Genomic DNA, 229,186 nt, shown 5'->3' on the forward strand with positions numbered 1-229,186 from the left:
TCGCCGATGGTTGCCATTTTTCTTTCCTTTTGCTTGTCTCTAAGCCTATTCACAGCCTAGATGAATTCTGCACGAACTCTATCTGTCCCGAAAATGCTGACAAGACATAGGCGGGATTTTTTGTGCCCTTTCCGGTTTTCAGAGCGGGCGGGCATTTTTTGGGGTGTGCCTGCGGGCCTTTCGGGGCGCGCAAGAGAACTTGGGGCCGGCTCGGCAGAGCCATTGCGTGAGAATTGGGCTATGGGCGCAAACGGGACGGCAGCGTGACAGACGACACGACCGATTTTTCCAAGCCGGAAGACGAGACAGAGCCGAAGCGTGCCCCAACGCAGCCTGTCGGCCGCCCTCCCATGCAGGAGCCGCCCGCAAGATCGCGCTCTATTTATAAGATTTTGCTTGTTTTTCTGGCGGTGCTGACCGTGCCTGTCGTCAGTCTTGTGGCGGTGCTGGCTTGGGCCGCCGTGACCCATCATCCGATGCGGGTGCCGATGGCGATTACCACCAAGGTGGAGGCGCGTGTCAATCAGGCGCTTGGCGGCACGTTACAGGCGCGGTTCTCGGGCGGGGCGGATCTGGTGATTGCCAGCGGCCTGCGCCCGCAGGTGCGGCTGAATTCGGTGCAGCTTCTGGCGCCGTCCGGACGCCCGATTGCGGTTCTGCCGCAGGTGCAGGCCGCCGTTCTGCCGATGCCGCTTCTGCAACGCCGGATTGCCCTGTCGAGCATCGAACTGAAGGGGGCCGCCGTTGCGATGCGCCGCCTTTCCGACGGGTCGCTGGATATCAATTTCGGCGGTCAGGGCGAGATGCAGCATCTGGCCATCGACAGTCTTTCGGATGTGACCGATGCCGTCGAAGCGGCCTTTGCCACCCCTGTGTTGCAAGATCTCAGCGAGATCCGCGCCGACACGATCGATATCCGCCTTGATGACGAACGGCTCGGGCGGGTCTGGCGGGTGTCGAAAGGGCAGTTCCGCCTGACGCAGGAGGCCGACCGTATCTCGGCCAGCCTGTCGCTGAATGTGGGCGAGCAGAACGATATGCCCGCCCAGCTTGCCTTGGGCGTGACCACTTACAAGAATTCGCCGCGGGCGCAGTTCGGGGCGGCGGTCACGGGGGTGCCTGCCCGTGATCTGGCCGTGCAATCGCCCGCGCTTGCAGGGCTTTCGGTGCTGGACGCGCCGATCTCGGGGTCGTTGCAGACCGCGATTGATGATCAGGGCGTCGTGTCGGGGATGGTGGCCAAGCTGAATATCGGGGCAGGGGCGTTGAGCCCTGTCGAAGGGTCGCGCCCGATTCCGTTTGAAAGCGCGGCGCTGGAATTGAGCTACAACCAGAAACAACAGCGGATCGAGATGAGCCGCCTCGAGGTGCATAGCACCGCCGCTGCCTTCAAGGCGACCGGCTCGGTGATGCTGCGTGATTTTGCCAATGGCCTGCCGCGCCAGCTTGTCACCCAAGTGGCGCTGAACGATCTGCAGCTTGATCCGGAAGGGGTGCTGGAGCAGCCTGCCCATTTCTCCGACGGGATGGTCGATCTGCGCATCGGGCTTGATCCGTTCCGTGTGGATATCGGTCAGGCGCAACTGATGGAGGACCAGACACGGCTTTCGGCCAAAGGCTCTCTGGCGGCCAGTTCCAAAGGCTGGCAGGTGTCGCTTGATAGCGGGATCAGCCGGATTTCCTCGAAAGGGTTGCTGGCGCTCTGGCCGCCGAAGCTTGTCGAGCATACGCGCAAATGGGCTGACGAGAATATTGCCGATGGCACGCTTTACAATGTGCGGGCGGCCATCCGCATTGCCCCCAATCATGACCCGCGCATAGATCTGGGATATGAATTCAGCGGTGCCGATGTGCGCGCGGTCAAGACGCTGCCCAATATCGAGGACGGGCGCGGTTTTGCCACGCTGGATGGCACAACCTATGCGATGATGGTGGAAGAAGGGCAGGTCACGGCCCCCGATGGCGGGGCAATCGAGGTGGCCGATTCCACGCTGAAAGTTCCCAATATCAAGCTTAAGCCTGCGCCGATGCAGGTCGATCTGGTGACCCGTTCGCAGATTCCGGCGGCACTTTCCCTGCTGGACGAGCCGCCCTTCAGCTTTATGAGCAAGGCCGGCAAGGGAACGGATATCGCCAAGGGCTGGGCCGTCGCGCGGACGCATCTTGAATTTCCGTTACAGCCGCATCTGAAACCGACGGATTTCAAATATGATGTCTCGGCCACGCTGACCGATGTCTATAGCGACCAGATCGTTCCGGGGAAGGTGCTGCGTTCGCGGCAGATGCGACTGCTGGCCGATCCGGAAAAAGGGCTGCGCATCGGCGGGCGGGGCCTGTTTCAGGACCAGAAATTCGATGCGTGGTGGATCAAGAAATTCACCCCCGAAGAGGCCCAGCATTCCCAGGTGCAGGGCTATCTGAATATCACCCCCGAAGGGCTGACCAAGCTGGGCGTGGCGCTGCCCGACAATATTCTGTCCGGCGAGGGCTGGGCCGCGCTGGATCTGGATATGGTGACGGGAGAGCCGGTCAGATATGTGATCCGCAGCGATATGAAGGGGATCGGCCTGTCGATCCCGCAGATCAGCTGGCGCAAGGGGCAGGCCTCTTCGGGCAAGCTGTCGATTGCGGGCGAGTTGAGCCAGCCCGTGAAGGTCGACCGGATCTCGCTGGATGTGCCGGGGTTGAAGGCGGAAGGCTCGGTCGCGTTGCGGGCCGATGGCGAGGGGCTGGAGCGCGCAAGCTTCGACCGTCTGTCGATTGGCGGCTGGTTCAACGGCGCCGCCGATCTGATTGGCAAAGGGCGCAACCGCCCGCCGGGCGTGGCCATTCGTGGCGGGCGCCTGACGCTGTCGGACCTTCCGTCGGGAACCAAGGGCGCGGGCGGCGGTAGCACGGGCAGCGGTAGCACGGGGGGCGGCGCGTCGGCCTCGACCCCGTTATCGGTGCGGCTGGACCGGCTGCTGGTGACGGACGGGATCGAGCTGACCGACCTTGTGGGCCAGTTCAACACCCGTGCGGGCTTCAACGGCACCTTTGACGCCCGCCTCAATGGCGGGGCGGTGGTCAGCGGTGCGGTGGGGCCTTCGGCCTCCGGGCGGCCTGCGGTGCGGGTGGAAACCCGCGATGCGGGCGGTGTGCTGGCCTCGGCCAAGCTGTTTGACAATGCGCGCGGCGGGCAGATGGTTCTGAACCTGTCGCCTACGGGGGATCGCAGCTATGTGGGGCAGCTTCGGGCTAGCAATCTGAAAATCACCAATGCGCCTATTCTGGCCTCGATGCTGTCGGCGGCCTCTATCGTGGGGCTGCTGGAGCAACTGACCGGCGACGGCATTGTGTTCAATAACGCCTCGGCCGATTTCAAACTGACGCCGCAGGGCGTATCCGTGACCGAAGGCCGTGCCACAGGCGCGTCGATGGGGATCACGCTGAATGGCAATTATCACATCGGATCGGGGGCATTTGATATGGAGGGGGTGATCTCTCCGCTTTACATCGTCAACGGGATAGGCCAGATCCTGAGCCGACGCGGCGAGGGCCTGTTTGGCTTCACCTATACCCTGCGGGGGTCGAAGACCGCGCCCAAAGTGTCGATCAACCCGCTTTCCATCTTCACGCCGGGGATGTTCCGCAACCTGTTCCGGACCGATCCGCCCGCGCTGAGCACAGAATAAGACGATGATGCAACTTTCGGATTTCGACTTTGACCTGCCCGAAGGGCTGATTGCCACAAGGCCCGCCCGCCCGCGCGATGCGGCGAAACTTCTGCTGGCGCAAGGCGGGGGCATTACGGATCTGCATGTGCGCGATCTGGTGGATGTGTTCCGCAAGGGCGACCGGTTGGTGCTGAACAACACCAAGGTGATCCCCGCGCGGCTGTCGGGCACGCGCACCCGCCAAGCGGCGCAGGGCGAGGTGACGGCCAATGTCGAGGTGACGCTTCTGGAGCCGCGCGCCGATGGCTGCTGGACGGCGCTGGCCAAGCCCCTGCGCAAGGTCAAAGAGGGCGAGGTGATCCGCTTTTCTGCCGATCTGTCGGCAGAGGTGGCAGAGATTGCCGAGGGCCAGCTGGCGATCCGCTTCAACCTGACGGGCGAGGATTTCGACGCGGCGCTGGCAGAGGCGGGGGCAATGCCGCTGCCGCCCTATATCGCAGCTCTGCGCAAACCCGATGCGCAGGATAAATCCGACTATCAGACCGTGTTCGCTCGCCATTCCGGCGCGGTGGCGGCCCCCACCGCCAGCCTGCATTTCACCCGCGAGCTTCTGGAGGCGATCCATGCCAAAGGGGTGGAGTTCACCGAAGTCACCCTGCATGTCGGGGCGGGGACGTTCCTGCCGGTGAAGGTCGATGATGTCACCACCCATAAGATGCACAGCGAATGGGGCGAGATCACGCCCGAAGCTGCGGCCGAGATTGCCGCCACCAAAGCCGCAGGCGGGCGCGTCATTCCGGTGGGCACCACGGCGCTGCGGCTGATTGAATCGGCGGCGCGCGGGACAGGGGCGATTGCGCCGTTCCGTGGCACCACCGATATCTTCATCTATCCGGGCTTCGAATTTGCCGTCACCGATGCGCTGATGACCAATTTCCACCTGCCGAAATCGACGCTGATGATGCTGGTTTCGGCGCTGATGGGCCCCGAGCGTATCCGCGAGATCTATGCTCATGCGGTGGCGCAGGAATACCGGTTCTTCTCGTATGGCGACAGTTCTCTATTGATCCCGTAAGCTTGCTGATAATCCCTGCTTGAAAAGCTTAAAACGAAACTGGACACTGGCCCCTACGGGGACTAGCTCAGCGCGGGGCGCTGAGGGAGATTCTCGCCGCGGATGTCGGTTTTGGCACATTCAGATAGTATTCGATTAGGGGGCTTTGATGTTCGCCGCGATAAAGGATAGCTGGGCGCTGCTTTTGGGCGTGATGTTGCTGATGGTCGGCAACGGGATGCAGGGGACGCTTTTGGGGATCCGGGGCCAGCTCGAGGGCATCGGCACCTACGAGATGTCCTTTGTCATGACAGGCTATTTCGCAGGCTTCCTGATCGGGTCGCGCTCGATCCCCGGGCTGATCGGTCGCGTGGGCCATGTGCGGGTCTTTGCCGCACTCGGGTCGCTGATTTCGGCCGTGCTGATCGCCTATGCCGCCGCTCCCAACTGGATCGCATGGTCCCTCATGCGGGTGCTGATCGGGTTTTGCTTCTGTGGCGTGTATATCTCGGCGGAGAGCTGGCTGAATTCCAGCGTCGAGAAGGAAAACCGTGGCCAGCTTCTGGCGGCCTATATGGTCGTGCAATCGATCGGTATCGTCAGCGCGCAGCTGATGCTGAATGTCGGCGATCCGGCAGGCTATTTCCTCTTTGTCATCCCCTCGATCCTCGTGTCGCTGGCCTTCACCCCGATTTTGCTCTCTGCCGTGCATGCGCCGGATTTCTCCTCTGGCAAACGCATGAGCTTCCGTAGGCTGTGGACGGTTTCGCCCTTCGGCTGCGTGGGAATTTTCCTGATGGGGGGCGTGTTTTCCGCGCTCTTCGGGATGGTATCTGTCTGGGGGACGCAGGCGGGGCTGAACGTCAAGCAGATCTCGCTTTTCGTCTCGGCGATCTATGTCGGCGGGCTGATCGCGCAATTCCCGCTGGGCTACCTGTCCGACCGTGTGGACCGGCGGATGATGGTTACCGTGTTGACGGTGATCGCGACCCTTTCCATGCTCTATCTCTTTTTTGCCACGCCGCCTTTCTGGGTGCTGCTGCCGATGGCGGCGGTTCTGGGCGGGATTTCCAACCCCGTCTATTCGATCCTTGTGGCCTATACCAATGACTTCCTCGACCGCTCTGAGATGCCTGCCGCATCGGCGGGGCTGATGTTTCTTTACGGGATCGGCTCGGTTGCAGGGCCGGTGGTCACGGGCTGGATGATGGAAACGCTTGGTCCGCAGGCCTTCTTCCTGTTCATCGGTGTGCTCTATGCCCTGCTGGCGGGCTACGGGATCTACCGGATGACACAACGTCCGGCACCGGCATCCGAAGATACGGGCACCTTCGCGGTGCTGTCTCCGGCCGTGACCGCCTATGCGGTGAACTACGCGCTTGATGCCGTGACCGAGGACCCCGACGCGGAAGCGCGCGCCGAGCAGGAAGCCCATGACAACCTGCGCGCCGCAGAGGCCGCTTCGGGGGTCGCGTTGCCGCTGCCCGTCGACCCCGAGGACGAGACCGCTCCGATGCCCGAAGATTCGGCGGACCCGGCCTATGGCACCAAGCCGGACGAGCCGTGATCGGCGTAAAACCTCTGAAATTACCGCCCCGAAGGTCGAATCTTCGTGATTTTGTCTTTGGGGCTTGCGTCGTGAAGGAAACGTGACAGGCTCGGGCCAAAGGCACTGTCTGGGGACGCGGGTCATGGAACAGGTTGCGAATGTTATCGGCTTCTGGTGCGAGATTATGGGGCCGGATCGCTGGTTTGGCGCGGATGTCGCGCTGGATGAGGAAATGCAGCGCCGCTTCGCGCAGCTCTGGCGCAAGGCGCGGGTGGGGACTTTGGACGAATGGCGGGATACACCGCAAAGCGCGCTGGCGCTGATTGTGCTGCTGGACCAGATGCCACGCCATATGTTCCGCGGTACGGTGGATGCCTGGGTGGCGGATGCACAAGCGCTGGAAGTGGCGCGCCATGCGGTGGTTCAGGGATATGATCTCGAGATGACTGGTGCCTTGCGCCAGTTTTTTTATTTTCCCTTCATCCATGCCGAAGATCCCGATGCGCAAAGCTACGGGGTGGCCTTGTTCGAGACGCGGATGCCGGAAGGTGCGGTGCTGGATGCGCGTTTGCGTCAGGCGGTCATTGCGCAATTCGGGCGCTTCCCGTGGCGCAACGAGATCGTCGGTCGCCGTTCCACAGAAGCCGAGGCGCGTTTTTTGTGGAATGGCGGGCTGGATCTGCTGCGCCGGTCCGAGGAAATTACCGACCGGCCCTTGCAGGAAGCGATTTTGCTTGGCGATCGCCTCTGAGATTGATCCCCCGGCAGAACTAGTTTAATACCAAACTAGTTTTCAGATGGAGGAATCCGCATGGCCGCCAAAAGCTTCGACATGATCGTGATCGGTGCAGGCCCGGGGGGGTATGTTGCTGCGATCCGCGGGGCACAGCTCGGGCTGAAAGTCGCCGTCGTCGAGCGTGAGCATCTCGGGGGCATCTGCCTCAACTGGGGCTGTATCCCGACCAAGGCGCTTCTGCGCTCTGCCGAAGTGTTCCACCTGATGGAGCGCGCGGCTGATTTCGGGCTGAGCGCCGAGAAGATCGGTTATGACCTTGATAAGGTCGTGGCTCGCTCGCGTGGTGTGGCCAAGCAGCTTTCGGGCGGCATCGGGCACCTGCTCAAGAAGAATAAGGTCACCGTCTTCATGGGCGAGGCAACCGTGGCCAAAAAAGGCACCGTCACGGTCAAGACCGATAAGGGTGTCGAGGAACTGACCTCGAAGAATATCGTGCTGGCCACTGGCGCACGGGCGCGTAACCTGCCGGGGCTTGAGGCCGATGGCAAACGCGTCTGGTCCTATAAGCACGCGCTGAACCCGCCGCATCAGCCGAAGAAACTGCTGGTGATCGGCTCGGGTGCGATCGGGATCGAATTTGCGTCCTTCTTCAATACGCTGGGCGCCGAGACCACTGTGGTCGAGGTGATGGAGCGCGTGCTGCCGGTCGAAGACGAGGAAATCTCGAAATTCGCCAAGAAGCAGTTTGAAAAGCTCGGCATGAAGATCCGCGAGAAGACCAATGTCAAATCGCTGGACCGCAAGGCCGATAAGGTTATCGCAACGCTGGAGAAAGACGGCAAGACCGAGACGCTTGAGGTCGATACCGTGATCTCCGCTGTGGGCATTGTGGGCAATGTCGAAAACCTCGGGCTGGAAGCTTTGGGCGTGAAGATCGACCGCACCCATGTGGTGGTGGATGAATTCTGCCGCACGGGCGTGGACGGCCTCTATGCGATTGGCGATATCGCGGGCGCACCGTGGCTTGCGCATAAGGCCAGCCATGAAGGCGTCATGGTGGCGGAACTGATCGCGGGCAAACATGCGCATCCGATCAAGGAAGGCACCATCGCGGGTTGTACCTATTGCACGCCGCAGGTGGCAAGCGTGGGCATGACCGAGGCCAAGGCGAAGGCTGCGGGCCATGAGGTCAAGGTCGGCCGCTTCCCCTTCATCGGCAACGGCAAGGCGATTGCGCTTGGCGAGCCCGAAGGCATGGTCAAGACCGTGTTCGACGCGAAGACGGGCGAGCTTCTGGGCGCGCATATGGTGGGCGCGGAAGTGACCGAGATGATCCAGGGCTTCGTGATCGGGCGCACGCTTGAGACCACCGAAGAAGACCTGATGCATACCGTCTTCCCGCATCCGACCATCTCGGAATCGATGCATGAGGCGGTGCTTGATGCCTATGGCATCGCGATCCACTTCTGAGTTCCCCAGCCTTGATCCGACACGCCCGCCTTTTCAGGCGGGCGTTGCATTTCAGGGCGCGGTCGGCGGGCGATATGCGGGCCTGCTGCGGGTGTCAGACCTCGATCTCGCCGCCTGCGGCCTGCCAGTAGCGGAGGCTGACCATGTTGAAGACCTCCTGATAGCCCATCTGCTGCAACATCTTGGCGGCGTTTTCCGAGCGCGAGCCGGACACGCAATACAGCGCCACAGGCGGGCAGGTGGCAAGTTGCGGCAGACACTCGGCGCTATCGGGATGGGCCTTTTTCAGCAGCGATCCGACAGGGATATGCAGGGCTCCCTTGGCGCGACCGGTCTGACGCACCTCGCCATCCTCGCGCACATCAATCAGAACCAGCGTTCCGGCGCGGACCCGCTCTATTGCGTCGCGGGCCTCGATTTTGGGGATAGCGCTGCCGCGGCGACGCAGAAAACCGAACATGTCATGCTCCTTGGGTGAGGCCCGCACGCGTTCCGGTGGGGCACAGTGATGCCAGTGATGCCGCCAAGCCGCTGGGCCTTGCAAGGGGCAGGATCAGGCATAGGCGGAAAATTGATCGCCTCGCGCAGCGCCTTTCCTGTAGGGCCGCCCAATTCGCAGGCGATGTGTCCTATCTTCCCGAAATTGCACAGGAGGGCAGGTGATTGTTCGTATTTTGTTCACGAATTGCCATTGGCAGTTTCCGAAGTTGCGCCTATCTATGGGACCAAGGCTAGCGGAGGTCCAAATGCCCGAGTTGAAAACCATCGAAATCCGTGGCGCACGGGAACATAACCTGAAGAATGTCGATCTGGATATTCCGCGGGACCAGTTCGTGGTGATCACCGGTCTTTCGGGCTCGGGGAAGTCCTCTCTGGCGTTCGACACGATCTATGCCGAAGGGCAGCGGCGCTATGTCGAAAGCCTCTCGGCCTATGCGCGGCAATTCCTTGATATGATGGGAAAACCCGATGTGGATCATATCTCGGGCCTCAGCCCCGCGATCTCGATCGAACAAAAGACCACCTCGAAGAACCCGCGCTCGACCGTCGGCACGGTGACCGAGATCTACGACTATATGCGGCTGCTTTTCGCCCGTGCCGGCACCCCCTATAGCCCTGCCACCGGCCAACCCATCGAGGCGCAGCAGGTGCAGGATATGGTGGACCGCACCATGGCGATGGAAGAGGGCACGCGCGGCTATCTTCTGGCGCCCATCGTGCGCGACCGGAAGGGCGAATATAAGAAAGAATTCCTTGAGTTGCGCAAACAGGGTTTCCAGCGCGTGAAGGTCAATGGCGAGTTCTACGAGCTGGAAGAGCCGCCCGTGCTGGACAAGAAATTCCGCCATAATATCGATGTGGTGGTGGACCGGATCGTGGTGCGTGAAGGCATGGAGACCCGTCTGGCCGATAGTTTCCGCACCGCGCTTGATCTGGCCGATGGTATCGCCATTCTGGAAACCGCCCCGCGTGAGGGCGAGGGCGAGCGCATCACATTCTCCGAGAAATTCGCCTGTCCGGTGTCGGGTTTCACCATCCCCGAGATCGAGCCGCGTCTGTTTTCCTTCAACGCGCCGTTCGGGGCCTGTCCGGTCTGTGACGGCTTGGGCGTCGAGATGTTCTTTGACGACCGTCTGGTGGTGCCGGATCAGTCGCTGTCGATTGCAAACGGCGCGCTTGCGCCTTGGGCCAAGACCAAAAGCCCCTATGTGACCCAGACCATCAACGCGCTGTCGAAACATTATGGCTTCGACAAGAAGACCCCGTGGAAGGATCTGCCCGAGAAGATCCAAGAGCTGTTCCTGCGTGGGTCTGGCAAGGAAGAGATCCCCTTCCGTTTCGATGAGGGCGGGCGCGTCTATCAGGTCGAGCGTACCTTCGAGGGCATCATCCCCAATCTTGAACGCCGCTGGCGCGAGACTGAAAGCGCATGGTCGCGCGAAGAGATGGAGCGCTACCAGAACACCCGTCCCTGCGGGGCCTGCCATGGCTACCGTCTGAAGCCCGAGGCCTTGGCCGTGAAGATCGCGGGGCTGCATGTGGGGCAGGTGGTCGAGATGTCGATCAAGGATGCCTTTGCATGGGTCGATACCGTGCCCAGCCAGTTGAGCCATCAGAAGAATGAGATCGCCAAGGCGATCCTGAAGGAGATCCGCGAGCGTCTGGGATTCTTGGTCAATGTGGGTCTGGATTACCTGACGCTTTCCCGCGCGGCAGGGACGCTGTCGGGCGGGGAAAGCCAGCGCATCCGGCTGGCCAGCCAGATCGGCTCGGGGTTGACGGGGGTGCTTTATGTGCTGGACGAACCCTCGATCGGGTTGCACCAGCGCGATAATGATCGCCTGCTGACCACGCTCAAGAACCTGCGCGATCAGGGGAATTCGGTGCTGGTGGTGGAACATGACGAGGATGCCATCCGCCACGCCGATTACGTCTTCGATATCGGCCCCGGAGCCGGTGTGCATGGTGGCCGCGTGGTGGCGCATGGCACGCCCGAGGAACTGGCGGCTGATCCGGCCTCGATCACGGGGCAATATCTGTCGGGCAAGCGCGAGATTTCCGTGCCCGAGACCCGCCGCAAGGGTAATGGCAAGAAGGTCACTGTGGTCAAGGCCACGGGTAACAATCTCAAGAATGTCACCGCCGAGTTTCCCTTGGGCAAGTTCGTCTGTGTGACGGGCGTGTCGGGGGGCGGGAAATCGACCCTGACGCTAGAGACACTGTTCAAGACCGCCTCCATGCGGCTCAATGGCGCGAAACAGACGCCCGCGCCCTGCGAGACGATCAAGGGGCTTGAGCATCTGGATAAGGTCATCGATATCGATCAGCGTCCCATCGGGCGCACGCCACGCTCGAACCCCGCCACCTATACCGGCGCGTTCACCCCGATCCGCGACTGGTTTGCCGGTCTGCCGGAGGCGCAGGCGCGTGGCTATAAACCGGGGCGGTTCTCCTTCAACGTGAAGGGCGGGCGCTGCGAGGCCTGTCAGGGCGATGGTGTCATCAAGATCGAGATGCACTTCCTGCCGGATGTCTATGTCGAATGCGAGACCTGCCACGGCAAGCGTTACAACCGCGAGACGCTGGAGGTTCTCTACAAGGGCAAGTCGATCGCCGATGTGCTGGATATGACGGTGGAGGACGCGCAGGAGTTCTTCAAGGCGGTGCCCTCGATCCGCGAGAAGATGGATGCGCTGATGGAGGTCGGCCTTGGCTATATCAAGGTGGGCCAACAGGCGACCACGCTTTCGGGCGGCGAGGCGCAGCGGGTGAAACTGTCGAAGGAACTCTCGCGGCGGTCGACGGGCCGCACGTTGTATATCCTTGATGAGCCGACCACGGGTCTGCATTTCGAGGATGTGCGCAAGCTGTTGGAAGTGCTGCACGAATTGGTGAACCAAGGCAATACGGTGGTGGTGATCGAGCATAACCTTGATGTCATCAAAACCGCCGACTGGCTGATCGATATCGGCCCCGAGGGTGGCGATGGCGGTGGCGAGATCGTGGCCGTGGGCACGCCCGAAGACGTGGCCGCCGAGCCGCGCAGCCATACGGGGCGCTATCTCGCGCCGATGCTGGGGCTGAAAGTGGCTGCCGAATGAGTGCGGATCAGGCACAGGACCGCATGTGGCGTCGCCTTGAAGGGCTGACGGTTGCGATCGCGGGGATCTATCTGGCCTATGTGCTGGACCCCGGCTGGCCGTGGTGGGTATGGGTCGTGTTGTTTCTTGCGCCCGATCTGTCCTTTGCGGGCTATCTGTTCGGACCGGCCACGGGGGCGATCACTTATAATCTGTGCCATATCTACGGTTTCGGGCTTGGGATTGCCGCTCTTGGCGCAATGGGTTGGGGCAGTGATATCGCGACGCCTTGGATGGTGGCGGCGGGGTTTGTGGTTATGGCGCATGCCGGTATCGACCGCGCCTTGGGGTTTGGTCTGAAGCGGCGGGCAGGGTTCCATGATACCGATCTCGGACCGATAGGGCGGAAGACGCAGGGATAGTCGGCGGGCGGTTCGGGCCGCCGCGCCCCTAACGGAAGCTGCCTTCCACCACTGAAAGCACTTTCTTTGTGCGGGCATCGACGCGGTAGATATGCCGGCCCACCTTATAATAGCGCCAATCGCCATCCACATTGGGAAGGTCATACCGGCGCAGATCCATCAGCATGGAATGTTGATAGATCGGAAAATCGTCCCCGACCGCAAATTCCGGAGCCTTTTGCGCCTGTAACACCCAGCGCCCGCGCACGCCCTGCGTGCCAGGTACGCGGCAGAATGTCGAGCCGGTGGAGAGCGTTTTGCAATCGCGTTCGCTTTCGGGTTGCTGCGCCACAAGGGCGGCACCCTCGCGATTGCTGGGCGCGTTGATGGCATTGCCGCCGCGCAGGACCGTTTGTGCGGTCGCGGGGGCCGAGAGGCCGAGCGATATCAACAAAACACCCCCGGCGGTGACGCCGAGGGTGCGGATCAGAGAAGGTGTAAAACCGGACATTCGGTCTCCGATTAGTTCAGGATGGCATTTACCGCACCGATCAGTGCCAGCATCTGACCGGTCTTATCGACGCGATAGACGTGATCATAGCTGCGATAATAGGTATAGTGCGGGTCGAGACCATAACGACCCGGATCGCGGATCACAACATAGTCACGGTCGATCCGCTCGCCACGGCGCCACTCATGGCTGGGGAAGCGATGATCATCGACCCTGCGCTCTTCGACACGGCGGTCGTCGCGGTGGTCATCACGGCGGTCGATGACGATGACCTTCTCGTTATCACCGCGATGATGGTCATCCACCTTTTTCGCAATGCCCGGCGGCATGCCTTTATGGTCGCCTTTCTGCCACGGCGGATCGGCCAGTGCGACCAGAGGGGCGAGCGACAGGGTCGTTGCGAGAATGAGCGAATTTTTCATGGTCTTATTCATGACTTACTCCTTCGATTTGAGTAAGAAATGCGCATGGCGGGGAAGAAGTTCCAGAAGCGGAATTTAGCCTGCGCGGTTTATTGCCAAAGGCCCGAGCGCCTTGGCGGAAAAAGGCCGGACATTGGAAAATGTCCGGCCTTCAACGGGATATGCGAGCGATTACTTGTTGCTCAGCAGGGCGCTGACGAGGCCGATCACGGCCACGGTTTTCAGCGTATCGGTATCGACGCGCACGACGCGCTCGTTCACGATGCGGTATTCCTGACCTTTCGGCGGTGCGGGCAGGCGTTTGAGCTGGGCGGCGCTCGGCGCACGGCCCGGGGCGCTATGTTTTGCGCTGACCTGCTGTTGCGGGGCCGCTTTTTTCGAGCTGGCCTGAGCCGAGACGGCCTTGCCATGATTGTCCGACTTCTGGCGCTGCGAGGCCTGACATTTCTGGCCCGGCGCGCAGCCGTTTGTATTGTGACCTTGATCGGCGAATGCAGCTCCCGAAAGGGTAACCAAGGCAATCGATGCGGACATAAGTAGGCGTTTCATGAACTGCTCCTTTGTAGTCATATGTCCTTTAAACGAACTGCTAACCGCTTTTGATCGCTGTTTTTAAAAGAAAAACTTTTTTGTGTAGACGGAACTTTTCAGCTTTGCTTAAGCTGGGCAGGCCTGTGCGCCGAAATTGATAGCCAGATCTTCTGGCAGGGGGGCAAGAAGGGCATCCACCCGCGCCTGCATATCCGCGCCGGATGCGAACCGCCAGACCGGTTTGCGGTCCTTGTCGATGATCTGGGCGCGCACCCCTTCCAGAAACTCGGCGGATTCGCAGGCACGGGCGGTGAAGCGGAACTCGTTCGACAGCGCCTCGCGGATGTCGCGGGCCTCGCGGCCCATACGCACAAGCCGCAGGGTCGCCGCCATCGACAGGGCCGAGTTCCGCTCTAGCGTCTGTCGCGTTTCAAGGGCGAAACTGTTGCCCGCCGTTTCCAGATTCACAAGGATGGCGGCCAGATCATCCGCCCCGAAACAGCGGTCGATCACGGTGCGGGCCGCGGAAAGAGGCCCCTCGGGCAGGAGCTCGCCCGCAGGCAGGGCATCCACCGTGCCGGACTGACAGAGTGCGGCAATCAGGTGCGGCCAGTTCTCTTCGGCGATTACCCTGTCGGCAAAACCTGCATAAAGCGCATCCGCAGGGCCCATACGCGCACCGGTCAGGCCCAGATATTCGCCCAGATATCCGGGGGCCTGCGCAAGGCGCCATGTGCCGCCGACATCGGGAATAAGGCCGATGCCGCATTCGGGCATGGCAACTTGTGTCGTCTTGCCGATGATCCGGTGGCGGACATGGCCGCCCAGCCCGACGCCGCCGCCCATCACGAAGCCCTGCATGAAGGACAGGATCGGCTTGGGATAATGGGCAAGCTTGTCATTCATCCGGTATTCGTCGCGCCAGAAGGCCTGCCCCAGAGCGTAATCGCCCGCGCGCCCTGCATGATAGACAGCCGCGATATCGCCACCGGCGCAAAAGGCCCGCTCGCCCTCGGCATCAAGGATCACCAGATCCACCGCGCTGTCCTCACGCCAGTCGTCCAAAGCGCGCTCGATGGCCAGACACATCGGGTGGCTCAGCGCGTTCAGCGCCTTGGGGCGGGTCAGCGTGATCCGGCCTGCGCGGCCTTGGATGCGGATATGCACGTCGTCCATTCTGGGTCCTCCTCGGTTGCGGCGATGGTGGGGCAGGCGGCAAGGCGCCGCAAGCCTATTGTGCCTGAAGTTGCGCAACGGCCTCGTCCCACCAGAGGTCGTACTCCATGAAATCCATATGGGTCTTGCCCGCGAGATAGGTGATCGTGATGCTGCCCAGCCCGTAACGCTCGATCAGATCGGTGCGGAAACGCTCGGCCCCGTTGCGGGGTACATGCTCATCCTCGCCCCCCAGAATGAAGGCGATGCGCGGACCGTGGGCATAGCGTTCGGGATGGGTCATCGGGTCCAGCGCATCATGGAAAAACCGTGCATGCCAGTCAGCCTGACCAAGGTCCATGAAGTGGGTCTGGGTCTCCAGATCGCGGGCGGCGGGGCGGGTCCAGTCGGGGGTGCCGACCACGGCCGCCAGTTTGGTGATGCGCTTGTCGAGGCCCATAGCCACCACGCCGATATCGCCGCCCATCGAATGGCCCGACATGGTGACGGGGGTATGGATGTCGAATTCCGCCTCGGCCCAATCTAGCACGCGGGGCACCTCTATCGCGGTCTGCCCGAGGATCGGCCAGAAGTTGCGCCGGAAATTGGCGAAAATGCGGGCGCGGCGGGTAGCGTTATCGGTATCTTCGGGGATAGTGCGCGCGCCCATCATCCACGGGTCGAAGCTGACGCCCAGATAGCCCAGACGGGCCGCGCGCTGCAAAACAGGCAGAGCCTCTTCCTTAGAGAGCTCATAGGCAGGCACATGCAGCCAGATCCCGCGGAGTTCGCCCGCAGGGGGCTGGGCCAGAACGGGAATGCCATCCACATCCTGCCGGATCGGCTCGGGGAAGGTGGCGGTGGGGCGGGAGGTATCGAACATCTGAAAGCTCCTTTTACCGTCCCAACCACCTCATGACCCAAGCTGTTCCGCAAAGAGAAAAAGCCGCCCCCGAGGGAGCGGCTTTCGTATCGGGGAGGAAGGCCCCGACAGGGAGCGTTAGTCCATCGCCTTGAAGTTCAGCGACGCACCGTCCTTGATGCCGGAGAACCAGCGGGCGGTGACGGTTTTGGTTTTGGTGTAGAAGCGGAAGGCATCCGGACCATATTGGTTCAGGTCGCCAAAGGCCGATTTCTTCCAGCCGCCGAAGGTGTAATAGGACAGCGGAACGGGGATCGGGAAGTTGATGCCGACCATGCCCACATTCACACGGCTTGCGAAATCGCGCGCCACATCGCCATCGGCTGTGTAGATCGCGGTGCCGTTGCCATATTCGTTTTCGATGACCAGTGCCAGCGCGTCCTCATAGGACGATGCGCGCACCATCGACAGAACCGGCCCGAAGATCTCCTGCTTGTAGATCTCCATGTTCGGCTCGACATTGTCGAAAAGGGTCGGGCCGACATAGAAGCCGTTCTCATAGCCTTGCAGCTTGAACCCGCGACCATCGGTCACCAGCGTCGCGCCTTCTTCCACGCCCTTGTCGATCAGGCCAAGGATACGCTCTTGCGCGGCTTTGGTGATGACCGGACCATAGTCGATATCCTCGCCTGCGGTATACGGCCCGATTTTCAGCTTTTCGATCTTCGGCACGAGGCGCTCGATCAGCTTCTCGGCAGTGCCTTCGCCCACCGGAACCGCGACAGAAATCGCCATGCAGCGTTCGCCTGCCGCACCGTAGCCTGCGCCGATCAGCGCGTCTGCGGCCTTGTCCATATCGGCATCGGGCATGATGATCATATGGTTTTTCGCACCGCCGAAGCATTGCGCGCGTTTGCCGTTGGTGGTGGCGCGGCCATAGATATATTGCGCGATCGGGGTCGAGCCGACAAAGCCCACAGCCTGGATCACTTCGTCATCCAGGATCGCATCCACGGCCACCTTGTCGCCATTGACGATCTGCAGCACGCCATCGGGCAGGCCCGCTTCTTTCAGGAGTTCCGCCAGACGGAACGAGGTCGAGGGGCAGCGCTCGGACGGCTTGAGGATCATCGCGTTACCGCAGGTCAGTGCGGGCGCCATTTTCCACAGCGGGATCATCGCGGGGAAGTTGAAGGGCGTGATGCCTGCCACAACACCCAGCGCCTGACGCATGGAGTAAAGATCGATACCCGGACCGGCGTTATCGGTATATTCGCCTTTCAGAAGCGACGGGCCGCCCTGGCAGACCTCGACCACTTCCAGACCACGCTGGACGTCGCCACGCGCATCGGGGATGGTCTTGCCGTGCTCGCGCGAGACCAGCTCTGCCAGCTCTTCCATATGCTCGTTGATGAGCGCGGCGAATTTCATCATGACGCGGGCGCGGCGCTGGGGGTTGGTGGCCGCCCATTTCACCTGTGCTTCGGCTGCTTTGGCGATGGCCGACTGCACTTCTTCAACCGTTGCCAGCGCGACTTTCGCCTGAATCTCGCCCGTTGCCGGATTGTAGATATCGGCAAAACGGCCCGATTTACCGGCGACATATTCGCCGTTGATCCAATGACCCAGCTCTTTCACGCCTTGGCCTCCAAAATCTTTCATGATGTCCTCCTCTGTCGCTGTCTTGCGACGTTCCGCTGTAGGCTAGTATTGCGAGATTGCGCAGAAAAGGGGATAAGTCTCAAAGGAAGTTTTGCAAAATCGCAAAGCCTTGAGGGGTGGTGATCCATGGATTGGGATGATCTTCGCGTGTTTCTTGCGGTGGCGCGTGCCGAAAGCCTGTCCGGTGCCGGACGGAGCCTGAAATGCGACGCGGCAACGGTCGGTCGGCGTGTGGGGCGCTTGGAGGAGGGGCTCTCGACCAAGCTGTTTCTGAAATCACCGCAGGGCTACACGCTGACCGATCCCGGAATCCGGCTTCTGCCGCATGCCGAGGCGATGGAACAGGCGATGGGGCTGGCCGAAGAAGAGATCAGCGGGCAGGCCGGAAAGCTGACGGGCCAGTTGCGCATCGGGGCGCCGGATGGCATTGCCAATTATCTTCTGCCGCAGATCTGCAAGCGGATCGCCGAAGAAAATCCCGAACTGGATCTGCAGATCGTCGCGTTGCCGCGGGTGTTCAACCTCTCGAAGCGCGAGGCGGATATGGCGATCACCGTGTCGCGGCCCACGGCGGGGCGGCTGACGGTGCAGAAGCTGGCCGATTACCAGCTGCATCTGGCAGCGCATCATTCTTATCTGGCGGCACATCCCGAAATCCGCTCGCGGGCGGATCTGAAAGACCACCGGATTGTCGGCTATATTTCCGATATGATTTTCGACAAGGGGCTGGATTACCAGTCCGAGACGGGGGCCGAACGCGTGGCGCTGGCGTCGAATTCGGTTTCGGTGCAGATGCAGATGCTGCGCGCGGGGGCGGGGTTGGGGATCGTGCATGATTTCGCGCTGCCCTTCGCGCCGGGGGTGGTGACGGTGCTGACGGAGGAGGTGTCTTTATGCCGGACCTTCTGGCTGCTGCGCCATGCCGATGACCGCCGGTCTGAACGGCTGACGCGGGTGGCCGAGATGCTGGGGCAGGGGCTTCGCGCAGAGGTTGCGCGACTGGAAGCCTTGGCCGCACAGGGGTTAACTATTTCTGAATAGCGATCAGGCTTATAAAAGTTTTATAAACCAATGAGCTAGCTCATGCTTATTAATCAGGCATGCCCCTGCGTCACGGTGTCGCAATTTCGCGGAAACCCGCTGAAATAGGACCTTTCTCTAGGGGCGTCTTTACTCCTCGGGCTTGACAGAATGGGGGTGCGACCCCGACCCTTGGTATCGGGGAAAGGACCACATTTGCCTGAGGAGGATGCCATGCAGGTTCTACAAATTCTGAAGTCGAAGAAAGATGACGGCGTTGTGACGGTTATGCCCGAGGACTCGATTGCCGACGTTGCCCGTCTACTCTCCGCGCGCAAGATCGGGGCGGTCGTCGTGTCGCGCGATGGCAAACATATCGACGGGATCGTTTCCGAGCGGGATCTGATCCGCGAAATCGGACGTCATGGCGGCACTTGCCTGTCGCATCCGGTGTCGACGGTCATGTCCACCAAGATCACCAGCTGCTGCCGGACCACAACCACGACGGAAGTGCTGGAGATGATGAGCGCGGGCGGTTTCCGCCATATGCCGGTGCTGTCGGGCGACGAAATGATCGGTCTGATTTCCATTCGTGACGTGGCGGCCGCGCGTGTGGATGAACTCCATATGGAAAAAGAAGCCCTGACCGGCATGATCATGGGCAACTGAGAAAAACGGGTGGGCCGCTGGCCCGCCCTGCGTGCACTCGGGGGCGACCGGCAGTCGGTGCGGGTTGGCTCTGATCGGAAAATTTGCCCTATTCCAATCCGATTTACGCGTTAACCCTTGCATCTGGGATGACAATCTTGTTGCCTGTCGCGGAAGAACCGCGCGAGCGAGGACGCGCGGGAGCAGAGGTAGGAGCCCCCCATGCGTATCGGTTTGTATCCCGGAACTTTCGATCCGGTCACTTTGGGGCATCTGGATATCATCGAGCGCGGACTGTCTTTGGTGGACCGTCTGGTGATTGGTGTCGCGATCAACCGTGACAAGGGGCCATTATTTTCGCTGGAAGAGCGTGTCGAGATGCTGGAGGCGGAATGCGCTTCCATCACGGCCCGCCGGGGCGGCGAGATTAGGGTGCATCCTTTCGAAAATCTGTTGATTGATTGTGCCGCCGATGTGGGGGCCAATATCATCATCCGCGGCCTACGGGCCGTCGCCGATTTTGAATATGAATTCCAGATGGTTGGCATGAACCGTGCGCTTAACAGCGAGATCGAGACCGTGTTCCTGATGGCGGATGCCCGTCGTCAGGCGATTGCGTCAAAACTGGTCAAGGAGATCGCGCGGCTGGACGGTGATGTCTCGCATTTTGTTACCCCTGCCGTGCATCAACGCTTGGGGGCAAAACTGAAAACTGCCTGACGCAGGTCAGGCAGTTTTGCATGTCGTACTGGCTTAACTTTCGCCGGGGACAAGCTTGGCGGCGCTGTTTGCGCTCATCCGGGGCGACGGGTCAGGGATGCGCTGGTAATCCACGCTTTGGAAAACCACCGATTCCTCGACATCTTTCAACGCCATATTTGCGGCTTGCAGGTCGCCTTTAGCATAGGCGGCTTTGGCCTGTTTCAGTTGGTCTGTCGCCAGATCTGCCGGAATCAGCGCCGAAGAAAGGTCCACCGAAACATCCGATGCTTTCAGGAGTTTCGCCGCGCCGAGCGCATTGCCGTTGGCTGCCATCGTCTGCGCCGCTTCGACCTGATGCTCGTTTTGCTTGGTCACGGTAAAATCAGCACCGACATTCATCGACAGATCGAAGGGCACATAGGCGCCCGGCTGGGTGGTGTTCATTGGGGCGATCCCCTTGGACCCTTGCGCCTCAGCGTGCTGCATATGGGTCAGGGCTCCGTCGATCATCTTTCCCGCTGCATCATCCTGCCCGTCGAAAATTGCCAGACGCGCCCCGCGCACGGCATGCATGGACAAAGCCGCCTCCTTAGAAAGCTTGACGAGATCCGCGTCGCTGGCAGCCTTCTGTTCGACCTTGTCAAGATTAGGGGCCTGTGCGTCTTCAGCGAAAGCCGGAAAAATGGCGGCGCTGCTGGCAAGACCGCCAATAAGGGCGAGCGAGAAGATACGAGTTTTACAGTCCATCATGTGACTCCTTCCGAGGAGTGGGTTTGCTTTTATCGGGGCGGGGTCGTTCCGCGCCAGTGTGTGGATAACTCGGCCCGTCGTAAAAAGGTTCCCAGATTTCAGTCACATACCCTTGAAGCCTTGGTGAGCAAGCATGAAAAAGGGGGCACGACGGCCCCCTTTTTGACACATTTTTGCCAATATTCAGATAAGCTTACCGATCGCGACCGCCGTGTCGCCCATGCGGTTGGAGAAGCCCCATTCATTGTCATACCACGTCAGAATGCGCACCATCGTGCCCTCCATAACCTTGGTCTGATCGAGTGCGAAGGTCGAGCTATGGGGGTCATGGTTGAAATCGATCGAGACATTCGGGCGGGCGGTATAGCCCAGAATGCCCTTGAGCGGACCTTCTGCGGCGGCTTTGATGGCGGCGTTGATTTCCTCCACCGTAGTGGCGCGCGCGGCTTCAAACGTCAGATCGACGACCGACACATTCGGGGTGGGGACGCGGATTGCCACGCCATCCAGCTTGCCGTTGAGTTCCGGCAGAACCAGACCGACCGCCTTGGCCGCGCCGGTCGAGGTCGGGATCATCGACATGGCCGCTGCGCGACCGCGATACAGATCCTTATGCATTGTATCCAGCGTCGGCTGGTCGCCGGTATAGCTGTGCACCGTGGTCATGAACCCTTTGACGATTCCGACGGTGTCATTGAGCACTTTGGCCACCGGCGACAGGCAGTTTGTGGTGCAGGAGGCGTTCGACACGACCAGATCTTCGGTGGTCAGCGTGCTGTCATTAACGCCAAAGACGATGGTTTTGTCGGCACCTTTCGAAGGGGCAGAGACCAACACGCGTTTGGAGCCGTTTTGCAGGTGGATCGCGGCTTTCTCGCGGTCGGTGAAAATACCGGTGCATTCCAGCGCCACATCGACATCCCCCCAAGGGAGATCTTTCGGATCGCGCAATGCGGTCACGCGGATCGGGCCGCGTCCGACATCAATCCAGTCCTCGCCCGTGGTGACTTCGCCCGGAAAGCGGCCATGCACCGAATCAAACCGGATCAGATGCGCATTGGTTTCAACAGGACCGAGGTCGTTGATCGCCACAACTTCGATATCGGTACGACCGGATTCCACGATAGCACGCAATACATTGCGCCCGATCCGCCCGAAGCCGTTGATCGCTACTTTGACCGTCATCTTTGTCTCCTCTCGCTTTCTGCGGCGCCAAGGGCACCGTTTGCGCTAACATGAACATTCGACGTAAAAGGTCAACGCGAATGTAGGTCTTCAGCGCCAGAATTGAAGATAATAGACGAGGTCGGTTATTTTTCTGGAAAGAAAGAACAGCGTGTGGCCGCCGGTCAGAAGAAGATCGGCCAGCATTGCCAGCACGATAAGGGCGGCCAGCCCAAGAGCGATACGGTTGGTCATAGACCCTCTTTTTCCGCTCCCGGACTGGCCGAAAGCTTTAGTGCAACAGGCGACCCATCGTGCCGGCCACATCGGCCATACGGCAGGAGAAGCCCCATTCGTTATCGTACCATGCCAGAACGCGCACAAGCTTGCCGCCGGTCACTTTAGTCTGGTCGGGGGCGAAGATAGACGAGTAGGGCGTGTGGTTGAAGTCGATCGAGACCTTCGGCTCGGGATCATAGGCCAGAACCTTGCCCATATGCCCCATTGCCGCCTCGCGCACGACTTCGTTCACGTCATCGACCGTCACGTTTTTCTTGGCGATAAAGGTCAGATCCACCGCCGAGACATTGGGGGTCGGCACACGGATCGAGGACCCGTCCAGACGGCCCGCCAGCTCGGGAAGGACTTCACCGATGGCTTTGGCTGCACCGGTGGAGGTCGGGATCATGGCCATTGCAGCGGCGCGCGCACGGTAGAGGTCTTTGTGGCGACGGTCGAGCGTCGGCTGGTCACCGGTATAGGAGTGAATGGTGGTCATCACGCCTGAATCGATGCCGATCGCTTCGTTCAAAACTTTTGCCAACGGTGCCAGACAGTTGGTGGTGCAGGAACCGTTCGAGACAACCTCGTCGGCCAGCGTCAGGTCGCGATGGTTGACACCGTAAACCACGGTGCGGTCGACATTGGTCGCCGGTGCCGACACCAGAACGCGCTTCGCGCCGCGACCAAGATGGACCGCCGCTTTGTCACGGGCATTGAATTTACCGGTGCATTCAAGGACGACGTCAACGCCATCCCAGTCCAGATCTTGCGGGTTATAGGTCGACATCACCTCGATCGGGCCCTGACCCAGATCCAGCGTTTTGCCTTCGACCTTGACCTGACCGCCGAAGCGCCCGTGGACGGAGTCATATTTCAGCAGGTGAGCATTGGTTGCGATCGGCCCCGTGGCGTTGATCTTCACAACCTGCACGTCATTGCGCGCGGCTTCTGCGATATGCGCCAGCGTGCAGCGCCCGATGCGGCCGAAGCCATTAATCCCGATGGTTACGGTCATGATGCTCTCCCAAACGAAGCGATCAGATTCATGAATTGCCTCATGAATACCACTGCATGCACCGCGAGAAAACACGCGCAAACAGCGTGTTAGCGTAAACATTACGGGGTTGCGCTAACGTTGGCGATAACTTCGGCAGCATGCCGCCACAGAGTTCAGGACAAAGATTGCAATCCGCGAGTCACGGAGAATCAATGCTGAAGAATATGGCTCTTAGTCTTCATCTTCGGCAACAAGGAAAATCTCTCCGGCAGCTTCCATCTCGCGAATGACATTCACAACAGCGCCCATCGCCTCTTCGGCATCCTTCTCCTTGATCTTGCCCAGCGTCTCCATTTCCTCGCGCAGCCCGTCAGCCATGCGCTTGGACATGTTTTCAAGGATGAACTCTGCCGCCTTTGCATTTTCGCCCGTGACCGAGGCAGCCAGCGCGGTCAGCAGGCTTTCCTGCGGCACATTGCGCAGGATCTTCGGCAAGTCTTTCGGCGCGATCCGCACCGGAATATTGGCGAAGGTGAAGATCGCCTTGCGCACCTGATCAGCAAAATCCTTATCGGCCTCGTCAAGGCCTGTCAGAACATCATCGCGGGTGGTCGCTTTGGTATAGTTGAGGATCGCCCCGACCCGTTCGACCGGCCCCGAGGTAAAGGCCCGCACCGGCACCGCATCGACCTGAGCGATAATCGCCTGACCGATTTTCCAAACCGTCTCGGGGGCGATATTGCCGGTCAGCGACACAGCATAGGCCACGCGCCGCGCTTTCTCGCCGGGCATTTTCGACAGAAGCTCTGCCGATTTCGCCACCGTCAGCTTGGACAGCAGTACAGCGCAAATCTCGATGCTCTCCTCCTCGGCAATCGGGGCCAGCGCGTCGGTTTCCAGCGCGGCAATCCGTTCCCACGGGTCAGAGCGGGAATTGCCCGCCGCCAGTTTGCGCAGGCGGCTTTCGGCAGAGGGCGTCAACTGGCCCTGCAACAGCTTCAACGCCGAATCCAGACCACCGGCAAAAGTGATGCCAATCGCCTCCAGCTCGTTGCAGAATTCTTCGATCACGGTGTTCATGGTGTCTTTGTCGACCATACTCAGCCGCGAGATTTCCTCGGCCAGTTCGGTTTGCTGGTCATCGCTGAGCTGCATCAGGGGCAGTTTCTCGCCTTCGGAAGACAGCAGACGGACAATAATCGCCGCCTTCTGTTTTTTGGTCAGACCCGGACTGCTGCTCCCCATATCGAAGCTTGCTGCATCAAAATTTCCCAAAGTGGCAAGTTGGTTCACCCGAGACTCCATGACTTTCTGCCTTGTATGGCGCCACATTCGCAGTTCAGCGTTAAAGGCGGGTTACTAGGTCTTTGGAAATATCGGATTTTCCCTAAAAGTTAACCATCGCCGGATGGGCCTATGGAAAAGGGCGCCCGATGGGCGCCCCGAAATGTCATGCAGTCCGGCAGGACAGGCGTTACGCGCCAAAAACCCGACGGAAGATCGTGTCGACATGTTTCGTGTGATACTCCATGTCGAATTTCGCATTGATGCCATCCACGCCAAGCGCGGCGACCACATCCTTGTCGGCCAGCAGCAGCTCGCGGAAGTCCAGACGCTCTTCCCAGACTTTCAGCGCGTTACGCTGCACCATGGAATAGGCGTCCTCGCGCGAGACACCCGCCTGCGTCAGCGCCAGAAGCACGCGCTGGCTCATCACCAGACCGGGGAATTTGTTCATATTGTCGAGCATGTTCTGCGGGAAGATCAGCATCTTCTCGACCACGCCCGCCAGACGGTTCAGCGCGAAATCCAGCGTGATGGTCGCATCGGGGCCGATACCGCGCTCGACCGAGCTATGCGAGATGTCACGCTCGTGCCAGAGCGCCACGTTCTCCATCGCCGGCACCACCGTCATGCGCACCAGACGTGCCAGACCGGTCAGGTTCTCGGTCAGAACGGGGTTCTTCTTATGCGGCATGGCCGACGAGCCCTTCTGGCCCATCGAGAAGAATTCCGCGCCTTCCAGCACTTCGGTGCGCTGCATGTGACGGATTTCAATCGCGATATTTTCCATCGAGGAGGCAATCACGCCCAGCGTCGCAAAGAACATCGCATGACGGTCGCGCGGGATGACCTGCGTGGAGATCGGCTCGGGCTTGAGGCCGAGCTGCGCACACACATGCTCTTCCACGGCCGGATCGATATTGGCGAAAGTGCCGACCGCGCCCGAAATCGCACCGGTGGCAACCTCTTCACGCGCGGCCTGCAGACGGGCCTTGTTGCGGTCCATCTCGGCGTAGAAACGGGCAAATGTCAGGCCCATCGTGGTGGGTTCGGCATGGATACCATGCGAGCGGCCCACGCGAACGGTGTTCTTATGCTCGTAGGCGCGTTTTTTCAGCGCGGCCAGAACCTTGTCCAGATCGGCCAGCAGAATGTCGGCGGCGCGCACCAGTTGCACGTTGAGGCAGGTGTCGAGCACATCCGAAGAGGTCATGCCCTGATGCACGAAACGCGCCTCGTCCGAGCCGACATGCTCGGCCAGATGGGTCAGGAAGGCGATGACGTCATGCTTGGTGACCGCTTCGATCTCGTCGATCCGCGCGACATCGAACTCGACATCCTTGGCTTTCCAGACGGCTTCGGCGTTTTCTTTCGGGATCACACCGAGAGCGGCCTGTGCGTCGCAGGCATGGGCCTCGATCTCGTACCAGATCTTGAATTTGGTGGCGGGTTCCCAGATGTCGACCATCTCTTTGCGGGCATAACGCGGGATCATGCTTGAGACCTTTCGATTGCGCTAGATGTAAGCTGTTGGCAGGCTTCTAGACTGCGCGCCCCCGTCGGGCAAGGTAGAGGGAGGGTCTGACGGGGCGAAACTGGGCTATTTCCTGCCTCGGGACCGTTCGGGCGGCGCAAAAACGGAGGGCAGACACTCTGCGCGGGCGAATCTCCCACATATTGTCCGGCGCTGGTTCCGGTGGGGGCGCAAAATGCCTGACCGGTTTTTGGGCGGTTTTGCTGCGGCACGGGCAAAACGCGAGCAAAACACGGGCCAGGCACGGGCCGGGCACGGGCCGCATATGGGGCAAACGCCACCATCGCGACCGGCGGGGCGGGCTTTGCTGCAATCCCTCTTGTGGCGGAAGGCAAGGGGTCGCAGGTTTGCGGCATGGAAACCGTTCTGCAATCCCGTCTGTCCTTCGCCCCTTGGGCCGACCCGCGCACGCACCGCCTGCCGGGGATCGTGCCTCTGGCAATCGAGGACTGGCTGGAGGTCGATGATGCCTATGCGGCACAGATGGCGCTGCGCGAGGATCTGATCGCCCACCATGAGGATCAGGTGCACGCGCTTCTGCCTCAGGCCGGTCTGGCGGCGCAGGAACTCCTTGCGATGGTGCTGCGGCTTTTGCCCGCCAAAGGATACAGGGTCGAGGCAGGGCATGTCATCTGCCCCGACGGGCGTCTCGTCACGCCGGACCCTGACGCCCCCTTGCTGACATTGGGGCGACTGACGCAGAATGATTTCTGCCTGATGCAGGACGGGATGCAGGACGGGCCGGAGGGCGAGCATATCCTGACCGGTGCCATCCTGTGCTTTCCGGCGGGATGGTCGCTGGCCGAGAAGATCGGGCACCCGATGCGGCGCATCCACAGGCCCGTCGCGATTTACACCGAGGATCTGGCAAAACGTGTCCAGCGGCTTCTGGACGGTGTGCAGCCGGGCAGGGCGTTGATGCGTGGCACCGCCTCGCGCACGGGCCAGCCGCTATTTGACAGCCGCCCCGAGGCGCTGCGCGGGCAGGTCAATCCCCAACGTCCGTTGATCCGTGTCGAACGTCAGGGGCTTGTCCGGCTTCCCCAAAGCCGTGCGGTGGTGTTTTCGATCCATACGCAGATGGTCCATCCGGTGTGTCTGGATGCCGCGCAGCGTGCTGCGCTTGAGGCCAGCGATTTACGGCTGGGGATCTAGTTACCGGCTTTCCCACATGTAGCGGGCGCGCATCTCGTCCATATCGCGGCGGATCATGCCGGGGATCAGCAGCGCATCGATCACCCACCAAAGCGCCACAAAAGCCAGCGGGATATACCCGATAAGGATTACCGCGAGCGCCGTGCCGATGCCGAACAGGGCCAGCATGATCAGCCCCGACATCCAGCGCCCCAGATAGAACCGGTGCACCCCCAGCATGGGCAGGAAGAACCACAGAAGATAGGCGATCAGCGCCGACTTCTTCTCGTTGGCGACGCGCTGCTCGACATAAAGCTGACGGGTCTCGTTCATTGTGATGTAAATCCCTATTACATGTGGTGAAAGAGATATGGGAAGGACAGCCCGCATTTCAAGCCCGTCCTCTGTACGCCCGTCCTCTTGCCTCTGTCGCGCCCCGTTATTCCGAAGGGAAAAAGCGCCCGCCAAACATGAACAGCGTCAAGCCCCCGAGCATGATTGCCAGTCCGGCGAATTTCCACCACTCGGTCGGGCGCACCGGCATCTGGATCAGGCCGAAGCTGTCAATCACCATACCCGCCGCCAGCTGCCCGATGATGAACAGGAACATGACATTGGTGACGCCGATTTTCGGGGCCAGAAAAATCGAGGTGAACACGAAGCCTGCGCCAATCACGCCCCCCAGCCAGCGCCACCACGGTTGCTGTGCAAGGGTGGTGGTGACCGCGTTCCAATCGGCAAGAACCAGTGCCGCCGCCCCCAGACACAGCGCCCCGATAAAAAACGAGATGAAAGAGGCGACGAGGGGTTGCCCGCCGATCCCCGCGCTGAGGCGGCTGTTGATGGCGGCCTGACAGGACAGGCCGATCCCGCCTGCCAGTGCCATCAGGGCGTAAAGGATGCTGTTCATGAAAATGTCCCTTCAGGGCTGGGGGGGGGATGCAGGGCATGGCCCCGTGCTGTGGGCAAAGGCAAGACGCGCAGTAGGGGCCGGATGCCGGTCTCCTATCGCTCCTCAAGCCCCGCAAGATCCGCCTGACGAGCCTTGTCGGGCATGGGCACGCGCCCAGCTCTCCGAACCTAGGACGCAACTGGCGTAACCCGAGCAGCTCCGCCTCCGTCGGACAATGCGGCAATGGCCAGCGGTCGCTTGCTGGCCACCCGTTTGCAGCCCGTTCGCAGATACCAAAAGGCCCTGCGCAATGCACAGGGCCTTTCAGAACGTTTGGCCCGATCAGGCTTTGGCGAGGTTGCGCAGCACGTAATGCAGCACACCGCCGTTTTTGAGATATTCGATCTCGACCGCCGTATCGATGCGGGCTTTGAGCTTGATCTCTTTCTTGCTGCCATCCTTGAACTCGATGGTGCAGGGCACAAGGCTCAGCGGTTTGATATCGCCTTCAAGCCCCTTGATCGTCACCACCTCATCGCCGGTCAGCCCCAGCGTTTTGCGGGTGTCGCCATTGGTGAACTCGAAGGGGATGACTCCCATGCCGATCAGGTTCGAGCGGTGGATCCGTTCGAAGCTTTCGGCAATCACGCCCTTGACGCCCAGCAGGTTGGTGCCTTTGGCCGCCCAATCGCGCGAAGACCCCGCGCCGTATTGCTCGCCCCCGAAAATCACCAGCGGCGTGCCTGCCTCCTGATACTCCATCGAGGCATCGAAGATGGTGGTCTGCTCGCCATTCGGGCCTTTGGTAAAGCCGCCCTCGACGCCGTCCAGCATCTCGTTCTTGATGCGGATATTGGCAAAGGTGCCGCGCATCATGACTTCGTGGTTGCCACGACGCGAGCCGTAGCTGTTGAAGTCTCTCGGCTCCACGCCATGCTCGGTCAGGTATTTACCGGCAGGGGTCGAGGGTTTGAACGAACCGGCAGGCGAGATATGGTCGGTGGTGATCATATCACCCAACAGGGCCAGAACGCGCGCGCTCTTGATATTGGTGATCTCGCCTGCATCCGGAGACATGCCCTGGAAATAGGGCGGGTTCTGGATATAGGTCGATTCCGGCGGCCAGTCATAGGTTTCGCCCCCGTTGACTTCCACCGCCTGCCATTTCTCGTCGCCCTTGAAGACATCGGCATATTTGGCCTGGAAGGCTTCGCGGGTGACGACCTTCTCGACCAGTTCGGCCACTTCCTTATCCGACGGCCAGATGTCTTTCAGATAGACGTCCTTGCCCTCGGGGGTCTGGGCAATCGGACCACCGGCCAGATCGACATCCATATCGCCTGCAAGCGCATAGGCCACAACAAGCGGCGGCGAAGCCAGATAGTTGGCGCGTACATCGGGGCTGATCCGCCCTTCAAAGTTGCGGTTGCCCGACAGGACCGAGGTCGCGATCAGGTCGTTCTCATTGATCGCTTTGGACAGCGCCGGATGGATCGGGCCGGAATTCCCGATACAGGTGGTGCAGCCATAGCCCACAAGGTTGAAGCCGATTGCGTCCAGATCCTCCTGCAGCCCTGCCGCATTCAGATATTCGGTCACAACCTGAGACCCGGGGGCCAGCGAGGTTTTCACCCAAGGCTTGCGGTTCAGGCCCAAGGCACGGGCCTTGCGCGCCACAAGCCCCGCCGCGATCAGCACATAGGGGTTCGAGGTGTTGGTGCAGGAGGTGATCGAGGCAATCACCACCGAGCCGTCCTTGAGCGTGATCTCCTGACCGTCCAGATCCACCTTCACCGCTTTTTCGGTCACGGTTTTGGTTGCGGCAGGCCCTTCGGCCGCCATATCGGCGGCTGCGTCGGACGCATCCTTGCCGCGGAAATCCGAAACGACCTTCCCGAAAGCCGTGGCCGCATCGGTCAGCGCGACGTAATCCTGCGGGCGTTTCGGGCCGGAGATCGCGGGCACGATGGTGCCCATATCCAGCTCCAAGGTCGAGGAATAGATCGGCGCGTAATCCGCCCCGCGCCAGAAGCCGTTCTCTTTGGCATAGGCTTCGACCAGCGCGATCCGGTCTTTCTCGCGGCCCGTCTGTTCCAGATAGCGCAGGGTTTCCGCGTCAATCGGGAAGAAGCCACAAGTTGCGCCATATTCGGGTGCCATATTGGCGATGGTGGCGCGTTGGGCCAGCGGCAGATTGTCCAGACCGTCGCCATAGAATTCGACGAATTTGCCCACCACGCCGTGCTTGCGCAGCATCTCGACGACCTTCAGCACAAGGTCGGTGCCGGTGGTGCCTTCGACCATAGCACCCGTCAGCTTGAAGCCCACGACCTCGGGGATCAGCATGGAGATCGGCTGACCCAGCATCGCGGCCTCGGCCTCGATCCCGCCCACACCCCAACCAAGAACGGCGGCGCCATTCACCATCGTGGTGTGGCTGTCGGTGCCCACAAGCGTATCGGGATAGGCGACCTCGCGGCCCTCCTGATCGGTGTCGGTCCAGACCGTCTGCGCCAGATATTCGAGGTTCACCTGGTGGCAGATGCCGGTGCCCGGCGGCACGACGCGGAAATTCTTGAACGCGGTCTGGCCCCATTTCAGGAACTCGTAGCGCTCCATATTGCGTTCATACTCGCGGTCCACATTCATCTGGAAGGCGCGCGGATTGCCGAATTCATCGATCATCACCGAGTGGTCGATCACCAGGTCAACGGGGACCAGCGGGTTGATCTTTTGCGCATCGCCGCCCAAGCCCTTGATCCCGTCGCGCATCGCGGCCAGGTCCACCACGGCGGGCACGCCGGTGAAATCCTGCATCAGCACGCGGGCAGGGCGATAGGCGATCTCGCGGGGGTTGTTGCCCCCCTTTTCGGCCCATTCGCCGAACGCCTTGATGTCCTCGACGGAGACCGAGAAACCGGCATCTTCAAAGCGCAGCAGGTTCTCGAGCACAACCTTCAGCGAGGCTGGCAGCTTCGAGAAATCGCCAAGCCCGGCATCGGAGGCCGCTTGAATGGAATAATAGGAAAATGTCTTGTCACCAACCGTCAGTTCCCGACGGGTTTTGGCGGTATCATTACCGGTCACGATGGTCATGAGTTTGGCCTCCCTCTAGGTCAATAGGGTGTCGCTACGCTTTAATTGGCGCAACAACAGGGAGAGGACAAGGGGGTGTGGAAAATTTTTGTATGCATTTGTATACAATCTTGCGCACAAAGAACTCCATCGACGCATGCGCCGCGGAGGAAGGGGAACTGCCCCTGCAGGGGCCGCCCGATGATGTGCCACCCGCCTATTCGGTGACGCGCAGATAGAGCGCCTTGGCCAAAGGTCCACTGTTCGGGCGCGGCTGTCACGCATTATTTTGTGGCCCAAGCCGTTGCGGCGCTGCGTCAGTTGCGGATTAACCTTCTGCACGTCTTGTTGTGCTATCGAACCCTATGGCAAAGACGCTATCGCAGGAAGACGCTGTGTCGGGGAGGCTGTGTGTCAGGGAGGCGGGCGAATGCAACACAGTCGGGCTATCTCGCAAAACCTTGATTGGCATTAGCTGGAATCGCTGATTAAGTCTTCTTTGAAAAGTAAAGGATTTGGACGCTTCCATGACGACTGCGCAGGTGGATCATCTGGCGACGAAACGTAAGTTAACAGCTTCGCCTCTGCGTCTTGCAATGGTCGTAACCGTCAGCGTGATGCTGGGGTCGGCGATGATGTCCCCTGCGGTCTGGGCACAGGATATGTCCGGTGCGGGTCAGGCTGGCGCGGCCAATAGGGACACCGATCCCCAATCGGGAGAGACGACCTTTTCCGATACAGCCGGACCGGATGAAAGCGGCTTTTCCGAAAACGACGAATTCGGTGCAACGGCGGGGGCAACTGCGGAAGAGACCGCAGGGCAGACCCCGTCTTCCTCTGACGCGCCGCTGACCGACCCCGCGACCGCAGTGGCGGCGGCCACGGCTCCTGCCGGTGTGGATGTGTCCAAAGGCACCTCGCCCGTTGTGGTCGAACTGTTCACCTCGCAGGGCTGCGCGGCCTGCCCGCCCGCTGATAAGCTGCTGGAGGGGCTGGCCGAGCGTGACGATGTGATCGCCCTCGCACTGCATGTCGATTACTGGGATTATCTCGGCTGGCGCGATCCCTTCGGTCAGCCCGCCTTTACCTCGCGCCAGAAAGGCTATGCGCGCGCGGTAAAAGAGCGGATGATCTATACGCCGCAGATGATCGTGAACGGACAGCAGCGCCTGCTCGGGGCGGACCGTGTCGCAATCAAATCGGCGCTGGATACGGCCACGGCCAGCACTGCGCCTGTCGATATCGCGATCTCGCAAGAGGGTGATCAATACCGCATCTCGCTTTCGGCCAATCCGCCGTTGGGGCATGACGCGATGGTGCAGGTGGTGCGTTACCTGCCGCATGCCTCGGTCGATATCCTGCGGGGCGAGAATGCCGGTCTGAGCATGGATTACACCAATATCGTCACCCAATGGCACATCGTTGCCGATTGGGATGGCCAGACCCCGATGACCTTCGATACGCAGGTCGAGGGCAGCAATCCTGCGGTGGTGATCGTGCAGACCTCGCAGCCCGGACGGTCTGTACCTTTGCCCGGTGCCATTGTTGGCGCGGCGCGTATCAAGTAAGGCCACGCGGTTTCGGGCGGCAAGAGCGGGGGGGAAGCTTCGGCCGGGCCATCACGCGCCAGTCCAGAGCCAGCCTAGGGACGGCTTACAGGCCGCCAATCCACAGGGAATTCAGCCGGTCTATGCGGCGCTGTCACGGTTGCGGCTGACCCGCCCAAGCGCGTGGGATTGTCCGGACATGCATCATGAAGGATGCGCAGCACTTTCGGGGTATCCTGTTCTGTTTCAGGTCCCGTTCCGCTTCAGGTTTTGTTCCAGCGGCGGTGGATCCACAGCCATTGTTCCATATGGGCGCGGACCTGAGCTTCAAGGGAATCGAGCGTAACCTGCGTCATCTCTTCCGGCGTCGTATGCGGAACCGGCTCCCCGACATAGAAACGGAAGCTCAGCCCGTCGGGTTGGCGGATGGCATAGATCGGGATCAGATCGATATCCAGACGCAGGGCCATTTCCGCAGCAGAGAGAGGCGAGGGGGCAGGCTTTCCGAAGAATTGCAGCACGGCCCCTGTGCGGAAATACTGGTCAGTCGCAAGGGCGACCATGCCCCCGTTCTTGAGATGGCGCAGCATATTGGTCATGCCACGGCGGTCGCGCGGGTAAAGCGGTGTGCCAACGGTTTCGATGGCGGCAAGATAATCGCGGTTGAAAAGCGCGTTATTCATCGGGCGATACAGGCCCGCAATGGGAAAGCCGCGCGCGATCAGCACGCCACGGGCCGCGTCGTAATTGCCGAAATGCCCCGATACGAGCACGCAGGCCTTGCCGGTTTCCTTGAGCTCGGTCAGCCGCGCTGCGCCCGGCCCCTCAAGCGGGATGTCACGCATACGGGTGATGAACTCGGTGCCGGAAAACATCTCGGCCAAAGTGCGCCCGATATTATCGGGGACGGCCTTGCACAGGCGCGCGACCTCGGCGGGGGGCAGGTCGGGGCAGGTCAGAGCCAGATTGGCGCGGATCCGGCGGCGGAACCCCAGAAGCGGTGCCACCCCTGACAGAAGCCGGCCCGCCAGAGGGATGCGTCTTTCATAGGGCAACCGCTGCAGCAGGCCCATTCCCGCCTTGAAGACAAGGGCCGACACGCGGTCGGTCAGGCTTGGGGTGGCGCGTTTGGGCATCGGGATTCTCCGTTCGGTACCGGTGCGGCGGGCCGCTCAGATCCGGTTTTCACGCCACCAGACATAAAGTCCGGCGCCGACGATCACAAGCGCACCTACCACTGTCCAGCCGTCAGGATACTGGCCAAAGAACAGGATTCCCCACAGCGTGGCAAAGATCAGCCCCGTATAGCCGAAGGGCGCCAGCGAAGAGGCCTCGGCGATGCTGTATCCCTTGACCAGAAATCCCTGACCGATGGCCCCGCTCAGCCCGAGACCGAGAATGGGCCAGAGCGTTTCTGCTGCGATCGGACGCCAGACAAAGGGCAGCGCGAGACTGGACCCGATCAGCCCCACAAGCGCGCCCCAGATCAGCGAGGTGATCAGCCCGTCGCGCTGGATCATGCGGGTGATCAGCATGCCGCCGGCAAAGCAGATTGCTGTGCCAAGCGCGTAAAGCGCCGCCCAGTCGAGGACGCCCGGACCGGGGCGGATAATGATCATCGCGCCACAGAAGGCGAAGCCGATGCCCATCAGGCGGCGCGGACCGAGGCGTTCGCGCAGGAACAGCGCCGCCCCCAGCGTGACCAGAACCGGATTGAGATCGGCAAGAGCCGTGGCCTCGGCAAGGCCGATAGACTGGATCGCGGTAAAGAACAGCAGCACGGTGGTCAGCTGCATCGCCCCACGCAGCACCTGCAGGCGCGGCTGGCGGGCGGGCAGGAGGCGGCCCAATCTGGGAGCGAAGACCAGAAGCAGCAATGCGGTATTGGTGAGATAGCGCAGCCAGACGATCTGCACAGGATCATAGTGCTGCGAGAGCCCCTTTGCGCAGGCATCCATCAATGTGAAACAGGCAAACGCACAGAGCACGCATATCATGCCGAACCCGTTTCTGGGGCGGCCAGTCTCGCCATCGGCTGTGTAGGTCTTGGGGGTGTGGGGGGCTGTCTGGGGGAGCCCGTCGCGCGGTGCGACGCGGCCTGCTCTTGCAGAGCCGGCCCCGCCACCCGCCGCAACGGAAGAGGGGGCCGGTGCGGCCCCCTCTTGGTTCTGATCCCTGAGCGTGGTCACAGAAGGGATTTGACCTTTTCGGCGATCGCTTCGGGGGTGATCCCGTATTTGGCATAAAGCTCGGGCGCGGGGGCCGAGGAGCCGAAGCCGTCCATACCGACAAAGCCCGCCTTGGTTTCGCGGCCACGCTCGCCCAAGAGGTATTTGTCCCACGGTTGACGGATCGCGGCTTCGACGGCCACGCGCACGGCCCCTGCGGGCAGGATGCGGCGGCGATAGGCTTCGTCCTGCGCGTCAAACAGTTCCATACAGGGCACCGACACAACGCGGGTGCCGATGGCTTGGGCCTGCAGGATCTCGCGGGCTTTCAGCGCGATCTCGACTTCCGAGCCGGTCGCCATCAGGATCGCCTGACGCTTGCCTTCGGCTTCCTCGATCACATAGGCCCCTTTGGCGACCATGTTCTGCGTGCTGTGCTTGGTGCGCAGCGTGGGCAGGTTCTGACGCGAGAGCGCGATCACCGAAGGCGTTTCCTCGGTGGTCAGCGCCAGCTCCCAGGCTTCTGCCGTCTCGATCACATCCGCCGGACGGAACGTCCAGGTGTTGGGGGTCGCGCGGCAGATCGCCAGATGCTCCACCGGCTGGTGGGTCGGACCGTCTTCGCCCAGACCGATCGAGTCATGGGTCATGACATAGACCGCCGGAACCTTCATCAGCGCCGACAGACGCATCGCGCCACGGGCGTAATCGGTGAAGCAGAAGAAGGTGCCGCCATAGGGGCGCACGCCGCCATGCAGCCACAACCCGTTCATCGCTGCCGCCATCCCGTGTTCACGGATGCCGTAATGCACGTAACGGCCCTTGCGGTTCTCGGGCTCGAAAACGCCCAGATCCGCGGTTTTGGTCAGGTTCGACCCGGTGAGGTCTGCCGAGCCGCCGATGGTTTCCGGCACCGCGGGGTTGATCGCGCCCAGCACCATTTCCGACGCCTTGCGGGTGGCCACTTTCGGCGCCGCTTCGGATTGCTCTTTCTTGAACTTGCGGACGGCTGCGGCAAGCTTCTTGGAGACCTCGCCCGTCATCATGCGGGTGATTTCCGCCTGTTTGGAGGCCGAAAGACCGCCGAAACGTTCTTCCCACTCGCCGCGCGCTGCCGCGCCACGTGCCCCGATCTCTTCCCAGGTCGCCTTGATATCCGCCGGAATATCGAAGGGGCCGTGATCCCAGCCATAGATCTTCTTGGTGGCCTCGATCTCGGCATCGCCCAGCGGCGAGCCGTGCACGGAGTAGCTGTCAGCCTTGTTGGGCGAGCCGAAACCGATGATGGTCTTGCAGTCGATGAAGACCGGCGCGTTGGATTTCTGGGCTTCGGTCAGGGCGCGGTCGATATCGGCCGGATCATGACCGTCGCAATGCAGGACTTTCCAGCCCGCCGCCTTGAAGCGCATGCGCTGGTCGGTGATGCAGGCCTTGTCGACGCGGCCATCAATGGTGATGTTGTTATTGTCCCACAGAACAACAAGGTTCTTCAGCTTCTGCATACCGGCCAAGCCGATGGCTTCATGGCTGATGCCTTCCATCAGGCAGCCGTCGCCGGCGATCACATAGGTCTTGTGGTCAAAGACCTTCTTGCCGAAACGCGCGCGCAGGCTTTCTTCGGCAATCGCCATGCCGACAGCGGTGGAGATCCCCTGACCCAGCGGGCCGGTGGTGGTTTCAACCGCATCCAGCAGGAAGTTCTCGGGGTGACCTGCTGTCAATGCGCCTTTCTGGCGGAAATTCTTGATCTGGTCCAGGGTCACCTGCGCATCGCCGCAAAGATAGAGTAGCGAGTAGATCAGCATCGAGCCATGACCTGCCGACAGGATGAACCGGTCGCGGTCAAACCATTTCGGGGCTTTGGCGTCGAATTTCAGGTGCTTCTGAAACAGCACGGTCGCCACATCGGCCATGCCCATCGGCATGCCGGGGTGACCGGAATTGGCTTTTTGCACGGCATCCATCGTAAGCGCGCGGATGGCCGAGGCCAGTTTCCAGTGATCGGGGTGCTGTTCACGAAGCGTGGCGATATCCATGGGCGGGATCCTCATACGGCAACTTTTGGGCATTCGTTCGGCCCCTGATAGCAGGGATGGGCCGAATATCAAGTCTGCGGAATGGCCGTTTTAGTCTTTGTGCAAAGAACGGGCGCCAAGTTGCTGATCGCGCTAGCATGCGGGAACTGGCATGGGTTTGGTGCGGGCTCTGGGAAAGTCTTGACCTGATGGGCTAAACTGTCACTTAACACCGGGCGGCACGATTCGTTGTCGCGCGGGATTTGATATGTCTGCCGATTTATGCCCAGATAGCGGGATGACGACAGGCGCGCTACAGCGGGGATGTGACACGATGACGGATGAGGCGGCCGATTTTTCGCAATATGAACGCAGGCTTGCCTTTGCTTTGGCCCGTGTGGCCAAGAGTGTCGAGACACTGGTTAACGGGCGTGATGCCGCACGGGCCGATCTGGCGAGCATGCGGTCCGAAGCCGAAGCCGAAGCCGCTTTGCCCTTGGCCCCGGCAGAAGCGGTGACACTTGCCGATATCGATCATTTGAAAAATGAAAACAAATCGTTAACGGATGATCTTAATCTGGCACGTGAAGAGGTGGCCGATCTGCAGACGCAGGTTGAAATGGCCGCCGCTGAACGCGAAGCCGCGCTTTCCGCATTGGAGAAGCGGCTGGGTCAGCGTGCGCGTGCACTGACACAGGCCCTGTCCGAGATCGAGCGATTGCAGGCGGCCAATACCGACCTGATCGCGGCCAATCGTGGCTTGATCGATGCCGGCGGGCGGATGGCGCAGGTGCAGATCAATGAGGCGCTACGGGCCGAGGTCGAGGCGCTGAGAGCGGCCCGCGCGGCGGAGCGGGCGGCGCTGGACGAGATTATCGGCGGGATCGAGCCGCTTCTGGCCGCGCGTGACAGTGTTCTGCGCGAAGAGGCGGCGGGCGATATGCCCTCCGATAGGCCCTTGGGCGATCACGACGAGGCGAGCGAGGAGAAACAGGATGGCTGAAGTCACGGTCACAATCGGTGGGCGCGATTTTGAAGTCGCCTGCCAGAATGGCGAGGAAGCCTATCTGCGTTCGGCGGCAGGTATGCTTGATCGCGAGGCCAGCGTGCTGATCGGGCAGATCGGGCGCATTCCCGAAGTGAAAATGCTGCTGATGTCGGGGTTGATGCTGGCGGACCGGACGGCGGCTGTCGAGGACGAGATTGCCGCGATGCGTGTCGAGATGACCAAGCTTCAGGCCGAACTGGCCGAGGCGCGCGCCAATGTGACTCAGGTCGAGGTGCCGGTTTTGCCACCGGAGATGTCCGAGGCGCTGGCCGAGATTGCCGCCCGTGCCGAGGCCTTGGCCGATAATATCGAAGACGTTCTGTGACCGTGCAAGCGGCTGTCGTTCGGGGCGGGAAGGGCGTTGCAGCCTGTGCCGCGTTCGGGCTTCTGGCGGTTGCAGCCAAAGCCGAGGATCTGCCGCAGCCTGTGCGCTACCATTGTGACCGGCAGTCCGAAATTTCGGCGGTCTATGTCAATACCGTTGCTCCGCCGCTGGTGGTGCTCTGGGCGGAAGGGCATCAGGTCGTTCTGCCCTCCGGTCCCACCGGCTCTGGTGCACGCTATGCGCTGGAACGTGGTTATGTCTGGCACACCAAAGGGTCCGAGGCCTTTCTGGCGTGGCAGGATGACAGGGGCGAGAGGGTGCTGAGCCAATGCAAGGCCCAGCGAGAGTAGCGCGGAGCTGCCTTCTGCATCGCAAGGCCGCCGGAGGGGCGGCCTGCTTCCTTGGGCCGATGCAGGCGTCTAGCGGGCGAGATCAAGGATGATCTGGTCCCGTTCCCGCGGTTTTTGCGATTGCGTATTGCCGAAGAACCCGCGGCCCCAGTTCTCGATGCCTTTGGTTTTGAGGATCTTCAGCACGCCCTGCAGCCGCTCCACCTCGCGCAGCATCAGATCCTCTGCCGCTTTCTGCACATCGGGCGTGCTGCCGCGCGTCTCGATCTCGACCGGCTTGTCGGAGGCGGTATGCATGGTGCAGCTTGCGCATGGCTCGTTGATTTCGGTGATGATCAGCTTGAGTGCGATGATCTTCAGATCGTCTTCTTTATGCGCCACCAGCCGCAGCCCCAGCGGCGCGGAGGACAGCATCGAGAGTTCCACCTTCGTACGCGGATCGATGATCAGATGTTCGTCGCCATTTTCGATTTCTTTCAGAGCCATAGCGGTTGCATGAAGATCCAGAAAGGTCTTTGCAGGGATTGTCTTATTGGGCATCTCGGCATCCATGATTGCGAAAAAGAGCACTGTCCTATCCAACTTATGCGTGATCTGTGCATAAGCCGTTAATCCTTGCCGCGAATGCAAAAATGGCGCCTGTTTCAAAGGCGCCATTCCCGTGCAATTTTATCGAAGCTTATTCTGCTGCGGTTTTCATCCGGAACCCTTTGGCCAGCTGGTCTGCCGGAGAGATCGGATATTCGCCCGAGAAGCAGGCATCGCAATATTGCGGGTTCTCTTTGTTGCGGCCTTCGGCTTCGCCCGCAGCACGGTAAAGACCGTCGAGCGAGATGAATTTCAGGCTGTCCACACCGATCCAGTCGCGCATCTCGTCTTCCGACATCTTGGCGGCCAGCAGCTTGGAGCGGTCGGGCGTATCCACACCGTAGAAGCACGGCCATGCGGTGGGCGGGGAGGCGATGCGGAAATGCACTTCCTTCGCACCGGCATCAAGGATCATGTCCTTGATTTTGCGCGAGGTGGTGCCGCGCACGACCGAGTCATCAACCAGAATGACGCGCTTGCCCTTGATCAGCGCCTTGTTGACGTTGAGCTTCAGGCGCACACCCATATTGCGGATCTGCTCGGTCGGTTCGATGAAGGTCCGGCCCATATACTGGTTGCGGGTGATGCCCAATGCGAAGGGAATGCCCGATTCCTGACTGAAGCCGATCGCCGCAGGCGTGCCCGAATCCGGCACGGGGCACACAAGATCGGCCTCCACAGGGGCCTCACGCGCCAGTTCGACGCCGATCTGGCGGCGGGTCTCATAGACGGAGCGGCCACCATACTGGCTGTCGGGGCGCGAGAAATAGACATGCTCGAAGATACAGAAGCGCGATTTGGCAGGGGCAAACGGGCGGGAGGATTTCACCAGCCCGTTCTCGATCACCACCATCTCGCCCGGTTCGATCTCGCGCACGAATTCGGCACCGATGATATCAAGACCGCAGGTCTCGGACGACAGCGCAAAGCCGTTATCGCCAAGGCGGCCCAGAACCAGCGGGCGCACGCCCAAGGGATCACGCACACCGATCAGTTTGGTGCGGGTCATGGCGACCACCGAGAAAGCACCCTCGACGCGGCGCAGCGCGTCGGCGATACGGTCGGCATGGCGCTTCTGGATCGACCGCGCCATCAGGTGGATGATGCACTCCGAATCCGAGCTGGACTGGAAGATCGCGCCCATCTCGATCAGCTCGCGGCGCAGCTGGTCGGCATTGGTGAGGTTGCCGTTATGGGCCACCGCCGCACCACCCAGCGAGAATTCCCCGAAGAAGGGCTGGATGTCACGGATGACAGCGCCTTTCTTGCCAGCGGTGGAATAGCGCACATGGCCGATGGCGATCGGGCCGGGCAGCGTTTCCATCAGCGAGGCTTTGGTGAAATTGTCGCGCACATAGCCGAAGCGGTGGGCCGAGTTGAACCCGTGTTCGGGGTCATGGGCGACGATGCCGCCTGCTTCCTGACCGCGGTGCTGAAGCGCATGCAGGCCAAGAGCCACAAAGTTGGCAGCGTCTTTCACGCCGACAACGCCAAAGACGCCGCATTCTTCCTTCAGCTTGTCATCGTCAAAAGGATGGGAAAGGAAATGCTGGGGCAGATCATTCATGGAAACTGGCTCCGGGCTCGGGATCTGGGAGGGTTGAGGGCCATATAATGCGAAACGGGAAGGGTGTTAACCCCTCCCGTTCGATAAAGCTTTACAAGCCTGTCATGATTTTCCTGCCGAACGCGGCTTCAAGCGCCGCATATCGGGGGATTATTGCTCGATCGTGGTCTCGGAAGGGGCCTCGACCGGTGCGGGGCAGGTTGAAACAAGCTGCTCATAGCGTGCGGTGATCCAGCCCGGCGCATCCTGCGGCATCGATTCGTCCATCTGGCCCGACATGCGCGAGAACACTTTCGCCGAACGCGAATCGTCGATCACCGGCATCGCCTCATTGACCATGACGCGATCATAGACCACGAAGGCCACCGCCACGAGCACGATCCCGCGCAGGACGCCGAAGAGGAAACCCAGACCCTGATCCAGCCCGCCAAGCGCCGAGCGCTGTACGGCCGAGGCAAAGAGGGGGGTGATAAAGCTCATCACGATCAGCGCGATGGCAAAGACCGCTGCGAAACCGCCAATGGTCGCCAATTCGCAGCTTCCGGCCAGAAACTTGTCCAGCATGGGGATCTGCGCGATCAGCGGGCGGGCCGCATCGGCAAAGATATAGGCCAGCACGGCGGCAGCAATCCAGCCGAGGATGGCCAGCGCCTCGCGCACGAAGCCACGGCTATAGGCCAGAATGGCCGACAGGATGATGATAACCGCCACGATGGCGTCGACGATGGTAAACCCGTCCATACGTTTTTACGTCCTTCAGTCTCGCCCGGGCGTCAACCGGCGCCGAACATGTCTCCGACAAATGTCACGAGATCGGGGAGTTTCCTCAGGGCGATCCCGTCGCCCCCTTCGGTTTTCGTGCCGGAAGGAGCAATGGCTTGTGAGAAACCAAGTTTTGCCGCCTCTTTCAACCTGTTTTCCGCCTGACCCACCGGACGCAGCGCCGCAGACAGGCTGATTTCGCCAAAAATCACCATATCCGCGGGCAGGGCTGTGTCTTCGCGGGCACTCAGAAGGGCGGCGGCGGCGGCCAGATCGGCGGCAGGTTCGGTGACCTTCATCCCGCCTGCGACATTGAGAAAGACATCAAGGCCCGTGAAGGGGATGCCGCAGCGGCTTTCGAGCACCGCGATAATGGTCGAGATCCGGCCACTATCAAGCCCCACCACCGTGCGGCGCGGGCTGGCCAGAGTGGAGGGGGCGACAAGGGCCTGAATCTCGGTCAAGACGGGCCTTGTGCCTTCTATCCCTGCAAAAACCGCCGATCCGGGGGCGGCTTGGCCCCGTTCGGACAGGAAGAGCGCCGAGGGGTTGGTGACCTCGGCCAGCCCGCCACCGGTCATCTCGAAGACGCCGATTTCGGCGGCAGGGCCAAAGCGGTTTTTCACCGCGCGCAGGATGCGGAACTGATGCCCGCGCTCGCCCTCGAAATAGAGGACCGTATCGACCATATGCTCGACCACGCGCGGTCCTGCGATCTGGCCTTCCTTGGTGACATGGCCCACCAGAATGACCGAACAGGCGCGTTTCTTGGCAAAGCTGACAAGCTCGTGACAGGCGGCACGGACCTGACTGACCGAGCCCGGAGCCGATTCGACATTATCGGCCCACATGGTCTGGATCGAATCGATGATCACCAGATCGGGGGATTCGGTCTCGATCGTGGTGAGGATGTCGCGCAGGTTGGTCTCCGCCCCCAGTCGCACCGGCGCATCGGCCAGCCCCAGACGCTGGGCGCGCATGCGGACCTGGCTCGAGGCTTCCTCGCCCGAGATATAGAGGCATTTGAGGCCGGTCTGGGCAAAGCGCGCCACCGCCTGCAACAGCAGCGTGGATTTCCCGATGCCGGGATCACCGCCCACCAGAATGGCCGAGCCGGGCACGAGGCCGCCGCCCAGCACGCGGTCGAATTCGGCCATGCCGGAACAGGTGCGCGGCGGCGGGGCCTCTTCATCGGCCAGAGTGGTCAACCCGATCACGCGGCCCTTGGAGGAGCCGAGGGTCTTGCCTTTGGGGCCTGCCGAAAGCGGGGCCTCTTCGATGAGGGTGTTCCATTCGCCGCAGGCATCACATTTGCCGTTCCATTTGCGATGGACGGCGCCACAGGCGGTGCAGGTATAGGAGAGGATGTTCTTTGCCATAGGGTAAATATGCGGAACACAGGGCGAACATCAAGGGGAAAGGGGCGCTGCCCCTCTTGGAGCCTGCGGCTCCAATTCACCCCGGGATATTTGGGGCAGCTGGAGGCCTAGCCGCGATCGGGGCGGGGCGAAAGTTCGGCGGGTTTGGGCAGGGCTACGACATTCGAGCTGTCTTTCGTGCTGCTCTGGGGGCGTTTGGGGGCGACGTTGGGCAGTTGTTCTTCCAGTTCGTATCCCAGCGCCGGCAGAATGGCGGCGAGATCGCGTTCGAGGAGTTGGAACTCGCGGGTGACGCGGCGCTCTTCCGCCTCGACCTCGCTCAGCCAGTGGCCGATCTCGTCGCAGGTTTTGCGCGCCAGTCCGATCTGCTGGGCCAGCCTGTCGGTTTCCTGCTGGCGGGCCTTGAGCGTATCGCGGGCGCGGGCGACGTTCGCATCGCTGTAGATGCGCGCAAGATCGCGCGATTGCAGGCTCATCTGGGCGGCAAGTTCCAGCAGTTCCGGTTCGAGGCCGGGCAGGTCGGGGTGCTGGCGCAGCCATGTGATCCGTTCGCGCATGGTGTCGAATTCCCCTGAGAGGGTGAAGGCACCGGCGCGGTCGGCTTCGTGGGCAAGGCGGTAGGCATGGGCCACATCCTGCATGCCGATATGGAAATTGCGATGCGAGCGTTCCAATCGGCTGACGCGGTTATGTGCGGGCAGATAGAGAGCCAGAAGCAGGACCAATGCGGCAAAGCCTGCCTGTAACCACGGGCCGATATCCGTGACTGCGGCCTGCCCGAGTTGGGCCTGCCCGATTTGGGAGTGCCCGATTTGGGATTGCCCGAACTGTGCGGGCACATGCAGCCAAGGCAGAAATCCGAGGGCCGAGCCGAGAAACTGGCCAAGGGCGCAGAAGGCCAGAAGCAGGACCAGCCCCGAGATCGTGGTGTTGACCATATCGGCCAGATCGCTGCGGCTTCTGGCGAGGCGGCGCAGATGGTTTGCTTCCGCCATTTCCGGAACGGTTCCGCGCTGTGCGGATTTCGGATTTTGTGACGCCATCGGATACCCCTGCCACCGCTCTGCGCCACCATAAGCGCGCCTTTTCACCCAAGGGAAACATGGGGTAAATTTTCAGTGAGCGCAAGGGCGGCAAAGCCCAGGGCAAGGGGGCTACGCCTGTAATTAGGCGCAAGATCAGAGCCTTGCGCCTATCGGTTGTGCATTAGCCGAGCGTTTCGCTATAGCGGCGCTGATAGCGGGCCCCGAGCGAGGTGAGGACCTCGTAGCCGATGGTGCCGATCAGGTCGGCCAGCGCATCGACGCCCTGATGGGCATTGAGCAGATCCATCTCCTCGGGGGTGCCATCGAGATCGGTGATATCGACGGTGATCAGGTCCATCGAGACACGCCCGATCAGCGGGCAGGCGGTATCTCCGGCCCACAGGGTGGCGTTATTGGACAGGCGACGGCTGATGCCATCGGCATAGCCTGCCGAGACCGTGGCCACATGGCTGCGGCGTTCGGCCTGCCATGTATTGCCATAGCCCACCGTTTCGCCCGCCTCGACGATCCGCGTCTGGATGACGGGGAGCGAGAGCGTGACCACCGGCGTGGCGTCGATATAGGGCCGTCCGCCGTAAAGACCGATGCCGGGGCGCACGAGGTCGAAATGGTAGTCCTTGCCATAGAGCAGCCCGCCCGTGGCCGAAAGCGAGCGGCGCAGGCCGGTGCCATCGGTCATGCGGGTGAATTCCGCCAGCTGGCGTTCATTCATGCCGGTATGGGGTTCATCCGAGCAGGCGAGGTGGCTCATGATCAGGCTGGGCGATTTTTCCAGAAGGCTCGGCGCCAGGGCCCGCCAGTCGGCATCTTCCAGACCAAGGCGGTTCATGCCGGTGTCGAGCTGGATGCCGAAGGTGGCTTCTGGCAGCACGTCCATATGGCGTTTGACCTGTTCGGGCGAATTTAGCACCGGTGTCAGGTCGAGATCGGCGATCATGTCGCAGTCGCCTGCCATATGGCCGGACAGGATGAAGATTTCCGGCCCGTCGCCAATCGCTTGGCGCAGTTTCGCGCCTTCCTCGGCCAAGGCCACGAAGAAGGTCTTTGCGCCTTGGCGCAACAAGGTGCGGGCCACACGGTCCGCCCCCAATCCGTAGGAATCGGCTTTCACCACGGCGGCAGTCTGCGTCGCGGGGCCGGATTTGGCGTCCAGAGCCTTCCAGTTGGAGGCGATGGCGTCGAGGTCGATGTGAAGAAGTGAGCTTGCCATAGGCGAATGTCTTCGCCTTTCTGCGGGGTTCGTCAAGAACTAACCGCATCCTTGCCTGTTTGCCGAAGGATTTGCGCCCCTTTGCGAGTATTGCGCGAGAAAGTTGAGGGGATCGGATGGTATGGGCGAAGAAAATTCGAGCGATCTTCGCCCTTGCAGGAGGGAGGCGGGGCGGTGCCGAATCAGAACCCGTCCGCGCCGTCGCCCTGCCATGCCTTGGCCAGATCCGAGAAGCGCGTGAAGCGGCCCTCGAAGGCGACCTCGACCGAGCCGATCGGCCCGTGGCGCTGCTTGCCCAAGATAATCTCGGCCTTGCCGTGGACCTGTTCCATAAGCTGTTGCCAAGCGGCCATCTTTTCCAGCTCGTGATCGCCGGGTTTCTCGCGTTCTTTATAATATTCGTCACGATAGACGAACATCACCACATCGGCGTCCTGTTCGATCGAGCCCGATTCCCGCAGATCCGAGAGCTGCGGGCGTTTGTCGTCACGGCTTTCCACCGTCCGGCTGAGCTGCGAGAGCGCGATCACGGGGATGTTGAGCTCTTTGGCAATCGCCTTGAGCCCCATAGAGATCTCGCCGATTTCCTGCACGCGGTTATCGCCACGCCCCGAGCCGCGCAGAAGCTGCAGGTAGTCGACAATCACGACATCAAGCCCATGTGTCCGCTTCAGGCGGCGGCAGCGGGCGGCGACCTGCGCAATGGGCAGGGCGGGGGTGTCATCGATATAAAGCGGGCAGGTCTCCAGCGATTTCGCGGCCTCCACAAAACGGCGGAATTCCTGTTCGGACATATCGCCACGGCGGATCTGCTCGGAGGGCACTTCGGCGGCTTCCGACAGGATACGGGCGGCCAGCTGTTCGGCCGACATCTCGAGGCTGAAGAAGCCCACGCAGCCGCCCTCGATGGCGCCTTCGGTGCCGTCATGTTTCTGCCCGCGCTTATAGGCTTTGGCGATGTTGAAGGCGATATTGGTGGCAAGCGAGGTCTTCCCCATCGAGGGGCGCCCTGCAAGGATGATAAGGTCGGACGGGTGCAACCCGCCCATCTTCTTGTCCAGATCGCGCAGGCCGGTGGAAATCCCCGCAAGGCCGCCCTCGCGCTGATAGGCGGCATTGGCCGATTGCACGGCCTCGGTCACGGCCTTGAGGAAGGAGACAAAGCCCTTCTCGGCGGTGCCCGACTCGGCCAGCTTGTAGAGCGCGCCCTCGGTCTGCACGATCAGCTGTTCGGCCTCTTGCCCTACATCCAGCTTCGAGGCGCTGGCGGACAGTTCGCGCCCGACATTGATCAGCTCGCGCCGTAGCGCCAGATCATGGATCATCTGCGCATAATCGCGCGCCGCATAGGCCGAGATCGCAGCCCCTGCCAGACGCGCCAGATAGGCCGGACCGCCCAGTTCTTTCAGCCCGCTGTCGTCTTCCAGATAGCCCTTCAACGTGACCGGAGAGGCCAGCGCGTTCTTCTGGATCCGCGCCACGGCGGTCTCATAGATGCGGCGGTGGACGGGCTCGTAGAAATGATCGGCCTTCACCACTTGGGCGATACGGTCATAGATATCGTTATTGGTCAGGATTGCGCCCAGAAGCTGTTGTTCCGCCTCGATATTATGCGGAACCGGATCGGCGTCCTGCGCGCCATTCTGGTCGATCTGATCGTTACGGACTGCGCTGATCTCGTTCATCTCAATGCCTCGATACCCGTGAGGGGGTCTCTTACCTTATCTCGCCCGCGTAACTCAATGTGGAAAACACTGGGGGAGCGTGCCCTGCGGGCGTCCCTTGCGGGGGCGGGTTTTGTGGTGGATTGCGGCGTTTCTACCATATCCGGCGTAAAGAGGCTAAGGAAAATGCAAGCGGGCGGGCTTGTGCACATTTTGCGCACCGACCCGCCCACAGGCTTATCCACAGAAATCTTGGCGCGACCCTTGTCGCTGACCAAGGTCAGTCTTTTTTATTGGCATCCTGCCACGCGCGCGGCGCTTTGAGGAAGGCCTCGACCTCATCCAGCGTCTCGGCGTCAAAGGCGCCTTGGGCGCGCGCCTCGGCCAGAACGTCCCACCAGGTGCACAGATAGGAGAGTTCGACGCCATGTTCGCGCAGGTTCGGGATCGTCTCGTCGAAGATGCCGTAATAGAAGATCACCGAGGTGTGGCCGCAGGTCGCGCCCGTCTCGCGGATCGCATCCACGAAGGACAGTTTCGAGCCGCCATCCGTGGTCAGATCCTCGATCAAGAGCACGCGTTCGCCTTCGGACATCGCGCCCTCGATACGGGCATTGCGGCCATAGCCTTTGGGCTTTTTGCGCACATAGGTCATCGGCAGGGCCAGACGTTCCGCCACCATCGCGGCGAAGGGAATGCCTGCGGTCTCGCCACCGGCCACATTGTCGAATGCCTCAAAGCCCGCCTCGCGCATCACGGTCACCGCCATGAAATCCATCAGCGTCGAGCGGATACGCGGGAAGCTGATCAGCTTGCGGCAGTCGATATAGGTGGGGGAGGGCAGGCCCGAGGCCAGCGTGAAGGGTTCGCGGGCATTGAAATGCACGGCCTTGATTTCCAGCAGCATACGCGCGGTCAGGCGGGCGATCTCTTCTTTCGGGGGGAAGCTTGCGGGGATCATGTGGAGTACCTTCCTAGGAAAAACCGCGCCGGAGGACCGGCGCGGGAGATATCAGTCTTGGACGTGCCAGAAGCAGGGGAAGCCCGGATCAAACACAGTGACGGGGCTGTCTTCGACCGCGATCTTGGCGGGCCATTGGGCGGCCTCAGCGGTCTTGGTCAGGGTTAGCGTCGCGGCATTCACCGGCAGGCGGTAGAAGGCGGGGCCATTCTCGCTTGCGAATTTCGCGAGGTTCTCCAGTTTGCCTTCGGCCTCGAAGACATGGGCCAGAAGCGCCATCGTATTGGTCGCGGTAAAGCAGCCCGCGCAGCCACAGGGGTTTTCCTTGGCGTTATCGGTATGCGGGGCCGAGTCGGTGCCGAGGAAGAAATGCGGGTTGCCGGAGGTTGCCGCCTCGACCAGCGCAAGGCGGTGCACCTCGCGTTTGGCCACCGGCAGGCAGTAGTAATGCGGCTTGATCCCGCCCACGAGGATGTGGTTGCGGTTGATGATCAGATGGTGCGTGGTGATCGTGGCACCCATATCGTCGCCCTGCGATTTCACATACTCCACACCGTCCTGGGTGGTGACATGTTCCATCACCACGCGCAGGCCCTTGACCGCGCGCAGCACCGGATCAAGGACACGGTCAATGAACACGGCCTCACGGTCGAAGATGTCAATCTCGGGCGCGGTCACCTCGCCATGCACACAAAGCGGCAGGCCGATCTCGGCCATTTTCTCCAGCACGGGGCGGACCTTGTCGAAGTCCTTCACACCCGAGGCCGAATTGGTGGTGGCGCCTGCGGGGTACAGCTTCACCGCTTTCACCAGACCCGAGGCATGGGCTGCTGCCACATCCTCCGGGTCGGTGTCCTCGGTGAGGTAAAGCACCATCAGCGGCTCGAATTCTGCGCCTTCGGGCAAAGCCTTCAGGATACGGTCGCGGTAAGCAGAGGCCTGAGCGCCGGTCACGACCGGCGGCACCAGATTGGGCATGATGATCGCGCGGCCGAAATGGCGCGCGGTCTCGGGAGCGACTGCCTTCAGCATCGCGCCATCGCGCAGATGCAGGTGCCAGTCATCGGGGCGGGGAATGGTGATCTGGGTCATGGGTGTCGATTACCCCGAGCGGGCGCGCAAATCCAGCGCGAAGCGCGGGCCTGCGTCGAAAACTCTTGTCGAAAACTTTGCCACGCGTCGTATAGGCCGGGGGGCTATGGCCGGGCACAAACACCGCGGGGACCAAATTGACAATACATGCCCGCCTGCCATCACCCGTCCTGAGGGATATTCGGGGAGCGGGGACGATGGTTGCGATTCTGGTGGCGGTGACGATCCTGCTATGGGCCAGTGGCAGGCTGCCCGAATAGCTGACGGCGCTGATCTTCTTTGCTGCGGCAATGATGTTTTCGGTCGCGCCGGCTTCGGTCATCTTTTCGGGCTTTGCCTCGGCGGCATTCTGGCTGGTCCTGAGCGGCTATGTGATCGGTCTGGCCATCGCCAAGACGGGGCTTGCCGCGAGGGCTGCGCGGGTGCTGGCGATGCGGCTGGGGCGGTTCTATCCGCGGCTGGTCTTCGGAACGATCGCGCTCAGCTACGGGCTGGCCTTTGTCATGCCGTCCAATATGGGGCGTATCGCATTGCTGATGCCGATCATTCTGGCACTGGCCACCGCTCTGGGCACTTTTCAGCTATCGGCTTCGGTGCTGCCTGCGAATGTGCCCAATCTGGTGATGCTGGGGGCGGTCGAGACAAGCTATGGCCTGCATCTGTCCTATTTCCCCTATCTTCTGGCCAATCTGCCGGTTCTGGGGCTACTGAAAGGGGCCGTGCTCGGGGTGTGTGTTCTTCTTATGTTCCGTGACCGGTCGATCCAGCGGCCTGCCGAAAGTCCTCGGATACCGATCACGGCGGCAGAGAAGCGGCTGGCGCTGTTGCTGGTGGTGACGCTTGGGCTGTGGTTGACCGATTCCCTGCATAAGATCGCGCCTGCATGGATCGGTCTGGCAGCAGCCTGTCTGTGCCTGCTACCAAAGGTCGGTTTTGTCAGCGGCGAGGAATTCGGCACCAAGGTGAACCATAGAAGCGCGCTTTATGTCGCGGCAATTCTGGGACTTGCGGCGCTGGTGGCGCAAAGCGGGCTGGGCGCGCGGATCGGGGCAGGGCTTCTGGCCTATGCGCCATTGGATGCGCAGGGACGCTATAGCGATGTGGTGACGCTGGCCGGTCTGGCGGGGCTGTTGAATTTTGTGGTAACCGCCAATGGTGTGCCCGCGCTGTTCACTCCGCTGGCACAGGCTCTTGCCGATGGAAGCGGGCTGCCGCTCTCGGGGGTACTGATGCTGCGGTCGTCGGATTTTCGACCCCGCTTCTGCCCTATCAGGCCGCCCCGATCGTTGTGGCAATGGGATTGGCGCGTGTGCCGCTTCGGGCGGGGATCCGCTTGTGCCTGAGCATGGCCTTGCTGACCTATCTCCTTCTGCTACCGCTGCATTATGGCTGGCTGCACCTGCTGGGCTGGATTTAGAACGCAGACGGGACGCCCCGCCTTTGCGCGCGTTGCATGGCGGGGCTGCAGCATTACACATGGTCCCTTGCGACGCTTTGTCATAAACCCGACCATAGGGGGGAAAGTCCTGCAAGCACGCATACAGGAGTTTTCCAAATGACGCATATCGCACAAATGCCGCGTAAACCGGCGGCAACCTCATCGGTTCTGCGGTTTTTCCAAGCGATCGGTCGGGCTTTCGTCGCCTTTGGAGAGGCGCGTTCGCGTCAGTCCGAGATCGTTCGCCTCAACGGGCTTTCGGATGCGGCTCTTGCCGCCAAGGGGATCCGTCGGGACCAGATCGTGACCTATGTCTTCCGCGACAAGTTCTATCTCTGACTTGTGGTTCAGGGCGGGGATGCAGCGCAGCCTTGCCTTGTCCGTCAGGCCAAAGGCGTAAAAAGTTCAGGCGATCCGGTCGGTATGACGGATCGCCCTTTTTGTGCCTGCTTTATCGTATCGGGCCCGTGATCGCCCGCTCAGACAGGCTCGGGTTCCATTTGGATCCCGTTCGGGGCAAGCAGTTCGACCAGTTTGTTATAGCGACGGCGGAAACGCGGTGCATCAAAGCGGCGTGCTCCGTCGCGGCAGATCAGCGCCTCGAGATAAAGCCGTTCCTGCGGACGGATGCTGCGCAGCAGGGTATGCAGATAGGCAATGTTCTGACGGCAGTTGCGATACAGCTTGCGGAACTCTGTCGCCGTCAGCTTGCCCTCGCAGGCACGTGCGATCATCAGCTCCAGCACGTTGCAGCCCGCCAGCATTGCCTCGATATTCTCGCCCGCCAGAATGCAGGGCAGGAGCGTGACATTGGGACGGTGGAAAAGGGCGGCATGCATAGCATCAAGCCGCTGCAAAGGATCGTAGACCACGAAGGCCTGTTTCGCGCCATCCAGCATTTCGGGCGCGAAACCATAGCGGTCGGAGAAACTGATACGCCGCATTTCCGGATAACGGTCATCCCAACCGGCCAGACGCGGGTCGAGCGTGGCCTGCGGCTGTAGCGCGATCACCGTGGCATCGGGGGCCACCACAGAGAAAGCCGCCGCCGCATAGCCGCAAGAGCCCGCCCCGTAAAACACCACGCGGTCATAGTCTTCGAAGACCCCGTCATCGACGAGCCGGTCGAAATAGGCATAGACCTCGGGCGCGCGGAACCATGTCGCATCCTCGGCAATGAGTGTCAGGCTGGACCAGCCACCCTCCTGCGCGATGCGGTAGCCAAGGGGCAAACCGTCCTGATCCGTATCAAGCAGATCATCGCGCAGTTCGAAACTGACCAGAAGGACAGGCCCGTCCTCGCTGAACAGGGCCACATGCGCTGGGCCCAACTGTTCGAAATGGCCGAATTCCTGCCCGAGCGCGCTCATCCGCGTCTGCCAGTTGTTCACGCTCATATCCTGCATGGCGAGGCCCCTTCAAATTCGGTAATGGCCGGACACAGTGCCGGACCGGCGCAGAGAGTATCTGCGATTTTCAGTTAACCTATCACTATTTTAAAATGACAAAATCATGGTGAACGCAAGAAAATGCAATGGCTACAAGGTATTGCGTAAACAATGCTGTGATTGATGCGGTATTGTTTACAAATTCGGCTTGGTCTGGCTGGTCTGTGCCAAATGTGCCAGCCGCAGCATGCGCTGGGCATCGGCCTTTGACAAGGGGCGCGTCGGCGGGGTCAGCAGAAGCCGCCCGAACATGGCGCGCGGGGCCTCTTCGCGCAGCAGGGACCGGATCTTCTCGTGACGCCAGCGCACGGCCTGCGCGTGCAGGGCACCGAGCACGGGATCGTCCAGCAGGCTCTGGTACAGCGGTCCGCGTAGCGGGGCTGTGCGCTGGATGCTCCGGTCCTCGTCCTGGCAGAAATTGCGCTCCACCCAGTAGGACAGGTCGAACCCTCCGACATCGCGATTGGCCCGTCCGCGGTCGCATTTGACAACATAGTTTTCCATTGCCCCAAGCGCATAATGGTTCAGCTGCACCATGCCCCAGCAGTTTCGATCGGGTGGCGTGAAAAGGCGGTTTTTCTGGTAGAGATCGGGGAGCGGAGTGCCCGCGCCGTCAAACCAGCGCGGCGCCGCGCCCTGTGTCAGGCCACGGGGGCGATGCACCCCCAGTTTGCGGTAATCTCCGGTTCTGCGCAGGAGCGTCTTGAACAGCGAGGCCCGCCACGGCCAGAGCATGGCAGGGGGGGCGGCCTTGTCGAAACAGTCCGTTACGGGGGTGTCGGTATAGTCGATCACGCCGTTATTGCCGAAAAGCCGCCATGTCAGGGCGATGGCATCGGCGTCGGGCAGGGCGGCGATCAGGTCCGAAAACCGTCCCGCCCCCAGATGGATATTCACGAATTCATCCACGTCGAAGACCAGCACCCAATCGGCGCGCTGCTGTGCCGGATGCTCGTCGGCGCGCAGCAGGGCTTCCCATTGCGGGCCACGCCGCCACGGGCCGGGATTGCGTTCATGGCTGAGCCAGCCCATCTGTGCCAACCGGTCCAGCATCAGATCGGTGCCATCTTCGCAATCGTTGGAATAGATCAGGAAATGGTCCATGCCGATGGCACGGTGATGGGCGATCCATTCCAGCAGGAAAGCGCCCTCGTTCTTCATGCAGCTGATGCCGAGGATATTCATGGGGCCGCCTCCTGCACTGCCCCTGCGAGGGGGCTCCGGCAGGCGCGGCCTTGGGCGCGGAGGGGGGTGGTCAGCCCGTCTGTCGGGCTGTTGACCGCTTTGCGCGCGTGCCTGCGGATCCTGGCGACCCTATCTGGCGTGTTCTTCCAGCGGTTTGCCATTAGTGCTCCGCCTCGCCCTCATGTTCGACCGTGAAGAAGAAATCGGGGGCCACGTCGCGCAGATGCATATCTTCGGGCAGGCAGTCGGGGCCGGCATTGAACACCGCAGAGCCGAAATGCTGGAGCATGCGCGAGAGCCGTTCGTATTTGGCACTGGTCAGGTCGCCATAGAAATTCTCGTAATTCTCGGTGGCGCGCAGCTCGGCAATCTTGGTGCGATGCGCGGCCACGGCGGCTTCATGGGCGGCACGGATCTCGGGATCAGCCATCAGGCGGTCATATTCGGCCTGTAGCGCGGGGATCATCCGCTGGATCGAGCGTTCCTCCTCGAGGTTATGGTTCATCCGGAACCAGTAGTTGAGCCCCTGATCGCGGTCGACATGGTTCACCCGCCCGCGGTCACGCTTGACCAGAAAGCTCTCGGCAGAGCGCACAGCATAATGGTTGAGCTGCACCCAGTCATAGCCATAGGTTTCCAGCGTCGAGCGCCAGCCATTGCGGAACATCTCGCGCGGCATGGGCTGGCCCGACCCATTGAGCCATTTCACCTGATCCCACAGGTCCGGCACCAGACCTTTGGGGCGGTGCACCCCCATCTTCTTGTAGATATCCATATTGCGGAACAGGGTCTTGAACCCCCAGGCCTGATGCGGCTTGCGCACGACTTCCGGCGCGCAGGTGGTGAACTGGTCCAGAAGAAAGCGGTCCTCATAGTCATGCACATCGCAATTACCGAACAGCCGCCATGTCAGCGAGATCATATTCGCCTCGCCCATCGCCTTATAAAGGTCGGTCAGGGTGCCATCGCCGATCTTGATATTGATGAACTCGTCCACATCCATACAGATCGCCCAGCCGGCCTGCTGGATGACGGGCTCGGATTCGGCGGCCTGAAGGGCGGCATGCTGGGGCTTCAGCTCGCCCCCCGGACGCCACGGGTTCTCGCGGTGCTGGACCAGCCCCTTGGCCATCAGCATGTCCAGCATCGTATCGGTGCCATCGGTGCAGTCATTGGTATAGATCAGGAAATCATCCACCCCGATCGCACGGTGATAGGCCAGCCATTCCAGAATGAACGGGCCTTCGTTTTTCATCGTGGTGACAATCGCGGTGCGACCGGCGCGCAGGGCCGCTTTGGGGGCGGGTTTGACCTTGGAGACCGGAGGCCGCACAGGCTTGTGCCCCCAGACATCCAGCGATAGCGCCAGAAGCTGTTCGTCCTCTACCAGCGAGGTCTTGGGGGCCAGCTCTGCCGCCTTGCGCCCCGGCACGCGCAGCGCCATTGCCCGCCAGAAGGGGAAGATATGCGCAGGATCGGGCTTGGCATAGGCCACACGCACCATGCGCCATGTCGCCTCCAGCCCCGCCTTTGCGGGCGCACATCCCCAGCGTGCGGTGCCGCGCCGCGCATCGAACTGGCGGCAGATATGGTCGGCGAAACATTCCGCGGCACCATTGCGCACCCGCCACGGATAGATCCGCCGCCCGACCAGCATGATCACCCCGGAAGGGGCCTCGAGGCAGGCATCGAAGGCGCCCATCCTGCCATCGGCCACAGGGGCCAGAAGGTCCGTGACATCCAGCGTCAGCACGGCGCGGGCTTCGGCCAGAAACCGCCATTTCGCAATTTCGAAGACCAGACCCTGCCCGAGGGGCGCGCGCCACGGATCGGGGGCGGGAGGCTCCATCCGGTCCTTGCCGGGGGCGTCGGGGGCAAGGAAGGGGTGGCTTTCGGGGCCCATGCCGGGCTTGCCCATCGCGACGGGGCAGTCCAGGACGATCACCACCATCTCCAGATCGCGGTCATCCAGCCCCTTGGCCAGCTGCGCCACGAAAGGCGCATCGGAAAACCGGTTGAGGATCACCGCGCCGGTGGCGGCATGCTGGTCGGCATGCCAGCTGAGCCAGTCCAGCACCGTCTCGGCGCTTTCCTCGAAACGTTGGCCGAATAGGCAGTTGCGATCGCGCAGCAGATCCCATTCCGCCTCGGCCATTGCAAGCGGGCGCATATGGGGCGGGGTGGTCGCATCGGTCTGGGTCGTGATCTGCACCGGCAGGGGGCCGTCGAGCGTGGCGCAGAGCATCGCCCCGCCAGCCACATCGCGCGTTTCGGTGATCGTGCCGCCGTCCAGATGGGTGATCTGCGCGGCCTGTGAGGGGTTGGCAAACATCGCGCGCAGATGGCGGCAGCCCTGTGCCTCCCACGTCACCGCATCCAGAAGGACGGGGCCGGTGCCCGCCTCTTCGCACGGGTCTTCTGCCAGAAGGCTGCGTCTGATCACTGATGCCATGTCGTCGTTATCCTGCGTCTCCGGCGGAGGTTTCCGCGGCCCGCCCTGTCTTCGGGGCAGTCTGTTGTCTTTGTGAAAGCACAAGCCGCAGATTTGGTTAAGGCCATTTCGGTTTTTTTTCGTATTCCGTTGGAAAATGTCACGATTTCGGGCAAGTTGAGGCCAAATTGGGGCAAGGCCCCGCCGGACTTGGCCTTCGGGTGTGATATGGCCCGTAGAATGACTGGCCTGTGGTGTGTGGGGGGATCATGCGCGAGATAGGAACGCTGTGGATCGGCGGCCGGCTGAGCTGGCTTGAAATCCTGTGTCTCAAAAGCTTTGTCGATCAGGGACAGAAAATCACGCTTTTTTCCTACGGGCCGATCGAGAATGTCCCTGACGGGGTCATCTTGCGCGACGGGCGCGAGATCCTTGCCCCAGACCCGCAGGAAGGGTTTCTGAAATACGAGCGCAAGGACAGTTTCGCGCTGTTTGCCGATCTGTTCCGGCTGCATATGCTGGCCAAATGTCCGGGCATGATCTGGGTGGATACCGATGTGTATTGCCACCGCCCGCTCACTTACGACAGCCCCTATGTGCTGGGCTACGAGCTGCCCGACAGCCCGCGGGTCAATAATGCGGTGCTGGCGCTGCCGGCGGGGTCTCTTCTTTTACAGACCATGCTAGATTTCACCAAGGACCGGTTTTCCATCGCGCCGTTCCTGCCGCCCCATCTTGCCAGCAGCTATCACGAGGCGGCTGCGCGGGGCACGCCTGTGCATGTCAGCCAGCAGCCTTGGGGGATCTGGGGGCCGTTGATGGTGACCTATTTCACCCATGCTCTGGGCCTTGGCGGGCAGGTGCAGCCGATGGAGGCGTTCTACCCTGTGCCGTTCCCCGAGCGGGCCAAGCTGCTGGGCAGCGAAACGGCGATGCAGGCGTGTCTTTCCGCGCAGACCACGGGGCTGCATCTTTGGGCCTCGAACAAGCGTAGCCTCGGGCGCAATCCCCATAGCGCCCCTGCGAACGGCAGCTATCTTGAACATCTGTGCCGCAAGCACGGGCTGCGTCCCGAATTTGCCCCGATCACAGGGCGCGCCAAGCTGACCTTCGAGGAAACAGGGATCGCAGCGCAAGTGCTGGCCGAAATGGGGGTCGGGGTGGTGCGGGCCTGCTATGATCTGGGCGGCATGGCACCGGGCCTCGCGCTGGCCGCGCATCGGCGGCATAATTGCGATGTGGTACTGGTGGATCTGACCCCCGAAGGGACCGCGCAAACCACGCCATCGCCCTGGGTTGCGCCCTATGTGGAATGGCTTGTCTCGCAGGGGGTGCGGCGGGATCTGGTGCGCGTCGTTCTTGACCCGTTCTTTCTGGAGCCGGACGGGTTGGCCCTTGCCACCGGCAGTTATGGCGACCAATGGCCGGTGACCGCGCTAGGGCCGCTTCTGCCGCGTCTGTTACGCCCCGATGGGGTGCTGGTCATCGACATCCGGCGCGGATCGGGCGGGTTTCCCTATCTGCGCAAGCAGGGGGCTTTGCGGCGGCTGGAGGCGGCAGAGCCGGAGCCGGACGCCGCCATCACGCGGGCCATTTTCACGCCGCAAGCGCCAACTTCATGAGATTTAGGAAATTTTTTACGTTCTGACGGGGCGTTGGGGCAGAAATGCCTTGGAAATGTCGCACGTGCTTCGCATGATGACCGCATTTACCAAGGCAGCTGCCTTGGCGTTAATATGCATTAACAAGACCGGCATCCGGTGGCCAGGAAAGTGTAGGAAAGATGAGCAAAGACTATCAGGTTGCGGCGCTTTGGATCGGCGGCAAGATGAGCTTTCTGGAGGTGCTGTGCCTGAAAAGCTTTGTCGATGCGGGCCAGCATATCACGCTGTATTCCTACGAGCCGATCCCCAATGTCCCCGAAGGGGTGGCGATTGCCGATGCCAACGAGATCCTCTCGGCGGACCAGTTCCTGCGTCATGGCCGCACCAATTCGCCCGCGCTGCATTCGGACCGCTTCCGCTATCACCTTCTGGCCAAGCATGACCATATGATCTGGGCCGATACCGATGCCTATTGCGTCAAACCCTTCACTACCCCCACGGGGCATTTCTTTGCGTGGGAAAGCAAGGAAGGGGTGAATGGCGGCGTGCTGGGGCTGCCGCAGGACAGCGAGGCGCTGGGGCGGCTGATCGAGTTCACCAATGACGAATATGCGATCCCCACATGGTATGGCGATGACTACACCCGCGAGCTGGAAGCGGCCCGCGACCGTGGCGAGCCGGTCCATGCCGGTGACCAGCCTTGGGGCGTCTGGGGCCCGCATGGCCTGACCCATTTCCTGAAGGAAACGGGCGAGATCAAATATGCGATGCCGCAAGAGGCGCTTTATCCCATCGACTACAAATGGCGCGCCAAGATGACCCAGCCGGGCTATGACTGGCAAAAGCATATCACCGAGAAAACCTATTCGATCCATTTCTACGGCCGCCGTTTGCGGGCGCGGATCAATGACAAACATGGCGGCATCCCGAAGCCGCGCAGCTGTGTCGGCATGCTGATGACCAAACATGGCGTGCTGCCCGACGGGTCGATCCTGACAGCTGCGGCCCCCGCGCCGGTTCCGGCCCCCGAAGGCGCCAGCGGTGCGGCAGCAGAGGCGCTGCTTGCGAAAACCGGACTGACGCGCGTGGAACGGATTGCCGATCTGGGGGCCACCGCCCCCGATCTGCTGCAGGCCGCCCAGAGCCGTTTCGATTGCGATATCGACCTGATCGACCTTGCCCCCGATGGAAGCTGGCCCGCTCTGGCGACGCCCCATGCGCAGGGGGTGAAGGCTCAGCTGGTGGCAGGCGGTATTGATGGCGCGCGCATCCGTATCGTGACCCAAGCGGCAGAGGTGAAGCCCGCCGATCTGGTGCTTTCGCTGGCAAGCTTTGGCGATGTGGCGAAAGTCAAGCATCTGGAGCCGCTGATGGGGCGCCTGTTCCATGCCGATAGCCGGATGCTGATGGATATCCGCGCCGGTAGCGGGGCCTTTCCTTTCCTCAAGCCCTATGGCGAGAACGAGGTTCTTGAAGATCTGGCGGGAAGGGGAAATGGCAAGATCAGCCGGGTGCTCTTCAGCCCTTTTGCCCCTAAGGCCGAAAGCGATCCGGCCTGGGCAAAGATCGCGCGCGAACTGGCAGGCCCCGAGGGGTTCTATACCGATAACGGCCAGCATAGTTTTCTCTACGTGCCGCGCGGGCGCACCCTTGTGGTGACCTTCGACAATCTTGATATCGCGATGGGCAAGCGCGAGGACCGCCGCCCTTGGGGCTATAGTTTTATCGAAAAACAGGGCTGGTCGATGCTGGGGGCTATGGCGGGCGGCTGGACATGGTATCGCGACCCTTGGGTGATGGCTGAATTCGACCGGCTGGCCGCCGAGGGGTTCTTTGCCCAATTCGACCGCGTGGTGTTTTACGGTGCTTCGATGGGCGGCTATGCGGCCTGTGTCTTTTCGGCGGCCTGTCCGGGGGCGGATGTGGTGGCGATCTCGCCGCAATCCACGCTGGATAAAACCGTGGTGCCGTGGGAGACGCGCTATAAAACCGTTTGGGGGCAGGATTTTTCCGGCAAATATGGCGATGCGGCGCAGGCGAGCCTGACGGCAAACCGTGTGAGTATCCTCTATGACCCCTATGAGCCGCTGGATGCGGGCCATGTGGCGCGCTTCACCGGCGAGAATGTGGTGAAGCTGCGCGCGCCGCTGATGGGGCACAGGCTGGGGTCGTCACTCAGCCAGATGGGGATCTTGCAGCCGATCATCCTCAAGGCGCTGGAAGGGCAACTCAGCCCCAATGACTTCCATATGGCGCTGCGGGCGCGGCGGAATTTCCCGCGCTACCAGAAGGAGCTATTCAACCGCTGCGTGGCCAAGGGCCATCTCTCGTTGGCGCGACGGCTGGGCGCGTGGGTTCTCAAACGTAATGATAACGCGGCGGTGAGGAAAGCCCTGCGCGATCTCCCGAAAACCTGATTTGAGTTTTCGCGCCCCGCGTGCAGATTGATATGTGTCAAAGTCCTCCGTCTCCTGTGGGACTAGACAAAGGTCAGGTGGATCTATCTCCCTCTAGCCGGTTTCCGGCAAGATCCACCCATTGCGGGTCAACGGGCATTCTCCCTTGCCCGATCCGAAGAAAGCGCCGCGGGTCTCCCTCCTGCGGCGCTTTAAATTTTCGTGGCGCTTCAAATTTCGGACGCAGTGGTGGTTGTGCGGCGTGTCTGTGGTCCGAGGGACGATGGTCGGCGGCGGTGCTCCGGCTTTGCGGCACAAGGTTTGCGGCACAAGGGCGGCTCTTGCTCGGGCGGCAGTCAAAGGCCGGTCGCGCATCGCTCGGCGGCGTGCCCCGTCTGGCCGCGCGCCGGTCTTGCAGCAGGCCCGCTTTACAACATACCTGTCGGGGCGGGAGCGCCGCTTATTCGGTGCCCATGCCTGCGCCTGTGCCCGTATCTGCATCGGGGGCAGGCTGCGCGTCATCCCATTTGCGCATGTAGTCGGTCTGGTAGACGCTGCCATCGCCCTGCGACCCTTCCAGCGGCTTGCGCACCACATAGAGCAGCATGACCGGCGAATTCAGCGGAAGCTGGCGGCTCAGGCGCGGGCGCTTGCCGGTGTCATTGGGGTTGGTGGTGGTGGCAAAGGCATTGGCGAAATTGGGCAGCATCGGCTGCAATTTCAGATCAAGCACCTCATAGCCCAATGTCCTCTGCCAGAAGCCGAACACCATTTCCGGCGTGATCTGGTAGAAGCCGTGGTTGATCCAGCCATTGCAGGGAGAATGCCCGATCAGCGTGCCGCCCGGGCGCAGCATGGCATTGAGATTGCGGAACGCGGTCGGCAGATCGAAGATATGCTCGCAGGTGCCGCCATCATAGACCACGTCGAAATGGTGGTGCAGCGCCTCGGGCAGGGGCTTGCTGAGATCCTGCACCAGCGAGGCCCCTTCGAAATCCGACATATCCATCGAGTCAACGGTATCGAAGCCGAGCTTGCGGATGAAATGCTCGGAATAGATCGATTGCGGGTCTTTCAGATCGGCCTCGCTCAGGCCGGGAAGATATCTGGCAATCGTGTCGGTCAATAGCTGGGCCGAAGCCCCCTTGCGCGAGCCGATCCATCGCTGGCGACCGAGCATCACGAAATTGCCGGAAAGGCGATGGGTCTTCACTGTCTCGATCAAACGGGCGCAAAGCGTGTCGGGAAGGGCCATAATGAACCTTTCAGCTAAATCTATCCTCTTGAAGTTCCTTGTGTTCGCATATCCGGCCCTAACTCTTGGTTAATGCCCCCCCCTGCGCCAATAAAAAAGCGCCCCCGTCTGGGGGGCGCTGGTAGAACCGGCAGGCTATGGTGGGATCAGAGGATCTTGACCTGCGATCCCACGGGGCACAGCTCGAAGAGTTGCTCGACCTGTTCGTTATAAAGCCCGATACAGCCCGACGAGCTGCGACGCCCGATCTTGCGGGTGTCATGGGTGCCGTGGATGATATAGGCGGGCCAGCTGAGATACATCGCGCGGGTGCCCAAGGGGTTGTCGGGACCGGGCGGCATGTAATGCAGCGAGGGATCCTTTTCGAGCATCGATTTGGTCGGCGTCCAATCGGGGCCGACTTTCTTGCGCACGATCTCGGTATAGCCGCGCTTGGTCAGCGCATCGGTCATCGGCACGGAGGTCGGATAGAGGCGGTAATCGGCACCGTCGACGGCCCAGTAGTGCAGGGCTTTCGAATGGGTGTCGGCGATCAGCGTCACGCGATCGAGCCGGTCGAAATGGTCCTGCCAATGGATCTCGCGGAACGCCGAGATATTGTGGCGCGACGGCGCGGCCACGATGGCCGGTTGCTGCGCCATAGGAATGTCTTGCGTCGCGGCACGTGCAATCGCGGGGGCGCAAAGCGCCGCACCACCCAAAAGCAGGGCGCTGCGCCGCGAAAGGTGACCGGAACGGTCTTGAGACATGGTGTGAACTCCCGTTCAGAATTCTGAATATGAGCAAAGTCGCATGAAAGACCCCGCTCGCTCAACTCACGCCTGCTCACGCAGATGCGATCTTCGCAGAGGTGATGTAAATGCAACTCCTACATCTACCTTCCACGAAAAACCCTCCCCGAAACACGAGGAGGGCAACCCTGCTGGCTATGGCCAATGCACAGCCTTGATCGTGTCGGACCTTATTTCGGCCCGATCATCATCACCATCTGGCGGCCTTCCAGCTTGGGCATGTTCTCGATCTTGCCCAGCTCGCCCACGTCATCCTTGACGCGGTTCAGAAGTTCGAGACCCAGATTCTGGTGTGCCATCTCCCGACCGCGGAACCGCAGGGTGACTTTCACCTTGTCGCCGCCTTCAAGGAATTTCTTCACCGAGCGCAGCTTGACCTCGTAGTCATGGACATCGGTCCCCGGACGGAACTTGACCTCTTTGACCTCGATGATCTTCTGCTTCTTGCGGGCTTCGGCTTCGCGTTTCTGCTGTTCGTATTTGAACTTGCCGAAATCCATGATCTTGCAGACCGGAGGTTTGGCATTGGGGGAGATCTCGACGAGGTCAAGCCCGGCTTCCTCGGCCATAGCAAGCGCCTTCGACGGGGTCACTACACCAACATTTTCACCTTCCGCGCCGATCAGACGAATTTCAGGGGCGCGGATCCGTCCGTTCACGCGAGGACCAGTGTCGCGGGTCGGCGGGGCATTATGGGGTCTGCGGGCTATGGCGTTAATCCTTCTGTAGCCTAAAATCAGTTGGCGCATAAAATAGGACCGCGCGCGACCGGTTTCAACCGCAAACGCACCCGCCGGTCCAAGAAACCCCAGATTCTGCCAAGGCGGGAAGCCGGATCGGGGGATTGGCGGCGGACCGGGGCGCATCCTGTGACGGATGCGCTTTTTCTGGGCGGTCCCTGTGCCTAGGCGCTGCGGCGCAGGGCCTGCAGGGCCTCAAGGGGGGGAGACTCACCATCGGTCAGCTCGATCAGCTCATGGCGGATGTCGGGCATATCGACCAATGTGGCCAGTGCGCGGGCGACATTGCCGCGTTTGACGGTGCCATAGGGCAGGGCCAGTCCTGCCGCGATCCTGCCGTCCTCGTCTTCCGTCACCAGCGTGCCGGGGCGCAGGATGACCCAAGACAGCGCGCTGCGCACCACGGCGGCATCGGCCTCTTTCTTGACGCGCATGTAATGTTCGAAATTCGGGTTCGGCTCTTTCCACCGCCCTGCTTCGGGAAAGGCGGAGACAAGGTAGAACCGGTCCACCCCCGCACGTCCCATTGCCGCCATCACCTCGCGCGGGCCCTCGCCATCGATACGCGAGGTGCGATCCAGCCCCGATCCTGCGGCCCCCGCCGAGAAGATGACGATGTCATGGCCCTCGATCATCGGGGTCAGATCCTGTGCGGTAAGCTCCATCATATCGCCCAAAACGGGGCTGGCCCCCTGGGCGGTCAGTTTTGCGGCCTGTTCGGGGGTGCGATGCAGGGCCGTGACCTCGTGTCCGGCCGCGATCAGCATGGGCAGAAGGCGCGCCCCAATACCGCCCGTCGCACCGATGAGAAAAATATGTGCCATTGGGAAATCCTTTCTGGTTTTTCACATCTAGGGCGCGCGGGGCGGATCGTCACCCGCTCTTGCGTTTTGCAGGCCCATAGGGGGCTATGCGCCATATAGCCGCCGGGACCGGCTCTTTCCACGCGCAGCCCCCCTCCGTGCCGGGGGCTCCAAGATCGCGCCCTATGGTGTCGGGATGTAGGGGGCGGAACGACGATGGGAAATGAAAAAGGCCCCCCGCAGCGCGGAGGGCCGTGAAAAACTGTCAGCGGGATCAGACGCCTTCGCCGACGAAGGCTTTCTCGACCACATATTCACGCGGCTCGGAATTGGCACCTTCGCGCAGGCCGAAGCTTTCGAGCACGTCCATCACGTCCTTGTTGAACGCCAGAGACCCGCAGACCATGGCGCGGTCGGTTTCGGGGTTCATCGGCGCAAGGCCCAGATCCTCAAAGACCTTGCCCGACTTCAGGTTGTCGGTGATGCGACCCATATGGTGGAATTCCTCGCGGGTCGCGGTCGGGTAGTATTTCAGCTTGCCCTCGACCATCTCGCCGATCAGCTCGTCATTTTGCAGACCCTCGACCAGCTGCTTGCCGTATTCCAGCTCTTCAACCGTGCGGCAGGTGTGCATCATGATGACCTCGTCGAATTTCTCGTAGGTCTCGGGGTCGCGCATCAGGGACGCAAAAGGCGCAAGGCCGGTGCCGGTGGCCAAGAACCACACGCGCTTGCCCGGAAGCAGCGCATCATGGACCAGAGTGCCCACGGGTTTGGGGCGCAGGATGATCTCGTCGCCTTCCTTGATGTGCTGCAGACGTGAGGTCAGCGGGCCATCCGGAACCTTGATCGAGTAGAATTCCAGCTCTTCGTCCCAATTCGGCGAGGCAATGGAATAGGCGCGCAGCAGGGGCTTTTCCTTGCCGGTCTTCTCGTCGGTCTGCATCAGGCCGATCATCACGAATTCCCCCGAGCGGAAGCGCAAAGATTGCGGGCGCGTCACGCGGAAGGAAAACAGGCTGTCCGTCCAATGCTTGACCGAGGTGACGGTCTGCGCATCGGGGAGGGTTTTGACGGGCGGGGTTTTGGTTGCAGATTCGGTCATGGCGGTCTCGTGTTTGGTCCGGAGGGCATAAAGAAGGCGTCCGGAAAGAACATATCGAACGGGTATGGCGAAAGGCTGAACCCGAAAGGGATGGCGTTAGCGTGCTGGGGCCTGCCATAGCGCAGAGCCGCGCCTATGGCAAAGCCTGATCTTAGCCCATCAGACGGCGACGGTAAGAATGCTCCTGCCAGTCGGCGCGAAACACCCATTGATCCTGCGGCTGGCGGGTGGCCAGCTCATCCGAGATCTCGACCTCGTCAAAACCGGACCGGCGCGCCATGGCGTATTGGTCGGCAATCACATGGCCACGGGCGCGCAGACGGCCCGCAAAGCCCAGATCGCGCAGCCGGCGACCAAGGGTAAAGCCGCGCCCGTCGGCAAAGGACGGGAAGTCGCAGATCACCAGCTCGGCCCCTTGGGTCAGGGCAGCAAGCTGCGCCGGATCGGTATCGGAGGGCAGCACCACCGGCGCGCCCGTGAAATCATCGGCATGAAAGCCGTCATCGCGTACAATCTTGCTCATGCGACGGTTTCTCCTTTGGAGGTTTCGTCAATTACCTTGCCATCGGGGCCCACTCGTACGGCCTTGCCGCCGATGAAATGGATCCCGCATTCAGTTTTGGATTGCCCGCGCCAGCGGCCAGCGCGGGGGTCTTCGCCCGGCTTCACGGGGCTGGTGCAGGGGGCGCAGCCGATGCTGGGGTAGCCCTTGGCCACCAGCGGATGTTTCGGCAGGCGGTTCTGGATCATATATTCCTGCAGATCCTCGCGCGTCCAATGCGCCAGCGGATTGATCTTCATGCGGGTGGGGGTCTCTACCTCGAAGAAGTCGATCGCCGCACGGGTCCCCGACTGATAGCGCTTGCGCCCCGTGATCCACGCATCGAACTTGCTGAGCGCGCGTTCCAGCGGCACAGTTTTGCGTAAGGTGCAGCAGGCATCGGTGTTGAACTGGTGCAACGTGCCATCGGGGTCCTCGAAATCGAGGTCCTTCTGGTCGGCGGTGATCACCTGCACACCGGTCAGACCCAGCTTCTCGGCCACCTCTTTCTGGTAATCGAGCGTTTCCTGAAACAGCATATGCGTGTCGATGAACAGCACAGGCGTCGCCGGACGGATCAGCGACACCATATGCAACAGCACCACCGATTCCGCCCCAAAGGACGAGACCATCGCCACATCGCCCGTGTCATGGTCATCCAGCGCCTTCTCCATCACGGTGATGGCGGCATGATGCTTGTAGCGGCTGTTCAGCCCTGCAACGCGGTCCTCGATCGAGGCCCAGCCGTCACGCGGCATTCTTTTTAGCTGCGTCTCCATACAGCGCCTCCTTGAAAGGTTCGGCACCAAGGCGCCGATAGGCCGCGAGGAAGGTCTCGTCCGTGGAGTTGCGTTTCTCCAGATAGGTCTTCAACAGACGCTCGACCGCGGGCACCACCTCGTCATAGGCAAAACCGGGGCCGGTGCGCTCGCCGATGGCGGCGTTTTCCGTCGCATCGCCGCCCAGCGTGATCTGGTAGTTCTCGACGCCCGCACGGTCGAGCCCGAGGATGCCGATATGGCCCACATGGTGGTGACCGCAGGCATTGATGCAGCCCGAGATCTTGATCTTCATCAGACCGATCTCGTCTTCCAGATCCAGCTCTTTGACGCGCAGCGCGATCTGCTCGGCCACGGGGATCGAGCGGGCTGTCGCAAGCGCGCAGTAATCCATGCCGGGGCAGGCGATGATATCCGAGGTCAGCCCCGCATTGGCCGTGGCCAGACCCGCCTTGGCCAGCGCGGTAAACAGCGCCGGAATATCGCCCTTGGCGACATGCGGCAGGATCACGTTCTGCTCGTGGCTGATGCGCAGCTCGCCATAGCCATATTGATCGGCCAGATCGGCCATCAGGCGCATCTGCTCGCCCGTCGCATCGCCCGGCGTCTTGCCGTGCTCTTTGAGCGAGATCACCACCGAGAGATGGTTCTCGACCTTATGGGCATTGGTATTGCGGTTGACCCAACGCGCCAGCGCCGGATCAACCGCCACAGCCGCCTCCAGTGAGGAAGGGTCGGTGTTCTTGAAGGCGGGCGGGGCGAACTGGCGCTCGAGATCGGCCAGAACCTCCTGGTCATAGCCCGAGAATTTCGCGCGGGTCTTGGCGAATTCCTCATTGACCAGCTCGCGCATCTTCTCGATCCCGTTCTCGAAAACGGTGATCTTGATGCGGGCCTTATATTTATTGTCGCGGCGACCGATGATGTTCCAAGTGGAGACAACCGCCTCGAGATAGGGCAGCAGATCGGCCTTGGGGATGAAATCGGTGATCACCTGACCGATCATCGGCGTACGGCCCAAACCGCCGCCCACAAGAATACGGTAGCCCTGAACGCCCTCCTGTTCGACCAGCTCCACCGCCAAGTCATGCACCTTCAGCGCCGCGCGGTCATGGGTCGAGGCGCCGACGGCGATCTTGAACTTGCGCGGCATGAACTGGAACTCGGGGTGGTCGGTGGACCACTGGCGGATCAGCTCGGCTGTGGGGCGCGGGTCGGCGATCTCGTCGGTGGCGGCACCGGCGAAATGGTCCACGGTGGTGTTGCGGATCGTATTGCCCGAGGTCTGGATCGCATGCATCTGCACATCGGCCAGCGCATCAAGAATATCGGGGATATCCTTCAGCTTGGGCCAGTTGAACTGGATGTTCTGGCGGGTGGTGAAATGGCCATAGCCCTTGTCGAAGCGATCGGCAATCATGCCCAGCTGGCGCATCTGGTCCGAACGCAGCGTGCCATAGGGGATTGCAATCCGCAGCATATAGGCATGCAGCTGCAGGTAGACGCCATTCATCAGGCGCAGCGGCTTGAATTCATCCTCGGTCAGCGAGCCGTCGATGCGGCGGGCCACCTGAGCACGGAACTGCTTGCAACGCTCGCGCACGAAAGCTTCGTCGAAATCGGAATAGGTATACATCGCGCGCTCCTGTTACTGGCTGGCTGTTTCGGCTTGCTTGCCGTGGAAGTAGTTCGACGGACCGCGGGTCCGGAAGGCTTCGCGGAAATGGGTGGGCTCGGGGCCGTTCTCCCCCATCTTCGCATCGGCCAGATAGGGGCCGACGGCGATCTCCGGCTGGCCTTGGGCCACCAGCATCCGCATTTCGGCGATGGTCTCGTCCTCGATGAATTCGGCCTGCGCATGGTCGCGCACCCAAGACCCGTCGGCGGCGAGATAGATCACATCGCCTTCCATCAGATCATTGGCGGTCAGGACTTTCGGCGTGAATTTACGTGCCATCAGAATGCCTCCTCACGGGCTTGCTCTCGGGCGTGATGATCTGGCTGGTGAAGATCGGTAAGGGTGTGGGTCTTTGTCGAAAGGCGGGGCGCAAGGCCCAGAAGGATAATGGCGGGCCCCACACAACACCCGGCCACCTCGGGCAGGGTTGCAAGGGTCGCGGCCCAGATTTTCTGTTCGGTCTGGGCGACATTCTCGACCAGTGTCACGGGCGTTCGGGCCGAGGCCCCGTGCATCATCAGGCGGCCCTGAATGAATCGGGCGGCTTTCTTGCCCATATAGATGGCTGCGACCGCGCCGGGAAGGGCCAGACGCGCCCAATCGGAATCCGTATAGCCTTTGGTGTCATGGCCGGTCAGGAAGTTCAGCTCGGAATTGCGGCCCCGCTCTGTCAGGCTCTGGCCGATCGCCGCCGTCGCGGCAGAGGCCGAGGTGATGCCGGGCAGAACCCTGAAGCCGATGCCGGCCAGTTCGAGCGCGGTGATTTCCTCGTTCATACGGCCAAAAATCGACGGATCGCCGGATTTCAGCCGCAGGACCCTGCGTCCCTGAAGGGCAAACCCCAGCAGCAGGCTGGTGATATCGGTCTGATCCATACTGGGGCCGAAGCCGCGTTTGCCGGTCTCGATCCGCGTGGCCTGCGGGCCGATCAGCGCCAGCACCCCCGGCCCGACCAGCGCATCATGCAAGACAACATCCGCCTCGGCCAGTGCCCGCGCCACCGCCAGCGTCACATGCTCGGCAGACCCCGGACCCGCACCGGCAAAGGTGACAAGGGGGGGCATCTGGGCGTTTGACGGGCTGTGAGACATTTGCATAGACCTCTGGCTTTCAGGCTGTAATATAGGAAATTATTCCCCTGTGGCGCTATGGGGTCTTGCGAATAAGGATGTATGTTCGTAAGCCAAATAAACTTGGAACATATGTTCCGTTCACCGGAGGTTGGGCGAATGTCAGTCCGTATTGACGACATGGATCGGAAAATTCTTTCTCAGCTCCAGCTGGATGCGAGCCAATCGCTGGATGATATCGCGCGCAAGGTCGGCTCGTCGAAGACGCCCGTGTGGAATCGTATCCGCAAGATGCGCGAGGCGGGGATTATCGGCCAGCAGACTGCCATTCTGGACCCCGAAGCCCTTGGTTTCGATGCCTGTTTCTTCGTATTGATCCGCACCTCGGAACACGAGGCCGACTGGCAGCAGAAGTTTCTGGCCGCCCTGCGGGCGCGCCCCGAGGTGATGGAGGCCCACCGGCTGGCGGGCGATATCGACTATATCCTGAAGGTGCGCGTGCAGAACGCCCGTGCCTATGACGCCTTCTATCAGGCGCTGATCTCCGAGGTGAAGGTGCATAATGTCACCGCCCTCCTGTCGATGGAAGAGATCAAGAATACCACCATGCTGCCTTTGTAATCAGGGGGCCGTTACATATGTGCCGGCTCGCGGGGAGGTTTCCTGCGCCGGGTTTTTCCTGCGGCAAAGCGATCTCGCATTTGCCGGTTCTGGCGCTAGTAATGCACCTTCAGCGTATTCAGCCCGTGGAAGGGATAGAGGTCGGCATAGGCGGGCGGCTCGGTCAGCGTCAGGCGGGGCAGACGTTGGATCAGCACTTTCAGCGCAATCTGCATCTCCATCCGTGCCAAGGGGGCTCCCAGACAGAAATGGGCGCCTGCACCGAAGGCATGATGCGGCTTGCCCGGACGCTGTGGGTCGAAGCGGTCGGGGTCATACCAGATGGCGGGATCGCGATTGGCCCCTGCCAGCAAAAGCCCGATCCGCTCCCCGCGGGCAAAGACCTGCGTGCCGATTTCCATATCCTCTTTCACCCAGCGCAGGAACAGATGCAGCGGCGGGTCGAACCGCAGGGCCTCTTCCACAAGCGCGGCAAGGGCGGGCGCGTTGTCTGCGGCCTCCTGTGCGGCGGCCCAAAGCTGGGGCTGGCGCAAAAGCTGTGCCAGCGCATTGCCCAGTGAGTGCACCGTCGCCTCGTGTCCGGCATTCAGCAGCAGGATCGCGGTCGACAGGATTTCGGCCTCGCTCAGCCCGCGATCCTCATCGGTTTCCGTTGCCAGTAGCGCCGAAAGCAGGTCATCGGCGGGGCTGAGGCGGCGCTTGGCCATCTGCCCGCGCAGGAAGGCGCCAAATTCCAGACTGGCCGCGACGGCGGCGGTTTCGACCTCGGGGCTACGTCGCGCCTGATACATCCCCACCATCGCATGCGACCAGCGCAGCAGGTCGGGGGCGGTGGCGTCGTCCAGCCCCAGAAGGCGGGCGATGATGATGGCGGGCACATGCTGGGCATAATGGGGCAGCAGGTCGCACCCGCCTTCGGGCAGCGCGTCGATCAGCTGATGGCACAGCGCCTCGATTTCGGGGGCCAGGGCCGCGATCCGCCGTGAGGTGAAGGCCCGTAGCACCTGCGCGCGCAATTTGGCATGGGGCGGGCCGTCAAGTTCCAGCATGCTATGCGCTTCGAGATCATAGAAGGGCGCAAGATGGGCGGCGGGCGTGGTGCCGAAACCGGCAGGGGCCGCGCGGCCCAGACGGCGGTCGCGCAGACAGCCACCGACCACGGTGGAATGCGCGGTGACCGGCAGGCCCCAATCCTCCCAGAAGACCACCCGTCCGGCCTGCCTGACACGGTCGTAAAACAGGTAGGGCGCCTGCACGAAGGCGGGATCGCGCGGCGATTGCTGGAGGCGGGGCAGGGAGCTGGGCAGGGAGCGGGGCGCTGTCATCGGGCCATTAAGCGCGGGCTTCGGGGAAATGGCAAGCCATGCAAACGGTTGACACATGCCCTTCTGCGCCGGATGACAGATTCATGCAAAACACAGTCGCGCCTTTTTTGTCGAAGAAACACCTGCGTCGGGGGGCAGGGCTGTTGCTGGCGGTGACGGCCCTGATCTGGGCATCCGTCTCGGTCTGGTATCACGCGGCGGATCGGGGCATGGCGCAGGCCCGCGCCCGTGGGCAGGCCGATCTGCGGCTGGCCTCCGACCGGCTGGTGGCCGCGCTGTCGCAATATCGCGAGGATGCGGTGCTGGCGGCGGATCATCCCTATGTGCGGGCCTTGGCGGCGGGGGACGGGGTCTGGTCGGCGCAGGAAGTGGCGCAGACCCTACAACGGTTTGCCGATCTGGCGGGGGCCGAGCATCTGGTGCTTTTGCGTCCCGACGGGCGGGTGCTGGCCGCGCCCGAAGGCACCCCTGACCGTCTGCCGATGACGGAAGATGTCGCGCGGGCGGCGCAGGGGGCTTTGGGGCGGTTCCACGGCGTGGAGGGGCGCGGCACACATCGCATCTTCGCCTTTGCCGCACCGGTTTTTGCCACCCGCCCCGCGCGGGGGCGGCAGGTGGTGGGCATCGTCCGGCTGACGCTTGATGCCGAAACGGTCGAGGCGACGGGGCGGGGCGATCCGCTGCCGGTCTGGTTCAGCGATGATCAGGGGGTGGTGTTCACGGCCAACCGTGCGGGGCTGATTTTCCGGCGGGCGGCAGATGCGGGGCCCGCCGATCCGCGGATCTATCCTGCCGATGTGCCTTTCGTGACGGTGCCTGTCCGCGAGCGGGTGATTGCGGGGCAGACCATTCTTTGCACCCCGCAATGCGCCTTGCCAGTGGTGCTGGATCTGCCGGTGATCGGGCTGACGGGGCATGCCGAGGTGCCGGTGGACCCGATCCTGCATGAGGCGCGGGTGCAGATGTTTGTCGTGGCGCTGGCCATGCTGGCGATCGGCGCGCTGTTTGTCACGCTTTGGGCGCGCAGGCAGGCGCTGGCCGACCGTCTGGCCAGCGAGGCCGCGCTGAATGCCGCGCTGGAAAGCCGTGTGGCCCTGCGCACGACAGAGCTGCGCGAGGCCAATGCTGCGCTGCTGCGCACACAGGCCGAACTTGTTCAGGCCGGAAAACTGTCGGCCTTGGGCCAGATGTCGGCAGGGATCAGTCACGAGCTGAACCAGCCTTTGATGGCGATTGGCTCTTTTGCCGAGAATGCCGGCATTTTTCTGGCGCGCGGGCAACAGGATCGGGCGCGCGACAACCTGCGCCGCATCGGCGAGATGTCGGACCGGATGGGGCGCATCATCCGCAATCTGCGGGCCTTTGCCCGCCCCGAGACCGAGCCTGCCTCGCCCGTCGATATGGCGCGTGTGATCGAGACGGCGCTCGAGATTGCGGCGTCGCGGCTGGCGGGGGTGCCGCTGGACTGGGCGGGGCTTGAACAGCCGGTCTGGGTGATGGGGGGCGAGACGCGGCTGGCACAGGTGGTGGTCAATCTGCTGTCGAATGCCGTCGATGCCTGTGCGGGGCAGGACCGGCCGCAGATTCGCATGAGACTTTGCGCGCAAGGCGGTCTGGTCCGGCTGGAAGTGCAGGATAACGGGCCGGGCATTGCCGATCCCGAGCGGATGTTCGACCCGTTCTATTCCACCAAAGAGGTGGGGACGAATGAAGGAATGGGGTTGGGGCTGTCGATCTCTTACCGCATCGTGCAGAGTTTCGGGGGCACGCTTACAGGGACCAATCTGCCGGATCCGGCGCGGGGCGCGATGTTTGCGCTGACCCTGCGCCAGCCCGATACAGAGCCCGATACGCAGACCGATAGGGAGGACGGAAATGGGAACGGTCAATAAGGTGCTTCTGGTCGATGATGACCGTGCCGTACGCGAGGCTCTGTCTCAGACCATCGAACTGGCCGATCTGGAGCCGGTCGCGGCGGGCAGTTTTATCGAGGCGAAAGACCATCTGACGCCAGAGTTCGCGGGGATCGTGGTCAGCGATATCCGCATGCCGGGGCGCGACGGGTTCTTCCTGCTGGAATATGTGCGCGGGCTCGACCCCGAATTGCCGGTGATCTTGCTGACGGGCGAGGGCGATGTGCCCTCGGCTGTGCGCGGTATGACGGGGGGGGCGTTCGACTTTCTGGAAAAGCCCTGTGCGCCGCGCGACCTGCTGGCGGTGGTCGAGAAGGCGATGAAAACCCGTGCCTTTGTCATGGAAAACCGCGCCTTGCACCGCGAGGCCCGTAAGGGCGATGCGGCCGCAAGGATGCTGGTGGGCCATTCCGAGGTGGCCGAACGCCTGCGCGACGCCTGCCGTCTGGCTGCGCGTTCGGGCGCGGAGGTGCTGGTGACGGGCGCGCCGGGGGCGGGAAATTCCAAGGCTGCCGAGGTGATCCACCTGCTCTCGGCTGCGGCACAGCGCCCCTTCGAGAAACGTTCGGCGGCGGGGCTTGCCCCCGAGACGCTGGAACAGGCCTTTGCCACAGCCGATGGCGGCACGCTCTATCTCGACGAGATCGCGGATCTGCCGCAGCCGGTGCAGTTCACATTGCTACAGCTTCTGGAAACCCAGCCCGCCACGCGGCTGATTGCGGGCACCTATCGCGACCTCGAGGCCGAACGCGATGCGGGGCGTTTCCACCCCGATCTCTACTGGAAGCTGGATGTGCTGCGGGTGCGGGTGCCCGCGCTGGCCGAGCGGCCCGAGGATATTCCGGTGCTGTTTCGCCATTATGTGCGACTGGCCTGCGAGAATTCGTCGCTGGCCATGCCCGATATCCCGCAGCTCTATCTGCAAGGGCTTGCCGCGCGCGATTGGCCGGGCAATGCCCGCGCGCTGATGTCGGAGGCGATGCGCTTTGCCATGGGGCTGAGCGGCACCGAGCAGGCCGAGGCCGAGCCGGGCCTGACCGAGCAGATGGCCCAACTGGAGCGCGGCATTCTGGTCAATGCGCTGGAGCGCCATCAGGGGCGGGCCTCGGATGCGGCCAAGGCCCTGAAACTGCCGCGCAAGACCTTCTATGACAAGCTCGCGCGCCACGGCCTAAAGCCCGAGGATTACCGGCTGTGACAGATCACGCGGATGTGCGGAATTTCGCACCACTCTGAAACGAGGCTGTGCGATTTGTCGCACAACTTCATGGGCATGCTTGGGAGTATTGGCCGCAAGTATCTGTATTTATGTGATTTATTATTTTATGCATATCTGTATTGCGAAGGATGCATGGCAATCTCCATTCTGTGTCTCATGGAGAGGGGCGCGACATCGCGCCATATGGATCTGGGAGGAGCCCCCATGAAAGTTACCAAAGCCGTCAAGGCCTTCGCGCTGGCATCGACTGCCATTATCGCCACCGCAGGTCTGGCCAATGCTGCCTGTGATGACGGCGAGATGGTCATCAAGTTCAGCCATGTGACCAATGCCGACAAACACCCCAAGGGGATCGCGGCGGCGGCCTTTGCCGAGCGCGTGAACACGGAAATGAACGGGAAGGTCTGTGTCGAGGTCTACCCGAACTCGACGCTGTATAACGACGATCAGGTGTTAGAGGCGATGCTGCAGGGCGATGTGCAGATGGCGGCACCGTCGCTCTCGAAATTCGAGACCTTCACCAAGGTGTTCCGCATTTTCGATCTGCCCTTCATGTTCAAGAATATGGATGCCGTGGAAGAGTTCCAGCAATCGCAAGCCGGTCAGGATATGCTGGCGTCGATGGAACGCCGCGGCCTGATGGGACTGGCCTTCTGGCATAACGGTCTGAAGCAGTTCTCGGCCAACAAGCCGCTTCTGCTGCCGAGCGATGCGAAGGGTCTGAAATTCCGTGTGCAGCCCTCGGACGTGCTGGTGGCACAGATGAAGGCGCTGGATGCCAGCCCGCAGCCGATGGCCTTCAAGGAAGTGTATGGCGCGCTGCAGACCGGCGTTGTGGACGGGCAGGAAAACACCTGGTCCAACATCTACGGCCAGAAGTTCTACGAAGTGCAGGATGGCACGACCGAAACCAACCACGGTCTGCTTGACTATATGGTTGTCGTCTCGACCGACTGGTGGGACAGCCTCGATGGCGATATCCGCGACCAGCTGGCCACCATCATGGCCGAAGTCTCGGCAGACCGGAATGCCGCCATCGCGCAGGTCGATGCCGATAACCGTCAGGCGGTCATCGATGCAGGGGCCGTGGTGCGCGAACTGACCGACGAGCAGCGTCAGGCATGGGTGGATGCGATGAAACCCGTCTGGGCGCAGTTCGAGGGCGATGTCGGCGCCGATAACATCGCGCTGGCGCAGGAAATCAACGCCAAGCACTAAGCTGGAACGGCCCGAGCGGCCATCACTCACGGGTTCCAGCGAAGGCTCCGCGCGCCATGTGCGGGGCCTTTCTCGGGCCATGCCCGATCACCCGATCATCACCACTTCAACAGGGGGCAGGGATATGTCTTCCCATGACACCACGCCAAAAGGTCCGTTTGGCGCCTTTATCGACGCGCTGGAAGAAAACGCGATCGCCTTTATTCTGGGCGCGATGACCTTGATCACTTTCGTCAATGTCGTGCTGCGCTATGTCTTCAATGCCTCGTTGATCTGGGGGCTTGAAGTGGTGCTGATCCTCTTTGCATGGCTGGTTATTCTGGGGGTGTCCTATGCCTTCAAGAAAACCGCGCATCTGGGGGTGGATGTGATCACCAATATGCTGCCTGCGCGCGGCAAACGCCTGATGGCGGTGGTCTCGGCGCTGTGCTGCCTGCTTTACGCGATTTTCCTGCTGAAAGGCGCGTGGGATTACTGGGCTCCCTATGCGGGCCTTGACCAGACCTCGGGCCATTGGTTTCCCACCGGTTTCGAGAAAACCCGAGACCGCGCGTGGTATGAAACCGATCAAGTGCCGATGCTGGAGATTTTCCGCTGGCTCGAGCCGCTGATCAATCAGGGCGAAGCCTATGACAAGCTGCCCCGCGTCATCCCCTATTTCATCCTTCCCTTCGGTGTGGCGCTGATCACCCTGCGCATCCTTCAAGCCCTGATCCGCGTGATCAAAGGCACCCAAGACAGCCTGATCGTCAGCCATGAAGCCGAAGACGACGTCGACCGCGTGGCACAGATGAACGCCACCGCTGCCGGTAAGGAGTAACCCCAATGGAAGTCATTCTGCTCTTTGCGGTCATCGTGGGCCTGCTTTTGCTGGGCGTGCCGATTGCAGTCTCGCTGGGCCTCAGCTCGATCCTGTTCCTGCTGGCCTTTTCGGAAACCTCGCTGGCTTCGGTTGCGCAATCGCTCTATCAGGCGATGGCTGGTCACTACACGCTGCTGGCAATCCCCTTCTTCATCCTCGCCTCCAGCTTCATGTCCACCGGCGGCGTTGCCAAACGGATCGTGCGCTTTGCCATCGCCTGTGTGGGCCACTTCCACGGTGGTCTGGCAATCGCGGGGGTCTTTGCCTGCATGATCTTCGCGGCCCTGTCGGGCTCGTCACCCGCAACCGTTGTGGCCATCGGCTCGATCGTGATCGCGGCGATGCACCAGATGGGCTATACCAAGGACTTTGCCGCAGGTGTCATCTGTAACGCGGGCACGCTGGGCATCCTGATCCCGCCGTCGATCGTGATGGTGGTCTATGCCTCCACCGTCGAAGTCTCAGTCGGGCGCATGTTCCTTGCAGGCGTCATCCCCGGCATCCTCGCGGGCCTGATGCTGATGGTCGCAATCTATATCTTCGCCCGTATCCGCAAAATGCCCAAAGGCGAATTCGCAGGCTGGGGCGAGATCGGCTCGGCCTTCAAGGACGCTTTCTGGGGTCTGATGCTGATCGTCATCATCATGGTCGGTATCTATGGCATCCCCGGCGTGACCGGCGCGATCTTCACGCCGACCGAAGCCGCAGCCGTTGCCTCTATCTACGCATGGATCGTCGCAAACTTCATCTATAAGGACATGGGCCCGCTCAATGACAGCGAGACCAAAAAAGCCGACCTCCTGCACCGCCCCTATGCGCTGGTCACAGCCCTGTGGCACAAGGACACCCGCAAAACCCTCTTCGAGGCGGGCAAGCTGACCATCACCCTGATGTTCATCATCGCCAATGCGCTGATCCTCAAACACGTCCTCACCGATGAGCAGATCCCGCAGAAAATCGCCAATGCGATGCTCTCGGCAGGCTTCGGCAAGATCATGTTCCTCGTGATCGTCAACCTGATCCTGCTGATCGGTGGCCAGTTCATGGAACCCTCGGGGCTCATCGTGATTGTCGCACCGCTGGTCTTCCCGATCGCAATGGAACTGGGCGTCGACCCGATCCATCTGGGCATCATCATGGTGGTGAATATGGAAATCGGCATGATCACCCCGCCGGTCGGTCTCAACCTCTTCGTCACTTCGGGCGTGGCGGGCATGTCGATGATGCGGGTGGTGAAGGCGGCCCTGCCATTCCTTGGCGTGCTCTTCATCTTCCTGATCATGATCACCTATATCCCGTGGCTCTCGACCTATCTGCCCACCACCTTCATGGGGCCTGAAACGGTCATCAAATAACGCCTCCACCCAAACGAAGAAAGCCGCCCCCCGGGGCGGCTCTCACATTTTCGCTTTCCAGCTGCTGAAAATATCCCGGGGGAATTGGCCGCAGGCCAAGGAGGCAGAGCCCCCATTTTCAGCGCCCCCTATCAGGCCTCAATGCCCGCCGTCTCCAAAGCCGCAATGATCGCGCCGAAGTCACGGGCCTTCAGGCTCGCGCCGCCAACCAGCGCCCCATCCACATTGGACACCGCAAAAATCTCCTCGGCATTCGACGGCTTCACCGAGCCGCCATAAAGCAACCGCATGCCCTTGGCCTCTTCGCCAAAGGCTTTGCCCAGCGTCTCGCGGATGACATCATGCACCTCGGCAATCTGCTCCAGCGTCGGTGTGCGCCCCGTGCCAATGGCCCAGACAGGCTCATAGGCGATGACCGTGTTCAAAGCCGTCGCGCCCTCGGGGACCGATCCCGCAAGCTGCGCGCCAATCACCTCCAGCGTGCTGCCCGCATCGCGCTCGGCCTCGGTCTCGCCCACACAGATCACCGCCGTCAGACCCGCCGCATAGGCCGCCAGAGATTTCGCCGCCACATCCGCATCGCTTTCACCATGATCGGCGCGGCGCTCGGAATGGCCCAGAATAACGGCCGAGGCGCCGGCGTCCTTCAGCATCTGTGCCGAGATATCGCCCGTATGCGCCCCCGAGGTCTTCGCATGGCAATCCTGACCGCCAATCGCGATCCGGCCCGCAGCCGCCTCGGCCATCGGCGCCAGAAGCGTCGCAGGCGGGCAGATCAGCACATCGCAGTCCGCGCCCGAATGCGCCTCCACCAGCGCGGCAATCTCGGCCAGATCGGCCTTCAGCCCGTTCATCTTCCAGTTTCCGGCGGCTAGTTTCCGCATGCTGTCCTCCTCGATAACGCAAGTCGCGCCCAGACTAGGTCAGGGCGCGGGCAGGGGAAAGGGGCCATGCGGCAGGATCGGCGCGGTTAGCGCTAGAAGCGTCAGCCTTTCAGGCGCGGCACGCCATCCTCGGGCTGTGTCTCGGCGCTAAGTTCGCCAATGTCCTTGAATTTGATGGATTCTCCGCAGCCGCAGCTTTCCGCCACATTCGGATTGCGGAATTTGAACCCCGATTCGAGAAGGCCCGTTTCGTAATCGATTTCGGTGCCGATCATGAACATCTGTGCGGTGGGCGCGATCAGCACACGGGCCGCACCTTCCTCGATGACCATATCCATCGGTCCCGCTTCCTGTGCGATTTCCATCGTATATTCCATGCCTGCACAGCCGCCTTTCTTCACGCCGATGCGGAAACCGGCGGCATTCTCGCGGCTCATGAGCTTGGCGATGTGCTTGACGGCGGCGGGGGTCATGGTGACAGCGGGCTGCCCGGGAATACCAAACATGGGATGCTCCTTCGATGAAGCTGTAATTTAAGGGCTATGCTGCGGGATTCCAAGGGCCGGAATGCCGATAGGGGGTAGATGCGCCAACAGGCCCAGCGTCAGATATGCACAGGCAATCGCCCAGCCGAACGAGGCCAGCGTGCCGATGATCACATATTCATTGGCAGCATTATGGTCCGGCCCGCCCTTGGCCTCGAAGCGCAATATGGATTTGGCGGCGATCAGGAAGCCGATCCCCTGTGGCTGGCCGGTCAATATCAGCACGAAAATCAGAGCGCGTTCCAGAAGGCCGATCAGTTGACCGCCTTTCGGCAGCCCCCCTTGGGGCGCACGTTCGGCGAGCGGCTGCATCAGCGCGCCAATCACGAAGCCGCCTACGCGCACGGTCAGCACCGCCCCCGCCACAAGCGCGAAAACCGTCGGCAGATAGGTTGCCAAACCGCTTTGGGTTTTCATCCAAAGCGTGTGTGCCCAAAGATCGGGCAGGGTTAGTGCCAAGGCGCAGATCACCAGCCAATGCGCGGCCTGATCGGCCAAGAAGACCCGCAGTGCCGTGCCGCGCAGCCTGGGCTTGAGGGCGTCGATCAGAAAATGGCTGGCCAAGATGGCGACGAAGGCCAGCGCGCCCTGCGCGTCAGGCGCGGGCAAGAGCAGGGCGAGCAAAAGCGCATGAACGCCCATGTGGCGCGCCAATGCGGGCAGGCGGCGGGCCAGCGGGCCAGACGCTTTCTTTTCGGCCATCTTGGTGCTTTGAAAGATGAAATCCCCCAGCAGATGGGCAAGGAGAAGTGCTGCGAGACTGGCGGCGATCATGCGGCCTCCCATTGGGCCAAGGCCTCGGATATCGGGCCGAACCCCGCGCCTTGCAGGGCTTGCGCCACCGCCTGACGGGATTTGCCCAAGGCCTCCGCCGTGGCCTGTTGCGAGGGCGCGGGCAGGGCCAGCATCTCGCGCAGGGTCTCGGCCTGTTTCTGCGTCCAGCTTTTGCTGAGCGCATCGGCCAGCCGCACCGCAGCCGACCATGCGCCCCCCGCAGCATGGTGGAGTTCGGCCCCCGTTATCGCGTCCAGCAACCGCCCCGAGGCCACAAAACCCGCCCCCTGTGCGGCATTCAGATCGCCATTTTCGGGGATCACGCCCGCGCCCCGCGCCATCGCGATACGGGTGTCCAGCATCGGGTCCACCGCGCGCAGGCTGGCGCGGACCAAAAGCGCCAAGCGCAGGTCCAGAAGCGCGGCCTCACAGGCCATCTGCCAGCCGTCCCCTCGGTGACGGCTGATCCAGACCGCTTTGGGAACCGCCTCGGCCACGCATTCCAAAGCAGCAAGCCCCGTCTCGATCAAGGCGGGGGGCAGGTCGGAAGAGCCGACAATATCACCTGTGAGAACCGCATAGTCCATCTGCAAGCATTATCGCTTGCTTTTGGCTTTGTGCAAGTGATTTTGCTTGCGTATCGGGTTACATGAAGCCCAGTTCGAGGCGCGCCTCGTCCGACATCATATCCATGCCCCATTGCGGATCGAAGGTCATTTCCACATCGACCGATTTGATCCCCTCGACGCAGGAAATGGCATCCTGCACCCAGCCGGGCATCTCGCCTGCCACCGGGCAGCCGGGTGCGGTGAGGGTCATGATGATCTTCACGTCATCCTCGTCGGTGATCTCGATGGTGTAGATCAGGCCCAGATCATAGATATTCACCGGAATTTCGGGGTCGAATACGGTCCGGCAGGCCGCCACGACCGAATCATACATGGGGTGGTCAATGGTCGAAGGCTTGATCAGAGGGGTGCCTTCCATCGGTGCGTCTTGCGTGGTTTCGGACGTCATTGGAGTTTCCCCGATATGGATGCGAATAGTTGAGTGATGATATAAGGATTGGCAACGGCTTCGTAAAGTGCGCAGACGAACACATCCTTTCCTGCTGTTCCGCCTATGGCGCCGGTAGGGCTCAGTTCAGGAAGAAGCGCGAGAAAATAGGCGCGGCGGCGGCCCCGATGGCGCGCGCGTTATGTCCGGTTCTGGCTTCCAGCACATCGGGCGGCAGCAGGCCGTTCATATCGAGCGCCGCCAGCTTTTCGCGGACCTGTCGTACCAGCTCTGCGCGGACCTCTTCGGGGAAGGCGCCGTCAATGACGATGGCCTGAAAATCCACCACCGCGCAGGATTCGCGGGCCGCCTGCGCGATGGCATGGGCGCTGCGGTCCAGCCAAGGGCCCAAAAGCGTGTCATAGGGGGTCCAGTCCTGCGGCATCTGCCACATGGCGCCCGCATCCATCCCGTTGCTGCGGATGGCCGCCTCCAGCAGGAAGATCGACGCTTCATCGCGCAGCGTCGCCAATGTGCCCTGTGTCGAAAGAATGCGCAGCGCCCCCAGCATGCCGGCATTGTGGCGGTTGCCCTCGACCACGGTGCCGTTAAGGGAAATGCCTCCGGTCAGGAACGACCCGAGAAAGACATAGGCAAAATCGGCGACCTCGCGCCCGCGCCCGTAATTCTGCTCGGCGCAGCAGGCGGCGGTGCCGTCATTGATCAGGCTGACGGGCAGGGGGCTGAACCGCGCCACATCGTCAATAAGCTGGCAGCCGACCCATTCGGGAAACCGTGCCGCCGCCAGCGGCTGGTTGTCGACGGCGCGCCACAGATCCAGCGGCGCGGTGATGCCGATGCCACAAAGACGCTGGCGTTGTGCGGGGGACAGTTGCTGGGACATCTTCGCGATGCCGTCGCGCAGGAATTGCAGGATCAGCTGCGGCGTCGGGGCGGCATAGGTGGACTGGCCCTGCGCCAGAACCTGCCCGTCCAGCGCCATCATCACCAGATCCGAAGTGCGGTGGCCGATTTTCAGGCCAAAGCTGATGGCCCCGTCGGGATTGATGCCCATTGGCAGCGACGGCTTGCCGACACGCCCGCGCTGCGGTGTGCCGCGCAGCAGGAACCCGTCGGTTTCCAGCTTGCGCAGAATGGTCGAGACGGTCTGGGCGGAGAGGTCGATTCTCTTGGCGATCTCGGCCCCGGGCAGGGCCCCGTCGCGATGGATCAGGCTGAGCACCAGCCGTTCATTATGCGCGCGCACACCGGTATGGTTCACGCCGAGGCGTTGCCCGATAAAGTCGCCAGCCTCCATGAGGTCCCCCATTCCGTGCTCTCCGGATTTACGCCTGCGCAGGCCTCCGGTGATCACTGCACCAGAATTTTGCTCTCTCTGGCCAAATTTTATAATTCGATCCGTCGGGATGGTCGAGGGAATCTGTCAACATTCTGCCAGAAACCGCCGACAGAGCCGCTAGACTTGGGGGCTCTCCCCGAAATTGGAGGGCTGCGAGGGCGTATCGCCAAGCAATGCAACCAGAATGCCCACCGCCATTTCATCCAGCAGCTCTTCCTCTTTGGTCGTCAGCAGCACGGCAGGCACCACGGGCGAGGCGATCTTCATGCCCATGAACAGCATCGCCACCATCAGGATCTCGACGCGGAATTTCTCGCCATGTTCGGCGATCAGCGGATCGATGAAAAGCCGTTTGATGGCGCTTTGGATTTCCGCCTGCACCGACTGGCAGGCCAGCGAATGGCTGATGATCGGCAGCGGCCCGTAATTGAGCCCGCGCAGATCGCCATTGCGGATCCGTTCGATGATGAAGCGCGTGAAGGAGGGGCAGCGGCGCGCATCCTCGAAACACATGTCGATGGCGCGGTCGATCACGGCTTGGAAAAGCTTCAGCTTGCCGCCATAGGAGCGATGCAGATAGGCCACATCAATGCCGACATCCGCCGCGATATCGCGCAGGTTGCAGGCATCGAAGCTGCGGGCGGAAAAATGGTCATGCGCCACCTCCAGCATGCGCTCCCGGGTTGAAATGCGGCGTGGGTCTGTCGGGTTATCCATATGTGCCTTACGATAGATGCACGCCTTGGCCACGTCTTGGGTCTGCGGGCAATGAAAGGGCTGTGCAGAAGAAAAGCTTGAAATTCTAAATCCTTCGGGGGCATGCCAAGGATAACGGCGCCGCGACATTTTGTCTATCAGGCCGTGCCTGTCAGAGTTTTCTTGTGCCGCTCCGTCACACGTGGATTGCCCACCGATCTTTGGTATACGTTCGCACACATTGACTTGCAACGTGGTGCAGGTTACCCGTTTGCAAAACCTGCGCAACGGGTACAGTCTGCGCATATCTATTTCAAAACGGGCATTTGCCCAAGTCCAGATCGGAGACCGTTCTTCATGGCAAATAAGACCCCCGATATCATCTACACCATCGTTGACGAAGCGCCGCAGCTGGCATCCGGCTCGCTTCTGCCGATTATCAGCGCCTTCGCCGGTGCGGCAGGTCTGGGTGTGGAAACGCGGGATATTTCACTCGCAGGGCGCATTCTGGCGACCTTCCCCGATTACCTGACCGACGACCAGAAAATCTCGGATGATCTGGCCGAACTGGGCGAGCTGGTGAAAACCCCCGAGGCCAATGTCATCAAGCTGCCGAATATCTCGGCCTCGGTGCCGCAGCTGACCGCCGCGATCAAGGAACTGCAATCGCAGGGCTACAAGCTGCCCGACTATCCGGCAGAGCCCGCAACCGACGCCGAAAAGGACGTCCGCGCGCGTTATGACAGCATCAAGGGGTCTGCCGTGAACCCTGTGCTGCGCGAAGGCAACTCGGACCGTCGTTCGGCCAAGGCGGTCAAGAACTACGCGATGAAGCACCCCCATTCGATGGGCGAGTGGAAATCCGACAGCAAGACCACCGTCGCCTCCATGTCGGGCAATGACTTCTTCGCCAATGAAAAATCGGCCACCCTGTCGGAGGCCACCGGCGCGAAGATCGTCTTTACCGCAGAAGATGGCACCGAGACCGTTCTCAAATCGGGCCTGAAATATCAGGCGGGCGAGATCGTCGATGCGACCTTCCTGTCGGCAAAGGCGCTGCGCGACTTCGTGAAGAAAGAAGTCGAGAGCATGGAGCCGGGCGTGCTGTTCTCGGTGCACCTGAAAGCCACGATGATGAAGGTCTCGGACCCGATCATCTTCGGTCATTTCGTCTCCGTCTATCTGGAGGACTTCCTTGCCAAGCATGGCGAGACCGTGAAGGCACTGGGCTTCAACCCCAATGGCGGTATCGGTGATCTGGAAGCCCGCATCAAGGGCAATGCCGAGCTGGAGGCCGACCTGAAGGCCGCCCTCGCCGCCAAGCCGCCGATGTATATGGTGAATTCCGACAAGGGCATCACCAACCTGCATGTGCCTTCCGATGTGATCATCGACGCCTCCATGCCCGCCGTGATCCGCGCAGGCGGTATCGGCTGGGGTCCGGATGGCAAGGCTGCCGACACCAAATGCTGCATTCCGGATAACTCCTATGCAGGCGTCTATGACGAGACGATCAATTACTTCAAAGAGACCGGCAAGCTGGATGTCACCACCTGTGGCGCCGTGTCCAACGTGGGTCTGATGGCGCAGAAGGCGGAAGAATACGGCTCGCACCCGACCACCTTCGAGATCGCGGGTAAGGGGAAGGTCGAGATCGTTCTGGACAATGGCACCGTGCTGCATTCGCATAATGTCGAAGCGGGCGATATCTGGCGTTCGGCCACCGTCAAGAAAGCGCCGATCGAGGACTGGATCCGTCTGGCGATCCGCCGCACCAAGGCCACCGGCCTTGCGGCCTTCTGGCTGGATGCGAACCGCGCCCATGACGCCGAGCTGATCAAATATGTCGAGCCCGCGCTGAAAGAGGCCGGTATCGAGATCCCGATCATGGCCCCGCGTGAAGCCACCCGCTTCACCTTCGTCGAGATGCGCAAGGGCAATGACGTGGTCACTATCACCGGCAACGTGCTGCGCGACTATTTGACCGACCTCTTCCCGATCCTCGAGCTGGGCACCTCGGCCAAGATGCTGTCGATCGTGTCGCTCATGCAGGGCGGTGGTCTGTTCGAGACCGGTGCCGGTGGTTCGGCCCCGAAGCACGTGCAGCAGCTGGTTGAAGAAAACCACCTGCGTTGGGACAGCCTTGGCGAGTTCTGTGCCCTTGGCGAAAGCTTCAAGTTCCTCGCCGAGAAGGGCAATGCCAAAGCGGGCGTCATGGCCGCGGCTGTGGAAGATGCGACGCAGAAGGTGCTGGAAGACAACCGCTCGCCCGAGCGTAAGGTCGGCCAGCCCGATAACCGTTCTTCGCATTACTGGTTCGCCCGCTACTGGGCCGAAGCGATGGCAGCGCAAGATGCGGATGCCGAGCTGAAGGCGCATTTCGCCCCCATCGCCAAGGCGCTGGCAGAAGGCGAAGAGGCGATCCTTGGTGAGCTGAAGGCCGCCGAGGGCAAGCCTGCCGATCTGGGGGGCTATTACCATGCCAACCCCGAGAAGGTCGCAAAAGTGATGCGCCCCTCGGCCACGCTGAATGCGATCATCGGCTGATCTAGCTGGAACGAACGGGAAAGGGGCCTTTCGGGGCCCCTTTTTCATGCGCGGCCCCTGTTTCTTGCACAGACTGCGCAGGATATAATAAGCCGGCTTGTCAAAAAAGCTTAACGGAACCTGCAAGAAGCTGTCACAAAACTGCATTAGCGCTGCCCTCAACAGATCACGATAGCCTCACGAAGGGGATAGAAGATGTTGAAGACGCTGATGCTGGGCACCGCACTTGTGGCAGCCTCCGCCAGTATGGCTGCGGCCAAAACGCAGGTGACATGGTGGCACGCGATGGGCGGCGAGCTGGGCCAGAAGCTTGAAGAGATCGTGGCCGATTATAACGCCAGCCAGGATGAATATGAGGTCATCCCGACCTATAAGGGCAATTACACCGAGACCATGACGGCGGCGATTGCGGCCTTCCGTGCCAAGCAGCAGCCCGATATCGTGCAGGTCTTCGAGGTGGGCACCGGCACCATGATGGCGGCCAAGGGCGCGGTCTATCCGGTCTATCAACTGATGAAGGACGCAGGCGCCGATTTCGACCCTGATGCCTATCTTCCGGCGGTCGCAGGCTATTACACCGACACGCAGGGCAATATGCTGTCGATGCCCTTCAACTCCTCGACCCCCGTTCTGTATTACAACAAGGACGTTTTCGCCAAGGCGGGGCTGGACCCGAACACCCCTCCCAAAACCTGGGCCGATATGGAGGCGTTTTCCAAGAAGATCGTCAAGTCGGGCGCGGCAGAATGTGGCTTTACCTCGGCCTGGATCTCTTGGGCGCAGACCGAGAATTTCTCGGCATGGCATAACCGCCCGATCGGTACGCTGGAAAACGGCTTTGGCGGTCTTGGTGCCGAGCTGACTTTGGCCGATGACCTGCGCGCCCGCCACTGGGGCAATCTGGCAAAATGGCAGAAAGAAGGCCTTTTCCGCTATGCCGGTCCGGGTGGTGGCGATGATGCCAACCCCTCGTTCCAGTCGGGCACCTGCGCGATGGTGATGAATTCCTCGGGCTCGCGCGCGGGTCTGATGGCGAATTCGGATTTCGAGGTGGGTGTGGGCATGTTGCCTTACTACGCCGATGTTGAAGGCGCTCCGCAGAACTCGATCATCGGTGGCGCGACGCTTTGGGTGCTGCAAGGCCATGATGAGGCCGAATATAAGGGCGTGGCCGATTTCTTCACCTATCTGTCTTCGCCGGAAGTGCAGGCCGATTGGCACCAGTTCTCGGGCTATCTGCCGATCACCAAAGCAGCCTATGCGCTCAGCCAAGAGCAGGGCTATTACGACAAGAACCCCGGTGCGGATGTGGCGATCAAACAGGTCTCGCTGAACACTCCGACCGAGAATTCCAAAGGCCTGCGCTTTGGCAATTACGTGCAGATCCGCGGCATCATCGACGAGGAATTCGAGGCGCTTCTGGGCGGCAAGAAAACCGCGATGGAGGCTCTGCAATCGGTGGATAGCCGCGGCAATGCGCTGATCCGCGAATTCGAGAAAGCCAACCAGTAACGGCGTCCCCCTTGGCAGAAGGCCCGCGCGCGTGCGGGCCTTCTGGTGTTTCGGGGGGATAAGGATCCGATATGCAAAGCAAAAAGACCCTCTTCCGGTCACGCGGGCTGCCCTATCTTCTGCTGGCGCCGCAGCTGGCGATTACCATTGTCTTCTTCCTCTGGCCTGCGGGTCAGGCGATGTGGCAAAGTTTCCTGCGTCAGGATGCCTTCGGGTTCTCGACGCAATTCGTGGGGCTGGAAAATTACCTCGCGCTGTTTCAGGACCCGAGCTATCTGAACTCCTTCAAGGTGACGGCGGTGTTTTCGGTCTCGGTGGCGGCGGTGTCGATGGGGGCGGGGCTGTTGTTTGCCGCCTGTGTTGACCGCGTGCTGCGGGCCAATCGCGCCTATACCACGCTTCTGGTCTGGCCCTATGCGGTGGCGCCGGCGGTGGCGGGCGTGCTGTGGTGGTTCATGTTCAACCCCACCATCGGCATTGTCTCCTATGCGCTGCGTCAGCTGGGCTATGACTGGAACCACGCCACCCATGCCACAGATGCGATGATCCTCGTGGTGCTGGCGGCCAGCTGGAAACAGATCAGCTATAACTTCCTGTTTTTTGTGGCGGGGCTTCAGGCCATTCCGGCCAGCCTGCGCGAGGCGGCGGCCATTGACGGCGCAGGCCCCATGAAACGCTTCTGGAGCGTGGTCTTCCCGCTTCTGTCTCCCACCACGTTTTTCCTGCTGGTGATCAATATCACCTATACGATGTTCGACACATTCGCGGTGATTGATGCCGCCACTGCGGGCGGTCCGGCGCAGGCCACGAATATCCTTGTCTATAAGGTCTATCAGGACGGTTTCGTCGGGATGAATATGGGGGCGTCGGCCGCGCAATCGGTGGTGCTGATGGGCATCGTGATCGCGCTGACCGTGATCCAGTTCCGCTATATCGAACGTCGGGTGGAGTATTGAGATGGTTGAGAACAGACCGCTTCTGACCGTGCTGTCGCATGTCATCCTGATCCTTGGCGTGGCCGCTGTGGCCTTGCCTGTCTGGCTGGCGCTTGTGGCCTCGACCCATCCTACATCCGCCTTCGTGTCCGGCACCGTGCCCTTGTGGTTTGGCCCCGAGGGGCTGTCGTCCTACGCGCGGATGCTGGGCGAGGGTGTCTCGACCTCGGGGACACCGCCCATCGGGTTGATGCTCTGGAACAGCCTCATCATGGCGATGACGATCACCATCGGCAAAATCGCCATCTCGATCTCCTCGGCCTTTGCCATCTGCTATTTCCGCTTTCCGGGCAGGCAACTGGCTTTCTGGATGATCTTCATCACGCTGATGCTGCCTGTCGAGGTGCGCATTGTCCCCACCTTCGAGGTGGTGGCCAATCTGGGGCTCTTGAACTCTTACGCAGGGCTGTCGGTACCGCTGATTGCCTCGGCCACGGCGACCTTCCTCTTCCGGCAGGTGTTCCTGACGCTGCCCGACGAGCTGACCGAGGCCGCAAGGATCGACGGGGCAGGGCCTTTGAAATTCTTCTGGGATCACGCGCTGCCCCTGTCGCGCACCAATATCGCGGCGCTGTCGGTGATCCTGTTTATCTATGGCTGGAACCAATATCTCTGGCCGCTGATCGTGACCACGGATGAGGCCCATTACACCATCGTCATGGGGATCAAGCGGATGGCCTCGGTGGTCGATGATGTGCCCCGCTGGAACGAGATTATGGCCGTGGTGGTGATGGCGATGCTGCCGCCGGTGCTGGTGGTGGTCGCAATGCAGAAGCTCTTTGTCAAAGGGCTTGTCGAGACGGAGAAATAAGATGGCCGGAATTACTTTATCCAAGGTCGTAAAAACCTATGCGGGCGCCACGGACCCTACGGTGAAGGGCGTTGATCTCAGCATTGAGGATGGCGAGTTCTGCGTGCTGGTCGGGCCTTCGGGCTGCGGGAAATCCACGCTGTTGCGGATGATCGCGGGGCTCGAGACGGTGACAGGCGGCGAGATCGCCATTGGCGGGCGGGTCGTGAATGACCTTGAACCGATGGACCGCGATATCGCCATGGTGTTCCAGAATTACGCGCTTTACCCGCATATGACGGTGCGCCAGAATCTGTCCTACGGGCTGAAGAACCGCCGCATGCCCAAGCCCGAGATCGCCTCCCGCGTCGAAGAGGTCGCTCGCATCCTGCAGATCGGCTCGTTCCTTGACCGCAAGCCGCGCGCGCTTTCGGGCGGGCAGCGCCAGCGGGTGGCTATGGGCCGTGCCATCGTGCGCGAGCCTTCGGTCTTTCTGTTCGACGAGCCTTTGTCGAACCTTGATGCCAAGCTGAGGGTGTCCATGCGTGGCGAGATCAAGCAGTTGCAAAAGCGCCTTGGCACGACCTCGGTCTATGTCACCCATGACCAGATGGAGGCCATGACTCTGGCCGATAAGCTGGTGGTGCTGAATGGCGGGCAGATCGAGCAGGTGGGCACGCCGCTGGAACTGTACCGCAACCCGCAGACGGTCTTTGTGGCGGGCTTTATCGGCTCGCCGGGGATGAACCTGATCGATGCGCGGATCGAGAATGGCGCGCTGATGGTGGATGATCTTATGCTGCTGCCCGATGTGGCGGGCCGAGGCGAGGTTGTGGCGGGCCTGCGCCCCGAGACCATCGGCTTGCGCGCGGGCACAGGGTTCAAGACCTCCTATGTCGAGGATCTGGGCAATAGCCGCCTTGTTCATGGGATGCTGGGCGGCCAGCCTTTCGCCGCCCAAGTCGCCCCCGACACCGAGATCGCGCCGCAGATGCAGGTCACCCTTCAGGCGGGCGGGCTACATCTGTTTGACCCGCTAACGGGGCGGCGGCTGCCGCAAACGCAGCGCGCGATGGCGATGGCTTGAACAATGGCTGGGGCCTTCGGGCCTCAGCCGATCCAGCGGGTGATCATGACGCCTGCCCAGACCGAGACGCCCGTGAGCACAGTGCCCCAAAGCGTGTCGGTGATCACCTGCTCCCACGACCAGTCGCGCATCACCGCAAGCGAGGTGAACTCATAGGTGCCATAGGCCAGCGCCCCCAGCACCGCACCATTCACCAGCGCCTGAAGCGGTGCGTCATTGCGCAGCGCGGGCAGGCTGACCAGATAGATCGCCCCCGCGACATAGGCCAGATAGAAGATAGCCGCCGGACCCATCCGGAAGGGATCGGCATAAAGATCCGAGATATGTCGGTCGAAGACCGGCTTCACGATGAACTTCAGCCCCAGAATATCAAGGCCAAGAAACACAAGGGTGGTGGCGACATAGGCCGAGAGGATCTGGATCATGGGATTTCCTTTGCTATCCTCTCAGCAACGTCATGGCAGGGTGATAAGTTTCGCGGTTGCCGGAATTTACATCCCCCAACTGCGCTCCAGAAGCGCCAGCCAGTTCTCATGGGCGATCTTCACCACCAGATCCTGCCCGTAGCCGTGATCCAGCATCGCCTGCAACAGCTTCGGCAGCCCCGAGACATCGCCCAGACAGGAGGGAATATCCGCCCCGTCGAAATCCGACCCCAGCCCTATGTGATCCTCGCCCAGTATCGACAAGAGGTGGTCCAGATGGCGCAGCATCTCGTCCCAGCCGCAATCGCCGCGCATCCCGTCGGGGCGCAGGAATTGCGTGGCGTAATTCAGCCCGACCATGCCGCCCGTGTCCCTGATCTGATGCAGCTGGCGGTCGGTGAGATTGCGCGCCGAAGGGGTGACAGCATGGGCGTTGGAATGGGTGGCGACCAAGGGCGCGTCGCTCAGGCGGGCCACATCGTCAAAGCCCTTCTCGTTGAGGTGGCTCAGGTCGATCATGATCTTCAGCGCGTTGCATTCGCGGATCAGATCCTTGCCCGCTTGGGTCAGTCCGTCACCGGTATCGGGCGAGGAGGGATAGGCAAAGGGCACCCCATGGCCGAAAACCGTGGGCCGCGACCAGACCGGCCCCAAAGACCGCAACCCTGCCGCGTGCCAGACATGGAGCGCATCGAGATCGGAGCCAATCGCCTCGGCGCCCTCCATATGCAGAATCGCCGCGATCTTTCCGGCCGCCATGGCGGCGCGAATCTGGGCGGATGTCCTGCAAATTTGCAGATCGCCCTTGCGTTCTAGCCACATCAAGTGCCCCGCCTCGGCCAAGGCTACATTCACCGCCTCACTCATCGGCAGCATCGGCGGCAGATCAAGGCAATAGGGCGGGGTATCCATCGCGGCAAACATCTGCTCCAGATCACCGGACATGGGCGAAGGGGTGTAGATCGCGAAGAAGCCACCTGCAAAATTGCCGGCCCGCGCGCGCGGCAGGTCGATATGCCCCGTTCTGTCCTGCCCGTTCCATATCTCCTCCCGCCTGAGGGGGTGGTTCAGGAGGCGCAGTAGAAAATCATTATGGCCGTCAAATACGGGAATCTGTGGCAAAACGGACATCTTTGTCTCCGTCGAAGAGGGGCTGGACGCGGCAAGAGCGGGGCAGGCCTGTCCCGACTTGCCCCTTGAGTCGCAGTCAACACCCGTTCGCCGGACAGGAAAAGACCTGCCTGCGACAAATTGACATGCATATATATGCAGAGCTATCTTGCAGATATGCAGCATGAATTCGACTGGAATGATCTGAAGTTCTTTTTGGCGCTTTACAGATCCAAACGCATGGTGATGGCCGCGCATACGCTCGGCATCGACCAGACCACAATCGCACGGCGTGTGCGCCAGCTGGAGAAATCCATTGGCGCGCAGCTTTTCACCAAGACCCCCGAGGGCTACGAGATCACCCCTGCGGGCGAGCGTATCCTGCCCTTGGCGCTGGAGGTCGAGCGTGCCACAGGACGGGCGCGCGAAGAGATCGGCGGCGAGGCAGGGCAGCTTTCGGGGACAGTACGGGTCGGGGCACCTGACGGTCTGGGCATCCACTTCGTGGCGCCGGTGCTGACGCGGTTTCAGGAAGACTATCCCGATATCCAGATCGAGCTTCTGGTGCGTTCGCGGACATTCCGGCTGTCGCGGCAGGAAGCTCATCTAACGTTTTCAATGGCTTTGCCAACATCGGGGCGGCTTCTGGCACGGCGGATGACGGAATACCACTTGGGGTTTTATGCCTCGCGCGATTATCTCGCGCAGCATGGTACCCCCAAGACATTGGAGGATGTGAAGGACCATAACTATGTGGGCTATGTCGACGAGCTGCTGCCCACCGATGCCATGCGCTATCAGGTCGAGCTGGGCATCACCAATCCCGTGCTCTTCGGGTCGAACTCCATTCTGGCGCAGCGCGAGGCGATCCGCGAAGGCGCGGGGATCGGGGTTCTGCCCGCCTATGTCATCCATGACGACCCCGATCTGGTACCGATCCTTGCACCGCGCCATGTGCTCAAACGGACCATGTGGATCTTGTCGCACCAGTCGACGGAAGATCTGGCAAGGGTGCGGCTTGTATCGGAATATTTGCAGAACGCGACCCGCGCATCACGGGCGCGCTTTGTGTTGTGACGCAAGGTTTCGGGCGCAAAAACCGGCTTTGATTTCCGCTAGGTAAATCAGATTAAGTGACGAACATCTCTGGACGTGCCCCTCGGCATCTGTTTCAAAGTTGATACACGGTTCGGACCTGTCGTGCTTGGGTCCGGATCGAGTGGGAGGAACGACAATGATGCCGGATTTGTGCTGGCTCTCGGGGAGGGGAGTTGGTGCGTGGTTCTAGGACCTTCGGTGTGATTGCTGTGGATCTGCAAGGCAGGTCATTAAGGACCGTATCGTGCCCCTGATCGGGGAGGACAGGCGCGGCGCGATACGGTCCGTTTTTTTTCCAGACATCAGGTCAGCGTCATGTTTCTTCGCGCAGGTCCCCTGACCTTGCGCGTTTTTTTCATATGGCTATGTCGGTGTAGGGGCGGTCCGCGGGGCGTTACCCCGGGAAGATGCGCGCCATCTCGCGGTCGAATTTGGCCCAGCTCATCGTCGCCTTATTGCCCGCATAGCCATCATAATGCGACTGCCCGTTCGAGGTTGGCAGCCCCGCCCAGATTTTGGCAAGATTGTTCATGAAGCGTCTGCGCGTCAGATCCCCCGCCAGAAGCTGGCTCAGCCCCGCCTCTTCCAGCAATAGATCGGCAAGCCTGTCCTGCACATTGGGGCTGAAACGCACCTCTGGCCCCAGTTGCAGGCTGGCGGCCAGACGCCGCAGCGTGGTGGGAATGAACTGGTAGCGCCCGATGGCATGCGGCTGTCCCGGCGTGGCTTCGATCCATGCGTAGATTTCGCCCAGCGTCATCTGGCTGGGCACGCGGGCGGGGCGGCGTTTGGCCCCGTATTGCACCGCATCATAGCCCATCGGGCCCGCCTCGGCCTGTGCAACCAGATGGCGGATCCATTCGGCCTCGGACGAGCCCTGCCGCAGGAAGGGGGCCATAGAAGCGATCGGGGCCATAGGGTCGGGCAGGGCCTGCGGAGAAAGACCCCGTGGGGACAGGGCGCGGGGGCGGGCGGGGCTTGGTGCAAAGAAGCTGCTGCCCTGCGCGCCGGTAAACAGGCTGCCGCTGCTGCTGGCACCGGTCGGGGCGGGGGCGCTGTCCTCGCGTGGCAGGCTGGCCAGTTGCACCAGAGGCTGGGCGGCTTGCTTGCGTGTTTGCAAGGCGGGGATCAGGGCCTGCGAGCGTTCGACAAAAGCCCCCTGCGCGGCCAGAAGCGAAACCGGCTGCGCTGTGGCGGACGAGGCCGCACCCCCCGCAGCAAGAAGCAGGGACAGGACGATAGGCAAGGGGCCGTTCTGGCGCATGAAGAGATCCCGAAGCTCTGGATGTCCCTTCCTCTTTGGCAGCGAGATCTTCAGAATTCGTTTATAGCGGCGCCATCTTCGGGTCGCGCCATGAAAAAGGCTCCGGACATGCCGGAGCCTTGATCTTGTTCGGGCCGGGCGGGCCTAGAGCCGTTCCTTACGCGCGCTCCGGTCCGCCAGTTTGCGGATCAGCACATAGAAGCTTGGCACAAGGAACACACCGATAAAGGTGGCGGCGATCATCCCGCCCAGCACGCCGATGCCGATGGCATTCTGGGCCGCAGCCCCCGCTCCGGACGCCCGCGCCAGCGGTAACACGCCCAGCATGAAGGCCACGGAGGTCATCAGGATCGGACGCAGACGCATCTTCGCGGCCTCGATCGTGGCCTCATAGAGCCCCTTGCCCTCGGCCTCGAGATCCTTGGCGAATTCCACGATCAGGATCGCGTTCTTCGCGGCAAGCCCCACTGTGGTCAGCAGGCCCACCTTGAAGTAGACGTCATTCGACTGGCCGAAGAACTTGGCCGCCGCCAGCGCGCCCAGCACCCCGATCGGCACCGAGAGCATGACCGAGAAGGGGATCGACCAGCTTTCATAAAGTGCCGCAAGGAACAGGAAGACCACCAGAACCGACAAGGCGTAAAGCATGGGGGCCTGATTTCCTGACTGGCGTTCCTGATAGGACATGCCGGTCCATGCGGTGGCATAGCCGCCATCCATATCGGCCACCAGTTCCTCCATCGCGCTCATGGCCTCGCCCGAAGAATAGCCCTCGGCCGCGCTGCCCTGCACCTCGATGGCCTGAGTGCCGCCATAGCGCGACAGCGACGGGGCCACGCTTTGCCAACTGGTGGTCATGAAGGCCGAAAACGGCACCATGTCCCCATCGGTATTGCGTGCATACCATTTGCCGATGTCTTCGGGCTGCATCCGCCATTGCGCATCGCCCTGCACGATCACCGGATTGAGGTTGCCATCCTGATTGAAATCATTGACCTGACTGGAGGCGAAGATCGTCGAGAGCATGGAGTTGATCGCCGAGATGGTCAGCCCGAAGCTTTCCGCCTTCTGCTGGTCCACATTGATCTTCAGCGCCGCTTCGTCATCGTTGTTATTGACGCGTACCGCCGTCAGGCGCGGGTCTTTATTGGCGGTTTCCACAAGGGTGTTGGCCGCCTTGCGCAGCGTGTCGATGCCGGTATTGCCCTGATCGACAAGATACATCGAGAACCCGTTCGAGTTGCCAAGCCCCTGAATGGCGGGCGGCAGCAGGAAGATGATCTGTCCGGCGCGGCTGGCACCGAATTTGCCCATCGCCCGACCTGCCAGCGCGGATGCGGCGGCATTGGCGTCGGTGCGCTGGTCGAAATCCTTCAGCTTAGCAAAAAGCAGCGCATTGTTCTGCCCCGTGCCGGTGAAGGAAAAGCCCAGCACCCCGAAGGTCGAGACCACGATGTCTTTCTCGTCATTCAGCAGGTAGCTCTCGACCTGTTCCATGACATCGCGCGTCTGGGCCTGCGTGGCGCCTTCCTGCAGGGTGATCATCACCATCACCGCCCCCTGATCCTCTGTCGGCAGGAACGAGCTGGGCAGGGTCTTGTAAAGCACCACCACACCGGCAATCGCCGCCGCCAGCAGCGCCAGCGCAATCACCGGCGCTTTCAGGAGCTTGGTGACCGCACCGGTATAGAAATGGTTCATGCGGTCGAAATTGCGGTTGAACCAGCGCGCCGGAGCAAAGCGGGCCGCGCCGTGGCTTTTCTTCAGCATGGTGGCGCAAAGCGCGGGCGTGATGATGATGGCCACCACAGCCGACAGGATCATGGCCGAGATGATCGTCACCGAGAACTGCCGGTAGATCACCCCCGTCGACCCCCCGAAGAAGGCCATTGGCAGAAACACCGCCGACAGTACCAGCGCGATGCCCACCAAGGCGCCCACGATCTGCCCCATCGATTTGATGGTCGCTTCCAGAGGCGAGAGATCGTCCTCTTCCATCACACGTTCGACGTTTTCCACCACCACAATGGCGTCATCGACCAGCAGGCCGATGGCCAGCACCATAGCAAACATGGTCAGCGTGTTGATCGAATAGCCAAAGAGCGACAGAATCCCGAACGCCCCCAGAAGCACCACCGGCACCGCGATGATCGGGATCAGGGTGGCGCGCCATTTCTGCAAGAAGACCAGAATGACCAGCAATACCAGACCGATGGCTTCAAACAGCGTATGCTCCACCTTGCCGATAGAGGCCTCGACAAAGGGCGTGGTATCATAGGCATAGCGCACCTCGACACCGGCGGGCAGGCTTTTGGCGATCTGGTCGATCTGCGCCCGCACGAGGGTTGCGGTATCCACGGCATTCGCGCCGGTCGCCAGATTGACCGCGAAACCCGAAGCGTTCTGCCCGCTGAAGCGCGAGCGGGTGCCGTAATCTTCCTGCCCCAGAACCACGCGCGCCACATCGCCCAGAAAAACGGTGCCGCCGCTGCTATCGGTCTTCAGCAGGATATTCTCGAACTGTTCGACCGTGCTCAGTTGGCTCTGGGCGGTGATCGTGGCGGTGAAGGTCTGGCCTTCGGTGGTCGGTTGCGACCCCAGAGAGCCGACCGAGACATTGGTGTTCTGCGCCTGAACCGCGTCGGTCACATCGGTGGCGGTGAGGTTATACTGGCGCAGTTTCAGCGGATCGAGCCAGATCCGCATCGCATAGCCCGACCCGAAGGAGTTGATCGAGCCAACCCCCTGCACCCGCTGCACGGGGCTTTCGATCCGGTTGGCAACCATATCGCCGAGCTGGATCTGGGTGTAGCGGTTATCCGTCGAGACCAGCGCCGCAACCATCAGGATCGAGGTCGAGGACCGGCGCACCGTCAGGCCCTGCTGGGTGACCGAATCCGGCAGCTGGCTTTCGACCTGACTGATCTTGTTCTGCACATCGTTCTGCGCATCGATCGGGTCGATGGATTCATCATAGGTCAGCGTGATGCTCGACCGGCCTTCGGAGCTTTGCGAGACCATATACAGAAGCCCGTCCAGCCCCGTCAGCGCATCTTCCAGCGTTTCGGTGACCGAGTTCTGCACGGTTTCCGCCGTCGCACCGGTATAGGTGGCCTGAATGCGCACGGTCGTCGGCGCGATCTCGGGATATTGTGCCACCGGAAGCTGGCTCAGGCCAAGCGCCCCCGCCAGCATGATCGTGATGGCGATGACCCATGCGAAAATGGGGCGGTGAATGAAGAAATTGACCATCAGCCCTTACTCGCTTGCCGCGCCGGAGGCTGCGCTCTCTGCCGGTGCCTCCGTGGCAGGGGTCTCCTGCACCACGCCTTCCTTGTCGATGGTGACAGCAACGGTGCTGACCTCGGCGCCGTTTTGCAGCTTCATCAGCCCGTCCACGACCAGCTTGTCACCATCCTTGAGCCCGTTGGTGACGATCCACTGGTTCTGGTAGGAGCCATGCGTGGTCAGCGTGACCTGCTCTGCGGTGGAGGTGTCGCCGACGATATAGGCGGTCAATGTGCCGTCGCTGGCGCGCGAGGTGGCGTTTTGCGGGATCAGGATCGCCTTGGAGGTGCCCAGCGTCATGGTCACGCGCAGGAACTGGCCGGGCAGGATCTTGGCATCGGGATTGTCGAATTGCACACGGTAATCAATGGTGCCGGTTGTGTCGGACACCACCGAAGACGGGGTGATCAGCTTGCCGTCACGGGGATAGGGTTCGCCGGTCTCCAGCGTGACCGTCGTCTGCACGTCGGAATTCAGCTTCAGGATGCCCGCCTCGACCAGATCCCGCGTGCGCTGCATCTGGGCCGAGCTTTCGGACACATCCACATAGATCGGATCCAGCCGCGTGACGGTGGTCAGCGCATCTGTCTGGTTGGCGGTGACCAAGGTGCCGATCGAGGTTTCGGGCACCTCTACGATGCCGTCAATCGGACTTTCGATCGAGGTGCGGTCCAGATTGAGCTGCGCCGTCTGCAGGCTGGCCTGTGCCGATTTCAGCGTGGCCTTGGCCGAAGCCAGCGTCGAGGCGGAATCTTCCAGCGTGGTCTGCGTCACCCCGACATCGCGGATGCGGTTATAACGGTCATAGGTGGATTGTGCCGTTTCGACAGCGGCCTGTGCGGATGCGACAGAGGCTTCGGCTGCGGCAAATTCTGCCTCGTAAGTATCTGGTTCGATGGTAAAAAGGACGGTGCCCTTGGGGACGAACGCGCCGCGCTGATAGGGGATCGAGGTGATCACCCCCTCGACGCGCGGGCGGATATCGGCCTGCTCATAGGCCACGGCGCGCCCCGGCAGGGTGACGACGAAAGGCACGTCGCTTTCGGCGACGGTGATCACGCCGACCTTCTGGGGGCCTTGTGCGGGGGCGGCCTGTGCCGCAGCGGGGACCGCCGAGACCAGCACTGCGGAGGGGGCGCAGACAAGCCCGAGCACAAGAGCGAGTGCGGTCATCGAAAAGGTGGGGGAAGAAATGACGTTCGGCACGGGTCCTGTCTTTCGTTTCTTATGGGCTGGGGGGCACGGAGCAGGCCGGAGACGGGCAGATATGGCCGCGCGGCCCCGGAAAGAGAAAATGTGAGTAAACTGGGCAGATCGATGCTGCATGAATTAACCTACAATATAGAACCCGCCAGTTTGTATTGGGAATTCTGACAGAGGGGTCTGCGGATAAACGCACAATAGCGTGAAATCCGCCCGACGCCACGCCCTTAATTCCGTTATCCGACTATTTTTATCGGCATTGGTCTGGACGGACCTGTCAAGCTCGCTTAAGTGAGGGTCGAACCGCCGGTAACGGCGCGGGAGTGAGGTCCGTATTTTGCCCGACCTCCCGACGCGCGGGGGCGGTTGGACAATCAGGAGCCTGAGATGACATTCACGAAGTCCCTATCTGTTCTGGGCCTTGCCCTGCCTTTGGCGCTGGCCCCCTTGGCACAGGCCTTTGCCGCCGATGTGTCGGTAGAGACCGCCCGCGGGGAGGCCACGGTTGCGGCCAAGCCCAAGACGGTTGCGGTTTTTGACATGGCGGCGATGGATACGCTGGATGCCTTGGGTGTCACCCCCGCCGGACGTCCCGACAAGACCTATCTCAAGCGCCTCTCGCATCTGCAAAGCGCCACCCCTGTGGGCACGCTGTTCGAGCCCGATCTGGAGGCGCTGGCCGGTCTCAACCCCGATCTGATCATTGTGGGCGGGCGGTCCTCGACGAAATATGACGAGGTTGCGCAGGTTGCGCCGACCATCGATATGACCATCGGCACCGATATCGTCAATGAAAGCCGTGCACGGCTGAAAGCCTATGGCGAGATCTTCGGCCTGCAGGATAAAGCCAAGGCGCTGGATGCGGCGCTGGAGACCAAGCTGGAGAAAGTGCAGGCCGATGCCAAGGGGCAGGGCGATGCGCTGGTCGTGATGACCAATGGTCCGAAAATCTCGGCCTTCGGTCCGGGCTCGCGGTTCGGCTGGATCCATCAGGCAATCGGCATGGCTCCTGCGGCCAAGGATCTTTCGGTGGCGCCGCATGGTGATGCGATCAGCTTCGAATTCATTGCCGAAACCAATCCTGAATGGATCTTCGTGGTGGATCGCGGTCAGGCGATCGGCGCGGATGAACAGAAAGCCTCCGACACGCTGGACAATCCGCTTGTGGCACAGACCTCGGCGGCCAAAGAGGGCCATATCGTCTATCTGAATGCGTCCGATGCCTATATCGCCGGTGGTGGTTATCAGGCGATGATGGAGATGCTGACCGAGGTCGACAAGGCCTTCGAGGCGTCTTCGGTGAAAACCTCCGCAAACTAAGGCGGTAACGGCACCATGTCCCGCACGAAGACACTTCTGGCCTGTGTGATGGCGATTGTGGTGCTGTCGGGCCTCTCCGTCTGTATCGGGGCGGCCCGCATGGATCTGGCCGATCCGTCGGGGATGCTTGTGCTGACCGTGTCACGCATCCCGCGCACGCTGGCGGCTTTGCTGACCGGCGCCGCGCTGGCGGTGGCGGGGGTGGTGATGCAGCAGATCGTGCGCAACCGCTTTGTCGAGCCGGGCACAGCCGGAACTGCCGAAAGCGCCGCGCTGGGGATCTTGCTGACCTCGATCTTCTGGCCCGACAGTCCGATCTGGGCCAAGATGCTGGCCGCTGCGGTGGCGGCGTTGCTGGGGACATGGCTCTTTGTGAAGATGATCCGCAGGCTGCCGCCGCGCGAGGTGCTTCTGGTGCCGCTGGCGGGGATCGTGCTTTCGGGCGTGATCGGGGCGGCGGTGATCTGGGTCGGCTGGGAAGCCGACATGATGCAATATATCGCGGCATGGCTGATGACGGGCGAATTTTCCGGCGTGATTGCGGGGCGCTACGAATTGCTCTGGATTGCCGGTGCTGCCGCTGTGGTGGCCTTTTTCGCCGCGGACCGTTTCGCCATTCTGGGTCTTGGCCCCGAAGCGGCCACCGCCTTGGGGCTGAGCCCGCGCGCGGTCATGCGGCTGGGGCTGGTGGTGGTGGCCGTGGTCACCGCGATGGTGGTGGTCTCTGTCGGTATGATCCCCTTTGTCGGGCTGGTCGTGCCCAATATCGCGGCGCGTCTGATGGGCGATAATCTGCGCAAATCCCTGCCGGTTGTGGCCCTTGGCGGGGCGGGGCTTGTGTTGGCCTGCGATATTCTGGGACGCCTGATCGTGGCCCCTTACGAAATTCCGGCGGGCACGATTTTGGGGGTGGTCGGGGCACTGGTCTTCCTGTGGCTGCTCTGGAAACCGCAGCGTCCCAAGAGGCGTAAACCTGTGCCGGAGAACGCGAATGTCTGATCTGGCTCTCTCCGATCCGCGCAGGTCCCTGACCCGATGGCAGATCCTGCGCGCGCCCGTCCTGTGGCTGTCGCTGCTGTTGCTGGGGGCTTGCGCGATCTGGCTTTTTCAAGGGTTAACAGGAAATTACCAGTTTATCCTCATGCTGCGTCTCAAGAAGCTTTGCGCGCTTCTGGCGGTGGGCGCGGCGGTGGCGGTCTCCACGATCGTGTTCCAGACGGTGTCGGCCAACCGCATCCTGACCCCCTCGATCATGGGGTTCGACAGCCTCTACGCGCTGATCCAGTCGCTTCTGGTAGCGGGGCTCGGGGTAACAGGCTTTGCCATGCTGGGGGCGACGCCGAAATTTCTGACCGAGACGCTGCTGATGACGCTGCTGGCGCTGATGCTGTTTGGCACCTTGCTGCGGCGCGGGGCGCGTGACATCGCGCGAATGATCCTGACGGGGGTGATCCTTGGCACGCTGTTTCGCGCAGGGGCAAGCCTTGTGGGGCGGCTTCTGGACCCCAATGCCTATGCCACTGTGCAATCTGTGACATTTGCCAATTTCTCGCGCGCGCAGACCGATGTTCTGGGGCTGGGCGGCGCCATAACGGTGCTGGCCTGCCTTGCGGCATGGTGGATCGGGCCGCGGCTTGATATTCTGGGTCTGGGGCGTGACCGCGCCATCGCGCTGGGGCTGCGCCACGGGCGCGTGGTGATCGGGGCGCTTGTGCTGGTGGCGGTTCTGGTGGCGGTCTCGACCGCGCTGGTCGGGCCGGTGGCCTTTTTCGGGCTGATCGTGGCGGGGCTGACCCATGCCATCGCGCAACGCCATGCGGGGGGCGCGCGCCATCGCTATCTGATCCCCGTGTCGATGCTGGTGGCCATGACAATTCTGGTGGTTGGCCAGACCCTGTTCGAGAGGGTGGCCGGACAACAGGCCACGCTGTCTGTGGTGGTCGAATTTCTGGGCGGCCTCTTCTTCCTCTATCTTCTGCTGAAAGGCAAAATCCGATGATCCGTGTGGAAAACCTCTCCTATCAGATCGATGGAAACGCGATCCTGAGCGATGTCTGCTGCACCATTCCTTCGGGGCAGGTGACGGCGCTGATCGGGCCGAACGGGGCGGGCAAGTCCAGCCTGCTCAAGCTGTTGGGCCGGATCGAGACATTGCAGACGGGGCGGGTGCAGATCAACGGTCTCGATCTGGCGCAGACGCATTCGGGGCGGCTTGCGCGCGAGCTGTCTTTCATGAGCCAGAACCTTGCCGTGGCCTCGCGGCTGCGGGTGCGCGAGCTTGTGGCCTTCGGGCGCTGGCCGCATTGTCATGGGCGCCCCGGTCCGAAAGATCTCGAGATCTGCGAGACGGCGCTGCGCAATTTCGACCTTCTGGGGTTGGCCGACCGTTTTCTGGACGAGCTGTCGGGCGGGCAGGCGCAGCGGGCGCATCTGGCGATGACCTTCGCACAGGACACGCCCTGGATGCTGCTGGACGAGCCGTTGAACAATCTCGACATGGCGCATGCGCGCGCGCTGATGAGGCGGCTGTCGGATCTGCGCGATGCGGGGCGGTCGGTGGTGATCGTGCTGCATGACCTCAACCATGCTGCCGCTTGGGCCGATCATCTGATCGCAATGAAGAACGGCCGGATCGTGGCCGAAGGCGATGCGGACGAGGTGATCACGCCGCAGACGCTGGCGGCTCTTTACGAGACCGATGTGCAGGTTCTGCGCTATGCGGACCGCCCCTTGGTGCTGCACCACATCTAGCAAGCGGGTTTGTCCGTATTCTGCACGGCTTTTCGGCAGTTTTGGTCCGCAAGGCCCGCTATCGTCATGAAAAATTCCGAAACCGCATGAAAATCGGCGGTTTCTATTTGCCTGTCTCGCCTTCCCCCTAGATTTGCCCTATCCGCAGGCCAGCGCCGGAATGTCCGGTCTTGGGGCCGGCCTTATAGGGGTAGGAATGAACGACAAGAAAAAACAGGCCCTTCCGTCCGATGTCGCGGCCTCGTCTGTCAAGGGCGGAACGCCTGTCACGAAAGCCGAGGCGGGCGATCATCTGGTCGAGAAAATCGCCCGCGAACTGAGCGCCGCGATCCTGTCGGGCGCGTTGAAACCGGGCGAGAGGCTGGCGGAATCGGCCATCGCCCGCCGGATGTCGCTCTCGCGTGCGCCGGTGCGCGAGGCGCTGCGCCTTCTGGAACGGTCGCGTCTGGTGGATTACCGCGCCAATCGCGGATTTATCGTGCACCAGATGGATCTTGCCGAGATCGCGGCGCTTTATGATCTGCGGATCGTCCTCGAGACGGCGGCGATCCGGCGGCTTGTGGCGCGCGAGGACCCCGATCTGGCCGATCAGCTACGCCACCAGCTTGATCTTCTATATGGTCTGTCGGGCACGGGGGTGGCGCGGTCGCGCTCTGTCGATGCCGATCTGGAATTCCATCGTCTGATCTGTCGGCTCTCGGGCAATCCGCGGCTGGCAGAGGTGTTCGAGCAGATCGCCAATGAGGTGAAGCTGTGCATCAACCAGACCGGACGTGTCGAGGATGGTCCGCGCCGGATTGCCGCCTCGCATGAACATATCCTGACCCGTGTGATTGCCGCCGACCCCGAGGGAGCGGCGGCGGCGCTGACCGATCACCTGCGCGAGGCCGAGGCGATGATGCGGCAGCTATTCGCCCGCGCTGCGGAATAGGGGCCGCGGAATGTTTGCGGGTTTTTACGTGAAAAGACATAGCCTGCTGCGGGCAGGCATGCGATCCTGTCCGGGATGTTGGCCCGGGCGCTGGACGCTATCGGGGCAACCGAGGGGAAGCCATGACGGATGACGATTTCATCACGAGGATCGGCGAGATCCTCCTTGCGGCGGGCAAACAGCCTGCGCCCGAGGTTCTGAAGCTGTGTGACAGCCAGTTGGCCGAGGCCGAGGCGCGCATTGGTATGGTGCCGCCGATGCTGTTGCTCAAGCTCTATCGCGGGATTTCCAATGGGGGCTTCGGGCCGTTTCTGGGCCTTCTTGGGCTGGGGGGCGGCGCGACCGACAGGGCGGGCCATACTGCCGATCGTCTGCACCAGATTTACGCCGATCCCGACGACGGCAATCCCGCCCGTGACTGGCCGGTAGGGCTGTTGCCGATTTGCGAGGAGGATGGCGGGCAGTATATCTGTATCGATTGTTTCGACGAGAGCCTGCATCGATGGTGCCCCGAGCATTGGGACCAGAGCCTGCCGCCGCAATCGGCGATCCTGCCGCTTGATCTTGATCTGCGCGACTGGCTGGGGGCGTGGATATCCGGTCTGGCGGCCCCCGCCACGACAGAGCCGCTGCCGTAGGAACGGCCCCTTTCCGGCGGCTGCCGGAACACGTTTGTCGAAAGTCGGCATCTTCGGAAAACACCCCAAGGGTTTCAACCGGCCCGGCCTCCGATGGGCGGTTTGCCTCCGGCCCGAGGAGATTTTGGCAAAACCCCGCGCAGTGACGCGGGGTTTCTTTCGGGAGCGGCTCTTGCCATTTTGCCCCCGCAGGGGTTTCGTAGCCTCAGGCGCTGGCCGCATATGAGGAAAAGACCATGAAGCTGCTACGACACGGGCCCGAGGGGCAGGAAAAACCCGGGCTTTTGGATCAGGACGGACAGATCCGCGACCTGAGCGGGGTAATCCCCGATCTGACGCCCGAGCAGCTTGGCGCGGAGGCGCTGGCGCGTCTGGCGGCGCTTGATCCGGCCGCCCTGCCGCTGGTTCCGGCGCAGACCCGTCTGGGTGCGCCGGTCGCGGGCACGCGCAAGGTGCTGGCCATCGGGTTGAATTACGCCGATCATGCTGCCGAAACGGGGGCTGTGGCGCCGAAAGAACCGATGCTGTTTTCGAAAGCCGTCACCTCGATCTGCGGCCCGAATGACGTGACCGAATTGCCGCCGTCCTCGACGCGGCTTGATTGGGAGGTCGAACTGGGCTTCGTGATCGGCACACGCGCCAAGGCAATCGCGGCGGGGACGGGGCTGGCGCATATTGCCGGTTACGTGCTGGCCAATGACTATTCGGAACGCGAATGGCAGAAAGATCGCGCGGGGCAGTTTGTCAAAGGCAAAAGCCATGACAGCTTCTGTCCGCTGGGGCCGTGGCTTGTGACCCGTGACGAGATCGCCGACCCGCAGGATCTGTCGATGCATCTGAGCGTGAACGGTGAGACACGGCAGTCCGGCAGCACCGCCACGATGATCCATAAGGTGTTGTTTCTGGTCGAATATCTCAGCCAGTTCGTCACACTGGAACCGGGCGATGTCATCCTGACGGGCACACCTCCGGGGGTCGGGGCCGGTATGAAGCCGCCGCAATTCCTCAGGGCAGGCGATGTGGTGGAGCTGGGCATCGAGGGGCTGGGCCGGCAACGCCACGAGGTTGTGGCCCTTTGACCGCGTGCTGACGCTTGCGGGCGGGCCAGCCCCCGCCCGTTCTGTCAACCGCAGCAGGGAACGCGCTTGCGAGAAGCGCGAGGGAGGAGAGAGATGCGCGACGCCGATATCCGTTTTCACGAAGCCGCGCCGCAGGATGCGCCCGAGATCGCGGCCCTTCACATTGCGGCATGGCATGACACCTATCGCGGTATCCTGCCACAGGATATGCTGGACAGTCTCGATCACGGGCAGCGCACCGATCTGTGGACACGGGTGATTGCGGTCAAGGCCGGACAGGCGGAAGGCGCGGTTGTTCTGGCGCGTCACGGGGCGCGGCTTCTGGGCTTTGTGTCCTATGGCCCCCAACGTGAATCCGATCTGCGCGGCAAGGGCTATGCGGGCGAGATCGAGGCGCTCTATCTCGACCGCTCGGTGCAAGGCCGCGGGCTGGGGAGACGGCTTTTGCAGATGGCGGCCGAGGGCTTGATGCGGGCCAATATTGCCGCCGCCGCCCTGTGGGTGCTGGAGGCCAATCAGTCCGCTTGCGGGTTCTATCAGGCGATGGGCGGCGAGATCTGCGGTACGCAGATCGAGATCCGCCCCGAGGCCACCTTGCAGGACCGTGCCTATGGCTGGCTGGATCTGGGCCGGATCCTTGCGGTGACGGCGGCATGAGCGTGCGCCGGAATGGGGCCGACAGGCCCGACCCGATCACGCAGCAGCATCTGTCGCGCGATTATTTTGCTCAGCGGGCTTAGAATGAGCATCTGATATCTTGTTGTCGCGCGGATTTGCTGTTTCTTTGTGCGCTGCAGAACAGGCCAAGATATCAGGTCGGAGGAACCATGTCCCAGCAGCCCCAAACGCAGAAATGGCAGATGATCGCGGTGCTTGCCTTGCCGCCGCTGTTCTGGGCGGGCAATTTCATTGTGGCGCGCGCGGCCCGTGATCTGGTGCCGCCGCTATCGCTGGTCTGGGGGCGCTGGCTGATTGCGCTGATCGTGCTGGCCCCTTTTGCCGCGCGGCATGTCCGGCGTGACTGGCAAAGCTACTGGCGCTATCCGTGGCTGGTGCTGGGCACCAGTGTAACCTCGGTCATTGCCTTCAATACGCTGATCTATTGGGGGCTGCATTACACGCAGGCCACCAATGGCATGTTGCTGAACTCGACCATCCCCGTGCTGGTCATGCTGATCGGGGCGCTGGTCTTCCGGCAACGGCTGCGGCTGTGGCAGGCGGCGGGGCTGGCGCTGTCGCTTGTCGGGGTGGCTGTGGTGATCATGGGCGGCGACCCGCAGCGTCTGGCGCAACTGGCCTTCAACAAGGGCGACCTGTTGATTTTCGCGGCGATGGTGGCATGGGCGTTCTATACCCTCTGGCTGACGCGCCTGCCCGCCGAGATCAGCCGCGTCGGGCTTCTTGCAGTGCAGATCGTGATCGGGCTTGTCGTGCTGACGCCGTTCTGGCTTTGGGATCTGTCGCTGGGCCATCAGCCGGTTCTGGTGCCGCAAGCGGCCTTTGCCGTGCTGTTTGTGGGGATCGTGCCCTCGCTCGGGGCGTTCTTGCTGTATATGCAGGCTGTCAAGCTGGCCGGATCGGGGCGGGCCTCGCAGGCGATTCACCTGATCCCGCTTTACGGGGTGATCCTTTCAACGCTGTTTCTGGGCGAGAGCCTGCATCTTTACCATCTGGCGGGATTTGCGCTGATCCTTGGCGGTATTCTGCTGGCCGCCCGCAGTCCCAAACCGGCACAGCCGATGGTGCAGGGGGCGAAATAGGCGCGACAGGTGTTGTGTGCGGAATTGCGCAGAACTCGTGATCTCTCCGCAGTCCGGGTGGTTTTCGCGCGGGCCTTGCCTGCACAGATTAAAGAGCACTGTAGGAGATAGCCGATGATCCCTTATTCCGTTCTTGATCTGTCGCCCATTGCGCAGGGGCAGACGGCCTCGGATGCGCTGCGCCATTCGGGCGAGCTGGCCGCCCATGCCGAGCGCCTGGGCTATACGCGCTACTGGCTGGCCGAACATCACAATTCGCGCGGCATCGCCTCGGCGGCAACGGCGCTGGTGATCGGCCATGTGGCGTCGAAGACCTCGACCATCCGCGTGGGCTCTGGCGGGATCATGCTGCCCAATCATGCGCCGCTGATGGTGGCAGAGGCCTTCGGCACGCTGTACGCGCTTTATGGCGACCGGATCGATCTGGGTGTGGGGCGCGCGCCCGGTACCGACCCGCGCACCATGCAGGCGCTGCGGCGCGGGCTGGAAGCGGATCGCTTTCCCGAAGATGTGGTCGAGCTGATCGGCTTTCTGGGGCCGGTGCAGGAGGGCCAGCCGGTGATGGCGGTGCCGGGGGCGGGGTCCAGTATTCCGGTCTGGATTCTGGGCTCGTCTCTTTATGGGGCGCAGCTGGCCGCCCATCTGGGGCTGCCCTATGCCTTTGCCAGCCATTTCGCCCCCGATGCTTTGGATCAGGCGGTACAGATCTACCGCGACCGCTTCCAGCCCGGCCTGACGGAAAAGCCGCATTTCATGCTGGCGCTGAACCTCTTTGCCGCCGAGACCGACGCAGAGGCGCATCTGCTGCGCTCGTCGATGATGCAGGGCTTTGTGAATCTGCGCCGAGGCCAGACCGGCCCGCTGCCCGCGCCCGTGGCCGATCTGTCGAGCGTGGCCTCCGAGCCCGAGCTGCGCCAAGCCTCGCACCAGCTGTCGATGTCGGTTGTCGGCAGCCCCGAGACGGTCGAGCGCCAGCTTGCCGCCTATATCGCGCGCTACCGCCCAGATGAGGTCATCCTCAACGGCCAGATCTTCGACCACCAAGCACGGCTAAAAAGCTTCGAGATCGGCGCGCAGGCGATGCGGAACCTCGCGCAGCAGTCCGCCTATTCGGATGCCGGCTGAGGCGGCGGGGCTTTCTTGCGGATCTTGAGGATATCTCCGGCGGGCACCGAGAGCGTATAGCTGGTATCGCCCTGCGTGAGGCGGAACACGGCAGGCCCGTCGGGAAATTGCCACAAGATCGCACCATCTGTCCGGACCCATTGCTCGGGCGCGATCGCGGGCTCTTGCGCGGCGGGTGCGCCAGCCGCATCGAGCTGGGCGAGGATGCGCCCCTTCACCAGCACGATATCGTTTTGGGCGGAGACAAATCCGAGCCCTTGGAACAGGGTTTCGCGGCTCGCAGCGCCCTCCTCGGGCAGAAAGTACCCGATCGAGGCGATATTGAGAATGCAGCCCATCACGAAGAGCGGCAGCCCGCTGCGCTGTACGAGAGCGGTGTCACTGAGCATGGCGCTAAAGCCCAGACCGCAGAGCATAGCGCCCGGCACGAGCGGCAGCAGCGGCTTAATCGCAAGCCCCTGCGCAAAGAGCGCGGCGCCCGCTAGAGCGCATAAGATCACGGAGCAGACGAACACGACCCAATGCTCGGGCGTCAGTCTGTAGCCTGCGCCAAAGCGGGAGCGCCAGATCGGCCAGTGGAGCAGAATGCAGGCCCATAAGACGATCATCATACTGATCAGCACGGTAAAGCTGAGCGCGACCCAGACGAAAAATCCGGTGATCAGCAGGGCGATACTCTGGCCGGTCGAGGGGATGGGCAGCTGGAACCCGTAAGCGGCGGCATGTTGCAAGATCAGAAAGGCCGAGACACCCGAAAGCGCCGCGCCGAAGATGGCCGAGATCTTGGCGAGATGGACCAATGTCTCGGAAAGGGTTCTGATCTGCGCGCCAAAAGAGCGGTCTGGTTCGGTTCCGGTCGGCGCGGGCGGGTCGGTCGCGCGGGTACTGTCGGTGATTAGTACACGTAAGGGTTGTGGCAGGGGCGCAGGGGGCTTCAACCAAAATCGCATTGTCATTATCCTGTCATGAAATCATCCGCACAGGCTTTCGGCCAAAAGCCTTGCCAAACACCCTCCCATCGCGTATAGCGCGCGGACTTCCGCAGTTCAATCGAACCGGCGTAGCCTCTCGTGGCAGGGTGCGGAAAGTGGTGCCTGCCTATGAAGCCGCCTTATGAAACAGGAGAAGCCATGCCCCTTTACGAGCATGTCCTCATCGCGCGTCAGGATCTGTCCAACGCGCAGGCCGAAGGCCTTGTCGAACATTTCTCCACGGTCCTGTCGGACAACGGCGGCAAAGTCGTCGAATCCGAATACTGGGGCGTGAAGACCATGGCCTACAAGATCAACAAAAACCGCAAAGGCCACTATGCCTTCCTGAAAACGGATGCCCCCTCGGCTGCCGTTCAGGAGATGGAGCGCCTGTGCCGTCTGCATGACGACGTCATGCGCGTGCTGACCATCAAGGTTGACGCGCACGAAGAAGGCCCGTCGGTTCAGATGCAAAAACGTGATGACCGCGAAGGCGGCCGTCGTGAGCGTCGTTGATAGAGTAGGGGACTGAAAACCATGGCAAAACCGTTTTTCCGTCGTCGTAAAGTGTGCCCGTTCTCCGGCGAGAACGCACCGAAGATCGACTACAAAGACACCCGCCTCCTGCAGCGCTACATCTCTGAGCGCGGCAAGATCGTTCCGGCACGCATCACCGCAGTGTCGGCCAAGAAGCAGCGTGAACTGGCCCGTGCAATCAAACGCGCCCGCTTCCTCGCTCTGCTGCCCTACGCTGTGAAGTAAGGAGAACATCACTATGGAAGTTATCCTTCTCGAGCGCGTCGCAAAGCTGGGCCAGATGGGTGACGTTGTCACCGTGAAGCCGGGCTACGGCCGCAACTACCTTCTGCCGCAAGGCAAGGCTCTCCGCGCCTCGGCCGCCAATATCCAGGCGTTCGAAGCCCAGAAAGCGCAACTGGAAGCCCGTAACCTCGAGACCAAGAAAGAGGCAGCCGCCCTTTCCGAAAAACTCGACGGTCAGCAGTTTGTCGTGATTCGTTCGGCTTCGGACGGCGGCAACCTCTACGGTTCGGTCACCACCCGCGATATCGCGGCTGTGGCAACCGAAGAAGGCTTCACTGTCGACCGCAAGCAAGTCGTCATCCGCCTGCCGATCAAGGTTCTTGGTCTGCACGAAGTGGAAGTCCACCTGCACCCGGAAGTTTCGGCTGTGATCTCGATCAACGTTGCACGTTCGGTGGAAGAAGCAGAACTGCAAGCTTCGGGTAAATCGATTCAAGAGCTGGCTGCTGAAGAAGAAGCCGCTGCAGAATTCGAAATCTCGAACCTGTTCGACGATATCGGTTCGGCTGGTCGTGACGACGAAGACGAAGCTCCTGCCGCAGAGGCAGAAGAGAAGTAAGTTCTCTTTTCGCGACGTTTTGAAACCGCGCCTTTCGGGGCGCGGTTTTTTTATTTCCGGCAAGAGCTTATCGGAAATGGAACCATAGCCTGCCTGATCCGTTTGAAGGCAAAGACAGAAAGTGCCCCATGCCCGCAACGCCCTCCAGACGGACCCTCGCACGGCTTGTTGTCGCAGGGCTTGCGCTCTGGCAGGCCTTTGCTAAGGTCGCCCCCCCGAAGGAGACAGCCGCCATGTCCGACAGATCCAAGCCGCAACCGGGGCGTCGTGCCTCTGACCCGCCCGAGGATGCGGCAGCCTATGGTGATCCGGCGGATCGGAGTTGGGGACGGCAGGCAGCGGGCCCGTTCCAGATGGGGCTGAAAGCGTGGTGGTGCGTGCTCTTGCGGACCAAAGGACAGATCACCGAAGACCGCGTGATGGCGGTGGCCGCCGGCGTGACGTTCTATTCCATCCTCGCGCTTTTTCCGGCCTTGACTGCGCTGGTCTCGATTTTCGGCTTTTTCGCGGACCGTGGCGAGGTTCTGTCGATGCTTGACGAGGTGTCGCGCTTTGTGCCGCCCGAAGCGTTGACGCTGATCCGTGGCCAGTTGGAGGCGCTGATCGGGGCGGATCAGAGCGCGCTTGGCTGGACATCGATCGTCAGTATCGCGCTGGCGCTCTGGACGGCGAATGGCGGGATGAAGGCGCTGATCGAGGCGCTGAATGTCGCCTATAACGAACGTGAAAACCGCAACTTTTTCTGGATGAATATCGTCGGGCTGGGCATGACGCTCGGCGCGATCGTCTTTCTTTGTGTGCTGATCCTTGCAGCGGCTGTCTTGCCGGTGGCGCTGGCCTTCCTGCCGCAGATTCCCGGCTGGGGGTTTGTGGTGCTGGTGGCGCGCTGGCCCCTGATGGCGGGCGTTCTGGTGCTGGCCCTGTCTATGCTCTATCGCATTGCCCCCAACCGCCGCGCGCCGCGTCTGGTCTGGGTCTTGCCGGGGGCCTTGGCCGGATCGGTGCTGCTGTTGCTCTCGAGCTGGGGGTTTTCCTTCTATACCTCGAATTTCGGTAATTATTCGGCCACTTATGGCTCTATCGGCGCGGTGGTCGTGCTGATGATGTGGATCTGGATCGCGACCATTGCCGTGATGCTGGGGGCCGAGCTGAATTCAGAGGCCGAGCGCCAGACCGCGCGGGATAGCACCGTGGGCCCCCGCCAGCCATTGGGGCAGCGCGAGGCCGATGTGGCGGATAGCGTGGCGGATATCTCCTCCTGAGAGGAAATATCATTTTGGGCGCGGTGATCGTTCTATTGGCCGATAAGCGGCCAAGTTTTGCCCCAGTTTTCGCGCACCCTGTGCAGGATCGGCGGTAGACCTGCCGTATCGGCACGGGCCTGCTGTATCGGCACGGGTCTGTCGGGGCAGGGGAGACTACTGTGGCTTGGCTACGCTTTCTGACAGCGGTCATCGTGCCGACGGTGGCTTTGACGCTGGGGCTTCTGGCGGTCTACCAGCAAGGGGCAGCGGCCATTGGCCCGCGTGAACCGGAAGGGCGGTTGGCGGCCTCGCCGCGGCCTGTCGCGCATCCACGGCGGCTGGCTGCGAGGCCGGACGTTTCCGCGCCTGTTCTCTTTGGGCCTGCTGCCCGTGGAGATAGTCGCGTTCTTCTGCCCACGCGCATGACGCCTGTCCCGACGCAGGCCAGACCGGCCTATTTGCGGGTCGAAGGGGGCACATGGACGCGCAGCCAGCGCTTGCGGCGCTAGCGCATCGCGGCCACAAGCCACAGGCTGCCGAAGATCACCGGTTGGTGGATCAGATAGACGGCAAGGCTGTGCCGCCCCGGAAAGCCAAGCCGTCGCAAGCCCCTGCTATGGGGCAGATCGCGTCGCAACAGGCCTAACCCGTCTGCCAGCTTCGCACCGCCCAGCCCCAGCAGCACCATGCCCAGCCAAGGAAAGACCGGGACGAAATCCATCGCCGCCCCCCAGCGTGTTGACAGGCCGATCCACCAGAGCCACGGGGCATTCATCTGTGGCATCGCGAAGAGATAAGGCATGAACAGCGCCAGTCCCCCCAGCAGAAGTGTCACAAGCGCGGGCAGTCTGAGGCAGGCCAGCGCCAGCAGCGAACAGATGGCGATGGAATGCAGGATGCCGAAATAGACATAGAAGCCCGGCATGGCGAGATAGGTCACCCCAGATACCGCTATTGCCCCTGCAACAATCGCGGCCTCGCGCCGCCAGAACCCGCGCCAGCCTATGCTGCGCCCATGTGCCAGCCAGAGGCTGACCCCCACCAGAAGCAGGAAACTGCCTGCAATGGCGCGCGCATAATCGGGCCACCACAGCGGAAGGTCCGGATGGAAGCCGAGCGCCTCCAGATCATAGCCCAGATGGAAACTGGCCATAGCGATCAGCGACAGGCTGCGGAGAAGGTCGGGCCAGATCAGGCGGGAAGAGGACATGCTACCTCGGAAATTGGGTCTGGCTGGAAGATCAGCCGCGCCGCTACGAAGTCAAGGGCGGAGCCGTCACGAAATGGACAGGCGGGCCAGAGGAAGGGCAGAGCACCGCTTTGACGAGCGGACCTGTGATCGGATAGAGAGCGTCGGCCTTACGCATCGGCCAAGAAAAACGGGCAGGTTTTGGACCCGCCCGTTTTCCGAATGATCGAAAGTCTGGAAAGCTTAGAGCTCGTCGAGCGCTTCGATGGCTTTCTGCAGGTCTTCTTTCGACACGTCCTTATCGGTGACTTCGGCTTTCTCGACGATGAAATCGACAACCTTGTCCTCGAAGATCGGCGCGCGCAGCTGTTGTTGCATCTGCGGGTTCTGCTGGATGAACTCGAAGAACTGACGCTCTTGGCCCGGATATTGACGCGCTTGCATCATCACCGCTTGGGTCATTTCGGCATCGGTCACTTCGATTTCTTGCTTGCGGCCGATTTCTGCCAGCAGCAGGCCCAGACGCACGCGACGCTCGGCAAGCTTCTTGTGCTCGTCGGTCGGCTCGATCGCGCCATGATTATGGCCGTGATCTTCGGGGTGCTCTTCGTGATAGAGCTGATGCGCGATCTGGTTGGCTTCCGCATCAACCAGCGTCGGCGGCAGTTCGAAGGACACTTTGCCATCCAGCGCGTCCAGCAGGCCGCGTTTCAGGATCTGACGCGAAGCGCCTTTGTATTCCTGACCCAGACGCTCTTTGATCTGCTCTTTCAGCGCATTGAGGTCTTCGGCACCGAATTTCTTGGCCAGCTCGTCATCGATCTCGGCTTCTTTCGGGCCGCGGACTTCTTTGACGGCGCATTTGAACAGGGCTTCTTTGCCTGCCAGATGCTCGGCTTGATAGGCCTCGGGGAAGGTCACTTTGACTTCGACTTCTTCCTCTTCCTTGGCACCGACCAGCTGGTCTTCGAAGCCGGGGATGAAGGAGTTGGAGCCGAGCACCAGCGGATAGTCTTCGCCTTTGCCGCCCTCGAATGCGACATCATCCACGAAGCCTTCGAAATCGATCACGACCTGATCGCCGTCTTTCGCTTTCGAGCCTTTGCGGCGCTTTTCGAAGGATTGTGCATTTTTGGCCAGACCTTCAAGGGCTTCGGTCACGGCTTCGTCAGCGGGGGTCACGACGAGGCGCTCGAGTTTGATGTCCGATGCGTCGAATTCCGGAATTTCCGGCAGCGCTTCATAGGAAACGGTAACAACAACGTCGTCGCCTTCTTTCCAGTTCTCGCCGTCTTTCATCTCGACTTTCGGCTGCATCGCCGGACGGTCACCCGATTTCTCGAAATGCTCGTTCATTGCGCCGTCGATGGCTTCCTGCATGGTTTCGCCCATGAGGCGCGCACCGAATTGCTTTTTCAACATCGGCATCGGAACCTTGCCCTTGCGGAAGCCCTTCAGCTCGATCTCGGGCTGCGCTTCCTTGAGCTTGGTCGTGACTTTCTCTTCGAGCTCGGCGCCGGTGATGGTGATTTCGTAGCCGCGGCTGAGGCCTTCGTTGAGGGTCTCGGTGACCTGCATGTGGATTTCCTTCTTTGATGAATGCCGCGAGTCAATGCGCGGCAGGCAAGCTCAATTTCACGCGCCGTTCTATGGGGCGGCACACGTGGAAGCAAGGTGAAACTCTGTGTTCACAGGGCAGGAATGTCATAAAAGAGCGCGTTCTGGCCGTTGCTGGCCGTTGCCGGGCGGAGATTGCGGCAGAAGGCTTGGCGGGAAGGTCGCGGCAACACCCTGTCAGGGCGCGTCGTGCCGCAGGGGTGGCGCGCCAGTGCGGCGTGGCAAATGGCCGAAATGGGGCCGCCCGATTCCAAGATCCACGCCGGGACAGGGCGTGAAACGCGCTCGATGGCCCGAAAATATCGGGCGCAGGCAAACCAGAAACGAGCCTCACGATGCGCGCAAGAGCGACGGGAACAGAACAAGACCAGAACCTGAATGTGCCAACTTGTGGCGAAATGCTGATCGGAGGAAAGGTTGAAAATGTCGGAAAGCCCAACAATTTCAAAGTGGTGCGGGTGGAGGGGCTTGCCCCCCCACGCCGTTAGGCGCCAGAACCTAAATTCGGGGAAAGAAGTCGAAGATCAACACGATAGCCGGATTTTTCCGCCGGACATATCTAGAACGTTAAGAGAATGTGCCAACGAGGAAAACGGCACTGAAAACGGGCAAAAAGAAAACCCCAATGCGATGGCCGTCGCAAAGGGGTCGAATCTTCAAAGTAAAGCTGACGCTGTGGAAACGACGTCATGCGGCCAAGAATACAAGATCCGCCTCATTCGGGCAACACGCCTCATCCATGTCATCGAAAAAACTCACCCTGAGGACGCGCGGCAGATCCTGACCGCTGCGTTGATGGGGCTGTGCGCTGGCGGGCCGATGCCGTCCTTTCTGGGCGATATCCGCGAAGATGCGCGGTGGTGGAGCAAGCTCGCGACGCCGTTTGAACTCATGGAATACATGACTGAAGCCGCTGCCCAGCTGGGGCAGGTGGCCTTGGCTCGCAGTCATCGCAAGAAGCTGTTCGCGCGTCTCTGGCAGGCTATGCCCGAGAGTGACCGCAAAGCTTTCCTCGATAAAGTTGAAAAGGGGGCGCTGTGATGGATGAAGGCGACGAATGGGCGAACGTCACCCCTATGAGCGATCACCGGAAAAGTAAGTTTTTCAATGCAACGCGTTATGCCGGAAAGGACGTTCCCGAGCGCAACTGGCTGGTCGAGAACCTGATACCTTCGGGTACGGTCACTTTGCTATCGGGGGATGGTGGCACCGGCAAATCACTCGTGGCGCTGCAACTGGCTGTTGCCTGTGCGACCGGCACCAAATGGCTGGGCCGTGGCTGTTCGACGGGGCGGGCCATGTTCCTGTCTGCCGAGGATGATGAAGACGAGCTGCACCGCAGGCTTGCCGATATCGTGGAGGCGAAGGGCTTGGCCTTCGAAGATCTGGACGGGCTAGACGTATGCAGCCTTGCCGGTGAAGACGCGCTGTTCGCGAATATCGACCCAAAGCGCGGGCTGTTCGTCTCGCCGCTGTTCCAAGATATCGACACCGAGATCCGCCTTGGCAAGCCCGCCGTCGTGGTCCTCGATACGCTGGCCGATCTGTTTCCGGGCAACGAGAATGACCGCGCCCAAGCTCGCCAGTTTATTGGCATGATGCGCGGCATTGCCAAGCGGCATGACTGTGCCGTGGTCCTGCTGTCGCACCCGTCGCTGTCCGGGCTGCAAAGTGGCAGCGGTATGTCTGGCAGCACCGGCTGGAATAACTCTGTGCGCTCGCGGCTCTATCTTCACCGCATCTTCCAAGGCGACGAGGAGCCGAACCCTGACGCCCGTATCTTGGAGACTATGAAGGCCAACTATGGACCGACCGGCGAAGAGATCCGGCTAACTTGGCAGGATGGTGCCTTCGTGGCCGAAGCACCTGAAAGCAGCCTTGACCGCAATGCCAGACGCAGCAAGGCGTCTCGTAAGTTTGTCGAGTTGCTGCGCCTCCTGACCGAGCAGGGACGGCATGTGAACAGCCGTAGCGGCCCAAACTATGCGCCGACGGTCTTCGCCAATCACCCCCACGCTGACGGGATCACGAAACACGCTTTCCGTGATGCGATGGAAATCCTACTCGCCCAAGGCGCGATTGCGAACGAGCAAGTGATGCGTGATCGCAAGCCGACGACTATCATTCAGGAGGCACAAAATGCCCTGTGAAACTCCCCGCGATCTCCCCGCGATCTCGAAAAACGGGGTGCGATCTCCCCGCGATCTGCCGCGCCGCTCCCCGCGATCTCCCCGCGATCTCGGGTGCGAAACTCCTCCCCTATCTACGATAGGGGATACGGCGAGCCGCCCGCAGGCGCGGTGCTCAAGCCTTTTGTTTCTATCTGACGATATTGCCGCCCTCGCGCGGCGAGTGCGAAGACTTTCCATATCGCGCACCGACCCAGAGTGGTTTCATGCGGAGAAGTCGGAGATTGCACACTCGCTCAACCTGATCGCCAACGACTGCCAAGCCGCTGCCCGTCAGAGCATTGCCGAGAAGCAGGCCAAGCCCGCAGCCATTCCCCAGCATTCGCGGGTCCTCCCTGAGACCCCCCGTGCGGGTAATTCGCACCCCGACGTGTCGGGCTATGCAAAAAAAACCAAGGGGGTGTAAATTGCGCGTTCTTGAAGATCACCTGTTGGGCGGCGAGGTCATTCACCGGATCGGGGGCGCGGACCTTTGCGAGCTTCTGGCGCTGACGCCTGCCGCTCTGTCCGACCTCAAGAAACGCGGCATCGCGGTGCATACGGGCCATGATGCCTATGACCTGCAACAGACCGTCACGGCCTATGTGACCCATCTGCGCGGGGTGGCGAGCGGGCGGGGCGATGCCGAGCAAGCCGCCAATCTCAGCGCAGAACGCGCCCGTCTCGCCAAGGAGCAGGCCGACGCGCAGGCGCTCAAGAACGGTGTCGCACGGGGTGAGTTGGTGAAGGCCGATGCCGTGACGCGGGAATGGGCCGAGGTGCTGCGCAAGGTGCGCTCGCGCATCATGGCCGTGCCGTCGCGCGTCCGGGGCGCTCTGCCGCATCTGACCGCCATCGACGTGACCGTGATCGACCGCGAGATCCGCACCGCCCTAGAGGAGCTAGCCCATGACCATGATTGAACAGATACGCGCCGATGCTCTTCGCGCCCTGATGCCGCCGCCGCGCCTGCGCCTGTCCGAGTGGATCGAGCGCGAAGTGATCCTGCCCGAGGGCGTATCGAGCCAGCCGGGGCCGGTGCGCCTCTGGCCTTTCCAACGCGATATTGCCGATGCCATCGGGGACCCGCTGATCGAGCGTGTGACTTTGGTCAAGCCGGTGCGCGTAGGCTTCACCACGCTCCTGTCATCGGCTGTCGCCAGCTTCGTGGCGAATGACCCCGCGCCAATACTCGCTCTGCTGCCCGCTGAGAGCGATTGTCGCGATTATGTGGTCTCGGACATCGAACCCATCTTTGGCGCTTCTCCGGTCGTTTCTGAGGCCCTGCGCGGCGATTTTGACGAGGCGGGACGAAACACGCTGCTGTCGCGGCGCTTTCCGGGCGGATCGCTCAAGGTCGTGGCCGCGAAATCGCCCCGCAACCTGCGCCGCCATAACGTCCGCTTCCTGCTGATGGACGAGGTGGACGGCATGGCACCCACGCCCGAAGGCTCGCCGCTTCTGCTGGCCGAACGCCGCACCCTGTCATTCCCGGACCGCAAGATCGTGCTAGGCTCGACCCCCGTGCATGAGGAAACGAGCCATGTCCTGCGATCCTACGCGCAATCCGATCAGCGCGTCTTCGAGGTGCCTTGCCCCGAATGTGGTATCTTCACCGAGATCACTTGGGATCAGATCAGCTGGCCGGAAGGTGAACCCGAAGCCGCTTATTGGTGCTGTCCGCACTGCGCCGCCCAGGTCGAAGAACGCCACAAGCCCGCGATGATCGAGGCGGGGCAGTGGCGCGTCACGCGCCCCGAGGTCGAAGGCCATGCAGGCTTCCGTATGAATGCGCTGATAAGCCTTCACGCAAACGCCTCATGGGGCAAGCTGGCGAAAGAGTTCGTCGCCTCGAAGGATGATCCGACCACGCTGCAAACCTTCGTCAATACGATCTTGGGGCAAGGATGGCGCTCCGAGGGCGACGAGCTGGACGAGGAAGGCTTGGCCGCGCGGGCCGAACCCTTCGGCCTGTCGAAGGTGCCTGCCGAGGTGCTGGCGCTGACCGTGGGTTGCGATGTGCAGCATGACCGGCTGGAACTGACCTATATCGGCTGGACCGAGGCGGGCGGCATGTTGGTGCTGGCGCATCGGGTGATCTGGGGCGCATATGACGCGAACGAGACTTGGGCCGAGGCTGACACGCTTCTGCGCGAGACCTTCCCGCATGAGCTGGGCGGGCGGATCGGGATCAACGCGACCGCCATCGACGCGGGCGACGGCACCTCGATGCATACCGTGACGGGCTTCTGCCGCCCTCGCACCGCTCGCAAGATCTTCGCCATCAAAGGCGCGGCCGGAAACCGTCCGGTGATCGAGCGGGCAGGGTCGAAGACCAAGACCGGGGCGCGGTTGTGGATCGTGGGCGTGGACACGGTCAAGGCGCAGCTGTTTGCCCGTCTGCCCCGTGCCGGCCATGTGCGCTTTGCCAAAGATCTGCCCGCTGTATGGTTCGAGCAAGTGGCTTCCGAACGCGCGGTGGTGCGCTATTCACGGGGCCAGCCGGTGCGCAGCTTCGAGCGCATCCCCGGCAAACGCGCCGAGGCGCTGGATTGTGCCGTCTATGCCTATGCCGCCCGCCAGATGGTCAATATCAACCCCGAAGCCCGTCGCGCCGATCTGACCCGCACCGAGGCGGCAGCCAAGCCCAAGGGGCCGGTGCTAGCGTCAAGCTGGATGACAAGGCGCTAGAGTTTCAGGGCCACTTCTGGGGCGATGTGTGGAGGGAAATAGCTGATGAAATCTTTCCTGCTTCACTTTGAAGTTCAGGCAATATCACAGCTATTTTTTGAGTGGCGATTATAAGATCTTGGCGAACTGATGCGCAGGTAATGGCTTGAGCGATTAACGTTTCGCGCTTTTGCTTTTCTTTAAGCGTGAGATATGACGCTGTTATTAAACTTTCGGCATTTTGGATTTCTTGCTGGATTTTTGGGAGCCGTTTTCTGTTTTCTTTCCACTGACGACTTAAAGAGTTTTTATGGAAGGCGATCAGTTCGATCTTCTCATTTGCCGATTTACTAGCAAGCTCGAGCTCGATTTGTGCGGCCCTCAACTGTGAAATTTCATTAAGTAGAAAAATTTGAGCATCAACCTTTTTGTCGGAGCGCCCTGCAGCAAACGTCCGCGAAGCAACCACGAAGGTTAGAAATGCCGTTAGGCAGGTTGCCAACGCGGTGGCATTCTTCGACAGCCAGCTTAAGATGTCCATTTGATTAACTGAAATGCAGAGCAGCTCATATGTATTTTGCACTTTGCTTAAGTTCTCATAATTACTGTGAAGCCGCGATGTTTTTAATAGGTTTTACTTGAGGCGAACACCGGGCCCCCCACCATTTGCGGGCAAAAATTCGACACCAGCAGCTCGAAGCGCGACTTCTAACTTTCTCAATGTCTCCGCTTGCCCACCAGATTGTTCATTCTCAAAACGACTGATGGTCATTGCCGAAACCCCAGAAATTTCCGCCAGTTCTCGCACGCCTAGGCGAAGGGCAGCTCGCGCCATGCGGCATTGTTCAGGTGTTATCATGGTATCCAAAACTGTTGACAGGGTATTCATATGTGTGGTTTGAATACAGTGTAGTCGAAACTGAACAATCAGACAACGGATCACCGCCATGCCGAACCCTGTTCTGGCAGCCGACCCCGGCTTGCCTATCGCCATCCTGAACGAAATCTATGACTGCCTGTCTCTGGCCCTCGACGCGTCCGAGCGCCCGACGAGCTACAGCCAGTCCGAGCGCGAGGCGCGCAGCTATATGCGCACCGCCCTGCGCCGCACCGAACGCCTTCTGAACCAACGCTGACCCGTAGGAGTAAACCAGATGACGACTCTTTCCCGCCGCACCCTCCTGACCGCAGCCCCCGCCCTTGGCCTTGCCGGGCTTCCGGTGGCCGCGTCCACGCCCGAAGATCCGCACCCCGCTTTGCTGGTGGCATGGCGCGAAAGTCGTGTGGCATGGGACCGCGCTTGTGAAGTTTACGGAGACGAAGCGCCGGAAGAGAAGGCTGCATGGAAGGAATACACCCGCCTTGAACAACTGATCTATTCTACACCAGCCAAGTCCGTCGGTGGTGCGATGGCGCAAATTGAGTGGCTTCTGGAAGATATCGATGAAGCGGATCTTTGTGTCGAATATGTTTTGGCTTTGGAAAGCTGCAAGAAATTATTGGAAGAAATGCACCCTTGATGAGTGCACCCATCTTGCGGGCTCTCTTGTTTCGTGTATAGTCCACCCAAGATAAGGGCTTTTATGAGGACTAAAACATGAAGCGTAAAGCACTCCTGATGTGCGCAAGCTGCACAGTAAAAACGCTTGAATCCTATACCGCGCGTGGCATTTCACCAATCCATATTGAGGATCGGAATTGGAACGATTACACGCTGGAGCAGGCGCTTCAGCTGCGCCTGATGGTTCAAGCCGCCAAGAGCATGGACAACGATAGCGCGGGGCTTCTGGCGCGTCGCGCGGTGGATATGCTCTATCCGTTCACGCCGTTCACTTATACGGGGCAGGACATGTTTGTTGCGCTTGTTCGCTATGACTGGCCGTCCGCGCCTGAGGGCTGGGATTGCCGCCAAGTGGTGGCTGGCCGTTGGGAAGATCTGCATACCAAAGCACAGGAATTCGTGACTTCGCTTGACGATGGCGCAACGCTTCGTTCCATCGAGGCATACTGCGTCACTGACCTCGCCAAAGAAGTCTGGGAGGAAGCGCATGAACTGGGCCTGCCGGAAGGTGAAGCTTGGCCCGCAGCCGTTTCCGAAGACCTGACCGGCTATCCCGAATGGTTCAAAGAGCACGAGATTGCACGTCGCAAATCTATCGGCCTTATGCCGGAAGACGGCGAGTAACGACGATGGCCTTTCCCTTCAACATTCTGGGCAAGGTGTTCCGCCGCTCCGGGATCGAGGCGGGGGGCGGTGGGCGACGCTGGGAGGGGGCATCGACGTTGCATGCGCCCCAGCAACAGACGCTCGCCGCCCGAGGGGCAGCTAAGGCCCGTGCATCGGCGCTTTACATGAACACGGCCCAAGGGCAGCGGATTGTCGAAGCTTGGGTTGCCGCTTTGGTGGGTAAGGGCTGGCAGGCCCGCCCGCAGCACCCCGACGCCGAGATCCGCAAAGAGCTTTCCGATAGCTTCGAGGCGCTGGCGCGGCCATTGCTTATCCAGCTTGCGCGGGCATTGGTGCGGGATGGCGAGTCCTTCGTGCATCTGTGGATCGGTTCCGATGGCGGTTTTCGCGTGAAGCTGATCGCCGCCGATCAGGTGGACCCGAGCTTGACCCGCGATCTGGGCAATGGTGGCCGCATTATCTCCGGTGTCGAGTTCGACGCCGAGGATACTGTGGTCGCCTATCACGTTCTGCGCGATGCGCCCGGAACGCCCTTCGCCACCTATAACGCCCCGATCCGCATTCTTGCCCGCGATGTGCTGCATGTCTTCGACCCGCTTTTTCCGGGGCAGGTTCGCGGCCTGAGCTGGCTTGCGCCTGTGCTCCTGAAACTGCGCGACCGTGACGAGGCATCCGACGCGATGCTGATGCAGTTGAAGGTTGCCAGCCTCATGACCGGCTTTATTCGCGATATCGACGGCACTGCCGCAGGGATGGACGGTCAACAGGATGGTAGCGCCTTGAACGTCTCGTTGGAGCCGGGGGCTATGCGCGTTCTTCCGACCGGTGCCGAGGTGACGTTCTCGCAGCCGGGGCAGGGCTTGCAACAGGCTATCGAGTTCCTGCGCTCGCAGGATCGGGATATCGCCGCAGGTGTCGGGCTGACCTTCGAGAGCCTGACCGGCGATCTGGGCGAGGCGAATTATAGCTCTGCCCGTGTCGGGCTTTTGGAGTTCCGCCGCCGCGCCGAGATGCTTCAACGCAACCTGATCGAGGGTATGGCGCTGCGCCCGCTTTGGGATCGGTGGATCGAGGCCCGCGCCTTGGCCGGTGAAATCCCCTTCGATGCCGCCCAGCTGGCAGACTATCGCGCGGTGCGCTTCGTTCCTCCGGGCTGGCAATGGGTGGACCCCAAGAATGAGGTCGAGGCCGAAGTGATGGCGATCGAGGCGGGGCTGAAATCCCGTGAAGAGGCCGTTGCGGGTCGTGGGCGCGATATCGAGGAGCTGGACGCTGAACGCGCCCGTGACCGCGAGATTATAAGAACAAATCAGCAGCAAAACGAGAGCAAAGCATGACCATTCATCTTCGCGCGGCCCAGCCCGCCGCCTCGACCGTGGATCTGCAAGCCCGCACCGTGGAGGCCATTGTCTCGACCGGCGCGGGCGTTCTGCGTGGCAGCTTCACCGAGCGGCTGGACCTGTCGGGCGTGGATCTGTCGCGCCTGATCGGTGCGCCGCTTCTGGATGCGCATCGCGCCGCCTCGACCCGCGATCAGCTGGGCGTAGTGGAGGCCGCAGAAGTGCGCAGTGAGGGGCTGTGGGTGCGCCTTCGCTTCCGCAGCAACGACGCCGCTAAGGCGGTGCTGTCCGATATCGCAGACGGCACCCTGCGCGGCCTGTCCATCGGCTACAGCGTGGCCGAGTGGAAAAATGAAGGGCAGGGCGCATCGCGCACCCGCACCGCAACCAAATGGACGCCCATCGAGGTGTCCGTTGTTCCTGTTCCGGCAGATGCCGGGGCGCATTTCCGCAATGGAGAAACCGATATGCCGGAAACCCAAACTGAAACCGCGCCGCTGACCCGCGCCGCGATCAACACCCAGATCCGCAGCATTGCCAGCACGGCAGGGCTGAACGGCGCGTGGGCCGATGCGCAGATCGACGCCGAGGCCGATCTTGACGCGGTGCGCCAAGCGGCCTTCGAGGCGATGCAACAGCGCGGCGCAGAACAGACGACGCGCACCACTCGCGCGGCGATCCTGTTCGATAACACCGACCCGACCGTTATCGCCGCCCGTGCCGGTGAGGCTCTGTTTGCCCGCTCGCATCCCGAGCATCAACTGAGCGATCAAGCCCGCGAATACGCTCACATGAATTTTACCGATCTGGCGCGTGACTGCTTGCGTCGTTCGGCGGTTTCGACCACGGGCTTGGCATCTGAGACGATCCTGACCCGCGCACTGCACAGCACGTCCGATTTTCCGCTGATCTTGGGCGATGCTGTGAACCGCGAACTGCGCCGGTCCTATAGCGAAGCACCTTCCGGCATCCGCCAGCTTGCCCGCCAATCGACGGCCAAGGACTTCCGCGCCAAGCATTCGCTCGCCTTGGGCGATTTCTCTGCCCTGCAGAAGGTCAACGAGGCAGGCGAGTTCAAGTATGGCTCGATTGGTGAAAGCGGCGAGAGCTACAGCTTGGACACCTTTGGCGTGATTTTCGGGATCAGCCGTCAGGCGATGGTCAATGACGATCTTGGGGCGTTCACGGCCATGCCGAACAAGTTGGGTGTTTCGGCTCGCGCCTTCGAAGCCGATTTCCTATTCAATATGGTGAAGAGTAATCCTCTCATGTCGGATGGTAACGCGGTGTTCGATGCAGCGCATGGTAACCTCGCCACGACGGCAGATTGGCCGAATATCACGGCATTGTCGGCAATGCGTCTCGCGATGCGGAAACAGAAGTCGGCGGGCGGTCTGCTGATCAACGCAACGCCGCGTTATCTGTTGGTCGGGCCGGAATTGGAAACCGTTGCCGAACAGCTTTTGACGCAGATCGCCGCGACCCGCATCGAGGACGTGAACCCCTTTGGCAATCTGTCCTTGATTGTTGAGCCGCGCATGACCGGCGTGGAGTGGTATCTGGCAGCAGATCCGGCCACGATTGATGGGTTGGAATACGCTTACCTTGAAGGCGCTCCGGGGCCACAGATGGATACGCAGGTCGGGTTCGAGGTGGACGGGATCAAGATCAAGATCCGCTTGGACTTCGGGGCGGGTTGGTTGGATCACCGCGGTTGGCAGAAGAACGAGGGCCAGTAATGGCCCTCAATCTCTCCGAACTGCTTGATCTGCGCGACCAGTTGATCCGCGCAAGAGCGAAGGCGGTAACGCTGGTGCAGATCAACGGGGAGCGGGTGCAATACAAAACGGACGCCGAAATGGCGTCCGCGCTTGCAGACCTCGACCGCCGTATCTCTGCCGCCACGAAACGCCCAATCCTGACCCTTAAATTCTCCAGCTCGAAAGGAATGTAGAATGGCAAAGCATCTGCCTATTGCCGTGCCCATCAAAGTTGCTGCGCAGCTGTTCTCGATGACGACTGCGGAGTTTCAGAAGCTTGTCGATATGGGGGTATTTCCACCCCCGACGAGAAGTATTCCGGGGCACGTCCGTTGGTCATATGCCGATCTCTTAGCCGTTGTGGATTGTAGCAAGCTTGAAGAAGACGAGTTCACGCCATGAAGAATGCCCAGCTTCCTTATGTCGATGTGAACCGGAAGGGCGGCAAGGACTATTACTATTTCCGCAAACGTGTGAACGGGAAGATGGTCCGCAAGCCGCTGCCGGATAATCCAGATAGCGAAGAGTTCATGCGGGCCTATTGGGAAATTCGGAATGGTAAGCGGAACGCGCCGCCCGCAGAAAACTGGAACGCCCTGATCGTGAGCTATTACGGCAGCGCCGGGTTCAAGCGCCTCGCCACCAGCACCCGCGAGAACTATCGCCGCCATTGCGAAGCGATCCGCGAGAGCAACGGCAATAAGAGCGTGAAACTGTTCCGCCGGAAGCATGCCATTGCTGTTCGGGATGCTCTGCAAGACAAATGGTCGAAGGCGAATGAACGTGTCGCCGTCCTTTCTATCCTCTGCAAGCATGCGGTTGATCTGGAATGGATCGAGCGCAATCCCGTGGTCGATATTGCGAAGCTGAAGGGCGGGGAATACGAGGCTTGGCCGGACGACGTCTTGGCCGCGTTCGAGGGCTATTGCGACGAGCATGGCGAGCGTATGGCCCGCACCGTCTATGAGCTTTGCATTGGCACAGGTCAGCGGATTGGTGATTGCGTTGCCATGCGCTGGGATGACTTCGATGGTGCATTCATGTCTGTCATCCAAGAGAAGACCGGCACCAAGATCCAAGTCTATTGTCCGAACCGTCTGCGCGTCTACCTCGCCAGCTTACCGAAGACCGGGGCGCATATCCTCGCCAAGAACTTGACGCAGCCGGTGGGCAAAAGGGCCGCGCAGAAGGCCGTGGAGGAGGTTCGGGCGGGTATTGGCGCAATGCATGGGGCGGGGCGCTTCGTGCCGCATGGCTGGCGCTACACAGCGGCAAAGCAATTGGCCGAAGCAGGCTGTTCCGATTCCGAGATCCAAGCCGTGACGGGTCATAAGACACTGGCGATGGTCCAGAAATATCGGGCGCAGGCGAACCAGAAACGGGCCTCGCAACAAGCTCAAGAGCGACGAGAACAGAACAAGCCCAGAACGTGAATGTGCCAACCAATGTGCCAACTTGTGGCGAAACGCTAATCAGAGGAAAGGTTGAAAGTGTCGGAAAATCCAACAATTTCAAAGTGGTGCGGGTGGAGGGACTTGAACCCCCACGCCGTTAGGCGCCAGAACCTAAATCTGGTGCGTCTACCAATTTCGCCACACCCGCAACAAGGTGCCTTTTAGCAACGCCTCTGGTGCATGCAAGAGGGATTTTCCATTTTTTTGCTGCGGGACGGGAAAAACTGCGTAATGTTGGTAAAGAAATGAATAACGCGGCAAATCGCGAATTTACCAACGGGCAGGCGCATCATGCAAAAGCAGGATTCTACAATGTCTTATGGCCATTACGCGGCAGAAGATCTGCTTGAGGCGCGGGCGCGGTATTCGGCCGTTGGCGTGGCGCAGGGCGCGCAGATCCGGACCTCGGAGGGCGATCTTCCGGTGGAATACCTGTGTCCGGGTGATCGCATCGTGACCCGTTCGGGAATGCGTGTGCTGCGTGCGGTGACGGTGCAGCATGCAGATCGCCATGTGCTGCGGTTTCCGGCGGGCAGTCTCGGGCAGGGGCGTCCGCAATCCGTGCTCTATCTCGGCGCACAGACGCGTATGCCGCTGGGAGGCTGGCGGGCGCAAACGCTTTACGAGGCCGAAACCGCCTCTGTGCCGGCATCGAAGCTATGCGACGGGCAGGTGGTGCGTGTGGCACTGGAGCGGCCCGTGCGGCTTTATGCGCTGCATTTCGATACGGTCGAGACCTTCTTTGCCGAGGGGATCGAGGTCGAGGCGCAGGTCGTGCCCGCGACAGCCTGAGATCGTCTGAGGGGGCGGCAGATCAGATAGAAAAACCGGGCAGAGGCCCGGTTTTTGTGTTTTGCGTTATGCGAAGAGCGCGCGCATCAGCGCTGGCAGTTCGTCGGGGAGGTCTTCGGCCAAGAGACCCGGACCGAATTGCCGTGCGGCCTCGACATGCATCCAGACGGCCAGTTCGGCGGCGCCCAGAATGTCGCGGTGATGTGGGTCCTGCGTCGCCAGAAGGCCGGTGATCATCCCTGCCAGCACGTCACCGGCCCCTGCCGTTGCCAGCCAGGGGGCGGCGCGCTCGCGCAGGGCGGGATGTACCGAGGCGCAGCCATCGGGGCGCGCGATCACCGTGACCGGACCTTTCAGCAACACCACCGCCCCTGCACGTTCGGCCGCGCGGCGGGTGAGGGTGAGACGGTCGCTCTGGTGTAGCTCGGCTGCCAGATCGGGGAAAAGGGTACGGAATTCGCCCTCATGCGGGGTCAGGATGCAGTCTTCATGCAGGTGGTTGAACAGCACCTGCGGGTCTTCCCCGAAGCAGGACAGCGCATCGGCATCCAGCACCGTGGCCCGCTTGCCCCAGAGGGCGGCAGGAACCATTTCCTGCGCGCGTTTATGGCCCAGACCCGGCCCCAGACAGAGCGCGCGCAGCCGGTCGTCCTCCATCCAGCCGCGCAGGGTGTAGCTGTCGGGCAGGGGGCGCAGCATCAGCGCGTTGATCTGGGCGGCGGTTTCGGGCACGGCCGATTGCGGCGCGGCAATGGTCACCGCCCCCGCGCCGATCCGCAGAGCCGCGCGTGCGGCCATCCGTGCCGCCCCGCCCTGACCCAGACCGCCGGACAGCACAATGGCATGTCCGCGCTGGTATTTATGCGCCGCCTTATCGAGATGCGTGACGCTTTGGAACCAGCGCTGGAACGCTTTGGGGCGATTGCCGCGTACCGGATCAACGAGCCGCAGGGCATGGGGCTGTTTGGGCAGATCCGCAAGGGCTGCCGCATCCTTGCCCGCCCCGCCCGGCAGGCCGATATCGACGATTTCCAGCCGCTGCCCCGCAAGTGCCGACAGCACATGCCCCGGTTTCGGGAGATGGAAGGTTACGCACAGATCCGTCGCGATATGGCGACGCGATTCGTCCGTGCTCCATTCCGTCAGGGCCTCCTGATCAAGGCTGCGCGGAGGCTCGGGCGCCAGAAAGACCCCGCGATCCAGATCGAAACCGGAGGGGCAGTCGACGGCCACCACTTTCGGAATATGACGCCAGCGCGCCGTCGCGGGGCGGGGCGGACGGGCCGCGACCGCGCCGAACAGGGCCAGATATTCGGTGCCAAGCGGGCGGGTGCAGCCGATCCCGAAGAGCGCATCGACGATGATATCGGGGCGGTGGCCGGTGGCCGCCATCGCAAAGCCGTGCTGCTCGACGGCGGCGGGCAGATTGGCCAGCGCATGGGCGGCGGCCCCTTCATGGCTGTGGTTGAGTTCACGCAACACCTCGACCCGCCAGCCGCGTGCACTCAGATGCTGGCCCACAACATAGCCGTCCCCGCCATTATTGCCCGGACCGCACAAAATAACGGCACAGGGCGGCTCGGCGCTGCTTTCAAGCTCCAGAAATTGCGGCCAGTTGCGCAGGATCGCCGCAGCCACACCCGCGCCGGCACGTGCCATCAGTTTGTCTTCATCTGACAGTTTCTTGGACAAAGCGCTTTGTTCTGCGGCGCGCATTTGGGCAGTTGTGAGAATTTCGCTCAATCGTAAGCCTTTATGTTTGCAAATCGCTCATTTAATACGCAACATGGCGTAAATTTGGGCGCACTAACCGGATTCCCAAGCCAAGCTGGGACAAGATGAGCCTAGTCGATTGCGGGGGCCGAAGGAAAGTGCTGAGAAGTGCCGAGAAGGCCAAGACGAAGGAGTCGACGGAATGAAAAAGATCGAAGCGATCATCAAACCGTTCAAACTGGATGAAGTGAAAGAAGCTCTTCAAGAGGCTGGCATCCAAGGCCTGTCGGTGATTGAAGTCAAAGGGTTCGGGCGTCAGAAAGGGCATACAGAGCTCTATCGCGGCGCGGAATATGTCGTTGATTTCCTTCCCAAGGTTAAAATCGAGATGGTGATTTCCGACGATATGGTCGAGGCCGCCGTCGAGGCGATCACCTCTGCCGCCCGCACCGAGAAAATCGGCGACGGCAAGATCTTCATCTCGCCGGTCGAGGAAGCGATCCGCATCCGGACCGGTGAAACTGGCGACGACGCGATCTGATCGCGTCCCGCCCAAACGCATGTCGGACCTAAAGTCCGGTGTCTTATTGCTCAACGAAAGGGTTGCTACGAATGAGCTCTGTTAAGGACGCCCTCAAGCTGATGAAGGACGAAGAAGTCGAATACGTTGATGTTCGCTTCACCGATCCGCGCGGTAAACTCCAACACGTGACTCTGGTCGTTGATCTGGTCGACGAAGACTTCTTCGAGGAAGGCTTCATGTTCGACGGCTCGTCCATCGCGGGCTGGAAATCGATCGACCAATCCGACATGAAGCTCATCCCCGATGCTTCCTCGGTTTATATCGACCCCTTCTACGCTGAAAAAACCATGTGCGTGCACTGCGTTGTGGTCGAGCCCGACACCGGCGAAGCCTATGACCGCTGCCCGCGTCAGGTTGCGGCCAAAGCCGAAGCCTATCTGAAATCCTCGGGTATCGGTGATGCGGCCTTCTTCGGCCCCGAAGCCGAATTCTTCCTCTTTGACGACGTGCGCTACTCGGTCACGCCGGCCAAAGTGTCCTTCCAGATCGACGCGGAAGCGGCGGCATGGAACACCGACACCCCGTCGGAAATGGGCAACCTCGGCCACCGTGCGGGCCACAAGGGCGGCTACTTCCCTGTGAACCCCGTTGACGAAGCCCAAGACCTGCGTGGCGAGATGCTCTCGACCATGAAGCGCATGGGCATCAAGGTTGACAAGCACCACCACGAAGTGGCGACCTGCCAGCACGAACTGGGCATGATCTTCGGCCAGCTCACCGAGCAAGCCGATAACATCCAGAAATACAAATACGTGATCCACAACGTGGCCCACGCCTATGGCAAATCGGCGACCTTCATGCCGAAGCCGATGAAAGGCGATAACGGCTCGGGTATGCACGTCAACATGTCGATCTGGAAAGACGGCAAGCCGCTCTTTGCTGGCGACAAATACGCAGACCTGTCGCAAGAGGCGCTCTACTTCATCGGTGGTATCCTCAAGCACGCAAAAGCTCTGAACGCGCTGACCAACCCGTCGACCAACTCCTACAAGCGTCTGATCCCGGGCTTCGAGGCTCCGGTTCTGCGCGCCTATTCGGCAAGCAACCGTTCGGGCTGTGTCCGTATTCCGTGGACCAATTCGCCGAAAGCAAAGCGCGTCGAAGCCCGCTTCCCCGATCCGTCGGCAAACCCCTATCTGTGCTTCGCAGCCCTGATGATGGCTGGCCTCGACGGCATCAAGAACAAGATCGATCCGGGCCCGGCATCGGACAAGGACCTCTACGATCTTCCGCCGGAAGAACTCGCAGAAATCCCGACCGTTTGCGGCTCGCTGCGTGAGGCTCTGGAAGCCCTCGAAGCCGATATGGACTTCCTGACCGCAGGTGACGTGTTCACCAAGGACATGCTGGAAGGCTATATCGCGCTCAAATGGGAAGAGGTCTATGCCTACGAGCATACCCCGCACCCGATCGAGTACCAGATGTACTACAGCTGCTAATCTCCGGATTGCTTTGTGACAAAGGAGAGCGCTGCCTTCGGGTGGCGCTTTTCCATTTTTAATTAAAGGCTTGCGCTGCTGTTTTGAGGTTTTAGGTTAGGTTTTGTTAACCTTGATCGAGGGTCCCGGATGTCTGCCAGAATTCCCTATCCATCGAAAACGCCGGTCTTTGCCCGTGGTGGCATGGTGCTGGCCAACCATCCGTTAGGGGCGGCTGCGGGCATCGAGGCGCTGGCGGCGGGCGGCAATGCCGCCGATGCGGCTGTGGCCACGCTTCTGACGCTTTCGGTGGTCGAGCCGATGATGGTGGGGATCTGTGGTGGCGGGCTGGTGCATCTGCGCGATGCGCAGGGCCAGCACGAGATTATCGACGGGCTGTCCTGCGCAGGCGCGGCCTCGGAGCCTGCGATGTACCGCCCGCTGTCCGATGTGCCGCCGCTACAGATGCAGACGGTGGACCGCCAGAACGAATTTGGGGCCTCGGCGGTTGCCGTGCCGGGAAGTCTGCGGGCATGGGCGCTTTTGCACGAGCGTCACGGGCGCTTGCCCTTTGCCGATCTGTTCGGGGCTGCGATCCGTCATGCGCGTCAGGGCTTTGTGGTGACCCCGTATCTGGCAGGCTCGATTTCCGAGGCGCGTCATGACCTTGCACGCACCCCCGATATGGCGGCGCTGTTCCTGCCGCAGGGCGCGCCGCTGCGCAAAGGGGACCGTCTGTGCCAGCCCGATTATGCCGCCACCTTGGAAGAGATCGCCCTGCAGGGGCCGGATGCGCTGTATCATGGCGCGCTGGGGCGGAAACTGGTGGACTATCTGGCCACGGGGCCTGTGCCGCAGGCCCGGCTGACGCTTCAGGATCTGGCCGGATACGCCCCGCAGGTGCTGGCGCCGGTGCAGGGGCACTATCGCGGCTTCGATATTTTCGGCCCGCCGCCGCCTGCCTCTTCCGGCGTGCATGTGACGCAGATGCTTAACATGCTGGAAACCCGCGATCTGGCGGCGATGGGCTTTGACAGCCCCCTACGGGCGCAGCTTCTGGCCCATGTGATGCGCGCGGCCTTTGCCGACCGTGCCCGTCATAGCGGGGATCCGCGTTTTGTGGATATTCCGGTCGGGCGACTGACCTCGAAAGACTATGCCCGCGCGCTGATGGAGGGCGTGCCGCCGGTCACGGCCGCGCAAGGCTATGAAAGCCGCGACACGACCCATATTACCATCGCCGATGGCGAGGGGATGATTGTCACGGCAACCTTCACGATCAATTCGCTCTTTGGCGCGCGGGTGATGGTGCCGGGGACGGGGATGATCCTCAATAATTATATGTGCAATTTCGACCCCAATCCGGGCCGGGCGCTTTCTGTCGCGCCGGGCAAGCGGGTGCCCACCTCGATGGCTCCGATGATCGTGGCGCGGGAGGGCCGGCCCTTTCTTGCGCTGGGGCAGCCCGGCGGCACGCGGATTTTCCCTTCGGTGCTGCAGGCGATGGTGAATATCATCGATCACGGCATGGCGCTGCAAGAGGCGGTCGAGGCCCCGCGGCTCTGGACCCAAGGCGCAGAGATCGAGCTGGAGCCGCGCTTTGCGGCGCTGGCTCCCGCGCTGGAGGCGGCGGGCCTTGCGGTCAAGCATGTGCCCCATATCGGCGGCGGGCTGAACGCGATCCGTTTCCATGCGGACGGGCAGATGGAGGGCGCGGCCTGCTGGCGGGCGGATGGCACGGTGCTGGGGCTGGGCGGTGGTCTGGCAGAGGAGGGCGTGCGTTTCTGGCCCGACCGTTCGCAGGGGAGTTCCTCGCCGAATTGACGGCCCGAAGGGACGGCTGCGCGAAAGGATGGGGCCGCGAAGGGATAGGGGGATCATCTGCGGCCCCCTTCCACATGTCCCCCACGCGGACACCAAAGCCCGTCGCGATCCTGTCGGGCTTTGGCATCACGTCTTTCGGCAGGCGGCAGATGTCGCGCCCATGCGCCCTCGGTCAGTGGCTTTCGAAAAACGCTTTACGTGGGCCGAGATCCGTGGCTGGCTCATGCAAGATGTCTTCGGGAGGATCATCATGACCTTTCATCTCTGGCTGGCCTTCGCGTCCGCCTCTCTTGCGTTGTTGTTGATACCGGGGCCGACTGTGCTGCTTGTCCTGACCTATGCCCTGAGCCAGGGGCGTCGCGTGGCGCTGGCGACGGTTGCAGGCGTCGCGCTTGGCGATTTCGTGGCAATGTCCGCCTCGCTCGCCGGTCTCGGAGCACTGGTGCTGGCCTCTTCGGGAGTGTTTCTGGCTCTGAAGTGGATCGGGGCGGCCTATCTGGTCTATCTCGGGGTCCGACTGTTTTGCAGCGCACCGGTGGCCCGCTTGGGGACGCTGGCACAGGCACAGGCAGCGCCCGCATCGCCGCGTCGCGTCTTTTTTCACGCGGTCGCGGTGACGGCGCTTAATCCGAAATCCATTGTCTTCTTCATCGCTTTCGTGCCGCAGTTCCTTGCGCCCGACAGGGCTTTGGCACCGCAATTCGCAGGGCTTATCGCAACTTTTGTGGGGTTGGCGGCGTTGAACGCGCTGGCCTATGCCCTGCTGGCCGACAGATTACGCCGGAACATCGCGCGCCCCAATGTGCTGCCCGCCCTGACCCGATTGGGCGGCGGGGCACTTGTGGCGATGGGGATCGCGACAGCCGCTTTGCGCCGCGCCTGAGAGGGAGACCCAAGGCGGGGCGCCCGAAAAGGGGCACACAGGAAGGCGCACAGAGGCGCGTGTAAAAAAGGCCGCCCCGAAAGGCGGCCTTGATGGGGTTATTTGAAGGCCATCGTGGCCTTCACCGCCTTCTGCCAGCCCGCGTAAAGTTTGGCCGATTGTTCGGGGGGCATCTTCGGTTCGAACACGCGGTCCACGGCGGCCATTTCCACCAGTTCCTCTTTCGAGGACCAGAAGCCCACGGCCAGCCCTGCCAGATAGGCCGCCCCAAGGGCTGTGGTCTCGATCACGGTGGGGCGCTCGACCTCCTTGCCCAGGATATCCGACTGGATCTGCAATAGAAGATCATTGGCCACCGCGCCACCATCCACGCGCAGCTTGGCAAGCTCGATGCCGCTATCGGCCTCCATCGCCGACAGCACGTCCTTGGTCTGGTAGCACAGCGATTCCAGCGTCGCGCGGATGAAATGCTCTTTCGAGGTGCCACGGGTCAGCCCGAACACCGCGCCGCGCACTTCCGAATCCCAGTACGGCGCGCCAAGGCCCACAAAGGCGGGCACGACATAGACCCCGTCGCTATCTTCGACGCGGGCGGCATAGGTCTCGGATTCCTTGGCATTGCGGAACATGCGCAGCCCGTCGCGTAGCCACTGGATGGCGGAGCCCGCCACAAATATCGACCCTTCAAGCGCGTATTCGACGCGGCCGTCGACGCCCCAGGCGATGGTGGTCAACAGGCCGTTCTCGGATTTCACCGGACGCTCGCCCGTGGTCATCAGCATGAAGCAGCCGGTGCCATAGGTGTTCTTTGCCATGCCTTTTTCAAAGCAGAGCTGGCCGAATTGCGCCGCCTGCTGGTCGCCTGCCATGCCCGCGATCGGTAGCTGGATGCCCTGGAACGCGTCGCGATGGGTGGTGCCATACACCTCGGAGGAGGGGCGCACCTCGGGCAGCATCGAGGCCGGAATGGTCAGATGCTCCAGCAGCTCCTCATCCCATTTCAGCTCGAAGATATTATACATCAGCGTGCGCGAGGCGTTGGTGTAATCGGTGACATGGACCTCGCCGCCGGTCAGTTTCCAGACGAGCCATGTGTCGATGGTGCCAAACAGCAGATCGCCGGCCTCGGCCTTTTCACGCGCCCCTTCGACATTATCGAGGATCCATTTGACCTTGGTCCCCGAGAAATAGGCATCGATCAGCAGGCCGGTCTTGTCGCGGAAAGTGTCATCCAGCCCCTTGGCCTTCAGGTCCTTGCAGACATCAAGTGTCTGGCGTGACTGCCAGACAATGGCATTATAGACGGGGCGGCCCGTTTTCTTGTCCCAGACCACGGCGGTTTCGCGCTGGTTGGTGATCCCGATCGAGGCGATCTCGTCCGAGGTCACCTCGGCGTTTGACAAGAGCTCTGCCACAACGGATTGCACCGAGGACCAGATCTCCATCGCATTATGCTCGACCCAGCCGGGCTTGGGGAAAATCTGCGCGAATTCCTTCTGGGTGGTGTGGATGATCTGGCCAGCCTTGTCGAACAGGATGGCGCGCGAGCTGGTCGTGCCCTGATCAATGGCAAGAACGTATTTCTTGGTCATGTCCTTTTCCTTCCCTTGAGAGGATGCGCCTTCTTGGGCCCCATCCCCGATCCTCATGAATTTAGCCAGCCACCGGAGAGACAAGCGCCATATACAGATAGACCCCCGCGATGGCACCACAGATCGGTGCGACAACCGGAAGCCATGCATAGCCCCAGTCGCTGTCGCGCTTGCCCTTGATCGGCATCAGGGCATGGGCGATGCGGGGGCCCAGGTCGCGGGCGGGGTTGATGGCATAGCCGGTGGGGCCGCCCAGCGACAGGCCGATGGCCAGAATGAAGAAGCCCACGATCAACGGGTTCAGCCCTTCGGCAAAGCTGTTGGCACCGATGCAGCTCAGCCCGAAAGACAGCACCGCCGTGCCCAGAAATTCGGACAGGAAGTTCGCGGGCGTGTTGCGGATGGCGGGCTGAGTGCAGAAAACGGCCAGTTTCAGATCGGCATCCTCGGTCTCGGCCCAATGTGGCAGATACATCAGATAGGTCAGCACGCCGCCCAGAATGCCGCCTGCCATCTGGCCCGCGATATAGACGGGCACCAAGCTCCAGCTCAGCTGGCCGGTCAGGGCAAAGGCGATGGTCAATGCGGGGTTAAGATGCGCGCCGGAATATTTTCCCGCCACATAGACACCGAAGGTGACCGCCATCCCCCAGCCAAGAGCGATCACGATCCAGCCGCCGTTGAACCCCTTGGATTTTGCAAGCAATACGTTGGCCACGACGCCGCAGCCGAAAAGTGTCAGGACGGCAGTCCCGACAAGTTCACTCAGAAAGAAGTTCATACTTCCTCCCCCCTAATAAGCCCTCGAAAACTGTCGCTGTGACCCGGATCGGAAAGGCCGTTCCTCGCGGCTTTCCGGTCTCCTCCATAGTGACCGGGTCACGGGTAATTTCGATTCTCCATCCGAGCAAGGGCAAAATGTTCGGAATCGAAAATTATGAACTCAAACTTGGCCCATTCGAACATCTGGTCAATATCTCTTTGAATGTTAGCGGATGACAGTTCCGTGAGCGGAGATGCGGAAAGACCATTCGTGGATAAATTGCGAATATTCGATATGTTTTGGCGATTCTCTCTGAGGACTGGGCAGGGGGTTTGCCCTGCATTGGCGATGATACCGGCAAGCCGATCCGGATCTTGACGGGTCCAAAGGCGGATTTGCGCCCGTTTCAGCGGAAAATCAGGAGCATTGAGGTGCCATTTCCTGTCATGACGCTTTCACTTGAAAAAAAACGAACATCAATTTATCTGGAAAGGACAGCGGACGTTCCGCGACCTGTTTCCTATCCGGCACGAGGCTATCCGATGCGCGCTGAGACACTTGCCAAGCTGCAAAGCAATGAACTCTTCGATCTTCTGATCATTGGCGGCGGGGCAACCGGCTGCGGGATTGCGGTCGATGCGGCCACGCGAGGGCTGAAGGTGGCGCTTGTCGAGCGTTACGATTTCGCGGAAGGCACGTCCAGCCGGTCGACCAAACTGGTGCATGGCGGCGTGCGCTACCTTGAGGCGGCGGTCAAAAAGCTCGACCGCGGGCAATATGATCTGGTGCGCCATGCGTTGCACGAACGCGGGGCACTGTTGCGCAATGCGCCGCATCTGTCGCGCCCGCTGCCGCTGATCACGCCGGTCTATAGCTGGCTGCAGGTGCCCTATCTTTACGCCGGACTGAAGCTCTATGATATTCTGTCGGGCAAGATGAATATCGGCCATTCCAAGATCATCAGCGCGAAAAAGGCCAAGGCGCGGTTTCCGATGCTGCGCTCCAAGGGGCTGAAGGCCGTTGTGCAATATTACGACGGGCAATTTGTGGATTGCCGGATGTGCGTGACGCTGGCCATGACGGCACAGCGGGCAGGGGCGGTGATGGCCAACCATATCGCGGTGACCAGCCTCACCCATGAGGCGGGCAAGATCACCGGCGCCAATGTCGAGGATGCGCTGACCGGCGCGGCCTTCGCGATCCGCGCCAAGAAGGTGGTCAATGCGACCGGCCCCTTTGCCGATACCATCCGCCGGATGGACCATGCCGATGCCAAGCCGATCCTGAAGGGCAGCTCGGGGATCCATATCCTGCTGGACAGCTCTTTCGTGCCGCCCGATGAGGGGCTGCTGATCCCGCAGACCGATGACGGGCGGGTGGTCTTTATTCTGCCGTGGCAGGGGCAGGCGCTGGTGGGCACCACCGACACCTCCTGCGAGGTGGTCGATCATCCCACCGTGTCCGAGGAAGATATCGCCTATCTGCTGGATTATGTGAAACGCTATTTCGACATCAATGTAACGCGCGCGGATGTGAAATCGGCATGGTCGGGCATCCGGCCTCTGGTCTTCAATCCCGAGGCCAAGGACACCGCAGAGCTGGCGCGTGACCATGTGATCATCGAGGATGGCTCGGGGCTGATCACCATTTCGGGCGGCAAATGGACCACCTACCGGCATATGGCGGAAGAGGCGGTCGATAAGGTCGTCTCGGGCGGCGCATTTGCGGGGCTGAAGCCCTGTCTGACCCATGACATGAAGCTTCTGGGGGCCGAAAACTACGTGCCCGAGGGGGCGCAGGCTCTGGCCCGCGAGTTTGGCCTGCCGCCGGATGTGGCCCGTCACCTGCATCATTCCTATGGTGACCGTGCGCCCGTGGTGGCGGGGATTGCGCGCGACGAGGGCTGCGCGACCCGTCTGGCCGAGGCGCATCCCTATATCGAGGCAGAGGTGCTTTATGCGATGCGCCACGAGGCTGCGCTGCGGGTGGCCGATGTGCTATGCCGCCGCATGACGCTGACCCATGTCGACAGCCGTGCCGCCGATGCCGCGATTGCCCGTGTGGCGGATCTGATGGCGCGCGAGGCCGGATGGGATGCTCCGCGTCTTGCGGCAGAGATCGCGCTGGCCGAACAGCGCACGCAGATCGCCCTGTAACCCGAACCCTTTCCGTGTCCGGCCTTGAGCGGGGGGCGGAAAGGTGGGCGCGCGGGGCCGGACGAAATGGGCCCGTCCGGCCTCGCGGCGCACGCCCTTTCGGGGCCTAAGCACTTGACAGATTTGGCTCTGCTTCGCCAAGTAGGGCCTGCCGGTGCTTCATGAGATCAAGGTCGCGATGTCCACGCTTACCCAACGCCAGAACCAGATTACCGAAATCGCCCGTTCCGAAGGGTTCGTAGGCATCGAGGATATTGCCGTGCGTCTTGACGTGACGCCGCAGACGATCCGGCGCGACATCAAGCTGCTTTGCGATATGGGGATCTTGCACCGCTATCATGGCGGGGCGAGCCTGATGACCAATACCCGCAACCGCGACCATGCCCGCCGCCGCGAGGACATGGCGCATGAGAAGGCCCGCATCGGCGAGATGGTGGCCGCGCATATTCCCGATGGGGCCTCGCTTTTCCTGAATATCGGCACCACGACCGAGGCCATCGCGCAGGCCCTCCTTGGCAAAAAGGATCTGCATGTGGTGACCAATAATATCAATGTGGTCACGCTGCTTTCCAGCCGCGAGGATTTCGATATCACCATCGCGGGCGGTCAGGTGCGCAAGCGCGATCTGGCAGTGGTGGGCGAGGCGACGATCGGGTTTATCAACCAGTTCAAGGTGGATTTCGGGATCATCGGGATTTCGGGGATCGACGAGGATGGCACGCTTCTGGATTTCGACTACCGCGAGGTGCAGGTGGCGCAGGCAATCATTGCCAATTCGCGCACGACCTTCCTTGCGACCGATCACACGAAATTCGGGCGTCGCGCGATGGTCAAGCTGGGCCATCTGAGCGATCTCGACGGTCTGTTTATCGATGCGCTGCCCGCCGCACCCTATGCCGAGATGCTGGAGGCCTCGAAGGTCTCGGTGCATGTGGCCAAGCCCTGAGGCTTGGCCTGTCGGGCTTACAGCACAATCCGCGAGGGGGCGAGAATGCGGTAGAGGAAGCCGCCCAGAAGCGCGCCGAAGATCCATGCATAGCCGGATAGCACGGCCAGCACCGGCACCCAGACCGTGGCCACCGAGAAGACCGCAGCAATGACGAAGGCAATCAGCGCCGCATCGTTCCAGCCGTTTTTATACTGGTAGCGCCCGCCCTTGGCGCGGTAGAGGTCGGCCTTGTCCAACCGCCCCCTGCGCAGCAGGAAGTAATCCGCGATCATGATGCCATAAAGCGGGGCCAGTGTCGCGCCCAAGGTGTTGACAAAGCCCGAGATGCCGACATCGGCGATGAAACTCACCCATAGCCCGCCGATCACCAGCGCAAAGCCCGAGGTGATCGCCCCTGCCATGCGAAAGCTGATATGGCGCGGTGCGAGATTGGCGATGCCATTGACCGCAGGGATGAAATTCGCCACCAGATTGATGCCCACCGTCGCGGCGAAGAAGGTGATTGCGGCGATGATGCCAAGGATCACGCTATCGGTGCGCGCGACGATCTCGGTCGGGTTGGTGAGCGCCTCGCCATAGACCACGGCAGCCCCTGCGGTGGTCAGCAGCGTCAGCGCGGAAAACAGCACCATATTCAGCGGCAGCCCCGCCAGATTGCCCAGCATCATGGCGCGTGTCGATTTCGCATAGCGCGAGAAATCGGAGAAGTTGATCAGCACGGCGGCGAAATAGGACACCATCGTGCCGACAATCGCGACAAAGCCCGAGGTTTCGGTCCAGAACGTGCCTTCGGGATTGGCGAAGATGGTCTGCGCCTGTGTCCAGAGCTGCCCGTCGGATTTGATCCAGAGCACGATCAGCAGGCCGATCATCACCGCATAGACAAACGGGCCCGCGACATTAAGAAAGGTCTCTACCCAGTTCATTCCACGCCAGAAAATGACGATATGGAAGGCCCAGACAAGGAGGAAGCTGATCCAGTCGATCGTGCCCAGACCAAGAAAGGTGCCGCCCGCGCCTAGACCCGTGACAGAGCGGATCAGCAGCGCCAGTGCCGTCGAGGCGAAATAGACCTGCACCCCGTACCAGAACACCGCCACGATGGCGCGCAGGATGGCGGGAAGTTTTGCGCCCTGAAGTCCTTGGCTTGCGCGCGCCAGTACCGGATAGGGAATGCCGTAACGCTGGCCTGCCACGCCGGACAAGGTCACCAGCCCCATTACCAGAAGCCCCGCCACGATCAGCGCCGCAAAGGCCGTCCACCCGCTGACCCCGTAGGAGATGAACAGCGAGGCCACCAGTGAATATCCGAAAAGCGACTGGATATCATTGGCCCAGATGTTGAAGATGGCAAACCACCCCCAGGTCTGTTCGTAGGGGGCGGTCGGGGCCAACGGGTCGCTGTCATGCGGCGAGGAGGGCAGATGGACCCTTTCGGGGTCGAAGCTTGCATCGGTCATGGGGCGTCTCTTTATGGTTGTCTTATGGAGCATCCTTGATGGGCCCAGCCTAGGCGCGGCGCGGGGACAGGGGCATCTGGCCTGCGGAAAATCGCAAGCAGGCTTCGGGAATTGCGCGGTGGATGCCTGCTTTTCGGGCGTCTGGGCGCGGAAACGGGCGGTCTGTGGCGGGGAGGGACCGTGCAATCCTGATCTTTTCACTCACTTTCCGGCGATTTGATCTGGCGCATGGTTGCGAAATGTATCCGAGTCATTCTATCAGGATGTGACCTGTATAGGATTCGCCTGATGGAACTTGGACAGATTGACGCAATCGAGCGCACGGTGGCTCTGGGGCTGACCCGCAAGGGCTATCGCGGGCGGGTGGCCTGTATCCTGCCGATCCCGGGCAATGGCCGCCTTGCGCCCGAAGAGATGGAGCGTCGTCTGATCGAGATGGGCTTCATCGAGGGCGTGGAGATCTCTGTCATCCATGAAGGCCCGTTCGGACGCGACCCGATTGCGGTGCGCGTGGGCGAGGCGACGGTTGCGCTGCGCCGTCGAGATGCTATGGCAATCCTGACGGAGTAAGTTTCCCGACGGAGTGCATATATGCTCGAGCCTCAAGCCAGAGCGGATAGCCCCTTGCGGGTGGCCCTGATCGGGGCCCCGAATTGTGGCAAGACCTCATTATTCAATGCCCTGACCGGCGCCAACCAGCGGGTTGGTAACTATTCCGGCGTCACGGTTGAACGCAAGATCGGGCAGGCCGTGACACCTGCGGGTGTGCCGTTGACGGTGGTCGACCTTCCTGGAACCTATTCCTTGCGCGCGCGCAGTCCCGACGAGGTTGTGACGCGCGATGTCATTCTGGGGCGGCGCAAGGATGTGGGGCAGATCGACCTGCTGATGGTGGTGGCCGATGCCACCCATCTGCGCCCCGGCCTGCGTCTGGCGCAGGAATTGCGCGCCTGCGGTATTCCGATTCTCGTGGTGCTGAACATGATCGATATCGCCCGCCACCGCGGGATCGAGATCGATCTCGAGGTGCTGGAGCGTTCGCTTGGTCTGCCGGTTGCCGCCTCGACCGCGGTGCGCCGCGGGGGAATGGACGCGCTTTGGGGACGGCTTGACGGGCTGATCGGGCAGGGGCTGCCCGCGCGCGGCGCGATGACATGGGAGGCCCCGAGCGCCGCCCAGTTGCGCGCGGCGCTGCGGCAGGCCGACCAGTTGATTGCCCATGCCGTGCACAAGCCCGTAGCCCCCCGCAGCCTGACCGAGAAGGTTGATGCCGTCGTGCTCAACCCGTTTGCGGGGCCGATGATCCTGCTGGTGCTGATGTTTGCGATGTTTCAGGCGGTCTTTGCCGGTGCCGCGCCGCTGATGGAGGCGATCGGCGCGATGATCGACTGGCTTTCGGGCGCGGTCTCGGCGCTGTTGCCGGAGGGCCTGTTGCGCGGGCTGATCGTGGATGGCGCGATTGCCGGTGTGGGCTCTGTGGTGGTGTTCCTGCCGCAGATCGTGATCCTTTTCGGCTTTATCCTGATCCTCGAAGATCTGGGCTATATGGCGCGGGCAGCCTTCCTGATGGACCGTATCATGGGGCATGCGGGGCTGCACGGGCGGGCGTTCATTCCGCTTCTGTCCAGCTTTGCCTGCGCGGTGCCGGGCATCATGTCGGCCCGCGTGATCGATGATCGCCGTGACCGCCTGACAACCATCCTGATTGCGCCTTTGATGACCTGTTCGGCGCGTATTCCCGTCTACACCCTGCTGATCGGGGCCTTCGTGCCCGCCCGCAGCATCGGGCCGGGGATCGGGTTGCAGGGGCTGGTGATGTTCGGCCTCTTTGCCGTCGGTGTGATCTCGGCGCTGCTGGTGGCCTTTGTCAGCCGGATGCTGTTGCGCCGCAACGAGATTGCCGCGCCTTTGATGCTGGATCTGCCCGATTACAAGATCCCGCAGATGCGCGGTGTGCTGCTGGGCCTGTGGCAACGGGCGCGGGCCTTCCTGCGCCGCGCGGGCACGATCATCTTTTACGCTTCGGTGGTCGTCTGGGTGCTGTCGACCTTTCCGTTCCCGCCCGAAGGGGCAACGGAACCCGCCATCAATTACAGCTTTGCGGCCATGATCGGCCATCTGCTGGAACCGATCCTGTCGCCGATCGGCTTCAGTTGGCAGATCTGTGTGGCTCTGGTGCCCGGTATGGCCGCCCGCGAGGTGGCGGTGGCGGGGCTCTCGACCGTTTATGCCGTCTCGGGCGGGGAAACGGCGCTCGGGGCCGAGCTTGCGGCGAATTGGTCGTTGGCCACGGGAGTGTCGCTTCTGGTGTGGTATATCTTTGCGCCGCAATGCCTGTCGACGCTGGCGGTGATCCGGCGTGAAACGGGGCAGGCGCGCTGGATGTGGGTCTCGGTCGTCTATATGTTCGGGCTGGCCTATATCTGCAGCTTCATCGCCTATCACGTGATGCGGGCGCTCGGAGGCTAGCAGATCGGCGGCTAGAAGATCGGGCCGCCATCCTCGTCATTGCCGGTGGCTTCCATGAGCGCGCGCATGTTCCAGATGGTGATCAACCGTGCGCTATTGGTGCTGAGAATGCCCGCCGCGCGCAGCCGTGCGAAATTCCGGCTGACGGTTTCGGGGGTCAGCCCCAGATAATCCGCGATCTCGTGGCGTGCGAGCGGCAGCGACAGTTCCACCCCCACGGGCGAACGCTGGCGGCGATGGCTATAGCGTTCGGCCACGGTGTAGATCATGCTGGCCAGCCGTTCGAGCGCGGTCTTGCGCCCCAGCACGAACATCCAGTCCCGCGCCTCCTGCAGGTCATGCAGCTTGCGCTCCAGCAGGCGGTGGGACAGGGCCTTTTCGGTCTCCAGCCGGTGTTGCAAGCTGGCTTCGGACAGGCAGCACAGCTCCAGCGGGGTGGTTGCGGTGATGGTATATTTCGAGGCAAGCGCAGGGCGGGAATTGAAAATATCCGACGGGTAGAGAACCCCCACGATCTGTGAGCGCCCGTCGGACAGGCTGCGGGTCAGGCTGGCCGTGCCCGCGCGGATCGTTGCGGCATAGGGGAAATGATAGCCCGCCATCACCACTGCCTGACCGGGGGTGAAGCGCATATGTTTGAAGCCCGTGGCCGGTTCCGTCCCGGCGCTGTCGCTGAGGGGGTCTGTCCGCCACAGGCAGTGACGTTCTTCGGGGCAGGTGATGCAGTCATCGGCGGTATTGCGCGCAATTTTCTGGTAAATCTGTCCGTCCATGCGACCCTCATAAAAAATTCAAATCCAAACACCATGCGCAACAAAATACCCGAAAACGCGTTCAAGGTTGCGCAACATTATTAACCAAAGGTTAAATTAAGCTATGACAGTAAAAAAGAGATGAATTCAGTTTTAAGCATGCTTGTGTTTTTTTCCGCACATAATTTGTTTGCTTCTGTTGAATTGTGCAAGGCCACCTTTGGGCTATCCTTCTATACAACGTACTCATCCAAGCTTTGGAGATCCCAATGAAATCGCTCGTTCTTGCCGCCGGTCTGATGGCCTCTTTCGCGTCGATGGCCCATGCCGAGGCAGAAACCTATACGCTTGATCCCAGCCACAGCCAGATCGTCTTCGATTACAACCACCTTGGTTTCTCGACCACGACCAGCATGTTCTCGGGCTTTGAAGGCACGATCGAGTTTGACGCGCAGGATCCGGCAAAATCCTCGGTCAGCGTCGAATTTCCGGCGGAAAGCCTGATCACCGGCTGGGATGCGCGCACGAAGCATTTCATGACCGATGATTTCTTCGGCGCGGCCGAAAACCCCGAAATCACGTTCAAATCGACCTCGATCGAGGTAACGGGGGAGAAAACCGGCAAGATCACCGGCGATCTGACAGTCAACGGCGTGACCAAGCCGATCACCATCGACGCGACCATGACCCAGATGGGCGAGCATCCGATGCAGAAAAAGCCGTGGGTCGGTTTCGACGGAACCACCACGATCAAGCGTTCGGATTTCGATATGGGAATGTATGCGCCCTACGTGTCGGATGATGTCAATGTGCGGATTTCGATCGAAGCGATGAAGGGCACAGCGGAATAACCCCGATATCCCCTGGCCCATGCTGTATATGGGCCACCACTCAGAATGCCCGTCGCAATTTCGCGGCGGGCATTTCGCGTTTTGCGCGCGAGGCTGCAAGGCGGCTCAGGCCTTGCAGGGCCGGCAGAAGGTGGCGCGAGCCTGTGCGACGCGCGCGCGGGTGATGCAGCCCTGCGCGTGGTCGTTGATCAATCCCATCGCCTGCATGAAGGCATAGACCGTTGTCGGCCCTACAAATTTCCAGCCGCGTTTGCGCAGATCCTTTGACAGCCGCTCCGAAACGGGGGAGGTGGCCGCCGTCATCAGCGGCATCAGTTCCTGCGGTTGCGGTTCGTAGGACCAGAAATAGGCCCCCAAAGATCCGAATTCGGCCTGCAGTTCCAAGGCACGGCGGGCATTGTTGATGGTGGCCTCGATCTTGCCGCGATGGCGGATAATGCCTGCATCCTGCACAAGCCGTTCGACATCCTGCGCGCCGAACCGCGCGACCTGTTCGATCTCGAAGCCCGCGAAGGCGGCGCGGAAATTCTCGCGCTTGGCCAGAATGGTGCGCCAGCTCAGGCCGCTTTGAAACCCTTCGAGGCAGATCTTTTCGAACAGCCTGATATCGCAGCCCACGGGGAAGCCCCATTCGTCATCGTGATACCGGCGGTAGAATTCTGGCGCATCGGGCAGGCACCAGCCGCAGCGGCACTGCCCGTCCGGACCGGTTTCCAGCATGTTCATGATTTACCCTCTTCTGTTTGTCCCTATATCCTCGGGCAGAGGGCGCTGTGCAAGAGAAAAGGGGGCCGAAGCCCCCCTTTGTGTTTGTGTGATACTGTGGTGATGCTGTGCGTGGTCCTGTGCGCGGCCTCAGGATTTGCGCGCCTGCAGATCGACAGAGACCGTGATCGGAAAGCCCACCGTGCCCTCGTCGGGATAGGCGGCCCCCATCTTCCAGTCGCGGCGGTCTATCGTGACCTGCGCGGTCATATGCGCGGTGTCGCCCTGCAGATCGAGCGTGAAAGGCAGGGTCAGCGGGGCGGTGGTGCCGATCAGCGTCAGGCTGCCCGTGGCGATATGGTCGGGGCCTGTGCCCTTGCGGGTGATGTCGCCCTCGAATGTCGCGGTGGCGAAGTGCGAGACATTGAAGAATTCCGAACCTTTCGCCTGATCGGTGACCGATCCCAGATCAAGACTGGTGGTGTCGATCTGCACCGTGACATGGCCCGTGCCGCTGTCTTCGTCATAGTGGATATCGGCGGTCCAGTTGCCGAAATGGCCCTGCACCTTGGCCCCCATCTGCACGACATCAAAGCTCAGGCTGCCTTGCGTCACCGCCCAGTTTCCGGTTGCCGCATCAGGGGCTGCGGGGGCGGGGGTGGTAGCCCGTGCTTCATCTTGTGCGGTGCCGTGTGCGGGGAGACCGGCGCTGCCCAGAAGCGCGAAAAGCAGCACGGCGATCCAGATCGCCAATGCGGCCACAGCGGCGGCGCCCTGCGTCGCGGGCGGGGCCTCGCGCCCTGCCGCACGGCCTGTCGTCATCCGTGCCATTGTCGCATCGCGGTCGATCAGCACATGTTTGAGCGCGCCCAGAACATGCAGGGCCAAGGCGGTATAGAGCACCCAGATTGCGGTCTTATGCACATGTCCGGCCGTATGGGCGAGCGTGTCGGATTTGGGCACAAAGGGCAGATCCTGCCCGAAAGGCCACCAGATCGGGGCAAAGCCCTGTTCGGCGGCATGGGTGATCCAGCCCGAAAGCGGCATCACGAACATCGCGCCATAAAGCGCGAAATGCACCGCCTCTGCGGCCCATGTCTCGAGGCGACGTTCGGGATGGAGGGGCACGGGGCGGGTCTGGCCAAGCGTCCAGAGCACCCGTAGAACGGCCAGAAAGAATGTGGCCACGCCGATGGTCTTATGCGCGCTGTAGATCGTTTGCAGCAGGGCCGTGGTGTCGGCAGTGCGCGGCACGCTTTCGCCGTAAAGGCCCAGCCCGATCGCGCTCAGGATCAGCAGGGCGATGGCCCAGTGCAAGCCCCGCGCCATCACGCCATAGCTGAGAGGGGTATTGGTCAGCATCTGAAATCTCCGATGGGTGCTACCTGTCTGTCGGCCTTGATACGGGAAAATCGCGTAGGAACCATAGCCGTGATCGGGGTGAAGCCGCGCACAGGCCCTGTGCGGTGCCTCCGCGCATCCTTTGCGGGCCTGCTGTTTGTGGGGCCGTGGTCTGCGACCCGATCTTGTGGACCCGCGTTCCCGATCCGTGCGACGGGCGCGCCGGTTTGCGGGCTTTGCTTGCCTGACGGGCAAAGCCGCGCTAGAGGGGAGGCCAGCAAAGGATAGTCTGAAAAGGACAAGGACGCATGAGCAAAGCATTCGTATTTCCGGGTCAGGGCGCGCAGACCATCGGTATGGGGCGGGATCTGGCCGAGGCCTATCCCGAAGCCCGCGCCGTATTCGACGAGGTGGACGCGGCACTGGGCGAGAACCTTTCGGGTCTGATCTGGGAGGGCGATATCGAGACGCTGACCCTGACGGCCAACGCCCAACCCGCGCTGATGACCACCTCGATTGCTGCGTTGCGGGCCCTCGAAGCCGAGGGTTTTGCGGTGGGCGATGCGGCGTTCGTCGCGGGTCACAGTCTTGGGGAATATTCGGCGCTTTGTGCGGCGGGCAGCCTGTCTGTTGCGGATGCGGCCGTGCTGCTGCGCAAACGCGGCGCGGCGATGCAATCGGCGGTGCCGGTGGGCGAAGGGGCGATGGCCGCAGTGCTGGGGCTGGATCTGGCCACGGTGCAGGAGGTGGCTGCCGAGGCCGCACAGGGCGAGATCTGTCAGGCGGCCAATGACAATGACCCTTCGCAGGTGGTCGTGTCGGGGTCCAAGGCCGCCATCGAGCGCGCATGCGAGATTGCCAAGGCCAAGGGGGCCAAGCGCGCGCTTCTGCTGCCGGTCTCCGCACCGTTCCATTGCGCGCTGATGCAACCGGCTGCGGACGCTATGGCTGCGGCGCTGGCCTCGGTGACGATCAACGCCCCTGCGGTGCCGCTGGTGGCCAATGTGCGTGCGCAGGGGGTGAGCGATCCCGAGGTGATCCGTCAGTTGCTGGTCGAGCAGGTGACGGGGTCGGTCCGTTGGCGCGAGAGTGTCGAGTGGATGGCCGCACAGGGCGTTGACAGCTTCTGGGAGATCGGTGCGGGCAAGGCGCTTTCGGGCATGATCAAGCGCATCGTGAAAGGGCTGGAGACGCAGGCTGTCGGCACGCCTGCCGATATTGCCAAGCTGAAAGAGGCGTAAGGGGCGCTGCCCCTCTGGAGCCCCCTCGGGGGCTCCATTCACCCCGGGATATTTCGGGCAGCTGGAAAGCGGCGGGCCCGTTCACCAAACCGCATCGGGTTGCGGAAGAGATTGCAGGAAGGAAGAGACATGTTCGATCTGACGGGCAAGTCGGCGCTGGTCACCGGCGCATCGGGTGGGATTGGCGGCGAGATCGCGCGCGCGTTGCATCAGGCGGGGGCCAAGGTGGCCCTGTCGGGCACGCGTGAGGCGCCGCTGCGGGAGCTGGCGGAGGAGCTGGGCGAGAATGCCTTTGTCTGCCCCGCCAATCTGGGCGATGCGGACTCTGTGGAGGCGCTGCCGAAAGCGGCGGTCGAGGCGATGGGGAGCCTTGATATTCTGGTGAACAATGCCGGGATCACCCGGGATAACCTGTTCATGCGGATGTCGGATGACGAGTGGAATTCGGTTCTGGATGTGAACCTGACCTCGGCCATGCGTCTGATGCGCGCCTCCATGCGGGGCATGATGAAAGCGCGTTGGGGCCGGATCATCAATATCACCTCGATCGTGGGGGCGACCGGCAATCCGGGGCAGGTCAATTATGCGGCGGCAAAAGCCGGTATGGTCGGCATGTCGAAATCTTTGGCCTATGAGGTCGCCTCGCGCGGAATCACGGTCAACTGTGTGGCGCCCGGGTTCATCCAGACGGCGATGACCGACAAGCTGAATGACGAGCAGAAAGGCAAGATTCTGACGCAGATTCCGGCGGCGCGGATGGGCAAACCGGAAGAGATCGCTGCGGCGGTCCTGTATCTGGCCGCGCCGGAAGCCGGTTACGTTACGGGCGCTACGCTGCATGTGAATGGCGGCATGGCCATGATCTGAGTGCTTTGCCCCTTGTTTCATTGAGCGGGGGGCAAAGTTTCTACCGATTGCAGGCTGTTGCGTTTAACCGCTTGCCATAGGCTTTCACACTGGCTATTCAGCGTGCAGTCGGGTCGGTGGCAGCAATGTGATCGGCCACTTCGTTTCGTCGTGAGGCAGGCGGAGTGTTACAGCCGCTCTTATGAGCAATTCAGGATGGGCTGCGGCCCACGAAACTGGAGAAACAGTTATGAGCGATATCGCAGATCGCGTTAAGAAAATCGTCGTTGAGCACCTGGGTGTCGAAGAAGACAAGGTCACTGAGAATGCTTCCTTCATCGATGATCTGGGCGCAGACAGCCTTGACACCGTCGAGCTCGTGATGGCTTTCGAAGAAGAATTCGGCATCGAGATCCCCGATGACGCAGCCGAAACCATCCAAACCTTCGGCGACGCAGTCAAGTTCATCTCCGAAGCGTCCTGATCTCTTAGAGACCAAGAATTTTACGGCGTCCTTTGTAAGAAGGGCGCCGTTTTTTTTGGCGTTGCGTCTAAAATAGGCTTGAATGTCATCAAGGTGACTCCGCTGCGGGAAAAGCTTGCGAAAATGTGTTCTTTCCGTTTAGGTAAAGTGATCGGTTTGTCGCCGTTTCTGTTACCTATATATAATAAGCTGGTCCTCCGGAGAATTATATGATCTCGCATGGGCGAGACCGAGAGGATCGAATGTAATGTCGAGGTCATTGGTTATGACGGCTATCCGTTATGCGCATTGGGTAAGGCGGGGGGCGGCTTTCGTAGCGGCCTCGGTTTCTATCGCCATGCTTGTGATGGGCAGCGGGCTGGACGCGTTCCGTGGCCTCCCGCGGGGGGGATACGACTTTCTTCTGGCGCCACGGGCCCTGTTTTGCGTGATCGGTGCCTTTATGGCCGGTCTGGGCTTTCTGCCGCGCAATCCGCTGGGACGTATGCTGCAGATGATGGGCGGGGCGGCGGTCATTGCCACGGTGCTGACCGGTATCGTGCTGAATATCCGAGATATGAAATCCGGTTTCGAGACCATTGGCTGGGTGCCTTTGCAACTTTTCCTGAGCGGGGAGGTGCTGTTTGTGCTGCTGGCTCTGGCGCTGATGTTGCAGGCCATGCGCCATTATCTTTCGGGGCAGTTGCTGGTGCTGGTCGGGATCGCGTTCCTGCTGAGTGCGGTGTCGGGAAATCTGGACCGTTCGGAGGCCTTTCTCGGGCTGGCCGATCCGCAATATCTGCTGGCGGGGGTGGCCCTGACGCTTTCGGTGCTGCTCTATCAGCCGCATCGGGGCGCGCTGCGGATCTTTCTGGCCGGTCACCGTGCCAGCGGGGTGGCGCGTTTGCAGCTTTGTCTGGGGATCGCGGGGCCTGCGATTGTCGGGATTCTGACGGTGGGTGCGGTCAATGTGCCTGTGGTGCAGATCTATGGCGGGTTGATCGTGTCGAATATGATCGCCTTCAATATGGTGGTGATCGTTCTGAATGCGGTCTATTCCGAGCGCAGCGATATCAGCCGCCGCAAGCTCGAGCGCGCTCTGGCGCGGCAGGCGCTGCGTGACGGGCTGACGGGGCTGTTCAACCGCGTCATGCTGCGGCGCCGGTTCGACCGTGCGGTGCAGCGGGCGCAATCGGATCGCGAGTTTTTCTCGCTGCTGATCTTCGATCTGGATTACTTCAAGAAGATCAACGATATGGGCGGCCATGAGATTGGCGATCAGGCGCTTGTGCGGGTGGCGCATGTGATTTCCGACTGTCTGGAGCGTGAGGATACCGCTGCGCGACTGGGGGGCGAGGAATTTGCCGTCATCTTGCGCAATAGCGATATGCACCGTGCCGAGCTGCGGGCCGAGCAGTTCCGCCAAGCGATCGCCGCGCTACAGGTGCGCATGCGCAACGGGCGCTGGCAGTATCTGACCACCTCGATCGGGATCGCGCAATGGATGGAGGGGGAAAGCTTCGATCAGAGCTATGCCCGCGCCGATGCCGCGCTTTACCATGCCAAAGCGCAGGGACGGAATCGGGTCTGTGTGGCGCCGATGGCTCCGGTGGCGGTGGGCGAGACCACGACCACCACCACAGCCGCCGTGGATCTGGATTTCACGATCCCGCCGCTGCATCTGGTTAAAGCGAGTTTTAAATAACCTTTGGGCAGCCCTTCAGCTTCTGTTAGTGAGGCTGGCGTAGCATTCCTCTCAGGCGGGTATCGCCCAGGAGGAACGCGGCATGATGACGACAGAGGCTACGACGGACGGTCAAGCTGTTTCGGCTGCGGATTGGTGTTACGTCCTGTCGATCTTTCCAACGATATTCGTGGTCTTCGTGGCGATTGTACCGGTTTTCGGGTATCTGATGCCGACCTCCGGTATTTTCGGGGTGCTGCCGGTTTTTGTCGGGGTGCATCCGATAACCTCGATAATGGCCCTTCTTCTGGCGATCTCCCTGTTTTTACCGATGAACCGTCTTTGGTCGCGCAGAGTGGCGCTGGCACTGGCGGGGGCGACCTTCCTGCTGGCCATCGGCAAGTTCGTTCCGGGACTGGCAGGGGTCTATTCGCTGGGCGATGGCAGCACCAAGACGGCGATGAACACCGCGCTGGTTTTTGTGATGCTGGCCTTTGCGCGTGCGGGGCTGGAGACGGCGCGGCCCGCGCGCGGCCAGTTCATGGCGCTTTTGTCGCTGACGGTGCTTTTTGCCGCGCTGATCGGTTATATTTTCGATGATGCGGGGCTTTACGGCCATATGTCTCTGGCCACCGTGATGATGTCGGGCGGGCTGGTTGTGGCCCTGCTGTGCCGCCGCGCGAATAAGGGCCTGATGGCAAGCGTGATGGCGATGGGGGCGTTCCGGATCGATCTGACGGTCAGTGTTCTGGGCCCGATCTTGATCGGCTGGACCCTTGTGACCTATGCCGATTACGGGGCCTATGCGCAGGCGATTTCGGTCGTGGTGGCGCATATCGTGGGGCTGAATATCATCTTGCAGGTGATCGGGATGCGTCGCAGCCATATCATCGAACGCAAACGTCGCGCGCTTGAGGATCAGCGGCTTTGGGACATGGTCACGGATGAGGTGACGGGAATTTACAATCGCGCCTCCTTGCGGGCCCGTTTTGCCGAACTGACCGAAGAGGCGCGACAGGCACGATCGGCGCTGACGGTGATCGTGCTGGATCTTGACGGGTTCAGTGCTGTCAATTCGGTGGGGGGCTACGAATATGGTGACGAAGCGTTGCGTTGCGTGGCGCAGGGGGTCTTGCCCCATTTACGCGGGGAGGACTGTTTTGGCCGTGCCCATGCGGATGAGTTTCTTGTGTTCCTGCCCGGTCTGCGGGCAACGCAGGTGGCCACTTTGGCGCGGCAGCTCTGTCAGGTGATCGAGAAACTCGAGATCAAGACGGGTCAGGGCGTGTTGACCGCTTCGGCAGGGGTGGCCCGCTGGCATTTCTCGGAAAGCTCGAAGCAGGTTTACGAGCGTGCCCTTGCCGCGCTCGAGCTGGCGCGCATTCGTGGGGGGAATCAGGTGTGCGTAGCGCCGGGGCCGGACGGAGGCCATGCCGTCTGGAGCGCGGTGCAGGAGGTGCCGGTTGAAACATGGCCAGAGCAGCTGGACAAGGCCGCTTCGCTGCAGGCCATGCAAAAGGCGGCCTGCCCGCCATCCGGCCCGATTTCCGGTCCCGCCCCAGATCACGCCGGCAGCCCGATCTCTGGCCCGACCTCTGGTCTACCTAAAGGCGGGGCGACACAGGTGGGGCTTTCAATGTTCGAACGGCCAATGGAGGGGCTTGTGACGGGTTTGTCCAAGGCGGCAAAGCTTTCAAAATAGGCGCGATGCCGTAGGAATTTATGTCGGGCCCAACCTCTTGCGTGGCGGAAACCGCCTATCGGAGCAATCCTTTGAATTGCGCGCAGGGGATTGCCCGTGTATGTGATGCCCGAAGGTTAATTAGCCACAAGAGGTATGGCATATGCGTCGGGTTGTCGTCACAGGTCTTGGAATGGTGTCTCCGCTGGCTTGCGGTGTCGAGGAAACTTGGTCGCGTTTGCTGGACGGTCAGTCGGGGGCAGGCCCGATCACGCGCTTCGATGCGTCCGAGGTCGTCACCAAATATGCCTGCGAAATTCCGCGTGGTGACGGGACCAACGGAACATTCAATCCTGATGACTGGATGGCCCCGAAAGAGGCCCGCAAGGTTGACGAATTCATCCTGTACGGGATGGCGGCTGCCGATCAGGCTGTGAAAGATGCCGGCTGGGCGCCGCAAACCGACGAAGAGCGCGAGCGGACCGGCGTGATGATCGGTGCCGGGATCGGTGGCCTCAAGGCGATTGCGGATACCGCCGTTCTGATCAAGGAGCGCGGGCCCAAACGTGTCTCGCCCTTCTTTATCCCGTCGGCGCTGATCAACCTCGTTTCCGGACAGGTCTCTATCAAGCACGGCTTCAAGGGCCCCAACCACGCGGTGGTCACGGCCTGTTCGACGGGGGCGCATGCCATCGGGGATGCGGCGCGTCTGATCCAGTGGGGCGATGCCGATGTGATGGTGGCGGGCGGCGCCGAGAGCCCGATCTGCGAGATCGGGATTGCGGGGTTCAATGCCTGCAAGGCCCTCTCGACCAAGGCCGAAGACCCGACCAAGGCTTCGCGCCCCTATGATGCCGATCGCGACGGTTTCGTGATGGGCGAAGGCGCGGGGATTGTGGTTCTGGAAGAATATGAGCACGCCAAAGCGCGCGGTGCCAAGATCTATGCCGAGGTGATCGGCTATGGCCTGTCGGGCGATGCCTATCACATCACCGCACCTTCGGAAGATGGTGATGGCGGCTTCCGCTCGATGAAAATGGCGCTTAAGCGTGCGGGCATTACCGCCGACCAGATCGATTATATCAACGCGCATGGCACCTCGACCATGGCCGACACGATCGAGCTGAAAGCGGTCGAGCGGCTGATGGGCGAGGCGGCGGCAAAGGCCACGATGTCCTCGACCAAATCCTCGATCGGCCACCTGCTGGGGGCGGCGGGTGCCGTGGAGGCGATCTTCTGTATTCTGGCGATCCGCGATCAGGTCGCACCGCCGACGCTGAACCTTGATAATCCCGCGGTGGAGACGCTGCTGGATCTGGCGCCCAATGCGCCGGTCAAACGCGAGATCAATGTGGCTCTGTCCAACAGCTTCGGCTTTGGCGGCACCAATGCCAGCCTTGTGCTGCGCAAGGTGGCGGACTGATGTGGCGTAACATCACGTCGAATTTTCTGACGGCCATGATCGTCATCCTCGTCGCTGTGGCGGGGGTGGTGGCATGGGCCAAACGGGAATATGTGTCCGAAGGCCCGCTGTCGCAGGCGATCTGTTTGCGGGTGGATCAGGGCGATAGTTTCGTGAAGGTCTCGGATGATCTGAAGGCCAAGGGCGCGATTTCGTCGGGCTATATCTTCCGCACCGGTGCCGATTACACCGAAAAGGACGGCAAGCTGAAATTCGGTTCCTATCTCATCGAGCCGGGGTCGACGATGGAAGACATCGTGGATCAGATCACCCGTGGGGGGCCGTCCAGCTGTGGGTCGGAACTGATCTACCGTATCGGCGTCAACACCCAGACACTGGCGCTGCGCGAGCTGGATCCGGCGACGGGGATCTACGAGGAACTTGCCAAATATGATCCGGTGGCCGATCCCGAACCCGACGGGTTCAAGGAACTGGTCGACGAGAAAAACATCACCAATCACCGTGTTATTCTGGCCGAAGGGGCAACCAGCTGGCACATTGTTCAGGCGCTGAAATCCTATGATTTCCTGTCTGGCGATGTGAAAGAGGTCCCCGCCGAGGGAAGCCTTGCGCCGCAAAGCTATGTGGTGACCAAGGGCGAGGACCGCAATGCGCTGATCGCACAGATGCAGACGGCGCAATCCGAAATCCTGAACACGGCTTGGGCCAATCGGGCCGAAGGGCTGCCCTACAAGACGCCGGAAGAGGCGCTGACCATGGCCTCTATCGTCGAGAAAGAGACCGGCGTGACGGCGGAGCGTCCCGAAGTGGCGAGCGTGTTTATCAACCGGATCGAGAAGGGCATGCGGCTGCAGACCGACCCGACGGTGATCTATGGGGTGACCAATGGCAAAGGGTCGCTCGGGCGTGGGTTGCGTCAGTCCGAGCTGCGGGCGAACAGCCCTTATAACACCTATGTCATCGCAGGTCTGCCGCCGACGCCGATTGCCAATCCGGGTAAGGCCGCGATTGAGGCGGCGCTGAACCCTGATTCCACCGACTACCTGTATTTTGTGGCCGATGGCACGGGCGGGCATGCTTTTGCCAGCACTTTGGCCGAGCATAATGCCAATGTTGCCAAGTGGCGCGCGATCGAGGCGCAACGGGCAAAAGAGGCGGGTGGTAACTAATTCCAGCCAATCGCGATTGGGAAAACCGGGCCAGGCGCCCGGTTTTTCTTTGCGCAACGTGCGCTGGCTGGGCGCAACCTAGGCGCGATTTCCTTTGACAGTCAGAGCGTTGCATGGCATCACTTATGGCATGCTAGGAGAAGTGGGCAAGACGCCGCGGGGTGACCCGTTGGGCGTCTTTTTCATTTTGCTCGTGCGGAGTCACACCACATGAGAGGCGGATTACAGGAATGAAAGTGACTTCCGTTGATTTGGAAGGGGCATCTTCGGTCGAAGCACTGGAGATGGCCGGAGCGATGTATCGCGATGTGGCCGAGGAGCTGGCCGTTGCGATGGAGGGTCTGAGGCAGGGGGAGCTTGCCGAGGCCAAGACAGCACGGGCCGCCGTGCGTGATTTGCGCGCGGCGTTGCAACTTTTGCTTGAGGAAAGGAACCGCGTTGAGAAACTCCGCAGAGAGGCTGCCGGGGTCGTCGAAGGACAGCACCTCGACTTTGATGCAGCCAGAACTGAGATCGGGCGCCGCTTGGCTTGCCTCCGCGACGCCTCAGGACGTTGACGCCTTTCTGGATGGGCTGGACGAGAATTCTCTTCTGGCCCTTCCGTGGCTGTTCGAGTTCTGGGCCTTGCCTCACCAGTTGCCTCCGATGGGGGACTGGAAAAGCTGGGTGATTATGGGAGGGCGCGGCGCGGGCAAGACCCGCGCCGGTGCCGAATGGGTCCGCTCGCAGGTGGAATCCTCCACGCCGCTGGATGCGGGCAAGGCCTCGCGTGTGGCTTTGGTGGGGGAGACCTATGATCAGGTGCGTGATGTGATGATCATGGGGGACAGCGGGATCATCGCCTGTTCGCCGCCCGATCGTCGTCCGACGTGGGAGGCCTCGCGCCGCAGGTTGGTTTGGCCGAATGGCGCGATGGCGATGGCCTATTCGGCGCATGACCCCGAGGCTTTGCGCGGGCCGCAGTTTGATGCGGCTTGGGTGGATGAGCTGGCCAAGTGGAAGCGTGCCGAGGATACGTGGGACATGCTGCAATTCGCCCTGCGTCTGGGGCGGCATCCGCAGCAGGTGGTGACCACCACGCCGCGGGATGTGGCGGTCTTGCGGGCGATCATGAAGAACCCTTCGACCGTGGTGACCCATGCGCCGACCGAGGCCAATCGCGCCTATCTGGCCGAGAGCTTTCTGGCCGAGGTGCAGGCGCGATATGCCGGCACGCGTCTGGGGCGGCAGGAGCTGGAGGGTGTTCTGCTGGAGGATATCGAGGGGGCGCTTTGGTCGACGCAGATGCTTGAGGGCCTTCGGATTGATGAGGTGCCTGCGCTTGACCGGATCGTGGTGGCGCTTGATCCGGCGGTCACGGCGGGATCGGCTTCGGATGAATGCGGGATCATCGTGGCGGGCGCTGTCACCAAGGGGCCGCCGCAGGATTGGCGCGCCTATGTCTTGGGTGATCTCAGCATCGGCGGCAAGCCCACCGAGTGGGCCAAGGCCGCGATTGCCGCGATGGAGCGCTTTGGCGCCGACCGTCTGGTGGCCGAGGTCAATCAGGGCGGTGATCTCATCGAGGGCGTTTTGCGGCAGGTCGATCCGCTGGTGCCCTTCCGTGCGCTGCGTGCGGGGCGCGGCAAGGGGGTGCGTGCCGAGCCGGTGGCCGCCCTTTACGAGCAGGGTCGCGTCTACCACGACCGCAAGGCCAGCCTTGGCAAGTTGGAGGACCAGATGTGCCAGATGACGGTGCAGGGCTATCAGGCCAAAGGGTCTCCGGACCGGCTGGATGCTTTGGTCTGGGCATTGACGGAATTGATGATCGAACCTGCCGCCCATTGGCGCAGGCCACAGGTAAGACGGTTGTGATGCGAAAAGGGGTCGGTGTTCCGGCCCCTTTCGTTTTGGCCCGCTTGGTCGGGGAGCACTAGAGATAAGGAGATCTGCATGGGGCTGAATATCTTTCGGAAGGGGCCTGCGCCCGGGACAAAGCCCGAGACAAAAGCGGTGCGCGGTCGCCCTGTGTCTTTGTCGGGCGGCTCGGGGCGGGTGATCTGGAGCCCGCGCGATACGGCCTCGATGACGCGGCAGGGCTTTGTCGGCAACCCCATCGGTTTTCGCTGTGTGAAGCTGATTGCCGAAGCAGCCGCCGCGCTGCCGCTGATCTGTCAGGATGCCGAGCGCCGCTATGAGGCGCATCCGGTGATCGACCTTCTGCGCCGTCCGAATGGGGCTCAGGGGCAGGCCGAGTTTCTTGAGGCGCTGTTTGGCCAGATGCTGCTGACCGGCGACACCTATATAGAGGCCGTGGGCGAAGGCGTCGATGTGCCGATGGAGCTGCATGTCTTGCGCGCCGATAGGATGAGTGTCGTGCCGGGCGAAGACGGCTGGCCCGTGGCCTATGATTATACCGTGGGCGCGCGCAAGCACCGCTTTGATCTGACGGGGCATCCCGATCCGATCTGCCATATCCGCACCTTCCACCCGCAGGATGATCACTACGGGCTGTCTCCGATGCAGGCGGCGGCGGTGGCGGTGGATGTCCATAACAGCGCAAGCCATTGGTCGAAGGCGCTGTTGGATAATGCCGCGCGTCCTTCTGGGGCGATCATCTATAAGGGGGCCGATGGTCAGGGGGTTCTGAGCCCCGATCAATACGACCGGCTGACCTTCGAGTTGGAGGCCAATCATCAGGGCGCGCGCAATGCGGGCCGTCCGATGTTGCTGGAGGGTGGGCTTGACTGGAAACCTATGGGGTTCTCCCCCTCGGATATGGAGTTCCATGAGACCAAGATCGCCGCCGCGCGCGAGATTGCCGTGGCCTTCGGGGTGCCGCCGATGCTTTTGGGCATTCCCGGCGATGCGACCTATGCCAATTACGCCGAGGCCAATCGGGCCTTTTTCCGGCTGACCGTGCTGCCTTTGGCCACGCGGGTGACGGCGGCGCTTGCGTGGTGGCTGTCGGGCTTTCTGGGCGCGCGCATCGAGCTGCGTCCCGATCTGGATCAGGTGCCCGCGCTGGCCTCGGAGCGAGATGCGCAATGGCAGCGCGTGGGCGAGGCAAGCTTTCTGACCGCTGCCGAGAAGCGCGTTCTTCTGGGGTTGCCGCGTCAACCGGAGGAATAAGCCATGCCGACTGGAGGCTCGCGCTTTCTGAAGGAGCCGTTCGATCTGCATGAGGAACGGTTCAACGCGACGGAGAAGATTATGGAGCTGCAATTCGATCAGGTGGAACGCCGGTTGCAGCGCATTGAAGCGATGATCGAGGGGCTTGAGCGACGTCTGTGGATGGCGGTTTACGGCGTTGTGGCCGTGGTGCTGTCGCAGGCGGTCTACGGGCTTCTGGATATGGTGCCGCATTAGGAGGGCTGAATGGAGCAAATGACACTGGGGCTGGAGTTCAAATCGGTGCGTACCGATACGCCCAGCACCCTGAAGGTGACCGAGGACCGGATCGAGGGCTATGCCAGCCTTTTCGGCCTGCCTGATCAGGGCGGCGATGTGGTCTGCCCGGGCGCCTATACCGATTGTCTTGCGCGGCTTGCGCAGGAAGGCCGCCGCGTGGCGATGCTCTGGCAGCATGACCAGACGCAGCCCATCGGCGTCTGGGAAGACATCCATGAAGATCGCACCGGCCTATTTGTGCGCGGCTATCTTCTGGAGGATGTGACCCGTGCCCGTGAGGCGCGTGCGCTTCTGGCGTCGGGGGCGATGGACGGGTTGTCCATCGGCTACCGCGTGGTGCGGGCGCATCGCGACGGGCAGGGCCAGCGGATGCTCACCGAGCTGGATCTTTGGGAGGTGTCTTTGGTGACCTTCCCGATGCTGAAGGAGGCGCGGGTCGCCGCCAAAGCGATGTCCGAAGGGGCAGAGCTTTCACATCTGGCACGGGCGCTGCGTGCGGCCGCGTCGCAACTGGCGGGTAACTGACCCCGCGCTTTCGATCTTCGTGAAAAATTGAGGAGAGACAATGACCCCCGACAAAAGCGTCTTTGGGGAGCGGACAGCTATGTCCGACGGGGCCCCGATCGTGGCCGAGGTGCACTCGGCCCTTAGCGAATTTGTGAAGGAAGCCAAGGGCTTCCAAAACGAAATGACTTCACGCATTCAAAAACAGGAAGAGCGTCTGACCATGTTGCAAACCAAATCCATCCAAAATCGTCCGGCCCTGTCGCATGCAGCGCAAGAGACCGCCCCCCATGTGAAGGCCTTTGATGCCTATCTGCGTTCGGGCGATGATGACGGTCTGCGCGGTCTGGTTGTCGAGACCAAGGGGCTGAACACGGCCGTTGCCGCCGAGGGGGGCTATCTGGTCGATCCGCAGACCAGCGATACCATCCGCTCGATCCTCGGCTCGACCGCCTCGATCCGCATGATCGCCAATGTGGTTCAGGTCGAGGCCACCAGCTTTGACGTGCTGGTCGATCATGGCGAGATCGGTTCGGGCTGGGCGTCGGAGACCGCGAACCTCACCGAGACGAGCACGCCGCAGATCGACCGGATCTCGATCCCGCTTTACGAGCTTTCGGCCATGCCCAAGGCTAGCCAGCGTCTGCTGGATGATGCGGCCTTCGATATCGAGGGCTGGCTTGCGGGCCGTATTGCCGACCGTTTCGCCCGTGCGGAGGCTGCGGCTTTCGTGAATGGCGATGGTGCCGATAAGCCCAAGGGCTTTCTGGCCCATCCGGCTGTGAATAATGAAAACTGGGCTTGGGGCAGTCTGGGCTATGTGGCGACCGGCGTTGCAGGGGATTTCTCGGCCACGGCGGCGGCAGATGCGGTGGTCGATCTGGTTTATGCACTTGAGGCGGAATATCGCGCCAATGGCAGCTTCGTGATGAATTCCAAAACCGCAGGGGCCGTGCGCAAGATGAAGGATGCTGATGGCCGCTTCCTGTGGTCGGACGGTCTGGCTGCGGGCGAGCCTGCGCGCCTGATGGGCTATCCGGTGCTGATCGCGGAGGATATGCCCGATATCGCAGCGGATACCTATGCGATTGCTTTCGGCGATTTCCATCAGGGCTACACTATTGCCGAACGCCCCGATCTGCGTGTGCTGCGTGACCCCTTCTCGGCCAAGCCGCATGTGCTGTTTTACGCCTCCAAGCGAGTGGGCGGCGATGTCAGCGATTTCGCGGCGATCAAGCTTCTGAAATTTGCGGTCTCCTGAGGCGCGGGCGCGGCTGAGGCTGCGCTGACCCCGATCCGGGCTTCGGTCCGGATAAGGGCAGACGCGGTCTTTCTGCCGTCCGCCTAGCTGCTCCCTCCGTCCGAGCGGGTGGCGGAAGGCGGCGTCTGTCCGAGATGGCGCCCGTGGTCTTGCGGGCGTCATCATCCCAATTTCGGAGGTGCTTTCCATGTTGAACGAAATAGTGCCGGTGACAAGCGACCGGCTTCCGATTGCGGCCCTGCGCGACCATCTGCGGCTGGGGCGCGGGTTTGCGGATGTGGGGGCCGAGGATGTGGCGCTTGAGGCCTATCTGCGTGCGGCGATTGCCTTGATCGAACAGCGTATTTCAAAGGCGCTTTTGACGCGCGGCTTTCTGCTGCGGCTGCGTCGCTGGGCCAATCCGCAGGCACAGCCTCTGCCTCTGGCACCGTTGACGGGCGTGACGCAGGTCGCTTTGCGCGGGGCCGATGAGGAGGTGGCGGTGCTGGACGCGGCGCGTTACCGGCTGATGCCGGATGGGGTGCGGCCCGTGCTGTTGGCGGTTGGGGGCAATTTTCCGCCCCTTGAGGACGGCGGACTGATCGAGATTTCGGTCGAGGCAGGCTTTGGGGTCATGTGGGAGAATGTGCCCGCAGATTTGCGACAGGCCGTGATGTTGCTGGCGGCCCATTATTTCGAGCACCGTCATGAAAGCGACCAGAGCGGCGCGCTGCCCTTTGGCGTAAACGCGCTGATCGAGCCTTGGCGCGTGGTGCGGCTGTTTGGTGGGAACGGGGGGCGGGGATGAGTGTGCCGAAGCTTTCCACCTGCCTCGTGCTGGAAGAACCGCAGAATGTCCCTGATGGTGCGGGGGGCCTGATCGAGACTTGGGTCGAACTGGGCGAGCTCTGGGCGGCGCTCGATTTCGGCACCGGCACCGAGCGCGCCGATCAGCTGCGCGCGATCGCTGCGGTATCGGTGACGGTCACGGTGCGCTCGGCGCTGCGTTCCTCGCCGCGCAGGCCAACGGCCAATCAGCGCTTTCGGCTGGGTGATCGGGTCTTTCGTATTCTTGCCGTGGCGGAGGACGCCCCCGGTTACCTGCGTTGCTTTGCCCGCGAGGAGGTTGTGACATGAGCTATCTCTTGGCGTCGGCCTTGCAGGCGGCGGTGTTTCAGGCGCTGTCGGGCGATGCGACGGTTGCCGAATTGAGCGGTGGAGCGATCTATGATGCCCAGCCTCTTGGTGCAACCGCCGGTTCGTATATCAGTCTCGGCCCCGAAGACGTTGTCGATATCTCGGATCGCAGCGGCCCGATTGCTCGGCATGATTTCACCATTTCGGTGGTGACGGATGCGGCGGGGTTCCAGGCGGCCAAGACCTTGGCCGAAGCGGTGAATGCCTGCCTGACACAGGGCGCGCTGACGCTTCCAGCGGGACGGGTGGCGGGGGTGTGGTTTCGCAAGGCCAAGGCGCGTCGTGTAGGGACCAATGCGACACGGCGGATCGATCTGACGTTTCGCGCCCTCGTCAGCCCCGAGTAACCGGACAGGCGCGTCCATATCTGGCTCCGATACGGGGCCTTTTTGCATTTCTAGGAGAGAAAAATGGCAGTCCAAAACGGAAAAGACCTGCTGGTGAAACTCGATCTCAGCGGAGACGGACAGTTCCAGACGATCGCTGGCCTGCGTGCCACGCGGATCAGTTTCAACGCAGAGACGGTGGATGTGACCTCGCTGGAAAGCGAGGGGCGTTGGCGCGAGCTGCTGGGGGGCGCGGGGGTGCGTTCGGCCTCGATCTCGGGGTCGGGGGTGTTTCGCGATGCCGATACGGACGCGCGGGCGCGGCAGATTTTCTTTGATGGCGAGATCCCCGAGTTTCAGGTGATCATCCCCAGTTTCGGCATCGTGCAGGGGCCGTTCCTGATTTCGTCGATCGAATATGCGGGGTCGCATGATGGCGAGGCCACCTATGAGATGGCGATGGCTTCGGCGGGGGCGCTGAGCTTCATCGAACTGACGGAGGAGTGATATGGCGAATCCTTGGGCAGGTGAGGTCGAGGTGACGCTGGACGGGGTACCGCATACTGCCAAGTTGACCCTTGGCGTATTGGCGGAACTTGAGGCGCAGCTGGAGACAGAGACGATGCTGGATCTGGTTACGCGGTTTGAAAGCGGGCGGTTTTCCAGCCGCGATGTCTTGGCGCTGCTGGTGGCGGGGCTGCGCGGTGGTGGCTGGCGGGGACGGGCGGAAGATCTGCGCATGGTCGAAATCGGCTCTGGGCCGGTTGAGGCGGCCCAGCTTGCCGCACGCCTTCTGGCCCGCGCTTTTGGCGCGCCAGAAGAGCAATGATGCGCCGGTATGAGGCATCGGGGCGGCTGGATTGGCCGGGTCTGATGCGGGCGGGATTGGTGGGCTTGCGCCTGCGCCCGCAGGAGTTCTGGGCGCTGAGCCCTGCCGAACTGGCGCTGCTTCTGGGCGATATGCCCAAGGCGCGACCACTGACACGCGCGCGGCTGGAAGAGCTGGCGCAGGCATTCCCCGATCGTCGCGGACCCGAAGGAGAAAGTGATGGATGATACTGATTTCGATGCGCTGAGCGAAAGCGCGCAGGAACTGGAGACGGTTCTGGGCAATGTCGGGGTTCTGACGGGGGCATTTTCGAGCGAATTATCGAGCCTGCGTGACAGCATGGGGCTGACGTCTCGCGAGATCGGCACATTGTCGCGCCGTTTCTCGACCACGATCGGCAGTGCGTTTGAAGATGTCGTTTTTGATGGGGAGAGCCTGTCGAACGCGCTGCGCTCTGTCGCGCAGAGCATGTCGGATGCGGTTTATGCGGCGGCGGTGAAGCCGGTCAGCGACACGCTGGGCAGTACCTTGGCAAGCGGTGTTGCCTCTTTGGCTGGCGGTTTGATGCCGTTTGCCAATGGCGGGGCCTTCTCTTCGGGTAAGGTGCGCGCTTTTGCCAAGGGGGGCGTGGTCAGCGAGGCCACGGGTTTTGCGATGCGGGGCGGAATGGGGCTGATGGGCGAGGCGGGGCCGGAGGCGATCATGCCGCTGACTCGTGGCGCGGATGGTCGTTTGGGCGTGCAGGCACAGGGCGGGCGCGCGGTGAATGTGACGATGAATGTGACCACGCCGGATATTGCGGGCTTCAGCCGCTCGCGCGCGCAGTTGGCTGCCCAGATGAGCCGCGCTCTCTCGCGCGGGTCGAAAACGATGTGAGCCGTTTCAAGACAGTTTTCGGAGGAACAAGATGGCATTTCATGAAATCCGCTTTCCCGCCAGTCTGAGTTTCGGCTCGCTTGGTGGACCGGAGCGCCGCACAGAGATTGTCACCCTTGCCAGCGGCTATGAGGAGCGTAACAGCCCTTGGGCCCATTCAAGGCGTCATTACGATGCCGGTGTGGGGCTGCGGTCGTTGGATGATGTCGAGGCGCTTCTGGCCTTTTTCGAGGCGCGGGCCGGACAGTTGCACGGGTTCCGCTGGAAGGATTGGGCCGATTACCGTTCGGCCCCTGCCAGCCGCGCGCTTGGATATGAAGATCAGGTGATCGGGACTGGCGATGGGAAAACCGTCGCCTTTTCTTTGGCTAAAACCTATCGCTCTGGCGATATCACCTATACGCGCCCGATCACCAAGCCGGTGGGGGCGACGGTGCTGGTGGGGGTGCAGGGCGGTTATCAGGCCGAAAGCATCGACTGGTCGGTGGACACGACAACGGGTGTGGTCACCTTTGCCGCTCCGCCCGAAAAAGGCGCGCGGGTAACGGCAGGCTTCGAGTTCGACGTGCCGGTGCGGTTTGACACCGACCGGATTCAGGTTTCGGTGCAATCGTTTCAGGCGGGAGAAGTGCCACAGGTGCCGGTTGTGGAGGTGCGCCTATGAGCTATTCCGCACAGTTTCAGGCCCATCTTGACACGAAGGCCACAACGATTGCGCGCGCATGGGCGGTGACACGGCAGGATGGCATCGTGATGGGGTTCACCGACCATGATCGGCCATTGGCGTTTGCTGGCCTGACGTTCCAGCCCGAAACCGGAATGTCGGCCAGCGCGCTGGGGCAATCTTCGGGGCTCTCGGTCGACAATTTCGAGGTTGTCGCGGCTTTGCGCGCTGATGCGATTACCGAAGACGATATCCGCGCAGGCCGTTACGATGGGGCCGAGTTGCGTAGCTGGCTTGTCAACTGGGCGGATGCGTCCGAACATGCACTGATCTTTCGCGGCCATCTGGGAGAGCTGACGCGCAATGACGGTGCGTTTCAGGCGGAGTTGCGTGGCCTTTCGGACCGGCTGAACAATCAGGTCGGTCGGGTGTATCATCCGGCCTGCTCGGCGGTTCTGGGCGACCGGAAGTGCCGGTTTGATCCTTTGCAGGCGGGGTATTTTGTCGAACTGGCCGTGGAAGAGTGTGAAGGGGCGACACGGTTTTCGTGGCAATCCTTGACAGGCTTCGAGGATCGCTGGTTCGAACGTGGTCTGCTGACGGTTCTCGATGGAGCGGCTGCCGGTCTTTCGGGAGCGGTGAAATTTGACCGTCTGGCACAGGATGGTCGCCGCGTGATCGAATTATGGCAGTCCTTGCGTGCCGAGCTGGTGGCGGGCGACAGGGTGCGGATTGTTGCAGGCTGTGACCGGCGTGCCGAAACGTGCCGGTTGAAATTCGACAATTTCGTGAATTTCCGCGGGTTCCCGCATATTCCGGGGGAGGACTGGCTGGTGTCCTATCCGGTTTCTGGCGGAAATTACGACGGCGGGAGCCTCTTCCGATGACCGCCCGTTCCGAGGTCGTGTTTTTGGCGCGGGCATGGATCGGCACGCCTTACAGCCATCAGGCGTCCTGTCTGCAGGGGGGCACGGATTGTCTGGGGCTGATCCGCGGGATCTGGCGCAGTCTTTATGGCTGCGAACCCGAACTTCCGGCCCCCTATAGCGCGGATTGGGCCGAGGCGGGGGGCGCCGAGGCGCTTTGGCAGGCCGCCGCGCGTCATCTGGTGCCGGTTCAGGCCAATGACCCGTTCCGAATGGGGCAGGTTCTTCTGTTCCGTATGAAACCCCGTGCGGTGGCCAAGCATGTTGGCCTGCTCTCGGAGCGGGGGCCTTTGCGCTTTATTCATGCTTATGGCGGGCATGGGGTGGTGGAAAACGCCCTGTCCGCGCCTTGGCGTGCCCGATTGGTGGCGCGCTTCGACTTTCCGGATGTGAGGTGAGACATGGCAACGATCCTTTTGGGCGCGGCGGGCGCTGCGATTGGCGGTGGCTTCGGTGGCACGGTGCTGGGGCTTTCCGGTGCGGTCATCGGGCGGGCGGTCGGAGCGACCTTGGGGCGCGCCATCGACCAACGGCTTCTGGGAACCGGATCGCAAAGCGTAGAAACCGGCAAGGTCAGCCAGTTCCGCCTTTCCTCGGCAAGCGAGGGGACGCCCGTGCCGATGGTCTGGGGCGGGATGCGGGTGGCAGGACAGGTGATCTGGGCAACGCGCTTTCGCGAACATGCCAGCACCAAGAAAAGCGGAAAGGGCACGGGCACGACCGTGTCGACAACAAGCTACAGCTATTCCGTCAGTCTTGCCTTGGCCTTGTGCGAAGGCGAGATCCTGCGGGTCGGGCGGATCTGGGCCGATGGCCAGATACTGGATACGGCAGGCCTTGATTTTCGTGTGTATACCGGGGCCGAGGATCAGGAACCGGATGCGAAGATACAGGCGGTCGAAGGGGCGGATGCCGCCCCGGCCTATCGCGGTATTGCCTATGTGGTTTTCGAGGATCTGGCGCTTGGTCCGTTTGGCAATCGCGTCCCGCAACTGACCTTCGAGGTGTTCCGCGCCGCCGCGCCATCTGTGCCGCAGGAGATCGCGGGGTTTGAGGGCTGTGTCAGGGGGGTCGCGCTTATTCCCGGCACGGGCGAGTATTCTCTGGCGACGACCCCTGTCTATTTTGCGGGAGAAGAGGGAGGCTCAAGCAAGGTCATGAACCAGAGCGCCCCGGGCGGGCTTAGTGATTTCGCGACCTCTCTCGCGGCACTGAATGATGATCTGCCGAATTGCGAAGCCGTTTCCCTTGTGGTGTCGTGGTTTGGTGATGACCTGCGCGCGGGTCAGTGCAAGATCCGCCCGCGGGTGAATGAAACCGCAGGAGACGGGAAAAATATGGCATGGTCTGTCTCGGGGGTGGGGCGCGCCGAGGCCGGAAAGGTTGCCCATACCGCCGAGGGCGATCTTTATGGGGGCACGCCTGCCGATGCTGCGGTGATCGAGGCCATTCGGGCCTTGCGAGCTGCGGGAAAATTCGTCACCTTCTATCCCTTCATCCTGATGGAGCAGATCGCGGGCAATGCACGTCCCAATCCGTGGTCGCCGACCGAGGAACAGCCCGCTTTGCCGTGGCGCGGACGGATTACGACAGACATCGCCCCCGGACTGGAGGGCTCGACCGATCGTAGCGCGGCTGCCGCGCAGGACGTTGCGGCCTTTTTCGGGGAGGCCGCGCCAGAAGCCTTCGCGCCGGAGGGGATGACGCTGCGCTATAGTGGTGCCGAAGAATGGTCCATGCGCCGTTTCATTTTGCACTATGCCCATCTTTGCGCGCAAGCGGGTGGGGTAGATGCGTTTTGCGTGGGCACCGAAATGTGCGCCCTGACCCAGATCCGTGATGCCGAGGACGGGTTTCCTGCCGTCGAAGCCTTGCGCCGTCTGGCAAATGACGTTCGCGCTATTCTGGGCGAGACTTGTAAAATCGGCTATGCGGCGGATTGGTCGGAATATTTCGGATATAATTCGCCGGATGGAAACCGCTACTTCCATCTGGATCCGCTCTGGGCAGATAGTGCCATCGATTTTGTCGGTGTCGATAATTATCTGCCGCTTGCCGATTGGCGTGAGGGCGAAAACCATGCCGATGCGGCATGGCCTGCCATCCACGATCTGGGCTATCTGCAAAGTAATATCGAGGGTGGAGAATACTATGACTGGTATTATGCGACCGATCTCCATCGGCAGATGCAGATCCGCACGCCCATCACCGATGGGGAGGGAGAACCCTGGATCTGGCGGGCGAAGGATTTCCGTAGCTGGTGGCAGAACCGTCATTACGAGCGGATCGACGGGCTGCGGGCGGAGGAGCCGACGGCATGGATCCCGCAGATGAAACCGATCTGGTTTACCGAATATGGCTGTGCGGCGATCGATAAGGGGGCCAACCAGCCCAACAAGTTTCTGGACCCGAAAAGCTCTGAATCCATGCTGCCCCATTTTTCCAACGGGCGGCGCGACGAGCTGATCCAGATGCAATATGTGCGGGCGATGGAGGGGTGGTGGCAGGACCGGGCGCATAATCCTGTTTCGGAGGTCTATGAGGGGCCGATGATCGATATGACCAAGGCGCATGTCTGGTGTTGGGACGCGCGGCCTTGGCCCGAGTTTCCCTCCCGTGACGATCTCTGGAGCGATGCCGAGAATTACGCGCGCGGGCATTGGCTATCCGGTCGCGCGGTGGCGCAGCCGCTGGCGCGTGTTGTGGTCGAGATCTGCGCGATGGGTGGGGTGACGGCGGTGGATGTGTCGGGGCTGCGTGGCTCTGTGCGCGGATATAGTGCGCAATCGGGGGAGTCCCCGCGGGCAATGCTGCAAACGCTTATGCTGGCCTATGGTTTCGATGCGGTCGAGCGCGACGGAGCACTGCATTTTATCATGCGGAGCGGTCAGGTGAGCCGGGCTCTTGCCGATACGGATTTTGCTTTGCAGGAGGACGAGAGCACGCTCACCCGCATTCGTGCTTCCGAGGCGGAGATGTCGGGCAGGGTGCGGCTGTCCTATATCGAGGCAGAGGGAGACTATGCCACCCGTGTGGTCGAGGCGATTGCGCCGCAGGAAACCGATCAGGGCAGCAATAGTGCCAGTGAGGTAAATGCCGCATTGCATCGTCCGCAGGCAGTGGCCACGGTTGAACGCTGGCTGGCAGAGGCGCAGATGGCGCGGGATGTCGTGCAATTCGCGGTGCCGCCCTCCTTGACGGGGCTCGGGGCGGGGGATGTCATCGCGATCGAGGAAGAGCGGTACCGGATCGACCGTGTCGATCTGGCGGGGACGGCGACAATGGAGGCCGTCCGGATCGAGGCGGGGCTTTACGAGCCGTCCGATGCGGCCGAGGCGGATGTCTCCACGACGCGGTTTTACGCGCCTGTGCCGGTGACGGCGCAGTTCATGGATCTGCCGCTTCTAACCGGAGAGGAAGTGCCCTATGCGCCGTATCTGGCGGTGACCGCCAGTCCGTGGCCCGGAACGGTTGCGGTATTCGATGCGGTGAGTGATGCCGATTACCAGTTGAATGCCACGCTGACGCACCGTGCGACGTTCGGGCGTAGTCTGGGGGCGCTGAATGCGGCCCGCGCGGGGCTATGGGACCGTGGGGCGCCGCTGCGGGTTTCGCTTGTTTCGGGGGAGCTGCAATCGGCCAGCGAAGAACAGCTATTGGCCGGAGCGAATGCGATGGCCATCGGCGATGGCAGCAGTGACAACTGGGAGATCTTCCAGTTCGCGCAAGCTGAACTGGTCGGCAATAATACATGGGATCTGAGCCTGAGGTTGCGCGGCCAGCTGGGCACCGATGCGCTGATGCCCGAAATCTGGCCGGAAGGTTCGGTGGTGGTGGCACTTGATGGCAATCTCGATCAGATCACGCTGGCGCAGGCACAGCGCAATATTTCCCGCCATTATCGTATCGGATCGGCGCGGCGCAGCTATGACGACCCGAGCTATGTGCATCTGAACGAGGCGTTCAAAGGCAATGGCCTGCGCCCCTATGCACCGTCGCATCTGCGGGTGTCCAAGGCGACGGAAGACTGGAGTATAGGCTGGGTCCGGCGTACGCGTCTGAACGGTGATCCCTGGCTGGAGCAGGAGGTGCCGCTTGGCGAATTGCATGAACGATACAGGCTGCGTCTTCTGACCGAGACCGGTGCCGTGCTGCGTGAGGTTACGCTTGAGGCACCGAGTTGGATATATACTGCGTCCCAGCGTCAGGCCGATCTTGCGAGCGGTTCTGCGTTGGTGCTTGAGGTGGCGCAACTGAGTGATCTTTACGGAGCGGGATTGCCGGCACGACTGGCACTCGGACTTTGACGGGCGGGGCATCCGATGGCGGGCAAAGAAAGGTTTGTGACCGATGTTAAGGACTTTTCTCTATTTTGCACTTGGTTTATCTCTGGTCGGCCTCCATGTGGTATTGTGCTAGAGCATGCCTGTGAAGGTGAGCCCGCATTTGCTGCGCAAAGGAGACGTCATGGCTGAGCCCCAAGTCAGAATTGCCACCGTTGATCCTGTCTGGGAGCGGATCTGTACCGAGGCGCGCGCGGCCGTTCAGAACGAGCCGCTTCTTGGATCGCTGATCCATGCCGGTCTTTTGCATCACCCCACTTTCGAGAGGGCGCTGTCTTTCCGGTTCTCGTTGAAACTGGCGTCGAACGAAATGAGCGAGCAGATCCTGCGCGAAATTGCGGATGATGCCTATGCGCAGGCCCCCTATCTGATTGCGGCAGCGCGTGCCGATCTGGTTGCGGTTTACGAGCGCGACGCGGCTTGCCACCGTCTGATGCAACCCCTGTTGTTTTTCAAGGGTTTTCAGGCGCTGCAATCCTACCGGATTGCCCATTGGCTGTGGTCGGAGGGGCGTAAGGACATGGCCTATTATGTCCAGATGCGTACCTCCGAGATGTTCGGTGTCGATATTCACCCCGCTGCCCGCATCGGGCAGGGCGTGATGATCGACCATGCGCATTCTATCGTGATCGGCGAGACGGCTGTGGTCGGGGATAATGTGTCGATGCTGCATTCTGTCACGCTGGGCGGGACCGGCAAGGAAGAGGAAGACAGACATCCCAAGATCGGCAATGGCGTATTGATCGGGGCCGGTGCCAAGGTGCTGGGCAATATTCGGGTGGGAGACAATTCCCGCATCGCGGCAGGGTCGGTCGTGTTGAACGAGGTGCCGCCGTGTAAGACGGTCGCAGGGGTGCCCGCCCGCATCGTGGGAGATGCCGGTTGCAGCCAGCCGTCGGTATCAATGGATCATCTTTTGGAAAAATAGCACGATTTGTGAGAGCGTCAGCCCGCGTGGCGGATGTTTGCTATATGAAAAACGGGCTACCGGTTATGCCGGTAGCCCGTTTTGTTTTTGTTACAGCAGGCGTTTGCACCCCTGCCGCGCACTGACCTATCAGGCCAGCATCGTCATCGGGTTTTCGAGGTTCTCGACGATGATCTTCAGAAGATCCGCGCCAAGCGCCCCGTCGATCACACGGTGATCGACCGACATGGTGACCGACATTACGGTGGCCACTTCGATCTCGCCTTCGGCATTCACCACCGGCTTTTTCACACCACCACCCACGGCGAGGATGCCGGCATGGGGCGGGTTCACGATGGCGTCGAAGTTATCGATGCCGAACATGCCGAGGTTGGAGATCGCGAAGGAGCCGCCCTGATATTCATGCGGTGCAAGCTTGCGGTCGCGCGCACGTTTGGCCAGATCCTTCATCTCGGTCGAGAGCGCCGAAAGCGACTTCATATCGGCGTCTTTCAGCACCGGCGTGAAGAGACCACCCTCGATCGCCACGGCCACAGCCACATCCGAGGGCTTCAGCTTCAGCACGCGGTCGCCCGCCCAGACAGCATTCGCATCCGGCACAGCCTGCAGTGCTTGGGCCACGGCCTTGATGATGAAGTCATTCACCGACAGCTTAATCCCACGGCCTTCCAGCTGCTTGTTCAGCTGCGAGCGGAACTTCAGCAGCGCATCCAGCTTGATGTCGCGGCGCAGGTAGAAATGCGGGATCGTTTGCTTGGCTTCCGAGAGACGCGCGGCAATCGTCTTGCGCATCCCGTCCAGCTTGACCTCTTCGAACGCGCGGCCTTCATACATCTTGATGACGGCATCGGCAGAGGGGCCAGCGGGGGCTGCTTTGGCGACAGGCGCCTCGGCTTTGGCCGGAGCCGCTTCGGCCTTGGGCGCAGCGGTTGCACCTTCGACATCCGCCTTCACGATACGGCCCTTGGGACCCGAACCCGCGATAGTCGCCAGATCCAGACCTTTCTGGGCCGCGATACGGCGTGCCAGCGGCGAGGCGAAGATACGCTTGCCGTCTTTGGCGGGGGCTGCAGGGGCCGGTGCCGCAGCAGCAGGCGTGGCTGCGGCCTTGGGAGCCTCTGCGGGCGCTTCCGCCTTGGCAGGGGCTGCGGGGTTCGACGCGGTCTCGATGGCCGAGGCGTCTTCGCCCTCTTCCAGCATCACGGCGATCGGGGTGTTGACCTTCACGCCTTCGGTGCCTTCCGCGATGAGGATCTTGCCAAGCACACCCTCGTCAACCGCTTCAAACTCCATCGTCGCTTTATCGGTCTCGATTTCCGCGATGATGTCACCGGAGGCGACGGTGTCGCCTTCCTTTTTCAGCCAGCGCGCCAGCGTGCCTTCTTCCATCGTCGGAGAAAGGGCCGGCATCAGGATTTCAGTTGCCATCTCTGGATCTCCTTAGCGATAGGTGACTTTTTTCACCGCAGCGATGACTTCATCGGTGGTGACAAGAGCCAGTTTCTCGAGGTTGGCGGCATAGGGCATCGGCACGTCTTTACCGGTGCAGTTGATCACGGGCGCGTCCAGATAGTCGAAGGCGCGTTCCATGATGACAGCCGACAGGTGGTTACCGATGGAGCAGACGGGGAAGCCTTCTTCCACGGTGACGCAGCGGTTGGTCTTCATGACGGAAGCCAGCACGGTGTCGTAATCCAGCGGGCGGATCGAGCGCAGGTCGATGACCTCTGCCGAGATGCCTTCCTCTGCCAGTTTCTCTGCCGCTTCCAGCGCATAGGTCATGCCGATGCCGAAGGAGACGATGGTCACATCCGTACCTTCGCGCCAGACTTTCGCCTTGCCGATCGGAACGGTGAAATCATCCATCACCGGCACTTCGAACGACTTCCCGTAGAGGATCTCGTTTTCAAGGAAGATGACGGGGTTCGGATCGCGGATCGCCGATTTCAAGAGGCCTTTCGCATCGGCTGCCGAATAGGGCTGAACAACCTTGAGGCCCGGGATCTGCGCATACCATGCGGCGTAATCCTGGCTGTGCTGCGCACCCACGCGGGCTGCCGCACCGTTCGGACCACGGAACACCATCGGTGCCCCCATCTGGCCGCCCGACATATAGAGCGTTTTTGCCGCCGAGTTGATGATCTGGTCAATCGCCTGCATAGCGAAGTTGAAGGTCATGAATTCGACGATCGGGCGCAGGCCACCAAAAGCCGCGCCGACTGCGATACCGGCAAAGCCATGCTCGGTGATCGGGGTGTCGATCACGCGCTTCGAGCCGAACTCGTCCAGAAGACCTTGGCTGATCTTATAAGCGCCTTGGTATTCGGCAACCTCTTCGCCCATCAGATAGACGTTCTCGTCGCCGCGCATCTCTTCGGCCATCGCATCGCGCAGGGCTTCGCGGACCGTCTGGGTCTTCATCTCGGTGCCTTCGGGCCAATCCGGCGTCGTATTCGGCGCAAGGGGCGTATCCGGCGTGTCGTCTTTGGCAGCAGCGGGAACCGAAGCGGGGGCAGGGGCTGCCTCTGCCGCAGGTGCCGAAGCCGATGCGATATCATCCGCCGATTCGCCTTCTTCCAGAAGAACCGCGATGGGGGTGTTCACTTTCACGCCCTCGGTGCCTTCTTCGATCAGGATCTTGCCCAGCGTGCCTTCATCGACCGCTTCGAATTCCATCGTCGCCTTATCGGTTTCGATTTCTGCGATGATATCCCCTGCGGAGACGGTATCGCCTTCTTTCTTGAGCCAGCGCGCCAGAGTGCCCTCTTCCATAGTGGGCGACAGGGCGGGCATCAGGATTTCAGTTGCCATTCTTCTCTTCCCTCTCAGGCGTTCTGCGGTGCCGCGTCGGCATAGATGTCGGTCCAGAGCTCTTCGAGCGCGGGCTCGGGGCTTTCTTTCGCGAATTCAGCCGACTCGTTGACGATCGCCTTGATGTCCTTGTCGATGGCCTTCAGGTCATCTTCGGTGGCATGATTGCCGGTCAGCAGCAGTTGGCGGACATGCTCGATGGCGTCACGCTCTTCGCGCATCTTCTGCACTTCGTCGCGCGAGCGGTATTTCGCGGGGTCCGACATCGAGTGACCGCGGTAACGGTAGGTTTTCACCTCGAGGATATAGGGGCCTTTGCCCGCACGGCAGTGTGCCACGGCCTTTTCGCCAGCCGCTTTGACCGCCAGAACATCCATGCCGTCGACTTCCTCGCCCGAGATGCCATAGGCCTCGCCGCGTTTCCACAGCGCCGGGGATTTGGTCGAACGGGCGACCGAGGTGCCCATTGCATATTGGTTGTTCTCGATGACGAAGACGACCGGAAGATCCCATAGCTGCGCCATGTTATAGGTCTCGTAAACCTGACCCTGGTTGGCCGCACCATCGCCGAAATAGGCGAAGGTCACATTGTCATTGCCCTTGTACTTGTCCGAGAAGGCAAGACCTGCGCCAATTGGAACCTGCGCACCAACAATGCCGTGGCCCCCATAGAAATGCTTCTCTTTCGAGAACATGTGCATGGAGCCGCCTTTGCCTTTCGAATAGCCGCCCTCGCGGCCCGTCAGCTCGGCCATCACGCCCTTGGCGTCCATGCCGCAGGCAAGCATATGCCCGTGGTCGCGATACGAGGTCACGCGCTTGTCGCCCTCTTTCGCGGCGGCCTCAAGGCCCACAACAACAGCCTCCTGACCGATGTAAAGGTGACAGAAGCCACCGATCAGCCCCATGCCGTAAAGCTGGCCTGCCTTCTCTTCGAAGCGGCGGATCAGCAGCATGTCACGATAGTAGCTGAGAAGCTCGTCCTTGGAGACGTTCGCACCAGCCTTGGGTGCGGTCCCCGAACTCTTGCGAGCAGCCATAGGCATCCTCCCTAAAAGCGGATAGTTCAGTATTAAACCATCTCTAGCGGAAAGCATCTGCAAAGACAATCACCGCGATATGCAACAGTGTCTTCTGCGGGCATAAAGTGATGGTATGTGGAGAAGGATGACGCAAAAAACCCGCAAGGCAAGCTTGCGGGTTGCTAAAAATGTCCACATTTCGGGCGCTTTAGCGAATGACGACCTCGTCGCCACGCACCAGTCCAAGGATATTGCGCGCCTGCTCGTCCAGAAGGTCGAGGTCCAGATAATCATCCGACAGGCGATGCGTCAGATTCGCCATACGCTTGACCTCGTCGCGCAGTGCGTCGCGCTTTTGCGTCATGTCGGTGATTTCGGCCTCGATCTGCACCCGCTTGAATATCCCGTAAGATCCCTGCACGGCGGCAAAGGTGAAATATGCCGCCAGCACGAAGGCGATGGAAAAGAAGATCAGCGGACCGACCGCCCGGTTTTTCTGCTGCATGTTCTGCCTATATCAGGCGCGCAAGGGCGCCATTTTGCTCTGCCAGTTCTTTGCGCGTTCTGCGCGGCCTCTTGTCGGGCCTGAGATCCGACTATGCCACGAAGCGCCCCGCTTCGCCTAGGCATTTTTGCATGGAAAGGGGACCGGAACATAAAAAGGCGCCCCCTTTGGGACGCCTTGCAAGCTTGGGCCGGGTCTCGGCACGGGATCTTATTTGCTGACCGTTGCCGAAACGATGTAATCGGGGTCATCGACCAAGCCGTTTTTCGCGGGATCGCCCTTCTTGATCTGGTCGACGATATCCATGCCTTTGATGACATGGCCGACAACCGTGTACTGCCCGTTCAGATGCGGCGCATCCGCGAACATGATGAAGAATTGCGAATTGGCGGAATTCGGCGATTGCGAGCGTGCCATGCCGACAATGCCGCGCACGAATTTGCGTTTCGAGAACTCGGCCGGAAGGTCGGGCTTGTTCGAGCCGCCCATCCCCGCCATCTCGATCTGCGAAGAGCCGCGCTTGCCAAATTGCACATCGCCCGTCTGCGCCATGAAGCCGTCGATCACGCGGTGGAACACCACGTCATTATACGCGCCTTCCTTGGCCAGCTCTTCCAGACGTTCCGCCGCTTTGGGGGCGACATCGGGCAGCAGGTCGATGACGATCTCGCCCTGAACCGAGCCGCCGATCTCCAGCGTCAGATTCGGGCCGGGCCCGTCGGGCGCGGTGTCTTCGGCATAAGCGCCAGTGGTCATTGCCCCGGCACCCATCGCAATCAGGGCTGCCGCAACAAGATTACGCATCGGCGGCCACCGTGACTTTGATCATGCGGTCGGGATTCGCCGGCGGTTCACCGCGCACGATCTTGTCGACAAATTCCATTCCGGAGATCACGCGGCCATAAACGGTGTATTGGCCGTTCAGGAAGTGGTTGTCCGAGAAGTTGATGAAGAACTGCGAGTTGGCCGAGTTCGGATTCATCGAGCGGGCAGCCCCCAGCGTGCCGCGATCATGCGGAATACGCGAGAATTCTGCGGGAAGGTCGTCATATTCGGACCCGCCGGTGCCTGCGCGGCCCGGATTGTAGTCTTTTTCCATATTCGCATTCGCCACGTCGCCGGTTTGCGCCATGAAACCGTCGATCACGCGGTGGAAGGCCACGTTGTCATAGGCACCGTCGCGGGCCAGCTGTTTCATACGCTCGGAATGCTTCGGCGCGATTTCGGGCATCAGCTCGATAACAACGGGACCATCCTTCAATTCGATGATGATGGTGTTCTCGGGGTCTTTATATTCGGCCATGAGGTCCTCCTGGATTTGGCCCGCAATCTACACGACAGGGCCGCTATGGAAAGCCGAAACCTTCGTTTTTCGTTTTCACGCCTTCTCACGCGCGGGTCATGTCTGGTGATTGCGTGTGTTGACGCCATTTCATGGACGGTGCAAGTTGCGGCACAACGGGCACCCCATCCCCTGATTTGGTGCCGGAATGAGGAGATAACGCATGGCATGGAAAACCCTCGACGATCTGGAACTGGAGGGCAAGGTTGCCCTTGTTCGCGTCGATATCAACGTTCCGGTCGAGGACGGACGTGTGACGGATACCACGCGGATCGACAAGATCGTTCCGACCGTCAAGGATATTCTGGCCAAAGGCGGGAAGCCCGTCCTTCTGGCCCATTTCGGCCGCCCCAAAGGAAAAGTCGTGCCGGAAATGAGCCTGAAACCGCTGGTTCCGGCGCTTGAGGCCGCATTGGGCGTTCCGGTGCATTTTGCCGAGGATTGCATTGGCGGTCCGGCCAAGCGGGCTGTGGCGGCCCTGCCTGCGGGCGAGGTTTTGCTGCTGGAAAACACCCGTTTCCACGAGGGCGAGGAAAAGAACGACCGCGAGCTGGCGGCGGCGATGGGCGCGCTTGGATCGGTCTATATCAATGACGCTTTCTCGGCGGCCCACCGTGCGCATGCCTCGACCGAGGCTCTGGCCCGTGTTCTGCCCAGTGCTGCGGGGCGTCTGATGGAAGCGGAGCTGAAGGCGCTGGAGGCCGCGCTGGGGGATCCGGAGCGTCCGGTAACAGCGGTTGTCGGCGGGGCGAAAGTGTCGACCAAGCTGGATCTGCTGGGAAATCTGGTGAGCAAGGTGGACAATCTGGTCATCGGTGGCGGCATGGCCAATACCTTCCTCGTGGCGCAAGGCATTTCTGTCGGAACGTCGCTGGCCGAGCGCGATATGGCGCAGACTGCTCTGGAGATTCTCGAAAAGGCAAAATCTGCCGGTTGTACGATTGTGCTGCCCTCGGATGTGGTCGTTGCCCGCGAGTTCAAGGCCAATGCGCCGCATGAGACCGTTGCCGCCGATGCCTGCCCCGAGGATGCGATGATCCTTGATGCGGGTCCCGAGGCCGTGGCTCGGATCTCGAAGGTCTTTGCAGATTCGCGCACGCTGATCTGGAACGGCCCGCTGGGGGCTTTCGAGATTACGCCCTTTGATGCGGCCACCAATGCCGCGGCTGCCAAAGCCGCAGAGTTGACGCAGGCGGGTCAGCTGATTTCGGTGGCGGGTGGCGGGGACACCGTGGCTGCCCTGAACAAGGCCGGCGCGGCGGAGAAGTTCAGTTATATTTCCACCGCAGGCGGTGCCTTCCTTGAATGGATGGAGGGCAAGGTTCTGCCGGGGGTGGAAGCTCTGGAAGACTGATCCGGTCAATAGGGACACTGGAAACGGGGTGGCTTGCGGGCCGCCCCGTTTTCTTTTCACGGTGCCGCCTGACGGGCGAAGCGGGGGGATTTCTGGCCGCTTTCCGCGCAGCAGACCGACAAAATGAAATAATCCAAGTCGGTTAGCGCCACCAAGATTGTCTAACCCCGCGCATCGCGCTAGGTCTGGAACTGGCCCACAATTCAGTCTCCGTATCGGAGGGAGAGATATATGCCGAACGCGCAACAAACCGAACAGATTTCCAAGGGCGAGGGTTTCATCGCCGCGCTCGATCAGTCGGGCGGTTCGACGCCGAAGGCTCTGCGCCTTTACGGTATCGAGGAAAGCGAATATTCCAACGACACCGAGATGTTCGATCTGATCCACAAAATGCGGACCCGCATTATCAAATCCCCCGCGTTTTCCAGCGGTAAGGTGATCGGTGCGATCCTGTTCGAACAGACGATGGACCGCGAGATCGATGGTATTGCGACCGCGACCTACCTCAACGAGAAATGTGGCGTTGTGCCCTTCCTGAAGATCGACAAGGGTCTGGAAGCGGAAGAGAACGGTGTGCAGCTTCTCAAGCCCATTCCGGGTGTGGACGCGCTGTTGGACCGCGCCCGTGAAGCGGGTATTTTCGGCACCAAGGAACGCTCGGTCATTTCTGCGGCCAATCAGGCCGGGATCGCGGCGGTTGTCGCGCAGCAATTCGATCTGGCTGCGACCGTGATCAAACATGGTCTGATGCCGATCATCGAGCCGGAAGTCACGATTTCGATTTCCGACAAGGCCGAGGCCGAAGCCATCCTGCGCAGCGAGATCCTCAAGCATCTCGATGCTCTGCCTGCCGATCAGCAGGTGATGCTGAAACTGTCGCTGCCGACGGTTGCGAATTTCTACAAGCCGCTGGTGGATCATCCGCGCGTGTTGAAGGTCGTGGCGCTGTCGGGCGGTTATGCGCGCGATGAGGCCAATGCGATCCTGTCGAAGAATGACGGGATGATCGCCTCGTTCTCGCGTGCCCTGACCGAAGGGATGTCGGATAAACAATCCGATGCGGAATTCGATGCCGCACTTGCCTCGGCCATCGACAGCATCCATGCCGCCTCGCTGGCGCATGAACCGGCCTGAGGTCGTCCTGTTTTGGAAATGAGAGAGGCGGGGCCGTAAGCGGCTCCGCCTTTTTCGTTTCGATGTTTGAAAGTGAGGGGGCTGTCTGCCCCCTCTTGGGCCTGCGGCCCAATTCACCCCCGAGGATATTTCGGGCAGCTGGATGCCGGATGGAAAAAGGCGCCTTGTGGGGCGCCTTTGATTTTTAGCCGATTTGTACGAGGGCGTGGCGTTTTTTGCCCGCTGAGAGTTTGACCGGCGTTTCGAAGTCGGATGCGGTGAACATACGGCCTGCTTCGGTGCAGGTCTCGTCATTCACTTTCAGGCCGCCTTCGCCAATCAGCCGCTTGCCGTCCTTGCCGGTTTTGGCAAGGCCCGAGCGTGTGACAAGCTGGGCAAGGCTGATGCCGTCGCCCAGTTCGTCCGCCGAGAGGGTCAGCGTAGGCAGATCATCGCCGGTGCCGCCCTTCTCGAAGACTTCGCGCGCGGTGGCTTCGGCGGCGGCGGCGGCTTCGGCGCCATGCAGGAGGGTGGTCACCTCGCGGGCGAGGATGATTTTGCCCTCGTTGATTTCCGAGCCTTGCAGCGCGGCCAGACGGTCGCATTCCTCGACCGGAAGTTCGGTGTAAAGCTTGAGGAAGCGGCCCACATCGGCGTCCGTGGTGTTGCGCCAGAACTGCCAGAATTCATAGGGGCTGAGCATCTCGGCATTGAGCCACATCGCACCGCCCTGCGATTTGCCCATCTTGCGGCCGTCGGAGGTGGTCAGGAGCGGTGTGGTGAGGCCGAAGATCTCGTGGTCGAGCACGCGGCGCGTCAGGTCGATCCCGTTGATGATATTGCCCCATTGGTCCGAGCCGCCCATCTGAAGCGCGCAATCATAGCGGCGGTTCAGTTCGAGGAAGTCATAGGCCTGCAGGATCATGTAGTTGAATTCGAGGAAGGACAGCGATTGTTCACGGTCCAGACGCGATTTCACCGACTCGAACGACAGCATGCGGTTGACCGAGAAATGCCGCCCGATATCGCGCAGGAAGTCGAGGTAGTTCAGGCTGTCGAGCCATTCGGCATTGTTGAGCATCAGCGCGCCATTGCCGCCCTCTTTGTAATCGAGGTAGCGGGCGAAGACTTTCTGCATGCCGTCGATATTGGCCTGGATCTGCTCCGGCCCCAGAAGCGGGCGTTCATCCGAGCGGAAGGAGGGGTCGCCCACTTTTGTCGTGCCGCCGCCCATCAGGGTGATCGGCTTATGGCCGCATTTCTGGAACCAGCGCAGCAGCATGATGTTGAGCAGGTGGCCCACATGCAGCGAGGCGGCCGTGGCGTCATAGCCGATATAGGCAGTGACCGTCCCGGAATAGAGTTTCTGGTCCAGCTCCTGCAGGTCGGTGCAGTCGGCCAGGAATCCGCGCTCGATAATGGTGCGCAGGAAGTCCGATTTGGGATGGTATGTCATCTGGCTTGTTCCTTTCTTATGGGCATGCGTATATCCTTGTGTCACCTAAAGGGGAAGCCATGTTGAAAGCAGGTCCTGTCTGGGCAGTGGGCGCGATGTCGGGCACGTCACTTGATGGCGTGGATGCGGCGTTGCTATTGACCGATGGTCTGCGGATTCTGGATTTCGGGCGCTCCGATTACCGGCCCTATAGCGAGGCCGAGCGGGGCGTTCTGCACAGCGCATTGGGGGCATGGCAGGGAGAGACTGCGGTCGAGCCTGCCGCAGAGGTCGTCGAGACGGCGCATGCCGAAATTCTCAGTGCCTTTTCCGAGGCCGAGATCGTGGGCTTTCATGGCCAGACGCTGGCGCATGAGCCGCGCGGGCGGGGGACCCATCAGGCAGGCGATGGGGCGGTGCTGGCGGAGGTGCTGGGCAAGCCTGTGGTCTGGGATTTCCGCACGGCGGATGTCCGGCTTGGCGGGCAGGGGGCACCGCTTGTGCCCTATTTCCATTTTGCCTGCGCCAAATGGGCGGGGCTGGACACGCCTTGTGTCTTTCTCAATCTGGGCGGGGTCGGCAATGTCACATGGGTCGATCCGCGCCGCGCCGCCCCCGAGGAGGAGGCAGCGGTGCTGGCCTTCGATACCGGCCCTGCCAATGCTCCCATCAATGACCTGATGCGGCTGCGCTTCAATCTCGGTCAGGATGAAGGTGGCGCGCTTGCCGCGCAGGGCAAGGTTGACGAGGCGGTTGTCGAGGCGTTTCTTGCCCATCCGTATTTTCTGAAAATACCGCCGAAATCTCTGGACCGGAACGATTTTCATGGCGTGCTGGAACTGGTTTCGGGGCTGGGCGATGCCGATGCGGCGGCCACGCTGACGGCCTGTTCTGCGGCATCGGTCGCCCGCGGGTTCGAGCATTTCAGGGAGATGCCGCAACATCTCTATCTCTGCGGCGGCGGGCGGTTGAACGAGGCGCTGGTGGCAGAGATCGCGAGGCGTGTGCCCTGCGCGGTGGCCCCTGTCGAGGATCTGGGGCTGGATGGCGATATGCTGGAGGCGCAGGCGTTTGCCTATCTGGCCGTCAGGGTGGCGCGGGGGCTGCCGACCTCGGGTCCGGCGACCACGGGTGTTGCTGCGCAAGTCGGGGGCGGGCAGATCAACTACCCCGTGTAAAGGCGCGATTTTCCGGCAACAGAATTAATCATTCATTAACACCTTCGGGATCTCGGGTTTGTGAACCCGCGTGATCGGCATAAATTTGCCCGGCTTTTCAACGATAAAAATACGTAAAGGCCGAGTGGATGAACAAGTTTATGATTTTGTTGCCCTTTCTTCTTTGGGGATGTGGGCACACCCCCGAGATCGCCTCGCGCATCGCGCCGCCCAATTTCCTGCCACATCTTCCCGATCTTCCCGCTTTGCCCGATCTTCCCAGACCGGCCTCGATGGCGGGGCAGGAGGCTCCGGGCTATATCTATAACGGCCAGATGATCACCTTCTCGGAAATCGATCACGACTTCGACGAAGACGCGCCTGCGGGCGAGAATTATGCGCAGGCGCGCGGCCTATGCAGCGATCACGGTTTCGATTTTGTCGAATACTGGGGGGTCACGGATACGGGGCAGCGGTTTTTCTGCACCAACTGATCAGCCGCGCGCGATGTCGAACCCTTCGGGCGCCAGCGTGAAGCCCTCGAAGCGGAAGCCGGGAGAAACGGTGCAGCTGACAAGGCTATAGCTGCCTGTGCTGCGGGCGGCCTGCCAGTAATGGGGCGGCACAATCACCTGTGGGCGGTCGCCCGACAGAATGTCGGGGCCAAGCCGGTGGTCGGTTGCAGGCCCCTCGTCGCTGGCCGAAAGCGACAGTGTCAGCGGTGCCCCTGCATGCCAGAGCCAGATTTCGGTGGAATCGATCCTGTGCCAGTGGCTGGTCTCTCCGGCTTTCAGCAGGAAATAGATGCAGGTGCCCGCAGCACGGCCCGTGCCCTCGGCGATCCATGTCTGGCGGTAATGGCCCCCTTCGGGATGGGGGGCCAGATCCAGGGTTCTGATGATTTGATCGGCAATGCTCATGATGCGATTGGGCCGCGGGACGGGCGTGCTGTCAAGCGCGACAGGCGCATTTGCGTCAGGGCGACACCGAGGATCGTGATGGCCGTGCCGAGGATCTGCAGCGGCGCGGGGGCTCGGCCGATGCCCCAGCCGATCAGCATGGCAAAGACCGGCACGAGATTGAACAGGATCGCCGTGCGCGCCACGCCCCGTCCTGCAATCGCGATCGTCCAGAAAATATAGGCCAGCGCCGAGCCCACGATCCCCATCCAGAGCGAGGCCAGCAGCGCGTCGGGAGCGGCCCGCCACGCGGCGCGGAGCGGGTTTCCCTCTGTCAGCGACGTCAGCACCAAGGCAATCGTGCCGAACAGCATGGTCCAGCTTGAGATGGCCAATGGCGAGGCGTCCTTTACGAAGCGTTTGCACCCCACACCATAGGCCGCCCACGCCAGAGAGCCTGCAAAGATCACCAGATCTCCCGGTGTCAGCATTGCCCCTATCGTCGCGAAATGGCCACGGCCAAGCACCAGCGCCACCCCGAACAGGCTCAGTGCCATACCGCAGAAGGTTTGTACCGCAGGCCATTTGCGCGTCAGAAGGCTTTCCAGAAGTGTCGAACTGAGCGGCGTTGTGGCCATGATCAGCGCCCCCGTCAGCGGGCTGGAGCTTTGCAGCCCGATACAGAGCGCGGCATTGAACCCTGCCACCCCCAGAATGCCCAATGCGGGGAAGGCCAGAAGATTGCGGCGCAACGGGGCCAGTGCCAGCCCCTCGGTGCAGGCCAGAAGGGTCATGATGGCGATGGTCGCAATGACAAATCGCAGGCTGGCGGCGGTCAGGGGGGCAAGGCTTTCAAGCGCGATGCGGGTGGCGTCGAAATTGCTGGCCCAGAAGGCGGTGGCCAGAATGCCCAGAAGAAGCGGTCGTTGCATGGGATGTCCTTTCGATCCCCCCGCGCGGCTTTGGCGGGAGGCTGGGAAACGGGAGTGGACGCGACCGGTGCGTGGGGGCAAACTAGCCAGACAAATGCTTTCCGTCTTGCGCGAAAGTCACCTGTCAGGTTTCCGAAAGCGGAAACCTCTGGTCAAACAAACTTGGCCAAAAGAAAAGGCGCGGACAGTGCCGCGCCTTTGGATCTTACCGGAGAGACCGGATTATTTCAGGATCGAGCGGCCCGCGTAGATTGCGGTCTCGCCCAGCATTTCCTCGATGCGGATCAGCTGGTTGTATTTCGCCAACCGGTCCGAACGTGCCAGCGAGCCGGTTTTGATCTGGCCGCAGTTGGTGGCCACGGCGAGGTCTGCGATGGTCGCATCCTCGGTCTCGCCCGAGCGGTGCGACATGACGTTGGTGTAGCGTGCGCGGTGCGCCATATCGACGGCGGCCAGCGTCTCGGTCAGCGAGCCGATCTGGTTCACTTTCACCAGCATGGAGTTTGCCACGCCCTGTTTGATGCCATCGGCCAGACGCTTGGGGTTGGTCACGAAGAGATCGTCGCCCACAAGCTGGATCTTGTCGCCCAGTTTCTCGGTCAGGATCTTCCAGCCCGCCCAGTCATCTTCCGCCATACCGTCTTCGATCGAGATGATCGGATATTCGTTGCACAGCTTGACCAGATATTCGGCGTTTTCTTCCGAGGTCAGCGAAAGGCCTTCGCCCTTCATCTCGTATTTGCCGTTCTTGTAATATTCGGTCGAGGCGCAATCCATCGCCAGATAGATATCCTCGCCCGGCTTATAGCCCGCTTTCTCGATGGATTTCAGGATCACATCCAGCGCTTCCTTGGTCGAGGACAGGTTCGGCGCAAAGCCACCCTCATCGCCCAAGCCGGTCGACAGACCCATCGCGGTCAGCTCTTTTTTCAGCGTGTGAAAGACTTCCGAACCCATGCGCACCGCGTCGCGGATGTTTTCGGCCGAGACCGGCATGATCATGAATTCTTGGATGTCGATCGGGTTGTCGGCATGTTCGCCGCCGTTGATGATATTCATCATCGGAACCGGTAGTACGCGGGCCGAGGTGCCGCCGACATAGCGGTAAAGCGGCTGGGTGGTGTAATCGGCGGCAGCTTTCGCGCAGGCCAGCGACACACCCAGGATCGCGTTCGCACCAAGGCGGCTTTTGTTCTCGGTGCCGTCAAGTTCGATCATGGCATTGTCAATCTCGACCTGCTCGGTCACATCGGCGCCAACCAGTGCTTCGGCGATCTCGCCATTGACGGCGGCAACCGCGTCAAGCACGCCTTTGCCCATGTAGCGCGACTTGTCGCCATCGCGCTTTTCAACGGCTTCATGCGCGCCGGTCGAGGCCCCCGAGGGAACAGCCGCACGACCCATGGTGCCGTCTTCCAAAATCACGTCGACCTCGACGGTCGGATTGCCGCGGCTGTCGAGGATCTCGCGCGCGTGGATGTCGATGATGGTGCTCATTATACTCTCTTCCCTTGTCATTGCACTTTGGTGCTGTATGGGCCGTGCCAAGCTATATCCTTGGGCGGCAGTGGTGAAAAGGGCGTTGTTACCGCTAACGGCGCTGTTAGCGACGCAACTTGATGAAATTTCTGAAATGCCCCCGTGACGGGGCGACATGCGCGGCCCGCATGAAGCGGCCGCGCAGGGCCGGTCCGCCGGCGCGGCGTGCTTCTGCGATCAGCGTCTGCGACGCAGCCCGCCGATATCGGCCCAGATCGGCAGGTGGTCGGAGGCACGGCGGGTCAGCTGCGTGTCATGCACCGACATATGGGTGATATGGGCGCGGTTGCAGGTGACGATTCGATCCAGTTTGCCGACCGGTGCGACCGAAGGGTAGGTCGCGCCGGGCGCATGGACGGTAAACCCGCCCAGGGCCTCGAAGCCGTTGCGGCCCGACCATTCGTTGAAATCACCGATGGCCAGTGCAGGCGACGGAGAGGCGGCCAGCATTTCCTTGGCAATCCGCGTCCATTGCGCACGGCGGTCGGTGCGGCGTAGCCCCAGATGGGCGGCAAAGATCGAGAAGGGCAGATCCTCCTCGGCCTTGAGGCTCAGATGCAAGGCTCCGCGCGGCTCCAGCCCCGGCAGTTCGATCCCTGCGCAGGACAGCATCTCGACCCCGCGTTTGACCAGAAACGCCTGCCCGTGCCAGCCCAGACTGTCGGGGCCGGTGCGGGGTTGCTCGATGGTGCGGAAGTCGGTTTCGGCCTCGATCAGGCTTGCCGACAGGGCCGCAGGGCGCGCGCCGCGCCGCCTGTCGACTTCCTGCAACGCGATGACATCGGCATCGAGCGTATTGAGGACATCGATGATGCGATGCGGGTCCCGACGGCGATCAACACCGACGCATTTGTGGATATTGTACGAGGCTATTCGGAGAGTCATTGGTTATCAGCATGCCTATCTTGAGGCCCGATATAGAATGCCGGTTCTGTTTGTCACCCTGTCTGCGGAAAAAAATCTCGTTTCGTGGCGGATTGATCCGAAAATTTTTGTGATCGCGTGGGGTCGGGCGGCACTGCGGTCTTTCCGAACCGGTGGAGTTGTCTCATATTTCGCGTATGACACGCAAGACGCCCCTCGATATCGCCCGTATGCAGCCTTGGCCGGTCAAGGTCATCTGGGGGATGCTGGCCTTTGAATTCCTGCTTGCGCTGTTCGAGCGTCAGTGGCCGCTGGCGGGGGTGGCCCTGTTTACCTTCGTGCTGACTCTGGTGCCGCTTTATGTCAGCTCGCGCATCGGGATCTCGATGCCCACGGCGCTGGTCGTGGCGGTGACGGGCTTTATCTTCGCCACCATCTTCCTCGGTGAGGCATTCGATTTCTACAACCGTTTCTGGTGGTGGGATATCGCGCTGCATGGGGGCTCGGCGCTTGGCTTCGGGCTGGTGGGGTTTGTGTTCGTTTTCATGCTGTTCGAAGGGGACCGCTATGCCGCTCCCCGTTGGGCGATGGCGCTGATCGCCTTTTCCTTCGCGGTGACGATCGGGGCGCTATGGGAGATTTTCGAATTCGGCATGGACCAGATTTTCGGCACGAATATGCAGAAATCGGGCCTGATGGATACGATGGGCGATCTGATCGTCGATGTGATCGGTGGCGCTTTGGGGGCTTTGGCGGGCTGGGCCTATCTTTACGGGCGCGGCCCCGGCTTTACCCGTGCCTTTTTCGAGGATTTCGTGACCCGCAACCGCCGCTTTTTCCGCAAGATCGGCAAGCGGCGGCGCGGGCGCAGGCGCTAGGATCAGGTGCCGCAGAAGGTGCGGATGACCCGTTCCGAAAGCGCGGGCGCTGCCTCGAAAACGGCAAATTCAGGGGCCTCGCCATAGGGCTGCGCCAGAGCCTTCATAAGCGTCTCGAAGGGGGTCAGGTCGCCATCTTCTGCGGCCATAATCGCGGCTTCAACGCGGTGGTTGCGCGGAATACGGAGCGGATTGGCGGCGGCCATCACGCCCTGCGGGTCCGCTTCCTGCGCCAGACGTGTCTGCCAGCGCGGGGTCCAGGTCTCCAGCAGCGCCGGATCGCTGAGTTCCTGTGCCGCATCCCCGCCGCGTCGTAAGGCGGTAAAGCTGCGGGTGAAATCGCCCTGTCCTTGTGCCAGGGCCGTCAGAAAGTCCTGAATCAGCGGAAGATCTTCGGGCTGTGCTTCGGCAATACCGATCTTGCGACCGAAGCGGCCCAGCCATTCGGCCTGATAAAGCGGTGTGAAGGTGTTGATGGCTGCGGTCGCCTGTTCCACTGCGGCCTCCTGTGGCCCCATCAGGGGCACGAGACAGGTGGCGAATTGCGCCAGATTCCACAGCGCGACCTGCGGCTGCGCGCCATAGGCATAGCGGCCATACTGGTCGATGGAACTGAACACCATCTCGGGATGGTAGATATCGCTGAAGGCGCAGGGGCCGTAATCGATGGTCTCGCCGGAAACTGCCATATTATCGGTATTCATCACGCCGTGAATGAAGCCGAGGCTCATCCATCCGGCGATAAGGCGCGCCTGCGCCGCGACAACGGCCTCTAACAGATCCAGCGCGTTCTCGCAGTCGGGATAGAGCTTGGCGATGACATGATCGGTCAGGATCTGGAGCGCCTCGACATCGCCACGGGCCGCGAAATACTGGAACGTGCCGACGCGGACATGGCTGCGGGCCACCCGCGCCAGCACCGCCCCCCGCCGCCGCTTCATATCGCGCAGGAGAGTGTCGCCGGTAAAGGCCGCTCCCAAGGCGCGGGTGGTGGGCAGGCCAAGGGCGGCCATTGCCTCGGAGACCACATATTCGCGGAGCACGGGGCCAACCCATGCCCGACCGTCGCCACGGCGCGAGAAGGGCGTGGGGCCTGCCCCTTTGAGCTGGATGTCATAACTGCCCTGCGGTGTGGTGACCTCGCCAAGCAGCACCGCACGGCCATCGCCCAGTTGCGGCACCCAGCTGCCAAACTGGTGGCCCGCATAGGCCTGAGCAATCGGCTGGGCGCCTTCGGGCAGGTGGTTGCCCGCCAGCATGGCCACGCCCTCGGGGCTGCGCAGGAAATCGGGGGCGATACCAAGCTGGCGGGCCAGCGCGTCATTGACGGCAATCAGCGCGGGCGCAGAGACCGGCGTGGGGGCTTGCGGCGCGAAAAACCGCTCGGGCAGATTGGCATAGCTATTGGTGAAGGGAATGGGATGGGATGCGGTCATGGGGCCTCCTGTTGACGCAGATATAGGGGCAAGGCCGCCTTTCGGGAACCCCGCGCGTTTTCGGGAACTTCTTGCGGGCCATCCCGTTGGCGTTGCGCAGGCAGCAAGAGGAGAGAGGCGATGGGGAATGCGTTCCGGACCGGCCAGTGGGTCACGTGGAGCTGGGGGCAGGGCGAGGCCAGGGGCAAGATTGCCAGCCGCCATGAGATGCGGGTAGAGCGCCAGATCGATGGCAGCACGATCGCCCGCAATGGCAGCGCCGAAAATCCCGCCTACGAGATCCATCAGGAGGATGGGGCGCGGGTGCTCAAGCTTGGCTCCGAACTGGAGGCGGGGTGAATGGCAGGGGCGGCATCAGCCAGTCTGCAGGAGACGTCATTGCAGGCGGCCTGCGGACCGCAGATGAAGGTGCGGGCTGCGCCGGAAGACCTGCCAGAGGGGCTGTGCTTTTACCCCGACAGCCGTCCCGGCATCGCGCGCAGGCGCTGTGGGCGCGGGTTCAGCTACACGCTGCCCGACGGCACCACGCTGGCCCGTGGCCCCGAACGCGCACGTATCGAAGCTCTGGGCATTCCGCCCGCCTATGAGGAGGTCTGGATCTCGCCGCGCGAGAACGGACATTTACAGGCCACGGGGCTGGATGCCCGCACGCGCAAGCAATACCGCTATCATCCGCTCTGGTCCGAGGCGCGGGCGGCAGAGAAATTCGAGACCCTGACCGGTTTCGGCCATGCCTTGCCGCGTATCCGGCGCGCGGTCACCCGTGATCTGGCCGAGGGGCCGGGCGAGATGTCCTTCGCCCTTGCCGCGGCGGTGCTGCTGATCGACCGTCTGGCGATGCGCGTAGGCAATGCGGCCTATACGCAGGCCAATGGCAGCTACGGGGCGCTGACCCTGCGCCGTCGCCAGATGCGGCTTTGCGAGGACGGGCTGCGATTGAGCTATACCGCCAAAGGCGGCAAGAAAATACGCCGCCGCCTGACCGACCGCAAGCTGCTGAAAGTGCTTGATCAGGCGCGCGATTTACCGGGGGCGGAGCTGATCACCTGGATCGACGAGGACGGAGCGCCACGCGCGCTCGGCTCTGACCAGCTGAATGCCTATCTCTCTGACTTGGGTCAGGGAAATTTCACGGCCAAAACCTTCCGCACATGGTCCGGCAGTCTTGCCGCCTTTGAGGCCGCCGAGGCGGGCGGACGGACGATCAAGGCGCTTTCCGGCGCGGCGGCCGCGCGTCTGAACAACACCCCGACAGTGGCGCGCAACAGCTATATCCACCCGAAGGTGATTGCCTTGGCCGAGGCGGGGCGGTTGCCCGATCTGGCGCCCGTCAAGCTGCGCGGGCTGTCTGCGGCAGAGGCCCGTCTGCTGGCCTTGCTGGAAAGCCCTGAAACGCGAGGCTAGAGGCGGGCGATCCGGTCCCGTATCAGGGCAAAGAAGGCATCGCGCCTGACCTCGTTCATGAACATCACATTGGGGGCGCGTGACGTGACGCGCCACCAGTCGGCCACGGTCATGCCCAATGTCAGGGGCGAAAGCACCTCGACCTCGACATTGATATGGCGCCCCGCGAAAAGGCTCGGGTCGATGAGGTAGCCGATGGTGCAGGGGTCGTGCAAAGGCGCACCTTGCGATCCGTATTTCTCCTTGTCGAAACGTTCGAAGAAATCGGTCCAGGAGGCCACGGCCTCGCCCAGCAAGGTGCCAAGATCGCGCAGGCTCCGCACCCAGTCGGCCGAGGTCAGGGCCTTATGGGTCACATCCAGCGGCATCATGGTGATCGGAACGCCGGAGGCCAGCACGATCTGCGCCGCCTCGGGATCGACATAGATGTTGAACTCGGCCGTGGGGGTGATGTTGCCGACCTCGAAATAGGCCCCGCCCATCAGCACGATCTCCTGAATTTTACAGGCCAGTTCGGGGGCGCGGCGCAGCGCGGTTGCGATATTGGTCAACGGGCCCACCGGCACCAGCGTGATGCTGGCATCCGCCGCATCGCGCAGGGTCTGCACGATGAAATCCACCGCATGCATCTCCTGCACGGGCATCGTGGGGGCGGGCAGGTCGATCCCGTCAAGCCCCGTTTTGCCATGCACATGTTCGGCGGTGATCAGGGGCCGCGCGAGTGGCGCGTCGCAGCCCGCAAAAATCTTCACCTCCCGTCGGCCGGCCAGTTCGCAGATCTTGCGCGCATTGGTGACGGTCCGCTCCAGCGGCACATTCCCCGCAACGCAGGTGATCCCCAGAACCTCCAGTTCCGGACTGGCCAGCGCCAAGAGGATGGCCACCGCATCGTCTTGCCCCGGATCAGTGTCGATGATGATCTTGCGTGTCATGCCCTGCACTCCTTTTGGAAGCAGAGTGCGGGGCGTCTGCGGGAATGTCCAGCGGGCAGGCGGATCTGCGGCAACGGGTCTGCGGGGCCAGACCCGTCAGAACAGGCCCGCCCGGACAGACGCGCCGCTTGGCTCAACCGTCGAAATTCACCGCTTCGATCAGCTTGAGCGCAGCGGGGCGCATTTTCGCGATCTCGACAAGATCCAGCCCGTCGGGGGTGAAGGCCCCCCAGCTTTTGACCAGCTCCGAAGGGGCCACGCCCTCTTTTACCGGAAATTCGTGATTGGTTTCGGCATAGATATGCTGCGCCTCGTCCGAGACCAGAAACTCCATCAGCGCCCGCGCGTCGTCCTTGTTCGGGGCGGATCTGGTCATGGCGACGCCCGAAATGTTCATATGGGTGCCACCGCCCTCGAAGACCGGAAAGCGGATCGACACGCTCTTGGCCCATTCGGCGCTTTCGGCATTGGCCAGCATCTGGCCCATGTAATAGGTGTTGCCCAAACTGATATCGCACTGCCCCGCCCAGATGGATTTCACCTGGCTGCTGTCATTGCCCGAGGGTTTCAGGGCCAGATTGGCCTTGAGACCGGTCAGCCAGTCGCGGGTGGCTGCTTCGCCATGATGGATCATATAGGCGGCGGTCAGCGCGACGTTGTAATCCGAGGTGAAGGGACGGGTGCAGATGCGGCCTTTCCATTTCGGATCGGCGAGATCCTCATAGGTGGTGATTTCGCCCTCGGCCACGCGCTCTTTCGAGGCGTAGATGATCCGTGCGCGCGAGGTCAGGCCGAACCACTGATGATCGGGGTCGCGGAAGGCGGCCGGGATCGCCGCATCCAGCGCGGGGTCCGCGACCGGCTGCGTGACACCGCCATCCACCACCTGCGTCAGGCGGGCGATATCGACCGTCATCACCAGATCGGCGGGCGAGCGCCGCCCCTCGGCCTGCAGACGCTCGACCATGCCTTGCGCGATATAGGCCACATTGACCTTGATGCCGGTTTTCGCGGTGAACGCATCCAGAAGCGGTTGCACCAGTTCCGGCTGGCGGTGCGAATAGATATTCACATCGGCCAAAGCGGGCAGCGGCAGGACTGCCAGAACGGGCGCAAGCAAAGAAAACGGGCGCATGGGAAACCTCCTATAGACCGTCCGAGATATGCCAATTCCGTGATCACCGGTCAATGGTTGATCATTTTGATCAAGGAAACGGGCCGGTTTCGCGGGCGCAGGAGGGCGTGATATATCCATGCAACAGTTTCGCGGGAAATTGATTGCAGGAGTGGCAAGTTTGGCGATCTGCTTTAATATCTGCGCAAATTATCGACGGGCCGCGCGATGCGGGACCAAGAACGAGGGAATCATACCGTGACCCAGATCACTGCAAAAATCGCCGCAGCTTCGGTTGCCTTGCTGCCGCTTCTGGCTCCTGTTGCACAGGCCGAAACCAGCCAGTCCGAAGGGTATAATTTCTCGACCCCGCGCGTTTCGACGCAATCCTCCGGCGCCGGAATGAAGTTCACGCTTGGCGCTGGTGTTTCGGTCAGCCCGGAATATCCGGGATCGGATGATTACACCGCAGGCCCCGATATGGTGTTCCGCATCCATGCGCTGCAATATGGCGGCCTGACCTATGGCAATCCCGATCCCTATGCCGAGAAATCGGGCCTCGGGGTCTCGGGGTCGTTCCGCTATATCGGCAAGCGCGATTCCAGCGATTATGACGAGCTTGCCGGTCTGAGCGATGTGGACGCCTCGTTGGAAATGGGGCTGGGGCTGAGCTATGACACCGATTATTACAAGGTTTACAGCGATGTGCGTTATGGCGTTATCGGTCATAACACCTGGGTCGGGGAGGTCGGTGCCGATCTCAAATTGCATCCGACCGAGCGCCTGACCCTGACCATGGGGCCGCGCGCCTTCTGGGGCACGGAACGTTATGCGCAAACCTATTACGGCGTGTCGGCGGCGGAAGCCGCAGCCTCGGCTGCCGCAGGCGGTTCGCTGACGGCCTTCGATCCCGATGGAGGATTCTTGTCCGCCGGTGTGGAATTCGGTGCCAAATACCGCTTTGACGGCGGCTGGGGTGTTGAAGGCTCGGTGCGCTATGACAAGCTGATGAACGATGCCAAAGACAGCCCGATCACCAAAGCCGGTTCGGACGAGCAGTGGAGCATGAAGTTCGATGTCACCCGCGTCTTCACGCTTGGCGCGATGTAACGGCATCGGCCTTTGAAACGGCAAAGCCGGTCCTTCGGGGCCGGCTTTTTATTTTGGTAAAGGATTTCTTTGCTTATTGTCCCGATACTGCAGCCAAGTTCATAGGACAGGGCAGCAGAATGCGTGCAATCAGATATAGCGATACCCGTGCGGAGTTTTTGACCTTTTTCGAAAAGGGGCATTTCGTCAAGGCGTTGCACTTTCTCCAGAATCTTGCCGCACTTCACGGGGACACGCCCGAGTATATCCTCGATCTGGCCGAAACCTTCTGGCAGCTCGGGGAGGAAGGCAAGGCGCTGGAACTGCTGCGTATTCTGGTTGAACGGTTCCCGAAATTCTCTGCCGGCTGGTTCATTCTCGGACAGCGTCTCATGAATTATGGCGCGACCGAAGAGGGGCGCATGTGTTTTTCCCAAGCGCTGGAGATCGAGCCGCAATCGGTCGTTTTGCGCGCGACGATCGGGCAGATCGACCCCGTTAGCCCGAATAGCGCGCAGGCCCGCTATCTGAAAAAATCGCTCCAGACAGATCTGCCGGCTTCGGTCAAAAGCGAAGTCCTGCAGGCGCTTGCACGGGCCGAGGAATGTTATGGCAGTCCGGCCAAAGCGTTCGGCTACTGGAAGCAGATGAACCGGCTGATCAAGGGCGAGTTCGATGTGGACCAGCTTGCGCGCTATGTCGACCTGCTCGACGAGATTGCCGCCGATCTTCCCAGCGCCGATCCTGCTTGGCAAATGCCGAAGGTTGTCTTTATCTGCGGCATGCCGCGTTCCGGCACCACCATCACCGAGAGCTTGCTGGCGCAGCATCCCGACACGTTCGCGATGGGGGAGCATCTGTGTCTGTGTGGTCCGGCCCTGCTGTCCGGGCTGCCGGATTTCTCGCATACCGATGTCGCGCGGCTGGAAAAACTGCGCAAGCTCGACCGCCCTATGGTCGAGCAGCTGCGCTGGCATTTTTTAGGCAGCCTTCCCAAACACACCCCCGCCGGTAAGGTTCTGGTGACCAAAATGCCCGCGGATGCGTTCAGCCTCTGGGTGGCGCGGGCGGTGCTGCCCGATCTGCGGATCCTGCATATGGAGCGGCACCCGATGGATGTGGGGCTGTCGAATTTCAAACTCCACTTCACCACCCTTGTGCCCTATCACGCCCATCTCGACAAGATCGGCGGGGTCATGCGGCAGACATGGCGGATGCGCGATATCAACAAACGGATTTTCGGCGACCGGATGCGGGTGCAATCCTACCGCGCACTGGTCGAGGATCGTGAGGCCCAGATGGCCGAGATCCTGTCTTTTGCGGGTCTTTCAGCCGCATCCGACACTCCGGCCACGACCGAAGAGGTGCGTTCGGTCCGCACCGCGTCGGTGATGCAGGTGCGCGAAGGGGTCAATACCAAGGGGCTTGATAAATGGCGTCTCTATGAGCGCCAGCTTGCGCCGCTTCTTCAGGCACTGGGGGGACAGGCGGCTGTGGCGGATTGGGAAGCGCAGGACCGCGCGCGGAGCTTTCGTTTGCCCTAGGGAAAAGGCCCCTTAGGGGGCCTCTGCCGTTTCCAGCTTTTCCAAAGCGTCCATCCAAAGCGCTTCGGCACGGTCCATCGCCTCGCGCAGCTCCGCATATTTGCGGTTCCATGTTTCAAGCTCTCCGGCGCGCCCGTCCTCATACAGCGCGGGATCGGCAAGTTTGGTGGACAGCTTTCCGGCCATTTCCTCCAGCTTCTGTACCCGTTCCTCGCATTTGCGGACCTCCGAACGCAGCGCCAGCACCTGTTCGCGTGGTGCGCGTTTGGGCTTGGGTTTGGGCGCTTCGGGGGCGGCGTCCTTTTTGGGCGGGGTCAGAAGCTCTTGCCGGTAGGCATCAAGATCGGCCTCATAGGGGGCCACGCGCCCATCCTTTACCAGCCAGAGCCGGTCGGCCACCATCGACAAAAGATGCATATCGTGGCTGACCAGAATCACCGCGCCGGTATAGGTGTTCAGCGCCTCGGTCAGTGCCTCGCGGCTTTCGATATCAAGGTGGTTGGTCGGTTCGTCGAGGATCAGCATATGCGGCGCGTCGATGGTTGATAGCAGCAGCGACAGCCGTGCTTTCTGCCCCCCCGACAGCCGCCCGACCTCGGTTTCGGCCTGATCCGCGCCCAGCCCGAAGCCCGCAAGCCGTGCGCGCAGCTTCGATTGCCCCTCATCGGGGCGGATGCGTTGCAGATGCAGCAGCGGCGAGGCCCCCAGATCCAGCTCGTCCACCTGATGCTGCGCGAAATAGCCGATCCGCAGCTTGGAGGATTTCACCATCGAGCCGGTCATCGGCGCAAGCTTTCCTGCCAGCAATTTCGACAATGTCGATTTGCCCTCGCCATTGCGCCCCAGCAGGGCGATCCGGTCGTCCTGATCGATGCGCAGGTTCAGCCGTTGCAGCACCGCGCGGCCGTCATAGCCCACAGAGCCCCCTTCAAGGGCAACGATAGGCGGGGAAAGCTGTTCGGGTTCGGGAAAGGTGAAAACCTGTTTGGCCGCATCTTCGGGAGCGGTGATGGTTTCCATCTTCTCCAGCATTTTCACGCGGGCCTGCGCCTGTTTGGCCTTGCTGGCCTTGGCCTTGAAGCGGTCGACGAATTTCTGCAGATGGGCGCGGCGCTCGTCCTGCTTTTTGGCCGCCGAGGCCTGCTGTTCGCGATTGGCGGCACGCTGGCGCACGAAACTGTCATAGCCGCCCGAATAGAGCGTCAGCTTCTTGCCCTCCAGATGCAGGATCGAGCCGACCGCGCGGTTGAGGAGCCCGCGGTCGTGGCTGATGATGATCACCGTATGGGGGTATTTCGCCAGATATTGCTCGAGCCAGAGCGCCCCTTCGAGGTCGAGATAGTTGGTCGGTTCGTCCAGCAGCAACAGGTCCGGCTGGGCAAAAAGCACTCCCGCCAGCGCCACACGCATCCGCCAGCCGCCCGAGAAATCGGAACAGGGCATCAGCTGTTGCTCGGCGTCAAAGCCCAGGCCCTTCAGGATGGACGAGGCGCGTCCTTCCGCCGACCATGCATCGATATCGGCCAGTCGGGTCTGGATCTCGGCAATGCGGGCCGGATCGGTGGCGGTTTCGGCCTCGGCCAGAAGTCCCGACCGTTCGGTATCTGCCGCCAGCACCGTATCAAGCAGGCTGGTCGCGGAGGAAGGCACCTCCTGCGCCACACCGCCCACCTTGGCGCGCGAGGGCAGCGAGATATCGCCCTTTTCCAGAACGGCCTGTCCGCGGATCAGCCGGAACAGCGTGGTTTTCCCCGCACCATTGGGGCCGACAAGGCCGACTTTATGGCCGTCGGGGATGGTGGCGGAGGCATCCTCGAACAGAGGACGGCCTTCGATGGAATAGGTGATATCGGAAATTTTCAACATGCCCGAGCCATGCCGAAAGCCGGGCGGCGCGTCAACGGAAATCTCGTTGGCCTGCCGGTTGTCGGGGCGCGGCGGATGTCAGGCGGGTGCGGCCAGAAGCACGATGGCGATAAAATGCGTCACGGCGGCGGCCAGCACATGGCCATGCCAGATCGCGCGCGAAAAGGGGATGCGCTCGATCACATGGAAAACCGTGCCTGCGGTATAGATCAGCCCGCCCGTCACGATCAGGATCACGACCGTCAGCGGCAGGGAGGTGACAATCGGGTAGCTCGCGACCAAGCCGATCCAGCCCATCGCGAGATACATCACAAATCCCAGACGGTGCCAGCGGTTGAAAAAGCCAAGCTTCATCACCAGCCCTATGCCCGCAATCACCCAAGAGGCAATCGCCAGCGCCCATCCGGTCCGGCCCTCAAGGCCCAGCAGGGCCATCGGGGTATAGGTGCCGGCGATGAGCAGATAGATCGCGGCATGGTCGAAGCGGCGCAGAACGGCGCGGGTCGGGGCGTGAAGCGTCAGGTTATAGGCTGCGGAAAAACCGAAGCTGGCCAGCAATCCGCCCGCGTAGATGGCCAGAGGCCAGATATGGGTGACAGGGCCGGTGAGTGCCGCCCAGACCAGCAGTCCGCTGATCCCCGCAATCACGGTGACCAGCCCCAACACATGCATGACCCCGTCGGCGACATGTTCGCGCAGACTATGGGGCAGTCTGTATCTGTTCATGAGAGACATCCCGAATGGCTTCGCATCTGCAGCATAACGTATATCGGGTGACATGGGGGTGACACGGAGCGTTTCACACCCTTAGCACGGATGTTCACGCGAATGTGGCCTTATCCTTCGGCAGATATCCCGAAAATCGCGATCGCCGCGCCCAGCACCGCAAGCCCCGCATAGCGCAGGCGTTGCCCGCCTTGGGCCCGCAGCGCCGCCAAGGCCGACTGGAGTGCGTAATAGGCCGCAAAGGCGCGCGAGGCATAGGAGATGATCGCGAACAGATCGACCGTCCATGTCAGCGCGATGCCAAGGGCCACCAGCATGACATAGGCAAAGCCCGGACGCAGGCGGTTATGGCTCAGCTCTGCGGCCAGCCCGCCCGCGCCGCCGGTATCGGCCACCGCTGCCGAAAACTGTGCCGCAAGTGCTGCGGCCACCAGCATGACCGGCAGGATCGGTGCGACCACCCGCATCATTTCGATAATGGCGGTTTCGGTCAGCTTCATCTCGCCGGGCGGGAAGACATAGGCCAGAAGCACGATATACACCATATAGATCCCCGCCGAGAGCCATTGCGCCAGCTTCATCGCACGGATGCGGGTCGGGGCATCATAGTTGCGCCCCATATAGCGGGCGGTCTCGAAGCCCTGCACGGTGACAATCAGACCAAAGCCCAACCGGACAGCTTCCAGCGGCCCCAGATCGGGCGGCAGCAGATAGAGCGTGCCTTTCGAGGTTTCCGACAGGAAATAGACCGCCAGCCCCAGCAGCAGTCCCGCAATGATGGCCAGTTTCAGCGAGACACTGGCATATTCCATCCGCTCGAGCCGTTTGAACCCGCCCGACAGGCCCGCCGCCGCGATCACCACAAACACCACCGTGGTCACGATTTTGGCGTTCAGGCTGGTGTCCCACGGGGTCAGCGACACGGCGAAAGCCCCGAAAAGATTGAGGTAATAGGCGACAGAGATCACATAGGCGACCCCGAGCGCCACCGAAGACAGGGTTTCAAGCCCGCGAATGCCATGCGCGGGGGCCGTCTCGTGTTCGAGGCAGGCGATATTGTGACGGATCGCGCTGCCGAAGGCCCATGCAAGAAGGCAAAGCGCGGCCATGACCGCCGGGGCCAGCCAGCCATAACGGACCTGAAGGATCGGCCCCAGAACCAGAAAGCCCGAACCGATGATCGAGGCCAGCGGCGTGATCATTGCCCGCCATCCGGGGCGCGCGCGCATCCTCGGCCAGAACATGAACAGGCCCATAGCGGCGGCGAAGGCGAGGATGGCAATATCGAGTATCATATCGCCTATCTGGGCCGCGTGGGGGCGGAAGGAAAGGGGTTTTTATACCTCGGGGCTGGCCATTGCGCGCCAGTGTTCAATTCGTGCTGCAATATCAGGCCCATGTGTGGCAATCGCATCCTGCGCGAGCTTGAGCCGGTCCACCGCCTTTTCCAGCCGCGCCGAGATTTTCCGGATCTCGCTTTCGAGGATCGGGCAGAGTGTCTCGTTTTGCGAGATTTCACGGCGGCGGAGCAACCGGTCCAGATGGGTCTGCCACATCTCGACGGTGCGCATCTGGGCATGCAGCGTATCGGCCAAAACCTTGGCATGGGTGGTTTCGGCGCGAATAATCGCTTCGACAGATCTGTTTTTAAGCTCGGCGCTGCGCAGGCTTTCAAACCGGCTTCTCTGACCGTAGCCGGGCTGGTTGATCCCGCCCATCACAGGCGTGTCTATGCCACCGGATTCCGGCATAATCGCGATTTTGAACCCATATGTCACCGAACTGCCTACTCTGTATCACGAGACCTGCGCCTCATTGGGTATAGTTAACACAACAACTGTTGCGTGCAGTGGTTAACAGATCGTTAATCCGCGGGCAGAGCGTTACGTTCATATCCGATTTTTCTGATATATGACATCAAAGCCACGCCCCAAGGTCTGAACAGGGGCCTCCATACGGCCCATAAACCTCGATACGGCCCATAAAAAAGCCGCCCTCGGCGGGGCGGCTTTCGCGGGCTTGCAAGGGTGGGATCAGAACCCGGCCTTGATCTTTTCGAACTCCGCCAGCTGACGTTCGCGCATCTGCGGGTCATTGGGGGTTTGGGCAAGGATCGGGGCATCGACATGGCCAAGACCTGCGGCATCCAGATCCTCTTTCGAGAACTGCTCCATCGCCTTGACGTTGGTATGGCCATATCCGATGGCCTCCATCAGGGCAGGGGCTGCCGCGGGGGCCAGCCACGAATTGATGAAGTCATAGGCCTGATCTTCCGAACCGGGGCCATCCTTGAGGTTGACATAGCCGCAGAAGAAGGTGGACGAGCCTTCTTTCGGGGCGCGCTGGAAGGCCACCGGATAGCCATCGGCCTTGAGATAGGTCACGCCATCATTCCACGACCACGAAATGAGCACTTCGCCCGACGCCATGGTCTGGGCCTGTTCCGAAGGGTCGGTCCAGTAGGATTGCACATTCTGGTGGGCTTTGCGCAGCCATGCCGCCGCTGCCTGGAACTGGTCTTCGGTCACATTGGTCCAGTCCGACACGCCGGTGGCCAGATAGGCCAGCGCCCAGACATCATCCGAGCTGTCGGGCAGCGAGATACGGCCCTGATATTTCGGGTTCAGGAAGACATCCAGAGAGGCCACATCCTCGGCAGGCACTTTCTCGGGATTATAGGCGATGGCGGTCGCGCCCCAGTCGGTGGGGATATACCACACGCCCTGATCATCCTTGAAGATCTTGGAATTGAGGAATTTCGGGTCGATATCCTTGAAGGCGGGAATGCGCGAGACGTCCCACGGCTCGATCAGACCGGCATCGCGATATTTCGACACCATCTGCGAACAGGGATGGGCCACATCGGCTTTGAAGCCCGAGGCAAGCTTCTGGTAGGCCTCGTCGTCATCGCCGTAGAAGGTATAGCTGGGGCCAGCGCCATATTTCTGGGCATATTGCGCAAACAGGCCCGGCACTTCAAAGCCCGACCAGTCAAAGACCAGAAGATCGGGGCTTTCAGCCTGTGCCTGCAGACCGATCAGACAGGCCGCGCCTGCGAGCAGAGAGGTGAAATGTTTCATGGAAGTCCCTGTTTTATGTGTTCTCCCCCGACGCTAAAACGCAGCGCCCGACGCGACAAGAGGGATTTTCACATCGCCGTGCCGCGTCGTGAGCGGGTTTGGGGGCTGGACGTGGGTCATTTGCCAGCTATTTAGCCCTTTCAATGGTTTGACGGAGGGATTCATGGGGTTGAAACCGGTTATTCTATGGCTCAGACGCGATTTCCGTCTGCATGATCATCCGGCGATGGTGGCTGCCGAAAAAACTGGCGCTCCCGTGATCTGCGTCTTCATCCATGACGAGATCGTGGCCGGAACGGGGGCTGCGGCCAAATGGCGCTGGGGGGAGGCCATCGCCAGTTTCGCAGCACGGCTTGAGGAGATCGGCAGCCGTCTGATCCTGCGCAAGGGGGCGGCGCTGGAGGTCCTGCAGGGGCTGGTGCAGGAGACGGGGGCCACGCAGGTGCACTGGTCGCGCGCCTATGATCCGGCCTCGATTGCGCGCGACAGGGCTGTGAAGGCGGCTTTGAGGGAGAGCGGTATCGGGGCGCATAGCCATAAGGGCCATCTGATGTTCGAGCCGTGGGATGTCGCCACCGGCAAGGGCGAGCCCTACAAGGTCTACACCCCCTATTGGAATGCCGTGAAGGGACGCGGGGTGGACACCCCCTGTGACACGGTGCGCGCGCTGGCCGCGCCCGAGACATGGCCGGACAGCGAGGCTCTGGCTTCATGGCAGATGGGGGCGCAGATGCGGCGCGGGGGGCCTGTGCTGGCGGAACATGCCTGCATTGGCGAGGCCTCGGCCCAAGGGCGCATGGCCTCTTTCTTCGGGAACAAGATTGACGATTATAAGACTGCCCGCGATCAGGTCGACCAGAAGGGCACCTCGAACCTGTCGGAGAATCTGACCTATGGCGAGATCAGCCCGCGCAGCCTCTGGCATAGCGGCTGGGCGCGTATGGAAGCCGGTAGCGCGGGGGCCGAGACCTTTCTGAAGGAACTCGTCTGGCGCGAATTCGCATGGCATCTGCTCTATCATTTCCCCAAGCTCGATCACGAGAACTGGCGGGCCGAGTGGAACGGCTTCGGCTGGCGGCGCGACAATAACGATGCCGAGGCGTGGCGGCGCGGTCGTACGGGCGAGCCCTTCGTGGATGCCGCGATGCGCGAGATGTTCGTCACCGGCCAGATGCATAACCGTGCGCGGATGATCGTGGCCTCTTACCTCACCAAGCATCTGATGACCGATTGGCGGGTGGGGCTGCGCTGGTTCGAGGACTGCCTGACCGATTGGGATCCCGCCTCGAATGCGATGGGTTGGCAATGGGTGGCGGGCTGCGGCCCCGATGCCGCGCCCTATTTCCGCGTGTTTAATCCCGAGACGCAGGCCCAGAAATTCGACCCCGATGGCCGCTACCGCCGCGCCTGGATTGCCGAAGGACAGCCGCAGCCCGGCAAAACGGCGCTGCAATATTTCGATGCGATCCCGAAATCATGGCGGATGTCTGCGGATGACCGTTATCCGCCGCGGCTGGTGGATTTGAAAGAAGGGCGCGAAAAGGCGCTTGCGGCCTATGAGAGGCATAAAAAAGGCTAGGCTTTCCCGCGCCTTTCCAATTTTGGACATATTCCTGCGCGATGGTGCTGCCGATCTTGGTGAGGGGCAGGGGGCGCGCGATGCAGCGTATCGGCTATGACAATGCAAGGGCGCGGATGCCAACCGCCTCGCGGGCGGTTGCCGCGCTCGCGTTGGGGGGGGTGGCCTGGGCCTGTGCCGAAGCGGCGCTTGGCCTGCTGCCCGTGTCCACCGTGACCAAGGGATATGTGCCGGTGCTTGGGCTGACGGGGCTTCTGGGCGGCTGGTACGGGCTGGGCCGCGAAACGCTGCGCACGCCCTACCGTACCGTGCTGGCGGGGCTGCGGATGGCGCTTTATCTGGCAGCGATGACGGTGGTCTATCTGGGCGCACTCGATATGTTCCGTCATGCGCATATGGTCAAAAGCACCAATGTTTTCGGCGCTTTGCTGGATGGTCTCAGCTTCGGGTTGCGGGCTGCGGGGGAATTACTTTCTGTTGACATGCTTGGCATGGTCATTGTGGGTTGCGTTACCGCTGCTATCTTGACATGGCTGACACAGCGGCGCTGGCCCTGACCCTGGTCCTGACCCTCGGTCCGGCAGGCCACGCCCCTCCGGCTGGCAAGACTTGATAAGGTGATCGCGTGACCAAAACGTATTTCTTCTACGGAACCCTTAGCTATCCGCCCTTGCTGGAACGCGTTCTGGGCCGGATGCCGAATATGCGCCCCGCTTTTCTGGATGGCTACGAGCCGCGCGTGGCGCGCCGCAATGGCGAAGACCTGCCCTTTCCCATTCTGGTGCCCTCGGATCTGGGCGTTCCCGGTATTCTGATCGATACCGAAACTCCCGAAGAGGATGCCCGCCTTTACGCCTATGAGGGCGGATATTGCCTGCATGCCTGCGATGTCAGTGCCGATGGAATTGGCGGCACGGTTCGGGCGCAGGTCTTTTTGCCGGACGAGGGCGCGTGGCAGACGGGCGGCGCATGGGACCTTGCCGACTGGGCCGAGACTTGGGGCGAGCTGGCGACCGAGGCTGTCGAGGATACGATGGCCAGCCTGCAGGATCTGGATTTCGACCAGATCTATGACCGCCGCGAGGCCATGATGGTGCGGGCTGCGGCGCGTGTGCGCGCCCGCGAGACCGGCCCCGCCACACTCCGGCGCAGTGCGGAACGCGGCGATATCGTCGTGTCCGACCGGCGTATGCCCTATGCCAAGTTCTTCTCGGTCGAGGATTACCGGCTACAATTCCGCAAATTCTCGGGTGCGCTGTCCGCCCCGATGGATCGCGCGGTTTTCGTGTCCTGCGATGCGGCGGTGGTGCTGCCCTATGATCCGGTACGCGACAGGGTGCTGCTGATCGAACAGTTCCGCGTGGGGCCGATGGCGCGCGGCGATGGCAATCCGTGGCTTCTCGAGGCGATTGCGGGCCGTGTCGATCCGCTTGAACCCCCCGAGCAGACCGCCTTGCGCGAGGCGCAGGAAGAGGCGCATCTGAGCCTGCGCAAGCTGGTGCCTGCCGCGCAGTATTATTCCTCTCCCGGTGCCAAAAGCGAATATGTCTATAGCTATATCGGGATCGCTGACCTGACGGATGATGCCGCCGCGCCGGGGGGGCTGGCGGAGGAGGGCGAGGATATCCGCCCGCATCTGGTCAGCTTCGACGAGATGGTGGCGCTTCTGGACGCGGGCGAGCTGAACAATTCGATGGTCGTGATCTGCGCGCAGGCCCTGATCCGCCACCGCGATGCCCTGCGCGCCGAATTCGGCCAAGCCTAGGGCGATGCCGTCCGGATGCGGCGGCCAAGCCCGAGACACGAGGCCCGTGCAAGGGGGGCTGCCTGTCCCTGCATGCGGGCTACGTTCGGGGGCCACGTTCGGGAGGGGGCACGGGTGGATAAGGACATTTACACAGCTTTGGCAAAGCGGCCTTGACGGCGGTCCGCCTTTTGAAAGGACCACGAACGCGCGTTTTGCAAATTGCCGATTTCGCGCGAGAATTTTCGCCTAAATTCGGCTTGAGGGCCCGCTTGCGCGACGAATATGACTTGAGGCCGCCAATCGCCCGTCCTAAGTCTGGGGCCGACAAGTGGCGCTGCAATCGATTGGAGAAGATCATGAGAGTATGCGAGGATCTGGCACAGGCGGTAGGGAATACGCCCCTGATCAAGCTGAAAAAAGCTTCCGAGCTGACCGGCTGTGAGATCTTGGGGAAGGCCGAATTCCTGAACCCCGGCCAATCGGTGAAAGACCGCGCGGCGCTGTTTATCATCCGGGATGCGGTCGCACGCGGCCAGCTCAAGCCGGGTGGCACGATTGTGGAAGGCACGGCGGGCAATACCGGCATCGGTCTGGCACTGGTCGGGGCCTCGATGGGGTTCAAGACCGTGATCGTGATCCCCGAGACCCAGTCTCAGGAAAAGAAAGACATGATCCGCCTTGCAGGTGCCGAGCTGGTGCAGGTGCCTGCCGCCCCCTACAAGAACCCCAATAACTATGTCCATTACTCGCGCCGTCTGGCCGAGGCGCTGGCCAAGACCGACCCCAACGGGGTGATCTGGGCCAACCAGTTCGACAATACCGCCAACCGCGAGGCCCATATCCAGACCACCGGTCCGGAAATCTGGGACCAGACGGGGGGCCGTGTGGATGGCTTTATCTGTTCGGTCGGCTCGGGCGGTACTTTTGCGGGCACGGGCATGGCGTTGCAGCCCAAGGGCGTGAAGATCGGCCTTGCCGATCCCGATGGTGCCTCGCTGCACAGCTTCTACACCACAGGCGAATTGAAAGCCGAGGGCTCGTCGATCACCGAGGGCATCGGTCAGGGGCGCATCACCGCAAATCTCGACGGGTTCACCCCGGATATGTCCTATAACGTGCATGATGACGAAGCCCTGCCGATCATCTTCGATCTGCTGCAGGAAGAGGGGCTGTGCCTTGGCGGGTCTTCCGGCGTCAATATCGCCGGTGCGATCCGCATGGCGAAAGAGATGGGGCCGGGCCACCGGATCGTCACGATCCTGTGCGACTATGGCAACCGCTACCAGTCCAAGCTGTTCAATCCCGAATTCCTCAAAGAGAAATCCCTGCCGGTTCCCGAATGGCTGGACCGCGCCCCCGCAGCGATGCCCGAGGTTTTCGAGGGATGATACAACAGGTCCTGCGCGCTGCCGCCACCGTCTTCTTCCTTTTGGTCGCAGGCATGGTCTGGGCGCAGGACCAAACTGCCCCTGATTATAAATCATGGGAAAAATTTGCCGCATCTGCCCAGACCTCGATCAATCAGGATACGGCGCAGATCAGCGAACAGGATCTGGAAGACCTGCGGGCAACGCTGGTCACATGGCGCGATAAATTCAATGCCGCCCGTGACACGAATGCCAGCCAGATCAAGACGATACGCGACCAAATTGAAGCTTTGGGTCCGGCACCTGCCGAAGGCGACAGCGAAGACGCGGCCATTGCCAAACGCCGCAGCGACCTGAATGACCAGCTTTCCAAATTGCAGGCCCCGTCGATCACCGCCACCGAGGCGGCCACACGCGCCGACGGGCTGATCCGCTCGCTTGATAGCGAGCTGCGCAGCCGGTCGACGGACAAGCTGCTGCGGCTGTCGCCGTCGCCGCTCAATCCGGTCAACTGGGCCTCGGCGCTGAAAGTGGCAGGGCAGTTGACGGGCAAGCTGTATGAGGAAAGCAAGGCCCAGCTTGAGGGCACCACCCGCTTCGAGGAACTGCGCGAGAATGGTCCGGTAATTGCCGGTCTTGTGCTGGTGGCCTTGGTGCTGCTGGGGCGCGGACGGCGCTGGATGGAGGATCTGTCGCAATGGCTGCTGGGCCGGTCTTCCATGCGGGCGCGGATGGTGATCGAGATGATCGTCTCGGTGGGGCAGATCCTTGTGCCGCTGGGCGGGATCGTGCTGCTGTTGCAGGCGCTGCAGATTTCGGGACTGTTCGGCGCGACATGGCAGGATTTCCTGCGTGTTCTGGCGGGCGTGGCCACCGTCACGCTGTTCTCGGCATGGCTGGCGGGGCGGTTGTTCCCGTGGAATGACCGGCAGGCCAGCCCGTTCAACCTGCTCAGCGAACGCCGCGCCGAAGGGCGCCTGCTGGTGGTGTCGATGGGCTTCCTGCAGGCCCTGTGGGACCCGTTCGGCCATTGGGTTGTCGAACAGGCGATGGCGCTGACCCGCGCCTCGGTCAGCTCTGCAACAGCGGATGCGGCCAGCACAGCGGCCACACAGCTTGACGCGGCGCTGGCGGCGCTGACCCTGCCGTTGCAGGTCTTGGCGGGGCTTGCGCTGTTCCGCACGGGGGCGGTGCTGCGCCGCCATGTGCGCAATGAAGACAAGCAGTCGGTTGACCGTGCCTTCGGTGACAGCCTGATCCTGTTGATCGGCAATGCGGTGATCGTTGTGGCGGTTGTCGGCCCGCTTCTGGGGGCGATCGGCTATGTCAATGCGGCCAACCAGCTGATCTGGCCGATGATCAAATCGCTGTTCCTTGCGGGGCTGGTGCTGACCCTGCAGCGCTTTGTCGCCGAGGTCTATGTGGTGCTGACCAAGCGCGAGGATGACGGGCGCGACAGTCTTGTGCCGATTCTGATGGGGTTTGTGCTGGTGTTGCTGGCGCTGCCGGTTCTGGCGCTGAACTGGGGCGCAAGGGTGGAAGACCTGAGCGAGGTCTGGACCACGTTCAGCAACGGGTTCGATATGGGCGGGGTGCGGATTTCTCCGAGCATCTTCCTTGTGTTGGCCATCGTTTTTGCCATCGGCTATGCGATCACCCGTGGGGTGCAGGCGGCCCTGCGCAGCACCATCCTGCCCAAGACCAATATCGATAAGGGCGGGCAGAACGCGATCCTGTCGGGCATCGGCTATATCGGTATTTTCCTCGCGGCTCTGGTGGCGATCTCTTCTGCGGGGATCGACCTCAGCTCGCTTGCCATCGTGGCGGGGGCATTGTCGGTGGGGGTGGGCTTTGGTCTGCAGACCATCGTGCAGAATTTCGTCTCGGGCATCATCTTGCTGATCGAACGCCCGATTTCGGAAGGCGACTGGATCGAGGTCGGCACGCAGATGGGGGTCGTCAAGGCGATCTCGGTGCGTTCGACGCGTATCGAGACCTTCGACCGGACCGAAGTGATCGTGCCCAATGCCGATCTGATTTCGGGTCAGGTGACCAACTGGACGCGCGGCAATATGACGGGGCGGCTGATCGTGCCGGTGGGCGTGGCCTATGGCACCGATACCCGCAGGATCGAGAAGCTCCTGATGGAAATCGCCGAGGACCAGCCGACAGTGATGATGGACCCCGCGCCCAATGTGGTGTTCGTGGGGTTCGGGGCCGATAGTCTGAATTTCGAAATCCGGATGATCCTGTCGGATGTGAATTTCAAGCTGCGCGTGATGTCCGAGGTGAACCACCAGATTGCCGCCCGCTTTACCCGTGAGGGGATCGAGATTCCCTTCGCGCAGCGCGATCTCTGGCTGCGCAACCCCGAGGCGCTTTCGGGGCGCTACGAGGACCGGCCGGCGCGTTGGCGTGATACGGAGGAGGAAGGCCATAGCCGCCGCGAGGCCAAGCTGAAAGAGAACGAGACGCCGCATGATCTTGGGCAGCCGATGCCCGGTGAAGGGTTCGAGGATGCGGATGCGGATGGTGGTGGGGACGCCCGCTGAGCCGCGCGGCTCAGCTGGGGGGACGCCTCCGTAAGGGCTGCAATATCTGGACCGGAACATGAAAACCGGAGGCCGTCCCGCCTCCGGTTTTTGTCTTTCTGGGGGGTGAGGGAAAGCGTTTCGTCCGTTCCGGCTTGTCCCCCGAAACGTGAACAGGCCCCACGGATGGGGCCTGTCGACGGGCAAGGACCGGTAACGGTCAGTGATAATGTTTGTTGCGCGATTGCTTGCCCAGACCGGGATTGAAGCTGTTGGTCGGGTCGCAGTCGCAATAATGCGCGGCCAGAGCGGGTTTGGCTTTGTAGAGATGCCCGACATTGTGCTCTGCCGGATATTCTGCGCCCCGTTGGTCGAGGATCTCCAGCATCTTGGCTTTCAGCGCGTGAGAATCCACGCCCTTCTTCACGACATAGTCCTGATGCAGGACATGGCAGAAGAAATGCCCGTAATAGAGCTTGTGCTCGATCTGGGCATCCAGTTCGGGGGGCAGATGCTCGAACCAGTCCTCGTCATTGCGGCGCAGGGCGATGTCGAGCGGCAGGATATCGGCCACGTCCTTTTCATGCAGGGCCATATACCGCACAGCCGCACCCGCTGCCGCAAAGCGGTGCAGACCGGCGATTTTCGTCTCGCGGGCATCGCATTCGAAGAAATCCGCATCCTTGCCGTCGCAGAGTTCGGAGAGCGTTTTCTGTGCCGCCTCGATCCCCTCATCGCGCATCTTCAGGATCAGATGGTGCTCGAAGCGGTAGCGATATTCGGTCAGGCGCTTGGGCAGGATCGCGGGCCAGAGATTGGCGACAAGTTGCAGGAATTTGTCGGTCAGGTGGCGGGTGGGGCCGAAGCGGTTCAGCCGCCCGTCAATGGCCCCTTTCAGCGCGAAGAATTGCGGCAGGCGGTCGGTGCCCAGCTTGTCGATGGCCAGCACCGTATCCTTGCCGTATTTCTCGGTGATATCATAGGCATCGCGGTGCATATATTCGCCGGAGATCGGCAGCACGGGGAAGTCTTTGAGGATGATCCGCCGCAGTTTTGTCAGCGTTTCGGTCGAATTGGTGCCGATATAGAATGTCTTCTGCCGTGCCGGGCGCGCGAAACTGTCCAGACGCACGGCGAAAACCGCAAGTTTTCCCGCACAGCCCGAGGCTTCATAGAGCCGCCCCGGATCGGCATTGAACCGCGCGGGGGTGTCAGCTTCGATATCGCGGACGCGCTCGGCATAGCCCTGATCGGAGGCATGGCGATTGCCTTCATGGTCGATCGCGCCCCAGTCGCCCTTCTCGACACGGGTCAGAATCTCTTCAGGTGTTGTGCCAAGATCGATCCCCAAGTGATTAATAAGGTGTAAATTTCCTTCGGCATCAAGCTGGGCGAAAAGCGCCATTTCCGTGTAGGACGGGCCGCGTTCGACCAGCGCGCCGCCGGAGTTGTTGCACACGCCGCCAATCACCGAGGCCCCGATACAGCTGGAGCCGATCACCGAATGCGGGTCGCGGCCTTTCGGGTCCAGCGCCTTTTCCAGACGGAACAGCGTCGCCCCTGGCAGGGCGACCACCTGCCGCCCGTCATCCAGCAGGTGCACACGGTCCATCCGCCGCGTCGAGATGATCACCACCTCGCGGTCATAGCTACCCTTGGGGGTCGAACCTTCGGTCAGGCCGGTATTCGAGGATTGCATGATGATGATTTTATCGGCCTTCACGCAGGCCTGAATCACCTTCCACTGTTCCAGCACGCTGCCGGGGCGGACAACGGCCAGCGCCTCGCCTTCGCCCGAACGGTATCCCCGCCGGAACCGTTCGGTTGCGCGGGGATCGGTCAGGACATGACGATGGCCGACGATGGATTGGAGTTCGGAAATTAGGGATGTATCGGCCATCATAAGGGTCCTTCCAGTACAGGGTCGCGACGAATTGTCTCAGACAATAGGCGGGCAAGGCGGCTGCGTCACCTCAAAAATGCGATATTGGTAAGAAAACTGATCCAATATGGGAAAGGCCGCTTTGGAAATGGCAGATCCTCTTGACCGATGCGGCGAAAACCGCGACAGGCGATGACATGATACCGACAGACCGCCTGCACCAGATCCGCGACCGATACGGTTATCTCGAAGCCCAGCTTTCGAGCGGGCCGGACCCTGCCGAAATCGCGCGGATTTCCCGTGAATATTCCGAGCTGAAGCCCGTGGTCGAGCAGATCGAGAACTGGCTTCAGGCGCAGGCCGATCTGGCCGAGGCCGAGGGCTGGCTTGCCGATCCGGAGATGAAGGATCTGGCCGAGGAAGAAGTGCCGCTGCTGCGCAAGAAGCTGCCCGAGCTGGAGCAGGCTCTGCGTCTGGCGTTGCTGCCCAAGGATGCCGCCGATGCGCGTCCGGCCATTGTCGAGATCCGGCCCGGAACAGGGGGCGATGAAGCGGCCCTTTTTGCGGGCGACCTGCTGCGCATGTATCAGCGCTATGCCGACATTCGAGGCTGGCGGGTCGAGATACTGGATTATGCCGAAACCGAACTTGGCGGCATCAAGGAAGTGATGCTGCGGATCGAGGGCGAGGGTGTTTTTGCCCGTCTGAAATACGAATCGGGCGTGCATCGCGTGCAACGCGTGCCGGAAACCGAAGCCGGTGGCCGTATCCATACCTCCGCCGCGACCGTCGCGGTGCTGCCCGAGGCCGAGGAGGTCGATATCGACATTCCGGCTTCGGATATCCGGATCGATACGATGCGGTCGTCGGGGGCCGGTGGCCAGCACGTCAATACCACCGATTCTGCCGTGCGGATCACCCATTTGCCCACCGGTCTTGTGGTGACCTCTTCGGAAAAATCCCAGCATCAGAACCGTGCCAATGCGATGGCCGTGCTGCGCGCAAGGCTTTATGATATGGAGCGCGCGCGCATGGATGCGGAGCGCTCTGCCGCGCGTAAGGGGCAGGTGGGCTCCGGTGACCGCTCCGAGCGCATCCGCACCTATAATTTCCCGCAAGGGCGGCTGACCGATCACCGCATCAACCTGACGCTATACGCGCTGAGCCAGATCATGGGCGGTGATCTGGACGAGGTGATCGACGCACTGGTGGCGGATGATCAGGCGGCCCGACTGGCCGAGATGGAGGGGTAAGGCGCATGCAGGGCGGTGTATTGTTGCGCGAGGCCGTGACCAAGCTGCGGGAGGCGGGGATCGCATCGGCTGCGGGGGATGCGCGACGCCTTCTGGCCCATGCGCTGCGGGTCTCGCCCGAGCGGCTGACGCTTGCGCTGCATGATCCCGTGGCCGAGGAAGCGCAGGCCAGATTTGCCCGCTTTCTGGCGGCGCGCATGGACTTCCAGCCGGTGTCGCAGATCACGGGGGCGCGGCTGTTCTGGGGGCGCAAATTCAAGGTCACTCAGGATACGCTGGACCCGCGTCCCGAGACCGAAATTCTGGTAGAGCGCGCCTTGCAGCAGCCTTTCCGGAACGTGCTGGATCTGGGCACGGGCACGGGCTGTATTCTGCTGAGCTGTCTGGCGGAAATGCCCAAAGCCACGGGCGTCGGGGTGGATCTCTCGCCGCAGGCTCTGGCGGTTGCGCAAAGCAATGCCGATAATCTTGGCCTGAGCGAGCGGGTGCGCTTGACGGTCTCCGACTGGTTCGATGCGGTGGATGGCATGTTCGATCTGATCGTCTCCAACCCGCCTTATATCGCGCAGGACGAGATGGCCGGTCTGGCGCGCGACGTGCTGGATTGGGAGCCGCATAGCGCCTTGACGCCGGGGGGCGACGGTCTGTCGGCCTATGCCAAGATCGCGCGCGGTCTGCTGGTGCATCTGGCCCCCGGGGGGCGCATCCTGTTCGAGATCGGGCCGACTCAAGGGGCTGCGGTTTGCGGCTTCCTGTCCGAGATCGGTCTTGACGGCTGCCGGATATGGCCCGATCTTGACGGGCGGGACCGTGTTGTGGAGGCGCGGCGTCCGCTTTAGGCCGGACTCCGGCCCTGAAATATGCCGATCCGCCAGTGTCCTGCGGTTCGTCTTCACTAAAACTTCACGATATTTCGGCGACAATACCCCGAAAAAAGAGCATAAAGGGAAAATCTAGCTTGCGAGATCCGTCGTGACGTGCTTATCAGGGGACGTGCACGGAGAAACAAGTTTCCCGGCATGGCTCAGCTTAACACTGCGGGCTTGGTTGAAGGGCATAGACCCCTTATGCAACCAGACTGTCCCGCGCGGCCCGGTTGGATCGTGACGGATCTGGCCTAGACCTTGTCAAAACCGCTCGCTTTTAAAGGCGGATAAATTGAACGAAAGCAGATGAGATCATCCAAATCACGTTCGCGTTCCAAGTCGAACCGGCAGCGTTCCATCGGGAATATCATCAACCGGGTTTTTGAAAGCTCGGGTCCTGAGGGCAAGGTCCGCGGGACGCCCCAGCAAATCATCGATAAATATCTTGGTCTTGCACGGGATGCGCAGCTGTCGAACGACCGCGTGGCAGAGCAGAACTTTCTGCAGCATGCCGAGCATTACACCCGCCTTCTGCACGAGGCGCAGCGCGAGATGGCGCAGCGTCAGCCCAACGGGCAGGGCAACGGTAACCAGAACGGCGCAGGCCAGGGCAATGGCCCGTCCGGTGCCGATATGGACCAGCCCGCGCAGGCGGCGATGTCCGATGCCGCTTCCAGCCAGAATGACGGCTATACCCAAGCGTCCGCTCCGGCCACTCCGCAGGGGGAAACCGGCGGGTGGCGCAAGCGCGACACCGCACGCGATGTCGAGCGGGTAGAGGCCGAGGATTCCAATCTGGTCGAGACGCCCGAAAGCCGCAGCGATCTGCGTGTCAGCCGCGAGAGCGAGCCTGCGCCGGTCGCAAGCGCCGAGCCGCAGCCGGAACGCCAGCCCGAGCCAGCCGCAGCCCCTGCGGCCGAAGAGGCCCCTGATGCGGCTGAAAAGCCCAAGCGTCCGCGTAAGCCGCGCGCCAAAAAGGCCGACACCGCCGATGGTGAGAAGCCCAAAGCGCCGCGCAACCGTCGCAAGCCGAAAGCGGCAAGCGAAGAGGGCAATGGCGAGGCCGGTCCCTCCGAGGATACTCCGAAAGCGGCAAACGGCTAAGTTACGAGACTGACAGAAAAACCGCCCGTGCAGCAGATCTGCGCGGGCGGTTTTTTATGGTCTGTGCGGTCAGTTTGTTTCGAGGCTGCGGGCGAGGCGGCACCATTCCTCGATCGTGACCCGTTCGGCGCGTTGGGTGGGCGGGATGCCGACCGCTTCCAGCTTGGCCTCGATATCGGGCGCGACAGATTTCAGCGAGGCACGCAGCATCTTGCGGCGCTGGTTGAAGCCCGCCGCTACAACGCGCGACAGAATCTTGGCATCCGCCGGATAGCGCGGCTCGGGCAGGGCTTTCAGATGCACCACGGCAGAATGCACTTTGGGCGCGGGGGTGAAGGCCTCGGGCGGCAGCGACATCACAATGCGTGCGGTGGTGCGCCATTGCGCCAGAATGGCGAGCCGTCCGTAATGGTTGTCGCCCGGCTGTGCGACGATCCGTTCGGCCACCTCGCGCTGGAACATCAGCGTGAGGCTGTCCCATTGCGGCGGCCAGTCCTTCGGCGTCAGCCAGCGCACCAGCAGTTCGGTGCCCACGTTATAGGGCAGGTTCGCGGCAATCTTGTAGGGCGTGCGCAGATGCGCCGTCACATCGACTTCGAGCGCGTCGCCATTGATCACCTCAAGGCGGCCCGGATAATGGGCGGCGATCTCGGCCAGCACGGGCATACAGCGCGGGTCTTTCTCGACCGCCAGCACCTTGCGCGCCCCCTCGGCCAGAAGCCCGCGGGTCAGACCGCCGGGGCCGGGGCCGACCTCAAGCACATCATGCCCGTCAAGATTGCCCGCCGCACGCGCGATTTTGGCAGTCAGGTTGAGGTCGAGCAGGAAGTTCTGGCCAAGCTGCTTTTTCGCGACCAGTTCATGGTCACGGATTACATCCCGCAGAGGCGGAAGCCCGTCTATCGCTGCCATTGCTCTATCCTGTCTGTCTTCATATGCAAAAGGTCCGGATGCGGCATCCGGACCTTTCAGGGGATATGTGAGCCGCGCGCGCGAGGCAAGCCTCTCGCTGCGCCTCGAAGGGGTCATCCGCGCGCGCGACCCATCGTATCGGCCATTTCCAACGCGGCGATCAGGCTGGCGGGGCTGGCTTCGCCCGTGCCCGCGATATTGAAGGCGGTGCCATGATCGGGCGAGGTGCGGACAAAGGGCAGGCCCAGCGTGACATTGACGCCCGCATCGAAGGCCAGCGTCTTGATCGGGATCAGGGCCTGATCGTGATAGGCGCAGATCGCCGCATCATACTGGCTGCGGGCGGCTTTGTGGAACATGGTATCGGCGGGCAGAGGGCCGGTCAGCGCATAGCCCTCGGCCTTGAGCCCCGCAATCTCGCGGATCATCCAGTCCTGTTCCTCGCGTCCCATCGCGCCGCCTTCGCCCGCATGGGGGTTCAGACCAGCAATGGCAATCTGCGGATTTTCCAGCCCGAAATCCCGCGTCAGCCCTTCATGGGTAATGCGCACGACCTGCCGCAGCACTTCGGGGGTGAAGGCGGTGGGCACATCTGCCAAAGCGATATGGATCGTGGCAGGCACGACGCGCAGCTCGTGGCAGGCCAGCATCATCGCAACCTTACACCCGCCCGCCAGATGGGCCAGATATTCGGTATGGCCGGGGAAGGCAAAATTGGCCCCGTCCTTGAGCACTTTCTTGTTGATCGGTGCGGTGCACAGGGCCGAGCCCTCGCCGCGCATCACCAGATCGACACCGCGCGCGATCACATCGATCACCGAGCGGGCATTGTCCAGGTCGGGGGTGCCGGGAATGGCGGCTTTGGGAAAGTCATGCACCAACACGGGCATCGCCGTGCCAGCATGGGTGATGGCCTCGGCCGGAGTGCCGATCTCGCGGATCTTGGTGCCCCGCGGCAGATGTGCGGGGTCGCCAAGCCATGCAAAGGGAAGCCTTGCGCCAAGCGCCTCCCATGCTTTGACGGCGATTTCCGGACCAATTCCGGAAGGTTCACCACAGGTGAGAATGACAGGTGCTTGAGGCATGGGATTTACCCCCTATTTCCAATATGTTGGAGCGTCAGATAAGTCTGGCGCCACCAAAATCAAGGCCGTGTGATTACGGCTGCGTCGCGCAGATCGGCCAAAAGACCATCCGCCTGAATCTGGATCTGGCGGTTTTCAAGGCTGGTCATGGCCGCGTCACGGTTGGGGGTCTCGACCTTGCCATCTTCGCCCTTGCGGCTCATTTCGCGGCTGCACAGCATCAAAAGCGCGCTATTGCCGCCCTGTTGCAGCACCTGATATTCGCCCGGGTCCAGGCTGGACAGCCCCACCGAGATGTCGCGCGGTAGGCTGTCGGGGGTGCCGCTTTCACGCAGCAGACGGCTGGCGGGCAATGTGCGCGCCAACGGATAAAGCGCATCGCAGCTATGCGGGCTGGCCTGCACCTGACCCAGACGGGTTGCTACTTCCTCGCTGCCCGTCGCGCCCAGCGTGTAAAGCGCATATTCCACCGTTTGCGGGCTGGCCTGTTTTGCCCCGTTCTCGTCGATTGCGCGCAGGCGGAACACGGCCACGGCATTCGGGATCTTGATCGGGCCGGTGGCCTGACCGGGTTTCAGCGCCAGAATACGGGCGCGCAGGGGGCCGGGCAGGTTGGCCACGGGCATCCAGTCGATGGCACCACCGTTCTCGCGCGAGCGCGAGGCCGAAACATGGCTGGCGATATCGGCAAATTGTGCCGCACTGCCGCGGGTGGCCTGTTCGGCAAGCTGCATGGCCTCCTGTTCATGCCCTTCCGTCGGGATGATCAGCTCGGAGAGCAGCACGCGTGTGCCCTGACCCCGTTGGGATTCGGGGGCAAGCGCGCGGTTGATCTGCAGATCGGAAATCGAGATCCGCCCGCCGAACTGCGCGCGCACGACCTGACGCCACAACAGACCGGACTTGGTGAAATCGCGGAAGGTTTCCTCGTCCACGCCTTCCTGACCGATTGCCGCGATGAACTGCTTGGCGCTGAGATTGGCCCGCGAGGCGAATTCTTCCATGCCCTTCTGGACCGCCGCATCCGAGACGCTCAGCCCCAGACGCTTGGCTTCCCATGTTTGCAGACGATCCGAGATCAGCGCGTCGATCGCCGCCTGATGGGGGTCGGATTCGGTGGTGCCCAGCACCTCGATCATCCGCTCGCGCTGGCTGATTTCATAGGCAGAGATTCCCAGACCGTTGACGGTGATCACCGGCGAGAACATGCCGCCCTGCGCAAAGGCCGAACCGGCAGGTCCCATGAGGGCAAGCGCCAGAACCGAGACACAGCCGAGCCGCGTTACCTTGCTGCGCAATGCGTTGAAGCCTTTGCTTTTCGCCATGCCTGAAAGTGCCGTCATCATTATACCTGCTTTGTCGTCATTGGCCGCGATACGCAATCTGCATCGGGCGTCTGTCTTACCTTACACAGACCTTACTGGCCGAGGTTCCGTCATTGGCACCGCCAAATCCGGCCAAAGCCACGGAAAGTCCGACGCTTGTTTCGGGGTCCACATTAGTCGAGGAAGTGAAGCGGCGCGAGAGGGAAAGATCGACGCTCACGCAATCATTTACCCATGTCACGCCCAGTTTCGCCTTTGCCGCCCGCTCTGCGATAAGGTCGTAGCGGGCATCGAATGTGCCCGACCAGCCGCGCCCCCAATGCCATGCGCTGTCAAGCTGCAATTCGGAGATATCCTCCGAGGTGCCCGCCAGAATGGCGCTGTCCATCCACAGATAGCCCGCCGCCAGATCATAGGTCGCGCCCGAATAGGCAAGGCGCAGCTCTTCGCGGGTGGTGTTGAAATCATCGTCGAACTGCGCACGGTTCGACACGGTCAGCCCGCCCGAGGTTTGCAGGTTGCTGGCCAGAAGCCAGTCCGAGCTATTGCCCGAAAGCGAGCTTTCCGACGAGAACTGTTCGAGATCCTGCGCATAGAACACGCGCCCGACAGTGGTACCCAAAGACCATCCCGCCGCGTCATAGCGGGTATAGCTGACGCCGACATTGGCGCGCAGGCCGCGTTCGCGTGCATCCAGCCCCGGATAGCGCGACAGGCTGAACAGGTTGCCTTCGTCGAACTCGCGCAGCGTGCTGTCCTCGTTGGGCGCACGGGTGAGGTTGTTGGGGGCCCAGACGATCTGCGCGATGGGCTCGATCACATGGGCCGCGCGACCGGTGCTGCGGGTCCAGGGCCAGCGCAATTCGGTGGCAAGCTGCGGCTGGGCGCGCAGGATGGTATCGTCATAGGAGTCATCCTGACGGATCACGAAGGCATCGGCGGCAAGCTGGGCCTGCGTGCTGGCCATGATGCCGTAAGACAGCAGCCAGTTGCGCCGCCAGTTGGCGGTCAGCGAGCTGCGGGTCATGTCGCGCCCGTCGGGAATATCGTCCCAATCCGGCCCGTCCGTGGTCGAGCTGGAATTGCGGCGGAAGGTCTCGAGATCCCAGCTTGCCGTCAACTCGCCGCCGATACGGGCGGGGTGATAGACCCGTGTCCATTCCGCATCGCCTGCCAGCATCGGCTCGGTATTGTTGTCCTCGTCTTCGCGCAGCGAATGGGTGCGACCGGCGCGGGCCCAGATCAGCTCGTCCGAGCGGACCCGTTCAAGGGTCAGCCCCGACCAGAGCCGGTCGGCATCGCTGACATCGTAATTCAGCAGATAGGCATCATCGGACACCATCCGCAGTTGCAGGCCCAGCTTGAAATCATCGGGCAGGGTGAAGCTGCCATCGGCAAAGAGATAGCCGCGATTGGCCCCTTTGATGATGCTGTCATTGCTGAAGGCACCGGAAATGCTGATCTCGCCGTCATTGAAGGCGCGGCGGTAGCGCAGCCCCAGCGTGCGGGTCCAACCGCTGGAGATATAGGGCTCGACCAGCAGATCCTGACTGGGATCGATCGCGAAGAAATACGGGATCTTTATGCCCATCCCCAGACTGGAGGTGCTGCGGAAGCTCGGGGCCAGAAAGCCCGACATGCGCGTGACGGTGGGGTCGGGCAGGCGCAGCTTTGGCACCCAGACCAGCGGCACACCGGCGACGCGGAACTGCGCATCCTCGAAGCTCAGCTTACGCTCCTGCGCGTTATGGGTGATCTTGCGGGCGCGGATTTCCCACAGGGGGCGTTCACCGACCACGCAGATATTGCATGACGAGGCCACCACATTGGTCATGGTGGTGACATTGCCGTTCTCGCGCTCGATCTTGGCGGCAGCAAGCTGCAATTCGCGCGCCATCACCATGCGCGCGCCCAACAGGATGCCATGTTGCAGATCGCGCGAGAGTTCGGCCTGATCGGCCACGATCACCGCACCGGCCTCCTGCGGCTCGGTCAGGCGGATCGGCCCGTCCATCTTGATCGTATCGGCCTTCTGGTCATAGGTGACGCGCTTGGCCGTGACGCGGTTGCCCTCGTAATAGATCTCGACCGCGCCTTCCGCGACCAGCGTGTCAGACCCCGAAAGCGAGATCCGGTCGGCCATCAGGCTGGCGGGCACATTGCTCAGGCTGTTCTGCGAGGCGTTGCTGTCTTGTGCGTAGCCGCTTGCCACAAGGCCGAAAGTGCCAAGCGCCGTGCCAAGGGTGAGGGCGGCGAGCAGCGTCCTTGCAGGAGAGCAGGTCTTGGGCAGGGTCATGGCTCAGCCATCCTCCAGATGCAAAAGCAGGGCAATCGAAAACATCAGTGCAATCACCGGCGGTGCCCATGCCGCCAGCAGAACCGGAATCTGGCCGCTATCGCCCAGAACCTGCGCGACATTGCGCAGGAAGAACACCGCCAGACCGGAGACCAGCGCCAGCAGCACCCGCTGGCCGATGCCGCCGAACCGCGTCGGGCGCATGGTGAAGGAGGCCGCCAGAAGCACCATTGCCACCATCATCAGCGGCTGTGCAAGTTCCATCTCGAACCAGACGCGGTGGCGCAATGCCGAAAACCCTGCCGCGTCCAGCGTTTTGATGAAGGCGGGCAGTTTCCACAGCGGAATGGCCGAGGGCGCGCCGAAGCTGTCGCGGATCGAGGAGGCGGTCAGGCTGGTGGCGATGGTCAGTTGCGACGAGGTGGTGGCGTCGCGCTCGGGATTGGTCGAACTGCCAAGCGGCCAGTCCTTGGCGTTGAACAGCCGCCATTGGGCGGTCTCCAGAATGGCACGGTCGGCCACCACGCGGCGCACGGCATTGCTGTCGCTGTCAAGGATCAGGAAGCTGACATCATAAAGGGTGGTCGCATCGCCATTGGCCCGCGCCGCCGAGATCACGGCCTGTCCGGTGCGGATCTTGCCGCTGCTGTCCTTATAGGTCGCGCTCTGGCGCATCCAGACGCCGTTGCGCCCGACCGAGACGGTGGTCTGCATGCCGACATCGCTGCGCAGTTCGTCATAGCGGTTGGACGTGGCCGAGACCAGCGGATTGCCGACGCTGATCAGCAACCCGCCCAGCACCAGAGCCGTCAGAACGGGGCTGACCAGAATGCCAAGCGCCGACCGGCCCGAGGCGCGCATCACCACAAGCTCCGAGCTTCTGGCAAGGTTGAGAAACAGCACGACCGCCGCAAGCAGCATGATCAGCGGCATGATCGTGTAAAGCGTTTCGGGGATATTGAGCAGCGACAGCAGCACCGCCCGCCCGAAGCTTGCCTCGGCATCGAGCTTGCGGACCTCTTCCACCAGCCCGACCAGAAACAGGATGCCCCAGAAACTGGCCAGCACCAGCAGGAAGCTGCGCAGGAAACGGCGGGCAACATAGCGACCAAGGATCATGCGGCACCTTTTGCGGCCAGACGCCGTCCGGTGAATTTCCGGCGCGCGGAGAGATGCAAAAGAAGGAGACTGGCCAGCACTCCGACGGCGGCAGGCGCAAAGAGCACCGGCCAGAGGTCGGGTCGGCTGCGCGCGATGGTCTCGGTGACATTGGTCAGCACTTGCACCAGCACCAGAATGACCACCGCCAGCGTGATCTGCCGCCAGATGCCGAAGCGCGAGAAGCTGCCCACCATCAGCGCGGCAAAGCCCACAAGGGCGGCCACAGGCGCCAGCAGCGGCTGCACGAAGCGCATTTTCAGCTCCAGCCCCAGTTCGGTTGCGCTTTTGCCGGTTTCCTCCAGCACGCTTTGCGGCGCGCGCAGCAATTCGAGGCTGGAGATCTGTTCGAGCTTGCGGTCCACCTCGGTCGAGCCCTGAATGAGGCTGCTCAGGTCATAGGTGAAGTTCGAGAACCGCGTGACCGAAAGATTGCGCCCCTCGGTGCGCAGGCTTTGCGCGATACCGTCGAAAAGCACCAGTTTCGGCCCGTTATCGGTGCGCACGATAACCGCCTTCTTGGCCAGATAGCTCATCCGGTTGGTGGGGGTGCGGCTGTCCCAGAGATAGAAATCCTGCAATTCGCCATTATCGCTGATCGCGCGGATATAGATCGAAATGCCGTCGACCGGATGCTGGAACCGTCCGGGTGTCAGCAGGCTGGCGGTCACATTCTCGGCCAGCTGTGCCTGCCGCGTGGCCAGTTGCGCGCGCGATTGCGGCACCAGAAAATGGGTCAGCACCGCCATCATCAGCCCGACCAGCAGCCCGAAGACCAGAACCGGACGGGCCAGCCGCCAGGGCGAGGCTCCGGTGGCCTGCATGGCCACCAGCTCGGATTCGCTCGACAGGCGGTTGAGGGTGTAGACCGTGGCCGCGAAGGCGGCAATCGGCAGCACCACGCGGATCACATAAGGCAGGGTTAGCGCGGTGAATTCCAGCACCACAAGCGCGGTCTGGCCATCCGAGATAAGCTGTTCGAACAGGCTGACCGCCCGGTTGACCCAGTAGATCGAGACCAGAATAAGGGCGAAAAACCCGAAGATCGCCAAGAATTGCGACAAAAGATATCGGTCCAGCCGGGTCACAGTGCTGCTCTTTACTCCTGATCACGCCGCGCTGAACGCGGTCTTGTCTCTGTCTCTATCGTCTTGCGGGGCGCTGGAAAAGCCCGCATTCCGAATTTCCCCGCCAAGCGGGTCTTTTGCCGTGCAGGAATCCGCCCGTGGCTTTCCAAATCCCTTATAGCTTTGTAGGGTCGGGCCAGTCGAGCATATTGGACCATAGGAACAGCACAGATGACCGAACCCCTTGCCATCAGCTTCACTGAAACCGATCTGGAGACCGTGGCCGAGGCCAGCGGTGTCGTTGTCGTCTTTGCCGAAAGCGGGCGCAATCTGGGGCTTGCGGGGCGGCGGGTCAACCGTCTGACGCATGGCGCGCTTAAACGTGCCGTCGAGTCGGAGGCCTTTGCCAAGCTGGATCACGGATCGGCGCTGCGGCTGGAATGGCCGGCGGGAATGGCTGCGGAGCTGGTGTTGCTGGTATCGCTGCCGCGGCGCTGCGAGATTTCGGTGGCGCGCAAGGCAGGGGCGACGATTGCGCGTGCGCTGGGGGCCAAGGGGGGGCTGGTGCTGGCCGAAAGCCATGCCCGCGCGGCCGAGGTTTCCTTTGGTCTGGCGCTCAGGGCCTACCGCTTCAATTATCATAGCGCCGAGACGCCCGCTTACGGGCCGGTGCGTTTCATGGCCAACAACCCCGAGAAACTGGCGCAGGAGGCACAGCCGCTGGCCGCGCTGGCCGAGGGGGTGTTTTTCACCCGTGATCTGGTCAATGAACCGGCCAATATCCTGACCACCTCCGATTTTGCCGCCCGTCTGGCGGCCATGCAGGAACTGGGGCTGGATGTCGAGATTCTCGAAGAGGCCGATCTCGAGACGCTGGGAATGCGGGCGCTGCTGGCGGTGGGGCAAGGCTCGGAAAGCCCCTCGAAGGTTGTGGTGATGAAATGGAATGGCGGCGCCGAGGAGCCGCCTCTGGCGCTGATCGGCAAGGGCGTGGTGTTTGACACCGGCGGGATCTCTATCAAGCCCGGTGCCGGTATGGAAGAGATGACGATGGATATGGGCGGTGCGGGCACGGTGGCGGGCGTGATGCGCACGCTGGCGCTGCGCAAGGCGCGGGCCAATGTCGTGGGGATCGTCGGGCTTGTCGAGAATATGCCCGATGGCCGCGCCCAGCGTCCGGGCGATATCGTGACCTCGGCCAAGGGCGTGACCATCGAGGTCATCAATACCGATGCCGAGGGGCGTCTCGTTCTGGCCGATGTGCTGTGGTATGCACAAGAGCATTTCGCCCCGCGCGCCATGATCGATTTGGCCACTCTGACGGGCGCTGTGATCGTGGGGCTCGGTCATGACAATGCGGGGGTTTTCAGCAATGACGACGGTTTCGCGGGCGATCTGTTGAAAGCGGCGAGGCAAGAGGGAGAGGGTGCATGGCCGCTGCCATTGCAGCCCTCTTATGACCGGCTGATCAAATCGCGGCTGGCCGATATCAAGAATTCTGCCGGACGTCCGGCAGGTGCGATCACCGCCGCCACCTTCCTCAAGCACTTTGTTGCGCCGGAGGTGCCGTGGTGCCATATCGATATCGCAGGCGTGGCGCTGCCGCCCACGGAAACGGAGCTTGCGCCGAAAGGCCCGACCGGCTGGGGCGTGATGACCCTCAACCGTCTGATTGCCGATAAGTTCGAGGGCTGAAGCATGGGCGCTGCGCTGTTTTATCACGTCACCGAAAGCTCGGTCGCGGAGGTTGTCGTCAACCTTCTTGGCCGCGCCTTGGAACAGGGCTGGAAGATAGAATTGCGCGGCACTCTGCCGGACCGGATGCACTGGTATGACCGCAGCCTGTGGGAAATGGGCGGGGCGGAGAGCTTTCTGCCGCATGGTCTGGCAGGGGGCGCGCAAGATGCCCTGCAACCGGTCCTGCTGACCACGGCCAGCCAGCCCGCCAAGGCCGGGCGTGACGCGGTGCTGAGCATCGACGGCGCAGAGGTGGCGCCCGACGAGCTGGAGCGCCACGAGCGGGTCTGGATCCTGTTTGACGGGCATGACCACGAGGCGCTCTCGCGGGCGCGGGTGCAGTGGAAGCAGTTTACTGCTGCAGGTGCGAAGGCGCAGTACTGGTCGGAAGAGTCCGGCCGGTGGCAAAAGAAGAGCGAAAGCGGATAAATCATCCTTGAGTTGTTCTCAATATAACGCCAAGTTTATGGTTTTATGGATAAATTGATCTAATATTGGCGAAAATGTGCCTTTTATTTGCACCTTTGGCGGGAATTTGCTGCATCGCCGCATTCCCGACGTTACGCTCCTCTTGATCCGTTGCCTGCCGCCCCGACATGATGATGGAACCACATTGCATCATCCGTCATTTGCGAGGCCTCCCCATGCCCATCCGATCCGCATTCCGTCGTCACCTCTCTGTCCGTGCCATGCGTCTTTTCACCTCGCACCGGCGTGCCCCCGAGGCGGATCGCTGGCTGGGGATCGTGCTGGCCGTAATCGCCGGATCGCTGAATGCCGGTGTCTTTCTGATGATGAGCCAATATGCCTCGCATATGACGGGGCATCTGTCCCAGCTGGCGGGCAGCCTTGTCGGTGCCAATCTTTCGCTGGTGCTGCTCAGTTTCTGCGTGTTGTTTTTGTTTGTGGCAGGGGCGGCGCTGGCCTCGGCGATGATCGCGCGGGGCTTTGCCCGCCATTCTCGCTTGACCTATTATATGCCGCTGGCCTTGCAGGGGATCTTGCTGGCCGTGCTGGCCACCGCCGAATTCTTGCCGCAGCCTTGGGAAGGGCATCTGGGGCTGGGTCTGCTGGCCTTTATCATGGGGCTGCAAAACGCCACCATCACCCGGATCTCCGGCGCACGTATCCGCACCACCCATGCGACGGGCCTGCTGACCGATATGGGCATCGAGATCGGGCGCGGGCTGTACGGGCGGGGCCGTGACAGCGGCGATGACGGTTATGACCATGCGCGGCTCATGCTGTTCGTGCAGCTTGTCGCGGCCTTTGTTCTAGGCGGGATCTTGGGCGGGCTGGGGCATGGGGCCTTTGGCTGGGCTTTTGCCTTCCTGCCGGCTGTGGTCCTTTTGGGAATTTCGGCGCTGACGGCCCCGCGTGCCCTGCGCGCGGTCGGACAGGGGGCGGCCTGACCCGTTTCGGGGCCTCTCTGCGGCGCGCTTGCGCCAAGCACCGTTCTGCCTGCGCTTTGGGAGCTTGGTAGGGGAGAGCGGGTGAAATCTGTCATGCGGGGCTGTTTTGGCCCCGCTTTTGCATCCGCTAACCAACTGCCGCCTTTCCAAACAGCCGGTTTCATCCTATGGGGGCTGCGCAAGGAGACAGGTGATGACAGAAAAATTCAGCTTCGAGCTTCAGGCCACGGATGGCGCGGCGCGCAAGGGTGTGATCCATACGCCGCGCGGCGATATCCGCACGCCCGCCTTCATGCCGGTGGGCACGGCGGCAACCGTCAAGGCGATGATGCCGGAATCGGTGGCCGCGACGGGCGCCGATATCCTCTTGGGCAATACCTATCACCTGATGCTGCGCCCGACGGCGGAACGTGTGGCCGCCCTTGGCGGATTGCATAAGTTCATGAACTGGCAAAAACCCATCCTGACGGATTCGGGCGGGTTTCAGGTCATGTCGCTGGCGGGTCTGCGCAAGCTGACCGAAGAGGGGGTGACCTTCTCCAGCCATGTCGACGGGTCGAAACATATGCTCAGCCCCGAGCGGTCGATGGAGATCCAGAAGCTTCTTGGCTCGGACATTGTCATGTGTTTCGACGAATGCCCCGCGCTGCCTGCGACCGATAAGGAAGTGGCCCGTGCGATGGAGCTGTCGATGCGGTGGGCTGTGCGGTCCAAGGAGGCCTTTGGCGACCGTCCGGGACATGCGCTGTTTGGCATCATGCAGGGCGGTGTCACGCAAGAGCTGCGCGAGCAATCGGCGCGGGCGCTGACCGATATCGGCTTTGACGGCTATGCCATCGGCGGGCTGGCCGTGGGCGAGGGGCAGGAGGCGATGTTCGGCGTGCTGGATTACGCCACCGATTTCCTGCCCGAGGACCGTCCGCGCTATCTGATGGGCGTCGGCAAACCCGATGACATCGTGGGCGCGGTCGAACGCGGCGTCGATATGATGGATTGCGTGCTGCCCTCGCGGTCGGGTCGGACGGGGCAGGCATGGACCCGCCACGGGCAGATCAACATCAAGAACTCGCGCCACCGCGATGACCCGCGGCCTCTGGATGAAAACTGCGGCTGCCCTGCCTGCCGCAATTATTCGCGCGCCTATCTGCATCACGTCTTCCGCGCGAACGAGATGATCTCGGGGATGCTGCTGACATGGCACAACCTGCATTACTATCAGGATCTGATGCAGGGCATGCGCGATGCGATCGAGGCGGGAACCTTCAAGGCCTATGTCGCCGATTTCCACGCCAAACGTGCCGAAGGCGATATCGAACCGCTTTGAGGTCATAAAAAGGGGGGCTTCGGCCCCCTTTGTTCTGGTCTTCAGGATCGGATGATCAGCTGTAATCCAGCACCCGCAGATCGGCGGCGCGGCCTTCGGTCAGGATCAGCCGCCCGTTCGGTAGGTCGTTTTCCTCGACGCGGCGGGTGATTTCCGCCGGATCGATGCCGCGTTTTTCCCAGCGACGGATCAGGCGGGCGCGCAGTTCGTCTTCGGGCACATGCAGGCGGATCGTCAGGTCGAATAGCGGAAACAGATCGCGCCAGCCTGCACGGGTCAGCAAAAGATAATTGCCCTCGACAAGGATGAAGCGGGTCCGTGCCTCGATCTCGTCACCATCGGGGATCACGCGGTCGCGGTCGCGGTCGAAGGTCGGCACATGCAGGGCCTGACCGGCGGTGCGGGCCTGCTGCAAAAGCGCGGCGAAGCCCTCGGTGTCGAAGGTTTCGGGGGCGCCTTTGCGTCCGCGCAGGCCCCGCGCGTCCAGCCAGTCATTCGAGCGGTGGAAGCCGTCCATTGGCAGGATGGCGGCACAGGCGGCAGTATGGGCATTGAGCTTTTCGCAGATCTCGCGCGCCAGCCGCGATTTGCCAGACCCCGGCGCACCGGCAACCGCCACCAGAACCCGCGCCCCTTCGATCTGGCGGATATGGCCCGCCAGATCGGCACGGTCAACGCGCAGCTCCGAATGCATGAACGCGCCCCAATCGCCCATCGGGCCGTCGCGCTGGATCGTGTTGTCTTCGGTGCGCGTTGCCATTGTCTGCCCTTTCCTGCACTCGCCGTTCTGGCGGTGATCAGCCCATTGCGGCGACAAGTGCGCCCAGAGTGGCGACCGGATCTTCGCTCTTCCAGATCTCGTCCCCAAAGGCGAACCAGTCAGAGACCGGCGCGAACTGCCTGACCAGATCCAGCGTCAGCGCGCCTTCGGCCACCACCGGCACCTCGATCATTTCGGACCACCATTGGAAGAGGTCGAATTCGGCGCGCTCGCCCGTGCCAAGGGCGCTTTCGCCGATCGGGCCGAAACAGACATAATCGGCGCCGGCTTCACCGGCATTCATCCCGTCATGGCGCGAATTGCCGCAATAGGCCCCGACAATGGCATCCTCGCCCAGTTCCTTGCGGGCATGGCGGATCGAACGGGCCCCATCGGTCAGGTGCACGCCGTCCAGCCCGTGGCGTTCGACCAGATGGATATGGCTGTCGATCACCAAAGCCACGTCGCGGGCATGGGCGAGTTCGCGGATGGCATCGGCGATGCGGCCCAGCTCCAGCTCGTCTTTCGAGGCATGGCACAGGCGGATACAGGCGATCTCATGCGCCTCCAGAACGGCCTTGAGTTTGGGCAGGAATGTCTCCGGCTCGAAGCTCGTGGGCGTCAGCAGGTAGATTTGCGGGCGATCTTCGTCTGCCATGATATATCCTTGACTGCGGAGGCCTTTGCAGGCCGGAATGAGGTGTTTGCGTCCTCATAGCGCAGGCGGCGCTTGCTTGAAAGAGCTTTGCGTTGTGCTTATGGAAGGCTCTGCAAAAGGAGCCCGTGATGATTGACCAGCCTGCCGACCCCAGTAACGCCCCGAAATCCAGCCAGCCGCATATCGTGCTGGTGCGTCCGCAGATGGGCGAGAATATCGGGGCGGCCGCGCGGGCGATGCTGAATTTCACGCTGTCCAAAATGCGGATCGTCGAACCGCGTGACGGCTGGCCCAATCCGAAGGCTGTGGCGATGGCCTCGGGGGCGGCGGGTCGTGTGCTGGATCATGCGGGGGTGTTTGACAGCGTGGCCGAGGCTGTGGCCGATTGCGATTTCGTTTTTGCCACCACGGCGCGGGGGCGCGAGCTGCCCAAGCCCATCTATACCCCCGAGACCGCGATGATCGAGGCGCATCGCCGGATTCAGGCAGGGCAGAAGGTGGCCGTGATGTTCGGCCCCGAGCGCACGGGGCTGGAAAATGACGATATCATCCGCGCCAATGCCATCATCACCATTCCGACCAATCCCGAGTTCTTTTCCCTCAACCTTGGTCAGGCTGTGCTGTTGACCTCCTACGAGTATTCGCGCCATGTTCTGGAGGCGGAAGATATTGCAGAAGGTCTGGCGGGCCATGAACCGGCCAGCGCGGGCGATGTCGAGGCGTGGGGCGATCACATCGAGGGGCGTCTGGAGGAGGCAGGCTTTTTCTATCCGCCCGAGAAAGCCCCGATGATGAAGCGCAATATGCGCAATATGTGGACGCGCTTCGCGATGACGCGCTCCGAGGTCCAGACGCTGCACGGGGCGCTCAGGCAGCTTCTGCGTGGTAAGGGCTAGGACGACAAAGGCTGTAACCGGCCCGGATGTGGCCCCGACGAAAGGACTGCCGTGACCGCTTCCCTGCTTTCGATGCTTGTCCATCCGGCCTTCTGGGCGGTTCTTTGCGTGCTGGCGCTGGTCTTTGATCTAGGCGTGCATGTCTGGATGATGCATCTGGGGCGGCAGGGGCGTCTTCAGGCGATGTTTGACGGGCTGTCACGCTGGCAGGCGCGGGGGCTGCATCTGGGGCTGCTGGTTTCGGGCAAGCTGATGGTGTTCTTCGGGGGCTGTACGGCGGTGGCTGTGCTGCACCAGATCCTTTAGGCGCGTCTGTCGCCCCTCGCACAGCCTCTGGGCCGGGCCCGCGCCGCCTCTTGCGGCCATCGACGATGCGGGCCTCCGGCCACTCTCCCCGCGCGGGCGCGCCCGGGCAGGGGTCACCTTCGCGATAGGCTGCGGCAATCGGCGGAATGATGCTTGAACGCGCCCGCCCGCGCGCCTAGTTTGCGCGGCGACTGAAGGAGAGCCCCGATGAGCCAGAAACGCAGCATCTTCGAGGATGTGGCCCAGCCCACCCAAACCCGCGCCGAGCCGAAAGGCGGCATGATCGACCGCCAGCCGAAAGGGGCGCGTAAATGGATCCGCGCCTGGCTGATCGTGATTTTCGCGCTGGTCGTGTGCATGATCGCCTTGGGCGGCGCGACCCGCCTGACCGATAGCGGGCTGTCGATCACCGAATGGAAGCCGATCTCGGGGGCGCTGCCGCCGATGAACGAGGCCCAATGGCAGGCCGAATTCGAGAATTACAAGCAGATCCCGCAATATGCGCTGATCAACCCGAATATGACGCTAGAAGGCTTCAAGGGCATCTTCTGGTGGGAATGGGCGCATCGCAACCTTGGCCGCCTGATCGGCATGGTCTGGGCGCTTGGTTTCCTCGGGTTTCTGGTCACGGGCCGCATCCCCAAGGGGTGGGTGCCGAAGCTTCTGGGGCTGGGAGCGCTTGGCGGGCTGCAAGGCGCGATTGGCTGGTGGATGGTGTCTTCGGGGCTGGGCGGGCAGATGATCGCCGTGGCCTCCTACCGGCTGGCCACCCATCTGGGCATCGCCTTTATCATTCTGGGCACGATCGCATGGTTCTGCCTGCAGCTTTCGCGTCGCGAGGGCGAGCTGTTGCAGGCCCGCCGCATGGGCGAGCGCAAACTGTTCGGCATGGCCACGGGCGTGATGCATCTGGCCTTCTTGCAGATCCTTCTGGGCGGGCTGGTTGCCGGAATCGATGCGGGGCGCGGTTATATCGACTGGCCGTGGATGAATGGCGAGTTCTTCCCTTCGGATGCGCTGAATTACGACCCTCTGTGGCGCAATTTCTTCGAGAACCCCGGCATGGTGCAATTCGTGCATCGGATGGTGGCCTATACGCTGTTCGTGTTTGGCATGGTGGTTGTGCTCAAGGCGCGTAAATCGGCCCATCCCAATACCAAGGGCGCGTTCATGGCGATGGGGGCGATGCTTCTGTGTCAGGTGATCCTTGGGATTGTGACGGTGATGCATGCGGCCCCGATGCCACTTGGGCTTGCGCATCAGTTCGGCGCTGTGATCTTGTGGGTGTTGATCATCCGTGCGCGTTTCCATGCGCGTTATCCGGTGGTGCAATCCGTCAGAGGAGCCTGACCCAATGTCTGCCTATCAAGACCTTACCGCCCATCTGCGCGAAACCGCAGCCCTCGAGAAGATCGCCCAGCGGCTGTCTTGGGATCAGGAAACGGTGATGCCGCGCGGGGCTGCCGATGACCGCGCGGAAGAGACGGGGGCGCTGGAGGCAATCCTGCATGCCCGCCGCACCGACCCGCGGATCTCGGACTGGCTGGTGCGGGCCGAGGCGCGCAACGAGACAGAGGCGCGGGTGCTGGATATGGTCGCGCGCGACTATAACCGCGCGATGCGTATTCCGGCGCGTCTGGCCGCAGAAATCGCGCGGCTGACCTCGCTCAGTCAGGGCATCTGGGCGGATGCGCGCGCCGCCGAAGACCCGTCGGCCTTTCTGCCCACCTTCGAGGAGGTCGTGCGGCTCAAGCGCGAAGAGGCGCAGGCGCTATCGGACGGGCGCGACCCCTATGATGCGCTACTGGAAGCCTATGAGCCCGGCACCTCGGCCAAGGACATCGGCAAGGTCTTCGACCGGATGCGCCCGCGTCTGGTGGATCTTTGCGACCGCGTGGCGGGGTCGTCCGTCAAGCCCGCAGCGCTTGACCACACCTTCCCCGAGCAGGCGCAGATGCGGCTGTCGCGGATCTGTGCCTCGGCTTTCGGCTATGACTGGACGCGGGGACGGATGGATATTGCCGTGCATCCGTTCTCGACCGGATCGGGCAATGATGTGCGCATCACCACCCGCGTGGTCGAACGTGATCCCTTCAACAATATCTATTCGACGATCCATGAAACGGGCCATGCCTGCTATGAGCAGGCCATCGATCCCGCCTATAATTTCACACCGCTTGGGGCGGGTGTGTCGATGGGCGTGCATGAATCCCAAAGCCGGATCTATGAAAACCAGCTGGGCCGCTCGCGCGCCTTTACCGGCTGGCTCTACCAGCGCATGACCGAGATGTTTGGCGATTTCGGTGTGTCTGATGCTGACGCCTTCTTTGCCACCGTCAACCGTGTGGCGCCGGGCTATATCCGCACCGAGGCCGACGAGCTGCATTACAACCTGCATATCATGATGCGCTTCGATCTGGAGCGGGACCTGATTTCCGGCAAGCTGGAGGTGACCGACCTTGAAGAGGCATGGAACACCCGCTTCAAAGCCGATTTCGGGCTGACGGTCGATAAGCCCTCGCATGGCTTCCTGCAGGATGTGCATTGGCCGGTGGGGCTGTTCGGCTATTTCCCGACCTATGCTCTGGGCAATCTCTATGCGGGCTGCCTGATGAAGGCGATCCGTGGCGCGGTGCCCGATCTGGACGGGGCGCTGGCCGAGGGGCATACCGCGCCCGCCACCGACTGGCTGCGCGAGAACCTGCAGCGTCACGGGGGGCTACGTCCGCCGGTCGAGACCATCACCACCGCCTGCGGGACAGCCCCCGACGAGACCGCGCTGCTGGATTATCTCGAAGAGAAGTTCTCGGCCATCTACAAACTCTGATCTTTTCCGGTTTGTAAGCAAATGTAACAGAGCCGGCATTTTTTGCCGGCTTTTTCGTGGTTTTGCGCCACAGACCAAAGGCGACCCTTCGTCCGCCGCTTGACCTTGCCCTGTCTCACATCATGTGAACGGACAGATATCCGACACATGAAAAGCAGATCAGGCAAGCGCCGGACATTACGGCGCAGGAGGGGAGTATGGCGGAAATTTCGGATGACGGGGTGATGTCCGGCAGGCTTTTGATGATCGCCTGCACAGCGGCCTTGGGCGGTTTTCTCTTCGGCTATGACAGCTCGATCATCAATGGTGCGGTGGATGCCGTGCGCGATGGCTTCGGACTTTCGGCCTCGGGCATCGGCTTTACGGTCTCCTGCGCGCTTCTGGGCGCTATGGCGGGGGCTTGGTATGCGGGGGTGTGCTCGGACAGGTTCGGGCGGGTGAAGACGATGATCATCGCCTCCGCGCTTCTGTCCATCTCCGCGCTTGGCTCGGGGCTGGCTTTCGGACAATGGGATCTGATCCTGTGGCGCTTTGTCGGCGGGATCGGGGTGGGCTTCGCCTCGGTGATCGCGCCCGCCTATATCGCGGAAGTCGCCCCCAAGGACGAACGGGGCCGCCTTGGCACCATGCAGCAGATGGCCATTGTCTCGGGCATCTTCGTGGCGCTTCTGGTCAGCGCGATTGTCGCCCGTGTCGCTGGTGGAGCGGCTGGCACCCTCTGGATGGGCATGGAAGCATGGCGCTGGATGTTCCTTTCGGAACTGATTCCGGCGGTGCTTTACGGTGTGCTGGCGCTGCGTCTGCCGGAAAGCCCGCGTTATCTGGTGGAGAAAGACCGCATCAGCGAGGCGCGTGACATCCTCGAGACGATCGTCGGCGTTCGTCGCGCGCGTCTGGACAGCAAGATTGCCAAGATCCGCGAGACCATGAAGCGCGAGGACAGCAAGAGTTTCCGCGACCTCACCGGCGGGGCGTTCTTCTTCCGCCCCATCGTCTGGGTCGGCATCCTGATCGCGGTGTTCCAGCAGTTGGTCGGGATCAATGTGATCTTCTACTATTCCACTACGCTCTGGCAGTCGGTCGGTTTTCAGGAAAGCGACAGCTTCATGATTTCGGTCTTTTCGTCGGTCGTGAATATCGTGGCGACGATCATCGCGATCCTGCTGATCGACCGTCTGGGGCGCAAGACGCTGCTGCTTTGGGGCTCGGCCCTGATGACCGTCTCGCTGGGGGTGATGGCACTTGCCTTCAACCATGCGGTGGTCACGGCAGATAGCGTGTCGCTGCCCGCGCCTTGGGGTCCGGTGGCGCTGGTGATGGCCAATGTCTTCATCATCGGG

General features: G+C 61.7%; 214 protein-coding genes and 1 tRNA gene (2 of these 215 only partly in view). 119 read left to right on the top strand and 96 right to left on the bottom strand.

What is annotated here, in order from left to right:
- Positions 1–17 carry the start of a peroxiredoxin gene (locus tag WDB86_RS01380; protein WP_339107596.1) on the bottom strand. Its footprint begins 460 nt before the window's first position, so the window shows 17 of its 477 coding nt (coding positions 1–17); it begins with the start codon at positions 15–17; its stop codon lies beyond the left edge, outside the window.
- Between the two features lie 246 nt (positions 18–263).
- Between WDB86_RS01380 and WDB86_RS01385 the strand changes: the two genes are divergently transcribed.
- From WDB86_RS01385 to lpdA, 5 genes are all read left to right on the top strand, one after another.
- Positions 264–3,674: a hypothetical protein gene (locus WDB86_RS01385; protein WP_406736386.1), complete on the top strand. Its 3,411-nt coding sequence runs from the start codon at positions 264–266 to the stop codon at positions 3,672–3,674.
- A 7-nt stretch (positions 3,675–3,681) separates the two neighbouring features.
- Entirely contained in the window at positions 3,682–4,731 is a 1,050-nt protein-coding gene (queA, locus tag WDB86_RS01390; RefSeq protein WP_339109516.1) for a tRNA preQ1(34) S-adenosylmethionine ribosyltransferase-isomerase QueA, read from the top strand.
- 148 nt (positions 4,732–4,879) lie between these two features.
- The gene (locus tag WDB86_RS01395; RefSeq protein ID WP_406736387.1) at positions 4,880–6,277 is read left to right on the top strand and encodes an MFS transporter; all 1,398 of its coding nucleotides are present in this window, start codon (positions 4,880–4,882) and stop codon (positions 6,275–6,277) included.
- 124 nt (positions 6,278–6,401) lie between these two features.
- A complete protein-coding gene (locus WDB86_RS01400; protein WP_406736388.1) occupies positions 6,402–7,010 on the top strand; it encodes a DUF924 family protein in 609 nt (202 codons plus the stop codon).
- 60 nt (positions 7,011–7,070) lie between these two features.
- On the top strand, positions 7,071–8,465 hold the full coding sequence (lpdA, locus tag WDB86_RS01405; protein WP_406736389.1) for a dihydrolipoyl dehydrogenase: 1,395 nt from the start codon (positions 7,071–7,073) through the stop codon (positions 8,463–8,465).
- A gap of 94 nt (positions 8,466–8,559) precedes the next feature.
- Here lpdA and WDB86_RS01410 read toward each other — a convergent pair whose 3' ends face one another.
- Positions 8,560–8,925, bottom strand: coding sequence for a rhodanese-like domain-containing protein (locus WDB86_RS01410; protein ID WP_339107590.1), 366 nt, complete (start codon positions 8,923–8,925; stop codon positions 8,560–8,562).
- Between the two features lie 286 nt (positions 8,926–9,211).
- Between WDB86_RS01410 and uvrA the strand changes: the two genes are divergently transcribed.
- Together uvrA and WDB86_RS01420 are read left to right on the top strand one after the other, a co-directional pair.
- Positions 9,212–12,067, top strand: a complete 2,856-nt coding sequence (uvrA, locus tag WDB86_RS01415) for an excinuclease ABC subunit UvrA (protein WP_406736390.1) — start codon at positions 9,212–9,214, stop codon at positions 12,065–12,067.
- Entirely contained in the window at positions 12,064–12,468 is a 405-nt protein-coding gene (locus tag WDB86_RS01420) for a DUF4260 domain-containing protein (RefSeq protein WP_339107588.1), read from the top strand. The genes uvrA and WDB86_RS01420 overlap by 4 nt, the downstream gene beginning before the upstream one ends.
- 28 nt (positions 12,469–12,496) lie before the next feature.
- Here WDB86_RS01420 and WDB86_RS01425 read toward each other — a convergent pair whose 3' ends face one another.
- From WDB86_RS01425 to WDB86_RS01450, 6 genes are all read right to left on the bottom strand, one after another.
- Positions 12,497–12,958 (bottom strand): hypothetical protein, encoded by a 462-nt coding sequence (locus WDB86_RS01425; protein WP_339107587.1) that lies wholly within the window; start codon positions 12,956–12,958, stop codon positions 12,497–12,499.
- Between the two features lie 11 nt (positions 12,959–12,969).
- The gene (locus WDB86_RS01430) at positions 12,970–13,392 is read right to left on the bottom strand and encodes an excinuclease ABC subunit A (protein ID WP_339107586.1); all 423 of its coding nucleotides are present in this window, start codon (positions 13,390–13,392) and stop codon (positions 12,970–12,972) included.
- A gap of 159 nt (positions 13,393–13,551) precedes the next feature.
- The gene (locus WDB86_RS01435) at positions 13,552–13,929 is read right to left on the bottom strand and encodes a hypothetical protein (protein WP_406736391.1); all 378 of its coding nucleotides are present in this window, start codon (positions 13,927–13,929) and stop codon (positions 13,552–13,554) included.
- 108 nt (positions 13,930–14,037) lie between these two features.
- Entirely contained in the window at positions 14,038–15,087 is a 1,050-nt protein-coding gene (locus tag WDB86_RS01440; RefSeq protein WP_406736392.1) for an enoyl-CoA hydratase/isomerase family protein, read from the bottom strand.
- A gap of 55 nt (positions 15,088–15,142) precedes the next feature.
- Complete coding sequence (locus tag WDB86_RS01445) at positions 15,143–15,949, bottom strand: prolyl oligopeptidase family serine peptidase (protein ID WP_406736393.1); 807 nt, start codon at positions 15,947–15,949, stop codon at positions 15,143–15,145.
- Positions 15,950–16,066: 117 nt separating this feature from the next.
- Entirely contained in the window at positions 16,067–17,566 is a 1,500-nt protein-coding gene (locus tag WDB86_RS01450; protein ID WP_339109515.1) for a CoA-acylating methylmalonate-semialdehyde dehydrogenase, read from the bottom strand.
- Positions 17,567–17,716: 150 nt separating this feature from the next.
- Between WDB86_RS01450 and WDB86_RS01455 the strand changes: the two genes are divergently transcribed.
- From WDB86_RS01455 to coaD, 3 genes are all read left to right on the top strand, one after another.
- On the top strand, positions 17,717–18,631 hold the full coding sequence (locus WDB86_RS01455) for a LysR family transcriptional regulator (RefSeq protein WP_339107581.1): 915 nt from the start codon (positions 17,717–17,719) through the stop codon (positions 18,629–18,631).
- Between the two features lie 213 nt (positions 18,632–18,844).
- Positions 18,845–19,279 carry a CBS domain-containing protein gene (locus tag WDB86_RS01460; protein ID WP_406720944.1) on the top strand — a complete coding sequence of 145 codons (435 nt, stop codon included), beginning with the start codon at positions 18,845–18,847 and terminating at the stop codon, positions 19,277–19,279.
- Between the two features lie 201 nt (positions 19,280–19,480).
- The gene (gene coaD, locus WDB86_RS01465) at positions 19,481–19,978 is read left to right on the top strand and encodes a pantetheine-phosphate adenylyltransferase (RefSeq protein ID WP_339107578.1); all 498 of its coding nucleotides are present in this window, start codon (positions 19,481–19,483) and stop codon (positions 19,976–19,978) included.
- 33 nt (positions 19,979–20,011) lie between these two features.
- Here the strand turns inward: coaD and WDB86_RS01470 are convergent, their stop codons facing one another.
- The 6 genes from WDB86_RS01470 to purB all read right to left on the bottom strand — a co-directional run bounded on the left by WDB86_RS01470 (position 20,012) and on the right by purB (position 25,932).
- Positions 20,012–20,707: a YfdX family protein gene (locus WDB86_RS01470; protein WP_339107577.1), complete on the bottom strand. Its 696-nt coding sequence runs from the start codon at positions 20,705–20,707 to the stop codon at positions 20,012–20,014.
- A gap of 186 nt (positions 20,708–20,893) precedes the next feature.
- Positions 20,894–21,895, bottom strand: a complete 1,002-nt coding sequence (gene gap, locus WDB86_RS01475; protein WP_339107576.1) for a type I glyceraldehyde-3-phosphate dehydrogenase — start codon at positions 21,893–21,895, stop codon at positions 20,894–20,896.
- Positions 21,896–21,985: 90 nt separating this feature from the next.
- Positions 21,986–22,129: a hypothetical protein gene (locus tag WDB86_RS01480; protein WP_339107575.1), complete on the bottom strand. Its 144-nt coding sequence runs from the start codon at positions 22,127–22,129 to the stop codon at positions 21,986–21,988.
- 37 nt (positions 22,130–22,166) lie between these two features.
- Complete coding sequence (gene gap / locus WDB86_RS01485; protein ID WP_406736394.1) at positions 22,167–23,171, bottom strand: type I glyceraldehyde-3-phosphate dehydrogenase; 1,005 nt, start codon at positions 23,169–23,171, stop codon at positions 22,167–22,169.
- A 213-nt stretch (positions 23,172–23,384) separates the two neighbouring features.
- Positions 23,385–24,446, bottom strand: a complete 1,062-nt coding sequence (locus WDB86_RS01490; RefSeq protein WP_339107573.1) for a FliG C-terminal domain-containing protein — start codon at positions 24,444–24,446, stop codon at positions 23,385–23,387.
- A 181-nt stretch (positions 24,447–24,627) separates the two neighbouring features.
- Entirely contained in the window at positions 24,628–25,932 is a 1,305-nt protein-coding gene (gene purB, locus WDB86_RS01495) for an adenylosuccinate lyase (RefSeq protein WP_339107572.1), read from the bottom strand.
- A 393-nt stretch (positions 25,933–26,325) separates the two neighbouring features.
- On the opposite strand from purB, the gene WDB86_RS01500 reads away from it, so the two are divergent.
- Positions 26,326–27,126 carry a heme-dependent oxidative N-demethylase family protein gene (locus tag WDB86_RS01500; RefSeq protein ID WP_406736395.1) on the top strand — a complete coding sequence of 267 codons (801 nt, stop codon included), beginning with the start codon at positions 26,326–26,328 and terminating at the stop codon, positions 27,124–27,126.
- Here WDB86_RS01500 and WDB86_RS01505 read toward each other — a convergent pair whose 3' ends face one another.
- From WDB86_RS01505 to acnA, 3 genes are all read right to left on the bottom strand, one after another.
- Positions 27,127–27,438, bottom strand: a complete 312-nt coding sequence (locus tag WDB86_RS01505; RefSeq protein WP_339107570.1) for a TM2 domain-containing protein — start codon at positions 27,436–27,438, stop codon at positions 27,127–27,129.
- Positions 27,439–27,544: 106 nt separating this feature from the next.
- Positions 27,545–28,015, bottom strand: coding sequence for a DMT family transporter (locus tag WDB86_RS01510; protein WP_339107569.1), 471 nt, complete (start codon positions 28,013–28,015; stop codon positions 27,545–27,547).
- A 324-nt stretch (positions 28,016–28,339) separates the two neighbouring features.
- A complete protein-coding gene (acnA, locus tag WDB86_RS01515) occupies positions 28,340–31,093 on the bottom strand; it encodes an aconitate hydratase AcnA (protein WP_406736396.1) in 2,754 nt (917 codons plus the stop codon).
- Between the two features lie 506 nt (positions 31,094–31,599).
- Between acnA and WDB86_RS01520 the strand changes: the two genes are divergently transcribed.
- Positions 31,600–32,640, top strand: coding sequence for a DUF1223 domain-containing protein (locus WDB86_RS01520; protein ID WP_339107567.1), 1,041 nt, complete (start codon positions 31,600–31,602; stop codon positions 32,638–32,640).
- A 242-nt stretch (positions 32,641–32,882) separates the two neighbouring features.
- On the opposite strand, the gene WDB86_RS01525 is transcribed toward WDB86_RS01520, so the two are convergent.
- From WDB86_RS01525 to tkt, 3 genes are read right to left on the bottom strand one after another with little or no spacing between them, the layout of a single operon-like run.
- Positions 32,883–33,755 carry a lysophospholipid acyltransferase family protein gene (locus tag WDB86_RS01525; RefSeq protein ID WP_339107566.1) on the bottom strand — a complete coding sequence of 291 codons (873 nt, stop codon included), beginning with the start codon at positions 33,753–33,755 and terminating at the stop codon, positions 32,883–32,885.
- Positions 33,756–33,791: 36 nt separating this feature from the next.
- The gene (locus tag WDB86_RS01530) at positions 33,792–34,808 is read right to left on the bottom strand and encodes a DMT family transporter (RefSeq protein WP_406736397.1); all 1,017 of its coding nucleotides are present in this window, start codon (positions 34,806–34,808) and stop codon (positions 33,792–33,794) included.
- Positions 34,805–36,823: a transketolase gene (gene tkt, locus WDB86_RS01535; protein WP_339107564.1), complete on the bottom strand. Its 2,019-nt coding sequence runs from the start codon at positions 36,821–36,823 to the stop codon at positions 34,805–34,807. Before tkt ends, WDB86_RS01530 begins: the two co-directional genes overlap by 4 nt.
- A gap of 247 nt (positions 36,824–37,070) precedes the next feature.
- Here tkt and WDB86_RS01540 point away from each other — a divergent pair, with 247 nt between their 5' ends.
- The 3 genes from WDB86_RS01540 to WDB86_RS01550 are packed head-to-tail and all read left to right on the top strand — an operon-like array spanning position 37,071 to position 38,525.
- Positions 37,071–37,805, top strand: coding sequence for a hypothetical protein (locus WDB86_RS01540; RefSeq protein ID WP_406736398.1), 735 nt, complete (start codon positions 37,071–37,073; stop codon positions 37,803–37,805).
- Positions 37,798–38,175: a cell division protein ZapA gene (locus WDB86_RS01545; RefSeq protein WP_339107562.1), complete on the top strand. Its 378-nt coding sequence runs from the start codon at positions 37,798–37,800 to the stop codon at positions 38,173–38,175. The genes WDB86_RS01540 and WDB86_RS01545 overlap by 8 nt, the downstream gene beginning before the upstream one ends.
- Positions 38,172–38,525, top strand: a complete 354-nt coding sequence (locus tag WDB86_RS01550; RefSeq protein WP_339107561.1) for an MliC family protein — start codon at positions 38,172–38,174, stop codon at positions 38,523–38,525. Before WDB86_RS01545 ends, WDB86_RS01550 begins: the two co-directional genes overlap by 4 nt.
- Before the next feature lie 69 nt (positions 38,526–38,594).
- On the opposite strand, the gene WDB86_RS01555 is transcribed toward WDB86_RS01550, so the two are convergent.
- The 9 genes from WDB86_RS01555 to pyrC all read right to left on the bottom strand — a co-directional run bounded on the left by WDB86_RS01555 (position 38,595) and on the right by pyrC (position 48,794).
- Positions 38,595–39,065: a hypothetical protein gene (locus WDB86_RS01555; RefSeq protein WP_406736399.1), complete on the bottom strand. Its 471-nt coding sequence runs from the start codon at positions 39,063–39,065 to the stop codon at positions 38,595–38,597.
- Positions 39,066–39,204: 139 nt separating this feature from the next.
- Positions 39,205–40,680, bottom strand: coding sequence for an amidophosphoribosyltransferase (purF, locus tag WDB86_RS01560; protein ID WP_339107559.1), 1,476 nt, complete (start codon positions 40,678–40,680; stop codon positions 39,205–39,207).
- A gap of 150 nt (positions 40,681–40,830) precedes the next feature.
- A complete protein-coding gene (locus tag WDB86_RS01565; RefSeq protein WP_339107558.1) occupies positions 40,831–41,421 on the bottom strand; it encodes a CvpA family protein in 591 nt (196 codons plus the stop codon).
- 32 nt (positions 41,422–41,453) lie between these two features.
- Positions 41,454–42,821: a DNA repair protein RadA gene (radA, locus tag WDB86_RS01570; protein ID WP_406736400.1), complete on the bottom strand. Its 1,368-nt coding sequence runs from the start codon at positions 42,819–42,821 to the stop codon at positions 41,454–41,456.
- A 107-nt stretch (positions 42,822–42,928) separates the two neighbouring features.
- Positions 42,929–43,864 carry a DNA repair protein gene (locus WDB86_RS01575; protein WP_406736401.1) on the bottom strand — a complete coding sequence of 312 codons (936 nt, stop codon included), beginning with the start codon at positions 43,862–43,864 and terminating at the stop codon, positions 42,929–42,931.
- A 163-nt stretch (positions 43,865–44,027) separates the two neighbouring features.
- On the bottom strand, positions 44,028–45,077 hold the full coding sequence (alr, locus tag WDB86_RS01580) for an alanine racemase (RefSeq protein WP_406736402.1): 1,050 nt from the start codon (positions 45,075–45,077) through the stop codon (positions 44,028–44,030).
- Between the two features lie 182 nt (positions 45,078–45,259).
- A complete protein-coding gene (locus WDB86_RS01585) occupies positions 45,260–46,762 on the bottom strand; it encodes a replicative DNA helicase (protein WP_339107554.1) in 1,503 nt (500 codons plus the stop codon).
- 259 nt (positions 46,763–47,021) lie between these two features.
- Positions 47,022–47,702, bottom strand: a complete 681-nt coding sequence (locus WDB86_RS01590; RefSeq protein WP_339107553.1) for an orotate phosphoribosyltransferase — start codon at positions 47,700–47,702, stop codon at positions 47,022–47,024.
- A gap of 51 nt (positions 47,703–47,753) precedes the next feature.
- A complete protein-coding gene (gene pyrC / locus WDB86_RS01595; RefSeq protein ID WP_406736403.1) occupies positions 47,754–48,794 on the bottom strand; it encodes a dihydroorotase in 1,041 nt (346 codons plus the stop codon).
- A 272-nt stretch (positions 48,795–49,066) separates the two neighbouring features.
- Between pyrC and WDB86_RS01600 the strand changes: the two genes are divergently transcribed.
- Both WDB86_RS01600 and WDB86_RS01605 read left to right on the top strand, forming a co-directional pair.
- Positions 49,067–50,137 carry an SLC13 family permease gene (locus WDB86_RS01600; protein WP_406737066.1) on the top strand — a complete coding sequence of 357 codons (1,071 nt, stop codon included), beginning with the start codon at positions 49,067–49,069 and terminating at the stop codon, positions 50,135–50,137.
- A 212-nt stretch (positions 50,138–50,349) separates the two neighbouring features.
- A complete protein-coding gene (locus WDB86_RS01605; protein WP_339107550.1) occupies positions 50,350–50,571 on the top strand; it encodes a DUF1127 domain-containing protein in 222 nt (73 codons plus the stop codon).
- A gap of 140 nt (positions 50,572–50,711) precedes the next feature.
- Here WDB86_RS01605 and WDB86_RS01610 read toward each other — a convergent pair whose 3' ends face one another.
- From WDB86_RS01610 to WDB86_RS01620, 3 genes are all read right to left on the bottom strand, one after another.
- The gene (locus WDB86_RS01610) at positions 50,712–51,638 is read right to left on the bottom strand and encodes a phosphoadenosine phosphosulfate reductase (protein WP_406736404.1); all 927 of its coding nucleotides are present in this window, start codon (positions 51,636–51,638) and stop codon (positions 50,712–50,714) included.
- Between the two features lie 177 nt (positions 51,639–51,815).
- A complete protein-coding gene (locus tag WDB86_RS01615; RefSeq protein WP_406736405.1) occupies positions 51,816–52,865 on the bottom strand; it encodes a glycosyltransferase family 2 protein in 1,050 nt (349 codons plus the stop codon).
- Positions 52,866–53,025: 160 nt separating this feature from the next.
- Positions 53,026–55,317 (bottom strand): glycosyltransferase family 2 protein, encoded by a 2,292-nt coding sequence (locus WDB86_RS01620; RefSeq protein ID WP_406736406.1) that lies wholly within the window; start codon positions 55,315–55,317, stop codon positions 53,026–53,028.
- A 248-nt stretch (positions 55,318–55,565) separates the two neighbouring features.
- Between WDB86_RS01620 and WDB86_RS01625 the strand changes: the two genes are divergently transcribed.
- Positions 55,566–56,918 carry a hypothetical protein gene (locus tag WDB86_RS01625; protein ID WP_406736407.1) on the top strand — a complete coding sequence of 451 codons (1,353 nt, stop codon included), beginning with the start codon at positions 55,566–55,568 and terminating at the stop codon, positions 56,916–56,918.
- 161 nt (positions 56,919–57,079) lie between these two features.
- Entirely contained in the window at positions 57,080–59,317 is a 2,238-nt protein-coding gene (locus tag WDB86_RS01630) for a hypothetical protein (protein WP_406736408.1), read from the top strand.
- 439 nt (positions 59,318–59,756) lie between these two features.
- On the opposite strand, the gene WDB86_RS01635 is transcribed toward WDB86_RS01630, so the two are convergent.
- From WDB86_RS01635 to cobA, 10 genes are all read right to left on the bottom strand, one after another.
- Entirely contained in the window at positions 59,757–60,551 is a 795-nt protein-coding gene (locus tag WDB86_RS01635; protein WP_406736409.1) for a methyltransferase domain-containing protein, read from the bottom strand.
- A 146-nt stretch (positions 60,552–60,697) separates the two neighbouring features.
- Positions 60,698–61,300 carry a L,D-transpeptidase gene (locus WDB86_RS01640; protein WP_339107543.1) on the bottom strand — a complete coding sequence of 201 codons (603 nt, stop codon included), beginning with the start codon at positions 61,298–61,300 and terminating at the stop codon, positions 60,698–60,700.
- A gap of 212 nt (positions 61,301–61,512) precedes the next feature.
- The gene (gene infC / locus WDB86_RS01645) at positions 61,513–62,052 is read right to left on the bottom strand and encodes a translation initiation factor IF-3 (RefSeq protein WP_406721666.1); all 540 of its coding nucleotides are present in this window, start codon (positions 62,050–62,052) and stop codon (positions 61,513–61,515) included.
- Between the two features lie 194 nt (positions 62,053–62,246).
- On the bottom strand, positions 62,247–62,906 hold the full coding sequence (locus tag WDB86_RS01650) for an SDR family oxidoreductase (protein WP_339107541.1): 660 nt from the start codon (positions 62,904–62,906) through the stop codon (positions 62,247–62,249).
- Between the two features lie 253 nt (positions 62,907–63,159).
- A complete protein-coding gene (locus tag WDB86_RS01655; protein ID WP_406736410.1) occupies positions 63,160–63,990 on the bottom strand; it encodes a ferredoxin--NADP reductase in 831 nt (276 codons plus the stop codon).
- Positions 63,991–64,141: 151 nt separating this feature from the next.
- On the bottom strand, positions 64,142–64,513 hold the full coding sequence (locus tag WDB86_RS01660; RefSeq protein WP_406736411.1) for a DUF934 domain-containing protein: 372 nt from the start codon (positions 64,511–64,513) through the stop codon (positions 64,142–64,144).
- Positions 64,510–65,310, bottom strand: coding sequence for a phosphoadenylyl-sulfate reductase (locus WDB86_RS01665; protein ID WP_339107538.1), 801 nt, complete (start codon positions 65,308–65,310; stop codon positions 64,510–64,512). Before WDB86_RS01665 ends, WDB86_RS01660 begins: the two co-directional genes overlap by 4 nt.
- Complete coding sequence (locus WDB86_RS01670; RefSeq protein ID WP_406736412.1) at positions 65,279–66,946, bottom strand: nitrite/sulfite reductase; 1,668 nt, start codon at positions 66,944–66,946, stop codon at positions 65,279–65,281. Before WDB86_RS01670 ends, WDB86_RS01665 begins: the two co-directional genes overlap by 32 nt.
- 12 nt (positions 66,947–66,958) lie before the next feature.
- A complete protein-coding gene (locus tag WDB86_RS01675) occupies positions 66,959–67,267 on the bottom strand; it encodes a DUF2849 domain-containing protein (protein ID WP_339107536.1) in 309 nt (102 codons plus the stop codon).
- On the bottom strand, positions 67,267–68,052 hold the full coding sequence (gene cobA, locus WDB86_RS01680; protein WP_406736413.1) for a uroporphyrinogen-III C-methyltransferase: 786 nt from the start codon (positions 68,050–68,052) through the stop codon (positions 67,267–67,269). The genes WDB86_RS01675 and cobA overlap by 1 nt, the downstream gene beginning before the upstream one ends.
- A gap of 165 nt (positions 68,053–68,217) precedes the next feature.
- Here cobA and WDB86_RS01685 point away from each other — a divergent pair, with 165 nt between their 5' ends.
- Positions 68,218–68,679, top strand: a complete 462-nt coding sequence (locus WDB86_RS01685; RefSeq protein ID WP_339107534.1) for an Lrp/AsnC family transcriptional regulator — start codon at positions 68,218–68,220, stop codon at positions 68,677–68,679.
- Between the two features lie 95 nt (positions 68,680–68,774).
- Here the strand turns inward: WDB86_RS01685 and WDB86_RS01690 are convergent, their stop codons facing one another.
- The gene (locus tag WDB86_RS01690; protein WP_406736414.1) at positions 68,775–70,061 is read right to left on the bottom strand and encodes a cytochrome P450; all 1,287 of its coding nucleotides are present in this window, start codon (positions 70,059–70,061) and stop codon (positions 68,775–68,777) included.
- Positions 70,062–70,087: 26 nt separating this feature from the next.
- On the opposite strand from WDB86_RS01690, the gene WDB86_RS01695 reads away from it, so the two are divergent.
- The 5 genes from WDB86_RS01695 to WDB86_RS01715 all read left to right on the top strand — a co-directional run bounded on the left by WDB86_RS01695 (position 70,088) and on the right by WDB86_RS01715 (position 76,571).
- Positions 70,088–71,896, top strand: a complete 1,809-nt coding sequence (locus WDB86_RS01695) for a sensor histidine kinase (RefSeq protein ID WP_406736415.1) — start codon at positions 70,088–70,090, stop codon at positions 71,894–71,896.
- Positions 71,880–73,115, top strand: coding sequence for a sigma-54-dependent transcriptional regulator (locus WDB86_RS01700; RefSeq protein ID WP_406736416.1), 1,236 nt, complete (start codon positions 71,880–71,882; stop codon positions 73,113–73,115). Before WDB86_RS01695 ends, WDB86_RS01700 begins: the two co-directional genes overlap by 17 nt.
- A 225-nt stretch (positions 73,116–73,340) precedes the next feature.
- The gene (locus WDB86_RS01705; protein ID WP_339107530.1) at positions 73,341–74,354 is read left to right on the top strand and encodes a TRAP transporter substrate-binding protein; all 1,014 of its coding nucleotides are present in this window, start codon (positions 73,341–73,343) and stop codon (positions 74,352–74,354) included.
- Between the two features lie 124 nt (positions 74,355–74,478).
- A complete protein-coding gene (locus WDB86_RS01710) occupies positions 74,479–75,174 on the top strand; it encodes a TRAP transporter small permease (protein WP_406720915.1) in 696 nt (231 codons plus the stop codon).
- 5 nt (positions 75,175–75,179) lie between these two features.
- Complete coding sequence (locus tag WDB86_RS01715) at positions 75,180–76,571, top strand: TRAP transporter large permease (RefSeq protein ID WP_406736417.1); 1,392 nt, start codon at positions 75,180–75,182, stop codon at positions 76,569–76,571.
- Positions 76,572–76,702: 131 nt separating this feature from the next.
- On the opposite strand, the gene tpiA is transcribed toward WDB86_RS01715, so the two are convergent.
- The 7 genes from tpiA to WDB86_RS01750 all read right to left on the bottom strand — a co-directional run bounded on the left by tpiA (position 76,703) and on the right by WDB86_RS01750 (position 81,802).
- Positions 76,703–77,455, bottom strand: coding sequence for a triose-phosphate isomerase (gene tpiA, locus WDB86_RS01720; RefSeq protein WP_406736418.1), 753 nt, complete (start codon positions 77,453–77,455; stop codon positions 76,703–76,705).
- Between the two features lie 101 nt (positions 77,456–77,556).
- Positions 77,557–77,961 carry a HesB/IscA family protein gene (locus WDB86_RS01725; protein ID WP_406720912.1) on the bottom strand — a complete coding sequence of 135 codons (405 nt, stop codon included), beginning with the start codon at positions 77,959–77,961 and terminating at the stop codon, positions 77,557–77,559.
- Between the two features lie 27 nt (positions 77,962–77,988).
- Positions 77,989–78,774, bottom strand: coding sequence for a DUF3307 domain-containing protein (locus WDB86_RS01730; protein WP_406736419.1), 786 nt, complete (start codon positions 78,772–78,774; stop codon positions 77,989–77,991).
- Entirely contained in the window at positions 78,771–79,361 is a 591-nt protein-coding gene (locus WDB86_RS01735; RefSeq protein ID WP_406736420.1) for a MarR family transcriptional regulator, read from the bottom strand. The genes WDB86_RS01730 and WDB86_RS01735 overlap by 4 nt, the downstream gene beginning before the upstream one ends.
- Before the next feature lie 58 nt (positions 79,362–79,419).
- A complete protein-coding gene (locus WDB86_RS01740; protein ID WP_339107523.1) occupies positions 79,420–79,791 on the bottom strand; it encodes an SUF system Fe-S cluster assembly protein in 372 nt (123 codons plus the stop codon).
- A 121-nt stretch (positions 79,792–79,912) separates the two neighbouring features.
- The gene (locus tag WDB86_RS01745) at positions 79,913–81,100 is read right to left on the bottom strand and encodes an ROK family transcriptional regulator (protein ID WP_339107522.1); all 1,188 of its coding nucleotides are present in this window, start codon (positions 81,098–81,100) and stop codon (positions 79,913–79,915) included.
- 147 nt (positions 81,101–81,247) lie between these two features.
- Positions 81,248–81,802, bottom strand: a complete 555-nt coding sequence (locus tag WDB86_RS01750; protein ID WP_339107521.1) for a TetR family transcriptional regulator — start codon at positions 81,800–81,802, stop codon at positions 81,248–81,250.
- A 381-nt stretch (positions 81,803–82,183) separates the two neighbouring features.
- Here WDB86_RS01750 and WDB86_RS01755 point away from each other — a divergent pair, with 381 nt between their 5' ends.
- The 5 genes from WDB86_RS01755 (at position 82,184) to ugpC (ending at position 88,757) form a co-directional block, all read left to right on the top strand.
- Positions 82,184–84,373, top strand: coding sequence for an NADP-dependent isocitrate dehydrogenase (locus WDB86_RS01755; protein ID WP_406736421.1), 2,190 nt, complete (start codon positions 82,184–82,186; stop codon positions 84,371–84,373).
- Between the two features lie 195 nt (positions 84,374–84,568).
- A complete protein-coding gene (ugpB, locus tag WDB86_RS01760) occupies positions 84,569–85,885 on the top strand; it encodes a sn-glycerol-3-phosphate ABC transporter substrate-binding protein UgpB (RefSeq protein WP_406736422.1) in 1,317 nt (438 codons plus the stop codon).
- A 71-nt stretch (positions 85,886–85,956) separates the two neighbouring features.
- The gene (gene ugpA / locus WDB86_RS01765) at positions 85,957–86,841 is read left to right on the top strand and encodes a sn-glycerol-3-phosphate ABC transporter permease UgpA (protein ID WP_339107518.1); all 885 of its coding nucleotides are present in this window, start codon (positions 85,957–85,959) and stop codon (positions 86,839–86,841) included.
- 1 nt (position 86,842) lies between these two features.
- Complete coding sequence (gene ugpE, locus WDB86_RS01770) at positions 86,843–87,691, top strand: sn-glycerol-3-phosphate ABC transporter permease UgpE (protein ID WP_406720905.1); 849 nt, start codon at positions 86,843–86,845, stop codon at positions 87,689–87,691.
- 1 nt (position 87,692) lies between these two features.
- Positions 87,693–88,757 carry a sn-glycerol-3-phosphate ABC transporter ATP-binding protein UgpC gene (ugpC, locus tag WDB86_RS01775; RefSeq protein WP_406736423.1) on the top strand — a complete coding sequence of 355 codons (1,065 nt, stop codon included), beginning with the start codon at positions 87,693–87,695 and terminating at the stop codon, positions 88,755–88,757.
- A 23-nt stretch (positions 88,758–88,780) separates the two neighbouring features.
- Here ugpC and WDB86_RS01780 read toward each other — a convergent pair whose 3' ends face one another.
- Together WDB86_RS01780 and WDB86_RS01785 are read right to left on the bottom strand one after the other, a co-directional pair.
- Positions 88,781–89,179, bottom strand: coding sequence for a DUF2177 family protein (locus WDB86_RS01780; RefSeq protein ID WP_406737067.1), 399 nt, complete (start codon positions 89,177–89,179; stop codon positions 88,781–88,783).
- A 69-nt stretch (positions 89,180–89,248) separates the two neighbouring features.
- Positions 89,249–90,313: a dipeptidase gene (locus WDB86_RS01785; RefSeq protein WP_406736424.1), complete on the bottom strand. Its 1,065-nt coding sequence runs from the start codon at positions 90,311–90,313 to the stop codon at positions 89,249–89,251.
- A 135-nt stretch (positions 90,314–90,448) separates the two neighbouring features.
- Here WDB86_RS01785 and WDB86_RS01790 point away from each other — a divergent pair, with 135 nt between their 5' ends.
- Positions 90,449–91,369 (top strand): LysR family transcriptional regulator, encoded by a 921-nt coding sequence (locus WDB86_RS01790; protein ID WP_339107513.1) that lies wholly within the window; start codon positions 90,449–90,451, stop codon positions 91,367–91,369.
- A gap of 415 nt (positions 91,370–91,784) precedes the next feature.
- On the opposite strand, the gene WDB86_RS01795 is transcribed toward WDB86_RS01790, so the two are convergent.
- From WDB86_RS01795 to WDB86_RS01805, 3 genes are all read right to left on the bottom strand, one after another.
- Positions 91,785–92,654 carry a hypothetical protein gene (locus tag WDB86_RS01795; RefSeq protein ID WP_406736425.1) on the bottom strand — a complete coding sequence of 290 codons (870 nt, stop codon included), beginning with the start codon at positions 92,652–92,654 and terminating at the stop codon, positions 91,785–91,787.
- 144 nt (positions 92,655–92,798) lie between these two features.
- Positions 92,799–95,906 carry an efflux RND transporter permease subunit gene (locus WDB86_RS01800; protein WP_406736426.1) on the bottom strand — a complete coding sequence of 1,036 codons (3,108 nt, stop codon included), beginning with the start codon at positions 95,904–95,906 and terminating at the stop codon, positions 92,799–92,801.
- 6 nt (positions 95,907–95,912) lie between these two features.
- Positions 95,913–97,148 (bottom strand): efflux RND transporter periplasmic adaptor subunit, encoded by a 1,236-nt coding sequence (locus WDB86_RS01805; RefSeq protein ID WP_406736427.1) that lies wholly within the window; start codon positions 97,146–97,148, stop codon positions 95,913–95,915.
- 384 nt (positions 97,149–97,532) lie between these two features.
- On the opposite strand from WDB86_RS01805, the gene WDB86_RS01810 reads away from it, so the two are divergent.
- The 10 genes from WDB86_RS01810 to WDB86_RS01855 all read left to right on the top strand — a co-directional run bounded on the left by WDB86_RS01810 (position 97,533) and on the right by WDB86_RS01855 (position 106,749).
- The gene (locus WDB86_RS01810) at positions 97,533–98,465 is read left to right on the top strand and encodes a siderophore ABC transporter substrate-binding protein (protein ID WP_406736428.1); all 933 of its coding nucleotides are present in this window, start codon (positions 97,533–97,535) and stop codon (positions 98,463–98,465) included.
- Between the two features lie 15 nt (positions 98,466–98,480).
- Positions 98,481–99,464: an iron chelate uptake ABC transporter family permease subunit gene (locus tag WDB86_RS01815; RefSeq protein WP_339107508.1), complete on the top strand. Its 984-nt coding sequence runs from the start codon at positions 98,481–98,483 to the stop codon at positions 99,462–99,464.
- Positions 99,457–100,464, top strand: a complete 1,008-nt coding sequence (locus tag WDB86_RS01820) for an iron chelate uptake ABC transporter family permease subunit (RefSeq protein ID WP_339107507.1) — start codon at positions 99,457–99,459, stop codon at positions 100,462–100,464. Before WDB86_RS01815 ends, WDB86_RS01820 begins: the two co-directional genes overlap by 8 nt.
- Positions 100,461–101,216, top strand: a complete 756-nt coding sequence (locus tag WDB86_RS01825; RefSeq protein WP_339107506.1) for an ATP-binding cassette domain-containing protein — start codon at positions 100,461–100,463, stop codon at positions 101,214–101,216. Before WDB86_RS01820 ends, WDB86_RS01825 begins: the two co-directional genes overlap by 4 nt.
- 196 nt (positions 101,217–101,412) lie before the next feature.
- Positions 101,413–102,147 (top strand): GntR family transcriptional regulator, encoded by a 735-nt coding sequence (locus WDB86_RS01830; protein ID WP_406736429.1) that lies wholly within the window; start codon positions 101,413–101,415, stop codon positions 102,145–102,147.
- A 122-nt stretch (positions 102,148–102,269) separates the two neighbouring features.
- The gene (locus WDB86_RS01835) at positions 102,270–102,785 is read left to right on the top strand and encodes an SMI1/KNR4 family protein (protein WP_339107504.1); all 516 of its coding nucleotides are present in this window, start codon (positions 102,270–102,272) and stop codon (positions 102,783–102,785) included.
- Between the two features lie 236 nt (positions 102,786–103,021).
- Positions 103,022–103,864, top strand: coding sequence for a fumarylacetoacetate hydrolase family protein (locus tag WDB86_RS01840; RefSeq protein WP_406736430.1), 843 nt, complete (start codon positions 103,022–103,024; stop codon positions 103,862–103,864).
- A gap of 93 nt (positions 103,865–103,957) precedes the next feature.
- Entirely contained in the window at positions 103,958–104,521 is a 564-nt protein-coding gene (locus WDB86_RS01845; protein ID WP_339107502.1) for a GNAT family N-acetyltransferase, read from the top strand.
- Between the two features lie 170 nt (positions 104,522–104,691).
- Entirely contained in the window at positions 104,692–105,624 is a 933-nt protein-coding gene (locus WDB86_RS01850; RefSeq protein ID WP_406720895.1) for a DMT family transporter, read from the top strand.
- 114 nt (positions 105,625–105,738) lie between these two features.
- The gene (locus WDB86_RS01855; RefSeq protein WP_406736431.1) at positions 105,739–106,749 is read left to right on the top strand and encodes an LLM class flavin-dependent oxidoreductase; all 1,011 of its coding nucleotides are present in this window, start codon (positions 105,739–105,741) and stop codon (positions 106,747–106,749) included.
- Here the strand turns inward: WDB86_RS01855 and WDB86_RS01860 are convergent.
- On the bottom strand, positions 106,731–107,699 hold the full coding sequence (locus WDB86_RS01860) for a hypothetical protein (protein WP_406736432.1): 969 nt from the start codon (positions 107,697–107,699) through the stop codon (positions 106,731–106,733). The two genes, WDB86_RS01855 and WDB86_RS01860, sit on opposite strands and share 19 nt — an antisense overlap.
- Before the next feature lie 180 nt (positions 107,700–107,879).
- Here WDB86_RS01860 and rpsF point away from each other — a divergent pair, with 180 nt between their 5' ends.
- From rpsF to WDB86_RS01885, 5 genes are all read left to right on the top strand, one after another.
- On the top strand, positions 107,880–108,236 hold the full coding sequence (rpsF, locus tag WDB86_RS01865; RefSeq protein WP_339107498.1) for a 30S ribosomal protein S6: 357 nt from the start codon (positions 107,880–107,882) through the stop codon (positions 108,234–108,236).
- 21 nt (positions 108,237–108,257) lie between these two features.
- On the top strand, positions 108,258–108,482 hold the full coding sequence (gene rpsR / locus WDB86_RS01870; protein WP_038073027.1) for a 30S ribosomal protein S18: 225 nt from the start codon (positions 108,258–108,260) through the stop codon (positions 108,480–108,482).
- Between the two features lie 13 nt (positions 108,483–108,495).
- Positions 108,496–109,101, top strand: coding sequence for a 50S ribosomal protein L9 (rplI, locus tag WDB86_RS01875; RefSeq protein WP_406720892.1), 606 nt, complete (start codon positions 108,496–108,498; stop codon positions 109,099–109,101).
- 233 nt (positions 109,102–109,334) lie between these two features.
- A complete protein-coding gene (locus WDB86_RS01880) occupies positions 109,335–110,363 on the top strand; it encodes a YihY/virulence factor BrkB family protein (protein ID WP_406736433.1) in 1,029 nt (342 codons plus the stop codon).
- Between the two features lie 161 nt (positions 110,364–110,524).
- Positions 110,525–110,854, top strand: coding sequence for a hypothetical protein (locus WDB86_RS01885; protein ID WP_406736434.1), 330 nt, complete (start codon positions 110,525–110,527; stop codon positions 110,852–110,854).
- Here the strand turns inward: WDB86_RS01885 and WDB86_RS01890 are convergent.
- Positions 110,851–111,555 (bottom strand): DUF1624 domain-containing protein, encoded by a 705-nt coding sequence (locus tag WDB86_RS01890; RefSeq protein ID WP_406736435.1) that lies wholly within the window; start codon positions 111,553–111,555, stop codon positions 110,851–110,853. The genes WDB86_RS01885 and WDB86_RS01890 overlap by 4 nt on opposite strands.
- Before the next feature lie 222 nt (positions 111,556–111,777).
- Positions 111,778–113,112, bottom strand: a complete 1,335-nt coding sequence (gene tig, locus WDB86_RS01895; RefSeq protein ID WP_339107492.1) for a trigger factor — start codon at positions 113,110–113,112, stop codon at positions 111,778–111,780.
- A 507-nt stretch (positions 113,113–113,619) separates the two neighbouring features.
- Between tig and WDB86_RS01900 the strand changes: the two genes are divergently transcribed.
- From WDB86_RS01900 to WDB86_RS01915, 4 genes are all read left to right on the top strand, one after another.
- On the top strand, positions 113,620–114,192 hold the full coding sequence (locus WDB86_RS01900; protein WP_406736436.1) for a hypothetical protein: 573 nt from the start codon (positions 113,620–113,622) through the stop codon (positions 114,190–114,192).
- Complete coding sequence (locus tag WDB86_RS01905) at positions 114,192–115,301, top strand: AAA family ATPase (RefSeq protein WP_406736437.1); 1,110 nt, start codon at positions 114,192–114,194, stop codon at positions 115,299–115,301. The genes WDB86_RS01900 and WDB86_RS01905 overlap by 1 nt, the downstream gene beginning before the upstream one ends.
- 446 nt (positions 115,302–115,747) lie before the next feature.
- Complete coding sequence (locus WDB86_RS01910) at positions 115,748–116,242, top strand: terminase small subunit (RefSeq protein WP_406736438.1); 495 nt, start codon at positions 115,748–115,750, stop codon at positions 116,240–116,242.
- The gene (locus WDB86_RS01915) at positions 116,229–118,010 is read left to right on the top strand and encodes a phage terminase large subunit family protein (protein ID WP_406736439.1); all 1,782 of its coding nucleotides are present in this window, start codon (positions 116,229–116,231) and stop codon (positions 118,008–118,010) included. The genes WDB86_RS01910 and WDB86_RS01915 overlap by 14 nt, the downstream gene beginning before the upstream one ends.
- A gap of 4 nt (positions 118,011–118,014) precedes the next feature.
- Here the strand turns inward: WDB86_RS01915 and WDB86_RS01920 are convergent, their stop codons facing one another.
- The gene (locus WDB86_RS01920) at positions 118,015–118,572 is read right to left on the bottom strand and encodes a hypothetical protein (protein WP_406736440.1); all 558 of its coding nucleotides are present in this window, start codon (positions 118,570–118,572) and stop codon (positions 118,015–118,017) included.
- Positions 118,573–118,623: 51 nt separating this feature from the next.
- The gene (locus WDB86_RS01925) at positions 118,624–118,938 is read right to left on the bottom strand and encodes a multiprotein-bridging factor 1 family protein (protein WP_406736441.1); all 315 of its coding nucleotides are present in this window, start codon (positions 118,936–118,938) and stop codon (positions 118,624–118,626) included.
- Here WDB86_RS01925 and WDB86_RS01930 point away from each other — a divergent pair.
- From WDB86_RS01930 to xerC, 8 genes are all read left to right on the top strand, one after another.
- A complete protein-coding gene (locus WDB86_RS01930) occupies positions 118,937–119,125 on the top strand; it encodes a hypothetical protein (RefSeq protein ID WP_406736442.1) in 189 nt (62 codons plus the stop codon). The genes WDB86_RS01925 and WDB86_RS01930 overlap by 2 nt on opposite strands.
- Before the next feature lie 18 nt (positions 119,126–119,143).
- Positions 119,144–119,509 (top strand): hypothetical protein, encoded by a 366-nt coding sequence (locus WDB86_RS01935; RefSeq protein ID WP_406736443.1) that lies wholly within the window; start codon positions 119,144–119,146, stop codon positions 119,507–119,509.
- 77 nt (positions 119,510–119,586) lie between these two features.
- On the top strand, positions 119,587–120,174 hold the full coding sequence (locus tag WDB86_RS01940; protein WP_406736444.1) for a hypothetical protein: 588 nt from the start codon (positions 119,587–119,589) through the stop codon (positions 120,172–120,174).
- A gap of 5 nt (positions 120,175–120,179) precedes the next feature.
- The gene (locus WDB86_RS01945; protein ID WP_406736445.1) at positions 120,180–121,514 is read left to right on the top strand and encodes a phage portal protein; all 1,335 of its coding nucleotides are present in this window, start codon (positions 120,180–120,182) and stop codon (positions 121,512–121,514) included.
- Positions 121,511–123,256: a prohead protease/major capsid protein fusion protein gene (locus WDB86_RS01950; RefSeq protein WP_406736446.1), complete on the top strand. Its 1,746-nt coding sequence runs from the start codon at positions 121,511–121,513 to the stop codon at positions 123,254–123,256. Before WDB86_RS01945 ends, WDB86_RS01950 begins: the two co-directional genes overlap by 4 nt.
- Positions 123,256–123,471, top strand: a complete 216-nt coding sequence (locus WDB86_RS01955) for a phage head-tail joining protein (RefSeq protein ID WP_406736447.1) — start codon at positions 123,256–123,258, stop codon at positions 123,469–123,471. Before WDB86_RS01950 ends, WDB86_RS01955 begins: the two co-directional genes overlap by 1 nt.
- 1 nt (position 123,472) lies before the next feature.
- A complete protein-coding gene (locus WDB86_RS01960) occupies positions 123,473–123,679 on the top strand; it encodes a hypothetical protein (RefSeq protein ID WP_406736448.1) in 207 nt (68 codons plus the stop codon).
- Positions 123,676–124,710 (top strand): tyrosine recombinase XerC, encoded by a 1,035-nt coding sequence (gene xerC, locus WDB86_RS01965; protein ID WP_406736449.1) that lies wholly within the window; start codon positions 123,676–123,678, stop codon positions 124,708–124,710. The genes WDB86_RS01960 and xerC overlap by 4 nt, the downstream gene beginning before the upstream one ends.
- Positions 124,711–124,794: 84 nt before the next feature.
- On the opposite strand, the gene WDB86_RS01970 is transcribed toward xerC, so the two are convergent.
- Positions 124,795–124,879, bottom strand: a tRNA-Leu gene (locus WDB86_RS01970).
- 164 nt (positions 124,880–125,043) lie between these two features.
- Between WDB86_RS01970 and WDB86_RS01975 the strand changes: the two genes are divergently transcribed.
- Positions 125,044–125,523 carry a Hint domain-containing protein gene (locus WDB86_RS01975; RefSeq protein WP_339107491.1) on the top strand — a complete coding sequence of 160 codons (480 nt, stop codon included), beginning with the start codon at positions 125,044–125,046 and terminating at the stop codon, positions 125,521–125,523.
- Positions 125,524–125,589: 66 nt separating this feature from the next.
- Here the strand turns inward: WDB86_RS01975 and WDB86_RS01980 are convergent, their stop codons facing one another.
- The gene (locus WDB86_RS01980) at positions 125,590–127,182 is read right to left on the bottom strand and encodes an NAD(P)H-hydrate dehydratase (RefSeq protein WP_406736450.1); all 1,593 of its coding nucleotides are present in this window, start codon (positions 127,180–127,182) and stop codon (positions 125,590–125,592) included.
- Positions 127,183–127,438: 256 nt separating this feature from the next.
- On the opposite strand from WDB86_RS01980, the gene WDB86_RS01985 reads away from it, so the two are divergent.
- The 4 genes from WDB86_RS01985 to WDB86_RS02000 all read left to right on the top strand — a co-directional run bounded on the left by WDB86_RS01985 (position 127,439) and on the right by WDB86_RS02000 (position 131,944).
- Positions 127,439–127,777, top strand: a complete 339-nt coding sequence (locus WDB86_RS01985) for a P-II family nitrogen regulator (RefSeq protein WP_339107489.1) — start codon at positions 127,439–127,441, stop codon at positions 127,775–127,777.
- Positions 127,778–127,848: 71 nt separating this feature from the next.
- Positions 127,849–129,258, top strand: coding sequence for a type I glutamate--ammonia ligase (gene glnA, locus WDB86_RS01990; RefSeq protein ID WP_339107488.1), 1,410 nt, complete (start codon positions 127,849–127,851; stop codon positions 129,256–129,258).
- A 129-nt stretch (positions 129,259–129,387) separates the two neighbouring features.
- Complete coding sequence (ggt, locus tag WDB86_RS01995; protein WP_406736451.1) at positions 129,388–131,061, top strand: gamma-glutamyltransferase; 1,674 nt, start codon at positions 129,388–129,390, stop codon at positions 131,059–131,061.
- A 250-nt stretch (positions 131,062–131,311) separates the two neighbouring features.
- The gene (locus WDB86_RS02000) at positions 131,312–131,944 is read left to right on the top strand and encodes a LysE family translocator (RefSeq protein WP_406736452.1); all 633 of its coding nucleotides are present in this window, start codon (positions 131,312–131,314) and stop codon (positions 131,942–131,944) included.
- A gap of 98 nt (positions 131,945–132,042) precedes the next feature.
- On the opposite strand, the gene glpK is transcribed toward WDB86_RS02000, so the two are convergent.
- Together glpK and WDB86_RS02010 are read right to left on the bottom strand one after the other, a co-directional pair.
- On the bottom strand, positions 132,043–133,536 hold the full coding sequence (gene glpK, locus WDB86_RS02005) for a glycerol kinase GlpK (RefSeq protein ID WP_339107485.1): 1,494 nt from the start codon (positions 133,534–133,536) through the stop codon (positions 132,043–132,045).
- Positions 133,537–133,597: 61 nt separating this feature from the next.
- Positions 133,598–134,317, bottom strand: a complete 720-nt coding sequence (locus WDB86_RS02010) for an MIP/aquaporin family protein (RefSeq protein WP_339107484.1) — start codon at positions 134,315–134,317, stop codon at positions 133,598–133,600.
- 524 nt (positions 134,318–134,841) lie between these two features.
- Between WDB86_RS02010 and WDB86_RS02015 the strand changes: the two genes are divergently transcribed.
- Together WDB86_RS02015 and WDB86_RS02020 are read left to right on the top strand one after the other, a co-directional pair.
- Positions 134,842–136,455, top strand: coding sequence for an FAD-dependent oxidoreductase (locus WDB86_RS02015; protein WP_406736453.1), 1,614 nt, complete (start codon positions 134,842–134,844; stop codon positions 136,453–136,455).
- A 178-nt stretch (positions 136,456–136,633) separates the two neighbouring features.
- Positions 136,634–137,401 (top strand): DeoR/GlpR family DNA-binding transcription regulator, encoded by a 768-nt coding sequence (locus WDB86_RS02020; RefSeq protein WP_406736454.1) that lies wholly within the window; start codon positions 136,634–136,636, stop codon positions 137,399–137,401.
- Between the two features lie 17 nt (positions 137,402–137,418).
- Here WDB86_RS02020 and WDB86_RS02025 read toward each other — a convergent pair whose 3' ends face one another.
- Positions 137,419–138,864, bottom strand: coding sequence for an NCS1 family nucleobase:cation symporter-1 (locus tag WDB86_RS02025; protein ID WP_406736455.1), 1,446 nt, complete (start codon positions 138,862–138,864; stop codon positions 137,419–137,421).
- A gap of 288 nt (positions 138,865–139,152) precedes the next feature.
- On the opposite strand from WDB86_RS02025, the gene WDB86_RS02030 reads away from it, so the two are divergent.
- Complete coding sequence (locus tag WDB86_RS02030) at positions 139,153–139,434, top strand: FeoA family protein (RefSeq protein ID WP_339107480.1); 282 nt, start codon at positions 139,153–139,155, stop codon at positions 139,432–139,434.
- 21 nt (positions 139,435–139,455) lie between these two features.
- On the top strand, positions 139,456–141,333 hold the full coding sequence (locus WDB86_RS02035) for a ferrous iron transporter B (RefSeq protein ID WP_406736456.1): 1,878 nt from the start codon (positions 139,456–139,458) through the stop codon (positions 141,331–141,333).
- Positions 141,334–141,344: 11 nt separating this feature from the next.
- On the opposite strand, the gene WDB86_RS02040 is transcribed toward WDB86_RS02035, so the two are convergent.
- A complete protein-coding gene (locus tag WDB86_RS02040; RefSeq protein WP_406736457.1) occupies positions 141,345–142,106 on the bottom strand; it encodes a Crp/Fnr family transcriptional regulator in 762 nt (253 codons plus the stop codon).
- 248 nt (positions 142,107–142,354) lie between these two features.
- On the opposite strand from WDB86_RS02040, the gene WDB86_RS02045 reads away from it, so the two are divergent.
- Positions 142,355–142,936, top strand: a complete 582-nt coding sequence (locus WDB86_RS02045; protein WP_339107477.1) for a YceI family protein — start codon at positions 142,355–142,357, stop codon at positions 142,934–142,936.
- A 105-nt stretch (positions 142,937–143,041) separates the two neighbouring features.
- Here WDB86_RS02045 and WDB86_RS02050 read toward each other — a convergent pair whose 3' ends face one another.
- Positions 143,042–143,662: a DNA-3-methyladenine glycosylase I gene (locus WDB86_RS02050; protein ID WP_339107476.1), complete on the bottom strand. Its 621-nt coding sequence runs from the start codon at positions 143,660–143,662 to the stop codon at positions 143,042–143,044.
- A gap of 129 nt (positions 143,663–143,791) precedes the next feature.
- Positions 143,792–145,003 (bottom strand): cytochrome b/b6 domain-containing protein, encoded by a 1,212-nt coding sequence (locus tag WDB86_RS02055; RefSeq protein WP_406736458.1) that lies wholly within the window; start codon positions 145,001–145,003, stop codon positions 143,792–143,794.
- Between the two features lie 287 nt (positions 145,004–145,290).
- Between WDB86_RS02055 and fabD the strand changes: the two genes are divergently transcribed.
- The 25 genes from fabD (at position 145,291) to cysE (ending at position 168,712) form a co-directional block, all read left to right on the top strand.
- Complete coding sequence (gene fabD / locus WDB86_RS02060; RefSeq protein WP_406736459.1) at positions 145,291–146,223, top strand: ACP S-malonyltransferase; 933 nt, start codon at positions 145,291–145,293, stop codon at positions 146,221–146,223.
- Between the two features lie 129 nt (positions 146,224–146,352).
- The gene (gene fabG / locus WDB86_RS02065; RefSeq protein ID WP_406736460.1) at positions 146,353–147,090 is read left to right on the top strand and encodes a 3-oxoacyl-ACP reductase FabG; all 738 of its coding nucleotides are present in this window, start codon (positions 146,353–146,355) and stop codon (positions 147,088–147,090) included.
- A 229-nt stretch (positions 147,091–147,319) separates the two neighbouring features.
- A complete protein-coding gene (locus WDB86_RS02070; RefSeq protein ID WP_135505123.1) occupies positions 147,320–147,553 on the top strand; it encodes an acyl carrier protein in 234 nt (77 codons plus the stop codon).
- 265 nt (positions 147,554–147,818) lie between these two features.
- A complete protein-coding gene (locus tag WDB86_RS02075; protein WP_406736461.1) occupies positions 147,819–149,237 on the top strand; it encodes a GGDEF domain-containing protein in 1,419 nt (472 codons plus the stop codon).
- Between the two features lie 82 nt (positions 149,238–149,319).
- Positions 149,320–150,918, top strand: a complete 1,599-nt coding sequence (locus WDB86_RS02080; protein ID WP_406736462.1) for a GGDEF domain-containing protein — start codon at positions 149,320–149,322, stop codon at positions 150,916–150,918.
- Between the two features lie 142 nt (positions 150,919–151,060).
- Positions 151,061–152,320, top strand: coding sequence for a beta-ketoacyl-ACP synthase II (gene fabF / locus WDB86_RS02085; protein ID WP_406736463.1), 1,260 nt, complete (start codon positions 151,061–151,063; stop codon positions 152,318–152,320).
- On the top strand, positions 152,320–153,489 hold the full coding sequence (gene mltG / locus WDB86_RS02090) for an endolytic transglycosylase MltG (RefSeq protein ID WP_339107469.1): 1,170 nt from the start codon (positions 152,320–152,322) through the stop codon (positions 153,487–153,489). The genes fabF and mltG overlap by 1 nt, the downstream gene beginning before the upstream one ends.
- Positions 153,490–153,719: 230 nt before the next feature.
- Entirely contained in the window at positions 153,720–154,046 is a 327-nt protein-coding gene (locus WDB86_RS02095) for a hypothetical protein (RefSeq protein WP_406720863.1), read from the top strand.
- Entirely contained in the window at positions 153,985–155,343 is a 1,359-nt protein-coding gene (locus tag WDB86_RS02100; protein WP_406737068.1) for a DNA-packaging protein, read from the top strand. Before WDB86_RS02095 ends, WDB86_RS02100 begins: the two co-directional genes overlap by 62 nt.
- Before the next feature lie 78 nt (positions 155,344–155,421).
- Positions 155,422–156,600: a phage portal protein gene (locus tag WDB86_RS02105; RefSeq protein WP_406736464.1), complete on the top strand. Its 1,179-nt coding sequence runs from the start codon at positions 155,422–155,424 to the stop codon at positions 156,598–156,600.
- A 3-nt stretch (positions 156,601–156,603) separates the two neighbouring features.
- Positions 156,604–156,837, top strand: a complete 234-nt coding sequence (locus tag WDB86_RS02110) for a hypothetical protein (RefSeq protein WP_339107465.1) — start codon at positions 156,604–156,606, stop codon at positions 156,835–156,837.
- A 9-nt stretch (positions 156,838–156,846) separates the two neighbouring features.
- The gene (locus WDB86_RS02115; protein WP_406736465.1) at positions 156,847–157,404 is read left to right on the top strand and encodes an HK97 family phage prohead protease; all 558 of its coding nucleotides are present in this window, start codon (positions 156,847–156,849) and stop codon (positions 157,402–157,404) included.
- Between the two features lie 40 nt (positions 157,405–157,444).
- Positions 157,445–158,644, top strand: coding sequence for a phage major capsid protein (locus WDB86_RS02120; RefSeq protein ID WP_339107463.1), 1,200 nt, complete (start codon positions 157,445–157,447; stop codon positions 158,642–158,644).
- A gap of 187 nt (positions 158,645–158,831) precedes the next feature.
- Complete coding sequence (locus WDB86_RS02125; RefSeq protein WP_339107462.1) at positions 158,832–159,431, top strand: head-tail connector protein; 600 nt, start codon at positions 158,832–158,834, stop codon at positions 159,429–159,431.
- Entirely contained in the window at positions 159,428–159,760 is a 333-nt protein-coding gene (locus WDB86_RS02130; RefSeq protein ID WP_406736466.1) for a head-tail adaptor protein, read from the top strand. Before WDB86_RS02125 ends, WDB86_RS02130 begins: the two co-directional genes overlap by 4 nt.
- Positions 159,757–160,167 carry a DUF3168 domain-containing protein gene (locus tag WDB86_RS02135; protein WP_406736467.1) on the top strand — a complete coding sequence of 137 codons (411 nt, stop codon included), beginning with the start codon at positions 159,757–159,759 and terminating at the stop codon, positions 160,165–160,167. The genes WDB86_RS02130 and WDB86_RS02135 overlap by 4 nt, the downstream gene beginning before the upstream one ends.
- A gap of 63 nt (positions 160,168–160,230) precedes the next feature.
- Complete coding sequence (locus tag WDB86_RS02140; protein ID WP_339107459.1) at positions 160,231–160,653, top strand: phage major tail protein, TP901-1 family; 423 nt, start codon at positions 160,231–160,233, stop codon at positions 160,651–160,653.
- A gap of 1 nt (position 160,654) precedes the next feature.
- Positions 160,655–160,975, top strand: coding sequence for a gene transfer agent family protein (locus WDB86_RS02145; RefSeq protein ID WP_339107458.1), 321 nt, complete (start codon positions 160,655–160,657; stop codon positions 160,973–160,975).
- Entirely contained in the window at positions 160,972–161,202 is a 231-nt protein-coding gene (locus tag WDB86_RS02150; RefSeq protein WP_406720857.1) for a rcc01693 family protein, read from the top strand. Before WDB86_RS02145 ends, WDB86_RS02150 begins: the two co-directional genes overlap by 4 nt.
- Positions 161,195–161,851: a phage tail tape measure protein gene (locus tag WDB86_RS02155; RefSeq protein WP_406720856.1), complete on the top strand. Its 657-nt coding sequence runs from the start codon at positions 161,195–161,197 to the stop codon at positions 161,849–161,851. Before WDB86_RS02150 ends, WDB86_RS02155 begins: the two co-directional genes overlap by 8 nt.
- A 31-nt stretch (positions 161,852–161,882) precedes the next feature.
- Positions 161,883–162,515 (top strand): DUF2460 domain-containing protein, encoded by a 633-nt coding sequence (locus WDB86_RS02160; RefSeq protein ID WP_339107455.1) that lies wholly within the window; start codon positions 161,883–161,885, stop codon positions 162,513–162,515.
- Positions 162,512–163,402, top strand: coding sequence for a DUF2163 domain-containing protein (locus WDB86_RS02165; RefSeq protein ID WP_406736468.1), 891 nt, complete (start codon positions 162,512–162,514; stop codon positions 163,400–163,402). Before WDB86_RS02160 ends, WDB86_RS02165 begins: the two co-directional genes overlap by 4 nt.
- Positions 163,399–163,839 (top strand): peptidase, encoded by a 441-nt coding sequence (locus tag WDB86_RS02170; RefSeq protein ID WP_406720855.1) that lies wholly within the window; start codon positions 163,399–163,401, stop codon positions 163,837–163,839. The genes WDB86_RS02165 and WDB86_RS02170 overlap by 4 nt, the downstream gene beginning before the upstream one ends.
- A gap of 3 nt (positions 163,840–163,842) precedes the next feature.
- A complete protein-coding gene (locus WDB86_RS02175; RefSeq protein WP_406736469.1) occupies positions 163,843–167,748 on the top strand; it encodes a glycoside hydrolase TIM-barrel-like domain-containing protein in 3,906 nt (1,301 codons plus the stop codon).
- 160 nt (positions 167,749–167,908) lie between these two features.
- Positions 167,909–168,712, top strand: a complete 804-nt coding sequence (gene cysE / locus WDB86_RS02180; protein ID WP_339107451.1) for a serine O-acetyltransferase — start codon at positions 167,909–167,911, stop codon at positions 168,710–168,712.
- Positions 168,713–168,841: 129 nt separating this feature from the next.
- Here the strand turns inward: cysE and WDB86_RS02185 are convergent, their stop codons facing one another.
- From WDB86_RS02185 to WDB86_RS02210, 6 genes are all read right to left on the bottom strand, one after another.
- Positions 168,842–170,140, bottom strand: coding sequence for a pyruvate dehydrogenase complex dihydrolipoamide acetyltransferase (locus WDB86_RS02185; protein WP_406736470.1), 1,299 nt, complete (start codon positions 170,138–170,140; stop codon positions 168,842–168,844).
- 12 nt (positions 170,141–170,152) lie between these two features.
- Positions 170,153–171,523 carry a pyruvate dehydrogenase complex E1 component subunit beta gene (locus tag WDB86_RS02190; protein WP_406720852.1) on the bottom strand — a complete coding sequence of 457 codons (1,371 nt, stop codon included), beginning with the start codon at positions 171,521–171,523 and terminating at the stop codon, positions 170,153–170,155.
- A 14-nt stretch (positions 171,524–171,537) separates the two neighbouring features.
- The gene (pdhA, locus tag WDB86_RS02195) at positions 171,538–172,563 is read right to left on the bottom strand and encodes a pyruvate dehydrogenase (acetyl-transferring) E1 component subunit alpha (RefSeq protein ID WP_339107448.1); all 1,026 of its coding nucleotides are present in this window, start codon (positions 172,561–172,563) and stop codon (positions 171,538–171,540) included.
- Positions 172,564–172,753: 190 nt separating this feature from the next.
- Entirely contained in the window at positions 172,754–173,050 is a 297-nt protein-coding gene (locus tag WDB86_RS02200) for a septum formation initiator family protein (protein ID WP_339107447.1), read from the bottom strand.
- A gap of 210 nt (positions 173,051–173,260) precedes the next feature.
- Positions 173,261–173,854, bottom strand: a complete 594-nt coding sequence (locus WDB86_RS02205) for a peptidylprolyl isomerase (RefSeq protein ID WP_406720851.1) — start codon at positions 173,852–173,854, stop codon at positions 173,261–173,263.
- A complete protein-coding gene (locus WDB86_RS02210; protein ID WP_339107446.1) occupies positions 173,847–174,353 on the bottom strand; it encodes a peptidylprolyl isomerase in 507 nt (168 codons plus the stop codon). The genes WDB86_RS02205 and WDB86_RS02210 overlap by 8 nt, the downstream gene beginning before the upstream one ends.
- Before the next feature lie 202 nt (positions 174,354–174,555).
- Here WDB86_RS02210 and WDB86_RS02215 point away from each other — a divergent pair, with 202 nt between their 5' ends.
- The gene (locus WDB86_RS02215; RefSeq protein WP_406736471.1) at positions 174,556–175,746 is read left to right on the top strand and encodes a phosphoglycerate kinase; all 1,191 of its coding nucleotides are present in this window, start codon (positions 174,556–174,558) and stop codon (positions 175,744–175,746) included.
- Positions 175,747–175,977: 231 nt separating this feature from the next.
- Positions 175,978–176,880: a fructose bisphosphate aldolase gene (locus WDB86_RS02220; RefSeq protein ID WP_339107444.1), complete on the top strand. Its 903-nt coding sequence runs from the start codon at positions 175,978–175,980 to the stop codon at positions 176,878–176,880.
- Positions 176,881–177,064: 184 nt separating this feature from the next.
- Here WDB86_RS02220 and tyrS read toward each other — a convergent pair whose 3' ends face one another.
- Positions 177,065–178,315, bottom strand: a complete 1,251-nt coding sequence (gene tyrS, locus WDB86_RS02225; RefSeq protein WP_406736472.1) for a tyrosine--tRNA ligase — start codon at positions 178,313–178,315, stop codon at positions 177,065–177,067.
- A 59-nt stretch (positions 178,316–178,374) separates the two neighbouring features.
- Between tyrS and WDB86_RS02230 the strand changes: the two genes are divergently transcribed.
- Positions 178,375–179,472 (top strand): anhydro-N-acetylmuramic acid kinase, encoded by a 1,098-nt coding sequence (locus WDB86_RS02230; protein WP_339107441.1) that lies wholly within the window; start codon positions 178,375–178,377, stop codon positions 179,470–179,472.
- Positions 179,473–179,600: 128 nt separating this feature from the next.
- Positions 179,601–179,945: a hypothetical protein gene (locus WDB86_RS02235; RefSeq protein WP_406736473.1), complete on the top strand. Its 345-nt coding sequence runs from the start codon at positions 179,601–179,603 to the stop codon at positions 179,943–179,945.
- On the opposite strand, the gene WDB86_RS02240 is transcribed toward WDB86_RS02235, so the two are convergent.
- The 4 genes from WDB86_RS02240 to WDB86_RS02255 all read right to left on the bottom strand — a co-directional run bounded on the left by WDB86_RS02240 (position 179,946) and on the right by WDB86_RS02255 (position 183,706).
- Positions 179,946–180,371: a cupin domain-containing protein gene (locus WDB86_RS02240; RefSeq protein ID WP_406736474.1), complete on the bottom strand. Its 426-nt coding sequence runs from the start codon at positions 180,369–180,371 to the stop codon at positions 179,946–179,948.
- Positions 180,368–181,282, bottom strand: a complete 915-nt coding sequence (locus WDB86_RS02245) for a DMT family transporter (RefSeq protein WP_406736475.1) — start codon at positions 181,280–181,282, stop codon at positions 180,368–180,370. Before WDB86_RS02245 ends, WDB86_RS02240 begins: the two co-directional genes overlap by 4 nt.
- 222 nt (positions 181,283–181,504) lie before the next feature.
- Positions 181,505–182,779 carry a phosphopyruvate hydratase gene (gene eno / locus WDB86_RS02250; protein WP_406720845.1) on the bottom strand — a complete coding sequence of 425 codons (1,275 nt, stop codon included), beginning with the start codon at positions 182,777–182,779 and terminating at the stop codon, positions 181,505–181,507.
- A 219-nt stretch (positions 182,780–182,998) separates the two neighbouring features.
- The gene (locus WDB86_RS02255) at positions 182,999–183,706 is read right to left on the bottom strand and encodes an endonuclease/exonuclease/phosphatase family protein (protein WP_406736476.1); all 708 of its coding nucleotides are present in this window, start codon (positions 183,704–183,706) and stop codon (positions 182,999–183,001) included.
- Positions 183,707–183,882: 176 nt separating this feature from the next.
- Here WDB86_RS02255 and WDB86_RS02260 point away from each other — a divergent pair, with 176 nt between their 5' ends.
- Positions 183,883–184,563: a hypothetical protein gene (locus WDB86_RS02260; protein WP_406736477.1), complete on the top strand. Its 681-nt coding sequence runs from the start codon at positions 183,883–183,885 to the stop codon at positions 184,561–184,563.
- Between the two features lie 2 nt (positions 184,564–184,565).
- Here the strand turns inward: WDB86_RS02260 and WDB86_RS02265 are convergent, their stop codons facing one another.
- The gene (locus WDB86_RS02265; protein WP_406736478.1) at positions 184,566–185,999 is read right to left on the bottom strand and encodes a protein adenylyltransferase SelO; all 1,434 of its coding nucleotides are present in this window, start codon (positions 185,997–185,999) and stop codon (positions 184,566–184,568) included.
- Positions 186,000–186,119: 120 nt separating this feature from the next.
- On the opposite strand from WDB86_RS02265, the gene WDB86_RS02270 reads away from it, so the two are divergent.
- A complete protein-coding gene (locus tag WDB86_RS02270) occupies positions 186,120–186,338 on the top strand; it encodes a DUF2945 domain-containing protein (protein ID WP_406736479.1) in 219 nt (72 codons plus the stop codon).
- Complete coding sequence (locus WDB86_RS02275) at positions 186,339–187,403, top strand: DNA topoisomerase IB (protein WP_406736480.1); 1,065 nt, start codon at positions 186,339–186,341, stop codon at positions 187,401–187,403. It begins immediately after the preceding gene.
- Here the strand turns inward: WDB86_RS02275 and WDB86_RS02280 are convergent.
- Positions 187,400–188,335 carry a nucleoside hydrolase gene (locus WDB86_RS02280; RefSeq protein WP_406736481.1) on the bottom strand — a complete coding sequence of 312 codons (936 nt, stop codon included), beginning with the start codon at positions 188,333–188,335 and terminating at the stop codon, positions 187,400–187,402. The genes WDB86_RS02275 and WDB86_RS02280 overlap by 4 nt on opposite strands.
- A gap of 133 nt (positions 188,336–188,468) precedes the next feature.
- Complete coding sequence (locus WDB86_RS02285; protein ID WP_339107430.1) at positions 188,469–189,470, bottom strand: Fe(3+) ABC transporter substrate-binding protein; 1,002 nt, start codon at positions 189,468–189,470, stop codon at positions 188,469–188,471.
- Positions 189,471–189,707: 237 nt separating this feature from the next.
- Here WDB86_RS02285 and WDB86_RS02290 point away from each other — a divergent pair, with 237 nt between their 5' ends.
- Positions 189,708–190,559: a MipA/OmpV family protein gene (locus WDB86_RS02290; RefSeq protein WP_339107429.1), complete on the top strand. Its 852-nt coding sequence runs from the start codon at positions 189,708–189,710 to the stop codon at positions 190,557–190,559.
- A 119-nt stretch (positions 190,560–190,678) separates the two neighbouring features.
- Positions 190,679–192,082 (top strand): tetratricopeptide repeat-containing sulfotransferase family protein, encoded by a 1,404-nt coding sequence (locus WDB86_RS02295; RefSeq protein WP_406736482.1) that lies wholly within the window; start codon positions 190,679–190,681, stop codon positions 192,080–192,082.
- A gap of 12 nt (positions 192,083–192,094) precedes the next feature.
- Here the strand turns inward: WDB86_RS02295 and WDB86_RS02300 are convergent, their stop codons facing one another.
- From WDB86_RS02300 to WDB86_RS02320, 5 genes are all read right to left on the bottom strand, one after another.
- The gene (locus WDB86_RS02300) at positions 192,095–193,948 is read right to left on the bottom strand and encodes an ABC-F family ATP-binding cassette domain-containing protein (RefSeq protein WP_339107427.1); all 1,854 of its coding nucleotides are present in this window, start codon (positions 193,946–193,948) and stop codon (positions 192,095–192,097) included.
- Between the two features lie 78 nt (positions 193,949–194,026).
- Entirely contained in the window at positions 194,027–194,674 is a 648-nt protein-coding gene (locus WDB86_RS02305) for a hemolysin III family protein (RefSeq protein ID WP_406736483.1), read from the bottom strand.
- Positions 194,675–194,784: 110 nt separating this feature from the next.
- A complete protein-coding gene (locus tag WDB86_RS02310) occupies positions 194,785–195,969 on the bottom strand; it encodes a hypothetical protein (protein ID WP_406736484.1) in 1,185 nt (394 codons plus the stop codon).
- Positions 195,970–196,011: 42 nt separating this feature from the next.
- Positions 196,012–196,452, bottom strand: coding sequence for a hypothetical protein (locus tag WDB86_RS02315; protein ID WP_339107424.1), 441 nt, complete (start codon positions 196,450–196,452; stop codon positions 196,012–196,014).
- Positions 196,453–196,707: 255 nt separating this feature from the next.
- A complete protein-coding gene (locus WDB86_RS02320) occupies positions 196,708–197,754 on the bottom strand; it encodes an extracellular solute-binding protein (protein ID WP_339107423.1) in 1,047 nt (348 codons plus the stop codon).
- A 163-nt stretch (positions 197,755–197,917) separates the two neighbouring features.
- On the opposite strand from WDB86_RS02320, the gene WDB86_RS02325 reads away from it, so the two are divergent.
- The 5 genes from WDB86_RS02325 to WDB86_RS02345 all read left to right on the top strand — a co-directional run bounded on the left by WDB86_RS02325 (position 197,918) and on the right by WDB86_RS02345 (position 204,999).
- Positions 197,918–199,333, top strand: a complete 1,416-nt coding sequence (locus WDB86_RS02325; protein WP_406736485.1) for a cryptochrome/photolyase family protein — start codon at positions 197,918–197,920, stop codon at positions 199,331–199,333.
- 80 nt (positions 199,334–199,413) lie between these two features.
- Positions 199,414–199,890 (top strand): TrgA family protein, encoded by a 477-nt coding sequence (locus tag WDB86_RS02330; RefSeq protein WP_406720836.1) that lies wholly within the window; start codon positions 199,414–199,416, stop codon positions 199,888–199,890.
- Positions 199,891–199,958: 68 nt separating this feature from the next.
- Positions 199,959–201,098 carry an NUDIX domain-containing protein gene (locus WDB86_RS02335; RefSeq protein WP_406736486.1) on the top strand — a complete coding sequence of 380 codons (1,140 nt, stop codon included), beginning with the start codon at positions 199,959–199,961 and terminating at the stop codon, positions 201,096–201,098.
- 338 nt (positions 201,099–201,436) lie between these two features.
- Positions 201,437–202,468 carry a cysteine synthase A gene (locus WDB86_RS02340; RefSeq protein WP_339107419.1) on the top strand — a complete coding sequence of 344 codons (1,032 nt, stop codon included), beginning with the start codon at positions 201,437–201,439 and terminating at the stop codon, positions 202,466–202,468.
- Positions 202,465–204,999, top strand: a complete 2,535-nt coding sequence (locus tag WDB86_RS02345; RefSeq protein WP_406736487.1) for a DUF3772 domain-containing protein — start codon at positions 202,465–202,467, stop codon at positions 204,997–204,999. Before WDB86_RS02340 ends, WDB86_RS02345 begins: the two co-directional genes overlap by 4 nt.
- 199 nt (positions 205,000–205,198) lie before the next feature.
- Here the strand turns inward: WDB86_RS02345 and dld are convergent, their stop codons facing one another.
- Positions 205,199–206,878: a D-lactate dehydrogenase gene (gene dld / locus WDB86_RS02350; RefSeq protein ID WP_406736488.1), complete on the bottom strand. Its 1,680-nt coding sequence runs from the start codon at positions 206,876–206,878 to the stop codon at positions 205,199–205,201.
- Between the two features lie 179 nt (positions 206,879–207,057).
- Between dld and prfA the strand changes: the two genes are divergently transcribed.
- The 3 genes from prfA (at position 207,058) to WDB86_RS02365 (ending at position 210,083) form a co-directional block, all read left to right on the top strand.
- On the top strand, positions 207,058–208,113 hold the full coding sequence (gene prfA, locus WDB86_RS02355; protein WP_339107416.1) for a peptide chain release factor 1: 1,056 nt from the start codon (positions 207,058–207,060) through the stop codon (positions 208,111–208,113).
- Positions 208,114–208,118: 5 nt separating this feature from the next.
- Positions 208,119–208,952: a peptide chain release factor N(5)-glutamine methyltransferase gene (gene prmC / locus WDB86_RS02360; RefSeq protein ID WP_339107415.1), complete on the top strand. Its 834-nt coding sequence runs from the start codon at positions 208,119–208,121 to the stop codon at positions 208,950–208,952.
- A gap of 333 nt (positions 208,953–209,285) precedes the next feature.
- Positions 209,286–210,083, top strand: coding sequence for a DUF4167 domain-containing protein (locus WDB86_RS02365; protein WP_406736489.1), 798 nt, complete (start codon positions 209,286–209,288; stop codon positions 210,081–210,083).
- A gap of 69 nt (positions 210,084–210,152) precedes the next feature.
- Here WDB86_RS02365 and rsmA read toward each other — a convergent pair whose 3' ends face one another.
- The 6 genes from rsmA to lptF form a co-directional block, all read right to left on the bottom strand.
- Positions 210,153–210,995, bottom strand: a complete 843-nt coding sequence (gene rsmA / locus WDB86_RS02370; protein WP_406736490.1) for a 16S rRNA (adenine(1518)-N(6)/adenine(1519)-N(6))-dimethyltransferase RsmA — start codon at positions 210,993–210,995, stop codon at positions 210,153–210,155.
- Positions 210,996–211,108: 113 nt separating this feature from the next.
- Positions 211,109–212,080, bottom strand: a complete 972-nt coding sequence (gene pdxA / locus WDB86_RS02375; RefSeq protein ID WP_339107412.1) for a 4-hydroxythreonine-4-phosphate dehydrogenase PdxA — start codon at positions 212,078–212,080, stop codon at positions 211,109–211,111.
- Positions 212,081–212,139: 59 nt separating this feature from the next.
- A complete protein-coding gene (locus tag WDB86_RS02380; protein WP_339107411.1) occupies positions 212,140–213,426 on the bottom strand; it encodes a SurA N-terminal domain-containing protein in 1,287 nt (428 codons plus the stop codon).
- A gap of 55 nt (positions 213,427–213,481) precedes the next feature.
- Positions 213,482–215,701 (bottom strand): LPS assembly protein LptD, encoded by a 2,220-nt coding sequence (locus WDB86_RS02385; RefSeq protein WP_339107410.1) that lies wholly within the window; start codon positions 215,699–215,701, stop codon positions 213,482–213,484.
- A gap of 3 nt (positions 215,702–215,704) precedes the next feature.
- The gene (lptG, locus tag WDB86_RS02390; protein WP_339107409.1) at positions 215,705–216,820 is read right to left on the bottom strand and encodes an LPS export ABC transporter permease LptG; all 1,116 of its coding nucleotides are present in this window, start codon (positions 216,818–216,820) and stop codon (positions 215,705–215,707) included.
- Positions 216,817–217,947 (bottom strand): LPS export ABC transporter permease LptF, encoded by a 1,131-nt coding sequence (lptF, locus tag WDB86_RS02395; RefSeq protein ID WP_339107407.1) that lies wholly within the window; start codon positions 217,945–217,947, stop codon positions 216,817–216,819. Before lptF ends, lptG begins: the two co-directional genes overlap by 4 nt.
- A gap of 210 nt (positions 217,948–218,157) precedes the next feature.
- Between lptF and WDB86_RS02400 the strand changes: the two genes are divergently transcribed.
- From WDB86_RS02400 to tgt, 4 genes are all read left to right on the top strand, one after another.
- Entirely contained in the window at positions 218,158–219,621 is a 1,464-nt protein-coding gene (locus WDB86_RS02400) for a leucyl aminopeptidase (protein WP_406736491.1), read from the top strand.
- Between the two features lie 3 nt (positions 219,622–219,624).
- Complete coding sequence (locus WDB86_RS02405) at positions 219,625–220,092, top strand: DNA polymerase III subunit chi (RefSeq protein ID WP_406736492.1); 468 nt, start codon at positions 219,625–219,627, stop codon at positions 220,090–220,092.
- A gap of 215 nt (positions 220,093–220,307) precedes the next feature.
- A complete protein-coding gene (locus WDB86_RS02410; RefSeq protein WP_406736493.1) occupies positions 220,308–221,075 on the top strand; it encodes a YoaK family protein in 768 nt (255 codons plus the stop codon).
- 193 nt (positions 221,076–221,268) lie between these two features.
- On the top strand, positions 221,269–222,399 hold the full coding sequence (tgt, locus tag WDB86_RS02415; RefSeq protein WP_406736494.1) for a tRNA guanosine(34) transglycosylase Tgt: 1,131 nt from the start codon (positions 221,269–221,271) through the stop codon (positions 222,397–222,399).
- A 55-nt stretch (positions 222,400–222,454) separates the two neighbouring features.
- On the opposite strand, the gene WDB86_RS02420 is transcribed toward tgt, so the two are convergent.
- Positions 222,455–223,159 carry a hypothetical protein gene (locus tag WDB86_RS02420; RefSeq protein ID WP_339107402.1) on the bottom strand — a complete coding sequence of 235 codons (705 nt, stop codon included), beginning with the start codon at positions 223,157–223,159 and terminating at the stop codon, positions 222,455–222,457.
- A 37-nt stretch (positions 223,160–223,196) separates the two neighbouring features.
- On the bottom strand, positions 223,197–223,817 hold the full coding sequence (locus WDB86_RS02425; RefSeq protein WP_339107401.1) for a thiamine phosphate synthase: 621 nt from the start codon (positions 223,815–223,817) through the stop codon (positions 223,197–223,199).
- A gap of 128 nt (positions 223,818–223,945) precedes the next feature.
- On the opposite strand from WDB86_RS02425, the gene WDB86_RS02430 reads away from it, so the two are divergent.
- The 5 genes from WDB86_RS02430 to WDB86_RS02450 form a co-directional block, all read left to right on the top strand.
- The gene (locus tag WDB86_RS02430; RefSeq protein WP_406736495.1) at positions 223,946–224,713 is read left to right on the top strand and encodes an RNA methyltransferase; all 768 of its coding nucleotides are present in this window, start codon (positions 223,946–223,948) and stop codon (positions 224,711–224,713) included.
- Between the two features lie 51 nt (positions 224,714–224,764).
- Complete coding sequence (locus WDB86_RS02435; protein ID WP_339107399.1) at positions 224,765–225,019, top strand: hypothetical protein; 255 nt, start codon at positions 224,765–224,767, stop codon at positions 225,017–225,019.
- A 207-nt stretch (positions 225,020–225,226) separates the two neighbouring features.
- A complete protein-coding gene (gene ctaA / locus WDB86_RS02440; protein ID WP_406736496.1) occupies positions 225,227–226,369 on the top strand; it encodes a heme A synthase in 1,143 nt (380 codons plus the stop codon).
- 4 nt (positions 226,370–226,373) lie between these two features.
- Positions 226,374–227,846, top strand: coding sequence for a carboxypeptidase M32 (locus tag WDB86_RS02445; protein WP_339107397.1), 1,473 nt, complete (start codon positions 226,374–226,376; stop codon positions 227,844–227,846).
- A 197-nt stretch (positions 227,847–228,043) separates the two neighbouring features.
- A protein-coding gene (locus WDB86_RS02450; protein ID WP_406736497.1) for a sugar porter family MFS transporter crosses the window boundary here: on the top strand, positions 228,044–229,186 show its 5' portion. It continues 312 nt past the right edge of the window; 1,143 of the gene's 1,455 nt are visible here — the first part of the coding sequence; the start codon lies at positions 228,044–228,046; its stop codon lies off the right edge, out of view.

It is taken from the genome of Thioclava sp. GXIMD4215 (genome assembly GCF_045291555.1).
GTDB lineage: Bacteria > Pseudomonadota > Alphaproteobacteria > Rhodobacterales > Rhodobacteraceae > Thioclava > Thioclava litoralis.

Coding starts and splice junctions, on each gene's coding strand:
- WDB86_RS01935 (WP_406736443.1), top strand. CDS start 119,144: ATGACGACTCTTTCCCGCCGCACCCTCCTGACCGCAGCCCCCGCCCTT.
- cysE (WP_339107451.1), top strand. CDS start 167,909: ATGGCTGAGCCCCAAGTCAGAATTGCCACCGTTGATCCTGTCTGGGAG.
- WDB86_RS01620 (WP_406736406.1), bottom strand. CDS start 55,317: ATGGCATCAGTGATCAGACGCAGCCTTCTGGCAGAAGACCCGTGCGAA.
- WDB86_RS02100 (WP_406737068.1), top strand. CDS start 153,985: ATGCAGCCAGAACTGAGATCGGGCGCCGCTTGGCTTGCCTCCGCGACG.
- WDB86_RS01840 (WP_406736430.1), top strand. CDS start 103,022: ATGAAGCTGCTACGACACGGGCCCGAGGGGCAGGAAAAACCCGGGCTT.
- WDB86_RS01555 (WP_406736399.1), bottom strand. CDS start 39,065: ATGCCCAATAAGACAATCCCTGCAAAGACCTTTCTGGATCTTCATGCA.
- WDB86_RS01655 (WP_406736410.1), bottom strand. CDS start 63,990: ATGACCGAATCTGCAACCAAAACCCCGCCCGTCAAAACCCTCCCCGAT.
- WDB86_RS01540 (WP_406736398.1), top strand. CDS start 37,071: ATGTCTGCCGATTTATGCCCAGATAGCGGGATGACGACAGGCGCGCTA.
- WDB86_RS01730 (WP_406736419.1), bottom strand. CDS start 78,774: ATGATCGCCGCCAGTCTCGCAGCACTTCTCCTTGCCCATCTGCTGGGG.
- WDB86_RS01825 (WP_339107506.1), top strand. CDS start 100,461: ATGATCCGTGTGGAAAACCTCTCCTATCAGATCGATGGAAACGCGATC.
- WDB86_RS01545 (WP_339107562.1), top strand. CDS start 37,798: ATGGCTGAAGTCACGGTCACAATCGGTGGGCGCGATTTTGAAGTCGCC.
- WDB86_RS02400 (WP_406736491.1), top strand. CDS start 218,158: ATGACCGAACCCCTTGCCATCAGCTTCACTGAAACCGATCTGGAGACC.
- WDB86_RS01710 (WP_406720915.1), top strand. CDS start 74,479: ATGTCTTCCCATGACACCACGCCAAAAGGTCCGTTTGGCGCCTTTATC.
- WDB86_RS02030 (WP_339107480.1), top strand. CDS start 139,153: ATGGAACTTGGACAGATTGACGCAATCGAGCGCACGGTGGCTCTGGGG.
- WDB86_RS01460 (WP_406720944.1), top strand. CDS start 18,845: ATGCAGGTTCTACAAATTCTGAAGTCGAAGAAAGATGACGGCGTTGTG.
- WDB86_RS01960 (WP_406736448.1), top strand. CDS start 123,473: ATGGCAAAGCATCTGCCTATTGCCGTGCCCATCAAAGTTGCTGCGCAG.
- WDB86_RS02145 (WP_339107458.1), top strand. CDS start 160,655: ATGGCGAATCCTTGGGCAGGTGAGGTCGAGGTGACGCTGGACGGGGTA.
- WDB86_RS02205 (WP_406720851.1), bottom strand. CDS start 173,854: ATGCGTAATCTTGTTGCGGCAGCCCTGATTGCGATGGGTGCCGGGGCA.
- WDB86_RS01505 (WP_339107570.1), bottom strand. CDS start 27,438: ATGAACGAGACCCGTCAGCTTTATGTCGAGCAGCGCGTCGCCAACGAG.
- WDB86_RS02445 (WP_339107397.1), top strand. CDS start 226,374: ATGTCTGCCTATCAAGACCTTACCGCCCATCTGCGCGAAACCGCAGCC.
- WDB86_RS02240 (WP_406736474.1), bottom strand. CDS start 180,371: ATGAGCATTGCCGATCAAATCATCAGAACCCTGGATCTGGCCCCCCAT.
- WDB86_RS02010 (WP_339107484.1), bottom strand. CDS start 134,317: ATGAACTTCTTTCTGAGTGAACTTGTCGGGACTGCCGTCCTGACACTT.
- WDB86_RS01410 (WP_339107590.1), bottom strand. CDS start 8,925: ATGTTCGGTTTTCTGCGTCGCCGCGGCAGCGCTATCCCCAAAATCGAG.
- WDB86_RS02160 (WP_339107455.1), top strand. CDS start 161,883: ATGGCATTTCATGAAATCCGCTTTCCCGCCAGTCTGAGTTTCGGCTCG.
- WDB86_RS01755 (WP_406736421.1), top strand. CDS start 82,184: ATGGCAAATAAGACCCCCGATATCATCTACACCATCGTTGACGAAGCG.
- WDB86_RS02000 (WP_406736452.1), top strand. CDS start 131,312: ATGACCTTTCATCTCTGGCTGGCCTTCGCGTCCGCCTCTCTTGCGTTG.
- WDB86_RS02115 (WP_406736465.1), top strand. CDS start 156,847: ATGGAGCAAATGACACTGGGGCTGGAGTTCAAATCGGTGCGTACCGAT.
- tkt (WP_339107564.1), bottom strand. CDS start 36,823: ATGGATATCGCCACGCTTCGTGAACAGCACCCCGATCACTGGAAACTG.
- WDB86_RS01810 (WP_406736428.1), top strand. CDS start 97,533: ATGACATTCACGAAGTCCCTATCTGTTCTGGGCCTTGCCCTGCCTTTG.
- rsmA (WP_406736490.1), bottom strand. CDS start 210,995: ATGGCAGCGATAGACGGGCTTCCGCCTCTGCGGGATGTAATCCGTGAC.
- dld (WP_406736488.1), bottom strand. CDS start 206,878: ATGGCCGATACATCCCTAATTTCCGAACTCCAATCCATCGTCGGCCAT.
- WDB86_RS02285 (WP_339107430.1), bottom strand. CDS start 189,470: ATGCGCCCGTTTTCTTTGCTTGCGCCCGTTCTGGCAGTCCTGCCGCTG.
- WDB86_RS01670 (WP_406736412.1), bottom strand. CDS start 66,946: ATGTATACCTATTCCGATTTCGACGAAGCTTTCGTGCGCGAGCGTTGC.
- WDB86_RS01660 (WP_406736411.1), bottom strand. CDS start 64,513: ATGAGCAAGATTGTACGCGATGACGGCTTTCATGCCGATGATTTCACG.
- WDB86_RS01890 (WP_406736435.1), bottom strand. CDS start 111,555: ATGTCCTCTTCCCGCCTGATCTGGCCCGACCTTCTCCGCAGCCTGTCG.
- pdhA (WP_339107448.1), bottom strand. CDS start 172,563: ATGGCTGCTCGCAAGAGTTCGGGGACCGCACCCAAGGCTGGTGCGAAC.
- WDB86_RS02300 (WP_339107427.1), bottom strand. CDS start 193,948: ATGTTGAAAATTTCCGATATCACCTATTCCATCGAAGGCCGTCCTCTG.
- fabD (WP_406736459.1), top strand. CDS start 145,291: ATGAGCAAAGCATTCGTATTTCCGGGTCAGGGCGCGCAGACCATCGGT.
- WDB86_RS01480 (WP_339107575.1), bottom strand. CDS start 22,129: ATGACCAACCGTATCGCTCTTGGGCTGGCCGCCCTTATCGTGCTGGCA.
- WDB86_RS01735 (WP_406736420.1), bottom strand. CDS start 79,361: ATGGACTATGCGGTTCTCACAGGTGATATTGTCGGCTCTTCCGACCTG.
- WDB86_RS01950 (WP_406736446.1), top strand. CDS start 121,511: ATGACCATTCATCTTCGCGCGGCCCAGCCCGCCGCCTCGACCGTGGAT.
- WDB86_RS01630 (WP_406736408.1), top strand. CDS start 57,080: ATGAGCAAAGACTATCAGGTTGCGGCGCTTTGGATCGGCGGCAAGATG.
- WDB86_RS01605 (WP_339107550.1), top strand. CDS start 50,350: ATGACGCATATCGCACAAATGCCGCGTAAACCGGCGGCAACCTCATCG.
- WDB86_RS01955 (WP_406736447.1), top strand. CDS start 123,256: ATGGCCCTCAATCTCTCCGAACTGCTTGATCTGCGCGACCAGTTGATC.
- WDB86_RS02020 (WP_406736454.1), top strand. CDS start 136,634: ATGTCCACGCTTACCCAACGCCAGAACCAGATTACCGAAATCGCCCGT.
- WDB86_RS01525 (WP_339107566.1), bottom strand. CDS start 33,755: ATGCCCAAACGCGCCACCCCAAGCCTGACCGACCGCGTGTCGGCCCTT.
- WDB86_RS01470 (WP_339107577.1), bottom strand. CDS start 20,707: ATGGACTGTAAAACTCGTATCTTCTCGCTCGCCCTTATTGGCGGTCTT.
- mltG (WP_339107469.1), top strand. CDS start 152,320: ATGTGGCGTAACATCACGTCGAATTTTCTGACGGCCATGATCGTCATC.
- WDB86_RS01615 (WP_406736405.1), bottom strand. CDS start 52,865: ATGAATATCCTCGGCATCAGCTGCATGAAGAACGAGGGCGCTTTCCTG.
- WDB86_RS02120 (WP_339107463.1), top strand. CDS start 157,445: ATGACCCCCGACAAAAGCGTCTTTGGGGAGCGGACAGCTATGTCCGAC.
- WDB86_RS01985 (WP_339107489.1), top strand. CDS start 127,439: ATGAAAAAGATCGAAGCGATCATCAAACCGTTCAAACTGGATGAAGTG.
- glpK (WP_339107485.1), bottom strand. CDS start 133,536: ATGACCAAGAAATACGTTCTTGCCATTGATCAGGGCACGACCAGCTCG.
- WDB86_RS01855 (WP_406736431.1), top strand. CDS start 105,739: ATGATCCCTTATTCCGTTCTTGATCTGTCGCCCATTGCGCAGGGGCAG.
- WDB86_RS02365 (WP_406736489.1), top strand. CDS start 209,286: ATGAGATCATCCAAATCACGTTCGCGTTCCAAGTCGAACCGGCAGCGT.
- WDB86_RS02165 (WP_406736468.1), top strand. CDS start 162,512: ATGAGCTATTCCGCACAGTTTCAGGCCCATCTTGACACGAAGGCCACA.
- lpdA (WP_406736389.1), top strand. CDS start 7,071: ATGGCCGCCAAAAGCTTCGACATGATCGTGATCGGTGCAGGCCCGGGG.
- WDB86_RS02265 (WP_406736478.1), bottom strand. CDS start 185,999: ATGACCGCATCCCATCCCATTCCCTTCACCAATAGCTATGCCAATCTG.
- WDB86_RS02405 (WP_406736492.1), top strand. CDS start 219,625: ATGGGCGCTGCGCTGTTTTATCACGTCACCGAAAGCTCGGTCGCGGAG.
- WDB86_RS01815 (WP_339107508.1), top strand. CDS start 98,481: ATGTCCCGCACGAAGACACTTCTGGCCTGTGTGATGGCGATTGTGGTG.
- WDB86_RS01650 (WP_339107541.1), bottom strand. CDS start 62,906: ATGGCACATATTTTTCTCATCGGTGCGACGGGCGGTATTGGGGCGCGC.
- alr (WP_406736402.1), bottom strand. CDS start 45,077: ATGGCAAGCTCACTTCTTCACATCGACCTCGACGCCATCGCCTCCAAC.
- WDB86_RS02075 (WP_406736461.1), top strand. CDS start 147,819: ATGACGGCTATCCGTTATGCGCATTGGGTAAGGCGGGGGGCGGCTTTC.
- WDB86_RS02340 (WP_339107419.1), top strand. CDS start 201,437: ATGAGAGTATGCGAGGATCTGGCACAGGCGGTAGGGAATACGCCCCTG.
- WDB86_RS01500 (WP_406736395.1), top strand. CDS start 26,326: ATGGAAACCGTTCTGCAATCCCGTCTGTCCTTCGCCCCTTGGGCCGAC.
- WDB86_RS02410 (WP_406736493.1), top strand. CDS start 220,308: ATGCCCATCCGATCCGCATTCCGTCGTCACCTCTCTGTCCGTGCCATG.
- WDB86_RS02270 (WP_406736479.1), top strand. CDS start 186,120: ATGGGGAATGCGTTCCGGACCGGCCAGTGGGTCACGTGGAGCTGGGGG.
- WDB86_RS01685 (WP_339107534.1), top strand. CDS start 68,218: ATGTCAGTCCGTATTGACGACATGGATCGGAAAATTCTTTCTCAGCTC.
- WDB86_RS01880 (WP_406736433.1), top strand. CDS start 109,335: ATGTCCGACAGATCCAAGCCGCAACCGGGGCGTCGTGCCTCTGACCCG.
- WDB86_RS01695 (WP_406736415.1), top strand. CDS start 70,088: ATGCAAAACACAGTCGCGCCTTTTTTGTCGAAGAAACACCTGCGTCGG.
- WDB86_RS01565 (WP_339107558.1), bottom strand. CDS start 41,421: ATGGACGGGTTTACCATCGTCGACGCCATCGTGGCGGTTATCATCATC.
- WDB86_RS01835 (WP_339107504.1), top strand. CDS start 102,270: ATGACGGATGACGATTTCATCACGAGGATCGGCGAGATCCTCCTTGCG.
- WDB86_RS01585 (WP_339107554.1), bottom strand. CDS start 46,762: ATGAACGAGATCAGCGCAGTCCGTAACGATCAGATCGACCAGAATGGC.
- queA (WP_339109516.1), top strand. CDS start 3,682: ATGCAACTTTCGGATTTCGACTTTGACCTGCCCGAAGGGCTGATTGCC.
- tig (WP_339107492.1), bottom strand. CDS start 113,112: ATGCAGGTCACCGAGACCCTCAACGAAGGCCTCAGCCGCGGCTACGAA.
- ugpA (WP_339107518.1), top strand. CDS start 85,957: ATGCAAAGCAAAAAGACCCTCTTCCGGTCACGCGGGCTGCCCTATCTT.
- rpsF (WP_339107498.1), top strand. CDS start 107,880: ATGCCCCTTTACGAGCATGTCCTCATCGCGCGTCAGGATCTGTCCAAC.
- WDB86_RS02035 (WP_406736456.1), top strand. CDS start 139,456: ATGCTCGAGCCTCAAGCCAGAGCGGATAGCCCCTTGCGGGTGGCCCTG.
- WDB86_RS01940 (WP_406736444.1), top strand. CDS start 119,587: ATGAAGCGTAAAGCACTCCTGATGTGCGCAAGCTGCACAGTAAAAACG.
- WDB86_RS02095 (WP_406720863.1), top strand. CDS start 153,720: ATGAAAGTGACTTCCGTTGATTTGGAAGGGGCATCTTCGGTCGAAGCA.
- WDB86_RS01440 (WP_406736392.1), bottom strand. CDS start 15,087: ATGGACGACGTGCATATCCGCATCCAAGGCCGCGCAGGCCGGATCACG.
- WDB86_RS02280 (WP_406736481.1), bottom strand. CDS start 188,335: ATGACACGCAAGATCATCATCGACACTGATCCGGGGCAAGACGATGCG.
- WDB86_RS01845 (WP_339107502.1), top strand. CDS start 103,958: ATGCGCGACGCCGATATCCGTTTTCACGAAGCCGCGCCGCAGGATGCG.
- WDB86_RS02210 (WP_339107446.1), bottom strand. CDS start 174,353: ATGGCCGAATATAAAGACCCCGAGAACACCATCATCATCGAATTGAAG.
- WDB86_RS01395 (WP_406736387.1), top strand. CDS start 4,880: ATGTTCGCCGCGATAAAGGATAGCTGGGCGCTGCTTTTGGGCGTGATG.
- WDB86_RS02155 (WP_406720856.1), top strand. CDS start 161,195: ATGGATGATACTGATTTCGATGCGCTGAGCGAAAGCGCGCAGGAACTG.
- WDB86_RS02310 (WP_406736484.1), bottom strand. CDS start 195,969: ATGATACTCGATATTGCCATCCTCGCCTTCGCCGCCGCTATGGGCCTG.
- WDB86_RS01510 (WP_339107569.1), bottom strand. CDS start 28,015: ATGAACAGCATCCTTTACGCCCTGATGGCACTGGCAGGCGGGATCGGC.
- WDB86_RS01430 (WP_339107586.1), bottom strand. CDS start 13,392: ATGAATAAGACCATGAAAAATTCGCTCATTCTCGCAACGACCCTGTCG.
- rpsR (WP_038073027.1), top strand. CDS start 108,258: ATGGCAAAACCGTTTTTCCGTCGTCGTAAAGTGTGCCCGTTCTCCGGC.
- WDB86_RS01700 (WP_406736416.1), top strand. CDS start 71,880: ATGGGAACGGTCAATAAGGTGCTTCTGGTCGATGATGACCGTGCCGTA.
- WDB86_RS02430 (WP_406736495.1), top strand. CDS start 223,946: ATGATTGACCAGCCTGCCGACCCCAGTAACGCCCCGAAATCCAGCCAG.
- tyrS (WP_406736472.1), bottom strand. CDS start 178,315: ATGACATACCATCCCAAATCGGACTTCCTGCGCACCATTATCGAGCGC.
- uvrA (WP_406736390.1), top strand. CDS start 9,212: ATGCCCGAGTTGAAAACCATCGAAATCCGTGGCGCACGGGAACATAAC.
- WDB86_RS02275 (WP_406736480.1), top strand. CDS start 186,339: ATGGCAGGGGCGGCATCAGCCAGTCTGCAGGAGACGTCATTGCAGGCG.
- WDB86_RS02220 (WP_339107444.1), top strand. CDS start 175,978: ATGCCGAACGCGCAACAAACCGAACAGATTTCCAAGGGCGAGGGTTTC.
- ugpB (WP_406736422.1), top strand. CDS start 84,569: ATGTTGAAGACGCTGATGCTGGGCACCGCACTTGTGGCAGCCTCCGCC.
- WDB86_RS02080 (WP_406736462.1), top strand. CDS start 149,320: ATGATGACGACAGAGGCTACGACGGACGGTCAAGCTGTTTCGGCTGCG.
- WDB86_RS02190 (WP_406720852.1), bottom strand. CDS start 171,523: ATGGCAACTGAAATCCTGATGCCCGCCCTGTCGCCCACTATGGAAGAG.
- glnA (WP_339107488.1), top strand. CDS start 127,849: ATGAGCTCTGTTAAGGACGCCCTCAAGCTGATGAAGGACGAAGAAGTC.
- WDB86_RS01800 (WP_406736426.1), bottom strand. CDS start 95,906: ATGGTCAATTTCTTCATTCACCGCCCCATTTTCGCATGGGTCATCGCC.
- WDB86_RS01625 (WP_406736407.1), top strand. CDS start 55,566: ATGCGCGAGATAGGAACGCTGTGGATCGGCGGCCGGCTGAGCTGGCTT.
- WDB86_RS02345 (WP_406736487.1), top strand. CDS start 202,465: ATGATACAACAGGTCCTGCGCGCTGCCGCCACCGTCTTCTTCCTTTTG.
- WDB86_RS02325 (WP_406736485.1), top strand. CDS start 197,918: ATGGGGTTGAAACCGGTTATTCTATGGCTCAGACGCGATTTCCGTCTG.
- WDB86_RS01850 (WP_406720895.1), top strand. CDS start 104,692: ATGTCCCAGCAGCCCCAAACGCAGAAATGGCAGATGATCGCGGTGCTT.
- WDB86_RS01740 (WP_339107523.1), bottom strand. CDS start 79,791: ATGACGTCCGAAACCACGCAAGACGCACCGATGGAAGGCACCCCTCTG.
- WDB86_RS02050 (WP_339107476.1), bottom strand. CDS start 143,662: ATGAACATGCTGGAAACCGGTCCGGACGGGCAGTGCCGCTGCGGCTGG.
- WDB86_RS02045 (WP_339107477.1), top strand. CDS start 142,355: ATGAAATCGCTCGTTCTTGCCGCCGGTCTGATGGCCTCTTTCGCGTCG.
- pdxA (WP_339107412.1), bottom strand. CDS start 212,080: ATGCCTCAAGCACCTGTCATTCTCACCTGTGGTGAACCTTCCGGAATT.
- WDB86_RS02125 (WP_339107462.1), top strand. CDS start 158,832: ATGTTGAACGAAATAGTGCCGGTGACAAGCGACCGGCTTCCGATTGCG.
- WDB86_RS02105 (WP_406736464.1), top strand. CDS start 155,422: ATGGGGCTGAATATCTTTCGGAAGGGGCCTGCGCCCGGGACAAAGCCC.
- WDB86_RS01640 (WP_339107543.1), bottom strand. CDS start 61,300: ATGTCTCAAGACCGTTCCGGTCACCTTTCGCGGCGCAGCGCCCTGCTT.
- WDB86_RS02255 (WP_406736476.1), bottom strand. CDS start 183,706: ATGACTCTCCGAATAGCCTCGTACAATATCCACAAATGCGTCGGTGTT.
- gap (WP_406736394.1), bottom strand. CDS start 23,171: ATGACCGTAACCATCGGGATTAATGGCTTCGGCCGCATCGGGCGCTGC.
- tpiA (WP_406736418.1), bottom strand. CDS start 77,455: ATGCGGAAACTAGCCGCCGGAAACTGGAAGATGAACGGGCTGAAGGCC.
- WDB86_RS02200 (WP_339107447.1), bottom strand. CDS start 173,050: ATGCAGCAGAAAAACCGGGCGGTCGGTCCGCTGATCTTCTTTTCCATC.
- WDB86_RS01745 (WP_339107522.1), bottom strand. CDS start 81,100: ATGGGGGACCTCATGGAGGCTGGCGACTTTATCGGGCAACGCCTCGGC.
- ugpC (WP_406736423.1), top strand. CDS start 87,693: ATGGCCGGAATTACTTTATCCAAGGTCGTAAAAACCTATGCGGGCGCC.
- WDB86_RS02425 (WP_339107401.1), bottom strand. CDS start 223,817: ATGGCAGACGAAGATCGCCCGCAAATCTACCTGCTGACGCCCACGAGC.
- fabG (WP_406736460.1), top strand. CDS start 146,353: ATGTTCGATCTGACGGGCAAGTCGGCGCTGGTCACCGGCGCATCGGGT.
- WDB86_RS02215 (WP_406736471.1), top strand. CDS start 174,556: ATGGCATGGAAAACCCTCGACGATCTGGAACTGGAGGGCAAGGTTGCC.
- WDB86_RS01435 (WP_406736391.1), bottom strand. CDS start 13,929: ATGAAACGCCTACTTATGTCCGCATCGATTGCCTTGGTTACCCTTTCG.
- WDB86_RS01725 (WP_406720912.1), bottom strand. CDS start 77,961: ATGTTTGGTATTCCCGGGCAGCCCGCTGTCACCATGACCCCCGCCGCC.
- WDB86_RS01590 (WP_339107553.1), bottom strand. CDS start 47,702: ATGATCCCCGCAAGCTTCCCCCCGAAAGAAGAGATCGCCCGCCTGACC.
- coaD (WP_339107578.1), top strand. CDS start 19,481: ATGCGTATCGGTTTGTATCCCGGAACTTTCGATCCGGTCACTTTGGGG.
- WDB86_RS01420 (WP_339107588.1), top strand. CDS start 12,064: ATGAGTGCGGATCAGGCACAGGACCGCATGTGGCGTCGCCTTGAAGGG.
- purB (WP_339107572.1), bottom strand. CDS start 25,932: ATGATCCCGCGTTATGCCCGCAAAGAGATGGTCGACATCTGGGAACCC.
- WDB86_RS01945 (WP_406736445.1), top strand. CDS start 120,180: ATGGCCTTTCCCTTCAACATTCTGGGCAAGGTGTTCCGCCGCTCCGGG.
- WDB86_RS01425 (WP_339107587.1), bottom strand. CDS start 12,958: ATGTCCGGTTTTACACCTTCTCTGATCCGCACCCTCGGCGTCACCGCC.
- eno (WP_406720845.1), bottom strand. CDS start 182,779: ATGAGCACCATCATCGACATCCACGCGCGCGAGATCCTCGACAGCCGC.
- WDB86_RS02130 (WP_406736466.1), top strand. CDS start 159,428: ATGAGTGTGCCGAAGCTTTCCACCTGCCTCGTGCTGGAAGAACCGCAG.
- WDB86_RS01905 (WP_406736437.1), top strand. CDS start 114,192: ATGGATGAAGGCGACGAATGGGCGAACGTCACCCCTATGAGCGATCAC.
- ugpE (WP_406720905.1), top strand. CDS start 86,843: ATGGTTGAGAACAGACCGCTTCTGACCGTGCTGTCGCATGTCATCCTG.
- WDB86_RS01690 (WP_406736414.1), bottom strand. CDS start 70,061: ATGTGTCAACCGTTTGCATGGCTTGCCATTTCCCCGAAGCCCGCGCTT.
- WDB86_RS02175 (WP_406736469.1), top strand. CDS start 163,843: ATGGCAACGATCCTTTTGGGCGCGGCGGGCGCTGCGATTGGCGGTGGC.
- WDB86_RS02140 (WP_339107459.1), top strand. CDS start 160,231: ATGGCAGTCCAAAACGGAAAAGACCTGCTGGTGAAACTCGATCTCAGC.
- WDB86_RS02420 (WP_339107402.1), bottom strand. CDS start 223,159: ATGGCAACGCGCACCGAAGACAACACGATCCAGCGCGACGGCCCGATG.
- WDB86_RS02135 (WP_406736467.1), top strand. CDS start 159,757: ATGAGCTATCTCTTGGCGTCGGCCTTGCAGGCGGCGGTGTTTCAGGCG.
- WDB86_RS01575 (WP_406736401.1), bottom strand. CDS start 43,864: ATGGCGTCACAAAATCCGAAATCCGCACAGCGCGGAACCGTTCCGGAA.
- WDB86_RS02170 (WP_406720855.1), top strand. CDS start 163,399: ATGACCGCCCGTTCCGAGGTCGTGTTTTTGGCGCGGGCATGGATCGGC.
- WDB86_RS02150 (WP_406720857.1), top strand. CDS start 160,972: ATGATGCGCCGGTATGAGGCATCGGGGCGGCTGGATTGGCCGGGTCTG.
- WDB86_RS01665 (WP_339107538.1), bottom strand. CDS start 65,310: ATGGAGACGCAGCTAAAAAGAATGCCGCGTGACGGCTGGGCCTCGATC.
- WDB86_RS01925 (WP_406736441.1), bottom strand. CDS start 118,938: ATGGCGGTGATCCGTTGTCTGATTGTTCAGTTTCGACTACACTGTATT.
- WDB86_RS01520 (WP_339107567.1), top strand. CDS start 31,600: ATGACGACTGCGCAGGTGGATCATCTGGCGACGAAACGTAAGTTAACA.
- WDB86_RS01445 (WP_406736393.1), bottom strand. CDS start 15,949: ATGTTCGATACCTCCCGCCCCACCGCCACCTTCCCCGAGCCGATCCGG.
- WDB86_RS02025 (WP_406736455.1), bottom strand. CDS start 138,864: ATGACCGATGCAAGCTTCGACCCCGAAAGGGTCCATCTGCCCTCCTCG.
- WDB86_RS02260 (WP_406736477.1), top strand. CDS start 183,883: ATGACACGCAAGACGCCCCTCGATATCGCCCGTATGCAGCCTTGGCCG.
- cobA (WP_406736413.1), bottom strand. CDS start 68,052: ATGCCCCCCCTTGTCACCTTTGCCGGTGCGGGTCCGGGGTCTGCCGAG.
- WDB86_RS02230 (WP_339107441.1), top strand. CDS start 178,375: ATGTTGAAAGCAGGTCCTGTCTGGGCAGTGGGCGCGATGTCGGGCACG.
- WDB86_RS01400 (WP_406736388.1), top strand. CDS start 6,402: ATGGAACAGGTTGCGAATGTTATCGGCTTCTGGTGCGAGATTATGGGG.
- WDB86_RS01860 (WP_406736432.1), bottom strand. CDS start 107,699: ATGCGATTTTGGTTGAAGCCCCCTGCGCCCCTGCCACAACCCTTACGT.
- WDB86_RS02245 (WP_406736475.1), bottom strand. CDS start 181,282: ATGCAACGACCGCTTCTTCTGGGCATTCTGGCCACCGCCTTCTGGGCC.
- acnA (WP_406736396.1), bottom strand. CDS start 31,093: ATGACCATCGTGACCGGTAATGATACCGCCAAAACCCGTCGGGAACTG.
- WDB86_RS02015 (WP_406736453.1), top strand. CDS start 134,842: ATGCGCGCTGAGACACTTGCCAAGCTGCAAAGCAATGAACTCTTCGAT.
- WDB86_RS01830 (WP_406736429.1), top strand. CDS start 101,413: ATGAACGACAAGAAAAAACAGGCCCTTCCGTCCGATGTCGCGGCCTCG.
- fabF (WP_406736463.1), top strand. CDS start 151,061: ATGCGTCGGGTTGTCGTCACAGGTCTTGGAATGGTGTCTCCGCTGGCT.
- radA (WP_406736400.1), bottom strand. CDS start 42,821: ATGGCAAAGAACATCCTCTCCTATACCTGCACCGCCTGTGGCGCCGTC.
- WDB86_RS01930 (WP_406736442.1), top strand. CDS start 118,937: ATGCCGAACCCTGTTCTGGCAGCCGACCCCGGCTTGCCTATCGCCATC.
- WDB86_RS02040 (WP_406736457.1), bottom strand. CDS start 142,106: ATGGACGGACAGATTTACCAGAAAATTGCGCGCAATACCGCCGATGAC.
- tgt (WP_406736494.1), top strand. CDS start 221,269: ATGACAGAAAAATTCAGCTTCGAGCTTCAGGCCACGGATGGCGCGGCG.
- WDB86_RS02055 (WP_406736458.1), bottom strand. CDS start 145,003: ATGCTGACCAATACCCCTCTCAGCTATGGCGTGATGGCGCGGGGCTTG.
- WDB86_RS01980 (WP_406736450.1), bottom strand. CDS start 127,182: ATGGCACGTGCCGGCGCGGGTGTGGCTGCGGCGATCCTGCGCAACTGG.
- ctaA (WP_406736496.1), top strand. CDS start 225,227: ATGAGCCAGAAACGCAGCATCTTCGAGGATGTGGCCCAGCCCACCCAA.
- ggt (WP_406736451.1), top strand. CDS start 129,388: ATGTCTGCCAGAATTCCCTATCCATCGAAAACGCCGGTCTTTGCCCGT.
- WDB86_RS01790 (WP_339107513.1), top strand. CDS start 90,449: ATGCAGAGCTATCTTGCAGATATGCAGCATGAATTCGACTGGAATGAT.
- WDB86_RS01750 (WP_339107521.1), bottom strand. CDS start 81,802: ATGCTGGAGGTGGCGCATGACCATTTTTCCGCCCGCAGCTTCGATGCC.
- pyrC (WP_406736403.1), bottom strand. CDS start 48,794: ATGACCCAGATCACCATTCCCCGCCCCGATGACTGGCACCTGCATCTG.
- WDB86_RS01705 (WP_339107530.1), top strand. CDS start 73,341: ATGAAAGTTACCAAAGCCGTCAAGGCCTTCGCGCTGGCATCGACTGCC.
- WDB86_RS02070 (WP_135505123.1), top strand. CDS start 147,320: ATGAGCGATATCGCAGATCGCGTTAAGAAAATCGTCGTTGAGCACCTG.
- WDB86_RS01675 (WP_339107536.1), bottom strand. CDS start 67,267: ATGGCACGTAAATTCACGCCGAAAGTCCTGACCGCCAATGATCTGATG.
- WDB86_RS02295 (WP_406736482.1), top strand. CDS start 190,679: ATGCGTGCAATCAGATATAGCGATACCCGTGCGGAGTTTTTGACCTTT.
- WDB86_RS01610 (WP_406736404.1), bottom strand. CDS start 51,638: ATGCAGGATATGAGCGTGAACAACTGGCAGACGCGGATGAGCGCGCTC.
- WDB86_RS01715 (WP_406736417.1), top strand. CDS start 75,180: ATGGAAGTCATTCTGCTCTTTGCGGTCATCGTGGGCCTGCTTTTGCTG.
- prmC (WP_339107415.1), top strand. CDS start 208,119: ATGCAGGGCGGTGTATTGTTGCGCGAGGCCGTGACCAAGCTGCGGGAG.
- prfA (WP_339107416.1), top strand. CDS start 207,058: ATGATACCGACAGACCGCCTGCACCAGATCCGCGACCGATACGGTTAT.
- WDB86_RS01785 (WP_406736424.1), bottom strand. CDS start 90,313: ATGTCCGTTTTGCCACAGATTCCCGTATTTGACGGCCATAATGATTTT.
- WDB86_RS01975 (WP_339107491.1), top strand. CDS start 125,044: ATGTCTTATGGCCATTACGCGGCAGAAGATCTGCTTGAGGCGCGGGCG.
- WDB86_RS02385 (WP_339107410.1), bottom strand. CDS start 215,701: ATGACCCTGCCCAAGACCTGCTCTCCTGCAAGGACGCTGCTCGCCGCC.
- purF (WP_339107559.1), bottom strand. CDS start 40,680: ATGAATGATCTGCCCCAGCATTTCCTTTCCCATCCTTTTGACGATGAC.
- WDB86_RS02380 (WP_339107411.1), bottom strand. CDS start 213,426: ATGATGACGGCACTTTCAGGCATGGCGAAAAGCAAAGGCTTCAACGCA.
- WDB86_RS02235 (WP_406736473.1), top strand. CDS start 179,601: ATGAACAAGTTTATGATTTTGTTGCCCTTTCTTCTTTGGGGATGTGGG.
- WDB86_RS01820 (WP_339107507.1), top strand. CDS start 99,457: ATGTCTGATCTGGCTCTCTCCGATCCGCGCAGGTCCCTGACCCGATGG.
- WDB86_RS01915 (WP_406736439.1), top strand. CDS start 116,229: ATGACCATGATTGAACAGATACGCGCCGATGCTCTTCGCGCCCTGATG.
- WDB86_RS02185 (WP_406736470.1), bottom strand. CDS start 170,140: ATGGCAACTGAAATCCTGATGCCGGCCCTTTCTCCGACGATGGAAGAA.
- gap (WP_339107576.1), bottom strand. CDS start 21,895: ATGACGGTCAAAGTAGCGATCAACGGCTTCGGGCGGATCGGGCGCAAT.
- WDB86_RS01455 (WP_339107581.1), top strand. CDS start 17,717: ATGGATTGGGATGATCTTCGCGTGTTTCTTGCGGTGGCGCGTGCCGAA.
- xerC (WP_406736449.1), top strand. CDS start 123,676: ATGAAGAATGCCCAGCTTCCTTATGTCGATGTGAACCGGAAGGGCGGC.
- WDB86_RS02110 (WP_339107465.1), top strand. CDS start 156,604: ATGCCGACTGGAGGCTCGCGCTTTCTGAAGGAGCCGTTCGATCTGCAT.
- rplI (WP_406720892.1), top strand. CDS start 108,496: ATGGAAGTTATCCTTCTCGAGCGCGTCGCAAAGCTGGGCCAGATGGGT.
- WDB86_RS02305 (WP_406736483.1), bottom strand. CDS start 194,674: ATGAACAGATACAGACTGCCCCATAGTCTGCGCGAACATGTCGCCGAC.
- WDB86_RS02320 (WP_339107423.1), bottom strand. CDS start 197,754: ATGAAACATTTCACCTCTCTGCTCGCAGGCGCGGCCTGTCTGATCGGT.
- lptG (WP_339107409.1), bottom strand. CDS start 216,820: ATGATCCTTGGTCGCTATGTTGCCCGCCGTTTCCTGCGCAGCTTCCTG.
- WDB86_RS01635 (WP_406736409.1), bottom strand. CDS start 60,551: ATGGCCCTTCCCGACACGCTTTGCGCCCGTTTGATCGAGACAGTGAAG.
- WDB86_RS02330 (WP_406720836.1), top strand. CDS start 199,414: ATGCAGCGTATCGGCTATGACAATGCAAGGGCGCGGATGCCAACCGCC.
- WDB86_RS01795 (WP_406736425.1), bottom strand. CDS start 92,654: ATGCGCCAGAACGGCCCCTTGCCTATCGTCCTGTCCCTGCTTCTTGCT.